Below are 225644 nucleotides of genomic sequence, written 5' to 3' on the forward strand. Positions count from 1 at the left end.
GCCCTCACGGTGCTGGGCGAGGCCTTCCTCATCGCCGGTTTCGTGATGCTCGCCTCCGGCGCGCCGGAGGCGAACCCGCTCATCCGCGATGCGGTGGCGGCGCTGCCCGCCTCGCCGTGGAAGGGTGTCATCGTGCTCCTGCTTCTCCTCGGCTTCGCGCTGAAGATGGGCCTGTTCCCGCTGCATTTCTGGATGCCGCTCGCCCATGCGGTGGCGCCGGTCCCCGGGTCTGCGGCTCTGTCGGGCATCGTGGTGAAGGCAGGGGTCATCGGGCTGATCCGCTTCCTGCCGCAGGGTGTGCCCCTGCCGGACTGGGGAGGCGTGCTCACCGTGGCCGGGCTGTTCACCGCCTATTACGGCATCGCCATCGGCCTCACGCAGCACCATCCCAAGCGGGCCCTCGCTTATTCCACGGTGAGCCAGATGGGCGTGGTCGCGGCGGTGCTGGGGGCCGGGCTCTCGGCCGGCGCAGCCGCGGCCTTCCCGCTCGCGGCCTTCTATGCCGTCAACCACATGTTGCTGAAGGGCGCCATGTTCCTCGCCGTCGGCATCGCCATGACGCGCAGGCGCGAGGCGGCACGGGGGATCCTGGCCGTCGCCGCCCTGCTGGGGCTGAGCCTCGCGGGCCTGCCCTTCACCGGCGGGGCGCTCGCCAAATATGCCGTCAAGGATGTTGCCGGATCGGGGACGGCAGGCCTGCTGCTGACGCTTTCGGCGGCCGGCACGACCTTGCTGATGGCCCGCTACGTGCTGCTGCTGGCGCGCGCGGCGGGGGGTAAGGAGGCACCCCGCGGCCTCCTCGGTCCGTGGGCGTGGCTGTCGTTCGCGGCGCTGGCGGCGCCGTTCGCGCTGTTCGCGCCGGTCACCGGAACGCCGCTGTCCTCTGCCTTTGCGGCGGATGCGCTGCTGAAGGGCGCCTGGCCGGTGGCCCTCGGGCTCGGCGCCGCCGTGCTGCTCTTCCGGGTGGCGCCCCGTGTTCCGGAGGTGCCTGCCGGCGATATCGTGGTCCTTGCCGGTCCATGCGGCAGGCTCACCGCAAAGGCAATCGCGGCTGTCGTCGTCGCGGATGGGTGGCTGCGCCGCTGGCCGGTCGCGGGCGCGGGCGTGGTGATGCTGGCCGTGTGGCTCTTCCTCTCCATGGAGGGGGCGGGCTGGCCGCTCGGGCGGTAAATTGATGCCGTATCGCACCTGCGAGCAATCGGCGCTTTGCCCTCCCCCTTCGCTGGTCACGGTTGAATGCCTTGGCTATACACACCGATACGAGACCGTGAAGAAAAGGAGCCGGACGTGGCTGTCGTGATGGATCGGACACGCAAGGTTGCTCCCCCGGCCGCGCGGCGCGCGGCATGGCCGGCCCTCGTCACCTGCACCGCGCTGCTTCTTGCGGCCTGTGGCGAGAAGCAGGAGGCCAAGGCGCCGGAGCCACGGCCGGTGCGCACGGTGCTCGCCTCCAGCCGGGTGGCGAACGATGCGGTGACCCTCACCGGCACGGTGGAGGCGCAGAACGAGGCGACCTACGGCTTCCGCATCGGCGGCCGCATCATCGAGCGGCTGGTGAACGTGGGCGACCAGGTGAAGCCCGGCCAGGTGCTGGCGCGGCTCGATCCGCAGGACGAGCAGAATGCCGTGCGCTCGGCGCAGGCGGCGCTTTCGGCGGCCAATGCCAACCTCACCCAGACCCGCAACCAGTATGAGCGCCAGCGCCAGCTTCTCGCCCGCGGCTTCACGCCCCGCGCGCAGTATGAGCAGGCCGAGCAGGCCTTCCTCAACGCCCGCTCCCAGGTGGAGGATGCCGAGGCGCGGCTCCAGATGGCGCAGGACCGGCTCGGCTTCACTGACCTGAAGGCGGATTCCGCCGGCGTGGTCACCCGCCGCCGGGCAGAGCCGGGCGAGGTGGTGCAGGCCGGCCAGGCCATCGTCGAGGTGGCGCGGCAGGATGGCCGGGATGCGGTCTTCGACGTGCCGGCGCAGTTGCTTGCCGCCGTGCCCGCCGACCCCGTGGTGGAGGTGGCGCTGGCGAGCGATCCTTCCGTCAAGGCCACGGGCCGGGTGCGCGAGGTGGCGCCGCAGGCGGACCCCGTGACCCGCACCTTCCGCGTGCGCGTCGGCCTCATCGACGCGCCGGAGGCGCTGCGCCTCGGCACCACGGTGACCGGGCGCGTGGTGGTGGACAATGGTCCGGTCATCGAAATTCCTGCCTCCGCGCTCACGCGGCTCAATGATAAGCCGGCGGTGTGGGTGGTGGATGGAAAATCCCTCACGGTGGCGCTGCGGCCCATCGAGGTGCTGCGCTTCTCGCCCTCCACTGTGACCGTGGCGGACGGGCTGAAGCCCTCGGAAATCGTTGTGACGGCAGGTGTCCAGGCGCTTCACCCGGGGCAGAAGGTGCGCCTTCTGGGAGCCCAGCTGTGAGCGGCTTCAACCTCTCCGCCTGGGCGCTCAAGCACCGCTCCGTCATCATCTATTTCATGGCCATCTCGGTGGTGGCCGGCCTCATGGCCTTCAAGAACCTGGGCCGGGCGGAAGACCCGACCTTCGTGATCAAGACCATGGTGGTGCAGGCGAATTGGCCCGGCGCCACGCTGGAGGAGACGTTTCGCCAGGTGAGCGAGCGCCTGGAGCGCAAGCTCCAGGAAGTGCCGAAGCTCGACTACCTGGAGAGCTACACAAAGCCTGGCGTGACAACGATTTTCGTGCATCTGAAGGGTTCGGCCGCCGCCGCCGAGGTGCCCGACATCTGGTACCATGTCAGAAAGAGCATCGGCGACATCCGCCATACCTTGCCGCAAGGTATCGTGGGACCGTTTTTCAATGACGAATTCGGCGACACCTTCGGCATCATCTACGGGTTCACATCAGACGGCTTCACCCATCGCGAGCTGCGCGACTATGTGGAGGAGGTGCGCTCGCAGCTGCTGCATGTGCCCGACGTCTCCAAGATCGAGATCCTCGGCGCGCAGGACGAGCGCATCTTCATCGAGTTCTCCATGCAGGAACTGGCAAGCCTCGGCATAGACCGGGCCGCCGTGCTTGCAGCGCTGCAAAGCCAGAACATCGTGCGCCCGTCCGGGGAGATCCAGACGGCCAAGGAGAACCTCTCCATCCGGGTGTCCGGCGCCTTCACCTCGGAAGCTGATATCGCCAAGGTCAACTTCGTCGTGTCAGGCCGGCTCATCCGGCTGGCCGATATCGCCACCATCCGGCGCGGATATGCCGATCCGCCCCAGCCCATGTTCCGGGTGAACGGCAAGGACGCCATCGGGCTCGCCATCGCCATGCGCGACGGCGGCGACATCCTCGCCATGGGCCAGAAGATCGACCGGGCGATGAACGGCATCATCGCCAACCTGCCAGTGGGCATCGAGGCGCACCTGGTGGCCGACCAGGCGGTGACGGTGAAGGGAGCCATCTCCGAGTTCATGGAGAGCCTGTGGCAGGCGGTGGGCATCATCCTCGTGGTGTCGTTCATCGCCCTCGGGGTGCGGGCCGGGGCCATCGTGGCGCTGGCGATCCCGCTGACGCTGGCCATCGTGTTCGCGCTCATGCAGATCGCGCACATCGACATGCAGCGCATCTCGCTGGGCGCGCTCATCATCGCTCTGGCGCTCATGGTGGACGACGCCATGACCACCACGGATGCCACCTTGACCCGGCTGGCCGCCGGGGACGACAAGATCACGGCCGCCTCCTATGCCTTCAAGGCCTATGCGGCCGCCATGCTGGCGGGCACGCTGGTGACGGTGGCGGGCTTCGTGCCGGTGGGCTTCGCGGCCTCCTCGGCGGGCGAATACACCTTCACCCTGTTCGCCGTGGTGGGCATCGCCCTGCTGGTGTCCTGGATCGTGGCGGTGCTGTTCGCCCCGCTGCTCCAGGTGCTGATCCTGAAGGCCCCGCCCAGGGACAAGGTGCCGGACCCGGATGCCCCGCCCACGGGCGTCATGGGGATGTACCGGAACTTCCTGGTGCTGTGCCTGCGCCTGCGCTGGGTGACCATCGCCGTCACCCTCGGCCTGTTCGTGCTCTCGGTGCTGGCGCTGCCGCTCATTCCGCGCCAGTTCTTCCCCTCGTCCGACCGGCCGGAGCTGCTGGTGGACCTCGCCTCGCCGCAGAACGCTTCCATCTACGCCTCGGAGGCGGTGGCCCAGGCGTTCGACAAGGTGCTGTCCGGCGACAAGGACGTGGACCGCTGGTCCACCTATGTGGGCCGCGGCGCCATCCGCTTCTACCTGCCCCTGGACGTGCAGTTGCCCAACGACTTCTTCGCCCAGACGGTGATCGTGGCGAAGGACGTGGCGGCGCGCGAGCGGTTGCAGGCGAAGCTGGAGAAGGTGCTGGCGGAGGAGTTCCCGCAGCTCGTCTCCCGCATCTCGCCGCTGGAGCTGGGACCGCCGGTGGGCTGGCCGGTGCAGTATCGCGTCTCGGGGCCGGACATCGAGAAGGTCCGCGCCATCGCCTTCGACCTCGCCCGGACCATCGCCGCCAATCCGGACGCGGAGAAGGTCAATTACAACTGGATCGAGCCGGACCGTCAGGTGCGCATCAAGGTGGACCAGGACGAGGCACGCCTGCTCGGCCTGTCCACCGCCCAGCTCGCCGGCGTGCTCAACACCGTGCTGTCCGGCCAGCCGGTGACGCAGGTGCGCGACGACATCTACCTCGTCAACGTGGTGGCCCGCGCCACCGACGAGGAGCGCGTCTCGCTCGCGACCCTTTCCACCCTCCAGGTGCCGATCCCCGGCGGGCGCACCGTGCCGCTCTCCCAGATCGCCACCTTCGACTACGGCCAGGACTATCCCGCCATCTGGCGGCGTGACCGGGTGCCGACCCTCACCGTCCAGGCGGACGTCCGGCGCGGCGTGCTGCCCGAGGGCGTGGTGGAGGCGCTGGAGCCGAAAATCGAGGCGCTGAACAGGAGCCTGCCGCCGGGCTATGCCATCCATGTGGGCGGCACGGTGGAAGAGAGCGCGGCCTCCCTTGCCTCGGTGGTGGCCGTGGTGCCGGTGATGCTGCTGCTCATGTTCACCGTGCTCATGTTCGAGCTGAAGAGCTTCCAGCGCCTCGTCATCGTGCTGTCGGTGGCGCCGCTGGGCCTCATCGGCGTGGTGGCGGCGCTGCTCGCCTCGGGCCGGCCGCTGGGCTTCGTCGCCATTCTCGGCGTGCTGGCGCTCATCGGCATGATCACCAAGAACGCGGTCATCCTCATCGGCCAGATCGAGGCTGACCGCGCCGCCGGCAAGAGCGTGTGGGATGCGGTGGTGCACGCCTCCTCCATCCGCTTCCGGCCCATCATGCTCACCGCGGTGTCCACCGTGCTCGGCATGATCCCCATCGCCCCCACCGTGTTCTGGGGGCCCATGGCCTTCGCCATCATGGGCGGGCTTCTGGTGGGCACGCTGCTCACCCTCATCTTCCTGCCGGCGCTCTATGTGGCCTGGTTCGGTCCCGATACCGGGCCGGATGCCGCGCCGGCCGGGGGCAAGATCGCGCCGGCCACCTAGGGTCCGCGCCGGTCTGATCGCATCGCGATCAGGCCGGATCGCGCTCTGGGGCTGAACGTCGGGCGCGGCGCCCGGCGTTCGGGCAAGGACCGGTGACAAGGGGAGGTTCCGTCGCGCCATCCGGCGGTGAGGGGTTTCGCGGTCGTGGCCGCGCACAGGGGAACTGCAGATGGAACGTGAACCGGTACTTGTCGATCTCGCGCTGCAGGGCGGCGGCTCCCACGGGGCGTTCACCTGGGGCGTGCTGGACCGCCTGCTGGAGGAGAGCTGGCTCGAGATCGAGGGTGTCTCCGGCACCTCCGCCGGCGCCATGAACGCGGCCGTGCTGGCGGACGGCTATGCCGCCGGCGGCCGGGAGGGCGCCCGCGCGGCGCTCGCCAGCTACTGGAGCCATGTGTCGGAGGCCGCGCGCTACAGCCCCTTCCAGCGCTCGCCCCTCGACAAGATGATGGGCCGCTGGAACCTCGACACGGCGCCCGGCTACCTGTTCATGGACTTCATGACGCGGCTGATGTCGCCCTACCAGTACAACCCCATGGGCACCAATGCGCTGGCGCCCATCCTCGACAAGCAGATCGACTTCGAGCGCCTGCGCAACTCGCCGGTCAAGGTGTTCATCACCGCCACCAACGTGCGCACCGGCCGGCCGCGGGTGTTCCGCAACGCCGACATCACGCCCGAGGCGCTGATGGCCTCGGCCTGCCTGCCCACCCTGTTCCAGGCGGTGGAGATCGACGGCGAGGCCTATTGGGACGGCGGCTATTCGGGCAATCCCACCCTCGCCCCGCTGGTGAGCGAGCTGGTCTCCGACGACACCATCCTCATCCCCATCAACCCGCTGGAGCGGCCGGGCACGCCCAAGACCCCGGCGGAAATCCTCAACCGCCTCAACGAGGTGTCGTTCAACTCGGTGGCGGTGAAGGAGCTCTACATGATGGCGCTGCTGCAGCGCCACGCCGCCGAGCTCTCCGGCGACACGGAAGCCTGCAACTGGGCGCGCATGCGCGTGCACATCGTGCGCAATCCCATCATGGCGACGCTGGGCTTCTCCTCCAAGCTCAATGCGGAATGGGAGTTCCTCACCATGCTGAAGGATGAGGGCCGCAAGGCCGCGCAGCTGTTCCTGGACGACCACGGCCACGACATCGGCAAGGCCTCCACCGTGAATTTCGACCAACTGCTGACGGAGCTTTGAGCCATGGGCCTCATCGGCATTCTGGTCGGCCTTGCCGTCCTCATCTTCCTGGCCTTCCGGGGCTCCTCCATCCTCATCCTCGCGCCCATCGCCGGGCTGATCGCGGCCGCCTTCTCCGGCGAGCCGCTGCTGGCGAGCTGGACGCAGACCTTCATGCGCAACGCGGCGGACTTCGTCGCGCAGTTCTTCCCCCTGTTCCTGCTCGGCGCCCTGTTCGGCAAGCTGATGGAGGATTCCGGCTCGGTCACCTCCATCGCCGACTACATGACGAAGAAGCTCGGCGCGGAGCGGGCCATCCTCGCGGTGGTGCTGGCGGGCGCCATCGTCACCTATGGCGGCGTTTCCCTGTTCGTCGCCTTCTTCGTGCTGGCGCCCATGGGCATCGCCTTGTTCCGCTCGGCGGGGGTGCCGCGCCGGCTGATGCCGGCGGCCATCGCGCTCGGCACCTCCACCTTCACCATGTCGGCCATGCCCGGCACGCCCTCCATCCAGAACGCCATCCCCATGCCCTTCTTCGGCACCACGCCGTTCGCGGCGCCGGGGCTCGGCATCATCGCCTCCCTCATCATGCTGGCCTTCGGCATGTGGTGGCTGAAGCGGCGTGAAAGCAGCGCACGGGCGGCGGGCGAGGGCTTCGGCGCCATCACCGAGCCGGCGGAGGAATCCGCCGAGGAGGCCGCCGAGAATCCCATCGTGCGCGAGCGCGCCACCACCGCCGGCCCGTTCGACCCGGCCGAGATCCACCGCAGCGAGGCGGCGGCGAAGAACCCGCCCATCCTGCTGGCGGCGCTGCCCATCGTGGTGGTGATCGTGGTCAACCTCCTCATGTCCTTCGCCATCCTGCCGCGCATGGACACCTCCTTCCTGGCGAAGCCGGAATGGGGCGGCGTCGGCCTGTCGGCGGTGGGCGGCGTGTGGAGCGTGATCGTGGCGCTGACCGCCGCCATCATCGCCGTCATCGCCATCAACTTCCGCTCGGTGCCGGAGCTGCGGGCGACCATGACCGCCGGCGCCAACGCCTCGGTGCTGCCGATCCTGTCGGTGGCGAGCCTGGTGGGCTTCGGCGCCATCGTCGCGGCGCTGCCGGCGTTTGCCGACGTGCGCGACTGGGTGCTGGGCATCGGCGGCGGGCCGCTGGTGTCGCTGGCGGTGGCCACCAACATCCTCGCCGCCCTCACCGGCTCGGCCTCCGGCGGCCTCACCATCGCCCTCGATGCGCTCGGCCCCACCTACATGAAGATCGCCGCCGAGATCGGCATGGACCCGGCCCTCATGCACCGCGTCGCGGTGATCGGCTCCGGCACGCTGGACAGCCTGCCCCACAACGGCGCGGTGGTGACGCTGCTCTCCGTCTGCGGCGTGACGCACAAGGAAGGCTATCTCGACATCGTCATGGCGGCAGTGGTGGGGGCGCTCGTCGCGCTGGCGGCGGTGATCGTGCTCGGCACGCTGGCGGGGAGCTTCTGATGCCGGCGGTGTTCCAGGCGGGCGGGCTCCTCAGCTTCACCATCGCCATCCTGGTCTACTTCCTCGGCGCCGGGCTCAATGGCGTCATCGCTCCGCTCCGGCGCTGGAACATCCCGGAAGCCGTCACCGGCGGCATGCTGGCGGCGCTGGCCACCCTCGTCGCCTACCGGGTGTTCGGCCTCGCCATCTCGTTCGACCTCGACGCGCGGGACATGCTGCTGCTCTATTTCTTCACGGGCATCGGCCTCAACGCGCGGCTCTCGGACCTCGCCACCGGCGGCAAGCCGCTGGCCATCCTGCTGCTGCTGACGGTGACCTACCTCGCCGTGCAGAATTTGGTGGCGGTGGGCGGAGCGGCGGCCCTCGACCTCCCGAAGGGCATCGCCCCGCTGCTCGGCTCGGTGTCGCTGGTGGGCGGGCATGGCACCACCATCGCCTGGGCGCCGCTCATCGCCGACCGTTTCGCCCTGCCCAACGCGCTGGAGGTGGGCATCGCCAGCGCCACCCTCGGCCTCGTCATCGCCAGCCTCGTGGGCGGCCCGGTGGCGGGCATCCTCATCAGCCGCTTCAAGCTCAAGAGCGACCAGATCCTGCCCCCCATGGTGGGCCTGCCCGACGACGACGTGGGGCCGGACGCGGGCAAGGTCACCTACCGCAACATCCTGAGCGCGCTGCTGGTGCTCAACATCGTCATTCTGGTCGCCTATTCGCTGGAAGGGGCGGTGGAGAAGACCGGCATCAAGCTGCCGCTGTTCGTGGTGTGCATGCTGGTGGCCATCGTCATCACCAACACCGTGCCCGTCGCGCTGAAGACCGTGCCCTGGCCCGCCCGCACCCCGGCGCTGGCACTGATCTCCGATCTGTCGCTGAAGATCTTCCTCGCCATGTCGCTGATGAGCATGCAGCTGTGGACGCTGGGCGGCCTCGGCCCGGCCCTGGCCCTGGTGCTGGGCCTGCAGACGCTGGTGGCGGTGGCCTACATCCTGTTCGTCGTCTTCCCCGCCATGGGACGCGACTACCAGGCCGCGGTGCTCGCCGCGGGCTTCACCGGCATCAGCCTCGGGGCGACGCCCACCGCCATCGCCAACATGACGGCGGTGACGCGCACCCACGGGCCGGCGCCCCTGGCCTTCATCATCCTGCCCCTGGTGTCGGCCTTCTTCATCGACATCGCCAATGCCCTCGCCATCGGCTTCATGATCCGCTAGGGCGCGATCCGGTCAGATCGGCGCGTGCTCCAAGGGGGCGCGGCAGGCCGGAGGGGGCGAGACAGGCCGGGCGGGCTCAGTTCGCCGTCGAGCAGCTCGCGGCGTCGAGCTGCTTGCGCACCAGCTCGCGCATGCCGCGCGCGCGGACGAAGGCGCGCACTGCCACGATGCCCTCCTGCGAGGGGGATTCGATGACCAGCCGGTCGGCGGCGGTGATCTCCTCGTCCTCCGGCAAAGCGGCCTTCTGGCTGGGGGTCATGAGGTCGAGCTCGATCACCTTGCCCGCCGCCTGGTCGCTCAGCGCATAGAAGGCGAGGCCCTCCGCCGTGTAGAAGGAGACGGAGGTATAGTCCGACGTCGCCGGCACGCGCACCTTCAGCGGCCCTTCCGAGAGATCGTAGAGGCATACGGCCGAGACGAAGGCCGGATCCATCATGGGCAGCGCCGCTTCCTGCGGGGTCGCGTCGGGCAGCATGACGAGCACGTTGGAATCGGTCCGCTCGGACAGGCGGGCGTAGGCGTTGCGCTCCGCCAGCGCCGGCATGGCGAGGATGGAGACGATGTGGGCGATGGCCGCCAGCACCAGGGTGAACGCCGCCGCCAGCAGCACGCCCGCCGGCGAGCCGAGGCGCGGGCGCGACAGGCGGGGCAGGGCGGGGCGCGGCATCTGCCGCAGCAGGCGCCGCAGCCGTCCGGCGAGGCCGAGGGCCTCCTCGCGCAGCTCGTCGAGGGCCGTCACAGGCACGCCTCCCGCTTGATGCGCGGCAGCACGGCGGCGTCCGCGGTGGAGGAGGTGAAGGAGAACGGCGCGTCGTAGAGGCGCAGCGCCACCTTCAGCCGGGGCCGGGCACCGGTGGGCAGCCAGTTGCCGGGCCGGGCGCGCGGCGAGAGCTTGACGTCGATGCTGCCGTCGTCGCGATAGACCAGCTCCGCGCTGGTGAAGCCGTAGCGGCCGGCGTCGTTGGGAATGAGATGGCCGTCCTGGTCCATGACCGTCAGCGTCCACAGGCGCGCCTGCGGCAGCAGGCCGACGATGTGCGTCTCGCACCGCCCGTCGATGGGGGCGCCGGAATCATCCGTGGTGGCGAGGAAGAGCAGGCCGTCCGCCAGCTCCAGCGGCAGCTCGCCGGAGCGGGCGAAGGCGGCGCGGGCATAGGGGTCGGCCTTCACCGTGCCGGCGCGCGGCCAGCCTTCCCATGCGCCGGCGCGCACCACGTCGAGCCCCCGCGAGTGGGTGACGGAGAACCAGGTGACGCCGAGCCCCAATATGGTGGCGACCAGCAGCGTGAAGGCGAGAGGCAGGAGGCGCACGGCACGTCCAAGGCTGTTCGCCTTCTTCTAGATCACATTGGCGGCGCGGGCAAAGGTGCCCGCCGCCTCCTCACGCCGGCGGATGCACCACGAGGCGGTCGAGGAGCGCGCGACCTTCGTCGGAGAGGGGCATGGGCCGCCGCGTTTCGGTGTCGAACAACACCAGCACCGTCTCGGCGGTGGCGGTGCACCGCTCGCCCTGGAAGATCGCCTGCACCAGGGTGATGGAGCTTCGGCCTACCGAGAGCACGCCGGTGCCGATGTGCGCCTCGCCGGGCCAGAACATCTCCGCCCGATAATCGATCACCAGGCGGGCGAGCACGAAGCTGGCGCTCTCCGGGGCGACATGGCCCGCCTCGTTCCAGAGCAGGCGGGTGCGGCCCGTCTCCAAGAAGGTGGAGAAGACGGCGTTGTTCACATGGCCGATCTTGTCGGTGTCGCCGTAGCGGATGGTGTCCATCGCCTTGACGGGGAAATCGTCGAGGCGTGGCAGCGGCGGTTTCTCGCGGGCGGACATCAGCCGCGGGCTCCCAGCGCTCGCCAGCCGATGTCGTTGCGGTAGAAGCCGTCGGGCCAGTCGATCCGCGCGATGGCGGCATAGGCGCGCTCGCGCGCCTCGCCCAGCGTCGCCCCGGTGGCGGTGACGTTCAGCACCCGCCCGCCGTTGGAGACGAGGTCGGCGCCCTTGCGGCGGGTGCCGGCCTGGAAGACGAGCACGCCGTCCGCCTCGGCGGCTTCCTTGATGCCGGAGATGCGCGTGCCGGTCTGGTGCGGGCCGGGATAGCCACGGCTCGCATAGACCACGGTCATGGCCGCGTCGGCGGACCAGCGCGGCGTCACCTCGGCAAGGCGGCCGGTGGCGGTGGCGTGGAGCACCTCCACCAGGTCGCCGGCGAAGCGGGGCATCAGCACCTGGCACTCGGGGTCGCCGAAGCGGCAGTTGTATTCCACCAGCTTCGGGCCCTCGGCGGTAAGCATCAGGCCGGCATAGAGCACCCCGCGATAGGGCGTGCCGGCCCGCGCCATGGCGCGGGCGGTGGGAATGAGGATTTCCTCGATGGCGCGGCGCTCCAGCTCCGGCGTCAGCACCGGGGCGGGGGAATAGGCGCCCATGCCGCCGGTGTTGGGGCCGAGGTCGCCGTCATAGGCGCGCTTGTGGTCCTGGGCGCTGCCGAAGGCCACCACCGTCTCGCCGTCCACCAAGGCGAAGAGGCTCGCCTCCTCGCCTTCCATGAATTCCTCGATGAGCACCTCGGTGCCGCCGCCGGCGAACACCTGCTCCACCGCCTCGATGGCGTCCTCCACCGTGAGCGCCACCACCACGCCCTTGCCGGCCATGAGGCCGTCCGCCTTCACCACGATGGGCGCACCCTCGGCGCGCACATAAGCGGCGGCCTCGGCGACATTCTCGAAGCGGGCGAAGGCGGCGGTGGGAATGGCGTTGGCCTTGCACAATTCCTTGGTGAAGAGCTTGGAGCCCTCCAGCCGGGCGGCGGCGGCGGTGGGGCCGAAGGCCGGGATGCCGGCCGCCTCCAGCCGGTCCACGAGGCCGGCCACCAGCGGCGCCTCGGGGCCCACCACCACGAAGTCGATGAAATGGTCGAGGCACCACTTCAGGATGCTGTCGTGCGCGGACAGCGGGATGCCTTCGATCAGCTCCGCATGCTCGGCGATGCCGGGGTTGCCGGGTATGACGTAGAACTGGTCCAGCTTGGGGCTCTGTGCCAGCTTCCACGCAAGGGCGTGCTCGCGCCCTCCCGAACCGAGCAGCAGGATGTTCATGAGGCCTCCCCGACTTGTCTTGTCCCTTTCGCCTATCGGCTCGGAGCCGCGCAAACAAGAGGCCCGGCCCTGCGCTCGCCGCATGGGGGCGCTTCCCGTTATGCTGTTTACTTGAGCAAGCCCCAGGGCCGATTCGATGGTAGAGCCGCAAGAACCCCGTGCAAATGCACCTGAATGGAGCGTTTCCGAGCTCTCCGCCGCGCTGCGGCGGACGGTGGAGGACGCCTACGGGCACGTGCGGGTGCGCGGGGAAATTTCCGGCTACCGCGGGCCGCATGCCTCCGGCCACGCTTATTTCAGCCTGAAGGATGCCGGCGCCCGGCTCGATGCGGTGATCTGGAAGGGCACCTTCCAGCGCCTCCGGCTGCGTCCGGAGGAGGGGCTGGAGGTGGTGGCGATCGGCCGGCTCACCACCTATCCGGGAAAATCCGGCTACCAGATCGTCATCGAGGCGCTGGAGTTCGCCGGCGCCGGCGCCATCATGGCCATGCTGGAGGAGCGCAAGCGGCGCCTGGCGGCCGAAGGTCTGTTCGATCCGGCGCGCAAGGTGGCGCTGCCCTTCCTGCCGCAGGTGGTCGGTGTCGTCACCTCGCCCACCGGGGCGGTGATCCGCGACATCCTCCATCGTCTTTCCGACCGCTTCCCCCGCCGGGTGCTGGTGTGGCCCGTGCGGGTGCAGGGGGAGACGTCGGCCGCCGAGGTCGCGGCGGCCATCCGCGGCTTCAACGCCTTGCCGGAGGGCGGCCCCATTCCCCGCCCGGACGTGATCGTGGTGGCGCGCGGCGGCGGTGCGCTGGAGGACCTGCTCGGCTTCTCCGAGGAGAGCGTGGTGCGCGCGGCGGCGGAGAGCGATATTCCGCTGGTGGCCGCCGTCGGCCACGAGACGGACGTGACCCTCATCGATTTCGCCGCCGACGTGCGCGCGCCCACCCCCACGGCCGCTGCGGAAATGGTGGTGCCGGTGCGCTCGGACCTCATCGCGACGGTGGAGGACCTGGGCGCCCGCCTCGCGGCCGCACCGCTGCGGCTGCTGGAGCGGCGGCGGGCGGACCTGCGTGCGTATGCCCGCCTGCTGCCCTCGCCGGAGAGCCTGTTCGCCGTGCCGCGCCAGCGCCTCGACGTGGCGGGGGAGCGGCTGCCCCGGGCGCTGAAAGCCAACGCCGCCGCCCACCGCCTTGCATTGGTGCGGGCCTCGACCCGGCTCTCGCCCGAGGCCCTGCGGCTGCGCATCGGCCGCGGGAGCGAGCGGGTGGAGGGGCTGGGCGACCGGCTGCGCCGGGCTCACCAGGTGGCGATGGATCGGCGCGCCGCGCGGCTGGCCGCCATGGAGCAATTGCTCAGGGCCCTGTCCTATCGCGAGGTTCTGAGCCGCGGCTTCGCTCTGGTCCGCGATGGCGCCGGAATGGCGGTGCGCCGCGCGGCCGGCATCGCGCCGGGCGCCGCCCTCGACCTGGAATTCGCCGACGGTCACGTGGCCGTGCAGGCCGGTGGGCCGTCGGATGCGGTTCCCCCTGCGGCCCCTCCCGCGCCCCGCGCCCGCCCCGCTCCGCGCCGCAGCCGGAAGGCGGAGGAGGGGCCGACCCTCTTCGATCCGTGACAGGGCGCCCCTTCCGCCTTGCTGCATCAGGGGTTATCCTCCGGCAAACGATCTTTAGGACATTTACGGCGGTGATGAATCGATTCGAACGCTTCCCCGAGCCCCATGGCGAGGCGGAGGTCCGCTACCTCGACGGGGAATTCCGTATCCTGCGCCCCGGCGGCTTCGTGCGCTGCGCCGTGACCGGCCAGCCGATCCCGCTCGATGAGCTGCGGTATTGGAGTGTTGACCTTCAGGAGGCCTATCTCGACCCCGAGGCGGTGCTGACGCGCGTGCGGGAGCAGGCCGCCAAAGGCAACGGCTGACGACGGCCGAGGCCGTCCGGTCGCGTTGCTCGCCCCGTGACTTGCAAATTGCCCTTGCGTAAGTGGCGCTAGCCCGCCGCCCGTTCGGCGCAGCGCGCCTGCGCCAGCCCGATGAGGGCCTGGAACCCGTCCGGCGGATCGAGGCGCAGGGTCACCGGCAGGGCCGCGATCTGCCCGCGCAGGCCGGCGAAGGCCGGACCGGTGAGCCGCGCGAGGTCCTTTTCCGTCGTCACCAGCTTGAATCCGCGCTGCGCCGCTTCCCGCGCCAGGGTCTCGATCTCCGCCGGCGCATAGGGATGGTGGTCCGGGAAGGCCCGCGCCTCCGCCACCTCCAGCCCCTGCGCCCTGAGGGTGGCGAAGACCTTGTCCGGCCGGCCGATGCCGGCGAAGGCCAGGAGCCGGGCGCCCCTCAGGGCCTCCACCGCGACGGGATCGGGCACGAGGGTGCCGCGCAGCACCGTCCGCCCGGCCGCCGCGGCGGCCGTCGCGATGGCGTCCCCCGCGGCACCTTCCCCCACCAGCAGCACCGCATCCGCCCGCGCCAGCTGCGGTGCGAGGGGGGCACGCAGGGGCCCGGCGGGGGTGACGCAGCCATTGCCCACGCCCACCGCCGCATCCACCACTAGCAGGGACGCGTCCTTGTGGAGCGAGGGGTTCTGGAAGCCGTCGTCCATGACGATGTGGGTCGCCCCCTCCGCCACCGCGAGGCGGGCGCCGCCCAGGCGATCGCCGCCGGCGACGATGGTGGGCGCGTGGCGGGCGAGCAGCAGGGCCTCGTCCCCCACCTCCGCCGCGGCGTGGCGGGCGCCGTCCACCCTTTGGGGCGCCGTGACCCTGCCGCCATGGCCCCGCAGCAGAGCGAAGGGCTGCGCGCCCTGTGCCTTCAGTTGCGTGAGGACGGCGATGGCGGTGGGCGTCTTGCCCGCGCCGCCCACGGTGGGGTTGCCGATGCAGATCACCGGCACCGGCACCCGTCCCCCCGGCTTGCCCATGCGGCCGAGGGCGACGGCGCCGACCACGGCGCCGACCGGGGAGAGCAGGGCCGAGGCGAGGCCCGGCGGGCGCCACCAGAAGCCTGGTGCCGCGCGCATCAGCGCCTCTGCAGCCGGATCTGGATGAGATAGGGCTCGATGGCGGCCAGCGTCCGGTCGAGGGCGCCGCCCAGCGCCGTCACCGTGGCGTAAGCGGAATCGATGGTGTGGCCGCGCAGCTCCTCGTCCTTCTGCAGGGCATAGACCGCGCGGGCGAGGCCCAGGGCATCGCCGATGACGAAGGCGCCTTCCTCCGCGTCCAGCCGCTCGTAGGTGTCGGAGAAGTTCCACACGTGCGGGCCGTGCAGCACCGCGGAGCCGAGCTTGGCCGGCTCGATGGGGTTCTGCCCGCCGTGCTCCACCAGGGAGCCGCCCATGAAGACGATGGGCGCGAGGCGGTAGAACAGGCCCAACTCGCCGATGGTGTCGGCCACGTAGACGTCGGTCTCGCGGTCCGGCAGCTCGCCGAGGCTGCGCTGGCGGGTGTTGAGGTCGCCGGACTGGGCAAGGGCGGCCACCTCCTCGCCCCGCTCGGGATGGCGCGGGGCGATGATGGTGAGGAGGTCCGGGATCTTGGACACGAGCATCTCGTGCGCCTCGATCACCATCTCCTCCTCCCCCTCGTGGGTGGAGGCGGCGAGCAGCACCGGCCGCTTGCCGATGGCGCGGGACAGGCGCTGGAGATCGGCGGGATCGGCGCCGGGGGGCGGCGTGTCGAACTTCAGGTTGCCGCTGACCTCCACCCGATGGGTGCCAAGGCCGCGGAAGCGGCCGGCGTCCTCCTCGCTCTGGGCGAGGCACAGATCGACGCGGGAAAGCAAGGCCCGCGCGCTCTTGGGCAGCTTGCCCCAGCGCCGGGCGGAGCGCTCGGAGAGGCGCGCGTTCACCAGCACCACCGGGGTGCCGCGCCGCCCGAGCTCGGCGATCAGGTTCGGCCACAGCTCGGATTCGGCGATGAGCACCAGCTCCGGCTCCCAGTGGTCGAGGAAGCGGGCCATGAAGCCGCGGGCATCCAGCGGCACGAACTGGTGGATCACGCCGGGCGGGGCGCGGCGCTCGGCCACCCGGCTGGAGGTGAGCGTGCCGGAGGTGAGCAGCACGCGGAAGCCGCGCGCGTCCAGCCGCTCGATGAGGGGGAGGACGGAGATCACCTCGCCCACGCTCGCCCCGTGCACCCAGACGAGCGGGCCGTCCGGACGGTCCACGCTGGCGCGGCCGCGCCGCTCGGCGAGGCGGGCGGGATCCTCCTTGCCCTTGCGCACCCGGTAGGAGAGCCAGGCGGGGGCAAGAAGGGCGGCCGCGGAGCTGGCGCCGCGGTACAGACGCAGGGTGAGCGGCAGGGCGCGTCCCCTCATGCGTCCCTCAGCCCCGCGAGGGTCTCGGCGCGGGCGGTCACCGCCTCGAGACGGGACTGGAGCAGGTCGCGGGCGGCCAGCAGGCCGGCCTCGTCCACGTCGCGGGCGACGAACACGGGCTCGCCCACCACCGCGGCGCCCCGGCCGAGCGGCAGGTTGAGGCTGGCGCGGTCCCAGCTCTTCAGGGTGATGCGGTTGCGGGTGGCCATGGCGAGCGGGATGATAGGCCGTCCTGAATACCGTGCAATGGTAACGACGCCCAGTCCCACCTTGCGGGCGATCTTCGGCACGTCGGCCGTCATGGCGACGTTCACCCCTTCCTTCAGCGCGTCGAGCATCTGGTAGGTGGCGGAGACCGCGCCCTTGCGGTGGAAGTCGCGCGCCGAGGTGGCCCCCGACCCGCGGATGGTGCCCACCCCGAGCTTTTCGGCGGCGATGGCGTTGATCTCCGCGTCCGCGTGGCGGGAGATGAGCACCTTCGCCTTGTGGTGCGGCCGCATGGCGAAGGGGGTGAGAAAGTGCTGGCCGTGCCAGAAGGTCATGATGACCGGCATCTTCTCATCGATGGTGTCGAAGATGTCGGGAGGCTCGACGACGAAGCGCGTGGTCTTCGCCACGAGCTTGAAATAGGACGCGAACGTCGTTCCCGCTGCCACCTGGAAGGCGCGGTTTGTCCTCACTCGCCGCCACATCTCTTCTTCAGCTCTCTTTTGTGCCTGGAGCGTTTCCGAGGGAAGTGCGCACCGGTTCGCGTGAAAGAAAATGCCCCCAGGTCGAATGCCCCGCCCCGCCGCTTCCCCGTAGGACGGCAGGGCGCGGGCCATGTTCCCGGGCGTCAGTCGCCCTGCACCTTGCCGGTCTCCGGATCGAGGAGGCGGTGCAGGTGGACCACGAAATAGCGCACCATCGCGTTGTCCACGGTCTGCTGGGCCTTCGCCTTCCAGGCCGCCGTCGCGGTCGCATAATCGGGATAGATGCCGACGATGTCGAGCTTGGAGAGGTCCTTGAACTCGGCCCCCCCGATGGAGGTCAGCTCGCCGCCGAAGACGAGGTGAGGCAATTGCTTGTGGTTGCTATCGGTCATGGTGTCCCCGAACTGTGGGTGTGGGCCTGAAACTGACGCGCGGCGGACAGGGCCGCAGGATGCAGGGATGCGGCGGAACAGATCAGCGGGGCGTGGCGCGGGTCCGGCGCGTTGTAGCGCAGGAGCGCGCCCTCGCGCGTCGTGAGCCGGCCGCGGGCCTCGTGCACCACGAGGTCGGCCGCCGCCAGATCCCAGTCGTTGCTGTTGCCGCCGGAAAAGGCGATGTCGATTTCCCCCGTGGCCACCCGCGCCAGCCGCAGCGCCAGCGAGCGCACGCGCGGCAGCTTGTGCACCGGGGCGATGTGCGACAGCGCGTCGAGATCGGCCGCCGGCCCGGACACCGCCGCTCCTTCGAGATGGGCACGTGCCCCCGCGGCAAGCGCGGCGCCGTTGCGCCGGGCGCCGCGCCCGTGCACGGCGGTGAACAGCTCGTCGGTCGCCGGGGCGAACAGGGCTGCGGCGACGGGGCGGCCGTCCTCGACCAATGCCACGGATACCGCCCAGTCCGTGCCGCCGGCCATGAAGGCGCGAGTGCCGTCGATGGGGTCCACCACCCACAGCCGCCGGGTCGCGAGCCGTTCCGGCCCGTCCACCGATTCCTCGGACAGCCAGCCGGCCTCGGGATCGAGCGCGGTGAGGTGGGCCTTTAGGTAGCGATCCACCGCCAAGTCCGCCTCGGTGACGGGCGAGTTGTTTCCCTTGGTCCAGGATTTCACGCCGTCGCGGAACATGGCGAGCGCGATCGCCCCTGCGGCCGCCGCCGTCTCGGCGATCTGGCCGGCGAGGGTCTCGGTGACCGTCCGGTTGGGGGCAGGTCCGCCCGCTGCGCTGGTGGTCTCGACGCTCATGCGCTGCCACATAGGGGGGCGCGCGGCGAGAGGCAAGCGCGCCGATGCTGCGGCGCGTCAATCGGTCCGCGCGCCGGTGTTCCGGTCCGTCAGGGCAGGAGCGGCCCGAGGGTGTTGGGGACGATGCTGTCGAGGGCGAGGCCAGCGAACAAAATGAGCCCGGCGTCGCGGTTCGACTTGAAGATGGCGAGGCAGAGCGTCGGATTGTCGATGTCCAGCCGGCGCACCTGCACCATCAGGTGCAGCGCGAAGCCGATGAGCCCCAGCGCCGAGAAGAAGCCGGTCGGCACGGAAAGGAAGGCCGCGCCGAACAGGAACACCACCATGGCGTAGCACAGGGCGATGGCGAGGGGGGTGCTGCGGCCGAACAGCAGCGCGGTGGAGCGCACGCCGACGATGGCGTCGTCCTCCTTGTCCTGGTGGGCATAGATGGTGTCGTAGGCGAACACCCACAGCACGCTGCCGGCGAACAGCAGCAGCGCCGGGTCGGCGATGGTTTCCATCACGCTCGCCCAGCCCATCAGCGCGCCCCAGGAGAAGGCGATGCCGAGGATGAGCTGCGGCACCGAGGTGATGCGCTTCATCAGCGGATACACCGCCACCACGCCCAGGGAGGCGAGGCCGGTGACGATGGCGAAGTGCGGCAGGCTCAGCAGCACGGCGAGGCCGATCAGTGCCTGGAGCACAAGGAAGGCGAAGGCCGCGGGCACGCTCACCTGGCCGCTGGCGATGGGACGGCCGCGGGTGCGGGCCACCTGCCGGTCGATCTTGCGGTCGAGGATGTCGTTCCAGGTGCAGCCCGCTCCGCGCATGGCGACGGCGCCGATGGCGAAGAGAATCAGCAGGGCCGGATCGGGGTAGGGGCTGTCGTCCGCTACGGCGGCCAGCGCCGTGGACCACCAGCAGGGCAGGAGCAGGAGCCAGGAGCCTATCGGCCGGTCGAGCCGCGCGAGGCGCAGATAGGGCCGCAGCCGGGCAGGGGCGAGTCGCTCTACCCAATTACCGTGGGTGGCGTCGGCGATCGGCGGGTCCATGGACCCTTCGTGGGAACTCAATCGCTCGGCCTCACTTCAATGCATTGCCGTTCAGCGTGTCGAACACCCCGGTCGAGCCCTTGGTGGAGGGGCTGATGCTGTAGCCGGTGGTGATGCCGAGCGCGCTGGAGAGGGAGCCCTGCGGCGGCGGCTTCACCGGTCCGCCGGCGGCTCCGCCGTTGGCGGCCGCGTCGCAGATGCGGTTGCGCGTCTCGGCGGTCTTCTTGTTGCCGGCGCTCGCTTCCTGCACCACCTGGGGCGGGATCTGGCACCATTCCTTGTTGTCCGTGAGGAACTTGACCCACTTCTGCTCGGCCGCGGTGTAGTTGCGGAACAAGGGGCACAGGGCCACGGGGTCCGACTTCTTGCTCTTGATAGCAGCCTGCAGGGCCGCGCCGGCCTTTTCAAGCTCGCTGCGGACCGAGAGCGCGTCGCTCTGGCAGTCCGCCAACGCGGAGCCGGCCGACAGGACGGTCCCGACCAGCGCGGCCGACATCACGAGCGTCAGTTTCTTCATGAGGCCTTGCCCCTCCTCCACCGCCCCAGCGGAACGTTGATGTTGATATAGAGACCCTGAACTTAGGGCAATATCGGGGCGGACCGGTGCGAAAGTGTGCCTTGCATTCCCTAACGGAGTGTCACGCGCGCGCAACGCCCTCGCCGGAGCGGGCGCAAATGCCCGCGCGCACGGGCGCCGCGCGGTAGAAGAATGCGCGACGGCGCTTGACGAGCGGTTTCCGCCTGAGTAGGTTCGCGCAACTTTTGGAAGGAGATGGCGCAGCCATGCGCAAGATCGTTATTCTTCTCGTAGGGTGGCGCGCCACGATCGGTCCAGCCTGAGGGCTGTCTCGAACGGGAGTGGCGCGCGCTAAGGGGCCTTCGGGCCCCTTCGTCGTTTCTGAGGGTCTTCGTCTGTTCTGAAAACATCCGGCCCATATGGGGCCGATCGGGGCCGAAGCCAGCGCCCCGCGAGGAGTTGGTACCATGAGCAAGCAGATGACCGGCGCCGAGATGGTGATCCAGGCCTTCGCCGACCAGGGCGTCGAGCACATCTTCGGCTATCCCGGCGGGGCCGTGCTGCCCATCTATGATGCCCTGTTCCACCAGAACCACATCGAGCACATCCTGGTGCGGCACGAGCAGGCGGCGGTGCACTCGGCCGAGGGCTATGCCCGCTCGTCCGGCAAGGTGGGCGTGGTGCTCGTCACCTCCGGCCCCGGCGCCACCAATGCGGTCACCGGCCTCACCGACGCGCTGATGGATTCGATCCCGATCGTCTGCATCACCGGGCAGGTGGCGACCCACCTCATCGGCAACGACGCCTTCCAGGAATGCGACACGGTGGGCATCACCCGCCCCTGCACCAAGCACAACTACCTGGTGCGCGACGTGAACGACCTCGCCCGCGTGCTGCACGAGGCCTTCTATGTGGCCCAGAACGGCCGGCCGGGCCCGGTGGTGGTCGACATCCCGAAGGACGTGCAGTTCGCCACCGGCACCTACATCGGCCGCGAGAACATCCAGCACAAGACCTACCGGCCGAAGCTCGACGCCGAGCAGCCGCAGATCGCGGCGGCGGTGGAGATGCTGGCGGGCGCGAAGAAGCCCATCTTCTACACCGGCGGCGGCGTCATCAATTCCGGGCCGGAGGCGAGCCGCATCCTGCGCGAGCTGGCCCGCATCACCGGCGTGCCCGTCACCTCGACCCTCATGGGCCTCGGCGCCTTCCCGGCGGCGAACCGCCAGTGGCTGGGCATGCTGGGCATGCACGGCACCTACGAAGCCAACATGGCCATGCACGATTGCGACGTGATGGTCTGCATCGGCGCGCGCTTCGACGACCGCATCACAGGCCGCCTCGACGCCTTCGCCCCGGGCTCTAAGAAGATCCATATCGACATCGACCCCTCGTCCATCAACAAGAACGTCAAGGTGGACCTGCCCATCATCGGCGACTGCACCCGCGTGCTCGCCGACCTCCTGTCCGCCTGGAAGGCTCGCGACCTCGCCATCGACAAGGCCGCGCTGGACGCCTGGTGGGCGCAGATCGACCGCTGGCGGGCCCGCAACTGCCTCGCCTATCGTCACTCGGACGAGATCATCAAGCCGCAGTTCGCCATCGAGCGGCTCTACAATCTCACCAAGGACAAGGACGTCTACATCTCCACCGAGGTGGGGCAGCACCAGATGTGGGCGGCGCAGTTCTTCCGCTTCGAGGAGCCGAACCGCTGGATGACCTCCGGCGGCCTCGGCACCATGGGCTACGGCCTGCCCGCCGCCATCGGCGCGCAGAAGGCCCACCCGGACGCCCTGTGCATCGACATCGCCGGCGAGGCCTCCATCCTCATGAACATGCAGGAGATGTCCACCGCGGTGCAGTTCGAGCTGCCGGTGAAGATCTTCATCCTGAACAACAAGTACATGGGCATGGTGCGCCAGTGGCAGGAGCTGCTGCACGGCGGGCGCTACTCCCACTCCTATTCGGAGGCGCTGCCCGACTTCGTGAAGCTGGCCGATGCCTACGGCGGCGTGGGCATCCGCTGCGACAAGCCGGCGGACCTCGACGCTGCCATCGAGGAGATGATCTCCATCAAGCGGCCGGTGATCTTCGACTGCATCGTGGACCAGCAGGAGAACTGCTTCCCCATGATCCCCTCGGGCCGTGCCCACAACGAGATGATCCTCGGCGACATGGCGGTGGACCTCGACGAGGCCATCACCGACGAGGGCAAGATGCTGGTGTGAGGGGACTTCCCCGTCCGAGGCCGCCATGCCCCGGCTTGTCCGGGGCATTCACTTCGCGGCGAGACGCTCCGCCGCCAGGTGCTTCAGCCGCCTGGTGGATTCCCCGGACGAGCCGGGGGATGACGGCGGGCCGCAATCGCCACGTGTCCATTCCCATACGAGCCCTCCCATGTCCCAGACCTCCGAGCGCACCGAGCGCCATACCCTCTCCGTCCTGGTCGACAACGAGCCGGGCGTGCTCGCCCGCGTCATCGGCCTGTTCTCCGGCCGCGGCTACAACATCGACAGCCTGACCGTGTCGGAGGTGAGCCACGAGGGGCACCTCTCGCGCATCACCATCGTCACCACCGGTACCCCGATGGTGATCGAGCAGATTAAGAACCAGCTTGACCGCCTCGTGCCCATCCACCGGGTGCGCGACCTCACGGTGGAGGCGAGCGCGCTGGAGCGGGAACTCGCCATGGTGAAGGTGCGCGGCGTGGGCGATGCCCGCGGCGAGGCGCTGCGTCTCGCCGAGGCCTTCCGCGCCCGGGTGATCGACGCGACCCGCGAGAGCTTCGTGTTCGAGATCACCGGCAAGTCCGACAAGATCGACCAGTTCGCCTGGCTCATGGAGCCGCTGGGTCTGGTGGAGGTCGCGCGCACCGGCGTGGTGGCCATCTCCCGCGGCCCGGAGGCCATGTGAGGCCGCCCTGCGAGGCCCAGGAACGGGGGACCCGGGCGACGCCCGTGTGAAACCCCTGTTCCCATTTGCCGTGATCCGGTGCAAAGGAGCCGCGGCTCATCACTGAATTCAAGACAACGCCCATAAGGAGACAATGATGCGCGTTTACTACGATCGCGACGCCGATCTGAACCTGATCAAGGGCAAGAAGGTTGCCGTCATCGGCTACGGCAGCCAGGGTCATGCCCACGCGCTCAACATGCGCGATTCCGGCGTCAAGGATGTGATCATCGGCCTGCGTCCCGGCTCCGCCTCCGCCAAGAAGGCCGAGGCCGAGGGCTTCAAGGTGATGGCGCCCGCCGAGGCCGCCAAGATCGCCGACGTGGTGATGATGCTCACCCCCGACGAGCTGCAGGGCGACATCTATCGCGACAGCCTCGCCGACAACATGAAGCACGGCGCGGCGTTGCTGTTCGCCCACGGCCTCAACGTGCACTTCAACCTCATCGAGCCCCGCCCCGACCTCGACGTGCTGATGGTCGCCCCCAAGGGCCCCGGCCACACGGTGCGCTCCGAGTACCAGCGTGGCGGCGGCGTGCCGACCCTGATCGCCATCGCCCAGGACGCCTCGGGCAACGCCCATGACCTCGGCCTCAGCTACGCCTCCGCCATCGGCGGCGGCCGCGCCGGCATCATCGAGACCACCTTCAAGGAAGAGTGCGAGACCGACCTGTTCGGCGAGCAGGTGGTGCTCTGCGGCGGCCTCGTGGAGCTGATCCGCGCCGGCTTCGAGACGCTGGTAGAAGCCGGCTACGCCCCGGAGATGGCCTATTTCGAGTGCCTCCACGAGGTGAAGCTCATCGTCGACCTCATCTATGAGGGCGGCATCGCCAACATGAACTACTCCATCTCCAACACCGCGGAGTATGGCGAGTACGTCACCGGCCCCCGCATCATCACGCCCGAGACCAAGGCCGAGATGAAGCGCGTGCTCAACGACATCCAGTCCGGCAAGTTCACCCGCGACTGGATGCTGGAGAACAAGGTCAACCAGGCCTCGTTCAAGGCCACCCGCGCCCGCGCCAACGCCCACCCCATCGAGGAAGTCGGCGAGAAGCTGCGCGCCATGATGCCCTGGATCAAGGCCAAGGCCCTGGTGGACAAGACCAAGAACTGAGGTCTCGCGCTCCCTCGCGGAGCGCATCCTCCAGAAAAATCGAAAGAGGCGGGAGCGATTCCGCCTCTTTTCTTTTTCGGAATGGCTCAAAACAGTATGTCGAAATAAAACAGTTAAAATGTAAGCCGATATGTAATGTTGTTTCTATCACTTCCTTGCCGGTGGGCAATTGGTGAGACTCCTATATTGTCGTCAGGTCCTGTGTTCGTAGTCTCTCCTGCGGCGGGCTCAATCGTATCCCCGGATTGTCCTGCCCTATTTTAAAATTGTTCCATTGAGAGACGGCAGGAATGATTGTCACCGTGATCTTCGGCTCCGATGGCGGGGCCACCAAGGGCGTTGCCTCCCGGATTTCCAAGAAGTGCCAGGGCCGCGCCGTCGACATCAAGACCGCGACCATGGCCGATTTCGAGAATTGCGACCTGCTCATCCTCGGCTCGCCCACCTATGGCGACGGCACGCTCCAGACCGACTGGGAGGAGAATATCGACAAGCTCCGCGGCGCCAGGCTGAAGGGCAAGAAGGTGGCCATCTTCGGCACCGGCGACCAGGAGAGCTATCCCCACTCCTTCGTGGACGCCATGGGCATCCTCTATGACGAGGTGTCCGGGCTGGGCGCCACCGTGGTCGGCTTCACCGACACCAAGGGCTACGACTACGTGGGCTCCACCGCCGAGCGGGAGGGCAAGTTCGTGGGCCTCGCCCTCGACCAGGATACCCAGTCCGGACTGACCGACAAAAGGGTGACGGCATGGCTCAGCGGCCTGATCTGAGCGCAGCCGCGCCGATGCGCCGCGCCGCGGGGCGCGGTCACGGGACGGCCGTGGCCTCGGTGCTGCGGCTGTTCCACCACCATGTCTATGAATATGGGCGGGGCGTGCGCGCCCTGTTCCTGATGACCCTGAGCCGGGACGAGCTGGCCCTGGTCCTCGCACGGCTGGAACGGGAGGGCATCACCCATTTCGTGCAGGAGGTGAGCCCGGCGAAGGCCAACCTCTTCTTCGGCCGAGGCCCCCACGTGGCGGTGGCGCAGGCCATCGTGACGCGCCCGCTCAATGCGCTCTCGGCGGAAGAGGACTTCATGCTGGGAACGCTGCTCGGCTACGACCGGGAGCAGCAGTGCCGGCGCTATCTCCAGCGCACGGGCCGGGCCGGGCGGTCGGACATGGTGCTGGCGGCCGAGTGAGAGACGCTCAGCGGCCCTCGCCCTCGGCATAGCGGGTGGCCAGCGGCAGGGCGGCCGTGGCCAGGAAGGAGCGGTAGCGGCGGCGGGCATCCATGGCGGTGCCGTTGTCGCCGATGGCGGCTTCCTGCAGCTCGGCCAGCGCCCAGGGGCTCGGCTCCAGCGGCACGGCGACGATCTCCGGCGCCGCGCGGGAGGTGATCTCGATCACGTCGTGCGGGGTCAGCGCCTGCAACGCGTGGGTGGCGAGCTGGCGCTGGTAGGCGCGTCGCTCGGGAGACAGGTGCTCCCATGCCTCCAGCAGCGGATAGCGCTGCTGGGAGAATGCGTGCATCGCGCGCGCCATGCGCTCCACCATGTCCGTCGACACCATCCCCGCCTCTTCACGCCGTCACACATCGAGCCCGGGAAACCGGAAGTGGGAGGAAGCCTGGCAGAGGCTCCTTTCCGGTAAGTTGCCGCCGTGCGGGCGCAGAACCCATTCCACGCCCGCGTCTTGCAATATGGTCAACGGAACCTTAACGGACGTCATCGGCTCGCCGCATCCGCCCGCGATGATGCCGGCAGGAGGCCGCGTGCCGGATTTGTCGATCTGCTTGCTTCAAACCCGGCGGATCGCGCTCTAGGATGCGCCGCGACCCGAAGATCCCAAGGAGCCAAGTCATGTCCGTGAAGCTCAGCGACCTGAAGGTGAAGCTGTTCACCGACGGGGCCGAGAAGGCGCAGATCGTGGAGATGGCCAAGCAGCCCTACATCGCCGGCTTCACCACCAATCCGTCCCTGCTGCGCAAGGCGGGCGTGACCGACTACGAGGCCTATGCCCGCGACCTCGTGGCCGCCGTGCCGGACCGCCACATCTCCTTCGAGGTGTTTTCCGACGACATTCCGGAAATCCGCGCCCAGGCCCGCGTCATCGCCACCTGGGGCGAGCATGTGCACGTGAAGCTGCCGGTCTCCACCACGCGCGGCGAGACCCTCTACGACCTCGTGCGTGATCTCGTGAACGACGGCGTGAAGGTGAACCTCACGGCCATCTTCGACGTGCCGCAGGTGGAGGAAGGCGTGAAGGCGCTTGCGGGCGGCGCGCCGTCCATCATCTCCGTGTTCGCCGGCCGCCTCGCCGACCTCGGCATCGACTACCGGCCGGCCATTTCTCGCGCGGTGGAGCTGTCCCGCGCCACGCCGAACGTGGAGGTCATCTGGGCGTCCACCCGCGAGGTGTGGAACGTGATCGAGGCGGACCAGATGGGCTGCCACATCATCACCGCCCCTGCGGACGTGCTGAAGAAGCTGCCGGCCCTCGGCTCGCGGACTGCCGCCGAGCTTTCGCTCGATGCGGTGAAGGCGTTCCGGGCGGATGCCATCGCCGCCGGCCTCACCCTGGACGTCACGGGCCGCGCCGCCGCCGAGTGAGGCGGCCACTTGTCCTCGCATCCCGTTGAAAAGAGGCCCCTGCCTTCTCGTGAGGCAGGGCGCGCCATTGCGCAGGCGGTCTTCCCTGTTACACTGGCCGCAAGGCGTAGCCGGCCGCGCATCCTGCGGCACGGTGTGAGCGCATGGACCGCCTTTTCGGCGAGGGCATGAAGATGAGGGACGAGACGCACGGGCCCGTGGCGGGTCCGGAGCCGTCTTGCCGGGAGCGCGGCGGCTCGGAGCGTGGCTTCCAGGAGCACGGTCAGGGGCTCGGCGCGCGCGTGGCGGAGGCTTGCTGCACGTCCGGCCGGACCGACCTCGCGGCCGACGCGCGAGCCGCGGACCTGTCTGCCTCCGATTTGCCCGATGCCGAGCTGTCCCCCTCAGGCTACCTCCCAGCTGGCGTCCCCGCCGCGTGCTCGAACGCGGGCGAGCGGCCCGGCTCCAGCCCAGCCGCTCGCGATCTGCACGGGGCCGATCGGTCGGCCGCGGCCCGTCCCTCCGGTGCGCCGCAGGCGCGGCGGGAGGGGGCGCACCACGCCGGCGCCGCCCCATCCGGGCCGGTCTATGCCGCCATTGACCTCGGCACCAACAATTGCCGCCTCTTGGTCGCCCGCTCCACCGCGCGCAGCTTCCGCGTGGTGGATGCCTTCTCGCGCATCGTCCGGCTGGGGGAAGGGCTCACCGCTTCCGGCCGGTTGTGCGACCAGGCCATGGACCGGGCGGTGGCAGCGCTGGAGATCTGCGCCTCCAAGATGTACATGCGCGGGGTCAGCCGCGCCCGCATCGTCGCCACCGAGGCCTGCCGCGCCGCGGCCAACGGCGCTGAATTCTGCGCCCGGGTGGAGGAGCGCACCGGCCTTTCGCTGGAGGTGGTTGACCGCCGGACCGAGGCGGGCCTTGCCGCCGCCGGCTGCGCGCCGCTCGTGGATCCCACCTGTGACGGGGCCGTTCTGTTCGATATCGGCGGCGGCTCCACCGAGGTGGTCTGGCTCGGCCGGCGCTCGGCGGGGGACGACGGGCCGCCGCGCGCGCGCATCCGCTCCTGGGTATCGCTGCCGGTGGGCGTGGTCTCCCTGTCCGAGCGGCATGGCGGGGTGAAGGTCTCACCGTCCGTGTTCCAGTCCATGGTGGACGAGGTGTGCGCCATGCTCGACGGCGTGCGCCAGAGCTGGGGCGTGCGCGCGCCCGGCCGGCTGCATCTGCTCGGCACCTCCGGCACCGTCACCACGGTGGCGGGCATCCATCTCGGCCTCGACCGCTACGACCGCACCCGGGTGGACGGCGCCTGGCTCGGCGCGGCCCACATCGAGCGGGTGGTGGACCAGCTGATGGGCATGTCCTTCGAGGAGCGGGTGGCCAACCCCTGCATCGGCGCCCAGCGGGCGGACCTCGTGCTCGCCGGCTGCGCGATCATGGAGGCGGTGCGCCGCACCTTCCCCACCGACCGGCTGCGGGTGGCCGACCGCGGGCTGCGCGAGGGCATGCTGGTGCAGCTGATGCGGGCCGATGGCGCCTGGCGCCGTACCCGCCACGAGGGGCCCTCCGCCGGTGGCCGCGAACCGTCTTCCCAGGGTGATTGCGCGTGAACACTCCTCCCCGCGGGCCGGACGGCCGGCCCCTGAAGGTGCGCGTGAAGAGCGCGCGCGGCCGCACCACCTCCTCCCAGAAGTGGCTGCAACGCCAGCTGAACGACCCTTACGTCGCCCGCGCCAAGCGCGAGGGCTGGCGCTCGCGCGCCGCGTTCAAGCTCATCGAGATGGACGAGAAGGCGCGCCTGCTGAAGCGCGGCATGCGCGTCGTCGACCTTGGCGCCGCCCCCGGCGGCTGGAGCCAGGTGGCCGCGCAGAAGATCGGGCTTGAGGAAGGGCACGGCAAGATCGTCGCCATCGACCTGCTGGACATCGATCCCATCCCCGGGGTGGTGTTCGCCCAGATGGACTTCCTCGCGCCCGAGGCGCCCGAGCGGCTCATCGCCATGCTGGGCGGCGAGGCGGACCTGGTGATGTCGGACATGGCGGCCAACGCCACCGGGCACAAGAAGACCGACCATCTGCGCATCGTCGGCCTGGTGGAGCTGGCGGCCGATTTCGCCCGGCAAGTGCTGGCCCCCGGCGGCGCCTTCCTCGCCAAGGTGATCCAGGGCGGCACCGAGGGCACCCTGCTGGCCGACCTGAAGCGCGATTTCGCCCAGGTGAAGCATGTGAAGCCCGCCGCCAGCCGCGCCGATTCGGCCGAGCTCTACGTGCTGGCCACGGGCTTCCGCGGCAAGGTGGCGGCGCCGGACCACGCGGATGAGGACGCCGCGGAGGGTTAGGGCTCCGGCGGCACCTCGTTGCGGGGGTCGTCCAGGTCCGGCTTGTTGCGGCCGGTGAGCTCGGAGCCGGCATCCTTCGGCAGGGTCACGAAAAAGCCGAGGCTCGCGAGGCTCACCAGCGACACGACGATGAAGGCGACGGTGAAGTCGGCCTGCGTCACCACCATTTCCCCCCGGTCGGAGCGCAGCGTCTCCAGCACGAAGCCGGCGAGGGCCACGCCGCACGACAGGGAGACCTGCTGCGCGACGCTGGCGAAGGAGGTGGCGCGGCTCATCTCCTGCGTTTCCACTTGAGCGTAGCTCAGCGCGTTCAGCGCCGTGAACTGCAGCGAGCGCAGGAAGCCGCCCGAGAGCAGGATGGCGATGATGGCGAGGTGGGGCGTGTGCGGGGTGAACAGTCCGTTCACCGCGATGAAGCCGGTGGAGACCACCGCGTTCACGATGAGCACGTTGCGATAGCCGAGCCGGCGCAGGAGGGGCGCCGCCGTGAACTTCATGGCCAGGGCGCCGGCCGAGGCGGCGAAGGTCAGCAGGCCCGAGGCGAAGGGGGTGAGGCCGAAGGAGAGCTGCAGCATCAGCGGCAGCAGGAAGGGGATCGCGCCGATGCCCACCCGGAAGAAGGACCCGCCGACGACGCCGGCCCGGAAGGTCGCGTGGCGCAGCAGGCCGAGATCCAGCACCGCGTGGGGCGTGCGCCGGGCATGGCGCACATAGAAGGCCATGGCGGTGACGCCGGCCCCGGCGATGGCGAGGGCCGCGGCGGTGGGCACCAGCTTCTGGCCCAGCACGGCGAAGCCGAAGACGAGGCCGGACAGGCCGATGCCCGACAGCACGAGGCCCTTCAGGTCCAGCGGCGGCACGTCCTCCTCGCGCACGTTCTCGATGAAGCGCGTGGCGAGATAGACGCCCAGCACGCCGATGGGCACGTTGATGAAGAAGATGAGCCGCCAGTCGAAATACGTGGTGATGAAGCCGCCCAGCGGCGGGCCGAACACCGGGCCCAGCAGAGCGGGAATGGTCAGCCAGGCGAGGGAGGAGACCAGCTCGGATTTGGGCACGGACCGCAGGATCACCAGCCGCCCCACCGGCACCATCATGGCTCCCCCCAGGCCCTGGACGATGCGGTAAAGCACGAAATCCGTGAGCGAGGTGGAGAGCCCGCACAGGATGGAGCCGATGGTGAAGATGACGATGGCGGAGCGGAACACCGTGCGCGCGCCATAGCGATCCGCCGCCCAGCCACTGGCCGGAATGAACACGGCGAGGGAGAGCAGATAGGAGGTCAGCGCCAGCTTCAGCGCCACCGGATCTTCCTTTAGATCCGCGGCGATGGCGGGCAGGGAGGTGGCGATCACGGTCGCGTCCACCTGCTCCATGAAGAGGGCGCAGGCGACGATGAGGGGGATGAGGACCTGCGGGGGCAGTGCCCGGAGCGGCATGAGACTTCCCGTGGGGCGGCGCCTCATGTCGGCGCGTCGGGTGTATGCCCTGACTTACGAGCTTGCAGGCAGGGGATCAACCGGCCCCGGACCTCGTCCCGCGGGCGAGCTCACGCCGGCTTGAAGCCGGGCAGGGGGACACCATATGGATTGCGGGCCTTTAAGGAGGGCCTGCGAAAGCCATGGTCTACATTCTCGCCGCTCTGCTTCCGCCGCTCGGCCTGCTGGTGAATGGACAGCCGATCTCGGCCCTCGTGAATCTGGTGATGATCGTGCCGTGCATCCTGCTCGGCCTGATCTTTCCGCTGTTGTTCCTGGTGCCCTCGGTCCATGCGGTCATCGCCGTGCACATGAAGCGCACGGACCGCCGCCAGCGCGAGGTCATTGAGGCCATCGAGCGCTCGGGCGGCGTCCCGCCCCGCAACTATCGACCGTAGAGCTGGCGCGCTCCGTTGCAGCGTGGCGGACCTTGGCCGGGGCTCAAGCTGGCCAGGGTCCCGTCAGGCGTTCGGGGCTCTTCACCCCACCGTCAGCACGATCTTTCCCACGTGGGCGCTCGCATCCATGCGGGCGTGGGCGGCGGAGGCCGCTGCAAGGGGGAAGGTGGCGTCCATCACCGGGCGCACCTTCCCGGCGGTTACCAGCGGCCACACCTTCTCGACGATGGCGGCGGCCAGCGCCGCCTTTTCCGCCACCGGGCGCGAGCGCAGGGTGGAACCGGTGTGGGTGAGGCGCTTCAGCATCAGGCGCATGAAGTCCACCTCGGCCTTGGCGCCTTCCTGGAAGGCGATCTGCACGATGCGCCCGTCCTGCGCGGCAGCCTCGTAGTTCTTCTGGATGTAGCGGCCGCCGATCATGTCGAGGATCACGTTGGCGCCCTTGCCGGCGGTGAAGCTCTTCACCTCGGCCACGAAATCCTGGGTGCGGTAGTTGATGGCGAGGTCGGCGCCGAGCTTCACGCAGGCCTCGCATTTCTCGTCCGAGCCGGCGGTCACCACCACCCTGGCGCCGAAGGCCTTGGCGAGCTGGATGGCGGTGGTGCCGATGCCGCTCGCCCCGCCATGCACCAGCAGCGTCTCGCCGGCCTTCAGGCCGCCGCGCTCGAAGATGTTGCTCCACACGGTGAAGACCGTCTCCGGCAGGGCTGCGGCCTCGGCGGCGGAAAGCCCGTCTGGAAGGGGCAGGGCGGTCGCCTCGCTGGTGGTGCAATATTCCGCATAGCCGCCGCCGGTGACGAGGGCGCAGATGCGGTCCCCCACCTTGAAGCGCTCCGCCCCCGCGCCGAGGGCGACCACCGTGCCCGCGATCTCCAGGCCGGGGATGTCGGAGGCGCCGGGCGGCGGGGGATAGAGGCCCTTGCGCTGCATCACGTCCGGCCGGTTCACGCCCGCCGCCTCCACCTTCACCAGCACCTCGCCCGGCCCGGGCGCGGGCACCGGGCGCGTGCCGGGGGCGAGGACTTCCGGGCCGCCGGGCGAGGTGATGAGGATGGCGGTCATGGTTGCGGGCAGGCTGGCGTTCGACATCTCGGGCTCCGAGGCAAGGGATGGCGGTCATGCCGGAACCGGCCGGACGGCTTCCAAGCGGCGGGTGTTCCGGGCGGGCGGCAGCCGCAACCCTGAGGGCGCGGACGGGAAGGGTCTTTAATCCGAAGCGGGGACGCGCAAAATAGGCATGCCGGGCCCCGCGGCTCCGGCAGGCGCCGGAACGACGGCGCAGGATAGGGACACGGACGGGAGAAGCCAATGGAAGAGGAGCTGCCAACCCCACCGCGCGAGGTGCTTGTGGAGGCGGACCTTTCGCGCCTGTCCGTGGACGAGCTTGAAAGCCGCATTGACCGCCTCAAGGCGGAGATCGTGCGGCTGGAGGCGGCGCGCGATGCGAAGCGTGCCTCCCGCGCGGCAGCGGATGCCGCGTTCAAGTTCTGAGCGCGGAGGGATGCGCCCCTGCGGGAGGCGCGCGTTTATCCATTTCTCGTTAATCTGGTGTTAACGGCCTCGTGCCAGAGTGGCGCTGTCCTCCTCAGGACAAGTCCTCCCGGACTTCCGGCAACTCTCCCTGTCGGACTTCGAGCCGCCGCAAGGCGGCTCTTCTTTGATGCGGCCGCCGGCGCCTTGCCCGGCCCGTGCCCGATATCCCCAGCCTTCGTGGTCCGCCGACCCTTTACGTCCAGGCCCCATCTCCGCTTGATGCGCGCGTGCCCCGCCGGATCCCGGCAAGGCAGGTGCAGGGAGCCAAGGGGTGGACGGCAGGACCGCAGGCGAGGGGATCAGCCCGGCCGCCTTTTCTCAGGACATGGACCTTGCAGCCCGCGCGGAAGCGCGGCTCATGGCCTGCGCCGATGCGATCGGACGGACCGACCTTCAGCTCCTGCTGGCCTTCGTGATGGGGGTCGAGGCGGCGCTGCTGCTGTTGCGGGCGGTTGCCGAGGATGACATGGCAGCCGCCGATGCGGCGCGCGAGGCCCGCCGGCTGCCGCTGACGCTGGATTCCGCCTGCTTTGCCCGGATGCCCCAGGCGGTGCGGCTGGAGGTGGTGGCGCTCAAGCTGTGCGCGGACCGGCTCGGCTCCCGGTTCGAGGCGTTGGCCGGGATGCAACCGCGCCAAAGCGAAAAGCCGCGACGGCGGCAGACCCGCCCGCGGCTTCATGTGATGCCCGGCCCTCTTTGAGGACGAGCCGGGAAGATCCTCGCGGCAGCCCTGCGACCGAGGCGCGCAGGGCGGGGCGCGGGAGGATGCGGCGATCAGCCCTTGAGGAGCGCGCCGAACTTGCTCTTGAAGCGGGAAACACGGCCGCCGCGGTCCATCAGCTGCTGCGTGCCGCCGGTCCAGGCGGGATGGGTGCGGGGGTCGATGTCGAGCTGAAGGGTGTCACCCTCCTTGCCGTAGGTCGACCGGGTCGTGTACTCGGAACCGTCCGTCATCACCACCTTGATGAAGTGGTAATCGGGATGGATGTCGCTCTTCATTGGTTCAATCCTTTATCGCCACGCCGTACGGCTTGCCGGTCCGGCAGCGTCAATTTCGGTTCCTGACGGAAGTGGCGGGTCTATAGCCGAGTGGATGCTTTGACACAAGCCGACACCTCATCTGCCCCCGAAAACCTCGCAGCGGGCGAAAAGCGCCGGCGCAGCCTCGCGCCGCTGAAGGGGCTTTCGCCTTTCATCGCCCGCTATCGCGGACGGGCGTCGGCGGCCCTCGCCGCCATTCTCGTCGCCGCCCTGGCGACTCTCGCCTTGCCGGTGGCGGTGCGGCGGATGATCGACTTCGGCTTCGCCGCCGACCATTCCGGCCTGATCGACCGATACTTCGCCGTGCTGGTGGGGGTAGCGGCCGTGCTGGCCATCGCCTCCGCCGCACGGTATTACCTTGTGACGACGCTGGGCGAGCGCGTGGTCTCCGATCTTCGCAGCGCCGTTTTCGCCCGCCTCGTGACCCTGGATGGCGCCTTCTATGACACCGCCCGGTCCGGTGAGCTCACCTCGCGACTCACTGCGGATACCACGCAGATCAAGTCCGCGGTCGGCGCCTCGGCCTCCTCGGCCCTGCGCAACCTGATCCTCTGCCTCGGCGCGGTGGCCATGATGGTGGTGACGAGCGCGAGCCTGTCCGGGCTGGTGCTGGTGGCGATTCCCATCATCGTGCTGCCGCTCATGGCCTCCGGCCGCAAGGTGAGGCGCCTGTCGCGTCACGCGCAGGACACGCTGGCGGATGCGTCCGCCTATGCCTCGGAGGCGATCGGCGGCATGCGCGCCCTCCAGTCCTCCAGCGCCGAGGGCATGGCCCGCGGGCGCTTCGATGCCGCCGTGGAAGAGGCCTACGATGCCGCCAGCGCCGCCAGCCGGGCGCGGGCACTGCTGACCGCGGTGGCCATCTTCCTCGTCACCACCTCCATCGTCGCGGTGCTGTGGACGGGGGCCCAGTCGGTGCTCGCCGGCACCATGAGCTCGGGCACGCTCAGCCAGTTCCTGCTCTATGCGGTGCTCGCGGCGGCCTCCCTCAGCAGCCTGTCCGAAACCTGGGGCGAGGTTTCCGCGGCCGCCGGCGCGGCCGAGCGCATCGGCGAACTGCTGAAGGTCGAGCCCGCCGTGCGCACCCCGGCGCGTCCGGCGCCGCTTCCGGCGCGGGTCTCGGGGGCCATCCGCTTCGACGAGGTCTCCTTCGCCTATCCCACGCGCGGCGACCAGGCGGCCCTGCACGCAGTCTCCTTCTCGGTGAAGCCGGGCGAGCGTGTGGCGCTGGTCGGCCCCTCCGGCGCCGGCAAGAGCACGGTGTTCCAGCTGCTGGAGCGCTTCTACGACCCGCAGGCCGGACGCATCCTGCTCGGCGACGCGGACATCCACGCCGCAGACCCGGTGGACGTGCGACGCCAGATGGCGCTCGTGCCGCAGGAGGTCGCGATCTTCGCCGATACGGTGCGGGCCAACATCCGCCTCGGCCGGCCGGAGGCGACCGATGCCGAGGTGGAGGCCGCCGGCCGCGCGGCGCTGGTGGATGAGTTCGTCGACCGCCTGCCGGAGGGGTGGGATACCCGCGTGGGCGAGCGGGGCGTCACCCTCTCCGGCGGCCAGCGCCAGCGTATCGTCATCGCCCGCGCCATCCTGCGCGCCGCGCCCATCCTGCTCCTCGACGAGGCCACCAGCGCCCTTGACGCGGAAAGCGAGACGCTGGTGCAGACGGCGCTGGAGCGCTCCATGGAAGGGCGCACCACCCTCGTCATCGCCCACCGGCTCGCCACCGTGCTCTCGGCCGACCGCATCCTGGTGATGGAGGACGGGCGCGTCGTGGACGAAGGCACCCATGGGGAGCTGGTGGCGAAGGGCGGTCTTTATGCCCGCCTTGCCCAGCTCCAGTTCAACACGGCCGCGTAGCCGGGAGCCTGAAGGATTTCCACGGTTCTCCCGAATCGTGAAAATCATCCACCTCCTTGTTTTGTCGTATTTTACTCACGCGAGCCGCTCCCCGCTGGGCTCATGTGCCGCGCGGGCCCGACCAAGGGCCGATGAGGACAGCTCCCCGGCCCTTGGCATCGGCGGCGGTCGCTAGCGCCTTGCGCCTACGGCCGCCATTCCATGCGGAAGGTGCGCCGGCCGGACATGGGGTTCTCCCCTTCGGACACGATGACAAGCCCCATCTTCTCGTAGAAGCGCACGGCGCGCGGATTGTCCTGGTTCACGTCGAGCGCGACAAGGGTGGGGGAAAGGCGCCGGGCCTCGTCCATCAGCGCCTCGGCGGCGCCCTGGCCCCAGAAGGCCGGCGCCACCGCAAGCTGGTCGAGATAGCCGGTGCCGGGGTGGATCACCACGAAGCCGGCCAGCGGGCCGTCCTTGGCCAGCGCCACGCAGATGAGGGCACCACCGGCGGAAAGCTGGTCCAGATGCTGCTCCAGCCACGGGCGCCGCGCCTCGAAATCGATCTCCGGCAGCGTCTTCACCCAGCTCGCCACCCATAGGGCCGCCATGGCGGGGCGATGGGCGGGGAGGGCGGGGGTGATGATGTAGGGTGCGGCGGGCATGGCAGTGCTCTTAGGTGGCGGCCCCGGAGCGTCTCCGGGTGTTCACCGTGGGGCATGGGCGGTTGCCGGGCCTTTAACGGGGCGCTGGACGCCTCACCGCTCCGTCAGCTTCAGCTCGATACGTCGGTTGCGGGCGCGGGCTTCGTCCGTGGTGCCGGGGTCGATGGGCTGGTACTCGCCGAAGCCGGCGGCGATGAGGTGCTGCGGGCTCACGCCCTTCGAGATCAGATATTGCACCACGGCAATGGCGCGGGCCGCCGAAAGCTCCCAGTTGGAGGGGAACTGGGCGTTGGAGATGGGCCGGTTGTCGGTGTGCCCGTCGATGCGCAGGGCCCAGGAGATGTCGGACGGGATGTTCTTCTCCAGGTCGAGGATGGCGCCGGCCAGCTTGTCCAGCTCGGCCTTGGCCTCCGGGCGCGGGGTGGCGGAGCCGGGATCGAAGAACACCTCCGACTGGAACACGAAGCGGTCGCCGACGATGCGGATGTCCGGGCGGTTGCCGAGGATGTCCCGGAGGCGGCCGAAGAATTCGGAGCGGAAGCGCGTCAGCTCCTGCACCCGCTGGGCGAGGGCGACGTTGAGCCGCCGCCCGAGGTCGGTGATCTTGGCCTGGCTCTCGGTATCGCGCTTCTCGGCGACGTTCAGCGCCTCCTCCAGCGCCGCCATCTGCCTACGCAGGGCGGCGATCTGCTGGTTGAGCAGCTCGATCTGGGCGACGGCGCGGGCCGCCACGTCCTTCTGCAGGTCCACCTCGCGGGCGAGGGCCCGCGCCTTGCCGTCGTCGGTGGCGGCGGGCGCGGCGGTGATCTGGCCGCGCAGGCGCTCGCGCTCGGTCTCGCTCGCCTCCAGCGAGGCGCGCACGGCGGCAAGCTCGCTCTCCCCCGTCTGGTTGGTCGCGCGCTCCAGAGAAAGCAGCTCGGTGAGCTGGCGGATCTGCGCCTGCAGGCGCTGCAGCACGTTGTCCTTGCCCGACATCTCCTGCGTCAGGAAGAACTGGGCCAGCATGAACACCGAGAGCAGGAAGGTGAAGACCAGCAGCAGGGTGGACAAGGCGTCCACGAAGCCGGGCCAGTAGTCGATGTGGCGGTCGCGGCCGCGCCTGCCGAGGGCCATGGCTCAAGCTCCCTTCAGCGGTTGCTGCGTGCATCGGCATCGACGATGCCGTCCTCGATGCGGCGCACGAGGCGCTTCAGCTCGTCCTGCTGGGCGCTCTGCGCCTCGATCATCTGCTTCAGCAGCGCCTGCTCGGAGCGCATGTGGGTGACGAGGCCCTGCAGGCTTTCCGCCAGGTGCGCCATGGCGGTGGTGACGCGCTGGGAGCCCGCCTCGGTCATGGACTTCTCCAGCCGGCCGATGGCGGTGACGAGCGGGTCCATGTCGATCACCGGCGGGGGCGGCAGGGGAACCGGTGTCGCGACGGGGATCGCGGCGGCGCCGGCCGGCGTGGCGAAGCGCGGCGTCGCGGTCTCGCGCGCCGGCTCGTCGAGGCCGCGCACGGTGGTGGAGAGCCAGTCCTCGAGGTCCGTGTAGAAGCGGTTCTGCGCCTGCCCCGCCTGGAGGTCGAGGAAGCCGAGCACCAGCGACCCGGAAAGGCCGAAGAGCGAGGAGGAGAACGCCGTGCCCATGCCGCCGAGCGGGGCCGAAAGGCCGTTCTTCATGTCCTCGAAGGTGGATGCGGCATCCGGCCCCACCTGCAGCGCTCCGATCACCGAGCCGATGGACGAGACCGTCTCCAGAAGGCCCCAGAAGGTGCCGAGCAGGCCGAGGAAGACCAGCAGGCCCGTAAGATAGCGCCCCATGTCGCGGCTCTCGTCGAGACGCGTGCCGATGGAATCGAGGATGGAGCGCATGGTCGCCTGGGAGATGGCCATGCGGCCCATCCGGTCGCCGAGCAGGGAGGCCATGGGCGCCAGCAGGGTCGGCGGGCGGGACACGGCAAGGCCGGGGTCGGAGAGGCGGAAGGAGTTCACCCAGTCCACCTCGGGGAACAGTCGCGCCGCCTGCCGGATGGAGAGGATGATGCCCACCGCCAGCACGCCGAATATCACCCCGTTGAGGCCGGGATTGTTCAGGAAGGCGGCGACGATCTGCCGGTGCAGCACGGCGGCCAGCGCCACGCAGAGGGCGAGGAACACAATCATCCGCACCAGAAAGATGCGGGGGGACGATACCTTGATGAAGGGATCGACGACACGCGCCATGTTCGCTCCTCACGCGGCTGCTGCCCGGTCGGCTGCGGGGATCGGTCCGCTTGTGGTGGACTATGGCACAGCGCCGGTATCGCGGGAAACCGCCGGACCCTTGCGGAAGACGAGGGAAAGATTGTTCGCCGGCATCTCCACCACCTGATCCAGCCGCAAGCCGCAGCCGGCGGCGCAGGCGGTGACGTCTTCCAGATGCCGCAGGCCCCACAGCGGGTTGGAGCGCCTGAGCTCCTGGTCGAAGCCCTCGTTGCTGGGGGCGGTGGGCACCCCGTTCCGGCGGAAGGGGCCGTAGATGAAGAGGAGCCCGCCTTCCGGAAGGCGCGCGCCGGCGCCGCGCATCAGGCCCTCCGTCGCCGCCCAGGGGCTGATGTGAAGCATGTTGACACACACGATGGCGTCCACCGCGCCCACGGGCCAGTCCGTCGCCGCGGCATCGAGCAGCAGGGGCGGGCGGATGTTGGCAAGATCCTCGGTCACGGTCCATGCGGCGATGGAAGCGCGGGATTCATTCGAGAGGTCGGTGGGCTGCCAGCCGAGGTGCGGCACCTGCCTGGCGAGATGGACCGCGTGCTCGCCGGTGCCGCTGGCGATTTCCAGCACAAGGCCGGAGGGCGGCAGCAGCGGCAGGAGCACATCGGCGATGGGGCCACGGTTGCGCGCAACCGCGGGTGCGGAACGGCGGGCTGCAAGAACTTGCGCCGCAGGGGAAGGAACTGACACGTTTCAGCGTCTCCGGATCGGCGCAGGAGTGTGGGGACGGGAGAGTAATATCACGTGTGGGCCCTCGGGTGGCCGTGCTCAACCTGTCGGCCGCCGCGGCTGCCGTCGCAGCCGGGCCCGACCCGCTGGGGCCGATCCCGTCGCCCGGTGCTCCGGTAGGTGCCTGCCGGTCGGTAACCGACGCAAATATCATTGCCCCTGCGCGGAAGATGCGTCATTGACGCGGCTATATGGAAGCAAGACAGCCGAGACCGGATAAGGGCTTCATGACATCGAAACGCGACGCGGCCTTCGCCGAGGGTGCCTTTGCGAAAACGCGGCCGGCGCCGGACCGCGCCAGCCTGCTCGGCGCGTTCGACGATCTCGCCGCTTACATGAACGCTTGCATCCTCGGCCAGCCCGCCTTCGTGGAGCTGCTGCTCATCGCCGTGCTGGCGGACGGGCACCTTCTGGTGGAAGGCGCGCCGGGCCTCGCCAAGACAAAGGCCATCAAGGCCCTGGCCCGCGCCATCGACTGCACCAGCCAGCGCATCCAGTTCACGCCGGACCTTCTGCCTTCCGACCTCACCGGAACCGACATCTATCGGCCGGAGGACGGCTCCTTCCGCTTCCAGGCGGGGCCGGTGTTCAACAATTTCATCCTCGCCGACGAGATCAACCGCGCCCCGGCCAAGGTCCAGTCGGCCCTGCTGGAGGCGATGGCGGAGCGGCAGGTGACGGTGGGCGGCATCACCTACCCGCTGCCCGACCTTTTCCTCGTGATGGCGACCCAGAACCCCATCGAGCAGGAGGGCACCTACCCGCTGCCGGAGGCCCAGCTCGACCGCTTCCTGCTCCATGTCCAGATCGACTTCCCGGACATCGCGGCCGAACGGGCGATCCTGCGGCTGGTGCGCGGCGAGGCCCAGGGCGGCGCCATCAGCTTCGGCACGCCGTTGCCGCAGGAGGTGGTGTTCGCCGCTCGGCGGGACGTGCTCGCCATCCACATGGCCGATCCGGTGGAGGAATATGTGCTCCAGCTGGTGCATGCCACCCGCAAGCCCGAGCTCTACGGGGGCGACCTTGCCGGCCTCGTGACCTATGGGGCGAGCCCGCGCGGCACCATCTCCCTCGACCGCTGCGCCCGCGCGCACGCCTGGCGGCGCAAGCGCACCTACGTGGTGCCGGAGGACGTGCAGGCTGTGGCCCGTTCGGTGCTGCGGCACCGCATCGTCATGACCTTCGAGGCGGAAGCCGATCGGGTGACCAGCGACGATTTCATCGAGCTGCTGCTGGCCCGGGTGCCGGTGGGCTGAGCGGGCGGCATCCGATGGCCGAGCCGAATCCCCTCCAGGGCGTCGTCGCCAGCCTCGACGAGCTGGTCGCCGCACGGCCCCACGGGACCGGGGGCTTCTCCGCCGGCAGCAAGGTGCGCGCCCACCAGTATGGCGGCCATCGCTCCGCCTATCGCGGGCGCGGCATGGAGTTCGACGAGGTGCGCGCCTATCACCCCGGCGACGACATCCGCACCATCGACTGGCGCGTGACCGCGCGCACCGGGCGCACCCACACCAAGCTGTTCCAGGAAGAGCGCGAGCGCCCCGTCCTCATCCTCGTGGATGCGCGGGCCTCCATGCGCTTCGGCACCCGCGCCTGCTTCAAGTCGGTGCTGGCGGCGCGGGCGGCGGCGCTGCTCGCCTGGGTGGGGATCGGCGGGGGGGACCGCGTGGGCGGCCTCGTGCTCGCCCCCTCGGGCATCGCCTCCTTCCGGCCGGAGCGCAGCCGGCGCCGGGCCCTCTCCTTCGTGAAGCGCGTGGCGGAGGCGACCGCCGAGCCCGCGGGCGGCGCCGAGCCGAGCCTTGCCGAGGCGCTGCTGCGGCTGCGCGGGCTCGTGCGGCCGGGGACGCTCGTCTTCCTCATCAGCGACTTTGCGGATTTCGATGCTCCTGCCGTCCACGAGGCCGAGCGCCTCGCCCACCAGGGGGACGTGAGCTGCCTGTTCGTCTTCGACAGGCTGGAGGCGGCGATGCCGGGGGCCGGCAATTATCCTGTCACCGACGCCAACGGCGAGGGCCGGGCGCGGCTGGAGGTGGAGCGCGCCCCGTCCCGCGCCGCCTATGCCGCCTGGTTCGCGCAGCGGCGGGACAGGGTGGAGAGCCTCGCCCGCGAGCGGGGCATGGCCTTCCTGCCCCTCGATACGGCCGAGGATCCGAAGGAAATCCTCCATCCCGGCCGGCTCAAGGCACGGCCGCCGGCCGCGCGGTCGGTGGCATGACGACGCCGGCACCATCGGGCGCCCTGCCTGCCGGCGCGCAGGAGGGGATGCTCGCCGGCCTCAGGGACATCGAGCTGCCTTCGGCCGTGCCGTTTTGGCCGCCGGCGCCGGGGTGGATCGCGCTCGCGGGCCTGGCCGGGCTGGTGCTGCTCATCCTGGCGATCCGCGAATGGCGGTTCCGGCAGACCGTTGCCTACCAGGCGCTCAGGGAATTCAACGCCAAGGCCCGCGCGGCCGAGCCGGACGACGTCCAGGCGGTCGCCGCCGCCGCCTCCAGCGTCATGCGGCGCCTCGCCCGGGTGGACGAGCCGGCGGGCGACGGCTCGCCGGCGGTGCGCACGGGCGCGGCCTGGGTGGATTTCCTGTGCGCCGGCAAGGCCGCCTTCGATGCGGAAACCGCTGCCTTCCTCGCCGGCGCGCCTTACTGGCCGCCCGGGTCGGCCGGATCGGGGCCGGTGGAGGCGCCGCGGCTCGCCGCCGCCGTGCGCCGCTGGATCAGGGCCCGCGCATGATCTCCCTCGCATGGCCCTACATGCTGGCGCTGCTGCCCGTCCCGCTGCTGGCGTGGCTCGTCCTGCCCCGGGCGCCGCAGCGGCAGCAGGGCGCGCTGCGCGTGCCCTTCTTCGCGGCGCTCTCCGGTGCCGGGCTCACCCCGGCGGGGCGGCCGCCGCGGGTGTGGCTGCGCCTCGCCGCCTTGGCGGTGATCTGGACGCTGCTGGTGGTCGCCGCGGCGCGCCCCGTGCTGATCGGGGTGCCCATTCCCCTGCCGGTGGAGGGGCGGGACCTGATGGTCGTGCTCGATGTCTCCACCCGCATGGCCGCGAAGGACGTGCGGCGGGAGGGGCCGGCGACCAGCCGCCTCGGCGTCGCCCAGGGCGAGCTGGACGAATTCGTCGCCACGCGCGGCGGCGACCGGGTCGGCCTCGTGGCCTTCGGCCTCCTGTCCGTCATCCAGGTGCCGCTTACGCTCGACCGAAAGGCATTTCGGGACCTGATGCTCGATACCTCGGTGGGGATGGCGACCGCTCCCGGCATCACCGCCGACAGCGCCATCGGCGACGGCATCGGGATGGGGGTGAAGGGGTTGAAGGAGCATGCCGCCGACCAGCGCGTCATGGTGCTCGTGGTCGGCAGCCTCGGCAATGCCGGTTCGTTGTCGGCCCGGCTCGCGGCGGAGATCGCACGCAGCGAGGGCATCCGCATCCACGCCATCGGCCTCGGCGTCGATACCCCGCAGCCCGGCGCGCCCGACGCGATGCAGGCGCTGCCTCCCGACGAGGAGGCGCTTAAGGCCGCGGCGTCCACCACCGGTGGCCGGTATTTCCGCGCGCGCACGGCTGCGGAAATGCGCGCGGCCCTGGCGGAAATCGGCAAGCTGGAGCCACCGCCGACAGCCCCCTCCGCCTTCACGCCGGTGACCGACCTGTTCTTCTGGCCGCTGGGCGCCGCCGTGCTGCTCAGCCTCGCCCTGGCCGCCCTGCTGCAGATGCCGGCGGGAGCGCGCCCGCCAGTGGTGGAAGCCCGCGCCATGCCGGAACCCGCGGGAGGCGCGCCGTGAGCGTTGCGGACCTGCATTTCCTGCGTCCCCTCTGGCTGCTGGCCCTGGTGCCGGCGGCCCTCCTCGCCGTGCTCGCCTGGCGTGGCGTCCGCACCGGGACGAACGACTGGGCGCGGGTGGTGGACGCCCATCTCCTCCCCCACCTGATGGTGGCCGGCGATGGCCGCGCCGCGCGCTGGCCGGTGCTGCTGCTGCTCGCCGGCTGGGTGGCGGCGATCCTCGCGGTGGCGGGGCCGACCCGGGAACGCCTGCCGGCGCCGGGGCCGGAGCCCAGGGAGCCGGTGGTGGTGGTGCTGGCCATCACGCCCTCCATGACCGCCACCGACCAGAACCCGAACCGCATGGATGCCGCGCGCTTCAAGGTGACCGATCTCATCGAGCGGCTCTCAGGCGGCGAGGTGGGGCTCGTCGCCTATGCGGACGTGCCCTTCGTGGCTTCTCCCCTCACGGTGGACCTCAAGACGCTGGGACGGATGGTGCCGGGGCTGGATCCTGCCTATGTCCGCGCCCTTTCCGCCCGCCCGGACCTCGCGCTGGACAAGGCGGTGGCCCTGCTGAAGGGCGGCGGTGGCCGCCGCGGGCGCATTGTCCTGTTTACCGACGGGCCCGGCGACCTGCCGCAGAAGACCATTGCATCGGCTGGCGCCGCGGCGGATGCCGGCTATGCGGTGAGCATCGTCGGCGTGGGCGCAGGAGCGGGAGCCGGGAGCGATGCGGCAGCCCCCTCGGTCGCGGCTCAGCTTTCGGCGATCGCGGCGGCCGGCAAGGGGGCGTTCACACCCGTCACCGTGGACGGACGGGACCTCGATCTGCTGCTGGGGGGGCATCCCGCCGGTTTCGGCGGCCCGGGCGGCTCGACGCCGGCGGCCCAGGCCAGCGATGCCTGGATCGACCTGGGGCCGTTCGTGCTCCTGTTCGCCGTGCTGCTTGCTCCGCTGGCGTTCCGCCGGGGCTGGATCGTCACGCTCCTGATCGCTCTGCAGCCGGTGCTCGCGCCGGCCCCGCGCGCCGAGGCGGGGCCGCTGGACCTCGTGCAGAGCTGGGATGATCTGTGGGCCCGGCCCGACCAGCAGGGGGCCGGCGCCTTCGCCCGGCAGGATTACGCCAGGGCCGCTCAGGCCTTCGACAACCCCGGCTGGAAGGCGGCCTCCCTCTACAAGTCGGGGGATTACGAGGGCGCCGCCGCGGCCTATGCCGCCATTCCCGGTGCCGACTACAACCGGGCGAACGCGCTTGCGCGCGCCGGCCATTGGGACGAGGCGATCACGGCCTACGACAAGGCCCTCGCCGAAGATCCCGGCAATGCGCAGGCCCGCAACAACCGGGACATCGTCCAGAAGGCCATCGACCTGCTCAAGGCCAATGAGCCGCCCAAGCCGCCTGAGAGCGGGGGCGGCGGCAAGCCGAAGGACGATGGCGACATCCCGTCCGGCGGTGGCAAGGACGAGCAGAAGGAAGACCAGTCGCCGGCAGCCGCCGATGCGCAGCCCCCGGCCCCCGAGCGCCCGCTGCCGAAGCCCGCGCCCCTGCCGCCGCGCCGGCCGCCGGAACTCGCGCGCGCCAAGCCGCCGGCCGAGCCTCCGCCGCCACCGCCATCGCCTGTGCCGCCCCCGGCGCCCGCGGCTCCGGCTCCGCCGCCGACGACCGCCGAGACCGCGCCCACTCCGCCACCCAAGCCGACGCCCGGCCGTGGGCAGCGGGAGACCTATGGCACCCTGGGGCAGGTGGAGCAGCCGAAGGCGATCCCCCTCAAGGATGACCCGGCGCAGCGCGAACAATTGCTGCAGACCTTGCCCGACCAGCCGGGAATCTTCCTCTCGGAGCGGATCGGGCGTCATTATTTCCGTGGGCCGGTGGGGACGGAGCAGGGGAACTGACCATGCGGCGATTGCTTCCCCTCGTCCTCGTCTGCCTCCTGCTCGCAGCCGGTTGGCTGTCCACAGGCCAGCCGGCGGTGGCCGGGCCGTTCGTGGCGGAGGTGGAAAGTCCGCCGATCGACACGGGCGATACGTTCGACCTCAATCTCGGCCTTGTGGACGGGGACAGCGTCGAGCCGCCCAACGTCACCCCCCTGACCCGGGATTTCGACATCCTCGACCGGCGCAAGGGGACCATGACGGCGCCCGTCGACGGCCGCGAGGTGCCGATCACCATCTGGCGGCTGACCCTGGCGCCGAAGCACGCGGGCCGCCTCACCATCCCGCCGCTGACGGTGGCGGGGCAGACCTCGGAGGCGCAGACCCTGCTGGTGAACCCCGGCGTGGTGCGCGGGCCCGCGGACAACGCGCCGGCGTCCGTGTCTCTGGAGGCCGCCAACGCGGGGCCCTATTTCGTGTTGAGCGAGGTGCCCGTGCGCCTGCGCATCTACCAGCGGGTCGGCTCGCCTTTGTCCGGCCAGTTCGTGCCCGGCGTGCCGGTGGCGGACGGGCTGCCCCTCCTGCCGCAAAGCCGGTGGCGGTCCTATCCGCGGACCTTCGGCGGCCAGAATTACGTGGTGCGCGAGCTGCCCTACGTGCTGCGGCCCCAGCGCGACGGCACCGTGACCGTGGGGCCGGTGGATGTGGTCATCGACCAGCAGGGCGGGCAGGCGCCGACGACCCTCACCTCCAATGCTCTCGAGATCCCGGTGCAGCCGCGGCCGCCTCAGGTGCAGGGCTGGTTCCTGCCAGCGCGCGCGGTGCGGTTGAACCGCGCATGGATCACCTCGTTGGACAGGGCCAAGGTGGGCTCCGCCCTCATGTATCTCGTCACCCTTCAGGTGGTGGGCACGAGCCCGCGCCAGATGCCGCCCATCGACATCCCCGACGTGGGCGGCGCCCGCCAGTATCCCACCGCGATTCCGCCGCAGCCGAAGCTGATCGACGGCATGCGCGCGGTGATCTCCGCCCAGCGCGTATCCATCGTCCCCACCCGCCCCGGCCCGCTGACGCTGCCGGCGATCAGCATTCCCTGGTGGAATACGGCGACCCAGCAGGTGGAGACGGCGGTCCTGCCGGAGGAGACCATCACCATCGCTCCTTCGGACGTGGAGGCGGAGCCGCTGGCCCTGCGCCAGCCGTCGGATCGCCCGGCACCCGCCGGTCCCGCCGCTTCCGGGGACAGCGCGGCATCCCGTCGCGAGGTCTCGGGCGCGAAGGCGGCGGGCGGCACGATCGCGGACACGGCGCCGGAGGCACCGGCGGGTGGCGGACTTCGCATTCCGGCGCAACTGATGGCGCTGGTCCAGGGATCGCTGCGCGAAGCCTTCTATGCCGTCGCTGGTGGCGCTGTGCTGGTTCTTGTCGTCCTGCTTCTCGTCCGCCGACGGGGCGCAGGCCCGGTGCGTCCCCCGACCGTGGTCCGGAAGACGGCGCCTGACCCGCGGCGGACGTCCCCGTCGCCCTCCCGGGTCGTCGCCGCGTCGAAGACGGATGCGAAGGATCTCGTCCGAGCGGTCCAGGAGGCCTGCCGCAAGGGCGATGCGGTGGCGGCCCATGCGGCCTATCTGGCCTGGCACCGTCGCGCCTGCGGGCAGACGCGCGCCCTCAAGCCGTCGACGCCGCAGATGACGGCGGCGCTCGCCGAGATCGGCCAGCACCTTTATGCCGGCACGGCCGGCGGCTGGAACGGGCGCGCCTTCCAGCGGGCGTTCACGGCCGAGCAGAAGGCGTGGACCAGGGGGCCGGGCCGCCCCGCCGCTTCCCGCCTTGCGCCGCTTTACCCCGGCGCTGGCTAAAGTCCGTCCGCGACCAGGGGCCGTCTTCAGGTCATCAGGGTGCGCAGGTCATCAGAGTGCGCAGGTCGTCGGCGGTGGCGAGGGGGCGGCCGAGGTGCCGCGCCCCCTCCGCCGCACGGCGCACCTGGGCGGCGTTGTTCGCGGCCAGCGTGCCATCGGGCGCGAACAGGTTGTTCTCGAAGCCCACGCGCACATGACCGCCAAGCCCCGCCGCGACCAGCGCGCAGGCATTCTCCTTGGGCCCGAAGGCGCACATGGCCCACAGCCGTGGCGGCGCCCCGGCGGCGAGAAAGGGCAGAAGATCGGCGGGCGTGGAGACCTGCCCGGCGGTGTAGCGGCCGAGCACGAACAGCGGGAAGTCCTCCCCCTCGCCCAGCACGCCGCGCGCCTTCAGCGTCGCGTAGCGCACCACCTCCTCAGCGCTGTAGAGGATGATCTGCACGAACACCTTCTCGCGCCGCAGCCAGGCGAAGAAATCGGCGGCGGCCGGCTCCGAGGCCTCGTCCGGAACGATCTCGCGCAACGCCAGGGAGACGGCTTCCGGGCGCACCGCGCGCACCACGGCGATCTGCTCCGGGGCCTTGTAGCGGCCGGCCGCCTCGGAGGTGACCTGCACCACGAGGCGCGTGCCCACTTCGGCGCGAATGGCGGCGGTGGCCTCCCGGTAGGCGTCGGCATCGAGCAGGTGACGCCCCTCGGCATCGCGCACATGGATGTGGATGAGCGCGGCGCCCGCCTCGGCGATCTCGGCCGCAGTGCGCGCGAGATCGGCGGCGGTCATGGGTAGGGCCGGATGGTCCGCCTTGGTGCGGGAGGCGCCGTTCGGGGCGTTGGCGATGATGAGGGGTGGCCAGTCGCGGGCGTCGGGTGGGGTCATCATGGGTTCCGGAAAGGGTCAGTCGTTGGTCGTCAGGCCCAGCCGCTTCATGCGGTCGTGCAGGGTCTTGCGGGGAATGTTGAGCGCCAGGGCAGCGGCGGAGACACGGTGGCCGGAGGCCTTGAGCGCATCCTCGATCACGAGGCGCTCCACCCGGTCGAGCAGCTCGTTGAGGCTCGGCGCGGCGGCAGCGCCGGAGGCGAAGTCCGGCGCGAGGAAGCCGAGCATGTAGCGCTCGGCCGCATTCTTCAATTCGCGCACGTTGCCGGGCCAGTCCGCCAGCATGAGCGCGCGGCGGAGCGACGGCGGCACCTCGATGACCGGGCGCTGGTACTTCACCGCCGCCTGCACCAGGAACAGCTCGAACAGCAGCGGGATGTCCTCCCGCCGCTCCCGCAGCGGCGGGAGGGAGAGCTTCACCACGTCGAGGCGGAAGAACAGGTCCTTGCGGAAGCGACCCGCGTCGGCGAGGGCGCCGAGGTCCTCCTTGGTGGCGGCGATGACGCGCAGGTCCACGGGGATGGGCGTGTTGGAGCCGAGCCGCTCGATCCGGCGGTCCTGCAGCACGCGCAGCAGCTTCACCTGCATGGCGAGCGGCATGCTCTCCACCTCATCGAGGAAGAGGGTGCCGCCGGAAGCGTACTCGATCTTGCCCACCCGCCGCTTGCCGGCTCCGGTGAAGGCGCCGGCCTCGTGGCCGAACATCTCGCTCTCGAACATGCTCTCGGGAATGGCGCCGCAATTGACCGCGACAAAGGGCTTGTCGCGCCGGCTGCCGCCTTCGTGCAGGGCGCGGGCCACCTGTTCCTTGCCGGCGCCGGTCTCCCCCAGCACCAGCACGTCGGCGGACGTGGAGGCGAGCTGGGCCACGTCGTCGCGCAGCCGACGCAGGGCGGGAGACTGGCCGACGAGGCAGCGCTCGATGGCGTCGCCCCGGTCAAGGGCGGTGCGCAGGCGGCGGTTCTCCATGACGAGGGCGCGCTTCTCCAGAGCGCGCTTCACCACCTCGACGAAGGCGTCCCCGACGAAGGGCTTCTCGATGAAGTCGTAGGCGCCCTCCCGCATGGCGGTCACCGCCATGGCCACGTCGCCATGGCCGGTGATGAGCACCACCGGCAACTCGGGATCGCGCCGGCGGGCATCGGAGAGCAGCCCGAGCCCGTCGCGGTTCGGCAGACGCACGTCGGTGACAACGATGCCCGGAAAATCGCGGTCGATGGCGGGAAGGGCCGCTTCCGCGCTGTCGAAACACGTGACCTCGATGCCGGCGAGGTCAAGGGTCTGCTCGATGGAGATGCGGATCATCTCCTCGTCGTCGATCAGCAGCACGCGCGGGCGGCTCGCATGGCGCGCCGCCGCCTCCGGCTCGGCAAAGGCCCGGTCAGGAAACATGGCGCAGGGGCTCCTCGCCGCGACGGTCGGCGTCCGCGGCATCCATGGCAAGGTCGAAGGCGACACCCCCGTCCGCGCGCCCGCGCGCCGTGAGGGTGGCGCCGAACTCGCGCGCGATGGCGAGCGAGATGGGCAGGCCCAGGCCCAGGCCCTCGCCCGCCGGCTTGGTGGTGAAGAAGGGGTCGAAGATCCGCTCCAGCATTTCCGGTGGCAGGCCGGGGCCGTTGTCCTCCACCGTGAGGACGATGCGTCCGCCCTCCCGCCGCGTGGCGACACGCACGAACGCGCCGGCGCGCCCCTTCACCGCGTCGAGGGCATTGCCCACCAGATTCACCAGCACCTGGCTGAGACGGATGGGCTCGAACTCCGCCATGGTCGCGTCCGGATCCAGCCGCGAGCTGACGGTGACGCCGGCGGCGCGGATGCGCGGGCCGAGGATGGCGAGGCTCTCGGCGAGCACGGACGCCACGTCCACCGGCCCCTTCTCGCTGGAACTCTTGCGGGCGAAGGCGCGCAGCTGCCCGGTGATCTTGCCGAGCCTGTCCACCAGCGCGGCGATGCGGCCGAGATTGGCCTTGGCTTCCGCCTCGCGCCCGTGATCCAGGAGCTTGGCGGCATTGTCCGCGAGGGCCCGCAAGGCGGTGAGCGGCTGGTTGAGCTCGTGGGTCACGCCGGCCGCCATCTGGCCCAGCGTCGCCATCTTGGCCGCCTGCACCAGCTCGTCCTGGGCGGCGCGCAGATCGTTCTCGGCCCGGCGGCGCTCCTCGATCTCGGCGGCGAGGCGGGTGTTGGCGGCGGACAGGTCGCCGGTGCGCGCGGCGACCTTGCCCTCCAGCTCGCGATGGGCGGCGGCAAGGGCCGCCTGCGCCGCAAGGCTCTCCCGCGCCCGCTTCAGGTGCTGGCGCCAATAGAGGCCGATGAGGCCGAGGATGGCGAGGGTCAGGGTCACGCCGATCCGCGCGCTGCGCCCGGCCAGCTGCACGGGAGCGGCATCGGCGAACAGCAGCAGCCGCCAGCCGTAGGTGGGAAGGTCCTTCTCGTCGCGCAGGACGAGGCCGCCGGGCTCGATGTCCGATCCGGCGACAAGGGTGATACCGCCGCTCTCCTGCATCTGCCCGAGGCGGAGCAGGGGATAGGACTTGTGCCCATACTGGCGGGTGCGGGCGATCTCGGCGGCGGTTGCGGCATCGATGGTCTTGAGGCTGCGGAACTTGAACCGCGGATCGGAGGCAAGGAAGACGATGCCGTGCTCGTCCGCCACCAGCACCTTGTCCGCCGCCTCGTGCCAGACGGCTTCGAGCGGATCGAGATTGACCTTGGTGGCCATCACGCCGGCGATCCTGCCGTCCCGCATCACCGGCGCGCTGATGAAATAGCCCGGAACGCCGGTGAGCGTGCCCACGGCGAAGAAGCGCCCGGCGTGGCCGGCCATGGCCTCGGTGAAATAGGGGCGGTAGCTGAAGTCCGCGCCCACATAGGTTTCCGGCGTGTTCCAGTTGGAGGCGGCGATGGTGCGTCCATCCGATTTCAGCAGGTAGAGCACCGTGCCGCCGGCCGCGTGGTTGAGGGTTTCGAGATAGGCGTTGACCCGCGCCACCTGCGCCGCATCGTCTGGGGATGCCAGCAGGCGCTGCACGTTGACGTCGAGGGCTGCCGCGTCCGGCAGGTAGCCGAAGCGCTCGATGGCGCCTTCGAGGCTCTGGGCGTAGATCTCCGCCCGGTGGCGGGTGTCGCTCGCAAGCCGCTCGCCCACGCGTCCTTCCGCAATCTCGCCGGCCTTCAGCACGGCGAGGACCGCTGCGGCCGCCAGCAGGGCGAGCAGCACGACGCGCAGGGCCGCGGCGCGGTTCGATCGCATGGGGCTCCCGTCTCCAGCGCGCAAGTGTCTGGCAGACTTCATGGACCCGGACGGGCGCGGCTCGTCCGGCGCCTGCGGGGACGGATGCTGGGCCTCGCTCAGTCGGTGGTCAAGCCTTTGACCTCCACCTCCTCGAAGCGGTGCTGCTCGGCGGTGACGAGGGCGCCGAGATCCCGCTTCAGGGTGTTGAAGGCGGAGGAGGAACTGTCACGCGGGCGCGGCAGCTCGACCCTGATGTCCTGCTTGATGGTGCCCGGCCGGTAGGTGAGCACGACGATGCGGTCGGCGAGGTAGATGGATTCCTCGATGGAGTGGGTGACGAAGACGATGGTCTTGCCGGTGGCCGCCCAGATGCGCAGCAGCTCGTCCTGGAGGGAGCGGCGGGTGAGCGCATCGAGGGCGCCGAAGGGCTCGTCCATCAGCATCACCGGGCTGTCGAGGGCCAGCACGCGGGCGATGGCGACGCGCTGGCGCATGCCGCCGGACAGGTCCTTCGGGAAGCGGTCGCGAAACTCGGCGAGCTTCAGCATGGCGAGCAGCTCGGCCACCTTCGGCTCGATCTGGGCGCGGCTCATCCCCTTGATCTCGAGACCGAAGGCGATGTTGTCCGCCACCGTCATCCAGGGAAACAGAGCGTATTCCTGGAACACCATGCCCCGGTCCGGGCCGGGGTCGCGCACCGCGCGGCCTTCCACGGTGATGGCGCCGCGGGACGGGGGGGAAAAGCCGGCGATGGCATTGAGCAGCGTCGACTTTCCGCAGCCCGAGGGGCCGAGCAGGCAGACGAACTCGCCCCGGTTGATGGTGAGGTCGATGTCCTTGAGGGCGACGATCTCGCCGCCGGGGACGGCGAACCTCTTGTCCACCCCCGACACGACGATATGGGGGGAAGCGGCACCCGCAAGGGCGGCCGGGGTTGCGGCGAGGCTGGAAAGGGCGGGCATGGACATGGCGGTTCCCTTCAGGATTCCAGGCCGCGATGCCAGCGCAGCAGATGGGAGTTGAGGCGGCTCACCGCGAGGTCGATGGCGAGGCCGATGAGGCCGATCGTCAGCATTCCGGCGATGATCTTGTCCGACCAGAAGTATTCCCGCGCCTCCAGGATGCGGAAGCCGAGGCCGTTGTTGACCGCGATCATCTCCGCCACGATCACCACGATGAAGGCCGTGCCGATGCCGATGCGCGCGCCCGAGAGGATGTAGGGCGTCGCCGCCGGCAGGATCACCCGCCGGAAGATGGTGAGGCGGCTCGCCCCGAGGCTGCGGGCGGCGCGGATGTAGATGCTGTCCACATGGCGCACGCCGGCGATGGTGTTCATGAGCACCGGGAAGAAGGCGCCGATGGCGATGAGGAACACCGCCGGCGCGTTGCCGAGCCCGAACCACAGGATGGACAGCGGGATGTAGGCGATGGGCGGGATCGGCCGCAGCACCTGCATCAGAGGGTTGATGTGGCGGTAGATGGCATCGCTCGTCCCCATGAACAGGCCAAGGGGAAGGGCGAGGCCAGCGCCCACCGCAAAGCCCATCACCACGCGCGAGAGGCTGGAGAGGGAATCGTGGATCATCTCGCCGGAGAATAGCCACGCGAGCCAGGATCCTGCTGCGGGATCATAGGCTTCGAGCGGGGCGAGGTAGGCCCACCAGCGCGCCGCAACCGCCACCGGCGAGGGCAGCACCATGGGATTGACCCAGCCGGCGGAGCAGGCGAGCTGCCAGATGAGGATGACGGCGACGGGCACGAGGAGCCCCTCGCCGAGGGCCCGGAGACGGGATTTGGTCATGGATCCTGCCTCACTTCACGCCGTTGGAGGCCTTGGCGGTATCGAGGAGGTCGAGCTTCACCCAGTCCTCGGCCTTGGCAGGGGTCGACATCTTGCCGACGCCGTACTTGGCCATCACGTCCGTGGTCTTCTGGATGTGGTCGGCGCTCATCTCGAGGGTGTAGGGCGAATTGGCCAGGGCCTCCTGGAACTCCTCGGCCGTCAGCTGGCCCTTGAACACGTCCTGGGTGACGAACTTCTCGGCCGCCTTGGGGTCATTCATGAAGGTTTTCTGGGCCTTCACGAAGCAATCCATCAGTTTCTTCGCAGCGTCGGAATGTTCCTTGTAGAACTTCTCGCTCATCACCAGCGTGCGGATGGGTGAGCCGACGGGGGTGTCGTAGGGCTTCAGCACCTCGATGCCGAAGCCGCGGGCGATGGCCTGGGCGGACTGCGGCTCGGTCTGCATGATGGCGTCCACCTGCTTCTGCAGGAGGGCCTGGTTGAGGTCCGGATAGCCCAGGTAAATGATGTTGATGTCCTTGGCGGACATACCGTTTTTGCCGAGCTCCGCGGCCAGCAGCACCTCCTGGATGGAGCCGCGGGTGACGCCGACGCGCTTGCCCTTCATGTCGGTCACGGACTTGATGCCGGACTCCGGCGTGGCCAGGAGGCGGGCGCCGCCGCTGGCGAAGCCGCCGACGATATAGATGGGGGCACCGTTGCCGCGACCGGAAATGGCTGCCTCGGAGGCGGTGGCGCCCACGTCCAGCTCGCCGGCGAGGATCGCCTGCATCACGTCAGGCCCCTTGGGGAAGAGCTTGAGATCAATGGTGATTCCGCAGCTCGCGGCGATCTCTTTCATGTAGGAGACGCCGGCGAAATGGGCGAGCTTCAGGTTGCCCACACGCACCACCTCCTGCGCGGAGGCCGCTCCGCCAGCGACGGCGGCGAGGAGGGCGGCGGACATGAGGGTGGCGGTGACGCGAAGTTTGCTCAGCAAGGCGCTTCTCCCAGGGGCTCCGGCGCTGCGGCCGGTTCGGATGATGCGCCTTTCCTTGCATCGCGCATGCCAGCCATGCGATGCGTGGATGGCAGCCTGTTGTCCTTGATTCCAAACTGGTTTTTGCGTCAGGCGCGGGTCCGGTGTGGCGGAAATCCGCCACCTGCCGCTCCCCGGCGGCGGGATTTCGCCGCCGGGTCAGGGGAAGAGGGGGCGGGCGGTGGCGACGAGGGTCCGGGCGTCGGCGGCGATGGCCGGGGCGCTCTTGCCGGGCTTGTACAGGGCCGAGCCGATGCCGAAGCCGTCCGCCCCGGCGGCGCGGTATTGGGCCATGTTCGAGGCGTCGATGCCGCCCACCGGCAGCAGCGGGACGTCACTCAGAACCGCTTTCCAAGCCTTTACGATCACAGGCGGAATCCCCTCCGCCGGGAACAGCTTCAGGGCGTCGGCCCCGGCCTTGCGGGCTGCGAAGGCCTCGGTGGGGGTGGCGACCCCGGGGGTGCAGGAGAGACCCTCCGCCTTGGCGGCGCGGATCACCTCCAGGTCGGCATGGGGCATGACGATGAGGCGTCCGCCAGCCGCCTTCACCGCCCTGACGTCGTCCGGCGAAAGCACCGTCCCGGCACCGATCAAAGCCTTGTCGCCGAAGGAGTCCGCCAGCAGTCTGATGGACGTCAGCGGGTTCGGCGAATTCAGCGGCACCTCGATGATGGAGAAGCCCGCCTCCACCAGCGCCGCGCCCACGTCCAAAGCCTCGTCCGGCTTCAGTCCGCGCAGGATGGCGACGAGCGGGCAGGCCGCGAGCGCATTCTGGAAGTTCGACGGCATCGTCTTGAAGTCCCTCAGTCAGATGAAGCCGGCGGCCTGCGCCACCGCGAACTGCCCCGCCGGTCCGCACCCGTCCGGCGCCCGCGCTTGCGGCAGGCCGAGGCGGGTCGCCGCGACCTCGTAGCGCTCCGTCAGGGCGGGGTTGGCGACCAGGGTGAAGGGCTCGTGCCCCCGGGTGGCGTCCATGAGCTCGGCGCCGATGAGGAGGCCGGAGAGGAAGTCGGCGCTGTCCGCCTCCGCGAGCCGTCCCGTCAGCCCCAGCGCTCGGATGGAGAACAGCCGCCCGAGCAGGGCGCCGGCGCCGCCGGTGAGGCCGGCTGCCGCCTCGACGCCGCGGCGGAAGCCGTCCGGCGAGAAACCGCCGTCGCCCATCATCCGGCCGAGGATGGTGTGGCCCTTCAGGGCCGCGAACACCTCGCCGGTCATGTAGGTGGAAAAGGTGGCGATGGCCCCCTCCCGCACCCGCACCCATTTGGAATGGGTGCCGGGCAGCACGAACAGCCCGTCGCTCAGCCGCAGTCGGGAGAGGGCGCCCAGCACCTCCACCTCCTCGCCGCGGATCACGTCCGGCGCGGCCTCCTCGTCCTTCAGCACGCCGGGCACGACGGCGACGCGGCCGAAGCCGGGCGGGGCGTCGGGCACGTCCACCAAAGCGGCGGCGAGGTCGGCGAGGCCGGCGGGGCAGGGGGCGTAGCGCGCCTCCACCCAGCCCTGGCGGCTGCCCACCATGCCGGAGAGCAGCACCGGCAGCGGGCCGTGCGCGTGCGCCCAGCCCCCGGCGACGGCCGCCAGCACTCCGGGAAAGGTGGCGCCGCCCAGCGCCATGATGCCCTGTCCGCTCGCCCGGCGGTCGAGCACGGTCCCGTCCGCGGCCATCAGATAGGCGCGGAGCGAGGAGGTGCCCCAGTCGAGCGTGATGAGCGCGGGCGTCATGGGCAGCCGTCAGTGGTGCAGGATCTGGCCGAGGAAGGCGCGCGTGCGCTCGTTCTTCGGATTGGCGAAGAAGGTCGAGGGCGGGCCTTCCTCCACGATCTCGCCCTTGTCCATGAAGATCACCCGGTCGGCCACCTGCCGGGCGAAGCCCATCTCATGGGTCACGCAGATCATGGTCATGCCGTCGTGGGCCAGGGAGATCATGGTGTCGAGCACCTCCTTCACCATCTCGGGGTCGAGGGCGGAGGTGGGCTCGTCGAACAGCATCACCTTCGGCGCCATGCACAGGGCGCGGGCGATGGCGACGCGCTGCTGCTGGCCGCCGGACAGCTGGCCCGGATACTTGTTCGCCTGCTCGGGAATGCGCACGCGCTCGAGATATTTCATGGCGATGGCCTCCGCCTCCTTCGGCGCGAGGCCGCGCACCTTGCGCGGGGCGAGGGTGCAGTTCTGCAGCACGGTGAGGTGCGGGAACAGGTTGAACGACTGGAACACCATGCCCACCTCGGCGCGCACCTTGTCGAGCCCGCGCGCGGAGGAACCGACCTCGATGCCGTCCACCACGATGCGCCCGCCCTGGTGGTGCTCCAGCGCATTGATGCAGCGGATGAGCGTGGACTTGCCGGAGCCCGAGGGCCCGCAGATGACGATGCGCTCGCCGGCGCGCACGTCCAGGTTCACGGCCTTCAGCGCATGGTAGCTGCCGTAATACTTCTCCACGCCCTCCATGTGGATCATGACAGGGCGGTCGGCGCCGGCGGGGCTGCTGTCGACGGGGGTGGGAGTGAGCATTTCCAGGCCCTTCTCAAATCCTTGGGCGTGTCGATGTGACCTGACGCTTGCCTGCAAAGCCGCCTCGTGCCCCGGCCGACCGGAGCGGGAGCGGAAGGAGAGCCGGGGCCCGGCGCAGGAGTTCACCACAGGCGGCAATGGCGGAGAACGCCGCATTTGTTGCCGGCTGCGCCGAACTTTCCCCTGGGCCCCGGATCGGCGCTCCACCTTCGGTGTCGCTTGTCCGGGGAGGGGGGGCCTTCCGCCGGTGTCCCCCGGCTTGAGGACAAGCCGGGGATGACGGCTGCCCGGGACGGTCAGAAGGTCGGCAGCGTCGGCAGCGGCACCTTGAACCACTTCTGGTTGATGGCGTCGAGCTCGCCATTGTTCTTCACGAAGTAGAGGAAGGTATTGATCCACTGCAGGAAGTCGGTGGAGCCGCGGCGCACGGTGATGCCGTTGTACTGGCTGCGCAGGGTGATCTTCTTCTCGATGCCCATGTCCGGGTTCGCCTCGGCGAGCTGGGTGCCGATGAGGTTGTTGGCGCCGAGCAGGTCCACCTGGCCGGAGATGAAGGCCTGGGCGGCGGTGGCGTCGTCGTCGAAGCGCATGATGGTGGCGCCCTTCGGCACGGCGGCGGTGAGCGCGGTGTCCTGGGTGGAGGCGCGGGCCACTGCGATCTTCTTGCCCACCGTCTGGTCGAGGCTCTTGATCTCCAGCTTCTTCGGGCCGATCAGCTGGATCTCGATGGTGGAGTAGGGGATGGAGAACATCACCTGCTTGGCGCGCTCGGGCGTGATGCCGAACACGGCGATCAGCACGTCCACCTTGTTGGTGAGCAGGTAAGGGATGCGGTTGGGGCCGGTGACGGGCACGAGCTCCACCTCCACGCCCAGATACTTGCCCATGAGGCGAGCCACGTCCGCGTCATAGCCTTCCGGCTTGCCCTGTGTGTCCAGCAGGCCGAAGGGAGCCACGTCCACCAGCATGCCGACGGTGAGCTTCTTCTTGGAGAGGATGTCGTCGATGCTCTGGGCCGAGGCCCCGTGGGAGAGGCCGGTGGCGGCGAGCGCCGCGAGGCCCAGCGCCGCCACGCCGCGTCGCGCGGCCTTCAGGAAGGTGCCGAAATTCATCTTGCTTTCCTCCGGGTTGCCGCTGTTCGCGCGGCCTTTGGGTCAGACTTGAAGAGGGAGAACGCGTTGTCCGGTCAGCCTGCGGCGCAGGCCGGCCGGCGCGTGCTCCGGATCAACGCGATACGGTGCCAAAGCGTTTCTCCAGGTGCCGGGCATAGAGCGAGAGCGGCCAGCACAAGGCGAAGTAGATGGCGGCGACGATGCCGAAGACGAGGAACGGCCGGAACGTGGCGTTGTTCACGATCTGCCCGGCGCGCGTCAGCTCCACGAAGCCGATGATGGAGGCGAGCGAGGTGCTCTTCACCAGCAGCACCAGGAAGCCCACCGTGGGCGCCACCGCGATCTTCGCCGCCTGCGGCAGGATGATCTCCTTCATCCGCGTGACATAGTGCAGGCCCAGCGCCGTGGAGGCCTCCCACTGTCCCTTCGGGATGGCCTGGATGCAGCCGCGCCAGATCTCCCCCAGGAAGGCCGCCGCGTTGAGCGTGAGGCCGATGGCGGCGGCGGCGAGCGGGTCGATGGACGAGCCCAGCATGGTCGCGCCGAAGAAGACGAGGAACAGCTGCATGAGCAGCGGCGTGCCCTGGAACACCTGGATGTAGGCGCCGGCGAGGACGCGCAGCCAGCGCCACGGCGAGGTGCGCGCCAGCGCCACCATGAGGCCGCACGCCGCCCCGCCCGCGAAGGCGATCAGCGAGAGCAGCAGCGTCCAGCGCACCGCCATGAGGAGGAAGAGGAATTCGGCCGAGGTGAACTGGCGGATCATGTCTCCTCCTCCTCAGCGGGCGGCATCGGAGCGCGCGAACACCGCGCGGTAGATGAGGGCGAAGGCGCCGGCGAACATCAGCGACATGGCGAAGTACATCGCCGTCACCACGATGTAGATCTCGAACGAGCGGAACGTCTGGGACTGGAGGTTGTTGGCGATGGCGGTGAGCTCCTCCGCCGAGATGGCGGACACCACCGAGGAGGTCAGCATCAGCAGGATGAACTGGCTGGTGAGGGCGGGGTAGATGGCCTTCAGCGCCGGGAAGATGACGATGTGGGTGAAGATCTGCAGCGGCTTGAGCCCGAGCGCGAGGCCCGCCTCGATCTGCCCCTTGTGGATGGTCTCGATGCCGGCGCGCACGATCTCGGTGCAATAGGCGCCGGCGTTGACCACCATGGCGAGCAGCGCCGCCTCGTTGGCGTCGAGCCTGAGCCCCACCCGCGGCAGGCCGAAGAAGATGAGGAAGATCTGCACCAGGAAGGGCGTGTTGCGGATCACCTCCACATAGAGGTCCACCAGCCAGCGCACCGGGCGCGGCCCCTGCGTCTTGCCCAGCGCGCAGATCACCGCCACGACGAGGCCGAGCGTCATCGCCAGGCCGGAGAGGCGGATGGTGAGCCAGGCGCCGAGCAGGAGCTCCGGCCAGGCGTTGAAGACGTCCCCGAACTGGAAGACATAATTCATCGGGCGCCTCCTGGCGTGCGATGGGGCGCGCGCCGGCCGGTGTCGCCGCCGCCGCTCTTGTGGCTGCTGCTCTTGCCCTGGTCCTTGCCTTGGCTCTTGCGCGACGTGGCTTGGCCGCTCCCGCACGACTGGCGGATGACGAGGCGCGGCGGCACCACGATCTCCTCCCGCGGGCGGTCCGGATGGGCGATGCGGCGCAGCAGCAGGCGCGCCGCCTCCCGGCCCACCACGCGCGGATCGGTGGTGAAGGTGGTGAGGGTCGGCTGGTGCAGGCCCGCCTCCGCCACGTCGTCGCAGCCCACCACGGCCACGTCCCTGCCCGGCACCAGGCCGCGCTCGGAGAGCGCCAGCATCACGCCGAAGGCGACGATGTCGTTGTAGCAGACCACCGCCGAGGGATGGTCGGGCCGGGCGAACAGCTCGCGCCCGGCGTCATAGCCGGAGGAGCGGTCGAGCACGGCGCAGGGCACCACCGGCCCGCTCTTCAGCTTGTGGCGGCGCAGGGCGCGATGGAAGCCGGCGAGGCGCTCCGCCAGAGGCGCGATGCGCCGCACGCCGCCCACGAAGCCGATGCGGGTGTGGCCGAGGGCGATGAGGTGCTCGGTGACCAGCTCCATGCCGGCGCCGTAGTCGGGCCCCACATAGTCGGCCGGGAAGCCCTCCACCCGGCGCTGGGCGAGCACGCAGGGCATGCCGGCGCAATGGCCGGCCTCCAGCGCGTCGGCGCGGGTGTTCTCGGCCGGGACGACGACGATGCCGTCCACCCCGTGCTCCTGCATGCGCACCAGCACGCGGCGCTGGCGGGCGGCGTCCTCCACCGTGTTGGCGATGAAGGCCATGTAGCCCTCGCCGTCCAGCACGTCGTCGATGCCGGCGGTGAGCTGGGAATAATTGGGGGTGGTGATCTCGCACAGCACCAGCCCGAGGGTGCGCGAGGCGCCGGAGCGCAGGTTCGCCGCGCGGCGGTTGTAGACATAGCCGAGCGCGGCCATGGCGGCTTCCACCTTGGCGCGGGTCTCTTGCCTGACGAGGGGGCTCTTGCGCAGGACGAGGGAGACCGTGGCGCGCGACATGCCGGCGCGGGCCGCGACGTCCTTCAGCGTCACGCGATGGCCGCCGGGCGCCGGCGCGTCCTCTGCCTGCGCCGCCACTGCCGGCGCATGCTGCACCGTCGCCGCGGGCCTCGCGGCACGCTCGACCAGGGCGGCCGCCTTGCGGCTCCGTTTGCCCACCACCTGCGCTGTCCTCCCGTGTCCACGGACCCTTGCCGGGCCTCGCGGCACGTTTTGTCTAAGGGAAGGAAAGCGGGGTGGTCAACGAAAAATTAGATCGATCCAAACCGGTCCGCCGGCGGACGCCGCCGCTGTCGGGGGCAACGGGCGCAGGTCGATGGGGCAACGCCTTCGCCTCCTTCAGGTTTGCCGCGGCCGCGGCGATCCCGCCACGTCGCAGTTGCGCATTGTCAGCTCTCTGTCAGCTTCGATGCGCTAAAGCTGCACCATAAGGACAGGCCGGCGCGCTCCCGCGCCGTCGCAGGGAGGGACCATGCACCGCGAGAACCACCTCATCTCCCGCATCGGCTGGCTGCGTGCCGCAGTGCTCGGCGCCAACGACGGCATCATTTCCACCGCCAGCCTCGTGGTGGGCGTGGCGGCGGCCTCCACCGGCACCGGCGAGGCGCTGGTGGCCGGCATCGCCGGGCTGGTGGCCGGGGCCATGTCCATGGCGGCAGGGGAATATGTCTCCGTCAGCTCCCAGGCCGACACGGAAGCCGCCGACCTCGCAAGAGAGCGCCGGGAGCTGGCCGAGCAGCCCAAGGCGGAGCTGGCGGAGCTCGCCGCCATCTATGTGGAGCGCGGCGTCGAGAAGGCCCTCGCCCTGAAGGTCGCCGAGCAGATGACGGCCAAGGACGCCTTCGGCGCCCACATGCGGGACGAGCTGGGCCTGTCCGAGCACATGGTCGCCCGCCCGGTGCAGGCGGCGCTCACCTCGGCCGGCACCTTCGCGGCGGGCGCGGCCCTGCCGCTGGTGCTGACGGTGGCAGCGCCGTCCGGCGCCGTGCCCCTCGTCGTCTCGGCGGGGTCGCTGGCCTGCCTTGCCGTTCTGGGGGCGGTGGGCGCGAAGGTCGGCGGCGCGGCGGTGTTGAAGCCCACGGTGCGGGTCACCTTCTGGGGCGCCTTCGCCATGGCGGTCACCGCCGCCATCGGCGCCCTCATCGGGCATGCGGTGTAGAGCACGCGACCATGACGCTGCGAGAGGCCCGCGGCCTGCCGCAGCGCCACCGTCCGGTGCCGCGAAAGGCCGCACGGCCAACTGGCGGGAACACCATCTTTTGCTCGGCGGCGCCCCGGAGTATGCCTCTGCGCAGGCACAATTCTGGGGCGTCATCGCACCCCCGGCGGCGGGCGCCGCCGCGCCAGAGAGACCACTGATGACGTCGATGCCTGCTTTCCCCAGTCTCACCCGCCGCAGCCTGCTAGCCGGTGGCGCGGCCATGGGCGCGCTCGCCCTCGCCGGGCGCTGGAGCAGCGCCCGGGCGGAGCCGCTTCTGACGGTGGACACCGCCGTGCTGGAGGTGAACGGCAAGCCGGCCAAGGTCTTCACGGTGCGCGGCCCGTCCGGCGACGGGCTCTTCGCCAAGGCCGGCGAGCGCCTCGCCGGCCCGCTGCTGAACGCCACCGACCTGCCGCTGGTGATGCACTGGCACGGCCAGGTGCTGGCCCCCCCGGAGGAGGACCGCGCCCGGCCCGGCGGCGGCGCACTGTCCGCCGGCGCGACGGATTTCGTGAATTTCGAGCTGACCCCCGGCACCCACTGGATGCATTCTCACACGCTGAGCGAGCAGCAATTGCTCGCCGCACCCCTCGTCACGCGGGAGGATGACGCGGGTGACGTGCAGGACGTGGTGGTGATGCTGCACGACTTCTCCTTCCGCACCCCGCAGGAGATCCTCGCCGGCCTCGGCGGCGGCACCGCCCCTGGCGGGCACGGCGCCCATGGCGCTGCCACGCCGGCGGCGCCCGCGGCACGCGGCAATGCCATGGCGGGCATGGATCATTCCGCCCATGGCGCGAGCGGCGCGGGCGCGGTGATGGTGCATGCCAACGATGTGGCCTATGACGCCTTTCTCGCCAACCGGCGCACCCTCGCCGATCCGGAGGTGGTGCAGGTGGAGAAGGGCGCCCGGGTGCGCCTGCGCCTCATCAATGGCGGCACCGCCACCGCCTTCTTCATTTCCGTGCCGGACCTGCGGCCCCGCTGCGTCGCGGTGGACGGATCGCCCTGCGAGCCCTTGGGGGCGGAGGTGTTCCCCCTTGCCCAGGGCCAGCGCATCGACCTCGTGGTGCGCATTCCGGCCACCGGCGGCGCCTTCCCGGTGCTGGCCCAGGTGGAGGGCTCGGACCGCCGCACCGGCGTGGTGCTGGCGACGGCCGGGGCAGCCATCCCACGCGTCGCCGAGACGGCGGACACGCCGCAGGGCCTCATCGACCTCGGCTTCGAGGGACGGCTCGCCGCCTCCCGGCCGCTGGACGAGAAGCCGGCCGACCGGGTGTTTCCGGTGATGCTGGGCGAAGAGTCCGGCTATCGCTGGACCATCAACGGCGCGACCTATGCGGAGGGGGTGGCGCCGTTCGCGGCGAGCTCGGGCGAGCGGGTGGAGATGACCTTCATGAACCCCACCGCCATGAGCCACCCCATGCACCTGCACGGCCACCATTTCCAGGTGGTGGGCATCGGCGGGAAGCGCTTCCCCGGCCCGGTGCGGGACACGGTGCTGGTGCCGCCGCAGGTGCCCGTCACCATCGCCTTCGACGCCGGGCAGAAGGGGGAGTGGTACCTTCACTGCCATCACCTCTACCATATGGCCGCGGGCATGATGTCGGTGCTGAAGGTGGCCTGACCCCTCGGCGCGGTCCCTCATCGCGCAAATGGGCGCCCGGCGCCGCCCTCGCCCGGGGCGCGGCAGGGGCGCGCGCCGCTGTCCTTTTCCTTGCGGGAGAAGCCCCGGCGGGCCCTGGAAACGGCCACGCCGCTTCCGGCATGCGGCTGGCGCATGCCGGCCATGCCGATGCACGATATATACGGCTCCGGCGACTTTCCTTAGAGAACGCGGTCTCTATCTGCGAGTTGGCGGGCGATTCACCGGGCCAATGGTTTCAATTTGCCCGGATCGCGCTCCAGCTGGTGGGCCGAGACTGGAACCCCCTTCATGCCTGTCGTCCGGTCCTCTGCCGATGCCCCGTTCGGCGCCACCGACGCTTTGCTCTATGTGGCGACCATCCTCATCTTCGGTACCGGCTGGCTGCCGCTGAAGCTGCAGCTCGGCGTGGTCGCCCCGGAGGTGTCCGGCGTCTGGCGCTTCCTCATGGCCACCGGCGCCATGTTCGCCCTGGTGGTGGCCACCCGCGGGCGCCTCGCCTTCGGCGTGCGTGACCATGTGCTGTTTGCCGCCATGGGCGTCACGCTGTTCTCCCTGAACTTCGTGAGCTTCTATTATGCGGGCTACCATCTGCCCTCGGGCCTGTTGTCGGTGGTGTTCGCCCTTTCGGCGGTGATCATCCCCTTCCTCTCCGCCGCCGTGCTCGGCCGGCCAGTGCGTCGGCGCGTGTTCATCGGCGGGGCGGCGGGCGTCGCGGGGCTCGGCCTCGTGTTCGGGCCCGCCATCGCCGAGGGCAATGGCGTGGACGGGGTGGGCGCCGGCCTGGGGCTCGCCCTCGCCGGAACCCTGTGCTTCTCCCTCGGCAGCCTGTTCTCCGGCATCGCCGCGCGGCGCGGCTATCCGCTCACCTCGCTCACTGCCTGGGGCTTCTTCTATGGCCTCGTGGTGCTGGCGGCCATCGCGCTGGTGCGCGGCTCGCCCTTCATCGTGGAATGGAACGCGCGCTATCTCGGCTCGCTCGCCTTCCTGGTGCTGGCGCAGACCCTCTCCGGCTTCGCCATCTACCTCATGCTGATCCGCCGCATCGGCGCGAGCCGGGCCGGCTACGGAACCGTGCTGTTCCCGCTGGTGGCCCTCGCCATCTCCACCTGGTTCGAGGCCTTCCACTGGACCTTGTCCGCCGCCGGCGGCATCGCGCTGGTGCTGGCGGGGACCCTTCTGGTGCTGATGCCGGACCGCGTGGGCCGGGGGCGGCCCTGAGCGTGATCCGCGTGCCAGGTCTCCCGGCCGCTGGACACCGCGCCTCCCATTGACGCCACGCCCGGTTCGCGACTAGCGTGGCCGCGACGGTTCCCGCAAGGGATCAAAAGGGAACGCGGTGCGCCGATTCGCTCGGCCAAGCCGCGGCTGCCCCCGCAACTGTAAGCGGCGAGTCCCCCGCCATCTGCCACTGGGCCCCACGGCCTGGGAAGGCGGCGGAACGGACGACGACCCGTGAGCCAGGAGACCTGCCGTCAGCCGTGGTCACGCGCGAGCACGTCGGGCGGGGTGTCCTGATGGTGGTTTGTCGTCCGGTCCCGTGGGACCGGGGGGAAGCCTCGTTCGCGGTGACGGACCACTTCGTCCCGCCGAGGCTGCCATGCCCCCCGCCTGTTCCTTCCGCGTCCGCGACGCGGCCCGTCTTGCCCTCCCGGTCCTTGCCCTGCTCGCCGCGCCGGCTGCCGTCCGCGCCCAGTCCGCCGCCGACCAGAACGCCGTCGAGCTCCCCGAGGTGGTGGTGAGCGCCACCGGCCTGCCGACGCCCGAGCGGGAGGTCGCGAGCTCCGTCAGCGTCGTCACCGCCGATGACATTGCCCGCGCCCAGCAGCGCACCCTGCCGGACGTGCTGCAAGCGCTCCCCGGCCTCAACGTGGTGCAGACCGGCGGGCCCGGCGGCCAGACCTCGGTGTTCATCCGCGGCACCAATTCCAACCACGTGAAGGTGCTCATCGACGGCATCGACGCGGGCAACCCCTCCACCCCCAACGGCGCGTTCGACTTCGGCCAGCTCCTGGCCTCGGACCTGGAGCGGGTGGAGGTGCTGCGCGGCCCGCAATCGGGCCTCTACGGCTCGGACGCCATCGGCGGCGTCATCTCCGTCACCACCAAGAAGGGGGAGGGGCCGCCGAAGGTCACGGGCTATGTGGAGGGTGGCGCGCTGGGCACCTTCAACCAGTATGCGGGCCTCTCGGGCTCCACGGAGAAGCTGGCCTATTCCTTCAACGTCACCCACTTCTCCTCCACCGACATCCCGGTGACGCCGCAGAACATCGTGCCGCTTGGCTGGCCCACCAGCCCGAACGCCTACGACAACTGGACCTATTCCACCCGCCTCGACTGGGAGGCCACGGACAATTTCGCCGTCAATTTCGTCGCCCGCTACATCGACACCAGCCTCGCCTACACGCCGGACACCTACCCCCCGCCCACTTACGAGGGCGTGCCCGCGGCGCAGCGCTCCACCAGCTACGCCAGCATGTTCTTCACCAAGGGCGAGGGCGTGTGGAAGGCGTTCGACGACCGCCTCGTCACCACCTTCGGCATCAGCGACCTCTCCACCTCCAACCCCACCACGGGGCCGAACCCTTCGGTCAACGGCACCTACGAGGGCGACCGGCAGATCTATTATTTGCGCTCCAATTTCGTGATGGCGCCGGGGCAGAACCTGCTCGCGGGCGTGGAGCGGCGCAACGAGAGCATGACCTCCTCCACCGCCTACACGCAGATGGATGCCGCGACCGGGGACACCGGCGCCTATGCGGAATACCAGGGCAATCTCTGGAACCGGCTCTTCTTCGCCGCCAACGTGCGCTATGACAGCGACGACAGCTTCGGCGACCACACCACCTTCCGTCTCGCCCCGGCGCTCCTGTTCGACGAGACGGGCACCAAGCTGAAGGCCAGCTACGGCACCGGCTTCAAGGCGCCGACCCTGTACCAGCTCTACGCCCCCTATTACGGCAACGCCGCCCTGAAGCCGGAGGAGAGCACGGGCTGGGATGCCGGCTTCGAGCAGAAGGCCTTCGGCGACAAGGTGCTGTTCGGCGCCACCTGGTTCCACAACGACATCACCAACCTCATCAGCTACGACCCGGCGACGTACCAGAACGTCAACATTTCCAGCGCCGTGTCGCAGGGCATCGAGGCGTTCGTCGCCGTGGCCGTCACCGACCGGATCGACGTGCGGCTCGACTACACCTACACCCACGTGGTCGGCTACATGCCCGTCGGCCAGCCGTTCGGCGCCGCATGCGCGCCCATCGACGCGACCTCCTGCAATCCGCTGCGGCGGCCCAACAACAAGGTGAGCGTGACGCTGGGCTGGCGGCCGACGGACGCGCTCGACCTGTCGGCGAGCCTCGTCTACGCCTCCTCCTGGTGGGATATCGTGCGCCTGACCTCGAACTATGTGGACCAGCCCGGCTACACGGTGGTGAACCTCGCCGCCAACTACAGACTGAATGCCAACACCACCCTGTTCGGGCGGATCGACAATCTGTTCGACCAGACCTACGAGAATCCTAACGGCTTCCTCGCCCCCGGCTTCGGTGCCTTCGGCGGGGTGAGGCTGACCTGGTGAGGCCGGCATGAGACGGTCAGCGGCTCTGCTCCTGCTCTTCCCGCTCCTCGCGCTCGCCGCCGGCGCACGGGGAGGGGAGGGGCGCGCCGGTGCCGCGCCGCAGCGGGTCGTCTCCCTCAACCTGTGCGCGGACGAGCTGGTGCTGCGCCTGGCCGACCGGGGGCAGGTGGCGTCCATCACCTTCCTCGCTCGCGATGCGCGCGCCTCCAACGTGGCCGATCTCGCCCGGGGCGTGCCGGTGAACCGGGGCCTCGCGGAGGAGATCGCGCCCCTCGCTCCGGACCTCGTCATCGTCGGCGCCTTCACCACCCGCGCCACCACTGCCACGCTGCGGCGCCTCGGCTTCGAGGTGCTGGAGCTGTCCGTGCCGCAGTCCCTCGCGGAGGCCTATGCCCAGATCCGCACGGTGGCCGCGCGCCTCGGCGTGCCGGAGCGGGGCGAGGCCATGGTGCGGCGGATGGAGGAGGCGTTCGCCCGCCTGCCGCCGCCCGCGGGGGTGCCGCCCACCGCCGTGGTGCTGCGCCCCAACGGCTTCACCGCCGGCCGCGGCTCCATCGCCGACGAGGTGATGGAAAAGGCCGGCCTCGCCAATCTCGCCGCCATCCTTTCCATCGACCGGATGGGCCAGCTGGCGCTGGAGGAGATCGTGCGCGCCGCGCCGGATCTGCTCGTGGTCAATGCGGCCGAGGATGCGCCGCCCTCCCTCGCCGATGCGCTGCTGCGCCATCCCGCGCTCGCCCCCTTCGCCGCCGAGGGGCGCACGGTGTCACTGCCCATCCGGCTGTGGACCTGCGCCGGCCCGGAGCTGGCGGAAGCGGCGGATCGCCTTGCCGCCGCCCGCCTCCGCCTGTCCGCCGCATCCCCCCGCGCAGCCGTGGCGGCGGTCCGGCCCGTCGTCGCGGAGGGCAGGCGATGACGACCCGCGCGCGCCTGCTGCTGCCGGCCGGCCTCGGCCTCGCGGTGGCCATTCTCTTCTTCGCATCCATCGCCATCGGCTACGCGCCGCTCGATCTCGGCGCGGCCTTTGGCGATCTCCTCGCCGGGCGGCAGAGCCTTCCCGCGCTGGTGCTCACGGAGCTGCGCCTGCCGCGGGCCATCCTCGGCGCGGCGGTGGGCTTCAGCCTCGGCCTCACCGGCGCTGCGCTGCAGGGGCTCATGCGCAACCCGCTGGCCGATCCCGGCATCGTCGGCGTCTCGGGGGCGGCGGCGCTCGGGGCGGTGGTCGCCTTCTACTTCGGCTTCTCCGCCTCCTTCGCCTTGGCCCTGCCCCTGGGCGGGCTCGCGGGCGCGGCGGCGGCCACCGCCGTGCTCCTGGTGCTGGCGGCGCGCGGGGCGGGCACGGTGGCGCTCATCCTCGCCGGCGTCGCCCTCTCCAGCCTCGCGGGGGCGCTCACGGCGCTGGCCCTCAACCTCGCGCCGAGCCCCTATGCGGCGCTGGAGCTGGTGTTCTGGCTCATGGGCTCGCTCTCCGACCGCAGCCTCCTGGATGTGGGGCTGGCGCTGCCCTTCATGGCGGCGGGCTGGCTGCTGGTGCTCATGACCGGCCCGGCGCTCGATGCGCTCACCCTCGGCGAGGAGACGGCGGCGAGCCTCGGCTTCCCGCTGCGCCGGGTGCGCCTGCTCGTGGTCGGCGGCACGGCGGCGGCCGTGGGGGCGAGCGTCGCGGTGGCCGGGGCCATCGGCTTCGTGGGCCTCGTGGTGCCGCACCTGATGCGTCCGCTGGTGGGCCACCGGCCCGGCCGGCTGCTGCTGGCGAGCGGCCTCGCAGGGGCGGCGCTGACCCTGTCCGCCGACATTGCCGTGCGGCTCGTGCCCACCCGGCCGGAGCTGAAGCTGGGGGTGGTGACGGCCCTCATCGGTGCGCCCTTCTTCCTGTTCCTCCTCGCCCGGCTGAAGGGGAGCGAGACATGATCCTCTCCGCCGAAGCCGTCACCGTGGCGCGGGGCCCGGCGGTGCTGGTGCGCGACCTCAGCCTGGAGGCGCGGCCGGGCGCGTTCCTCGGCCTCATCGGCCCGAACGGCGCCGGCAAGACGAGCCTCCTGCGCGTGCTGGCGGCGCTCGATATGCCGGCCCGTGGACGGGTCGCCTATGACGGGCGCACGGCCGACGAGATCGGCCGCCGCGCGCTGGGGCGCATCGTCGCCTATCTGCCGCAGGAGGGGCGCATCCACTGGCCGCTGCCGGTGGAGGATGTGGTGGCCCTGGGCCGCCTCCCCCACGGCGCGGCGGCGGTGGACGCCGCTGCGCGCCGGGCCATGGCGGCCGCATCGGTGAGCCATCTCGCGCGACGGCCGGCCGGGACCCTGTCCGGCGGCGAGCGCGCCCGCGTGCTGCTCGCCCGTGCGCTGGCGGTGGAGGCGCCCGTGCTCCTCGCCGACGAGCCCTGCGCGGCGCTCGATCCCCTCCACCAGCTGGAGGTGATGGCGCTCCTGCGCGACACCGCCCGCCGCGGCGCCGTGGTGGTGGCGGTGATGCACGACCTGACCCTCGCCGCGCGCTTCTGCGACCGCCTCGCCTTGATGAAGGAGGGCCGCCTGCTCGCCGTCGGTCCGCCGCGGGAGGTGCTGGGAGGCGGTGAGGGAGGCAGCCATGTGGCCAACGCGTTCGGTGTCGACGCGGTGCGGCTGGAGCATGGAGGGGAGATGATCGTGCTGCCGTGGGCGCGACGGAGCGATGAGGGGCCCCATGGCCGCTGACCCTTTCGACCAGATGAGGGCCCACGCGCGCGATCCCGGCTGCGGCTTCAGCCTGGGCATCTTCGGCGCCATCGCCGAGTTCATGCGCGATCCGGACGAGCCGGTGGACATGGGGGAGACGGGCGATGCCCTTTCCCTCGTCACCCCGCGCGGGGGCCTCCTTGTGCGCCGGCATGCCGAGGCCCGGCTGGTGGACTATGAGACCCCTTCGCGCCATCCCGGGCGACGGGTGTTCGCCCGCGCCCTCTGCCTGCCGCTCGCGGCCGCGGCGCTGGCCGGGCGCGGCGTGCTGGCCGAGATCGGGCCGGACCGGGACGCCCTGCGCGCGGCGGACCGGGAGGCGATCCTTTTCGACCTCGGCATCGGCCTGTCCACCACCGAGGCCTGCATCCGCACGGACGCGCCGGAGCTGGTCGCGCTGCTGCGGGCGGGCGAGGGCCGGCGGCCGTTCGAGGTGCCGGGCCTCATGCCGGCGCTGGTGGCGCACGGCCCGCACCGGGTGTTCGTCTCGGCGCTGGGACGGATCGAGGTGTTCTCGCCCATCCCGCCGCCGGACGGGGCGAGCCCGGAGGGGCCGCACACCCATGTGCTGCCGAAGCTCCTTGCCCACCGCCGCCTGCATGCGGCGACCGTGCCGATCCCGGAAGGCCTCGCTCCCTGCCTCGGCGTGCACCCCGCCGGCCCGGAGGAGGGCGACCGCTGCACCCCTTAGGGGAGGGGACCGCCGGATTTCTCCCTGCCGTCATCGCCCGGTTTATCCGGGCGATCCACCCTGTGGCCCGGCTGGTACCCGGGTTTGAAGCGCGCCGACACGGGAGGGTGGATGCCCGGAGCCCGGCTTTCGCCGGGTTCCGCCTTGACGGGCGGACGTCGGCGAGAGCCGGCTTCCCGACGAGCCGGGGCATGATGGTGTGAAGAGGTCGGCGCCGGCTCTGGGGAGCGCGGTGTGAAGTGTCCTCCCCCGCCGGTCCGGACCTAGAACTGCCACGTCACGCGGGTGTTGAAGGAGCGCCCTATGCCGGCCACGGGGAAGCCCCAGGCGGCGGAAGAGCCCATCATGCTCGCCACGCGGTAGTTGACGAGGTTCGCGCCGCCGAGCGGCAGGTTGTAGTTGGTGTCGAAGATGTTCTCGACGCCGAAGTCGAAGCGCACCGTGTTCCACTGGTAGCTGGTGCGGAAGTTGACCAGGGCATAGGCCGAGGTCTCCAGCTCGTTCCGCACCTGGCTGACCAGCACCTTGGCCGCCACCATCTGGAGCTCCAGGCTGTTGGTCCAGTTGCCGATGGTCTGGTCCACCGCGAGGACGCCGTTGAGCGGCATCATGTGGTAGAGGTTGACGCCGTCGGTGCGCTGGCCCTGCACGAAGTTCAGGTTGCCGCGGAACGCGCCCTGGCCATAGGCATCGTTGTCCCAGAGCGCGAGCTTGCCGTCGATGTTGATGCCGTAGAGCCACGCGTCGTGGTTGGCGAAGCGCAGGTAGACGAAATCGTCGGTGACGGTGGCGTTGTTCGGCGCGCTGGCGAGGCATCCGGGCAGGGTGCAGCGGTCGGCGTCGATATAGTTCACCACATAGCTGAAATAGGGCGAGGCCCGCAGCTCCCAGGCCTTGCGGGCCGGATCGTGCCAGGCGGCGGTGAAGCTCACCGTGTGCGCCGCCTCCGGCTCGAGGTCCAGGTTGCCCACATAGCCGTTGCCGTCGCCGAACCAGCCGATCATGCTCATGGCCATGGGGTTCGTGGACCAGGCATAGCGCTCGTAGAAATTGGGCGAGCGCGTCTTGCGGGCGAGGCCGAGCTCGTAGACGCTCATCTCGTTGGCCTCGTAGCGCAGGATCGCCGAGGCATCGATGTTGAAGTCGGTGCGGGCGTGGCTCTGGGCGTTGAAGAGGGCCGCATCCGCCCCGTACATCATCTGGTTGTAGCCCCAGACGTCCCCGGTGTTCATCCAGACGATGTCGTTGCGCACGCCGAGGACGGTGCTCCACCGGTCGTCGATATGCCGCTCCCACTCGCCGAAGGTGCCGAGGCGCAGGCGCTGGCCGTTGTTGATGCTCTGGAACGTGTCCGGTCCCATCATCATGGAGCCGGCCACCGGCGGCCACCAGTCGTCGAGATTGTTGTAGTAGAGCTCGTTGCCGACACGCACGATGTCATGGGCGGAGACGCCGACGGTGCCCTTCACCGAATAGCCGAGGTCCGTGGTCCGCGTGTCCATGGGCATGTCGCCCGTCTTGTCGGGCTGGATGAAGCCCATGGTGTGCCGGACGCGGCTGGCGAATACGGTGGCCTCCAGCTGTCCCCAGTCGAATGCGCCCTGGTAGCGGCCGTTGGCGAACAGGCTCTTGTTGTCCACCATGTCCATGTACTGGTTCGGATAGCCCTGATAGGGGATGAACTGCCCGCCCACCTGCGCCGTGAACAGCTGGTCCTCGATCTTCTTCGAGACGCTGATGGCGTGGTTCTGCGTTTCGTACATGGTGGACTTGATGGTGGTGCCGTCGCCGGCGGTGTAGTCGCTCGCGCGGGCCCAGCCGCCCGTATAGGTCACGTTCGTGTCGGCATTGGAGACGGTGGCGGTGGCATCGACCCCGTAGCCGTTGCCGTTGCTGCGGAAGAAGCCCGAGACGCTGCCGGAGACGGCGAGCGCCTCGCCCGCCGTGAAGCGCGGCGGGGCCATGCTCACGTCCACCTTCGCGCCCGTGTAGTCGCCGCCGACGCTGACCGGGGCGGTGCCCGTGTAGATCCGCGCGTTGGCGATCATCGCCGGATTGACGAAGGACAGGGGCGGATTCATCTCGTTCGGGCAGGCGATGCCGAAGAGCATGCCGTTGATGGCGACCTGCACCCGGTCCGCGCCCATGCCGTTCACCGCCGGCAGGCTGGATACGCCGCCGGCGCCCCAGGCGGCCCCGCCGGGAATGCGGCCGATGAGCGAGCCGGAATCGCTGGTCCACAAGGTGGCGTTCTGCGCCTCGCTGCCGGAAACGGTGGCGCTGTCGGCAGGGGCGAAGGAGGTGTCCTGGCCCCCGCCGGCGCTCTCGCCGGCCACGCGCCCGCTGCCCACCACCACGGTGGGCAGCTCCACCACGGGCGGGGGGCCGCTCTGCGCGGCGGCGGTGGGGGAAAGCAGCGGGACGAGGCACAGGGCGGCGAGCGCGGGGCTGACGAGGGCGGTGGTCTGCCGCAGGGCGCGGCGGGTCTGGGGAATGGGCTGGAATCGCATGGAGGTCGCCTCCCGCATGCGGCGGCCCACGGGGCTTGCCCCGGCCGCGCATGAAGGTTCTCCGAGCCGTGTTTGCGGCGTCGGCATCCTGGGGGCGTGCTGCGGGCACGCCCCGATCGATGGCGCGAAACTGCCATTCCGCCGCGTCGAACAACGGCGGTCGCGCCAATCAGGCAGACTGCGGGGCAGGTGGTCCGCGCGGCTGGAAGGGCGGGGCGTTGAGGAGGGCGTGGAGCGCGATGCGCACCGCCGTGTCGAACCGCAGCTCCAGAGCGACGCGGTCGATCTCCGGGGTCGGGACCGGCGGCGGCAGGCCGGCCACGTCGGCCCGGGCAAGGCACGCCTGGCAATGCACCTGAGCCGTCTGGCCCGTATCAGGGTGCTGCTCTCCGTCGCCTGACCCGGTGGCGGAGAGGCACAGGGAGGCGCTCGTCCCATAGGGGGTGGACGCGAGAGCGATGCCGGTCAGGAGCACCTGCAAGACAAGCGCATAGGCCGCCACCCAAGCAGCGGCCCGTCGTGCCATCACTCCTGCCGTCCTGTGCCCAGCCATAGCCCCTTACCCCAGGGGCAGGGTTAGCACTTCCCTGGCGGGAATCAAATGCGGCGGTCCCGCAAAACGAGGGAGGGCAGGGGGGCCGGGACGGACCGTGCCTCACTGTTGCCGGCCGGCAACATGGACCGCTTTGGCCATCCCGCTCAGGGGGACTTCGGCCGCTTTCCCGCCGGCTTGCCCTTGGAGGCGTTGGGGCGGCTGCGCGCGGGCGCGCGCTCCGCATAGGCGCCGGCGGCATGGGCTCCACCGCCGGCTTTGGGCTTGCGCGGGGACTCATGGGCCGGCTTGCCCTGCGCCGGCTTGTCGCGGAACGACTTGCCCCGCGCCGGCTTTTCATACGGCGCCTTGCCATGGGGGGCCCTTCCCCGGCCGGGGCGCTCGGGGCGGCCCGTCGGGGGGCCGGACATGGGCTCGATGATCACGTCCGCGCCGTCCTGCTTGCGCACCGCGGTGCTGAAATGGTCGAGCGCGGCGGCGGTGACCTCGAAGGCGGTCTCCTCGTCGAAGATGCGGATGGCGCCGATATCGTCGCGCGTCACATTTCCGCGCCGGCAGATCAGCGGCAGCAGCCAGCGCGGGTCGGCCTTGTGGCGGCGGCCCACATTGAGGCGGAACCAGGCGCCGCCTCCGGCCGCCGGGCCGCCTGCGAAGCCGCGCGGGGCCGCTCGCTCGCGCGCGCCGCGCGGCTCGCCGGGATCGGCCACCTCCTCCGGCGCGGGCAGGCCGGCGCGATAGAGGCGCACCAGCGCCGCCACCAGATGCTCGGCCGGATGCTCCGCCAGCAGGGTGCGGGCGACGGCGGCGTCGTCCTCGCTCGGCTCGTCGGTCAAAAGCGGGTCGCGCAGCATGCGCTCGTGGTCGAGCTTGCGGATGTCGTCGGCGCTGGGCGGGCCCGACCAGGCCGGCGTGACGCTGAGGCTGCGCAGCAGGTCCTCGGTGCGGCGACGGCGGAAGGGGGGCACGAGAAGGACGCTCACGCCCTTGCGGCCGGCGCGCCCGGTGCGCCCGCTGCGGTGCTGGAGGCTCTCGGCATCGTTCGGCAGGTCGGCGTGGATCACGAGGCCGAGGCTCGGCAGGTCGATGCCGCGAGCGGCCACGTCGGTGGCGACGCACACCCGCGCCCGGCCGTCCCGCAGCGCCTGGAGGGCGGAGTTGCGCTCGTTCTGGCTCAGCTCGCCGGACAGGGCCACGGCGGAGAACTGCCGCTCCTGAAGGGTCGCGTGCAGGTGGCGCACGGTCTCTCGGGTGTTGCAGAAGACGATGGCGCTGGGGGCATCGTAATAGCGCAGCACGTTGACGACCGCGTGCTCGATCTCCTTCGGCACCACGCGGATGGCGCGGTATTCGATATCGGCGTGCCCGCCCTCGGCGCTCGCCACCTCGATGCGCAGGGCGTCGCGCTGGTAACGCTTGGCCAGCGCGGTGATGGCGCGGGGCAGGGTGGCCGAGAACAGCAGGCTGCGCCGCTCCGGCGGCGTGGCGTCCAGCAGGAATTGCAGGTCCTCGCGGAAGCCGAGGTCCAGCATCTCGTCGGCTTCGTCGAGCACCATCACCCGCACCGCCGAGATGTCGAGCCGCCCCCGCTCCAGATGGTCGCGCAGCCGGCCGGGGGTGCCCACCACCATGTGGGCGCCGCGGTTGAGGGCGCGCTGCTCCTGGCGCGGGTCCATGCCGCCGACGCAGGAGACGATGCGCGCGCCGGTGGCCGCATAGAGCCACTCGAACTCGCGCTGCACCTGCAGGGCCAGCTCGCGGGTGGGGGCCACCACCAGCGCCTGCGGCGCGGTGGCGGGGCCGAAGCGCTCGTCGGCGCCCAGCAGCGTGTCGGCCATGGCGAGGCCATAGGCCACCGTCTTGCCCGAGCCGGTCTGGGCGGACACCAGGAGGTCGCGCTCCGACGCCTCCGGCGCCAGCACCGCGCTCTGCACCGGGGTCGGGTCCTTGTAGTCGCGCTCGGCCAGGGCACGGGCGAGCGCCGGGTTGGTGGTCATGAAAGGCACGGCTGTTCCGCCTATCTCAATGTCGTCAGGCGTCGAACGGGAGCCATCGGAGGGGATCTGGGACGTCTTCTTAATCGAGCCGGCGCGCTGATGCCACGGTCGCCGCGGCCTGATCCAGGCTGCCCGAAGAAGCATGCGCGACCCGCGACCGGTCCGGATCGCGAAGGCCCGTTATTCGTGAATCAGATCGGAGCTTTTTGGTGGAGCCGAGGGGAATCGAACCCCTGACCTCTGCAGTGCGATTGCAGCGCTCTCCCATCTGAGCTACGGCCCCGATCCATGGGAGGCGCCATTTACGAGTTGGGCTCCCATGCTGTCAAGCGGCGAAAAGACCGAAATCGGGGGTGATCACGGCCTTTCCACCGTCGTTTCGCTTCAGCTTGCCGTCGGCTCGTTTTTGCCGCGCAGCAGCATGTAGATGGCCGGGATCACCAGCACCGTCAGCGCCGTGGACGAGGCGAGCCCGAACAGCAGCGAGATGGCGAGCCCCTGGAAGATGGGGTCGGTGAGGATCACCGCCGCCCCGATCATGGCCGCCAGCGCCGTGAGCAGGATCGGCTTGAAGCGGATGGCGCCCGCCTCCAGCAGCACCTCCTGCAAGGGCCTCCCCGGCGTGCGGGCATGGCGGATGAAGTCCACCAGCAGGATGGAGTTGCGCACGATGATGCCGGCCAGCGCGATGAAGCCGATCATGGAGGTGGCCGAGAACGGAGCGCCGAACAGCCAGTGCCCGGCCATGATGCCGATGAAGGTGAGGGGGATGGGCGTCAGGATCACCAGCGGCAGCTTGAACGAGCCGAACTGCGCCACCACCAGGATGTAGATGCCCAGGATGGCGACGATGAAGGCGCCGCCCATGTCGCGGAACGTCACCCAGGTCACCTCCCACTCGCCGTCCCACAGGAGGGTGGGGCGGCTCTCGTCGGTGGGCTGGCCGTGGAGCGCGACGGCGGGCTTCGGCAGGGCGCCGAAATCCATCTGCTCCAGCGCCTTGCCCACGGCGATCATGCCGTAGACGGGCGCCTCATACGCCCCGGCGAGGTCGGCGGTGATCATCTCCGCGGCGCGGCCGTTGTGGCGGAAGATGGGGAAGGAGGCCGGCTCGCGGATCACCCTCACCACGTCTCCCAGCTCCACCACGTCCCGGCCGCCGGGCAGGGCATTGGCGGGCACGGGGGTGGAAAGGGTGCGCGGGTCCACCGTCTTCTCGCCCTTGGGCAGGGCGAGGCGGATGGGGATGGGCGCCCGCCCGCTGCCGCGATGGCTGTAGCCCAGCGTGGAGCCCGCGTAGACGGCGCGGATGGCGTCGTAAACGTCGCTCTGCTCCACCTTGTAGAATTCCAGATTGTCCTGGTCGATGGCGAGGCGCACCCGCTCGCCCGGCGTGCCGAAGCTGTCGTCCACGTCCACGATGTAGGGCACGCTCTCGAAGGCCTCGCGCACCTTGCGGGCGACCTGCCGGCGGGTGTCCGGGTCGGGGCCGTAGATCTCCGCCAGGAGGGTGGAGAGCACCGGCGGCCCGGGCGGCGGCTCCACCACCTTCAGGGCACTGCCTGCGGGCAGAGGAATGGCCTTGAGCCGCTCGCGCACGTCGAGGGCGATGGCGTGGCTGGGGCGGCTGCGCTCCCCCTTGGCCTTGAGGTTGATCTCGATGTCGCCCTGCCACGGCGCGGACCTGAGCATGTAATGCCGCACGAGGCCGTTGAAGTTGAAGGGCGCGGCCGTGCCCGCATGGGTCTGGAAGGCGAGGGCCTCCGGCAGGTCCGCCAGCGCGTTCACCATGTCCTGGAGCGTGCGGTTGGTGGCCTCCACCGAGGTGTCGGCCGGCAGGTCCAGGATGACGGCGAGCTCCGTCTTGTTGTCGAAGGGCAGGAGCTTCACCGTGACGCCCTGGGTGTAGAACAGGCTGAGCGAGGCCAGCGTCGCCATCCCCACGGCGGCGAGGAAGGCGCCCGAGCGCGCCCGCGAGGCGAGGATGGGGGCCGCCACCCGCCGGTAGAAGCGTCCGAGCCGGCCGCCGTCGGCGGCTTCCGCATGCACCGCGTGGTCCCCCGCGCGCCCCGCCACCTTCAGCATCAGCCAGGGGGTGAGGATGACCGCGACGAAGAACGAGAAGACCATGGCCGCCGAGGCGTTGGCCGGGATGGGGCTCATGTAGGGGCCCATCATGCCGGAGACGAACAGCATGGGCAGCAGCGCCGCCACCACGGTGAGGGTGGCGACGATGGTGGGGTTGCCCACCTCCGCCACCGCGTCGATGGCGGCCTGGGCGCGGGTGCGCCCGTCCTTCATGGCCCAGTGGCGGGCGATGTTCTCGATGACGACGATGGCGTCGTCCACCAGGATGCCGATGGAGAAGATGAGCGCGAACAGGCTCACGCGGTTGAGCGTGTAGCCCATGAGCCGGGCGGCGAAGAGGGTGAGCAGGATGGTGGTGGGGATCACCACCGCCACCACCAGCGCCTCGCGCCGGCCGATGGCGAAGCCCACCAACACCACGATGGACACCGTGGCGAGGCCGAGGTGCAGCAGCAGCTCGTTGGCCTTCTCGTTGGCGCTCTCGCCGTAATTGCGGGTGACCTTCACCTCCACGTCGGCGGGGAGCGTGCCGCCGTGCGCCGCCTCGATCTGCTTCAGCACCTCCTCGGCAATCACCACCGCGTTGGTGCCGGGCCGCTTGGCGATGGCGAGGGACACCGCCGGGCGGCGGGCGAGGCCGTCCGCCGTCTTCTCCACATGGAACATGCGGGTGTCGGCGGGCTCGGTGGCGAGCGTCACGGTGGCCACGTCGCGCACATAGACCGGCCGCCCGTCGCGGGCGGTCAGCAGGATGTTGCCGATCTCCGTGGGGGTCTGCAGGGTCTGGCCGGCGACGAGGGTGCGCTGGGCGCCCTTTTCGCGCACGCTGCCGGTGTTGAAGGTGCGGTTGGCGCCCACCAGCTTGCCCTGAAGCTGGGCGAGCGTGATGCCGTAGAGGGAGAGGCGCTCCGGATCGGGCGAGACGCGGATCTCCTCCGGCTGCTCGCCGACGATGTAGGTGAGGCCGATGTCCGGCAGCTTGGCGATGTCCGCCTGGAGCTCGCGGGCGACGCGGGTGAGGCTGTTGGCGGTCCAGCGCTCCGCCGCCTCCGGCTTGGGGGTGAGGGTGAGGACGAGGATGGCCACGTCGTCGATGGAGCGGCCGACGATGAGCGGCTCGGTGATGCCCACCGGGATGCGGTCGAGGTTCGCCCGCACCTTCTCGTGCACGCGCAGGATGGCGGCATCCGGGCTGGTGCCGGTGAGGAAGCGGGCGGTGACCACCACGCCGTCGTCCTGGGTGGTGGAATAGACGTGCTCCACCCCGTCGATGGCCTTGACGATGGTCTCCAAAGGCTCGGTGACGAGCTTGACCGCGTCCTCCGCCTTCAGGCCCTGGGCGGAGACCGAGATGTCCACCATGGGCACGGAGATCTGCGGCTCCTCCTCGCGCGGGAGGGTGACGAGGGCGATGAGGCCGAAGGCGAAGGCCGCAATCAGCAGCAGCGGGGTGAGGGGCGAGGCGATGAACGCGCGCGTCAGCGCGCCGGCAAGGCCGAGGGGCCGGTTCTGGATGGTCATGCTCAGTGTCCCGGCGCGGCGAGGGCGTCGCCGTCCCTGAGGCCGGTCAGCACCTCGATGCGCTCCACGCCGTCGGCGGCGAGGCGGTCGCCAAGCACCACCGGCACGTCCACCGGGCCGCGCGGCGTGACCACGCGCACATAATCGATGCCGTGGCGGGTGGCGACGAGCGCGGGGGGCACGGCCAGCACGGGCCTCCTGCCGATCTCCACCCACACCAGGGTGCGCTCGTTGACGAAATAATCGCCGAGCCCGTCCACCTCCACGTCGGCGATGACGCGACCGCCGGAGATTTCCGGATAGACCTTCACGATGCGCCCCGGCCGCGCCGTGCCGGGGGAGCCCGCCGCCTCCTGGGTGATGCCGCGCTGGCCGATGCGCACCGTGCCACCCTCGCGAACGGTGGCGGCGTAGCGCTCCGGCAGGCTGAGGCGCAGGTAATAGGGGCCGGAGGCGATGCGGGCGATCTCGTCGCCGGCGAGCACCACGCTGCCGGGGGTGACGGGCACGGTGAGCACCCGCCCATCCGCCGGCGCCAGCACGGCGCCTTCCCGGGCGCGCTGGAGCACCACCGCGCGGTCGGCCTGGGCGGCGGTCACCTGGTTGGTGGCCACGTCGAACTGGGTCTTCGCGGTATCCACCCGGCTCTGGCTGGCGACGCCCTTGGCCAGCAGCTGCTGGGCACGGTCCAGCTCGGTGCGGGCGTTCTCGAGCTGGGAGGAGAGCTCCTTGATCCGCGCGTCGGCCGCATTGAGGCCGAGGGCGAGCTTGTCGTCCACCACCAGAGCGATCTCCTGGCCTTCCTTCACCTGCGAGCCCTCGGACACGCCCACCTGCCGCACCGTGCCGCCGATGCGGGCGCGGGCGGGCACCACGGTGCGGCTCTCCACCTCGCCGAACACGGCTTTCAGGTCCGGCACCTCCTGCCGGCGCACGGTGAAGTCTTCGGCGCGGGCGGCGGTGCCGACCGTGGCCTGGAGGAGGACAAGCAGGAGGAGAGACGGCAGGGGGAGGGCGCGGATGGGCATGGAGCAGCTTTCTGGCCCGGCGCCGGAGCCGGATCCTCAGCGCCCGAAGCGATCCGGGCGCGCGATCCATCTCAGGGCCTGCGGAGAGGGGTACCCGTCCTTCCGCATGGCGGCGCCGTGCGGGCGTGGCGGCCTCTTACCGGGCGCTTCTTCTTCAGGAGAAGGCGACGCCGGGCTTCGCGCCCAGCTTCTTGAAGATCATGGCCGCCGGGCAGAAGCCGGTGACGGAGGCCTGCATCAGGTTCGCGCCCACGAAGGCGGTGAGCCAAAACCAGTAGGGCGACACAAAATGGCCCAGCGCGAGGGACAGGAGTACCATGAACCCCGCAAACAGCATGACGATGCGATCGATCGACATTATCTTTGATCCTCAGGCGCACCCGCCCCGTGCCGGTGCATTCCACATTGCACATAACATTCAAAAGTTCTAATTTCAATATTATGAATGTATCAGACATGATCCCGGCTGCCGAGCTGGCGGCCGACCTGATGCGCAGCCTCTCGCACCCTCAGCGGCTGCTGGTGCTGTGCGCTTTGGGCAAGGATGAGAAATCGGTGGCGCAGCTGCGCGACGAGCTGGGCATCGACCAGGTGCCCATGTCGCAGCAGCTCATGCGCCTGCGCGCCGACGGCCTGGTGGAGGCGCGGCGGGAGGGGACGAGCGTGTTCTACCGTATCGCCCGGCAGGAGGTGATCAGCGTCATCGAGGCGCTGCACGCGGCCTTCTGCCCGGCGACGCGGACGGGGGAGGACGCCGCGACGCCTCTTCAGGCCTGTGGCCCCGGTCTTTGACCGGAGCCACGGTCTTCACTCAAGCGGCGCGGCACATCAGGACTCCATGCCCGCCTTTGGGGATTTTCACGGCGCCTGGGTAGATCAGCCCTGCGGCTGAAGCGTCTCCAGGAAGCGGATGGGCTGCCCGGTGGACGGCCCGGTGAGCTCGCCTTCCCACATCACCTTGCGGCCGCGCACGAAGGTGCCCACCGGCCAGCCGGTCACGTCCTTCCCGTCGTAAGGCGTCCACTGCGCCCGGGAGGCGATCCAGCCGTTGGTGATGGTGGCGCGGCGCTTCAGGTCCACCACCGTGAAGTCGGCGTCGTAGCCGGCGGCGATGCGGCCCTTGCCGGCGATGCCGAACAGCCGGGCGGGGCCGGCGCTGGTGAGGTCGATGAAGCGGTCCAAGGTCAGCCGGCCCGCTGCGATGTGGTCGAGCATCAGCGGCACCAGCGTCTGCACGCCGGTCATGCCCGAGGGGCTCTCGGGATAGGGCTTCTGCTTCTCCTCCAGCGTATGGGGCGCGTGGTCGGAGCCGAGCACGTCCACCACGCCCTGGGAGATCGCCGCCCAGAGCGCATCCCGGTGGCGGCCGTCGCGCACCGGCGGGTTCATCTGGGCGAGCGTGCCGAGGCGGTCGTAGCACTCGGGCGCCGCCATGGTGAGGTGATGGGGCGTCACCTCCACCGAGGCCACGTCGCGCGCGTCGGCCAGGAACTCCATCTCCTCCGCCGAGGTCACGTGCAGCACATGCACCCGCGCGCCGGTCTCGCGGGCCAGCGTCACCAGCCGGCGGGTGGCGGTGAGCGCGGCGATCTCGTCGCGCCAGACGGGGTGGGAGGAGGCATCCCCCGGCACGCGCAGGCCCTTGCGCTCCTGCAGCCGCGGCTCGTCCTCGCAATGGAAGGCGGCGCGGCGGCGGATGACCTTGAGGATGGCGCGCACGCCGTCGTCATCGGGCACCAGCAGGGAGCCGGTGGACGAGCCGATGAACACCTTGACGCCCGCGGCACCGGGCAGGCGCTCCAGCTCGGGCAGGTCCTTCACATTGTCGTGGGTGCCGCCCACGTAGAAGGCGAAGTCGCAATGCATGCGGTTCGTCCCGCGGGCGATCTTGTCTTCCAGCGCGGAGGGAGAGGTGGTCTGCGGAATGGTGTTCGGCATCTCGAACACGCCGGTCACGCCGCCCATCACCGCCGCGCGGGAGCCGGTCTCCAGGTCTTCCTTGTGCTCGAGGCCCGGCTCGCGGAAATGCACCTGCGTGTCGATGACGCCGGGCAGGATGTGGAGGCCGGTGGCGTCCACCACCTCGCCGGCCGACGCGGCGCCGAGGGCGCCCACGGCGCGGATGCGGCCGCCGGAAACGCCGATGTCCGCAACCTGGACGCCGGCGGGGGTGGCGACGGCGCCGCCCTTCAGCAGGAGGTCGAAGGTCAAAGGCATTTGGCGCTCGCTCTTGTAGGAGAGGGGGTGGCGGCCTTAAATCTGTTTTTTATTTTTCTGACAAGGACGGTCCCCATGCCCGTCGTTCATTTGACCGATCGTGTGCTCATTCGTGCCTCCGGCCCGGACGCCTCCAAGTTCCTCCACGGCGTCATCACCTGCAACGTGCAGACCATGGCGAAGGGCGACAGCCGCTACGGCGCGCTTCTGACCCCGCAGGGCAAGATCATCTCCGACTTCCTCTTCTATGCCGAGGGGGACGAGGTGTTCCTCTTCGACGTGCCCGCCGAGCGGGCGGACGATTTGCTGAAGCGCCTCGTCTTCCATCGCCTGAGGGCCAAGGTGACCTTCGAGAAGGCGGAGGACCGCGCGGTCGCCGCCGTGTTCGGCGAGACGGGTGCCCTGCCTGAGGGCGCGCTCTATGCCGACCCGCGCTTTCCCGCCCTCGGCCAGCGGCTGGTGCTGGCGCAGGCGGATGCGCAGGCGCTTTCCGCCGACCTTTCCGCCTATGAGTCGCACCGCATCGCTCTCGGCATTCCCAAGGGCGGGGCGGATTTCGCCTATGGCGACACCTTCCCCCACGAGGCCGACATGGACCAGCTCGGCGGCGTGGATTTCAAGAAGGGCTGCTATGTGGGCCAGGAGGTGGTGAGCCGCATGGAGCACCGTTCCACCCCGCGCAACCGCCTGGTGGAGGTGCTGTTTCCGGCGCCGCTGGCGGTCGGGCAGGAGATCGCCGCCGGCGACAAGGCGGTGGGCCAGCTCACCTCCGTGGCGGAGGGGCGCGGCATCGCCACCGTCCGCCTCGACCGGGTGACCGATGCGCGCGCCGACGGGGTGCCGCTGCTGGCGGGCGAGGTGGAGGTGGAGCTGAGGAAGCCCGAATGGGCGAGCTTCTCCATGGACTGGGAGAAGAAGGTCAGCGCGCTCGACGCGAAATTCCAGGGAGGCTGATGCGTGGCGGAACGGGAGCCGATCATCCGGCATGCGGATGGACGTGGGCGGTGCTTCTGGTGCGGGACGGACCCGTTCTACATGGCTTATCACGACGATGAATGGGGCGTGCCGGAGCGCGACAGCCGCGCCTTGTTCGAAAAGCTGCTGCTGGACGGCTTCCAGGCCGGCCTGTCCTGGATCACCATCCTGCGGAAGCGGGAGAATTTCCGCCGCGCCTTCGACGGCTTCGATCCGGACCGCATCGCCCGCTACGACGCCGCGAAGGTCGAGGCGCTGATGCAGGACGCGGGCATCGTGCGCAACCGGGCGAAGGTGGAGGGGGCCGTCCTCTCCGCCCGCGCCTATCTGGACCTGCGGGACCAGGGCATCTCCTTCGCCGATGTCATGTGGGGTGCGGTGGATGGCGAGACGAAGGTGAACCGCCCGCGGCGCATCGCCGACGTGCCGGCGGAGACGGCGCAATCGCGCGCGCTTTCCAAGCGGCTGAAGGGCCACGGCTTCAAGTTCGTGGGACCGACCATCGTCTATGCCGCCATGCAGGCCTGCGGCCTGGTGGACGACCATCTGGAAGGCTGCTACTGCGCTGGGCATTGACGGACGCGTCGCCGCGCCGGAGACCCTGTCCGGCCATAAAAAAACCCCGCCTCACGGCGGGGGTTTTTTGTTTCAGGCTGGTTTTACTCGTTGAACAGCGCGGGCTGCTCGGGCGCGGCGGCCTCGTTGCCCGCCTCGGCTCCGCCCTCATCGGACGTGGCGCGCGGGCTGCGGAGGCGGCGGCGGCGGCCGCGGCGGGCATCCGTGCCCTCGGTGGCCTCGGCTGCTTCCTCGCGGGGGGCGGGGGCCTCCGGCTCGGCCTGGACCTCTGCGCGAACCGGGGCCTTCGGCTCAGCCGCCGGCTTGGCTTCGGCGACCTTGGGCTCCGTGATCCGGGGCTCCGTGGTCCGGGCTTCGGCCTTGGCCTCGGCCCGCGGCTCCGCGCGCTCCTTGGCGATGGACGGGGCGCCGGTGATGAAGGACGGCAGGCCGAGGTCCTGATCCTCGACGGGGCGCGGCGCGCGGGGCGCGCGGGCCGGGGCCTCCACGTCCTCGGTGCTGCGCGGGGCGCGGGGGGAGTAGGGCTCGCCATTCTCGCCGCGGTTGCGGCGACGGAACTCGCGCGGCTCGCGGTTTTCCCGCGGCTCCCGGCTCTCCCGTGGCTCACGGTTTTCCCGTGGCTCGCGGGCCTCCATGGGCTCGCGGCTCTCGCGGGGCTCGCGGCTCTCGCGGGGCTCACGCATCTCGCGGGGCTCGCGGTTCTCCCGCGGCTCGCGGTTTTCCCGGGGGGCGCGCGGCTCGCGGGGCTGGTAGCCCTCGCCAGTGTCGTCGTCGCGGTTGCGACGGAAGTTCTGGCGGTTGTCGCGCTGCTGGCGATCATCGCGCTGGGGACGGTCGTCCCGCTGGGGGCGGTCGTCGCGCTGGAAGCGCTCCTCGCGGGGCTGGCGTTCCTCACGCGGCTGGTAGGGCTGCTCCCCGCGGCCGAAGGGCTGGGGCGCGTCGAGCCCGGCCACGTCGTCCATGTCCTCGTCGTCCATGTCCTCGTCCCGGCCGAAGCCCTGGGGCGGCGCGAACTGGCCCTGGAGGGAGGCGATCAGGCGCAGGTAATGCTCCGCGTGCTGCAGGTAGCTCTCGGCCGCGACAGGGTCGCCGGACGATTGCGCGTCACGGGCGAGCTGCTGGTATTTTTCCGCGATGTGGTGCGCTGTTCCACGCACCTTGACGTCCGGTCCGTTCGATTCGTAGACCCGCGTCAGAGGGTTCGAGCTGCGGCGGTTGTTATTGCGGCCGCGCATGCGCTTCTGCTGACCATTTCTCATCTGGATCGTTCTCTACTCGCCCGGCGTTCACGCCGCCGTATGCGCCCGGTCGCCGGGAGGATCTTCATGCGGAAGTCCCTCATGCGCCGGTCAAATCCGCATCCCGCCGGGATTTCTTTCGCCCGTGCGGCGCGCGCCATCTTCACTCGCAGGAGATGAACGTCAGCCCCGCGAACACCGCCTGCTCCGGCGCTCGCGCTGATGGACAAGAAAATGCGCTTCAAGAAGTCTGGATCAATCCGGTCATAGAGCCCCGTTCCGTGCCCCCAAGCACGGTTGCCCATTTCCACGAGACACGGCAAGGCATTCCACCCGCACGCGTTCAGCACCGTGAAGCGATCTCACCTCGGGATCGGCATCGGAGCGCGGCATTCGCGCGCTGCCAGATCACGCATCCCCAGCAACCGAAATATCCGCTTGAGATTTCGGAAGCCCGCACCGACCCTTCTGGGCCGACAGCTCGGTTCGATTCCTGAAACCGACACTAGCGATTTCCCTCAGATGTTCCAAGCGCTTTTTTCGCACCTGCGCAGTCGCGGGCGAGGTGCGGCTTGGCTGCAACGGGTGGGCGCGGCGCCTCAGGGACGGACGGCAGAAAGCGCCCGCGGGACGCCGCCGAGGTCGCGTCGCGCCGGTCCGGGCACCTCAAGGCCGGCCGCGCGGAACAGGGCGGCGACGGCCTCCTCCTGGCCGATCCCCAGCTCCAGCACCGCCCGGCCACCCGCCTTCAGCAGGCGCGGCAGGTCCGCGGCGATGGCGCGATAGGCATCGAGCCCCTCCGCCCCCGCCACCAGCGCCAGCTCCGGATCGAACAGGCGGACGTCCGGGGCAAGGTCCGCCATGGCGGCAATGGTGATGTAGGGCGGATTCGACACCACGAGGTCGAAGCCGCCGGCGAGGGCCGCGCCCCAGTCGCCCACCAGCACCGCGCTGCGGCCGGCAAGACCGGCGCGGGCGAGGTTGGCGCGGGCGGTGCGGGCGGCGCCCTCCGCCCGGTCGAGGCCGATGCCGAAGGCGTTGGGCCGCTCCACCAGCACGGCGGCGAGGATCGCTCCGGTGCCGGTGCCGAGGTCGAGGATGCGCAGGGGGGCGGCCTTGTCGGGGAACAAGGCGAGCGCTGCTTCCACCACGGTCTCGGTGTCGGGGCGGGGCTCCAGCGTGTCTGGTGAGAGCTGAAGGTCCAGCGTCCAGAACGCCCGGTGGCCGAGAATGCGCCCCACCGGCTCGCCCGCGAGCCGGCGGTCGAGGAGCGTTCTGGCGGCCGCCGCCGCGTCTTCAGGCACAGGGTCGTCGGCGCGGACCAGCAGGGCCTGCGGCTCCAGCCCGAGCGCATGGGCGAGAAGCAGGCGGGCGTCGAGGTCCGGCGTATCGAGGCCTGCGCCGGCGAGCGCCGTCGCCATCTGCCGGCGCAGGGCGCCGATGGCGGGGCGGTCAGCCACGGGGGAGGGGCTCCGGCGGCATCCGCCTCACGCCTCTTCGGCGGCGGCCATCAGGGCCGCCTGGTGCTCGGTGAGCAGGGGGTCGATGATGTCGTCCAGCGCGGTCCCGGCGATCACCTCATCCAGCTTGTAGAGGGTGAGGTTGATGCGGTGGTCGGTGATGCGCCCCTGCGGGAAATTGTAGGTGCGGATGCGCTCGGAGCGGTCGCCCGAGCCCACCTGGCCCTTGCGCTCGGCGGCCCGGCCGGCCTCCTTCTTCTGGCGCTCGTCGTCCAGCAGGCGGGCGCGCAGCAGCGCCATGGCGCGGGCCTTGTTGCGATGCTGGGAGCGCTCGTCCTGCACCGCCACCACCGTGTTGGTGGGCAGATGGGTGATGCGCACCGCCGATTCCGTCTTGTTCACATGCTGGCCGCCGGCGCCCTGGGCCCGGTACACGTCGATGCGCAGGTCGGATTCGTTGATGTCCACATCCACGTCCTCCGCCTCGGGAAGGACGGCGACGGTGGCGGCGGAGGTGTGGATGCGCCCGCTGGTCTCGGTGGCGGGCACGCGCTGCACGCGGTGCACCCCGCTCTCGAACTTCAGGCGGGCGTAGGCGCCGCGCCCGTGCACGGCGGCGACGATCTCCTTGTAGCCGCCCATGGTGCCCTCGCTCTCGGAGAGCACCTCCACGCTCCAGCCCTTGTCGGCGGCGTAGCGGGAATACATGCGGAACAGGTCGCCGGCGAACAGCGCGGCCTCGTCGCCGCCGGTGCCGGCGCGCACCTCCAGGATGACGCCGCGCTCGTCCATGGCATCCTTGGGCAGGAGCGCGAGGCGCACGGCGACCGTCAGCTCGGCGATGCGCCCTTCGAGACGCTCCACCTCCGCCTCGGCGAGGGTTCTCATCTCGGCGTCGGACTGGCTTTCGGCCAGAAGCTCGCGCGCGCCTTCGAGGTCGCGCTCGGCGGCGCGCAGGGCGCGCACCTGCTCCACCACGGGGGTGAGATCGGAGAATTCGCGGCCGAGGCGCACATACTCATCCCCCTCCGCTCCAGCGGAGAGGGCGGCCTCGATCTCGGCATGGCGCGCGACCAGCTGGTCGAGCTTGGCGGTGGGCAGGGCTGACATGGGGTCTAGAGCGTCTTCAAGCGAAGTGGCACCGGTTCGCGTTCAGAAAACGCGGCAAATCGAGAGGCTAGAGCGGCAGCCCGCTCGCCTTGGCGAACGCGTTCAGCGCCGCGCGGGGGTCGGCCAGGCCGGAGCGGTCGTCCAGCAGCGGCATGAGCACGCGCCGGGCAGCGGAGACGTCCGTCTCCAGCAGCGTCGCCTTCACCGGCCCGATGGCGGCCGGCGAGACGGACAATGCGCGGTATCCGAGCGCCGCCAGAACCACCGCTTCCAGCGGGCGGGAGGCGAGCTCGCCGCACAGGGTCACCGGCTTGCCGTGGCGGATGCCGGCCTCGGCCACCATGCGGAAGGCGCGCAGCGCGGGCGGGGAGAGTGGATCGAAGCGGTCGGCCACCCGCACGTTGGAGCGGTCCGCCGCATAAAGGAACTGCACCAGGTCGTTGGAGCCCACCGAGAGGAAGTCGGCGCGGGAGAGGATCTCGTCCAGCTGGAACAGCAGGGAGGGCACCTCCACCATGGCGCCCACATAGACCTTGTCCGGCAGGCCGTGGCCGTGCTTGCGCAGGTGGGTCAGCTCCCGCTCCACCAAAGCACGGGCGCGGTCGAACTCGTCCACCGCCGCCACCATGGGGAACATCAGGCGCAGCTCGCGCCCCGCGCCGGCGCGCAGCAAGGCGCGCACCTGGCTGCGCAGCAGGCCCGGCCGGTCAAGCCCGAGACGGATGGCGCGCCAGCCCAGCGCCGGATTCTCTTCCTCGACGGTGCGCATGTAGGGCAGCACCTTGTCGCCGCCGATGTCGAGGGTGCGGAAGGTCACCGGCCGGTCGCCCGCCGCATCCAGCACCGCGCGGTAGAGCTTCAGCTGCTCCGAAATGCGCGGGAACGCCGAGGCGATCATGAACTGCAGCTCGGTGCGGAACAGGCCGATGCCGGCTGCCCCGGTCTCGGAGATGTGCGGCAGGTCCACCAGCAGGCCGGCATTGAGGTGCAGGTCGATGTGAACCCCGTCCTTGGTCACCGAGGGACGGGTGCGCAGCGCCGCATACTGGGCCTGGCGGCGGGCGCGATAGCGCACCTTCTCCGCATAGGCCTCCTCCACGTCGCCGGGCGGGCGCAGATGCACCTCGCCCGCCTGTCCGTCGACGATGAGGGGATCGCCCTGGTCGGCGAGGCCGGCCGCATTCTCCACCTGGCCCACGGCGGCGATGCCCAGCGCCCGGGCGACGATGGTGACGTGGCTTGTGGTGCCCCCTTCCTCCAGCACGAGGCCGCGGATGCGGGAGCGGTCATAGTCCAGGAGCGCCGCCGGGCTCATGTTGCGGGCGACGAGGATGGCGTTCTCGGGCAGCGCCTCGCGCTCGGCCCCCCGGCCGCGGCCGGTGAGCTCGCGCAGCAGGCGGTTGGCAAGGTCGTCGAGGTCGTGCAGGCGCTCGCGCAGATAGGGGTCGGAGGCGCGCATCATGCGGGCACGGGTATCCGACTGCACCCGTTCCACCGCGCCCTCGGCGGTAAGGCCGGAGAGCACCGCCTCGCGCATCTTGTGCATCCAGCCCCGGTCGTGGGCGAACATGCGGTAGGCTTCGAGGATGTCGCGGTGCTCGCCGGCCTTGGCAAGGCCGTCGTCCTCCAGCATGGCGTCGATGGAATGGCGCAGCTTGCCGATGGCGGCGTCGAGGCGCGCCGTCTCCTTGACCACGTCGTCGGCGATGACGTTGGTCACTTTGACGCGGGGCTCGTGCAGCACCACATGGCCGAGGCCAAGCCCGTCCGCCAGCGCCACGCCCTTCAGGTGCACCGGCCGGCGCACGGCAGGCTCGGCGCCGGGCTTGGCGAGGGCGGTGAGCTCCCCGGAGGCGATCATCTCCGCCAGCACCATGGCGGTGGTCTGGAGCGCCTCGATCTCCTCTTCCGTGTAGGTGCGCCGGGCGCGGTTCTGCACCACCAGCACGCCCAGCGTGTTGCCGCCGCGCAGGATCGGCACGCCCAGGAAGGAATTGTAGATTTCCTCGCCCGTTTCCGGGCGGTAGGAGAATTCGGGATGGTTCTGGGCGTCGGAGAGGGCGAGCGACTCGGCCTCGCGCGCCACATGGCCGACGAGGCCCTCGTCCACGCTCATGACGGTGAGGTGAACCGCGTCCCGGTTCAGGCCTTCCGTAGCGTACAGCTCGAGGGTCTGGTCCACGCGCAGCACATAGACCGAGCAGACCTCCGCCACCATGTTGGCGGCGATCAGCACCACGATCTTGTCGAGGCGGTCCTGCGCGCTGACCGGCTCCGCCATCACCTCGCGGAGGCGGCGGAGCAATACGCGCGGACCGCCGAGCGCGCCACGCATCGGCCGCATCCTTAAAAGTGGGCGGGTTCAGAAGCCCGCGGGGCTATCGAGTGAACGGCGCGCCCCCGCGGGTCCGCCCTCAGCTGTCCAGCCCGTATAGCGAATGGAGAGTCCGGACCGCAAGTTCAGTATATGCCGCATCGATCAGGAACGAGATCTTGATCTCGGACGTGGTGATGGCCCGGATGTTGATTCCCTTGCCCGCCAGCGCCTCGAACGCCTTGGCAGCGACGCCGGCGTGCGAGCGCATGCCGATGCCGATGACCGAGACCTTGGTCACGTCCACCGCGCCTTCCACCACCTGGAAGGCGATGGCGTCGCGGGCCTTCTCGATCACCGCCTTGGCGCGCTCGAAATCGGCCGAGGGCACGGTGAAGGTGATGTCGGTGAAGCCGTCGGCGGACACGTTCTGCACGATCATGTCCACATTGATGTGCGCTTCGGCCAGCGGGCCGAACACGGCTGCGGCGATCCCCGGCTTGTCGGCCACCCGGCGGATGGAGACCTGGGCCTCGTCACGGGCGAAGGCGATGCCGGTGACCACCTGCGATTCCATCTGGCTTGCCACGATTTCCTCCTCGTCGCAGATCAGCGTTCCGGCCTTCTCCACGTGCGCCATCTCCGGCGCGTCGGGGTCCACAAGGCTCGAGCGCACGAAGGTGCGCACATTATGCACCATGGCGAGTTCCACCGAGCGCACCTGCAGCACCTTGGCGCCCAGCGAAGCCATCTCCAGCATCTCCTCGAAGGCGATGCGGTCGAGGCGGCGGGCCTTGGGCACCACGCGGGGGTCGGTGGTGTAGACGCCGTCCACATCGGTGTAGATGTCGCAGCGCTCGGCCTTGAGCGCGGCCGCAATGGCCACGGCCGAGGTGTCGGAGCCGCCCCGGCCGAGGGTGGTGATGCGACCCGTTGGCAAATGCATGCCCTGGAAGCCGGCGATCACCGCCACCTCTCCGCCGTCCACGCGGGTGCCGAGCGTCTCGCCGTCGATCTCCATGATGCGGGCGGAGCCGTGGGCGTCGTCGGTGGAGATGGGGATCTGCCAGCCCTGCCAGGAGCGGGCGGGAACGCCCATTTCCTGCAGCGCGATGGCAAGCAGCCCGGAGGTCACCTGCTCGCCGGAGGCGACCACCGCGTCATATTCGCGGGTGTCGTAGAGGGCGGAGGCATCCTTGCACCAGGCCACCAGCTCGTTGGTCTTGCCGGACATGGCGGACACGACCACCGCCACCTGGTAGCCGGCCTCCACCTCGCGCTTCACGTGGCGCGCCACGTTGCGGATGCGTTCGATATTGGCGACCGAGGTGCCGCCGAACTTCATGACAAGCCGAGCCATCGCTCGTGCCTTTCTTCGCCTTGAAAACCTTGAGGGAGACGCGTTTGGCCCCGGCGGGCCGGGCTTTAGGGCAGCGTCATTTTCGCAGGCGCGCCTCGGCACGGCGCGGAAGGGCGCGCGATACGGGGCGGGTGGTGACGGCCGAGCGGAACATCCCTGAAAGTCCTTGCCGCGCGGAATTTACGTGAAGTCGCGCGGGTGATGGGGCGCCTCCATAGCGGCAACGCGCCTCCGGGGCAACTGCCCCCGCGGGTCCGCGCCGCGTCCCGCCCGCGCCCTGGGGCTGCGGGGAGGAGGCGTCGGAACGTGGGGGTTGTGCCCGATTACCGTTCAGCCACAATGCGGGCTCATCCGGCATTGGTCCGCGCCCGGCCACCCGGCCGAAGCACCGCGAACCCCTGCGCCCGCCCCGTTCCAGCCCCGCCCCGAGCCCTGCAATGACGTCACACACAGCGCCCTTCCTTCTCGATCCCCGCCTCGAAGCCGACGGCCCGGCCGTGGGGAACCTTCCCCTGTGTCAGCTGCGGCTCGTGGACGATGCCCGATTCTTCTGGGTGGTCCTGGTGCCCAGGCGGGCCCACATGGTGGAGATCATCGATCTGCCGTTCGCCGACCGGCTGCACCTCATGGAGGAGGTGGCCGTCGTCTCCTCGGCGGTGCGCGAAAGCTCCGGCTGCGCCAAGCTGAACGTGGCCGCGCTCGGCAATCTGGTGCCACAGCTGCACGTGCACATCGTCGGGCGCGATCCCGGGGATGCGGCCTGGCCGGGGCCGGTGTTCGGCGTGGGGACGCGCGAGCCGCTCGCCGACGAGGCCAGGGATGCGCGCCTCGCGGCCCTGCGCGTCCGCCTCGCGATCGAATAGCCACCTTTCGGCCGCGTCCGCAGGCGGCATGCCTTGCCTCGCCGCCGCCCCCATGCGACCGTTCCGGCCATCCCGCCTCCTCAGGATGCCGTCACTCTTCCATGTCGCACATTTCCCGTCCCGAACTCGGTGCGTGGCCGGCGCTCGGCTATGTGGCGAGCCCCCTCGACCGGGCGGCGCACGCCCGTGCCGAAGCCCTCGGCCGCGTGTCCGAGCCCGCCGCGCGCTTCTACCTGCTGGGCGGGGAGCTGGTGGCCCTGAAGGGCGAGGGGCCGGTGCACGATCCGCTGTTCGACCACGCGGCCGCCGCCCCCTGGGGCAAGGCCGATCCGCTCTTCCTCGGCCTGGAGGACGGCGCGCCGCGCTTCGCCGTGCCGTTCGATCCCGGCCGGCGGGAGGAGCTGGAGGCCGCCGGGCTCAAGGTGGCGGACCTGCGCTCCATCGCCGTGGGCGGGCTGGTGGAACCGCGCCACCTGCCGCCCATCGCCTGCGGGAAGGCGCTCAATGCCTGGCACGGGCGGCACGGCTTCTGCGCCAATTGCGGCAATGCCTCGCGCATCGTCGAATCGGGCTGGCGTCGGGATTGCCTCTCCTGCGGGGCGCAGCATTTCCCGCGCACCGACCCTGTGGTGATCATGCTCACGGCCCGGGGCGACACCTGCCTCATGGGCCGCCAGCCCCATTTCCCGCCTGGCATGTGGTCCTGCCTCGCCGGCTTCGTGGAGCCGGGCGAGACCGTCGAGGAGGCGGTGCGCCGCGAGACGCTGGAGGAGGCGGGCATCACCACCGGCCGAGTCACCTACCGCGCCAGCCAGCCCTGGCCCTTCCCCATGTCGCTGATGATCGGCTGCCTGGCCGAGGCGACCAGCGCGGACATCGCCGTCGACCGCACCGAGCTGGAGGACGCCCGCTGGTTCCACCGGGACGAGGCGGCGCTCATGCTCGCCCGCACCCATCCCGACGGCCTGTTCGTGCCGCCGCCCATGGCCATCGCCCACCATCTCATCCGGGCCTTCGTCGAAGGCTTCCATGCTTGATCGGGCATCGCGGGACTCCGCTCCCCCCGAGCCTTCCGGCTGGCGCGCCGCGCTCGGAGGGGTCCTCGATCGCGTCTTTCCCGACCGGGAGCCGGGCACCCGCCTGCCGCGCCGGCCGGCCTCGCTCGTCTACGGGATCGACGACAAGGTGCCGGCGCCGGCGCTGATCCCCCTTGCAGCCCAGCACGCCATGCTGGCGGTCACCTTCCTCATCTACCCCGTGCTGGCGGCCACCGAGGCGAAGCTGCCGGTGGATGAGATCGCCACCATCCTCTCTGCCTGCGCCATGTGCATCGGCATTGCCACCATCATCCAGTGCCTGCCGTGGCGCTTCGGCTCCGGCTACCTCGCCGTGCACATTCCGGCGCCGGGGGCCATTCCCCTGGCGGTGCAGGCGCTGTCCATCGGCGGGCTCGGCCTCATGGCCATGACCACGCTGCTGGTGGGGGTGTGCCAATTGTTCGTGGCGCGCCTCGTGCGGCCGCTGCGCGTGCTGCTGCCGCCGGAGGTGTGCGGCGTCGCGGTCAGCATGCTGGGCGTGTCGCTGGCGAGCCCGGCGCTGCGCCGGGCCCTTGGCCTCGATCTCGGGCCGGCGGTGGCGGAGAACGCCTCCATCGCCAGCCTCGCCACCGTGGGCATCATCGTCGCCATCACCGTGTTCGCGCCGCGCCGGCTGAAGCTGTTCGCCGTGTTCGCGGGGGCGGGCATCGGCTGGGCGCTGGCGCTGGCGCTGGGCGCCGGGCATCCGGGCGCGGAGGAGGCCATCGCCAGCGCGCCGCTGGTGGCGCTGCCCTCGCTCACCCTGCCATCCTTCAGCATCGCCCCCGCGCTGTTCCCGCTGATGGCGCTGCTGGTGCTGATGAACCTGGTGGACGTGCTGTCCGTCACCGTCTCGCTCGAGAAGATGAACGATGCCGACTGGCGCCGCGCCGACATGCCGGCGGTGCAGCGGGCGGTGACCGCCTGCGGCATCGGCAACATCCTCAACGGCCTCACCACCGGCTTCCAGGCGGGGCTGTCGTCCTCCTCGGTGGGGCTCGCCTTCGCCACCCAGTCCACGGCGCGCATCATCGGCATCATTGCGGGGGCGATGATCTTCGCCATCGCCTTCCTGCCGAAGGCCATCGCCGCGCTCACCCTCATCCCCTCGCCGGTGATCGGCGGCATCCTGCTCTACACCTCGGCCTACCTCGTGGTGGCCGGCATGGATCTCGTCACCTCCCGCCGCCTGTCGGAGCGGCGGGTGTTCGTGGTGGGGCTGTCCGTGCTGGCGGGGCTTTCGGTGGCCCTGCTGCCCCTGGTGAAGCAGCTGCCGCTGGAGCTGCAGCCTTTGTTCTCCACCCCGCTCTCCGCCGGCGCCATCACCGCCATCGTGCTGAACCTCCTGTTCCGCATCGGCATCGCCCAGGAGGCGGGGGAGATGGTGCCCGACAGCGCCCACGCCTTCCCTTATGTGCGCGACTTCCTGGAAAACCAGGGCGACGAATGGGGCGCGCGGCGCGACGTGATCGCCGCTGCGATCCCCACGGTGGCGCAGGCGCTGGAGCTGGTGGCGGACACGGGCATCGCCGAAGGGCCCATCGAGCTGCGCGCGCGCTTCGACGAGACCCACCTCGACGTCTTCCTCCTTTATGACGGGGAGGTGATGGAGGTGCCCAAGGAGCGCCCCTCGCCGGAGGCGCTGCTGGGCGATGCCAGGGAGCAGGCGGCGTTCGGCGCCTACATGCTCAAGCGCCTCTCCGACGACGTGCGCTTCGGCCGCGCCGCGGACGGCAAGGCCCGCATCTCGCTCCGGTTCGACCACTGAAGGGCAGGCCCCGAAAGGGACCCGCGGCCTTCTGCGTCCTCAGTAGGTCTCTTCGCTGGTGGGCAGGCTCGCCCGGTAGGGGTGGGCCGGATAGACGCCGAGGATGCGCAGCTCGCGCGAGAAGAAGGCGAGCTCCTCCAGCGCCAGCTTCAGGTTGCGGTCGTCCGGGTGGCCGTCCACGTCGGCGTAGAACTGGGTGGCGGTGAAGTGCCCGTCCATCTGGTAGGATTCGAGCTTGGTCATGTTCACGCCGTTGGTGGCGAAGCCGCCCAGCGCCTTGTAGAGCGCCGCCGGGACGTTGCGCACGCGGAACACGAAGGTGGTGACCACCGGGCCGTTGCCCGCCGGCGCCCATTCCCCGTCGCGGGCGAGGATGACGAAGCGCGTGGTGTTGTGCGCCTCGTCCTCGATGTTCTCGGAGAGGATCTCCAGCCCGTAGATCTCGGCGGCGAGGCGCGAGGCGATGGCGGCGCGCGTCACGTCCCGCGCCTCCGCGATCTCGCGGGCGGAGCCGGCGGTATCCGCGCCGATCAGCGGCACGAGGTTGAGGGCGCGGATGGCCTTGCGGCACTGGCCCAGCGCCATCACGTGGCTCTGCACCGTCTTGATGGTGGAGAGGCTCGCGCCCTTCACCGCCATCAGCTGGTGCGACAGGGGCAGGAAGTGCTCGCCCACGATGTTCAGCGTCGACTGGGGCATGAGGTGGTGGATGTCCGCCACCCGGCCTGCCACTGAATTCTCGATGGGAATCATCGCATAGGTGGCCGATCCGTTCTCCACGCCGGTGAAGGCGTCCTCGAAGGTGGCGCAGGGCACCGCCTCGAAGTCCGGGAAGGCCTCCCGGCAGGCGATGTGGGAGTTGGCCCCGGGCTCGCCCTGGAAGGTGATGCGACGGATCATGACTGCCTCGATGGCGCGCTGGCGCCTGTTCTTGCTTGGAGCACGCGCCGATCGGCCTGCATCGCAAGCTGATCGGACCACGCGTTCTCTATCTTAAAATCGGAGGGCGATTCACCGGGCAAATTGAATCAATTTCCCCGGATCGGGTTCCGGAGAATCGCCCGCGAGCCCCAATGGCGCGCCGGCGCGACCGGTTCGAGCGGCATCCTATCCCCCATCCTTGCGTCGATCCCGGCTGCGACCGCTCGCCGCGCCGGCCGTCCTCTCCACTCAGCCCGGCGGCGGCCGTCCGTGGCGGACATCTGGAAACGGTGCAAGGAGTGGCATTGGAGCGCGCCTTATACGGGTTGCCTCATTTCGTCCAAAGTGCTTAGTGTCCCCGACGGTGCGCGGGGCCTCCCACGCGCTTTTTATGGACACGCGTGTACGCCGGGCCGTGCGCTTATTTTCACGCAGCGGCAGGCGAAGACCAGGGGCTCCGAGGGGCAAAGCGCCGATGGATTCTTTTGAATTGAACAAGATCGCAGGTGCGGTTCTGGGCACGCTTCTGCTGACCTTCGGCCTCGGGATCGTGTCCGAGATCCTGTTTACGCCCGAGGCGCCGGCCAAGCCCGGCTTCGTGATCGCCGTGCAGGAAGGCGGCGGCAATGCCGCGGCTGCAGCCGCGCCGAAGGAAGTGCCGATCGAGGAGCTGTTCAAGACCGCTTCCGTCGAGAAGGGCGCCGCCGTCTCCAAGAAGTGCGCGGCCTGCCACAACTTCCAGGAAGGCGCCGGCGCCAAGGTGGGGCCGGACCTCTATGGCATCGTCGGCCGCCCGGTGGCCTCCGCGGCCGGGTTCGCCTATTCCGCCGCCATGAAGGCGAAGGGCGGCGACTGGACGCCCGAGGCGCTCAACACCTTCCTCACCAATCCCAAGGCGGCCGTTGCCGGCACCGCCATGGCCTTCGCGGGCATCCCGAAGGAAGCTGAGCGGGCGGACCTGATCGCCTACCTCAACTCCCTCTCCCACGATCCCAAGCCGCTGCCGACGGCGGCCAAGTGATCCCGGCGTCGAGCTGATCGCGCACGGGACCGGAAGGACGGCCGCTCGGGCGGCTGTCTGGAGCGCGCGGCGGGGCAGCTTCCCGCCGGTTTCCCGTCCCTTCCGGGGATAAGGAGCGCGGCTTCACACCATTGTCATCTCTGCCGTTCCGGCTGATGCGCTTGAAGGCCGGTCCCCTCGGGGCCGGCCTTTTGCGTCATGGCCTTGGAGGACGTGGATTTTTCGGCTTGCGCCGGCCGGCGGAGCGGGCGGGCGGGCCCGCCTTGTTTCTGCCGTCGCGCCCGGTGCCATAATCGGCTATCCCCGTCCGACCCAGGACGTTCCACCGGAGTCGCCGATGCTTCTGCCTTTCCGCAGCCTCCCGCTCCTCGCCGCGCTGCTGTGGTCGGCCCTTGCCACGCCCGCGGGTGCACAGGATCAGGGCAGGGAGCCGGCGGGGGCCGCGCCAGCACCGTCCGCCGCGGCTCCGGCGTTTCGCCACGGCCTCTCGCTGATGGGCGACCTGAAGTACCCCGCGGACTTCAAGAGGTTCGACTACGTCAACCCCGACGCGCCCAAGGGCGGCCAGGTGCGGCTTGCCGATGACGGCACCTTCGACAGCTTCAACTTCGTGGTGCCGCGCGGCACCGCCGCGGCCGGCCTCGACCTCATCTACGATACGCTGATGACCCCCGCCTATGACGAGGTGGCGAGCGAGTACGGCCTGATCGCCGAGGGGGTGAGCCACCCGGCGGACTTCTCCTCCGTCACCTATCGCCTGCGGGCCGACGCCCGGTGGCATGATGGCACCCCCATCACGCCGGAGGACGTGGTCTTTTCCTTCGAGGTGCAGACCACCCACAATCCCCAGCGCAAGTTCTACTACAGCCACGTGGTAAAGGCGGAGAAGACCGGCGACCGGCAGGTGACCTTCACCTTCGACCAGGCGGGCAACCGCGAATTGCCGCAGATCGTCGGCCAGCTCAATGTCCTGCCCAAGCACTGGTGGACGGGGAAGGACGCCTCCGGCAAGCCGCGCGACATCTCCCAGGGCACGCTGGAGCCGCCGCTGGGCTCGGGCGCCTACCGCATCAAGAGCTTCATTCCCGGCCGCTCCGTCACCTATGAGCGGGTCAAGGACTATTGGGGGCGCAACCTGCCGGTGAATGTGGGCCGGGATAATTTTGACGAGATCCGCTACGAATATTTCCGCGACGACACGGTGATGCTCGAGGCCTTCAAGGCCGACCAATATGATTTCCGCGTGGAATCCTCGGCCAAGAACTGGGCCACCGCCTACGATTTCCCGGCGCGGGTGGACGGCCGGGTGGTGCTTGAGATGTTCGAGAACCGCGCCTCCGCCACCATGCAGGCGTTCATCCCGAACCTGCGGCGCGACAAGTTCAAGGACCCGCGGGTGCGCCGGGCGCTGAACTATGCCCTCGACTTCGAGGGCATGAACCACACGCTCTTCTTCGACCAGTACAAGCGCATCAGCTCCTATTTCTTCGGCACCGAGCTCGCCGCGGCGGGCCTGCCGCAGGGCCGGGAGCTGGAGATCCTCAACGGGGTGAAGGACGAGGTGCCGCCGGAGGTGTTCACCGCCGTCTACACCAACCCCCAGAGCGGGACCGAGGAGGCGCGCCGCGCCAATCTGCGCGAGGCCGCGCGGCTGCTGAAGGATGCCGGTTACGAGGTGAAGAACCGCAAGCTGGTGGATGCCAAGGGCCAGCCCTTCACGCTGGAATTCCTCATCGCCAGCCCGGCCATGGAGCGCGTGGTGGTATTCTACAAGCCGGCGCTGGAGCGCCTCGGCTTCGACGTCTCCGTCCGCATCGTGGATTCCTCCCAGTACGTCAACCGGGTGCGGGCGCGGGACTTCGATATCATCGTCGCCGGCTGGGGCCAGTCGCTCTCTCCCGGCAACGAGCAGCGCGAGTTCTTCGGCTCTGAGGCGGCCGGGCGCGACGGCTCGCAGAATTTCGGCGGCGTGCGCGATGCCGCCGTGGACAAGCTGATCGATAAGGTGATCTACGCCCGCGACCGGGCCGACCTCATCGCCGCCACACGCGCCCTCGACCGGGTGCTCATGTGGAAGGAATACGTGATCCCGGCCTGGACGCTGAACTACAGCCGCACCGCACGCTGGAACCGCTTCTCCCATCCGGAGCATCTGCCGGCCTATTCCTTCGCCTTCCCCACCATCTGGTGGTTCGATGCCGCAAAGGCCGCGGCCATCGGGGGCGGCAAATGAGCCTGTCGCGGCGCGCGCTCCTCCGCCTTGGCACCGTTTCCGCCGTCGCGGCCTTGCCGGGGGCGAAGGCGCTCGCCCAGCTTCAGTCCCCGCAGGGTGGCGCGGAGGCCGCCGCCACGGAGGGTGGCGCGTCCGCGAGGGCGGTGGAGCGCCACGGCATCTCCTTCTTCGGCGACCTCAAGTATCCGCCGGATTTCAGGAACTTCGATTATGTGAACCCCGCCGCGCCGAAGGGCGGGCCGTTCTCCATGGCGCCGCGCAGCACCTATTACAACCAGGCCGACGGCACCTTCGACACGTTCAACCCCTACAACCAGCGCGGCAACGGCGCCCAGGGGCTGGAGCTGATCTACGACACGCTGATGGTGGCGGCCGGCGACGAGAAAAGCGGCATGTATGGCCGCCTCGCCTCCAGCGTGATCATCTCCGGCGACGGTCTCACCTACCGCTTCAAGCTGCGCCCCGAGGCGCGCTTCCACGACGGCGCGCCGCTCACCTCGGCGGACGTGGTGGCCTCCTTCGAGGCCTACAAGGCGGAGGGCTACGAGACCATCCGCATGGCGCTGCGCGACCTCGAAAGCGTGGAGGCGGACGGCCCTGGCGCGGTGATGCTGCGCTTCCGCCCCGGCCGCGCGCGGGACGTGCCGCTGACCGCGGCCGGCCTGCCCATCTTCTCCAGGGCGCATCTCGCGAAACATCCGTTCGGCCAGTCCTCCCTGGAGATGCCGCTGGGCTCCGGCCCCTACAAGCTCGACCGCTTCGAGCAGGGCCGCTTCCTCGAATATCGCCGGGTGGCGGACTACTGGGGGCGGGACCTGCCGTCGATGAAGGGCCGGTACAATTTCGATACCGTCCGCTACGAATATTTCCGCGAGCGGGTGCCGGGGCTGGAGGCCTTCAAGGCGAAGATCTACCTGTTCCGTGAGGAGTTCACTGCCCGGGAGTGGGCGACGCAATACGATTTCCCCGCCGTGCGCGAGGGCAAGGTGAAGGTGGAGACCCTGCCGGACGAGAGCTTCTCCGGTGTGCAGGGCTGGTTCTTCAACACCCGCCGGCCGAAATTCTTCGACCGCCGCGTGCGCGAGGCCATCGGGCTCCTGTTCGATTTCGACTGGACCAACCGGAACCTGATGTACGACAGCTATCGCCGCACCGTCTCCTTCTTCCAGAACTCGGAGATGATGGCGACCGGCAAGCCCTCGCCCGCGGAGCTGAAGCTGCTCGACCCCTTCCGTGACCGGGTGCCGGAGGAGGTGTTCGACGAGCCCTACGTGCCGCCGGCCACCGACGGCTCGGGTGAGGACCGCAACCTGCGCCGCCAGGCGCTGGAGCTGTTGAAGGACGCCGGCTATTCCATCCAGAAGGGGCGGCTGGTGGATCCCTCCGGGGCGCCCTTCACCGTCGAGTTCCTGGACTACCAGAGCGCCATCGAGCGCCACACCTCGCGCTTCATCGCCCATTTGAAGAAGGTGGGCATCGAGGGCTCGTTCCGCCTGGTGGATGCCGCGCAATACCAGATGCGGCTGCAGAGCTTCGATTTCGACATCGTCATCAAGCGCTACGGATTCGCGCCCTATCCGGGCGACGAGCTGCGGGCCTATTTCTCCACCGAGGCGGCGCGCACCCGCGGCTCGTACAATCTGGCGGGCATCGCCGATCCGGTGGTGGACCACCTCATCAACACCGCGCTGGCGGCGCCGGATGCCGAGAGCCTCATCGTCACCTGCCGCGCCCTCGACCGGGTGCTGCGCGCCGGGCGCTACTGGGTGCCGCAATGGTATCTGGGCCTCAACCGCATCGCCTATTGGGACCAGTTCGACCGCCCGGCGGTGAAGCCCAAGTATGACCTTGGCGTCATCGACACGTGGTGGAGCAAGCTCGCCGAGCCGCAGCGCGGCGGTTGACGCGGGCCGGAGCCGGCTGGACCGGTGCAATCCGGTCGGTTTATCCGTCCCGGAATGTTAAGAAGGAGACTGCGTTGTCCGGCCAGCCAGCGGTGCGAGCCGGCCGGCGCATGCACTTGAGGCCCCGGCCCGGCGGTAGCGCCGAGCCGGAACGGGAGACGAGATGCTCGCTTACATCCTTCGCCGCATCGCCCTCATGGTGCCGACCATCCTCGGCATCATGCTCATCTCGTTCGTGGTCATCCAGTTCGCGCCCGGCGGCCCGGTGGAGCGGGTGATCGCCCAGCTCACGGGCCAGGACGTCTCGGCCACCGCGCGCGTCTCCGGCGGCGGAGGCGACTTCTCCGGGGCCGGCGCCGCGGCCCAGGCGGGCGCCGCGGCGGATGCCGTCTCCTCGAAATATCGCGGCGCGCAGGGGCTCGACCCCGCCTTCGTCAAGCAGCTGGAGAAGCAGTTCGGCTTCGACCGGCCGGCCCACGAGCGCTTCCTGAAGATGATCGCGGCCTATGCCACCTTCGACTTCGGCCGCTCCTATTTCCGCGACATCACGGTGATCGAGCTGATCAAGGAGAAGCTGCCGGTCTCCATCTCGCTGGGCCTGTGGATGACCATCCTCACCTACGCCATCTCCATCCCGCTCGGCATCTCCAAGGCCATGCGGGACGGCTCGCGCTTCGACATGTGGACCTCGGCGGTGATCATCGTCGGCTACGCCATCCCGTCCTTCCTGTTCGCCATCCTGCTGATCATCCTGTTCGCGGGGGGCTCCTTCCTCGACCTGTTTCCCCTCCGGGGCCTCACCTCCGACAATTTCTGGCAGATGAGCTGGCCCGAGCGCATCGTGGACTATGCGTGGCACCTGGTGCTGCCGCTCACCTCCATGGTGCTCGGGGCGTTCGCCACCATGACGCTGCTGACCAAGAATTCGTTCCTGGAGGAGATCCGCAAGCAGTACGTGACCACCGCGCGCATGAAGGGCCTCAGCGAGCGCCGGGTGCTCTACGGCCACGTCTTCCGCAACGCCATGCTCATCGTCATCGCCGGCTTTCCGGGGGCCTTCATCTCCGCCTTCTTCGCCGGTTCGCTGCTGATCGAGACCATCTTCTCCCTCGACGGCCTCGGCCTGCTGGGCTTCGAGAGCGTGCTGAACCGCGACTATCCGGTGGTGTTCGCCACCCTCTACATCTTCTCGCTGGCGGGGCTCATCGTCGGCCTCATCTCCGACGTCACCTACATGCTGGTCGATCCGCGCATCGACTTCGAGACGCGGGAGGTCTGAGATGGACGCCGTTCCCGTGCTCCAGCCGGGCCAGCCCACCGACGTGCCCGCCGCCCGCGACCTGCCCCACGGGCGGCTTCAGCCGCCGGGGGAGAGCCATCCGCGCGGCCGCTTCGCCCTTTCGCCCCTCAACCAGCGGCGGCTCGCCAATTTCCGCGCCAACAAGCGCGGCTACTGGTCGTTCGTGGTGTTCATGGTGCTGTTCGTCATCAGCCTCGGCGCCGAGTTCATCGCCAACGACAAGCCGGTCCTGCTCTCCTACGAGGGGCACTATTATTTCCCCGTCTTCCGCGCCTATCCGGAGACCACCTTCGGCGGCGACTTCGAGACGGAGGCCGACTACCGCGACCCCTTCCTGCAGAAGCTGATCGCGGAAAAGGGCGGCTGGATGGTGTGGCCGCCCATCCGCTTCTCCTACTCCACCCACAACCTCGACCTGCCGACCCCCGCGCCCTCGCCGCCCACCTGGATGCTCACCGAGGCCCAGTGCAAGGCCGTGGCGGAGAAGAAGGGGGTGAGCGGCTGCTCCGCCCTCGAATACAACTGGCTCGGCACCGATGACCAGGGGCGCGACGTGGTGGCCCGCCTCATCTACGGCTTCCGCATCTCGGTGCTGTTCGGCCTCGCCCTCACCATCGTCTCGTCCGTCGTCGGCGTGGCGGCGGGGGCGGTGCAGGGCTATTTCGGCGGCTGGGTGGACCTCCTGTTCCAGCGCTTCATCGAGATCTGGACGGCGATCCCCTCGCTCTATTTGCTGCTGATCATCTCCTCCGTGCTGGTGCCGGGCTTCTGGGTGCTGCTGGGCATCCTGCTGCTGTTTTCCTGGGTCTCGCTGGTGGGGCTGGTGCGCGCCGAGTTCCTGCGCGCGCGCAACTTCGAATATGTGCAGGCGGCGCGGGCGCTTGGCGTCGGCAACCTCACCATCATGACGCGGCACATGCTGCCCAACGCCATGGTGGCGACGCTGACCATGCTGCCCTTCATCCTCTCCTCCTCGGTGATGACGCTCACCGCGCTCGACTTCCTCGGCTTCGGCCTGCCGCCGGGCTCGCCATCCCTGGGCGAGCTGCTCTCGCAGGGCAAGAACAACATCCAGGCGCCGTGGCTCGGCCTCACCGGCTTCTTCACGGTGGCGATCATGCTGAGCCTGCTGATCTTCGTCGGCGAGGCGGTGCGCGACGCCTTCGACCCGCGCAAGACCTTCTCGTGAGGGGACGACCCATGAAAGAGCCCCTCCTTTCCGTCCAGGACCTCTCCGTCGCCTTCCGCCGCGCGGGCGGCGAGCCGGCGGTGGCGGTGAAGAACGTCTCCTTCGCCGTGTCGAAAGGGGAGACGCTGGCGCTCGTGGGCGAGTCGGGCTCGGGCAAGTCCGTCACCGCGCTTTCGGTGCTGAAGCTGCTGCCCTATCCGGCAGCGAGCCACCCTTCGGGCCGCATCCTGTTCGAGGGCAGGGACCTCCTCGCCATGCCCGAGCGGGAGCTGCGCGGCGTGCGCGGCAACCGCATCACCATGGTGTTCCAGGAGCCCATGAGCTCGCTGAACCCGCTCCACACCATCGAGCAGCAGGTGGGCGAGATGCTCACCCTCCATCGCGGCCTCGGCGCCAATGCCGCCCGCGCCCGCACGCTGGAGCTGCTGCACGAGGTCGGCATCCCCAACCCGGAGGAGCGGCTTTCCGCCTATCCCCACCAGCTCTCCGGCGGCCAGCGCCAGCGCGTGATGATCGCCATGGCGCTCGCCAACGAGCCGGACCTGCTCATCGCCGACGAGCCCACCACCGCCCTCGACGTGACCGTGCAGGCGCAGATCCTGAAGCTGCTCAAGGATCTCCAGGCGCGGCTCGGCATGGCCATGCTGTTCATCACCCATGACCTCGGCATCGTGCGCAAGATCGCCGACCGGGTGTGCGTGATGCAGCGGGGCGAGATCGTGGAGCAGGGCGGGGCGGAGGCGACCTTCCTCAATCCGCGGCATCCCTATACCCAGGCGCTGCTGCGCGCCGAGCCGAAGCCGGACCCGGCCCCCGCCATGCCGGATGCGCCGGTGGTGGTGGAGGCGAGCGACCTGAAGGTCCATTTCCCCATCAAGCGGGGCATCCTGCGCAAGACGGTGGGCCATGTGAAGGCGGTGGACGGGGTCTCCATCGCCATCCGCCGCGGAGAGACGCTGGGGGTGGTGGGCGAATCGGGCTCCGGCAAGACCACGCTCGGCCTCGCGCTGCTGCGCCTCATCTCCTCTAAGGGACCTGTGACCTTCCTCGGCAAGCGCATCGACGGCCTGTCCTTCAAGGCCATGCGGCCGCTGCGCTCGGACCTGCAGATCGTGTTCCAGGACCCCTACGGCGCGCTTTCGCCGCGCATGTCGGTGGCCGACATCGTGGGGGAGGGGCTGCTCGTCCACCAGCGCAAGCTCTCCTCCGCCGAGCGCGAGGCGCGGGTGGTGGCGGCGCTCGAGGACGTGGGCCTCGACCCGGAAAGCCGGCACCGCTACCCGCACGAATTCTCCGGCGGCCAGCGCCAGCGCATCTCCATCGCCCGCGCCATGGCGTTGGAGCCCTCCTTCGTGGTGCTGGACGAGCCGACCTCCGCCCTCGACATGATCGTGCAGGCGCAGATCGTGGACCTCCTGCGGGCGCTGCAGCGCAAGCGTGATCTCACCTTCATGTTCATCTCGCACGATCTGCGTGTCGTCTCGGCGCTGGCGAGCCGCATCCTCGTCATGCGCGACGGGAAGATGGTGGAGGAGGGGCCCGCGCGGGAGGTGTTCGAGCATCCGCGCGAGGACTACACCCGCGCTTTGTTCGCGGCCGCCTTCAATCTCGAGATCGCAGGCCAGGGAGTGGTTCGGCAGTGACGAAGAGGGATGTCCCCGAGGATCGCCCGGCCCGTGTGGACGTGGAAGGGCCGGAGCTGCTCGCCAACGGTTTCCGCCGCTACGAGCGTTATCACCTCGTCCTCCACCACGACGACGGCGCGCGCGACGTGCAGACCCGCGACATCGTCCGCGTGGGCGCGGTGGTGGGCGTGCTGGGATATGATCCCGAGCGCGAGCTGGTGGTGCTCATCCGCCAGTTCCGTCTCTCCACCCACCTGTCCCGCGACCGCGGCGCGCTGGTGGAGATCGTCGCGGGCATCGTCGAGGACGGCGAGAGCTATGAATCCACAGCCCTGCGGGAATGCGAGGAGGAGGCCGGCGTGCGGCCTCGCCAGCTGGTGCCCATGGTGCAGGTCGCCACATCCCCGGGGGTGAGCGACGAATATGCGGTGTTCTTTCTCGCCATCGTCGATGCAGGCGCGCTGCCGGAACGGGCGGGCCTCGCAGAGGAGGCGGAGACCATCCACCCCTTCGCGGTGACGCTCGACGAGGCGCTGGCGGCGGTCAACGCGGGGCGCGTCGTCAATGGCTACGTGGTCATCGCGCTGCAATGGCTGGCGCTGAACCTGAAGCGCCTGCCACAACTCCTCGCCGCCTCGACCGAGAAGGCCTGAGGCCGCCGTTTCGTCACGCGTGCGGGTCGAGCCGGGTGAGGTCGAAGGCGGCCACGTCCTTGAGCAGCTCCACGAAGGCACGGGAGCCGAACTCGGCCGCAGCCTCGCCCTTCAGCGCGGTGGCGCCGCGGGCGTCCCCCATGGCCCCGTCGTGGGAGAGGTCCTCCGCGAGCCAGCCGAAGCCCACCGGATGGTTGGCGCGCAGCCGCGCGAACTCGCTCTCCATGCCGATGGAATAAGGGGGGAACTCGCCCGCGTGGGTCATGTCCACCAGATCCGGGCGGAAGGCCAGCATCAGCGAGGTTTCGATTTCCCCGCCGTGGATGCCGTGGGCGCGCTCGTGGTCGGAGAACAGCCCCACCGGATAGCCGAAGCGGTGCATGGAGCAGGTGACGGCCAGCATGCGGTGCTCGATGCGCAGCGTGCGCGCCACCAGGTCGATCACCGGCACGTTGCCGCCATGGGTGTTCATGATGACGAGCCGCCGCACGCCGGCGCGGGCGAGGCTCCGGCCGATCTCCACCCAGGCCGCGATGGCCGTGGCGGGCGACAGGGTGAGCGTGCCGGCGAAGGTGATGTGCTCGTCCGACTTGCCCACCGCCTGCACGGGAAGGAAGGCCGCATCCACATCGCGCGGGACCATGGTGGAGATGCGCTCGATATAGCCCTTGGCGATGAGCAGGTCGGTGCCGAGCGGCAGGTGCGGCCCGTGCTGCTCCACCGCAGCGACGGGCAGGACGGCGACGAGGCGGCTCTTGTCGATGGCGGCGACGGCCGGTGAGGAAAGCTCTGCCCACTTGAGAAACACCGCCCGCTCCCCCTTTTTCGTCATGCTTTTGGCCGCCCGCGACCCTTCGTCCATGGGGCCGAACGGGTGCGCCAAGTCAAGGGGGCTCGTCCGGGTGTCCGCCAGCCCGGTGCCGGGCGTGCGTCGGGGCGCCGGCCGGAGGGGCGGCGTGGCCGGAAGAACAAACCCGGCCGACGACCCGCGCAGCGATTCGCGCGCCTTTTGTTTCGCCTCCGTTCCGCCGCATGGGGCGGCCATGTTCCAGTTCGGGACGGAACGAGGGCCGGGCGGGCACGGCCCGAACAGGGCGCGAACGAGGCCCTTCCAGCGATTCGCGCTGCTTTTGTTCGCGAAAGGTTCGCTCCGCCCCTTTCGTCCTGCCATTCCCGTCCCGATATGATACGGACCCTCCCGAACAACGAGCGGACCTGCGCGAGAGCCGATGGACGACGTGACCCAATGGGCCGTGCTGCCGCGTTCCGTGAGAGCGCGTGGCGTCAGCGCGGTCCTCGGCCCGACCAACACGGGCAAGACCCATCTCGCCATCGAGCGCATGCTGGGCCACGAGAGCGGCATCATCGGCCTGCCGCTGCGGCTTCTCGCGCGCGAGGTGTACCAGCGGATCGTCGAGCGGGTGGGCTCAGAGAAGGTCGCCCTCGTGACCGGCGAGGAGAAGATCAAGCCGCGGAATCCGCGCTACTGGGTGGCCACCGTGGAGGCCATGCCGCGCGACCTCGACGTGGCCTTCGTCGCCATCGACGAGATCCAGATCGCCACCGACCTCGACCGTGGCCATGTCTTCACCGACCGGATGCTGAACCGGCGCGGCCGGCATGAGACGCTGCTGCTCGGCTCGGCCACCATGCGCCCGCTGGTGGAGAAGCTGCTGCCGGGCGTGACCGTGGTGGTGCGCCCGCGCCTGTCCACCTTGACCTTCGCGGGGGAGCGGAAGATCTCCCGCCTGCCGCGCCGCTCCGCCATCGTCGCCTTCTCGGCGGAGGAGGTCTATTCCATCGCCGAGTTCATCCGCCGCCAGCGCGGCGGGGCGGCGGTGGTGATGGGGGCGCTTTCGCCCCGCACCCGCAATGCCCAGGTGGAGCTCTACCAGTCCGGCGACGTGGATTATCTGGTGGCCACCGACGCCATCGGCATGGGCCTCAACCTGGACGTGGACCACGTGGCCTTCGCCGCCGATCGCAAGTTCGACGGCTGGCAGTACAGGAAGCTCAACCCGTCCGAGATGGCGCAGATCGCGGGGCGCGCCGGCCGCGCGACGCGGGATGGCACCTTCGGCACCACCGGCCGCTGCCCGCCCTTCGAGGAGGAACTGGTGGAGCGGCTGGAGGAGCATGCGTTCGACACTGCGAAGGTGTTGCAATGGCGCAACGCCGTCCCGGATTTCCGCTCCGCGCCCGCTTTGCTCGCCAGCCTGTCCCAGCTTCCCAAGGAGGAGGGGCTGACCCGCGCGCCCACCGCCGACGATGTCGCCGTGCTCGAAATCATGAGCCGGGACATGGAGGTGACACGCCGCCTCGCCACGCCGCAGGATGTGGAAAGGCTGTGGGAGGTGTGTCAGGTTCCCGATTATCGCAAGGTGTCGCCGGGGGCCCATGCGGACCTCGTCAACACGCTTTTCGGGCATCTTTTCGGGGGTGGGCGGATCCCGGACGACTGGTTCGCGCGTCAAATCGCCTTGACCGATCGCCCAGAAGGCGACATCGACACGTTGTCGAACCGGATCGCGCAGGTGAGGACACTTACCTTCGTGGCCAACCGGCCCGACTGGCTCACGGATCCGGAGCACTGGCAAGGCGTCACGAGAGGGGTCGAAGACAAGCTGTCCGATGCACTGCACGAAAGGCTGGCCCAGCGTTTCGTGGATCGGCGGACCAGCGTGCTCATGCGACGCCTGCGAGAGAACACGATGCTCGAAACTGATATCAGCAAGACCGGTGACGTTACCGTTGAAGGCCATGTCATCGGCCATCTCCATGGCTTCCAGTTCGCCCCGGACCCGGCGGCGGGCGGGGAGGAGGCGAAGGCCCTGCGCGCCGCCGCCCAGAAGGCGCTCGCGGGCGAGATCGAGCAGCGCGCCCAGCGTCTCGCCCAGGCGGTGGACGAGGCCTTCGTGCTCACCTTCGACGGCACCATCCGCTGGACCGGCGAGGCCGTGGCCAAGCTCATCCCCGGCGACGAGGTCCTGAAGCCGCGCTTCAAGATCATCGCCGACGAGCATCTCACCGGCGCCGCCCGCGACCAGGTGGACGCGCGCATCGCCCTGTGGGTCTCCGCCCACATCGAGAAGCTGCTCGGCTCGCTGACCAAGCTCGGCACGGCGGAGGACATCACCGGCATTGCCCGCGGCATTGCCTTCCAGATCGTCGAGAGCCTCGGCGTGCTGGAGCGCGCCCGCGTCGCGGACGAGGTGAAGGGCCTCGACCAGGCGGCCCGTGCGACGCTGCGCGGCTATGGCGTGCGCTTCGGCGCCCATCACATCTACCTGCCGGCACTGCTGAAGCCCGCCCCGCGCTCGCTCGCGGCCGAGCTCTACGCGCTGAAGCATGGCGGCCTCGCCCAGAAGGGACTCGACGAGCTGCCGCACCTGGCGGCCTCGGGCCGCACCTCCATCCCCGTGGATCACGAGATCCAGAAGGGCCTCTACCGGGCCGTGGGCTTCCGCGTGTGCGGCGAGCGCGCGGTGCGCGTGGACATTCTGGAGCGCCTCGCCGACCTCATCCGCCCGGCGCTGGCCTGGCGGCCCAATTCGCCCGGGCCGAAGCCCGCGGGTGCTGTGGACGGGCGCGGCTTCACCGTGACCGTGGGCATGACCTCGCTGGCCGGCTGCTCGGGAGAGGATTTCGCCTCCATCCTGAAGTCGCTGGGCTACCGCATGGAGCGCCGCGCGGCCCCGCCGCCGGAGCCCGAGGCGCCCGTCGCCGCGCCCGCGCCGGTGGAACTGGCGCCCCTGCCGGAAGGCGCCATCGAGGCCGACCTGCTGTTCGACGCCCCCGCCGAGCCCGTTGCCGCCGAGCCGGCGCCGGTGGAGGCGCCCGTCCTCGAATCCGACGCGGCTCCGGAGGCTATCCCCGAATCGCAGGCCGCCCACGACGACGCGCCCGAGGAGGCTGACGCGGTCGTCGCCGACGAGATGGAGGCGGAGGCCACCATCGCCGCCGTCGAGGAGACGGGTGATCCCACCGCCGCGGAAGTCGCCGCCGAGGTGGACGCGCCCGCCGCTCCCGGTGGCCCCGAGGCCGTGGAGGGTGCCCCTGCCGAGCCCGAGATGATCGAGGTGTGGCGTCCCGGCCGTCCGCCGGGCGCGCCGCGCCGCGAGCGGCCCCATGGCGAGCGCTCCCACGGGGATCGTCCGCAGGGCGAAGGCCGCCGCTTCGGCGACCGCAAGGAGGGCGAGCGCCATGGCGGCGGCAAGGACGGGGAGCGCCGTGGCGATCGCCCCGGCGGCCGTCCGCCCCATCGCCGGCCCGACCAGGCGCCCGCCGAGGCCGGCGCCGCCGGTGCCGAGGCCGAGCGCGGGCCGCGTCCCCCGCGCGGGGACCGTCCGCCCTTCCGCGGTCCGCGGGAAGGTGGCGGCAACCGGCCGCAGGGTGGCCAGGAGCACCGTCCCGCCCATCAGGACCGCCGGCGCGACAAGCCTGCGGATCCCGACAGCCCCTTCGCCGCCCTCGCCGCCCTGAAGGCGCGCATGGAGGCGGAGAAGAAGGGCAGCTGACCGGTGGCCGATCCGGCGGAACGGCAGAGGCTCGACCGCTGGATCTGGCATGCCCGGGTGGTCCGCACGCGGGAGGCCGCGGCGGACCTCGTGCGTGCCGGCCATGTGCGAATCGACGGCGCGCGGGTGACCAGCCCGGCGCATGCGGTGAAGCCGGGGCAGGTGCTGACCATCGCGCTGGACCAGCGGGTGCGCGTTCTGCGCGTCGTCGGCTTTTCGGAGCGGCGCGGGGGTGCTACATCAGCCAGCGTGCTTTATAATGAAATAACAGAAAGTTGACGCATAATTGGCGCCGCGTCTTTGCGCGCGCTTGCGTCGGACGTGCGGGTGCGCTACCCGAGCGCCTCGAAAGGGATCTTCCATGACTTACGTCGTCACCGAGAACTGCATCCGCTGCAAGTACATGGACTGTGTGTCCGTGTGCCCGGTGGACTGCTTCTACGAGGGCGCGAACATGCTCGTCATCCATCCCGACGAGTGCATCGATTGCGGGGTCTGCGAGCCGGAGTGCCCGGCCGAGGCCATCAAGCCCGATGCCGAGCCGGGGCTGGAGAAGTGGCTCGCGCTCAATGCCGAATACGCCAAGACCTGGCCCAACATCACCCTGAAGCGTGACCCGCCGGCCGACGCCAAGGAGTGGGATGGCAAGCCCGGCAAGGAAGGCCTGTTCGACCCCGAACCCGGCCAGGGCGACTGACGCCGCCCTTCGCGCCTCACAAGACATTCATCCGCAGATGGCCTGCGGCCGCCACGGAGCGGCCGCAGGCCATCTGCGTTTATGCGGAGCGCGTGATGCGCCGTGCGTTCGGCGCCGGAGCGAGATGCGGGGCGTGCGCGCTGCTCCGGATGGGCGTCGTGGCCTTTTGAGGAGCGTCCGTTCTGGCGCCTGGGCGCCGCGCCTCGATCATGGAGCGAGCCCCCGACGGCCGGGGCGCCAGCGGCCCAATAAAAAACGCCGCCGGCGGGGGCCGGCGGCGTGATGTTCTTCCAGGCGGGAACCCCCGGCCGGCCGATCACTCGGCGGCGGCGGGCGCCTTCTTGCCCTTCTTGCCTTCGCCGGCATTGCGGTCCTGGCGCTCGGCGATACGGGCGGACTTGCCGCGACGATCACGCAGGTAATAGAGCTTGGCGCGACGGACCTTGCCGCGGCGCACGACCTTGATGGAGTCGATCATCGGCGAGTAGACCGGGAACACGCGTTCCACGCCTTCGCCGTAGGAAATCTTGCGGACGGTGAAGCTCTCGTTCAGGCCACCGCCGGAACGGGCGATCACCACGCCCTCGTAGGCCTGCACGCGGGTGCGCTCGCCTTCGACCACCTTCACGTTCACAGTCACGGTATCGCCGGGCTGGAAGTCCGGGATGGCACGCTTTTCGGCAAGCTTCGCTGCCTGCTCGGCTTCGAGCGTCTGGATGATGTTCATTGTCGCCAACCTCTAGCAGTGGTCCAAGGGCAAATGCCCCGCCACCACATCGTGTCGTTATAAGTTAAGGGACGCGGCTCCATACATGAGAACGGGGACCGTGTCATTCCCTTTCCTTCATGTTCCTGTCACGGGGTGGCGCTGGAAGGAGGTCGGGACGCCGCGCGCGGGTCACGGCCTCGGCCTGCTCGTGCCGCCAGCGGGCGATGCGGGCATGGTCGCCGCTGGTGAGCACCTCGGGGATGGTCCTCCCCTCGAACTGCTGCGGGCGGGTGTATTGGGGGTATTCGAGCAGGCCGGCGGAGAAGCTCTCCTCCGTTCCGCTCTCGCTCTTGCCCATGACGCCGGGGATGAGCCGCACGCAGGCATCCAGCAGCAGCAGCGCCGCGGCTTCCCCGCCGGAGAGCACCACGTCGCCCACGCAGACCTCCTCCAGGCCGCGCGCCGCGATGATGCGCTCGTCCACTCCCTCGAAACGCCCGCACAGGATCACCGCCCCCGGCCCCGCCGCCAGCGCCCGCACGCGCTCCTGGGTGAGGGGACGCCCGCGTGGGGTCATCAGCAGGCGCGGGCGCGGGTCGTCCTCGGGCGAGACGGCATCGATGGCGCGGGCGAGCACGTCGGCGCGCATCACCATGCCGGGGCCGCCGCCGGCGGGCGTGTCGTCCACCGAGCGGTGCTTGTCGAGGGCGTGGTCGCGGATCTGCTCGGCCTGAAGTGCCCACAGCCCGCGCGCCAGCGCCTTGCCCGCCAGCGCATGGCCGAGGGGGCCGGGAAACATCTCCGGATACAGGGTGAGGACGGTGGCGTGGAACGTCATGGAGGGGTGATGGGGGAGGGGCGGGGCGCTGTCAAATGGCGGCGAACCGTCCGGGCCGAAGGGGCCGTGTCAGCCCTCGCTCTGGTCCTCGCCGTCCTCGGGCTCGGCCGGCCGGCGTTCCACGAAGGCCTCGGCGATCACCACCCGGCGGCCGGACACGTCCACCACGGGCACCGCGTCCCGGGTGAAGGGCACCATCAGCGTCTTCGCCTTCACCCCCGGCAGGGTGGGGGCATATTCGAGAATGTCGCCGGCGCCGAAATCGTGCAGCGCCGTCACCTGGCCGATCACCGCACCGGCCTCGTCCAGCACCGGCAGGCCGAGGAGGTCGGCATGGTAGAAGGTGTCCTCGTCCTCCGGCTCGGGCAGCGCCTCGCGCGGCACGTAGAGGTCCACATTGGTGAGCGCCTCGGCGGCGGTGCGGTCGGCGACGCCTTCGAGGCGCGCCACGAAATGGTCCTTGGCCGCGCGCAGGGAGGCCACGCGGAAGCGCCGGCGGCCGCTCTCGTCGGTGAGGGGATCAAGGTCCAGCAACGCGTGCGGCTCCTCGGTGAAGATGAAGAGGCGCACCTCCCCCTTCACGCCGTGGGGCGCGCCGATGCGGGCGACGAGGACACGATTGGCCATGGGGTCTCCGGTGTGGAAACCCCGCTCTAGCCCAGGACCTCGCCCTTTGCCAAGGCGGCAGGCCTGGCGGAGCCCGGCCCGGCGGCGCGCTGGGGGCGCTGCTCGATGACCCGGATCAGGTCGGCGTGCACGGTGGCGATGTGGGCATCGAGAAAGCGGCAGGCCTCTTCCACCGCCCCCTTGCGGCAGAGCGCGATCAGCTCCGCATGCTCGCTTTCGGCCCGCCCCATGGCTTCCGTGGTGGAGAGCTGGAGGCGGGTGTAGCGGTCCGAGGTCTGGAGCAGCGCGGCGACGATCTGGCGGGTCCGCGGCAGTGTCGCCCGCTCATAGAGCGCCATGTGGAAATCGGCATTGAGCACGCCCCACTGGCTCACGTCATGGGCCTTGGTGGCGGCGGTGAAGCGCGCATGAATGGCGTCGAGCACCGCAAAATCCTCGGCGGTGAACAAGGGCGCGGCGCGGGAGAGCAGGCGCGGCTCCATGATCCGCCGGAGCTCGAACACGTCGTCGATCTCCGCAATGGAGAGATCGGAGACGATGGCGCCCTTCTGCGGGACGATCCGCACCAGTCCCTCGGCCTCCAGCTGGAACAGCGCCTCGCGAACGGGGATGCGGCTGACGCCGTAGAGCTCCGCCAGCGCATCCTGCCGCAGCTGGGTGCCCGCGGGATGGGTGCCGTCGAGGATCGCCTGGCGCAGCTGATCGAGGATCGCCGCCGAGAGCGTGCGGTGCTTGAGGCCTTTCTGGGCGGGTGCGGTCATGGGGAAGAACTACCGGAAAAATCGTCCAGCGGGTATTGACGTGTCGAATGTATAAAATCTACGATTTAAAGGAAAGCACGAAATCGAGACCCACAAGGGTCCGCCTTCCAGAGCGAAAAAAATGAACGACGCGAAACCTGTAGTCGCGGCGAGAGGAGGGCCTTTCGGCCTCGTGCTCGCCCTTTCCTCGGGGCTGCTGGCCCTTGAGCGGGTCGCGGTGATCGGCCTCATGGGCCTCGTCACCGGCCTCATCCTGCTCAACGTGGTGACCCGCTATGCGGGCGTGCCCATCTACTGGATCGACGAATCGGCGATCTATGCCGTGGTCTGGCTGACCTTCGTCGGCGCCTCGGCCATGACGCGGCTGCGCCTCGACTTCTCGGTGGGCCTTCTCACCGAGCGCCTGCCGCCCGTCGGCGTGAAGGTGGCACGGGCCATCGCCACCGCCTTCACGGTGCTGTTCGGCCTGTCGCTGGCCTACATGTGCTGGCTCTGGATGGATCCGGTGGGCATCGCCGCGGCCGGCTTCGACGCGAAGGCGTTCGCCGGCGCCACCTTCAACTTCCTCTACACCGAGCACACCCAGACGCTGAACTGGCCCACCTGGGTGGTGAGCCTGGTCATCCCGATCTTCGCGGTCTCCATCACCGTCCACGGCCTGGCCAACCTCGTGGAGGACCTCGAGTTCCTGCCGCGCCGTGTCCACCGCGGCTTCCCCATGGCCCATGCGGAGGCGGCAAGCTGATGGTCACCACCGCAGCCTTCCTCGTCACCATGCTGGTGGGCGTGCCCATCAGCATCTGCCTCGCGCTGTCGGGCATCGCCTTCATTCTTTCCACCGGCAACCCGCTGCTGCTGCAGACCTTTCCTACCCAGCTGTTCGGCGGGGTGGACAGCTACGGACTCATCGCCATCCCGCTGTTCGTGCTCATCGGCGAGATCATGAACGGCGGCGGCATCACCCGGCGCCTCATCGACATGGCCATGGCGGTGGTGGGCCGGCTCAAGGGCGGGCTCGCCTATGTGAACCTCATCGCCAACATGCTGGTGTCCTCCATCCTCGGCTCGGCCACGGCGCAGGTCGCCATCATGGCGCAGATCCTCGTGCCGGAGATGGAGAGGAAGGGCTACGACAAGACCTTCGCCGCCGGCCTCACGGCCTATGCGGGCATGCTGGGGCCGATCATCCCCCCGTCCATCATGTTCGTGGTCTATTCGGTGCTGGCGCAGGTATCGGTGAGCGACATGCTGATCGCCGGCATCATCCCCGGCGTGCTGCTCACGGCCCTGTTCTGCGTGTGCGTCTTCATCATGGGCTTCTTCTACGACTATCCCCGCGGCGAGGCGATGACGTGGCGCCAGCGGGTGGAGGTCGTGCTGGGCGCCATCCCCACGCTGCTGATCCCCATCGTCATCGTCGGCTCCATCCTCACCGGCGTCGCCAATGCCACGGAATCGGCGGCGGTGGGGGCACTGGCTGCCCTCCTCGTCGGTCGCTACTGGACCCGAGAGCTGTCCTTCTCAGAGCTGCCGCAGATGCTGCTGAAGGCCGGCCTCTATTCCTCCGTCATCCTGTTCCTGGTGGCGGTGGCGGCGGTGTTCTCCTGGGTCCTGGTCTACGGCAAGATCCCGCAGGCGGTGGCCGCCTGGGTGCAGACCGTGGCCCGGGATCCGATCTCCTTCATGCTGCTGGTGAACGTGATCCTGCTGGTGATCGGCACGGTCATCGACGGCGCGCCCGGCCTCATCATGACGGTGCCGATCCTCCTGCCCATCGCCGTGGACGTCTACCACATCGACCCGGTGCATTTCGGCGTGGTGGTGGTGATCAACCTCGTCCTCGGCTTCCTCTCCCCGCCGGTGGGCCTGTGCTTCTTCGTGGCCTCGGCGGTGACGGGGGCCAAGGTGGGGCGCATGTTCTGGGTCACCCTGCCGTTCTTCTTCGCCTCCTGCGCGTTGCTGGTGCTGCTGTCGCTGGTGCCGTCGCTCTCCACCATCCTCGTCAAATGAAAAACAACCTTCCCGGAGCCCCGTCATGACTCTGTCCCGTCGTCATTTCCTGCTGAGCGCCGCCGCCGGAGCCGCCCTCCCGCTCGCCGCCCCAAGCGTGGTGCGCGCCCAGGAGGCGCGGGAATTCCGCCTCGGCATCATCACCCCCGGTGGCCATCCCTGGAACGTGGCCGCCGACAAGGTGGGCGCCATGCTGAAGGAGGAGACCAAGGGCCGCCTCTCCATCACCGTCTTCCCCTCCGGCCAGCTCGGCAACGAGGCGGCCATGCTGCAGCAGATGCAGACCGGCGCCCTCGACATGGGCTGGATCATGACCGCCGAGCTCGGCTCGCGGGTGCCCACCATCGCCGCCATCAATGCGCCATGGGTGGTGGATTCCACCGCCAAGGCCGGCAAGCTGGTGCGCACCCCCCTCGCCCTCGGCATGTTCGACGTGCTGCCGAAGGAGACGGGCACGGTGGGCCTCGCCTGGGGCATCACCACCATGCGCGTCGTGTTCTCCGCGAAGCCCATCTCGGGCATCAAGGACCTCAACGGCATGAAGCTGCGCATCAACACGACGCCGGCCTACCGCGACTTCTACCAGCTGCTCGGCGCCGCCCCGACGCCCATTCCCACCCCGCAGGTGTTCGACGCCATGTCCAACGGCCAGGTGGACGGGCTGGAGGCCGACCTCGACTTCTCCTGGAACCAGCGCTTCGACAAGGTGTCGAAGACCATGCTGAAGATGGATGCCATCTTCATGCCGGTCATCGCCCTGGTCTCCGGCCGGGTGTGGCAGACGCTCTCGCCCGCCGACAAGGCGCTCATCACCAGGCTCACCAAGACGGCTCTCGACGCCCAGGTGGACGAGACCGTCACCAACGAGCCGGTGCTGCTGGAGAAGTTCAAGGCCGCCATCCCCATCAAGGTCGCAGAAGTGGCCGACCGCGAGAAGATCATCACCGAGTACGACAAGATCTGGCTGCCGAAGGCCCCGATCCTCGCCGACCTGCGAAAGGTGGGCGCCACCCTCAGCTGAACCCCGCGGGGCGGGCCGGGCCTGCCCCTTCTCCCGCACCGCGCGGGTGTGCCCCGCCTCCGCATGCCGCGGGGGCGGAACGGCCGCGCGCACCTTGAAGACAGGAAAGAGGACCATGAAGCCGGCCATCACCTGGGAAGGCGTCTTCCCCGCCGTGACCACGCAGTTCCGCGACGACTATTCCCTCGACATCGACGCCACCGCCAAGGTGATGGAGGGGCTGGTGCGCGACGGCGTGTCGGGCCTCATCGTGTGCGGCACGGTGGGCGAGAACACCTCCCTCGCCACGGCCGAGAAGATCCAGGTGATGGAAGCGGCCAAGTCCGTCGCCGCCGGCAAGGTGCCGGTCATCTGCGGCATCGCCGAATTCACCACCCAGTTCGCCATCAACACCGCGAAGGAAGCCGCCAAGGTGGGCGTGGACGGCATCATGCTCATGCCGGCCTTGGTCTATTCCTCGAAGCCGCACGAGACGGCGGCTCACTTCCGCACCGTCTCCAAGGCCACCGACCTGCCGGTGATGGTCTACAACAACCCGCCCATCTACAAGAACGACGTGACGCCGGACGTGATCGCCACGCTCACCGATTGCGAGACCATCGTCTGCTTCAAGGAGAGCTCGGGCGACACCCGGCGCTTCATCGACCTGCGCAACAAGGTGGGCGACCGCTTCGTCATGTTCGCCGGCCTCGACGACGTGGTGCTGGAGAGCGTGGCCGTGGGCGCGCAGGGCTGGGTGTCCGGCATGTCCAACGCCTTCCCGCGGGAGGGGGAGACCCTGTTCCGCCTGTGCCGCGCCGGTCGCTACGCCGAGGCAATGAAGCTCTACGAGTGGTTCATGCCGCTGCTCCACCTCGATGCGCGGCCGGACCTCGTGCAGTGCATCAAGCTGTGCGAGCACATCATGGGCCGCGGCACCTTCCTCACCCGCCCGCCGCGCCTGCCGCTGCTGGAGGACGAGAGGGCCGAGGTGGAGGAGCTGATGGCGGTGGCCCTCGCCAGCCGTCCCGAGCTGCCTGACGTGGGATTGAAGACCGCGGCCTGAGCCCGGCCCGCCGGCGTTTAAGCCGACGGCTCAAGCCGGGGCGTGCCGCTCCGTCGCGCGACGCGCGCTCTCCGGCCTTCCGCAGGGCGGCCGGAGAGGCGGGCCGGGGAGGGCGGGCAAGGGAAGGGCGCGGGGACCGGCACGCCCGCCGGGCCTTGCCTTCCGTAGCCCGCCTTCTTCCCCTCCCGCACCGCGTCACAGCGGATGCTTGCCCCGTCGCCGGGGCTGCGGCACCCTCCGGCCATGTCGAGCGTCGCGCCCCAGCCCCTTCTCCTCGATGCCGCCCGCCTCGCCGGACTGCTCGATCGCATCGCCGCGCGCATCGGCGCCGCTCATGTGGTGACGGATGCGGGCGACCTCGCCCCTCGCCTGGTGGAGGGCCGCGGCCTGTTTCATGGCGCGGCCCCTGCCATGCTGGAGCCGTCGTCCACAGAGGAGGTGGCGTTCATCCTCGCCCAATGTTTCGAAGCGGGCGTGCCGGTGGTGCCGCAGGGGGGCAACACGGGCCTCGTGGGCGGGCAGGTGCCGTTCGGCGCGCTGCTCCTCTCGCTCCGGCGGATGAGCTGCATCCGCGACCTCGACCCCGTCGACCTCACCGTGGTGGCGGAGGCCGGCTGCACGCTGCACCAGGTGCAGCAGGCGGCGGCGGAGGCTGGCTGCCTGTTCCCCCTTTCCATCGCCTCCGAGGGGACCTGCCAGATCGGCGGCAACCTCTCCACCAATGCCGGCGGCACCGCCGTGCTGCGCTACGGCAACATGCGCGAATTGACCTTCGGGCTGGAGGTGGTGCTGCCCGACGGGAGCGTCTGGAACGGCCTGTCCCGTCTGCGCAAGGACAACACCGGCTACGACCTCAAGGACCTCTTCATCGGCGCGGAGGGCACGCTCGGCATCATCACGGCTGCCGTTCTGCGGCTCTATCCGGCGCCCCGGGCCCGGGCGACCGCCCTCACCGGCCTGCCGGACCCCGAGGCGGCGCTGGCGCTGTTCCGCCGGCTGCGCGATGTGGCGGGTGACGCGCTGACCGGCTTCGAGATCCTGCCCCGCTTCGGCATGGAGACGGTGCTGAAGCACATTCCCGGCACCCCCCGCGCGCTGTCCGGCGATCATGCGTGGTACGTGCTCGCCGAGCTCACCTCCACCCGCCGCGACGACGATCTTTCCGCCCTCGCCCTCGACGTGTTCGGCGCGGCATTCGAGGCGGGCGAGATCGAGGATGCGGTGATCGCCGCGAGCGAGGCCCAGGCCGATGCCTTGTGGAAGCTGCGCGAGGCGCTGTCCGACGCGCAGAAGTTCGAGGGCGGCTCCATCAAGCACGACGTGTCGGTGCCGGTGTCCCGCGTGCCGCAGTTCATCGCCGAGGCGTCGCGGCGGTGCGCGCAGCATCTGCCGGGGCTGCGCGTGTGCGCCTTCGGCCACATGGGCGACGGCAACATCCATTTCAACCTCAGCCAGCCCGTGGGCATGGACAAGGCGGCCTACCTCGCCTTGTGGGAGGATTTCAACCGCATCGTCCACGATTTGGTGGCATCCCTCGGCGGTTCCATCTCCGCCGAGCACGGCATCGGCCTGCTGAAGCGCGAGGAGCTGACCCTCTACAAGGATCCCGTCGCGCTCCGGCTGATGGCGGCCCTCAAGGCCGCCATCGATCCCAGGGGCATCGCCAATCCCGGCAAGGTGCTGCTCGGGCCGTGATCCTTATTCGGCCGGCCGGCGGCGCACGGCGAAGGCGGTGAACACCGCAAGCGCCAGCGGTATCGCGGAGCCCACGAACACCAGCCGCGGCAGGTGATGGTCAAGCATCAGGCCGAACATGAGCGGGCCCACCAGCGAGCCGATGTCGTAGCCGGAATAGACCACGCCGAACACCTTGCCCGTCGCCCCGGCCGGCGCCGCCGCCCGCACCAGCACGTCGCGCGAGGGAGTGGTGAGGCCCATGCTCGCGCCCACCAGGATGATGAGGCCCACCGTCGCCACCGGAGGCACGGTGAGCACAGCGGCGAGCATGGCGAAGGCTGCTCCTGCGACGAGGCCCGTCATGGCCACCACATGGTGCCGGGTGGTGCGGTCGGCGAGGTGGCCGCCGATGGCGACGCCCGTGGTGTTGCCCGCCTGGAACAGGGCGACGGCGAGCGTCGCCAGCGCCACCGTGGCGCCGAAGCCCTCCTGCAAGGCGACGATGGAGAAGCTCTGGATGCCCGAGAGGGTCAACGCGGTGAGCAGGAAATAGACGAAGGCGGTAAGCACCACCGGCATGGCCAGCACCTGGAGGAATCCCGGTGCCTTCATCGCCGTGCCGTCGGCCCGGTGCGCGGCCACGGGCGCCACCTTCAGGGCGCCGCGCGAGGCGAGCAGGATGAGCCCGAGCACCACCACGCCGCCGCCCATTGCCAGCAGGGAGACGCGCCAGCCATAGGCGGTGCCGATGGCCGCGGAGACGATGGGCGACAAGGCGAAGCCGATGGAGCCGGCGATCACGTGCGCGGCGAAGGCGCGTCCCAGCCGCTGGGGCGCCACGCGGTGGCTGAGAATGGACAGGTCGGCCGGATGGTAGACCGCATTGCCGAGCCCGGCGAGGGCGGCCAGCGGCAGCAGCACGGCATAATGGGGCGCAAGGCCCATGGCCGCGGTGGCGGCGCCTTGCAGCAGCAGGCCGCTGAGCAGCAGGCGGTCGGCGCCGAAGCGGTCGACCAGGATGCCGGCGATCACCTGCCCCACGCCAGAGCACAAATAGAAGACGGAAAGCACGACCCCGAGCGCGAAGAAGGAGGCGCCGAGATCCGCCCGCATCATCAGGAACAGGGGGGCGAGGGCAAGCTGGAGGAGGTGGCTGCAGAAATGGGCGACCCCCACGGCGCCGATGGTGGAGACCTCCTGCGCCGGCCACGGGGCGGCGCGCATCTGGATGGACACTGTGTGCTTCTCCGTCCTTGCCGGCATGACGCCGGGGTCGGCCCGGGCTGTCCCGGCCGGCCGGTTCCTCCCCTCTTCCGGTTATGGTTCGGGTGAGGGTTCTCCCTCACCTCGTGCAACTTCAGCTCGCGCACCCTGGCCGGCGCGATCCTATCTCGTCCGGCGCGGCCCGTGCCCGCCGAAATAGCGCAGCGCGAGGCAGGTGATGTCGTCGGCCTGGGGGGCCCCGCGCTCGAAGACATGGACGGAGGCGAGCACCCGCTCGGACAGTTCGTGCACCGACCATTCGGAGGCGCCGGAGCGCAGCAACTCCTCCAGCCGTTCCTCGCCGTAGGGCGCCGTGTCCACGTCGAACGCCTCGGTCACGCCGTCGGTGTAAAGGAAAAGCGTGTCCCCCGGGGCGAGGTGCAGCTCGTGCTCCGCATAGACGAAGCCCTCCAGCACCGCCACCGCCATGCCTCCCGTGCTCGGCACGGTGCTGACCTCGCCCGAGCGGGCAACGCGATAGGGCAGGTTGTGGCCGGCATTCACATAAGTGACGCGCCCGGAGGACAGGTCGATGACACCGTAGAGCACGGTGACGAACAGCATCTGCTCGTTCTCCACCGCCAGGAGGTCGTTGAGGCGGCGGATGCAGCCCGCCGGCGAGCGCTCGAACAGGGCGGTGGAACGCAGGAGCGTGCGCGAGATGGCCATGAAGAGGGCCGCCGGCACGCCCTTGCCCGAGACGTCCGCCACCACGAAGCCGAGGGTGGTGTCGTCGATCATGAAGTAATCGTAGAAGTCGCCGCCCACCTCGCGCGCCGGCGTCATCTGGCCGTGCACGGCGACGCGGGCATCCGGATGGAATTCCTTGGGCAGGATGGCGAGCTGCACCTGGCGGGCGATCTCCAGCTCCTGCTGCAGGCCGGCGAGCTTGGTCTTGGTGATAAGAGCCTCGCGCAGCTCCACGACCATGGAGGACAGGCGGGTGTGCTGCTCGACGATGCGGCGGGAGAGGTCGTGCAGCACCCGGGCGACGCGCTTCAGCTCGTCGTCATGCTGCGGGTCGCTGCCCTCGCCGCTCTTGGCGAGCAGGGCCAGCACCTCTTCCCGGTCCGTGGGGTCGATGGCGTCGGCCAGCGCCTGCAGCTCGTTGCGGATCACCGCCTCCTGGCGGCGGCGGACGCGCTCGCGCTGGCGGCGGGATTCAGCCAGCGCCTGCACGTTGCCGCGCAGCGCCACCACCGCCGAGGCGATGCGGCCGATCTCGTCATTGCCGATGTGGCCGACGGTGACCGAGGTGTCGCCCCGCGACAGGGCCTGGAGCACGTCGATGGCGGCTTCCAGCGGGCGGAAGCTGTACCAGAGAAAGACGTTGAGCCCGACGACGCCCAGCAGCACCAGCGCGATGGCCCCGCCCGCGGCCCACTGGCGGATGAAGGCGGTGGCCTCCACCGTCTTGGTGGTGTCCACCATGCTCACCAGCGCGCCCACGGCGCTGCCGGAGATGTCGCCCACCGGGATGGAGGTGACATTGTAGATCCGCCCGTCGAGGGTCAGCCGGTCCGCCTTCGGGCGGCGGGGCGTGATGGAGAGCTTGGCGCGCTCCCACAGGCGGAAATCGGTGGAGGCCACCACGCGGCCGCGCAGGGTGACCAGGGTGGAGGTGGCACTGAGCCCGCGGGCGAAGCGCTCCATGCCCAGGGCCGCATTGCGCCCGAGCACCAGCACCGCCACGCCGCGGCCGGGCAGCTCGACGGTGCGGGTGGTGAGCACCACCACCTGCGTGGCGCTCACCTGCCTCAGGCCGGAGAGCACCTCGCCCTTGAGCGCGCGGTCGGCGCTGCCGGCGTCGAGCAGGTAGCGCACCGTGGCGCCGCCATCGCTGAAGATGACCTCGCGGTCGGCGCCGAACACTTCGAAATAGGTATCGTCGTCGGCGATGTTGACGCCGAGCTCCTGCAACGCGCCGGTGACGCCCTGCCGGTCGCTGAAGCCGAGGGCGATGCGGAAGGCGGATGACGAATCCACGCGCTCCAGGATGCGGCCGAGATTGGCGGTCTGGAAGGCGACGATCTCGCGCCACAGGACGGTCTGCCCGTCGATGGCGAGCTCGCCCTCCCGCTCCTGGGCGACCCGGTCGCGCAGGACGGTGGCGCCCCAGATGCCGAGCATCAGCAGGGTGAAGCCGAGCGCGACGATGAGCGTGATGCGGGTGCGCAGCAGCATCAGACCATACGCCCCTTCTCGGCGCGGGCGGGCGGTGCCATCACCTCGCGCCGCACGCGCTCCACGTCCGGCCTGAGCCCGCCGTCGAAATCAACCGCGAGAAGCTCCTCCGCATAGGATTCGAACACGGCGCGCCGCTCCACCACGCGGCGGTTGCCGTGCTGGAGCTCCCGCAAGGCGCGGCCCACGGCACCGTGCTGCGAGCCGCCGCGCATGCGCCGTCCGGTGTCCTCGCCGGTGCCGAAGTCGCCTTCCACGGCCCGAATCATTCCCGCCGTCAGCCGGTCCCGGGCCCGCTCGATGCCGGAGCCCACCAGCAGGCCCGCGGCGAGGGCGGAGAGGGCCGCGCAGATGACCACCACCACCGCCGCCTTCACCCCGATGTCGGCGAAGGAGGTGGCGAGCGCCGCGGGATTGGTGGTGACTTCCACCGAGGCCACGGTGTTGCCGTCCACCACCACCGGCGCGCTCACCGAATCAGCGCCCTGCTGCTCGCCGATGGCGCTGCGGATCTCGCGCCCGTCGGCGCCGCGCAGCACGATCTGCGTCAGCCCCGGGGTCCGGGCCAGGGTCTCCGACAGATGGGATTCGACGCCGGGCAGCAGCTTCAGGGGAATGCCGAACCGCGCCGCCTTCTCGAACTGCAGGGCGAGAGTGCGGGCGACCGAGGTGCCGATGACGAGGGCGTCGCGCCGGGCGCTCTCCTCCACCCGCGCCCGATAGCCGTCCACCAGCAGGGCCGCGGCGGCACCGCCGAGCACCAGGGTCAGGATCAGCGCGAACAGGCCGGTGAGCAGGCGCCCGCGCCCGCCTTCGGGGGGCTCAGGCTGCATCGTCGAGGGCTCCAAGCTGGCCAAGGCCGCGGTCCACCTGGGCTTCCGCCTGCCGCCAGCTGTGCAGGGTGCTTTCCGCAAGCACCGAAAGGGTGCCGTCCTCCCGTGCGGTGGTCCCGTCGTCGCGCAGGATGCGGGCCACCCGGTCGAATGGGCGTGTGAGGACATAGACGAAGATGCCGGCGGCCGCGGCGGCAAGCAGCGCCGCGACAACGCTCAGGGAGGCGGTGCGCGTCGCAAGGTCGAGGCCGAGGCGGTCCGCGCGCGCCGAGCGCGCCTCGTCGGATACGGTGATGGAGATGCCGCCGGCGACGCCGAGGTCGTTCTCGAAGCGTATGCCGAACACCGTATCCCCGCGCTCCACTGTGGTCCAGACTTCGTCGGTGTTGAGCCGGCGCACCCAGCCCGGGCTCACCTCCTCGCCGATCACGCTGCGATCGGTGGAGAAGATGGCGCGCCCGGCGGCGTTGAACACGTCGATGGCGAGGATGGAGGGGTCGCCCGCCTTCTCCCGCTCGATCCGCGGCTGCAGCAGCGACACCTGGTCCAGCTGCAGGCCGATGGAGAGATTCGCCTCGGTGGAGCCCCTGAGGGTGCCGAGCAGATTGGAGACGCGGGCCCGCTCGATCTCGGCGCCCACCCGGTCGCTTGCATTGAACGCAATCACCGCGACCGCCACCACGGCGGCGATCACGGAGAGGGCGGCAACCAGGATGAGCCGGCTTACGAAAGTCATGCGCAAAACTTTGGAAGGATGACCGGCGGGACGTTAACCGGGCTCCGGGAACCAAACCAGACAAAAAACTCCGGCGCGGCGAAAAAACCTTCAATGTCAGTCGACTTTTCGTGGCATGAAGGGCTTGGCACGGAGCACTTGCCGGCTGGCGCAACCCTCCACCCGGATGCTGGGGACATGACGCGGACGACCCTCGGACTGATCGCGGTGTTCGCGCTGATCGCGGCGGCCTGCGTCTCGTTCGGAGCCTATTTTTCCTACGTGACCCTGCTCAACGCCCACAAGGCGACGGTCGAGGCGCGATTCGTCATCACGGCGCAGCGCGTGGCGGACGTGGCAGGGCAGGCTGCCTCCCTCGGCATCGCCCTGCCGGCGCAGCAGACGGTCAGCGAGATCCTCTCCCGGGAAAGCCGAATCGAGAAGGCGGTCCAGTCCATGGACCTTGTGGACGAGCGCGGGACGGTGCTGTTCTCCAGCGATCCCGCGCGTCCCGGCGTCCCGGCGGCGGATGGCGGCGGCGGGCGGGTGGTCGCCCCGGTGCGCAACGACCTCGGCCAGACCATCGGCAGCGTCGTGGTGCGCTATGACCGGGCGATCCTCGCCACCGGCGCCGACGCCCTGGGCGGCGACCTGCAGCGGATCGCGCTGCCCACCCTCGGCGGGGCCTGTCTCGCCACCATCCTGATCGGCATGCTGCTTGCTGCCGCCCTGCGCCGGGCGGTCCGGCGGGCCGCCGAGCCGGCCCTGTGGCCGCCGGCGGCGAAGGCGGCCCTTGCCGCCGCGGCTTCCGTACACCGGCGGGTGGGCGTCGACCCCGAAGGGGGGCGGAGGGGCGCATGATCGGTCTGCGCGGCGGCATTTCCATCGCCATCGCCATCGTCCTGTGCGCCGCGCTGGCCGTCATCGGCTGGGGCGCGCAGCGGGCGGCGAACCGCACCATCGTGCCCGAGATCACCGCCAAGGCCAATTCGGTCGGCCGCTCGGCGGCCGGCCTGGTGGAGCGGGCCCAGACCCTCGGCATACCGTTCGAGAAGCTGGTGGGCGTCTCCGACTATTTCGACGACCTCAGGGACGCCAACGTCGAGTTCGCCGAGATGATCCTCGTCGGCCAGGACGGCAGCGTCCTCGCCCGTTCGGGCGACGCCTCCGGCTTTGTGGACGCGCCCTCCGTGACCACACCGGTCACCGACCGGGACGGGAGGCACGTGGGCGACCTGGTGATCGTCATCGATCCCTCCGCAGTGTCCGCGCAGGTGGCGGCGGTGCTGGTGGACGTGGCCTTCATCGGCATCGTCTCGCTGCTGGTGGCGCTGGAACTGGTGGCGCTGGTGGTCGGCTCGAGCGGCATCGAGGCCCTCGTCGCCGTGGAGCAGCGGCTGCGCGCGCTCGCCCGCGGCCGGCTGGCGCGGCACGACACCGGCGCCGGCACCAGCGCGCGCGGCCTCATCTCGCCCATCGACCGCCACATGGATGCGCTGGGCGCGCGCCATGCCCGGCTGCGCGCGGAGGCGGAGCATCGGGGCGACCGGGATGCGCTCGCCCGGCTCGACGAAGTGGGGGAGCGTACCGGCCTCGGCCAGGTGCAGCCGGTGGAAAGCCAGGCGGCGGTGGCGGTGCGGCCCGCCCTGTTCCTGTTCATGCTCGCCGAGGAACTTACCCGCCCGTTCCTGCCGCGGTTCGCGCAGGCGCTGGGCGCGGGTGGCGGAGTCGCGCCGGATCTGGCCGCGAGCCTGCCCATCGTCGCCTTCATGGCAGTGGTGGCGCTCTGCCAGGTGCCGTTTGCCGGCGTGTCCGAGCGGTTTGGACGGCGCAACGGCTTCCTCGCCGGGGCGCTGCTGGCTGCTGCCGGCTACGCGCTCTCGGCGGTCAGCCCTTCCTATGGCCTCTTCATCGCCGCGCGGATCGCCACCGCCATCGGCTATGCGCTGGTGTTCGTCTCGGCGCAGGGACACGTGGTGGACCATTCGGCGGGCGCGGCCCGCGCCGCGGCGCTTGCGGTGTTCGTGCGCGCCATCATGGTGGCGAGCCTGTGCGGCCCGCCTATCGGTGGCGTGATCGCCGACCGGCTGGGCGCCTGGGCCGCCTTCTCCACCTCCTGCGGCCTGGCGCTGGTGGCCCTCGCGGTGGCCGGCCTCACCCTGCCGGGCCGTGCCAGGAATGCCCACGCGGGTCCCGGCATCGGCCTTTCGGACCTCAAGCAGGCGGCACGGGCGCCGGGCCTCCTGGCGCTGCTGTTCGGCTGCGCCTTCCCGGCCAAGTTCCTGTTCGCTGCCTTGTGCTTCCTGCTGGTGCCCCTGGAGTTGCAGCACCAGGGCTATTCGGCCGCGGCCATCGGCCGGTTCCAGATGATCTATCCCATCATCATGGTGGTGGCGGTGCCCTTCTTCGCCGCCCTGGCCGACAAGTATGAAATGCGCCACGGCTTCGTGGTGGCGGGCGCCCTCGTCTCCGGCATCGGCGCTGTGCTGGTGCCGCTCCAGCCCTCCATCGCCCTGATCGTCGTCGCCCTCGTCGCCCTCGGCTACGGGCAGGCCATGTCCATCGCATCCCAGTCGGCTTTGGTCGCGGACACGGCGACCGCCATGGGCGGGGCGCGGGCCGCCGGCGTGCTCGGCCTGTTCCGGCTGGTGGAGCGCTCCGGCAACGCCGCCGGGCCGGCCAGCGCCGGATTTCTGTTGGCGACACTGGGATTTGCCTCCGCAACGGCATTTCTCGGCGCGGTGGTTGTAGCGGGGGCGCTCATCTTTAGGCTATCCGGGCGCGGAGGACCCGCCGTACACTCCCGCCGCGCCGCATCGGCCGCCGCATCCGAAGGAGGCTCCGCCTGATGGACCGCCGCTCGCTTCTTGCCCTGGGCCTCGGCGCCGGCGCCGCGACCCTCACCGGCGGGCTCGCCCGCGCCCAGGCCCAGTCCGGACCGTTCCGCATCCTGATGCTGACGTTCCGCGGCGACACCGACGTGGAGCGCGGCTTCCGCGACTATTTCGCCGCCAACGAGATCAAGGTGGAGTTTCTCACCCGTGACGTGGAGCGCGACGCGGCCAAGGTGAAGCCCATCCTCGCGGAGGCCCTGCCCACCTTCAAGCCGGATCTGATCTACACCTACGGCACGCCCAACACGCTGGCCGTGGCGGGCCCCTACGACGCGCCGGCGGACACCAATTTCGTGCGCGATATCCCGGTGGTGTTCGCGCTGGTGGCGGCGCCGGTGCAGGTGAAGATCGCCCCCTCGCTCATCTCCTCCGGCCGCAACGTGACGGGCGCCGTCCACGTGGTTCCCACCGATGTGCAGATGCGCGCCATGCAGAGCTACAAGGCCTTCAAGAAGGTGGGCGTGATCTACTCGCCCAACGAGAAGAACTCGCTTGCCATCATCGACGAGATGAAGGCCTTCTGCGCCGGCATCGGCGCGACCGTGGTGGCCCAGCCCCTCAACATGGACGGCAACCGCCCCACCGCCGACGGCGTGGAGGACATGGTGCGCGCCATGCGCTCCAACGGCGCCGACTGGCTGTACCTGCCCGCCGACACCTTCCTTGCCTCCATCTTCGGCCGGGTCGGTCCGGTCGCCCTCTCGGTGGGCCTGCCCACTTTCGGGGCGACGGAATTCTTCATGCGCGAGGGGCAGGGGCTCGTCGGGCTGGTCAGCCGCTTCTATTCGGTCGGTCAGCTCGCCGCGTCCAAGGCGGCGGCGATCCTCGTCAATCGCCGCCCGCCGCAGGACATCCCCATCGAGACGGTGAAGCGCTTCACCCTCATCATCAATCTCAAGGTCGCGAAGGAACTGGGGATCTATCCCCCCATCGCGATGCTCAACTATGCGGAAGTGGTTACATGATGCGCGGTGCGTTGGCGGTTTCATCGGATCTGACGCTGCGTCGTCTCACCCTTTCGGATCTGGCGGCGGTGGACGAGCTGAACCTGCTGGCTGTCGGCCCGAGGATCGACCCCAACGTGGTGAAGCCCGAGAGCCATGCCTATTTCGAGAGCATCTTCGCCGGGCGCGGTTTCTTCGTTGGCGTGTTCGACGGTCCGCTGCTCGTCGCCTATGCCATCCTCCAGCATGACCATGCGGCGAAGGACGACCCGCGCGAGAGCCTCGGCCTGCCGCCGGGCGCGCCGGTGGGGCGGCTCGCCGGGGCGCGCGTGGCGCCGGCGTATCGGGGCCGGCATCTGCAGCGGGCGCTCATCGCCGCCCGCGTCGCCGCCGCACCGCCGGACATGCTGCTGTTTTCCACCGCCGCGCCGGTGAACACGCCGAGCTGGTGCAACCTGCTCGCCGAGGGCTTCCCCATCCGCGACATCCAGTTCTTCTTCGGCGGCTATGCGCGGTACCTCATGGTGCGCGACGGCAGCAGCTACGATCCGGCGGCATCCATCGTCGTCGATCCGCTCGATACCGAACGGCAGAAGGTGCTGTTTGCCGAGGGATGGCGCGGCTATGCGCGCGGCCAGCTGGAGACCGGCGCGCCCGGCGTCATTTTCGGCAAGCCGGCCCTTGGGTAAGCGGGCTATTTCCGCGGAGGCGCGACTTCACTAAACTGTCGCAGCAATCGACCAACCTGTGAGCTGGCCCGCCCGCGGCGGGACGACGAGAGACGCTGCTGCATGAAGATCGAGAGGACTTCCCTCGGCCCGGACATCGTGCTCGTCAGCCTGGACGGGCGGCTCGACATGGCCGGCGCCGCCCTGGTGGAGCCGGACTTCAAGGTGGCCTGCGGCGCGGCGCGGCTGCTGCTCGTCGATCTTTCGCGGACGCCGTTCATGGCTTCCATCGGCATCCGCCTGCTGCTCGCCGGCGCCAAGGGCCTGCACAAGAAGGGGGGCGAGATGCGACTGTTCGCCTGCGATCCCCAGGTGGAGAAGGTGCTGAGGTCCACCGGCGTCGACCAGCTCGTGACCATCCACGCCACGCGGGACGAGGCGCTCGCCGTTGCGGGCGTCGGGTCCGGCCCGAACTGACGGCCGCAGCCATGTCCGCGCCCGCTGCCGGCACGCTGGTCTCCGCCCTCGACGTGGGGGCGGCCATTGACGACATCACCGACGCCACCAGCTGGCTCGGCGCCGTGGCGGAGGAGGAGGGCTGGCCGGAGGCCACCCGCTTCGCCCTCGAGCTGAGCCTCGAGGAGGCCCTGACCAATGTGGTCTCCTACGGCTTCCAGGGCACGCATGCCGCCCCACGGATCCGCATCGAATGCTACCGGCTGCCCGAGGGACGGGTGGCGGTGCAGCTGATCGACAACGGCATCCCCTTCGATCCCACCCTGCTCGCCGAGCCGGAGGTGCCCGATTCCATCGAGGATGCCAAGATCGGCGGCCACGGGGTGCAGTTGATGCGGCATTTCCTGGAAACCCTCGCCTATGCCCGCGAGGGAGAGGAAAACCACCTCACCCTCGTCGCGCGCCGCCCCGCGTGAGGGCGCGGCCATGACCGGTCCGGCTCTCGTCGCGGCGGAGATCCTGGCCGGCCTGGGGCTCCTGTTCGTGGGCCTGAAGACCATGTCGGCCCATCTCCAGCAGGCCACGGGCCGCAAGGTGCGGCGACTGCTGCGCGGGGCCACGCGCTCGCCTTTCGTCGGCCTCTTGTGCGGGGCGCTGGCCGGGGCTGCCACCCAGTCCAGCAATGCGGTGGCGGTGGTCAGCGGCAACCTCGTGCGCGGCGGCGTCTTCACCACCCGCGATGCCATCCCCATCGTCGCCGGCGGCAATGTGGGCACGGCGCTTCTGGTGTTCATCGCCGCCATCGATTTCCGGCTCGTGATCTTCTATCTCCTGGCGGCGGTGGGCTTCTCCTACCACCTGAGGCTCGACCGCAAGCCGGCGCTGAAGGAATGGATGGGCGTCGCTCTGGGCCTCGCCCTCGCGCTGCTCGGCCTGGATTTCATCAAGCGGGGGCCGGGGGAGATCGACATCTCCTCTTTCTCCAGCCTCCTCCAGGATGGCGTGCCGCCCTGGATCGGCTTTGCGCTCGGCTTCGTCGTCTCGTGCCTCACCCAATCCTCCTCCACCCCCACCATCCTTGTGGTGGCGTTGATCCAGGCGCATTTCTTCGGGCTCGCAGAGGCCTTCTTCATGGTGCTGGGGGCCAATCTCGGCTCCGGCGTCGCGGCCCTGTTGTCGGCCGGGGGACTGGAGGGCACCGGCCGACAGCTGTGCTACGCGCATGTGCTGGTGAAGGCGGTGGGGTGCCTGATCGTCGGCCTGCTGTTCGCGGGGACGGCGGCGGCGGGGCTGGAGCCGCTCGGCTGGCTCTCCGCTGAGGGTGGCGGGCGCGCGTCCGCCTCCATCTCGGTGCTGTTCTTCCTGCTGCAGCTGGCGGGCGCCGTGCCGGTGGCCTTCGGACGCGGTGCGGCGGAAAGGGTCGCCGCCGCCCTCAGTCCGCCCACGGTCGAGGACGACGCCTCGCGGCCACGCTTCATCCACGAGCAGGCGCTGGAGGACCCGGCGACGGCGCTCGACCTCTCCGAGCGCGAGGCGGTGCGGCTGATCCGCCTCTTGCCCCTGCTGCTGCCCGATCTCGACCGGGCGGAGGAGGGGGAGGCGGCGGTGCGGGTCGGCATGTGGCGCGGCGGCGCATCGGTCGGGCTCGCCATCGAGCATTTCCTCGCCGATCTCATCGCCCGCGGCATGCCGCGCGAAAGCCTGCGCATCGCCCTCCACCACCAGTCGCTGATGGAGACGGTGCGGACCCTCCAGGACACGCTGCACGACTTCACCGAGGTGATCGAGGGCTTCGAGGATGTTCCCCCGCTGGCCTTCAACCTGTCGGAGGCGCTGCGCACCATCGTCATGTCCCTGGCGGACGCCATGGACGGGGGCGATGACGATCTTGATCTGATCATCGCGCTGGCGGCCGACCGCAGCGAGCTTCTCAACAGGATTCGCCGCCAGCTTGCCGCCACCGCCACGGGCCTGGAAGCCGATACGCGGCAGCTCCTGCTCGCCACCAGCCTGTTCGAGCGAGCCGTCTGGCTGGTGCGCCGCATTGCGGTGGCGTTGCGCACCCCTGATAATGAGACTAAGCGGGAGGCATCCGACGGTACGGATGCAGATCTGAAGCGGGTAGGGGCCGATGCACATCGAGCGTGAGCTGGTCGGAAGCGAAGTGGTGCTGAAGGTGGCCGGGCGGCTCGATACGCCCAATGCGAAGCCCTTCGAGGCAAGCCTGATGGAGGTCGTCTCCACCACGGAGGGCGGCATCGTCGTCAACCTCGCGGGGGTGGACTACGTCTCCTCGTCGGGCCTCAGGGCGTTGCTGGTGGCGGGCAAGGCCATGCGCAGCGCCAAGCGCAAGCTGGCGCTCTCCTCGCTCCAGCCGCAGATCCGCGAAGTCTTCGACATCTCCGGCTTCTCGACCCTGTTCGAGATTTCCTGACCTCCGAAAAAGCCGCCGGCCGGCGATCGGGTCAGCCTCAGGGCGCCGCCACCGGCGCCCACAGCACGTCCTCGATGCGGCGGGCCCCGCAGGCGAGGGCGGCCAGGCGGTCGAAGCCGAGGGCGCAGCCGCTCGCATCGGGCATGATGGCGAGGGCCGCGAGGAAATCGGCATCGATGGGGTAGCGCTCCCCATAAAGGCGCTCCTTCTCGGCCATGTCCGCCTCGAATCGCCGGTTCTGCTCCGCCGGATCGGTCAGCTCGCCGAACGCATTGGCGAGCTCCAGCCCACAGGCATAGAGCTCGAAGCGCTCGGCGAAGCGCGGATCGTCCGGCTTGGGCCGGGCGAGCGCCGCCTCGCTCACGGGATATTCGCACAGCACCGTTGCCCGGCCGCTGCCGAGGTGGGGCTCGATGCGCTCCACCAGCACGCGGGAGAAGATGTCCGCCCAGGTGTCGTCCGGCGCGGTGCGGATGCCCTTCTCCGCCGCCACAGCCGCGAAAGGCAGGGCGTCCGGCGCGGCGCCGGGAGCGGGCAGGAGGGCTTCGAGGTCAATGTCCGCATGGCGCGCGAAGGCCGCGGCCAGCGTAAGCCGCTCCGGCTGGGCGAAGGGATCGCAGGTGCGCCCACGCCAGGAAAAGGTTTCGACACCGCCCGCCCTGGCCGCCAGAGCGAGGAGACGCGCGCAGTCGTCCATCAGCTCCGTATAAGGGGCGCCGGCGCGGTACCATTCCAGCATGGTGAATTCGGGATGGTGCGCCATGCCGCGCTCGCGGTTGCGGAACACGCGGGCCATCTCGAAGATGCGGGGCTCCCCCGCCGCCAGCAGCTTCTTGGCCGCAAATTCCGGCGATGTGCGCAGATAGAGGCGGTGCCGGGTCCCGTCCGGGGCGATCAGATCGGTGGCGAAGGCGTGCAGGTGCGCCTCGTTGCCGGGCGAAACCTGGAGCACCGGCGTCTCGACCTCCAGGAAGCCCGCGTCGGCGAAAAAGCCGCGCAGCGCCGAGGCGATACGTCCCCGCGCCAGCAGGAACGGACGCCGGTCCGCATGCACATGGGGGCTCCACCAGGGGCTCGGCGCGGAATGAAATACCGCCATGGCGTGATAATCCTTGTTCCGGCAGGGTCCGGGGGCCTATAGGCGGGGTGAGACTGGCATTGCGCGCGAAGATCGCTATGTTGCGCGCCGACGCTCCCAAGCGGCACGCCGCCGCTACTTAGTTCAAGGAAGACGCGACGTGGTCAAGGTTATCGCCAGCTCTCTGCGCAAGGGCAACGTGGTCGACATCGACGACAAGCTGTACGTGGTGCTCACCGCCGAGAACATCCACCCCGGCAAGGGCACGCCGGTCACGCAGCTCGACATGCGCCGCATCTCCGACGGCGTGAAGATCTCCGAGCGCTACCGCACCACCGAGCAGGTGGAGCGCGCCTTCGTGGAAGATCGCCCGCACACCTTCCTGTACGAGGATTCGGACGGCTACACCTTCATGAACCCGGAAACCTACGATCAGGTGACCGTGCCGAAGGACGTGATGGGCGACCTGTCCGTGTATCTCCAGGAAGGCATGGAATGCATGCTCTCCACCCACAACGGCGTGCCCATCGCCATCGAGCTGCCGGCCCGCGTGACCCTCGAGATCGTGGACACCGAGCCCACCGTGAAGGGGCAGACCGCTTCCTCCTCGTACAAGCCCGCCATGCTTTCCAATGGCGTGCGCACCATGGTGCCGCCGCATATCTCCGCGGGCACCCGCGTGGTCATCATGACCGCCGACGCCTCCTACGTGGAACGCGCCAAGGACTGATCCCCGGCCCGACGGCTTGGCGTCAGGCGGCTCGTCTCTTGCTTGCTTCGGATGGAACCTTTCCGGGCTTCCATCCGTTGAGCTGGAAAGGGGCAGTCCAGCCAGGCGTTTAGTGATGAATTATTCGGGAATTCGGGTGCTGGTGGTCGAGGACGAGTTCCTCGTCGCGCTTGGCCTGGAGGATAACCTTCGGTCACTCGGCTATAGTGTGGTGGGGCCCGTCTCCACCCTTTCGGCCGCCATGGAGGCGGCCATGGTGGAGCAGGCGGACGTCGCCATTCTCGACGTGAACCTTAATGGCGAGCCGGTCTATCCCGCTGCGGCCATTTTGGCCGACCGCGGCATCCCCTTCCTGTTCTGCTCTGGCTACACGGGCACGGTGCGCGCGCCCCGCCAGTTCACGGATGTGCCGCGGGTGGCCAAGCCCTACACCAGTCGCGTGATTGCCGATGCGCTGGCGGAGCTGCTTTCCGGCGGCCCCTCGCGCAATGCGCCCGCCCGGCGCGATGCCTCGGCCTCCAGCGAAGCCTGAAGCCCCCCGCTCAGAGACGGACCTGAGACGAAAAAAGCCGCGCCGGGACGCCCCACGCGGCTTTTTCGTCCGGTATTCATGGACCGGTCAGGCGGCCCCGGCTTCCTTGCTGGGGGTGGCCTCGGCCTTCGGTCCGCCGCGGGCGACGCCCACCATGGCAGGGCGCAGCACGCGCTCGCCGATCACGTAGCCGGCCTGCACCACCTGCACCACCGTGCCCGACGGCACGTTGGGATCCGGTACCTCGAACATGGCCTGGTGGAGGTTCGGATCGAACTTCTCACCCTTCGGCTCGATGCGGCGGATGCCGTGCTTCTCCAGCGCCTTGCCAAGGCCGCGCTCGGTCAGCTCCAAGCCTTCCAGCAGCGCCTTCAAGGGACCTTCGGCCGATGCCCTGGTCGTCTCTTCCACCGAGCCGAGCGCGCGGGAAAGGTCGTCCGCCACGTTCAGCATGTCGCGGGCGAAGGAGGCGATGCCGTAGGTCTTGGCATCCTGGACCTCCTTCTCCGCGCGGCGGCGGATGTTTTCCGATTCCGCAAAGGCGCGCAGGAACTTGTCCTTGAGATTTGCGATCTCTCCCTCGAGACGCTTGAGCTCGCCGTCGTCCGACTTGATCTGCGCATCGGCGGTGGCGAGGGCTTCCGCCTCGGCGGTCGCCTCATTCACGCCCGCACCGTTTTCGCTCGCGTCGCCGCCGGTTTCGGGCGCGCGCTTCTGCTCGCTCATCCGGTTTCTTCCCCTGCCTTGAGATTCGCCCCGCTCGCGCAGGGCAGAGGCCAACTTTCCCCGCGCATATCGGGGCGGGTGCGGGAAAAATCAAGTCTGCGCGACACGTGGCGCACGGCTTGTCGCAAGGATGAGGCGATCCCTGGCGCCTCAGGCGGCATCCATTCCCGGCGCGCCGAGCACGCGGCTGACGAGGCGGGCGGTGAAATCCACCATGGGGACGATGCGCCCGTAATTGAGCCGGGTGGGCCCGATGACGCCGAGCACCCCCACCACCCGGCCTTGCCCGTCGCGGTAGGGCGCGACGATGGTGGAGGAGCCGGAGAGGGAGAACAGCCGGTTCTCCGATCCGATGAAGATGCGCAGCGCCTGGGCTTCCTCGGCCCGGCCCAGCAGGTCTACCACCTCCCGCTTGGTCTCGAGGTCGTCGAACAGCAGGCGGATGCGCTCCAGATCCTCAAGCGCCCTCAGGTCTTCCAGCAGCTTGGCCTGGCCGCGGACGATGAGCTTGCGCTCGCCCGCCTCCTCCGCTCCGGACCAGGTGGCGAGGCCTTCCTCCACCACCCGGGCGGTGAGGGTGTCGAGGTCCCGCCGCAGGTCCGCGAGCAGGCTCTCCATCTCCGAGCGGGCCTCGGCGAGGGTGCGGCCGCGGATATGGGCATTCAAGAAGTTCGTCGCCTCCGTCAAAGCCGATATCGGCAGGCCGGGCGGCAATTGGAGGGCGCGGTTCTCCACCTGCCCGTCCTCCGAGACGAGGATGACGAGGGCGCGCCCCGGCTCCAGCGGAACGAACTCCACATGCTTCAGGCGGGGGTCGGTTTTCGTAGCGGTGACAACGCCTGCGCCCCGGGCGAGGCCGGAGAGCAGGGTGGAGGCCTCCTGCAGCACCCCCTCCACCGTGGTGGACTTGGCCGCGGCCATCACCTGGGTCTCAATATTGGTGCGGTCGCGCTCGTTGATATCGCCGATCTCAAGCAGAGCATCGACGAAGAAGCGCAGCCCGCGTTCCGTGGGCAGGCGCCCGGCGCTGGTGTGGGGGGCGAAGATGAGGCCCGCCGCCTCCAGGTCCGCCATCACGTTGCGCACGGAGGCGGGGGAGAGCGTCATGGGGATGAGGCGCGAGATGTTGCGCGAGCCGACCGGCTCACCGGTGGCCAGGTAGCTCTCCACGATCTGGCGGAAAATCTCCCGCGCCCGCTGGTCGATCTGGGCGAGGCCGCCGGAGGTCAGGGGCAGGAACGGATCGAGCGCCACGTTTCACCTGCCTCCGTGCTTTGACTGTCGGCACGGGCCCTTGCCCGCGTGCCGTATTATGTGGCCACGAAGGCACGCCTGTTCAAGCGTTTCCCGCGCGGCGCCGGCGCGCCTTGCTTGGCTCCTGCGCCCGCCCGCTCTAAAAGGGGCGCCCGATGGTTCCATGAAGAGGTATGTCCCATGCGCCCCAGCAAGCGCGCCGCCGACCAGATGCGCGCCGTGTCCTTTGAACGGGGCGTCATGCGCCACGCGGAAGGCTCCTGCCTGGTGAAGTTCGGCGACACCCACGTGCTCGTCTCCGCCACGCTGGAGGAGCGCCTGCCGCCGTGGCTGAAGGGCCAGGGCCGCGGCTGGGTGACGGCGGAATACTCCATGCTGCCCCGCGCCACCCACGACCGGACCCGGCGCGAATCCACGACCGGCAAGCAGTCCGGCCGGACCCAGGAGATCCAGCGCCTCATCGGCCGCTCCCTGCGCTCGGTGACGGACCTGGTGGCCATGGGGGAGAAGCAGATCACCCTCGACTGCGACGTGCTCCAGGCCGACGGCGGCACCCGCACCGCCTCCATCACCGGCGCCTGGATCGCCCTGCACGACTGCCTCAGCTGGATGCGCTCGCGCTCCATGATCAAGGAGATGCCGCTGAAGGACCATGTGGCGGCGGTCTCCTGCGGCATCTATGAGGGCGCCCCGGTGCTCGACCTCGACTATGCCGAGGATTCGGTGGCCGAGACGGACGCCAACTTCGTCATGACCGGCACCGGCGGCATCGTCGAGATCCAGGGCACGGCGGAGAAGACCCCCTTCACCCAGGACGAGCTGCTCTCGCTGCTGGGCCTCGCCCGCGCCGGCGTGTCGGAGCTGGTGGCCCTTCAGAAGCAGGCCATCGGCGGATGAGCCACCGCCAGCTCACCGGCCGCCTCGTGGTGGCGACCCACAATCCCGGCAAGCTCATCGAGATGCGGATGCTGCTGGAGCCCCACGGGGTGGAGGCGGTGTCCGCGGGCGAGCTGGGCCTGAGCGAGCCGGAGGAGACGGAGACCACCTTTTCCGGCAACGCCCGGCTGAAGGCGGTGGCGGCGGCCATGGCCGCCAGCCTGCCCGCCTTCGCCGACGATTCCGGCCTCGTCATCGATGCGCTCGGCGGGGCGCCCGGCATCCATACCGCCCGCTGGGCGGGGCCGGACCGGGACTTCGAGATGGCCATGGAGAAGGTCGAGGCGGAACTCAGGAAGGTGGGCGCCGCCGCGCCGGAGCAGCGCCATGCCCGCTTCGTCTCGGCGCTGTGCATCGCCTGGCCGGACGGGCACCTGGAAGAGTTCGAGGGCACCGTGGACGGCACCCTGGTATGGCCGCCGCGGGGCGCCAAGGGCTTCGGCTACGATCCCATGTTCCTTCCCGAAGGCCATGTGAAGACCTTCGCCGAGATGACGGCGGACGAGAAGCATGCCATGCCGCCCAAGGGCTTCGGCCTGTCCCACCGGGCGCGGGCCTTCCTCAAGCTGTCGCAGGCGTGCCTGAGGGGATGAGCCCGGCGTCCACCGGCCGGCTGAAGCATCAGCGGAAGGCGGGCCGGGGCCCGGCGCCAGGCTCCGGCGCGGCGGGCGCGCCCCATGCGTCGCGTCCATTCGCACGCGCCTTCGGCAATCTCTTGCGCGGGGTCCCAGCCCGCCTTCCACTGCGCTACGCTTTGTTGCAGGTGGCCGGGACGCGGGGCGGAGTGAAAGGACAATGACCGTTACCGCAACGACTGAAACCACGCAGCGTCCTGCCGTCGCCGCCGAGGCGGATGCCCAGGGCGGCTTCGGCGTCTATGTCCACTGGCCCTTCTGCAAGGCCAAGTGCCCGTATTGCGACTTCAACAGCCATGTCCGCCAGTCTGCGCCGGACCAGGAGCGCTTCGTCGCGGCCTTCCGGCGGGAGATCGCGCACATGCGCGCCCTCTCCGGTCCCCGGCGGGCGCAGACGGTGTTCTTCGGCGGCGGCACGCCCTCCCTCATGGCGCCGGAGACGGTGGGCGCCATCCTTGCGGCCATTGACGCGGCCTGGCCGCTGACGGCGGACGCCGAGGTGACGCTGGAGGCCAACCCCACCTCGGTGGAGGCGGAGCGCTTCCAAGGCTACCGGGCGGCGGGGGTCAACCGGGTGTCGCTGGGGGTGCAGGCGCTCGATGACGCGGACCTCAAGGGCCTCGGCCGCATGCATTCGGTGGCGGAGGCGCTGGAGGCGGTGGGCATCGCCCGCCGGGTGTTCCAGCGCGTGTCATTCGACCTCATCTACGCCCGCCCGCGCCAGACCCCGGAAGGCTGGGCGGCCGAGCTGAGGCGTGCGCTGGCCGAAGGCTGCGAGCACCTCTCCCTCTATCAGCTGACCATCGAGCCCGGCACGCCCTTCGAGCGGCTGTATGGCGCCGGCAAGCTCATCCTGCCGGATGACGACATGTCCCGCGCCTTGTGGGACGTGACGCAGGCCGTCACCGCCGAGGCCGGGCTTCCCGCCTACGAGGTCTCGAACCACGCCCGGCCGGGGGCGGAGGCGCGGCACAACCTCATTTATTGGCGCTACGGCACCTATGCCGGCATCGGCGCCGGGGCCCACGGGCGGCTGCTGGTGGATGGGCAGCGCCGCGCCACCTTCACCGAGCGCGCGCCGGAAGGCTGGCTCGCGCGTGTGGAGGCCGCCGGCCACGGCATTGTCAGCGACGAAGCGCTGGCGCTGGAGGAGCAGGCGGACGAGATGCTGCTCATGGGCCTGCGCCTGAAGGAAGGCGTGGACCTCGCCCGCCACGCCCGCCTCGGCGGGCATGTGGAGGCCGGCCGCATGGCGGCGCTGGAGGCGGAGGGGCTCGTGGCGCGGGCGGGCGACCGCCTGCGGGTGACGGATGCCGGCTTCCCGGTGCTGAACGCGGTGATCGCGGCGCTGGCGGGGTAGGGGCTGGCAGGGTAGGGCGGGCGCGTGTTCGTTGCCGGGGCGCGCCGCGGGCGCGATGACGGAGGGACGAGCCCGCTTTCTCCGGACCAGCGGCGGCGCAGTCGGCGCGCCGGGCCGGCAGGCAGGGGAAAGTTCGGCGAAGCCGCCGATACCTGTCGCCGATACCCGCTGCGGCGCCGATGAAGCTGCCCGCGACAGAGTCCCGCGCTGGGCCTCGCGCCGGGTTCCGGCTCTCCTTCCGAGCTGCGCTGGAGCCGGCCGGGGCATGTGGAGAGCTTTGCTCGGCCGTCGTCCTCTCGGGCGGGCTCGCGCGACTGCATGCGTTGCACGATCGCCATCGCCCGGCTGGTCCGAGTTGATGCTCGGGCCTGAGGCGGTCCGGCGCATATGCCCCCCCTGGCGGGCAGGGGAGGACGCCTGCCTGAAGGGCGGTTCTCCCTGTGGAGGCGACCGCGCTCACTCGGCGTAGGGGTTGTCCTTCTCGCGCAGGGTGATGCGGATGGGCACGCCGGGCAGGTCGAAGTTTTCCCGCAGGCCGTTCACCAGGTAACGCACATAGCTCTCCGGCAGCGCATCGGGACGCGAGCAGAACAGCACGAACGACGGGGGGCGCGCCTTGGGCTGGGTGATGTAGCGCAGCTTCACGCGGCGGCCGGAGACGGCCGGCGGCGGGTGGGTGTCCGTCACCTGCTGGAGGAAGCGGTTCAGCGGGTTGGTGGCGATGCGCTTGTTCCACACCTTGTGGGTCTTGGCGACCGCTTCCACCAGCTTGTCGAGCCCATGCCCCATGAGGCCGGAGACCGGCACGATGGGCAGGCCCTTCACCTGCGGCAGAAGACGGTCCGCCTCCTCGCGCAGGCGGGTGGCGAGGCCGCCGCGGGCGATGAGGTCCGACTTGTTGTAGCCGATGACGAGGGCCCGGCCCTCGCGCGCCACCAGGTCGGCGATGCGCAGGTCCTGCTCCTCGAAGGGGTGGGTGGCGTCGATGAGCAGCACCACCACCTCGGCGAACTTCATGGCGCGCAGGGCATCGGCGGCGGAGAGCTTCTCCAGCTTGTCCTCGATGCGCGCGCGCTTGCGCAGGCCGGCGGTGTCGAACACCTCCAGCCGCACGCCGGCATAGCTTACCTCCACCGAGATGGAATCGCGGGTGATCCCCGCCTCCGGCCCGGTGAGCAGGCGGTCCTCGCCCAGCAGGCGGTTGATGAGGGTGGACTTGCCCGCGTTCGGGCGGCCCAGCACCGCCACCTTGATGGGGCGCTTCGGCTTGTCGTCGGCCTCGTCCTGCGGGGCTTCCTCGTCCTCGTCTTCCTCCTCCGCCGGCCGGGTCTGCTCGGGCAGGGCCGCGCAGATGGCGTCGTAGAGGTCGGAGAGGCCCTCGCCGTGCTCGGCGGACAGGGGCACCGGATCACCGAGGCCGAGGCCAAAGGCCTCCAGCGCGCCCGCCTCGCCGCCGCGACCCTCGCTCTTGTTGGCCACCAGGATCACCGGCTTGCCCGAGCGGCGCACCAGCGCGGCGAAGGCACGGTCGGTGGGGGTGAGGCCGACGCGGGCGTCGATCATGAACAGGATGGCGTCCGCATCCGCGATGGCGGCCTCCGTCTGGGCGCGCATGCGGCCCTCGAGGCTGGCGGCGTCGGCCTCCTCGAGGCCCGCGGTGTCCATGATGCGGAAGGAGAGGTCGCCGAGCCGCGCGTCCCCCTCCCGCCGGTCACGGGTCACGCCCGGGCGGTCGTCCACCAGCGCGAGCTTCTTGCCCACGAGGCGGTTGAAGAGGGTGGACTTGCCCACATTGGGGCGGCCGACAACGGCCAGGAGGAAGCTCATGAGGGGACCGAAGGTGCTCCGTTGATGCCACGGCGGCCTTGCGGCCCGGATCGGCCGGGAAAGGACCCGGCGCTGTTACTGCTGTTGCTGCTGCGGCTTCGCGTTGCCGCCCGAGGGCGGCGGCAGCTGGTCGATGGTGACGGGCTTGCTCGGCTGGCCGAGGCGGGAGGAATAGTCCACCCCCGGCACGCCTTCCGGAAACACCGGCTGGCGGGTGCCGGGCACCGGCTTCTTCTGCTGCTCGAAGGGATTCCAGCCGTCCAGCGATTCGCAGCCCGCCACCGTCAGCGCGAGGGCGAGCCCCAGTGCCACGCGCAGGGGCTTGAGAATGCCGCTCTTGATCTTCATGGGGCGATCCTTCCGCTCGGAATGGTCACTGCGTCGCGGCGGGACCCGCCGCGGGGGCCGCTGGGGCGGTGGCGTCGGCCGTGGGCGCCGCCGCGCCGGCCGTCAGTCGCCGCACCAGTTCCGCGCGGGAGCGCACCCCGGGCGGCGTCGCCGCGTCGGAGGTGATCTCGGTGGCGGTCTTGTTGGCGGCGGCGGCATCGCCCGCCTTCAGCTGGGCGAGGGCCAGCACCTCGCGCGCCGAATGGCGCAGCGGGCCGGTGCCGGAGGCGATGGAGGCGACGCGCTGGTTCACGTCGGCAAGGCTCGCCGTATCCACAAGAATGAGCGCCGCGCGCAGCTGCGCCAGCTGCCGCATCAGCGGATCGAGCCTGCCATCGGCCGCGAGGGCGTCGAACGCGGCGACGCCGGCCGCCTTGTCGCGCGTGGCGGCAGCGGCGGCGGCGCGGAACAGGGCCACGGTGCGGTAGCCGCCCGGTGCATCCTTGGCGAGGGCGGCGAAGGCGGCCTCCGCCTCCTGAAGCTTGCCCGCTTCGGCAAGCTGGGCGGCGGCGGCAAACGCGACGCTGGCCGTCACCGCCTGCTGGTGGCGCCAGAACTTGTAGCCGCTCCAGGCGCCGGCCGCGACCACGACCAGCACGAGGAAGCCAATGATGAGCCCGCCGAAGCGGTCCCACAGCTTGCGCAGGCGCTCGCGCCGGAGGTCTTCCTCGATCTCGTGAAAAATGTCCGTCATGGGTCCGCGACTTCGGGGTGGGCCGGCGCGCCGGCAGAAGGGCGCGTAAAGTATCCATGCGGCTGCATCGTGGCAAACGCGGCGTTTCCAGGGCCCGGGCGGGGATCTGGAGCCGGATCCGCTCCGCGGTTCCGTCCGGTCGGATCGCGCTCTAGGATGCCGGCGGCGCAATCGGCTGCGGAAGGGGGAGACGATGGGAGACCACGCACCGGCCGAGGCCCCCGCCGCGCCCGTCCCCTCCTTTGAATACCGGCTCCAGCGCGCGGCGGTGGGCGTGGTGATGCTGGACGGGGAATTGCGCATCCGTTCCGTGAATCCGGTGGCCATGCGGCTGCTCGCCCCCGCCGGGGTGCCGCTGATCGGCGTGGCGCTCCTCGCCCTCCACCCGCCGGAGGCGCGCGACAAGGTGTCGTGGCTGATCGAGCAGGCGCGCGGCGCGGCGGACGGCACCTCCTCCCTTGTGGTCACGACCGCCATGGGCAGCCTGGTCGCCAAGGTCAGCCGGCTCGACGCTGCCCCCGGCGGGCCGCCGGACGGCTTTTGCATGATGATCCACGCCTTGTCCGACGCTCCCGCCATGGGGCGGGCCGCCATGCCCGCGGAGCCGGCCATGCGCGCGGCGGAGGCGGTGCCGGTGGCGGGAGAGGCGGCCATGGCCGCCCTTTGCCCCCTCATGAAGCTGCCCCTGGTGCGTGGCAACGGCGGCCTCATCAGCCTCATCGACGTGGGGGAGGTGGCCTGCCTCGTGGCCCAGGGCCATTATGCGGAGGCGCGCACGCTGGCCTTCTCGGCCTTCTGCCCCCGTCCGCTGGCGGACCTGGAGCGGCGGCTCGATCCGGGGCAGTTCGTGCGGGTGCACCGGCGCTATCTGGTCAACATCCGCCACGTGCGCGCGGCGAGCCGGCAGGACGGCGCCTGGCATCTGGTGATGGCCGATGCGGCGCAGACGCGGGTGCCCGTCAGCCGGGCCAGGGTGGGGGAGATCCGCCGCCTGCTGGCGGTGTGATCCGAAGGCGCGGGAGCTTCTCCTGCCGGACTTCGGCGACCCCGGTCCCGCCGCCGGCCGGACACCGGACCCGATGGCCCGGACCACCGTTCGTGCGCCGCAGATGCCGTTCGTGCATGTCGCTCGTGCGTCGTGCCGGGCCGATTGCGGGCGCGGCGCCGCCGCCGACACCCTCGCCCCGATGGCCGCCATGCGGCGCCCGGACCCGAGGACCTGCCAATGGAGACCACCGGTTTTCCCGCGTTGCCGTTCGAGCTCGAGGAGCCGGATCGCTACCTGACGTTCCAGGGCATCGACTTCGAGGGCAACATGCGGCGGGTGCTGGCGCATCTGTTCCGCTATATCTGCGACCCGGCCCACGCCAACCCGTTCTGGGACCGCTTCCGGACGCGTCTCGCCGCCGCCGAGGCCGGGCAGGCAGCCATCTGCGACAAGCTGCTGCTGCTGCACTCCCACGTCTATTACATGGTGGAGCTGTTCGAGGACCAGGACGACGAGGCGGCGCTCGCCGCCCTCAAGAAGCTGGAGGAGGAGTGCTTCTGACCCCGGCGGCCGACAGCGTCACTCATTGGGTGTCATTCACGTGCGCAGCTATCCGCCCGGCACCGATCAGGGGCCGGGGGCCGCGGGCATGAGCCTCACGCTTCCGGCGCGGCCGGGAACCCCGCCCGCTTCAGCCGCACGATGGCGAGGTCGAGGGCGGAGAGGAAGGTCGAGCGGTCGCGTCCGGAGAAGGGCTTGGGCCCGCCGGTGACGGCTCCGGCCGAGCGCAGGTCCTCCATGAGGTTGCGGGTGGCCAGCGCCATGCCGATGGAATCGCGGGTGAAGGGCTTGCCGGTCGGGCCGATCACGTCCGCCCCGGCGGCGACGCAGCGGGCCGCCAGCGGCACGTCGGCGGTCACCACCACGTCGCCCCGCACGGCGCGCGCGGCGATGAAATCATCGGCCGCATCCGGCCCGGCGGGCACGATCACCCGTTCCACCAGCGGATGGCGCGGCACGGCGAGGGGTGTGTTGGCCACCACCAGGATGCGGATCCGGTGGCGGAAGGAGACCTTGTAGGCCTCTTCCTTCACCGGGCAGGCGTCGGCGTCGAGATAGAGGGCGATGGGGTCGGTGCGGGCCGTCATGCCCGGCAGATGGCAGGGATGGGGGAGGGGCGCAAGGCCGTTCCGCTGCCTTCCCGTCCGAGCCGGTGCGCGCCTGGGCCGCCTCCGGCGGGGGAACGATCCGGGGGCCGGCGCCGTTGCAGGCGTGAGCGGGGCGGTGTTGACGTCGCCCGCCGATCGCGCCAACCCTTGCCTCATGTTGTCCCAGATGCGTTCCCTGATCCGCCGCGGCCGCAGCCGCCTCGAGGCGCTGCCTGTCCTCGGGCCTCTTCTCGCCTCGGTCAGCGCCATGGAGCGCGTGACCCTTGCAGTGCTCGGCTTCACCGCCTTGGGCTTCTACGTCTTCGTGAAGGTAGCCGACGAGGTGATGGAGGGGGATGCCGGCGCGCTCGACCGCAGCATCCTGCTCGCCTTGCGCAATCCCGCCGATCCGTCCGATCCCCTCGGCCCGCCCTGGCTGGAGGAGACCATGCGCGACCTCACCGCCTTGGGCGGCACGGCGGTGCTCACCCTCATCACCCTGCTGGCGATGGTGTTCCTGCTGATGATCCGCCGGCAGCACACGGCATGGCTGGTCGGTTTCTCGGTCGCGGGCGGCACGCTGCTGTCGCAGGCGCTGAAATGGGGCTTCGACCGCCCCCGGCCGGATCTCGTGCCCCATGGCATGTCGGTCTACAGCCAGAGCTTTCCCTCCGGCCACGCCATGCTGTCCGCGGTGGTCTATCTCACCCTCGGCGCGCTGCTGGCGCGTACCCAGCCGCGCACGCGGGTCAAGGTGTTCCTGCTGGGCGCGGCGGCAGCGCTCACCGTCATCGTCGGCATCAGCCGCATCTATCTCGGCGTGCACTGGCCCACCGACGTGCTCGGCGGCTGGGCGCTGGGCGCGGCATGGGCCGCAGGCTGCTGGCTCGTGATGCTGTGGCTGCAGCGCCGGGGCGGGGTAGAGGGCGAGCGCGACGTCCCCGGCAATGGCGCGAACGGGGAAAGCGGGCTCGGCTGAGCCCGGCCCCGCGCCGCGGGCCTCAGTCGAACAGGCTGGAGACCGATTCCTCGTGCGCCGTGCGGGCGATGGCCTCGCCGATCAGGGTGCCGATGGAGATGACGCGGATGTTGCGCGCCACCCGCACCGCCTCGGTGGGCTGGATGGAATCGGTGATCACCAGCTCCTTGAGCTTGGAGGCGGTGATGCGCGCCACGGCTCCGCCCGAGAGCACGCCGTGGGTGATGTAGGCGGTGACTTCCTTGGCGCCGCGGGCAAGCAGCGCCTCGGCGGCGTTCACCAGCGTGCCGCCCGAATCGACGATGTCGTCCACCAGGATGCAGGAGCGGCCTTCCACATTGCCGATGACGTTCATCACCTCGCTCTCGCCGGGGCGCTCGCGGCGCTTGTCAACGATGGCGAGCTGGGCGTCGATGCGCTTGGCCAGCGCGCGGGCGCGCACCACGCCGCCCACGTCGGGCGAGACCACCATGAGGTTCGAGATGTCGAACCGTTCCTTGATGTCCCGCACCATCACCGGGGCGGAATAGAGGTTGTCGGTGGGGATGTCGAAGAAGCCCTGGATCTGGCCGGCGTGCAGGTCCAGCGTCATCACCCGGTCGGCGCCGGCGTGGGTGATGAGGTTGGCGACGAGCTTGGCCGAGATGGGCGTGCGCGGGCCGGGCTTGCGGTCCTGCCGGGCGTAGCCGAAATAGGGCAGCACCGCCGTGATGCGTTTCGAGGAGGCACGGCGCAGCGCATCGATGATGATGAGCAGTTCCATCAGGTGGTCGTTCGTCGGGAACGACGTGGACTGCAGCACGAACACGTCCTGGCCGCGCACGTTCTCCTGGATCTCGACGAAGATCTCCATGTCCGCGAAGCGCCGCACCACCGCCTTGGTGAGCGGGGTGGCGAGGTAAGCGGCAATGGCTTCCGCGAGCGCGCGGTTGGAATTGCCCGCGACGAGCTTCATGGGACCGTTCTCCGCTGACATCTGACGCTCCGCCCGGCCGCGCCGGGGCTGATCAAGGCTTGCGTGGTTCTGATAGGCGGGCCGTCACAATGTTGTAAAGGGCCAGTCCCCCACCAAAGTGGGGGTGCCTCTCAATTGGCGGCGTATGCCAGGGCTGCGGCAGGCGCAGAGGCGCCGGATCCGGCGGAGAGCGCGGCCACCGGCGTGCCGGTCGAGCTGTCCGGCCGCGCCGGCTCGGCGGCCGGGGCGGTTTCCGGCGCGCTGGCGCTGGCCATGGCGGTCGTGGCCGGCGCGCCCAGCGCATCCGCGAGGCTCGCCATGGAGCGGTCGGCGATGCGCGCCACCACGGCATCGTCGCACGCCGCCCAGCCGTCCCTGGCGCCCTTCACCCGGCCGGCCGGCTCCTCGCCGGTGACACGGGCGACGCGGGTCTGGCTCTGGTCGTAGACATCCCAGGCATAGGCGACGGTGGCATTGCCCCGGTCCACATGCATGGCGAGATAGCCCTTCACCCGGTAGGCGGCGGCAGTGCTGCGGGAGACCACCGCGACGCGGCGCGTCTGCGCCTCGCTCGAAAGGTCGCCCACCAGCTTCTCGAAGGTGGCCTGGGGCGGCCCGTCGATGGTGTCGAAGGCGAGGGCGCGGCTGCCGGAGGAGGCCATGCCGGATCCGTCGGTCTGGCAGGCGGCGAGGCCGGCGCACAGGGCGAGGCCCGCCAACGCCCGCACCACCCGTGCCTGGGAGAAACCGGAGGAAAAGGCGAACGGGCGGCGCGCGCGCACCTCGGACACGGCCATTGCCTCGTCTTCCCGCATGGTCGCTCCCGGCGATTGTCTCGTCACCGAAGAGCTAGCGGGAAACGCCGGCCGGGTCCAGAAAAACGGTTAAGGTGCGGTTAACGGCCCTGTGAAAAGCGGGCGCGGGCGCCCGCAGGGTTTCCGAAACGATAATGCGCCTCCGGGCCGCCGTCCGCTCCCGTCATTTCAACGACTGGAGGAAGCCGAGCAGGCGCATGGAGCCCTCCGGCCACGGGCCGAAGCCGGCGGCCGGATTGATGTGCCCGGCATCTCCCGCGTCCACGATGGCCGCCCCCCAGTCGAGGGCGAAGCCCTCCGCCGTCGCGTAGGCGCAATAGGGATCGGTGCGGCTCGCCACCAGAACGGACGGGAAGGGCAAAGGCGCGGTGGGCACTGGCGCGAAGGGCGCGAGCACGGGGTCGAGGCCATCCCGCTCCAGGTCCGGAGGGGCGACGAGGAAGGCGCCCTTCACCTTGCCCTGTGGAAAGAGCGGCGCGGCATGCACCAAAGTGGGCACGCCCAGGGAATGGGCGACCACCACCACCGGCTTTTCCGCCGCCTTCACAGCCGTGGCGAGGCGCTGCGTCCAGGCCGCGAGGTCGGGGCGCATCCAGTCCGCCTGCTCCACCCGGCGGGCGGAGGAGAGGGAGCGCTCCCAGCGGCTCTGCCAGTGGTCATGGTCGGAGCCCTGCCAGCCGGGCACGATGAGGAGGGTGACGTCGGTGGAGCGCATCTTGAGGTCCGCTGGCGGTCAGGCGAGGGCGATGGCGGCCATCAGGCGGCCGTAGTCGGGTTCCTTGCGGTGGGTGGTGCGGCGATAGGAGAAGAAGCGCTCCTCGTCCGCATAGGTGTCGAGGCCGAGGTCCTCGATGGCGCCGACCCCCGCCTGCTCCAGCCGCAGCCGGATGAAGCCCGGCAGGTCGAACAGGGCGTGGTGGGCGCGGTCGGCCGGGGCGAAGAAGCGGGCGAAGCCCTTGTCCTCGGAGAGGAAGCGGGCGACGAAATCCTCCCCCACCTCGTAGCTCGGCTGGCGGATGAGCGGGCCGATGGCGGCGCGGATGTTGGCGCGCCTGGCGCCCTGCGCCTCCATGAGCGCGACGGTGGCGGCAACGATGCCGCCGATGGCGCCCTTCCAGCCGGAATGGGCCGCGGCCACCACCCGCGCATCGGGATCGGCGAACAGGATCGGCCCGCAATCGGCGATGGAGACGGCCGCGCCGATGCCCGGACTGGCGGCGACCACGGCGTCCGCCTTGGGGGCCGCCTCCCGCGTCCAGGGCTCGGTGGCGAGCACGGCATCGGCGGAATGCACCTGCCAGCAGGCCACCAGCCGGCCCGGCTCCACCCCGATCTCGCGCGCCATGCGGGCCCGGTTCTCCGCCACCGCCGCCGGATCGTCACTGGAGCCGGTGCCGCCGTTGAGGCTCGCGTAGATGCCGGTCGAGACGCCACCCCGCCGGGTGAAGAAGGCGTGCCGGATGCCGGGCAGCGCGGCGAGGGAGGGGGCCTCGATCTTCATGACGTGAACTCCTCGGACGGGTCGAAGGCGGGCGGGGCCCCGGGGGCAGGATGGGCGAGGACAAGCACCTTGAACAGCCGCCCCATTTCCCCGTCGCCGGTTCCGGCAAGGCGCGCGGCGGCGGCGTCGACGGCGGCGCGGATCGTCTCGGAGGCATCGCGCTTCAGCCGCTCGGCACGGGCGGCGAGGCCGAGGCGTTCGAGGAAGGGGCCCTGCTCCAGCGGCCCGAAGGCGTGAAGGCCCGCCATCCGGCCGATGCGGGCGAGGCCCGCGAAGTCCACATGGGCGGTGAGGTCGGCGTCGCCGGGCGATGCAAGGGGATCGGCGAAGCGATGCGCGTCCAGCGCCTGCAGCGTGTCGCCATAGCCGCCCGCATGACCGTAGTCGATGACGAGGGCCATGCCGCCCTGCGCCGAGAGGCGGGCGGCGAGCGCGCGGGCGGGGCCGCTCTCCATATGCTCCAGCACCGCGCCCTCGGCCGGGGGAGGCAGGTCGGCGGCGAAGGCCGCGGCGGCGCGGGCAGGGGCGGGATCGAGGCCGAACACGAGGCGGCCCTCGCCGTCGATCCCCACCCGCCGCTCGTGCCACTGGCCGGCGGCGCGGACATATTGGTCGATGGGCAAGGCATCGAAGAATTCATTGGCGAGGACGAGGGCCGGCCCCTCCGGCACCTCCTCCACCCGGTCGTGCCACTGCACGCCGGGCAGGTGGGCGGCGAGCGTGCGGGCCTGGGTTGCCTTCAGCACCGGGCTCGTCTCCACGAGGTGGATGCGGGCGGCGGCGCCGAAGCCGGGCACGAGGCGGGCGGCGCGCAGGGCATCGGCCATCAGCGTGCCGCGGCCGGGGCCGAGCTCCACCAGGCGGAAGGGCTCGGGCGCGCCCATCTGTTGCCAGGCCGCCACAGCCCACAGGCCCAGGAGCTCGCCGAACATCTGGCTGATCTCGGGGGCGGTGGTGAAGTCGCCCGCCGCGCCCAGCGGGTCGCGGGTGATGTAATAGCCGTGGCGCGGATGGCCGAGGCAGAGCCCCATGTAGCGGCTGATCGGGATCGGCCCCTCCGCCGCGATGATGGCGCGGATCTCGCGGGCGAGCGGCGTGGTCACGGCAGCGGGCTGCGCTTCAGGGCATAGAGCAGCAGGCCTGCGCCGGCCAGCACCAGCGGCACCGAGAGCCACATGCCCATGGTGGTGCCGAAGGCGAGGTAGCCGAGCTGCACGTCCGGCTCGCGGAAGAACTCGCCGACGATGCGCGAGAGGCCGTAGCCGATGCCGAAGATGCCGGTGGCCACCCCCGGCCGCTTCAGCCCCCCCAGGCGCACCACCAGCAGCATGACCAGGAACAGCACCAGGCCTTCCAGCGCCGCCTCGTAGAGCTGGCTCGGGTGGCGCGGCAGGTCCCCGCCATTGGGGAAGACGATGGCCCACGGCACGTCCGCCGGGCGGCCCCACAGCTCCCCATTGATGAAATTGGCGATGCGCCCGAAGAACAGGCCGATGGGCGCCACCACGCCCGAGACGTCCAGCAGGGACATGACCGGGATATTGCGCGAGCGGGCGAACAGCACGAGGGCGATCAGCGTCCCGGCCAGCCCGCCGTGGAACGACATGCCGCCCTTCCACACCGCGATGATGTCCGCCGGATGGGCGGCGAAATACACCGGATTGTAGAACAGCACGTAGCCGGTGCGTCCGCCGAGGATGACGCCCAGCGTCGCCCAGAACAAGGCGTCGTCCAGGTCCTGCGGCTGCATGGGCGAGGTGCCGCCCCACAGGGCCGGGCGTGCCACCATGCGCCGCGCCAGCAGCCAGCCGATGACGAGGCCGGCGATATAGGCCAGCGCGTACCAGCGCACCGCCAGGGGGCCGACCTGCACGAGCACGGGATCGATGGCGGGGAAGGGCAAAGCGAAGGTGGGCATCTCGTCTCCGCTCATGGGTCCGCCGCCGGGCGGGCCGGCGGACGGCGCCGTGATGCCGCGCCGGACCGGCACGCGTCAAGCCGGCGGACGGAAAGGGGGCGGGACACGGGGAGGCGAGCGGTTGGGGGCGCCGCCCGCGCCCCATTGCTTCTTCCCCGGGGGCGCGGTTTATCCCGCCCTTGCGTCGCCGCCCGTGTGTCGCCATTTTCCCGTTTGGGCGCGAATGCGCACGAGGAGGCTCCCATGACCCAGACCACCGGCCGCATTTTCGACGAGATGGCGCGTCTCGTGAACGACGCCGCGGGGGTAGCCCAGGGGGTGCGCCGCGAGGCCGAGACCGCCATGCGTGCCCAGATGGAGCGCTTCCTGCGCGACATGGACCTGGTGAAGCGCGAGGAGTTCGAGGCGGTGAAGGACATGGCCGCCGCTGCCCGCGCGGAGAACGAGCGCCTTGCCGCCCGCCTCGAGCTGCTGGAGGCGAACCTGCGCATCCACACCCACCCGACCCCGAACGGCTCCACCGGCCCGGCCGATCCCGTGGTGGAGGACTGATCGCCCGCGCGCCCCTGTCCTGCGCGTCGTCTCGGTCCTGCATGGCCGGAGCTGAGCGTGCCGCGCCTTTGTGTCGCAGTGCGAAAGCGTGTGGCGTCAAGGTGCACGGGCCACAATCTGTCGTAGCGGGGAAATCTTTACCCGCGATATACTGATTTTCGTGGCGATTCGGAGCCGGTTCGTCGTACACGGTATGGATACGACGGGGCGCAGCCTCGCCAGGAGGCTCTCCCAAGGGACGGTGTCCCCAGTGGGGCACCGTGCTGCAAGGGGCTTCCGCCTGGCACGCCGTGTTGCGCATGCCTCTGAGTGGTCATCACTGGGTTGTGGTCGTCACTTCTTGGCCTGACGCGCGGACGCTGCCGCGTTCGACCCTCTCCGCGTTCCTCACACCGCGAGGTCGAGGCCATGTCTCTCATCGACATCGAAGCCGATGCGCCGGCGAACCCCGTTGACCTGGTGGAGCAGCTTGCCGCCCTCCACGACTGGTCGTTCGAGCGCTCCGACGAGGACGAGATCACCCTCTCGCTCTCCAGCCGCTGGACGGACTGCCATGTCTCCTTCCAGTGGATGGACGAGCTGGAATCCCTGCATCTCGCCTGTGCCTTCGACTTCAAGGTGCCCGAGGGGCGCCGCGGGGAGGTGCTGAAGCTGCTCGCCCTGGTCAATGAGCAGATGTGGCTCGGCCATTTCGACCTGTGGAGCCAGGAAGGCGTCATCATGTTCCGCCATGCCCTGGTGCTGGCGGGCGGCGCCACCGCCTCCGACCGCCAGTGCGAGGCGATCGTGGACGCCGCCATCGATGCGGTGGAGCGCTATTATCCCGCCTTCCAGTTCGTGGTCTGGGCCGGCAAGACCGCCCGGGAAGCCATGGACACGGCCCTGTTCGAGACCGTGGGCGAGGCCTGAGGCATTGTGCCATCCCGCCCCGGCGCGGCCGGGGCGGTTTTGCGGCGTGGGGAGGCCGCGCCTTCCCCACCCGCATGCGGACGCTTTCACCTTATAACCTCGGGACGTGATAAGTCCTGGATCCGGCGCATCCATGCGCCGGTGGCAAGAGGCGGAAATGAGTGAGAGCGCGCTGAAATACCTGTCCGGTCCCGTGGTGCTGCTGGGTGCCGGAAAGATGGGCGGGGCGATGCTGGAGGGCTGGCTGAAGCTGGGCCTTTCCTCCGATCACGCGATAGTGCTCGATCCGCACATGCCCGCGGAAGCGGCCGAGGCGCTCGCGGCGCGAGGCGTCAGCGTCAATCCCAACCTTGATACGGTGTCCGCCCCCTCCGTTATTCTCCTGGCCGTCAAGCCCCAGGTGGCGCCCGATGCGCTGCCGCGCGTGGCGCCGCTGGTGAAGGCGGGCACGGTTGTGGTGTCCATCATGGCCGGCCGCACCCTTTCCTTCATGACCGATATCTTCGGCGCGGATGCCGCCCTGGTGCGCTCCATCCCGAACACGCCGGCCGCCATCGGCCGCGGCGTGAGCGTGGCCGTCGCCGGACCGCGGGTGAGCGCCGCCCAGCGCGACCTCGCCTCCGCCCTCCTGTCCGCCATCGGCATCGTGGAGTGGATCGAGGATGAGGCCCTGATGGATGCCGCGACTGCCGTTTCCGGTTCCGGCCCCGCTTATGCCTTCCTTCTGGCCGAGGCCATGGCCCAGGCGGGGATCGAGGCCGGGCTGCCGGCGGAGCTGTCCCACCGCATCGCCCGTGCCACCGTGGCGGGGGCCGGGGCGCTGCTCGATCATTCCGACCTGCCGGCCGCCACGCTCCGGCAGAACGTGACCTCGCCGGGCGGGACCACCGCCGCCGCCCTCGCCGTGCTGATGCACGAGGAGAACGGCTTCGGCCCGCTCCTGACCGCTGCCATTGCCGCCGCCACGAAGCGCGGCAAGGAGCTCGCCGGCTGACTGCCAGCACGGCCGGGTTGAAAAGGCCCGGTCCGCTCCCACTTTCCCGTGACGGCTCGGAGAGGGCGGCGCTTGCTCCGTGCGCGGTGTAAGCTGGCGCCTGTTTCAGGCACGCCACGAGCCGGGCCGTGCCAGCGGGGATCCACGAAGGGGATGCCATGACGTCCGAGACCGTCCGCGAGGCCTGCCTGCGCAGCTTCCTCTCCCTTCTGGCCGAGCGGCCGTTCGCGCGCATCGCCCTCGCCGATGTCGCGGAGCGCTGCGGCGTCGCCCTCGGGGAGATGCGGGCGTCGTTTGCGTCCACCACGGACCTGCTCGCCGCCTTCTTCCGCGCCACCGACCGGCACGTGCTGGCGGAGGGCGGGCCGGATTCGGAGGATTTCGCCGGCGAGGGACCGAAGGATCGCCTGTTCGAGGTGCTCATGCGCCGGCTCGATGCGCTGGAGCCCTACAAGGATTCCGTGCGTGGCCTTCTGCGCTCGGCACGGCGCGACCCGATCCTCGCTTTCCAGCTTCTGAAGCTGTCGGAGACGTCCCAGCGCTGGATGCTGGCGGCGGCGGGCATCGACTGCACGGGCCTGTCCGGCAGCGTGCGGGCGAAGGGCCTCGCGCTGCTGTTCGCGCGGGTGCTGGACGTGTGGCTGGACGAGGAAGACCCGGGCCTGCCGCAGACCATGGCGGCCCTCGACCGGGAGCTGGCGAACGGCGCCAAGCTGCTGGGGATGCTGGATGATCTCGCCTATATCGCCATTCCCTGGCGCAAGCGCCGCAAGGGCCCGGACGAGAGCGGGGTGCGTGGAGCGGCGGAGGACGAGGCGCCGACCGGGTAGGGCGCGGCGCTCGCGCGTGCGGTCATTCCCGGCCCGCTCGCGGGCGTTCACGTCGCTGCATGGGCGCAGCCCGGATATCGAGTCATCAAGCACGGCAACGGCCAGGGGCGGAACGAGTCCAGCCCTGGCCGCATCTCTTCTGCCGTGGAAAGCAGGAGCGGCCTTTCCGCCGCTCCCGCCTGCTCAGGCCGCCTGCTGCTTCGGGCGGGTCTCGGCGGTGTAGGCGTCCATCAGCTGATGGGTGATGCCGCTGGGCTTGAAGCTCCAGTCGGCGATGGAGCCGACCGGGGTCACCTCGGCGGCGGTGCCGGTGATGAAGCACTCGGTGAAGCCCTCCAGCTCCTCCGGCTTGATGTGCCGCTCGATCACCTCGATGCCGTGGCGGCGGGCGAGGTCGATCACGGTGCGGCGGGTGATGCCGTCCAGGAAGCAGTCCGGGATAGGCGTGTGGATCACGCCGTCCTTCACGAAGAAGATGTTGGCGCCGGTGCACTCGGCCACGTAGCCGCGATAGTCCAGCATCATGGCATCGGCGAAGCCGCGGCGCTCGGCCCGGTGCTTGGAGATGGTGCAGATCATGTAGAGACCCGCGGCCTTCGCCTTGCAGGGGATGGTGGCCGGGTCGGGACGGCGCCACTCGGACAGGTCGAGGCGCAGGCCCTTCTGGCGCTGCTCGGGATCGAAATAGGACGGCCATTCCCACACGCCGATGGCGAGGTGAATGGAGTTCTTCTGGGCGGCGACGCCCATCATCTCGCTGCCGCGCCAGGCGACCGGCCGGACATAGGCGTCCACGAGGCCGTTCTTCTCCAGCGTCGCCTTCTTGGCGGCGTCGATCTCGCCGATGGTGTAGGGGATGGTGAAGTCGAGCATCTCGCCGGAGAGGCGCAGCCGCTCGGAATGCTCGGACGACTTGAAGATCTTGCCCCCGTAGGCGCGTTCGCCCTCGAACACGGTGCTGGCATAGTGCAGGCCGTGGGACAGGACATGCAGCTTGGCATCGGCCCAAGGCACGAACACGCCGTCGTACCAGATCCAGCCGTCACGTTGGTCGAAGGGGACACCCTGAGCGCTCATGATCTTCTACTCCTTGTTCAAACCGCGTCGTTCGCGCGGCTTCCCCCCATCGTCACGGCTTTCCAGCGCAGACGCATGGGGATATCTTTACGCCTGCTAAAGAAGCTGGCAAAGGCGCGAAACGATCGAACGCTTGACTGGGGTCTCGCGACCGATCATTTCGTCTGACGGGTCCTTTGAGTAACGATCAAAACGAAAAAAGTCAACATGGCTGACATAAACTCCCTCATCGCGCCCGCCTCGGTTCCCGATCGCCCCGTTGCCGCGGAGCTTGCGGGGGATCTCCCGCTCGTGGACTTCGTCGAGCTTTTGTTCTTCGCCTACAGGGACTTCGTGGGGGATCCGGACCAGATCCTCGCGCCCATCGGCTTCGGCCGGGCGCACCACCGGGTTATCCATTTCGTGAACCGCCACCCCGGCATGCGGGTGACCGATCTGCTCGACATCCTGCGCATCACCAAGCAGAGCCTCGGGCGGGTGTTGCGGGAACTGGTGGACGAAGGCTTCGTGGAGAGCCGGGCCGGCGCCGCGGACCGCCGGCAGCGCCTGCTCTTCCCCACCTCCAAGGGGGAGGCGCTGGCGCGCCAGTTCGTCGGCCTGCAGAGCCGCCGCATCGCCCGGGCGCTCGAAGCGAGCGGGCCGAACGGCCGGGATGCGGTGCGCCGCTTTCTTCTCGCCATGATCGATCAGGAGGATCGCGTGGCGGTGGAGCGGTTGATCCAGCGCGCCGACCGCGCCGCCAAGGCGCGTCCCGCCTAGTGGTCCGGCCGCGACATTCAAACCCCTGGATGTCGCGACAGGTGGGCCCACAAGCGAGTGATCCACCAGGCGCCCGCCCTGCGGCGGGGGTGGATCCTGCCGCTGCGGGACATGCCGGGCTGACAGCGCGTGCGAGTTTGTGCGAAGACGAGGCCATGCAGATCCTGAAGACCGACCGCGCCCTGCGCGCGCCCCGGCGGGCAGCCGCCCATGGCTGACGCCGCGCCTGCTGCCGTGCCCGTCGCCCTTGCCGACGATGCGCCCCATTTGCTGGTGGTGGACGACGACAGCCGCATCCGCACCCTGCTCTCGCGCTTCCTCACCGAGAACGGCTACCGCGTCACCACCGCCGCCTCCGCCGCGGAGGCGCGCAGCCGGCTCGACGGGCTCACCTTCGACCTGCTGGTGCTGGACGTGATGATGCCGGGGGAAAGCGGGCTCGATCTCGCCCGGGACCTGCGCCGCTCCTCCAGCGTGCCTATCCTCATGCTCACCGCGCGGTCCGAGACGGCGGACCGCATCACCGGCCTCGAGGCCGGGGTGGACGACTACGTGGCCAAACCGTTCGAGCCGCGCGAGCTGCTGCTGCGCATCGGCTCCATCCTCAAGCGGGCGCTGCCGCCGCCGCAGAAGGCCATCGAGAGCGTGCGCTTCGGCGACTTCTCCTTCCATCTGGAGCGGGGCGAGCTGACCCGCAACGGGGAGCTCGTGCGCATCACCGAGCGCGAGCGGGACATGCTGCGGACGCTCGCCGAGGAGCCGGGCGAGACCGTGCCGCGCCTGGCGCTCGCCGGCGGCGGGGCGGCGAGCGAGCGCGCGGTGGACGTTCAGGTGAACCGCCTCCGGCGCAAGCTGGAGCGCGATCCCGCCAATCCCGTGCATCTGCAGACGGTGCGCGGCATCGGCTATCGCCTCGTGGTGACGCCTTGAGCGTGGCGGAGAGCGGTCCCTCGGGCCTGAAGCTCGTCGGCTCCTTCCTCAAGGACGCCAACGCGCGCTTCGCCGCCTGGTTCAACCGGGTGACCCCGAAGGGCCTCTATCCGCGCTCGCTCATCATCATCGTCACCCCCATGGTGATCCTCCAGTCGGTGGTGGCGTTCGTCTTCATGGAGCGCCACTACAACACGGTGACCCGGCGCCTCTCCGCCGCCGTCAGCCAGGACATCTCGGCGGTGGTGTCGCTCTACGACCTGCTGCCCAGGGACAACGATTTCTCCGCCTTGCGCCGCATCGCCTGGCGCAACCTCCAGCTCAACGTGACCGTGCTGCCGCCGGCGCCCTTGCCGCCGCCCGGGCCGAAGCCCTTCTTCTCGGTGATCGACAGCGCCCTGTCCCGGGAGATCGGCCGCCGGGTGAAGGAGCCCTTCTGGATCGACACGGTGGGCCGCTCCAACCTCATCGAGGTGCGGGTGAAGATGGATGACGCGGTGCTGCGCATCTTCGCGCCCCGCAACGCCGCTTATGCCTCCAATTCGCACATCTTCATCCTGTGGATGGTGGGGACATCTCTGGTTCTCCTGACGGTCGCGATCCTGTTCCTGCGCAACCAGATCCGCCCCATCGAGAACCTTGCCGATGCCGCCGAGGCCTTCGGCAAGGGGCGCGACGTGGAGAATTTCCGCCCCCGCGGTGCCCGTGAGGTGCGGCGGGCGGCGGTGGCCTTCCTGGAGATGAAGCGGCGCATCGAGCGGCAGATCGAGCAGCGCACCACCATGCTCGCCGGCGTCTCCCACGACATGCGGACCATCCTCACCCGCTTCAAGCTGGAGCTCGCCTTCCTCGGCGACGGGGCGGAGACCGAAGCGCTGAAAAAGGACGTGGACGAGCTGCAGGGCATGCTGGAGGCCTATCTCGCGTTCGCCCGCGGGGATCCGGGCGAGCAGGCGGCGCTCACCGACATGGGCGAGCTGATCGAGGACCTGCGTCTCAATGCCGAGCGCGACGGCGCCACCGCCGAGGCGAGCTTCATGGGCCCGCCGCTGGTGGAGGTGAAGGGCGACCAGCTGAAGCGCTGCATCGGCAATCTCGTGAACAATGCCGTGCGCCATGCCCGGCGTGTCGCCATCTCCGGCACGCGCGATGCCCGTTGGCTGATCGTGACGGTGGACGACGACGGCCCCGGAATTCCCGAGGAGAAGCGGGAGGAGGTGTTCCGCCCCTTCCTGCGCCTCGACGACGCGCGCAACCAGGATGCCGGCGGTTCGGGCCTCGGCCTGTCCATCGCCCGCGACATCGCCCGCGCCCACGGGGGCGACGTGATCCTGTCCGACAGCCCCATGGGTGGCCTCAGGGCAAGCGTGCGCGTTCCGGTGTAGCCGGAGGGTCTTTTCACCTCGGGTCATGTCGCATCAGAAATGTGCCGGAGGCGTGTCGGACCGGCCTGAGCGAGATCGAGATCCGCCCGCTCCTCGAGAGGGAGGGCTTCGGTGAGGTCCCGACGCCCGAGGGCTTGGCGCGGCCCGCGCGCGCCCGCAGCACCATCGCGGCGGGGTGAGGCGCTGCCGTGGCAACGACGCCCGCCCGCGCGGCGTCCTCGACCTGCCGCGTACCGTGTATAGCGGGAAGCCGGAGGCTGGAGCCGCGTCCGGGCTCTTTCTCAATAGCCGCGCTGCGGATCCACCCGGTTCGCCACCTCCTCGCCGGCCTCCACCCGCCGGATGTTCTCGGCGATCTGTGCCGCAGCGCTCCTCGGGATGGCCATGGAGGCGAGGTGCGGGGTGATGAGCACATTCTCCATGCCCCACAGGGGGCTGTCCTGCGGCAGGGGCTCCACCTCGAACACGTCCAGCGTCGCCGCGCCGATCTGGCCGGCGCGGAGCGCCGCCACAAGGGCGGCCTCGTCCACCACCGGTCCGCGCGCCACGTTGATGAAGGCCGCGCCCCGGGGCAGCCGCGCAAGGCGCTCGGCATTCAGGAGCCCGCGCGTCTCGTCGGTCAGGGGCAGCATCACCACCAGGATGTCGCTTTCCGCGAGGAAGCCGGGCAAGGCATCGAGGCCGTGATGGCAGGCGATGCCGGGCAGCGCCCTGGCGGTGCGTGACCAGCCGCGCACGTCGAAGCCCTGCCGCGCCAGCTCCAGCGCGGCCGCCCCGCCCAGCTCACCGAGGCCCAGCACGCCGACCTTGATCTCGCCGGCCGTGCGGGGGGAGACGAAGTGCCAGCGCCGCTCCCGTTGCGCCTTCTCCAGGAGGGGGATGTCGCGGGCGTGCCGCAGCACGCACATCAGCACGAAGGATGCCATCATCTGCGACATGCGCGGATCGGACAGGCGGGTGATGGGCACGTGCGGCAGGTCGTCCCGCGCCACCAGCGCATCCACGCCGGCGCCGAGATTGATGACGAGCTTCAGGTTGGGAAAGCGGCCGAAGAAACCATGCGGCGGCTTCCAGACGAGGGCGTAGCGCACGTCCGCCGGATCGCCGGCCACCAGCCCGTCGCCGGCCCGTGCCGCGCGGACGTCGAGACCGGGCAGGGCGGCCTGAAGGGCCGGTTGCCACGCCTCGAACGCATCGAATGCGCTGTAGAACACCAATGCCGCGCCCACGTCTTCGCTCCTCCCCCGGCGCGGTCTGCCCGCTTCGTCGCGCCTTTCATACCATCGGCCGCGGCCTTTGAGCGGCCCCGGGAGGGTATCGCCGGGGCGTCGCGCGGGCCCGAGACCGTTGGCATTAGAGCATGCGGGATCGGATCGCACCGCAATCTGATCGGATACCGCCTCTCCTTTTGCGTTCAGAGGGCGGGCCCCGAGCAAATGCCTTCAAGTCGCGGATCGCGTTCTCGGACGGCGGGACCCGCGCTGTCAGCCTTCGCGCCTTTTCCCGGACCGGGGGGAACCGGGGCGCAGGCGCAACGTTGGTGACCCACAACCTTTGCGATACGAAGAAGACGGATGTCACCTCAGGGGTTTATGGCGGCCACTGCGCCCGGCGCGCGCACGGTTCTCCTGGTGGAGGACGACGCGCTCGTGCGCATGGTCACCGCCGGGGAGCTGCGCGGGGCGGGGTTGACCGTCATCGAGGCGGCCTCCGCCGAGGAGGCCTACGAGGCCATCCTCGCCGGTCTCGCCGTGGACGTGGTGTTCACCGACGTGCGCACGGAGGGCGGGCTGGATGGCTATGAGTTCGCCCGCCGCCTGCGGGCGGAGCGTCCCCGCCTGCCGGTGATCCTCACCTCCGGGCACCTGGACGAATCGGTGGCGAGCCTCGTCGCGCCGTTCCTCGCCAAGCCCTACCGGATCGAGACCGTGATCCAGCTCATCCAGACCCAGCTCTCGGCGACACGGGCGCCCTGACGGCGCGGACGATCGCCTGCGGCGGAAATGGAGATGCCATGACAGCCAATGAGATCTACTCGAATGCGCCCCATGGGGGCGAGCGCGGCGCCTCCGCCACCCTGCTCGTGGTGGACGCCGACATTCTCGTGCGCCAGGCGATCGCCGATTACCTGCGCCAATGCGGCTACACCGTGCTGGAAGCGTCGAGCGGGCGCGAGGCGCAGATCATCCTGGAGGTGGAGGCGGAGCGGGTGGAGATCGTGCTCGCCGACGCCTCGGCCGAGGGCGAGCGGGAGGGCTTCGGCCTCGCCCGCTGGCTTCGGGAGGGCCATCCGCACATGGACATCATCCTCGCGGGATCGCCGGTGATGGCCGCGGCCCACGCCCCCGACCCGTGGGAGGACGGTCCGGCCGTGGGCAAGGGCTACCATCCCCAGCAGGTGACGGCGCGCATAAAGTGGCTGATGGCGGCGCGGGCGCGCCGGCGCGGAGGCCCATGAGGCCGCCGGCTCACTTCAGCATGTAGCGCACGCCAAGGCGCACCTGGTGGGCGCCCACGTCCCCCATCGCGAGCCCGCCCGCATAGGACGGGCTGCCGAGGCTCACATACCGGTAGCCGAGATCTAAGCTGGTGCTGGAGCTGAGCGCGTAGGACAGGCCCCCGCCCACCGACCAGGCGAATTCCCAGGCATTGCCGGCAGGCCGCAGCGCGGACGGCGCATCCAGCGTGTCGATGGCGAAGCCTGCCCCGGCACTGAGATAGGGCGTGAAGCCGGATACCGTCACCACATCCCAATAGAGGCTGGCCAATGCCACGGTGGTGCTGGCGCGGAAATCGGCGAAGCCGAGCTGCGCGGCGCCCAGCGCCAGATAGTCGACGCTCGCCTCCGCGCGGAGGTAGGGGGTGATGCGGTAGCCAAGTCCGCCGCCCAGCGACCAGCCGGAGCCGGACAGGTCCAGCCCCGTGGGCGCGCCAGCGGACGAAAGGCTGGCGCCGGCAGCGGCCACATAGCCGGCATCGGCGCGCAGGTACCAGCCGGAGGAGGCTTCCTCGGACACGGTCGGGGGCGCGAGGGAGAAGTCGCCAGGACGGCCGAGCTTCGCCAGCATGGCGTCGGTCTCCGCATCCGCCGCCCGCGCGGCGCCGGGCGGGAGCAACCCCGCAGCGGGCCCCATGGCGAGGCAGGCGGCGAGCACCCACCCGCAGGTCCGCCGGAACCCGCCGTTCACGCGCAAACGCAACATCTCACACCCATGCAAAGCCCACCGTCTCGGGGACCGTCGCATGGGAAGCTTTAAGACCGGCTTAACCCTGATGATCGGTTAAGCAAGGCCTCCGCCGGGACGCCGCGGCGCGTCAGGCGGCGACGCGCTGGAGCGCGCCGATCACCTCGTCCACCACATCCTCCACCAGGTCCCGGTCGTCGCCTTCGCCCATCACGCGGATCACCGGCTCGGTGCCGGAGGGGCGGATGAGCAGGCGGCCGTGGTTGGCGAGGCGTCGCTCCGCATCGGCGATGGCGGTCTTCACCGATTCGTTCTCCAGCGGCATGCCATCGGTGTAGTGCACGTTCTTCAGGATCTGCGGCAGCGGGTCGAAGCGATGGCACACTTCCGATACCGGCTTGCCCTGACGCGCCACCACCGCCAGCACCTGCAGGGCGGCGACCAGGCCGTCGCCGGTGGTGGAGTAATCGGAGAGGATGATGTGGCCGGACTGCTCGCCGCCCACATTGTAGCCGTCCGCCCGCATGCGCTCGAGCACGTAGCGATCGCCCACGGCGGTGCGGGCCATGGTGATGCCCTCTCCGGCCAGGTGCCGCTCAAGGCCGAGATTGGACATGACGGTCGCCACCAGCCCGTCCCGGGCGAGGCGGCCGTCCTCCTTGAAGCTCTCGGCCACCACCGCCATGAGCTGGTCGCCGTCCACCGTGTGGCCCTTCTCGTCCACGATCATCACCCGGTCGGCGTCGCCGTCGAGGGCGATGCCGATGTCCGCGCGCACTTCGCGCACTTTGGCGGAGAGCGCGGCGGGGGAGGTGGAGCCCACGTCCCGGTTGATGTTCATGCCGTCCGGCTCGACGCCGATGGCGATGACCTCGGCGCCCAGCTCCCACAGGGCCTCGGGTGCGACGCGGTAGGCGGCGCCGTGGGCGCAGTCCACCACCACGCGCATGCCCTCGAACGACTGGTTCCGCGGCAGGGTGCGCTTGGCATATTCGATGTAGCGGGCGTGCACGCCCTCCAGCCGCCGGGCGCGGCCGATCTCGGCCGGCTTGGCGAGCTGGCGGGAGAGATCCTCGTCGATCAGCGCCTCGATCTCCCGCTCCACCTCGTCGGAGAGCTTGAAGCCGTCCGGGCCGAACAGCTTGATGCCGTTGTCGTCGAACGGATTGTGGGAGGCGGAGATCATCACGCCGAGGTCGGCGCGCATGGAGCGCGTCAGCATGCCCACCGCGGGCGTGGGCATGGGGCCGAGCAGCAGCACGTCCATGCCCACGGAGGTGAAGCCGGCCACCAGAGCATTCTCGATCATGTAGCCCGACAGGCGGGTGTCCTTGCCGATCACGACCCGGTGGCGGTATTCGCCGCGGCGAAAGACGAGGCCGGCGGCCATGCCGACCCGGAGCGCCAGGGGCGCCGTGAGCGTCGCATTGGCGCGCCCGCGCACGCCGTCGGTTCCGAAATACTTGCGCGACATGGTCATGTCTGCCCGATGATTCCACAAAGGTTGGGTGGGCTTTACCATCCCGGCTGCCGCAGGGCGATCACTTCTCGTGACGGCGCCGACACGTAGGCGGTCGAAATGCAAGCCCGCGTCCTGCTTCTGATGCGAATATCACTGCCAAGATGTTCAAATCACGGGGCTTGTTGCAAGTCCGTAGCACCCCCGAGGCCGCATTTCAGGTGCCAAGGTTAAGTTCGGCAGGGCAATCCTACCATCCTGCGCGCAAATCGCCCGCCCTTCACGGATCTCCGGCGATTGCGCGCGGGTGGCCGGCAGTGCTACCGCTCCGCCCAATCTTCCGAAGCATTCGGCCGAAGGACGTATCGCCCGTGACCTCCGCGACCCTTGATGTCCTCGCCATCGGCAATGCCATTGTCGATGTCCTCTCCCGTGCCGAGGAGGATTTCCTCCTGGGCCACGGCATGAACAAGGGCGGCATGGCCCTCATCGACGAGGCGCGGGCGGAGCAGGTCTATGCGGCCATGGGCCCCGGCACCGAGGCTTCGGGGGGCTCGGCGGCCAACACGGCGGCGGGCGTCGCCTCCCTCGGCGGCAAGGCGGGCTTCATCGGCAAGGTGAAGGCGGACGGTCTCGGCACCGTGTTCGGCCACGACATCCGCGCCGCTGGCGTCGCCTACGGCACCTCCGCCGCGGCGGACGGCCCGGCCACCGCGCGCTGCCTCATCCTGGTGACGCCGGACGGCGAGCGCACCATGAACACCTATCTCGGCGCCGCCCAGAACCTGGTGCCGGCGGACATCGACGCCGCCGTGGTGGAAAGCGCCGCGGTCACCTATCTCGAAGGCTATCTGTGGGATCCGCCGCCGGCGAAGGAGGCGTTCCTGGCCGCCGCGAAGATCGCCCACGGTGCCGGCCGCAAGGTGGCGCTCTCCCTTTCCGACGCCTTCTGCGTGGACCGCTACCGCGTGGAATTCCACCAGCTCGTCACCTCCGGCACCGTGGATCTCGTCTTCTGCAACGAGGGCGAGCTGAAGTCCCTCTACGGGACCGCCGATTTCGACGCGGCCCTCGTGGCCCTGCGCCGCGACGCGAAGGAAGCGGTGGTGACGCGCTCGGAGAAGGGGGCGTCCTTCGTCACCTCCGGCGCGGTGGTGAGCGTGCCGGCCTATCCGGTGGAGCGGGTGGTGGACACCACCGGGGCGGGCGACCTGTTCGCCGCCGGCTTTCTCACCGCTTATACCCGCGGCCTCGACCCGGCCACCGCCCTGCGCCTCGGCGCGCTGGCGGCGGGGGAGATCATCGGCCAGATGGGGGCGCGGCCCCAGCGTCCCCTCATCGACCTCGCCCGCGAGGCCGGTCTCATCTCTTGAGCGCGCGCCCATGAGCATTCGGCCATGAACGCGGGACTGCCCGAGCGCGGGGCGGACGCCGCCGCCCGCGCCCTCGCCGCCATCGATGCCCGCGCGCCGCTCCTGATGGTTCTCGGCGGGGCGGGCACGGGCAAGACCACCTTCCTGCACGAATTGCGCAAGACCCCGCGCGGCCGGCAGGTGTTCCTCGCCCCCACCGGCGTCGCGGCGCTGCAGGTGGGCGGGCAGACCATCCATTCCTTCTTCGGCATCCCGCCGCGCCTGCTCAACCCGGACGAGGTGAAGCCGCGCGTGCAGGTGCGCCGGCTGCTGAAGAAGCTCGACCGGGTGGTGATCGACGAGATCTCCATGGTCCGCGCCGATTTGCTGGACGCCATCGACATCTCCCTGCGCATCGCCCGCGACAATTCCGAGCCGTTCGGCGGGGTGCAGATGGTGCTGGTGGGCGATTTCCTGCAACTGCCCCCCGTGGTGCCCATGGCCGAGCAGGAGATGCTGGGCCGCATGGGCTATGAAGGCCCCTTCGCCTTCCATGCCAAGGCGCTGGAGGGGCGGGAGGTGACCGGGGTGCCCTTCACCCATGTGCACCGTCAGACCGACCGCGCCTTCATCGCCATGCTGGATGCGCTGCGCCGAGGCCGCGGCGCGCGGGAGGCGGCGGAGGCGCTGAACGAGGCCTGCGTGCGCCCGCACCGGGAGGGCGCGCTGCCCGTTCTGCTGACCCCCACCAATGCCCGCGCCGACGCCTACAACGCCCGCGGCCTCGCCGCCCTTGCGGACGAGGGGCGCGCCTTCGACGGGCTGCTGAAGGGCGAGTTCGGCCTGGAGGGCGATCGCCTGCCGGTGGCGGAAAAGCTGGTGCTGAAGCGCGGCGCCCGGGTGATGGCCCTGCGCAACGATCCCGCCCGGCGCTGGGTGAACGGCTCGGTGGGCACGGTGGTGGGCCTCGGCGCCCATTCCGCCATGGTGAAGCTCGACGCCGGCCCCATCGTGGAGATCGAGTCCTTCACCTGGGAGCGCATCCGCTACGGCTGGGACGAGCCGGGCGGGCGCATCGAGGCGCAGGTGGTGGGCACCTACACCCAGCTGCCGCTCGCCCCCGCCTGGGCCCTCACCATGCACAAGGCGCAGGGCCTGACCCTCGACGATGTGCGCATCGACTTCGCCGACGGCGCCTTCGCCCCGGGGCAGGCCTACGTGGCTTTGTCACGGGCGCGCTCGCTGGAGGGGCTGTCGCTGGTGCGGGCGATCACCGGGCGGGACGTGCGGGTGGACCGGCGGGTGGCGGGCTATATGGAGCGGTTTGAGGGGGATTGGCGCAGGAAAAGTCTCGGCTAAGGTGCTCAGGTGGAAGCATCAGCTGTGCGAGACGTCCGATGTCCGTTGGAAGGTGTAGGCTGACGCTGAAAAGCGGGAAATTTGTTCGATCTCATATTATTCCCAAAGCGTTGACTCGTATAGCTCGTCGTGGAAGCGGTGTTATGGAGATATCTCCGGCGACCGCTCGACCCAAGCTGCGCTACGATAGCTGGTATGATTCTAACCTGGTTATAAAGTTAGGAGAGGATATTTTATCGGCATACGATAACTACGGTATTTCTGAATTGAAGAGATTGATGCTTATTTGGGGCGGATGGGGAGAGGCAGCGGTTTGTCCGGCACCGTTCTCGAATCTTGGTGCTAGCCCCCTTGGAGTGCGCCAAGTTGATTTGGAAGACGGCAGGCGGCTTCGTGCATTTTTCCTCAGCTTGCTTTGGCGATTTTCTGCGACGTCAAAGCCCGAATTTGCCCACATCAACGTGGGGGCCGAAAGGGAAGAGCGGCTTAGGAAAATATTACTCAAAGAAGAAGACGATGATATAAATCTTTTCCCTATCGCGCTTTTTCAAATACCTCAGGTCGGACCAAGACATAATTTTGTGCCAACCAATGAGGTTCTGAATCTCCCTATAATATCGGGGGATGAATGTTCTGGGACTAGGCCGATGAATGTCGTTCGGGCATATTTTGATGGCCTCGTTGTATTTTTTTATCTAGACGAAAATGTCGATGGATCGGATGATGAAATATCATTTCTTCATGGTAAGAAGCTAACTGTTGCGACGCTTGAGCCTCGTGGGTCGATCCAATTTGTAATGCATGACGAGGCGTTGGCGGAGGCTGAAGCTCTTTATCCTGATGAATTTAGCAGAATAATGCGGACGATTTCGAGACCCTCGCGATAGCGTTCAAAACCGCTCCTCCTCCTCCAGAAAATCCAGGAACGTCTGCACCTTGGCGAGCAAATGGATGCGGCTGGGGTAGATGGCGTAGAGGGAGCCGGAGGGGGGCGTGGGGTAGGATGTGCTCCGGCGCGCCGGAGGCGAGGTCGCCCTCCGTGATCACCTTGGGCATGAAGGTGAAGCCCATGCCCTCGAGCGCTGCCATCAGCAGCATGGTTTCGACGCCGCTCAGGACCACTGACCGGGTCGAAGCGGATCTCGCCACCGTGCGCCGGCCGGTGCGCACCCTGCCTGCTTCGGTCGCTCAAGGCTCGCGGAGGGGACTGGCGACGGCTTATAAGCGGGCGCCCCACATGGAAGACCTCTTATGTCCAACACCCACCCAGCACCCACCCCCATCACCTTCGACGACTTCCTCGCCGTGGACATCCGCGTCGGCACCATCGTGGCGGCGGAGGCGTTTCCGCAGGCGCGCAAGCCGGCCTACAAGCTCACCATCGATTTCGGGCCACAGATCGGCACCAAGCGCTCGTCGGCGCAGATCACGGTGCATTATGCGCTGGAGGAGCTGGTGGGGCGGCAGGTGGCGGCGGTGGTGAATTTTCCGCCGCGGCAGATCGGCCCCTTCATGTCCGAAGTGCTCACCCTCGGCTTTCCGGATGCGGACGGCGCCGTGGTGCTCGTCTCGCCCACCACCAAGGTGCCCGACGGCGGGCGCCTGTTCTGAAGGGCGGTGCGGCGCGGCCGATACAGGGGCCGGTGCGTTTGACCCGTGGGGGTCTCAACGCGCGCCGCGCTTGAGCGAGGCCGTCTCGGCTTCGGTCAGGGAGTGAGGTGGCGTGTCCAGAAGCCGCCCTCAGGCGCTTTCGGCCCAGCGTTCGGAACGGAAGGCGTCGGCGATGGCGCGGGCGCGGGCCATGCCCAGGTCCTCGGCATCGAGGCCCTCCGCCTCCACCCCGTCGCAGGCGGCGCGGGCGGCCTTCAGCAACTCCACCTTGGGGTGGGTGTCGCCGTCCTTGTCCGCATAGCCGAAGTAGTCGCAGGTGGCGACCTGAAGCAGCGCCTCGAACTGGTCAGGCGTGCTGAAGGCGCCGATGCGCTCCAGCATGGCGGCCACCGGGCCGGCGCGCATCTGCGAGGTGCGGTGCACCCGCTCGCATTCGTTCAGCGCCAGCACGGCGAGGTCGCGGCAGTCCGCCGGCACCGCGAAGCGCGCGGAGATGTCGGCGATGCGCGGGGCGCCGCGCTCCATGTGGCGGTAGTGCACCGGCAGGTGCTCGCGCGGGGAATCCGCCTTGCCCGCATGCATGACGAGCAAGGCGAAGCGCACCGCCAGCGGCGCCTGCCGCCGTGCCGCCTCGCCCAGGGAATTGAGGATGAGCACGCCGAGGTCGATCTCGTCCGCCGTATCGGTGATCTGCGGCACGCCGAACAGGGCGTCCACTTCCGGCAGCACCACCTCCAGCACCCCGCACTCGCGCAGCGCCTTCACCATGCGCTGGGGGGCGGGCGCCATGAGCCCGCGGGCCATCTCCGCCCACATCTGCGGCGGGGAGAGGCTGTCGAGGGCGCCGATCTCCATCTGCTCGAACATGAGGTCGAGGGTTTCCTCGTCCGCCTCGCCCCCTTCGGCCATGAGAGCCGCCAGCCGCAGCAAGGAGAGGCCCGGATGCGTCTGCACCAGGTCGGCGGGAAGGAAAGGGGGCGTCTTGTCCATCCGGACATAGGACCACCGCCGGTCCCCGCGGCGCAAGGATTTTGCGCCGGCGCCCGCTGCGGCCGATGGCGGGCTTCAAAAGCGCAGGGTTTTCCCCCCGCGCGGCGAGATTTGCTTGCCGGGAAACCTTCCACATCCCGCGGCGGGGCAGGGCAAGGGCGCCGGGCAGGGCGACATCGGCGCCCTTGCCTCCGGGCGGAAGGTCGGGCACACGGAACGCGCCATCACCCGGGGATCCCACATGTCGACTGCCGTCTCCCCCCTCGCGCCCAAGGTCGTGCCCGAGCTGTCGCCGGTTCCGGGCGTCACCTTCACCACCGCCGCCGCCGGCATCCGCTACAAGGGGCGCACGGACGTGCTGGTCATGTCGTTCGTGCCCGGCACCACGGTGGCCGGCGTGACGACCAAGTCGCTCTGCCCCTCCGCCCCGGTGGAATGGTGCCGCGAGGCGCTGAAGAAGGGCAAGGCCCGGGCCCTGGTGGTCAATTCGGGCAATGCCAATGCCTTCACCGGCATGAAGGGCCGCGAGGCCACCGCCCTCACCGCCGAGCTGGCTTCCACCATCCTGGGCTGCAAGCCGTCCGAGGTGTTCCTGGCGTCCACCGGCGTCATCGGCGAACCGCTGGACGCCACCAGGTTCGAGGGCGCGCTCACCGAGGCGGCCGGCCGCCTCGTGGACTGGCCGTGGCTCGATGCCGCCCGCGCCATCATGACCACGGACACCTTCCCCAAGCTCGCCACCGCCCAGGTGCTGCTGGGCGACGTGCCGGTGACCATCAACGGCATCGCCAAGGGCGCGGGCATGATCGCCCCCGACATGGCCACCATGCTCTCCTTCGTCTTCACCGACGCGCCCATCGCCGCGGACGTGCTGCAGGAGCTGCTCTCCAAGGGCGTGAAGAGCACCTTCAACGCCGTGACCATCGACGGCGACACCTCCACCTCCGACACTCTGCTCCTGTTCGCCACCGGCGCTGCCAAGGCGCGCGGGGCCAAGACGGTGAAGAGCACCGACGACCCGGCCCTCCGTGCCTTCCGCCGCGCACTCACCGAGCTTCTCGCCGATCTCGCCGAGCAGGTGGCCCGCGACGGCGAGGGCGCCCGCAAGCTGGTGCGCATCCATGTGACCGGCGCGGTCTCCAACAAGTCGGCGCGGCGTATCGCCATGTCGATTGCCAACTCGCCGCTGGTGAAGACGGCGGTGGCCGGCGAGGATGCCAACTGGGGCCGCGTGGTGATGGCCGTGGGCAAGGCCGGCGAGCCGGCGGACCGCGATCGCCTCACCATCTCCTTCGGCGACATCCGCGTCGCCCACGAGGGCGCCCGCGATCCGTCCTATGACGAGGCGGCGGTCTCCCAATACATGAAGAACGACGTGATCGACCTCACCGTGGACCTCGGCCTCGGCCGCGGCGCCGACCGGGTGCTCACCTGCGACCTCACCAAGGAATACGTGGCGATCAACGGGGATTATCGCTCGTGAGGCGAGTTGGCCTTCCCGCCGTCGCCGTGGCCGCGCTGCTCTGTGGCACGGCTCCCGGCGCCGCGGAAACGCCACCACCGGCCGACTCGGCCGTGATCGAGGTGACGGTGACCGCCATCGTCAGCGTCGCGCCGGACTTCGCCACGGTGCTCCTCACCGTGGTGACTATGGACGAGACATCGGTTTCCGCCACCTTGCGCAACGAGCGCGAGGTGGCGCGCCTCGTCGCCTTCGCCATCGCCTCCGGCGCGAATGCGGCGGATGTCACGGCGGATCATGTCCGCATGGCGCCGCACCGCCCGCCGCCGGTGCCCGGAGCCGCCGGGGCCTCGCCCGCCGCTCCGGCCGGAGCCGACGGTTACGATGCGATGACCAACCTGCGCGTGCGCTGGACCGACCTGTCGAAGGCGGCGGCCTTTGCCGGCGGCGCCCCCATGAACGGCGCCACCAGGGTGAGCACGGCCTACGGCGTGGTGGACGAGGCGATCGCCGCCGATGCCGCCCGCCAGGCTGCTTTCGACGTCGCGCGGCGCAAGGCGGAGAAGCTTGCCGCCATCGCCGGCCTCAAGCTCGGCCACGTGGTGCGTATCACGGCGCCTGCACGCGGCCCGATCTCCGCTTTGCCGACACCGCCCATGCCCCGGCCGGGGGAACCGCTGGCCGACGATGTGGTGCGTGTGCCGTCCGATGCGCCGAAGGGCGCGAGGACGACTGAGGTCCGGAGCAGCATTGAAGTGGCATGGAGCGCCAGGTGACCACCTCCCTGAAGATCACCCTCGTCGCCGCCTGCGCCCTCGTGGACAAGGACAACCGTGTCCTCGTCGCCCAGCGGCCGGAGGGCAAGGCGCTCGCCGGCCTGTGGGAGTTTCCCGGCGGCAAGGTGGAGGCGGGGGAGCGGCCCGAGGAGACGCTGATCCGCGAGCTCGACGAGGAGCTCGGCATCACGGTGAAGGAGGCCTGCCTCGCGCCCCTCACCTTCGCCAGCTACCCCTATGAGACCTTCCATCTGCTGATGCCGCTATGGATCTGCCGCCGCTGGGAGGGCGTGATCGTTCAGAAGGAGCACAAGGCGCTGCAATGGCTGCGCCCGGCGCGCCTGCGCGACATTCCCATGCCGCCCGCCGACGAGCCGCTCATTCCCGCCCTCATCGACCTCCTGGGGCCCTGATCCCATCGCCATGTCGCCTGCGAGCGCAACGCGCACCGGCCTTCTCGCCATCCTCCTGTGGGCAACGCTTGCCGTCCTCACGGCGGGAACGGGGAAGGTGCCGGCCTTCCTCCTCACCGCGCTCACCTTCGCCATCGGCGGCATGGTGGGCATCGCGGCGACGCTGGCGGGGCCGGGGCTCTGCGTGCTGCGGCAGCGGCCGCTCGCCTGGGTGCACGGGGTGGGCGGGCTGTTCGGCTATCATTTCCTGTATTTCACCGCGCTGAAATGGGCGCCGCCGGCGGAGGCGGGGCTGATCGCCTATCTGTGGCCACTGCTCATCGTGCTGCTCTCGGCCTTCCTGCCGGGCGGCGGGTTGAGGCGCGCGCACGTGGTTGGCGCGCTCATGGGCTTTGCCGGCACCGTGGTGCTGCTGGTGGGCAAGGGCGGCTTCTCCGGCGTGGAGATGCGCTATGCGCCCGGCTATCTCTCCGCCTTCGCCTGCGCCTTCATCTGGTCGTCCTATTCGGTGGCCTCGCGCCATTTCGCGGATGTGCCGACTCACGCGGTCGCCGGCTTCTGCCTCGCCACGGCGGTGCTCGCCGGGCTCTGTCACCTGGCGTGGGAGGAGACGGTGTGGCCCGCCGGCGCCCTGGAATGGGCGGCGGTGGTGGCGCTCGGCGTGGGGCCGGTGGGCCTTGCCTTCTACGCCTGGGATATCGGCATGAAGCGGGGCGACGTGCGCCTGCTCGGCGTGTCGTCCTATGCCGCGCCGGTGCTCTCCACCCTGCTGCTGGTCGCGGTAGGCGTCGCCGCGCCCACCTTCTCGCTCGCATTGGCCTGCGCGCTCATCGTCGGGGGAGCCTTCGTCGCCACCCGGCGTTGAACGCCTGCCATCTTCACGGAGGCTCGACCATGACTCATCCCGCCCTCGCGTCCGGTTCCGTCGCCGTCGTCACCGGCGGCGCGTCCGGCATCGGCCTCGCCGCCGCGCTCCGCTTTGCCGGGCGTGGCCTGAAGGTCGCCATCGCGGACCTCGCGGGCGAGAAGCTGGAGGCCGCCGCCGCCCGCCTCGCCGGCATCGCCCCGGGTGGGGCAGGGGACGTCCTCGCGGTCGCCACCGATGTGAGCCGGCTGGAGGAGGTGGAGCGGCTGGAAGCCGAGGTGGCGGTCCGCTTCGGCGGCACCGACCTGCTCATGAACAACGCCGGCGTGCAGCCGGGCAGCGCCCTGTTCGGCCCCCTCGCCAACTGGGAGAAGGTGATCGGCGTGAACTTGTGGGGCATCATCCACGGCTCGCGGGTGTTCGGGCCGGGGATGATCGCGCGGGCCAAGCCCGGCCTCATCGTCAACACCGGCTCCAAGCAGGGCATCACCACCCCGCCAGGGGACCCGGCCTACAACGTCTCGAAGGCCGGGGTGAAGGCCTTTACCGAGGCCCTCCAGCACGAGTTGCGCAACACGAAGGGGTGCCAGGTCACAGCCCACCTCTTCATTCCCGGCTTCGTCTTCACGCCGCTCGCCGCCGGCGGGCGCACCGAAAAGCCGGCGGGGGCCTGGACGCCGGAGCAGACGGTGGACTTCATGCTGGAGCGGCTGGAGGCGGGTGATTTCTACATCCTCTGCCCGGACAATGACGTGCCCCGCGCGCTGGACGAGAAGCGCATCGCCTGGGCCGCGGGCGACATCATCGAGAACCGCCCGCCCTTGTCCCGCTGGCACAAGGATTATGCGGAGGCCTTTGCCGCCTTCATCAAGGGCGCCTGAGGCGGGGGCGATCGGCCGGGGGCGGCAATTCCGCCGGCGCCCCTGCGCTTGCACCCTTGCGCTCGGCGGGGCGAGGCCGTAGCACTCCGCGCCGAACCGCCGCCTTAAGGGCGGCTCAAGACGGCGCTACGCCGCAGACCCGCGATCACATTCCGCGATCAAGACCCGAGGATCCGACCCATGGCCACCCACAAGCTCCTCCTCCTCGCCGGCGACGGCATCGGCCCCGAAGTGATGGCCGAGGTGAAACGGGTGGCCCAATGGCTGGAGCAGGCGGGCCTCGCCTCCTTCGCCCTCGAGGAGGATCTGGTGGGCGGCTGCGCCTATGACGCACACGGCGCGGCCATCTCCGAGGATGCCATGGCCCGCGCCAAGGCGGCGGATGCGGTGCTGCTCGGCGCCGTGGGCGGCCCCAAGTGGGACGGCGTTCCCTACGAGGTGCGCCCCGAGGCGGGCCTGCTGCGCCTGCGCAAGGACCTGCAGCTGTTCGCCAACCTGCGCCCGGCCATCTGCTACCCGGCGCTGGCCGATGCCTCCTCGCTGAAGCGCGACGTGGTGGAGGGGCTCGACATCCTCATCGTGCGCGAGCTGACCGGCGGCGTCTATTTCGGCGAGCCGAAGACCATCATCGACCTCGGCAACGGCCAGAAGCGCGCCATCGACACGCAGGTGTACGACACCTACGAGATCGAGCGCATCGCGAGCGTGGCGTTCGAGCTTGCCCGCACCCGCCGCAACAAGGTGACCTCCTCCGAGAAGCACAACGTGATGCGCTCCGGCGTGCTCTGGAAGGAAGTGGTCACGGCGCTGCATGACCGCGCCTACAAGGACGTGGAGCTGGAGCATAATCTCGCCGATTCGCTCGCCATGCAGCTGGTGCGCCGGCCGAAGCAGTTCGACGTGATCGTCACCGACAATCTGTTCGGCGACATCCTCTCCGACATCGCCGCCATGCTCACCGGCTCCCTCGGCATGCTGCCGTCGGCCTCGCTCGGCGCGGTGGATCCGGCCACCGGCAAGCGCGCCGCGCTCTACGAGCCGGTGCACGGCTCCGCCCCGGACATCGCCGGCAAGGGCATCGCCAACCCCATCGCCATGATCGGCTCGCTGGCCATGGCGCTGCGCTACTCCTTCAACCAGGGCGACGTGGCGGACCGCATCGAGCAGGCCATCGCGGGCGTGCTCGCCTCCGGCAAGCGCACCGGCGACATCGCCTCTCCCGGCACCGAGACGGTGGGCACGCAGGAGATGGGCAAGGCCATCGTCGCGGAGCTCGACGCCGCGTCCGCGTGATGCGCCTGGCCTCGGCCGAGGGCCGGGGCTGACGGCCCCCTTCGCGAGGGACAAAAAAAGAGCGCCGCCCGGTTACCCGGCGGCGCTCTTTTCGGTTTTGCTGGCCGGCAGGAGACGCCGGATCAGCCGCGATCCACGTCGAAGCCGGCCTGACGCCAGCCGATGATGCCGCCCATCATGTGCTCCTCATAGGGAAGCCCGGCCTTCTGGGCGAGGGCGGCTGCCTGCTGGGAGCGCTGGCCCGAGCGGCAGGAGAAGACGAGCCGCTTGCCTGCCGGATCGGGCAGCGCCGCCGGATCGAACTTGCTGAGCGGGAAGGCGACGGCGCCGGGAATGCGCTCGGCCTGGATCTCGTTCGGCTCGCGGACGTCGACGAGGAGGATGGTGCCGTCCTGAAGGCCCTTCTGGACCTCGGCCGGGGTGAGATGCGTGATGGACCCGCCGAAGGGGTTGCGTTCGCTCATGAATGGCTTCCTGACAGAAGAGCGGTGGAGCCTGCACCGAAGGCCACTGGCGACGCAAGTGCCGTTCCGCCTCGCAGGCGCGGCGCGTCGCCACCTTCCCTCCCATCGCCGCCGCCTCGTCGTCGCCCCTTCGTTCCCGGCCCCACGGTCACCCCACCCCGCGGACCTGCCCATTCCGGACCGGCTGGGACGACACCGGGCATCCCGCCCTTTACGGCGCGGTGCGCGGCGGGCAAAACCTGCGATGAAGCTGCATGATGGCCGAACGTATCGCTCATCTGGCGTTCATGTTGGCTTTGCTAGACAAGCATCCATCGCAGCACGCCACCGGCTCCGGCCGGAGCGTGCGGAAAGGAAGACCATGACCATCCGTTCGGGGCTCGCCGCTATCGCCCTTGCCGCCGTTGCCTTCGCCGGGACGGTCGCGACCGCCGAGGCGCAGAACAACACGGTGGGCGGCGCGCTCATTGGCGGCACCGCGGGCGCGCTCATCGGCGGCGCGGTCACCGGCAATGCCGGCGGCGTGGCGGCCGGCGCGCTCATCGGTGGCACCACGGGCGCCATCATCGGCAACCAGCAGGATCGTCGCCGCGCCTATTATTTCTGGGGCAACAACGGCCGGTGCTACCTGCGCCAGACCAATGGCTCCGTGGTGCGCGTCTCCCGCGGCTACTGCGGCTGAGCCCAATCCTTCATCCGAATTCCAGCTGTTGATCGGTTCCGTTCCCCCGCACGGTTCCGATCAGTGGGAAGGGCGCCGGCATGTGCCGGCGCCTTTTTCCGTTGCTGCGCCGGCGGGCGCAAAAGCGTCCCTGCCGTTTCCTTCCCCAGGGGCGGCCCCATAGGGCTCGCGCCGAGCGGCTCGCCTCGCACGCTGCCCGGGTCACGCGTTTTCCGGCTTCAAGCTAGAGGGCGATTGACCGATCGTATGCAGCCGCGTCGCGGTTCCATATGATCGGAGCGCGCTCTAGGGTGGCGTCATGCCACGCGCCGAAGCCCAGACCGATTCTCCACCTGCTCCGCTGGACCTTCCCGATCTCGCCACGCTGCGGGCTGGCGGAAAGCGTGCGGTGGCGCGCGCCCTCGCTCTGGTGGAGACCGCCCGCGGCCGGCCGGAGCTCGTCGCCTTGCTCGATCAGGCGGCCGAGGCGGGCAAGGCCCATGTGCTGGGCCTCACGGGTCCGCCCGGCGTCGGCAAGTCCACCCTCACCAATGCCCTGCTGCAGCGGGCGCGGGCGGCGGGCCAGACCGTGGCGGTGCTGGCGGTGGACCCCTCCTCCCGCCGCACCGGAGGCGCGCTCCTGGGCGACCGCGCACGGATGAAGACCGACCCCGACGACCGCGGCGTGTTCGTGCGCTCCATGGCCGCCCGCGACCGGCTCGGCGGCCTTTCCGATGATTCGATCGCGGCCGTGGTCCTGCTGCGCGCCCTCTACGACCTGGTGATCGTCGAGACCGTGGGCGTCGGCCAGTCCGAGGCGGACATCTCCCTGGTGGCGGACACGGTGGTGCTGTGCATCCAGCCTGCGTCCGGCGACAGCCTGCAATTCATGAAGGCGGGGGTGATGGAGCTGCCGGATATCATCGTCGTCACCAAGGCCGACATGGCGGAGGTGTCGCGGCGGGCGGCCTCGGAAGTGGCGGGCGCGCTCTCCCTCTCCGGTGGGGGGGCGGGGGGCTGGACGGTGCCGGTGATCCGTCTTTCGGCGGCGACGGGGGAGGGGCTCGCGGCCTTCGACGCGGCCGTGTCAGACCACCTTACCTACCTCGATGCGGCGGGACGTCGCGCCGTTTTGCGCCGGGCGCAGGCGGAAAAATGGGTGGAGGAGGCGGTGCGGGTGCGATTCGGCACCTGGGGCCTTGCCAGGGCCCGCGGCCTAACCCTTGCTGCCAAAGGGCCTTTTTCCCGCGAGGCAGAAGTCGCGGCGCGGTTAACCTCTGCTCAAGACTGATTGGACAATGCTCTTGCGTGTCGCTGCCGGGCCACGCCCGGCGCCCGATTTGGGACACGAATGCGCGTCAAGGGCACGGCCATGGATTTTCGCCGGAATCGCGGACGGGGCCTGAAGCGCCTCGCGTCACCCTTCCTGCTCGCCGCTGCCTTTGCCGCCGCCCCATTCGGCGGAGCGGGCGCGGACGGAACAGTCACCCGCACCACCTTGTCCGCCAGCATCGGCGTGCTGGGCGGGCCCATGCGTGCGCTGAAGGTGGCGACGCTGGACCTGCCCCAGCCCATCGGCACCCAGGTGCCCGAGGAGGCGCTCACCGTGCGCGCCATCGCCGTTGCCGCCGCCGATCCGGACCGGGAGTCGGCGGAATTTGCCATCGCCCGCGCCTCCGGCCCCCTGAGCCCAGAGGAGACGTGGGACTTCGGCCCCTTCCATCCCGCCTCGGGCGAGGCCCAGGTGGAACTGGCCCTCGACCTCGTGCTGGCCTTGCCGGGGGGGTCGGGGAGCGGGGCCCTGGCGGAGGAGGGGGCAACCTTCGGCCCGGACCTCGGCGAGCCGGCGGCGGAGATGCTTGCGGCCCTCGGGGCGCCCCGCCGGGCATCGGACGAAGGCACCTTCTTCCTCGATCCCGCCATCCTGTTCAGCCTGGACATGCGGCTCTTCCGCCCGGACGGGCTGGACGGCGGGCAGGGGGGCAGCGCCGGCACGCTCCAGCTCGTCTCGCTCTCCCTCGACACCGCCGCGGCGGATGCCGAGGAAGGAGCGGACACGGAGGGCGATGGCATCGTCTGGCCGACGCCGGCCCGGCGCCTGAACCTTGCGGGCGAGCAATTGGCGCGGGCGCAGAAGTGCCTGGCGGAGGCCATCTATTTCGAGAGCCGCGGCGAGCCCAAGCGCGGCCAGGTGGCCGTGGCGCAGGTGATCGTGAACCGGGTCTTCTCCGGCTATTACCCGGCGGACGTGTGCGGCGCGGTCTATCAGAACGCGCACCGCCACCTCGCCTGCCAGTTCACCTTTGCCTGCGACGGCATCCGCGACGTGATCCGCGAGCCGGACATGTGGGTGCAGGCCAAGGAGATCGCCGCCGACATGCTGGACGGCAAGCTGTGGCTCGCGAGCATCGGCCGGGCCACGCACTACCATGCGTATTGGGTGCATCCGAGCTGGGTGCGGGAAATGCGCAAGCTCGACCGCATCGGCGTGCACACCTTCTACCGTCCCCGCCGCTGGGGCGATGCGGAAGTGGGCGGCTGAGGCCCGCGGAAGGGCGCGCCTCCCGCTTCGGCGTCAGGCGTGGCCGGCGTCGCCCACCAGCATGCCGGGATCGATGCCCAGCTTGCGCAGGGCGAGATTGTATTTCGATTCCAGCCCCTCGCCGAAGATGAGATTCGCATCGGCCGGGCAATTGAGCCAGCCGTTGGCCTGGATCTCCGTCTCCAGCTGCCCGGGAGCCCATCCGGCATAGCCCAGCGCCAGCACCGCGCTGCTCGGCCCGCGGCCGCCGGCGATGGCCTTCAGGATGTCCAGGGTGGCTGTAAGGCAGATGCCTTCGTCGATGGAGAGGGTGGAATTCTCCACGAAATAGTCCGCCGAGTGCAGGACGAACCCGCGCCCGGTCTCCACCGGCCCGCCCTTCAGCACCTTCACGGTGCCGGCGCTCTTCGGCAGGAGGATGCGATCGGCATCGGGGATCACGTCGAGCTGCACCAGCAAATCGGTGAAGTCGATGTTGCTTGCCGGCTGGTTCACGACGATGCCCATGGCGCCTTCGGCGGAGTGGGCGCACATGTAGATGAGGGTCCGCGCAAACTGCTCGTCGCGCATGGTGGGCATGGCGATCAGCATCTGCCCGTCGAGGAAGCTCGACCCTCCGCCCGGGACGTTGGGAGTGTGGCTCGCTGTCATGGCCGAAGGGTACCGCGCCTGCGGTCATTTGGGAATGGATTTCGCGGGCGCGGCACCGTGCGGACGGGCGTGGCGACGCCTCGCGCAGGGGGCCTCTCACACGCTTGTGCACGGCGCGGCCTTTACGGTCGGGGCCTGAAAACGCTACCCGCTGGGACATGATGAACATCCTTCCGCCCCCTGGCCGGCGCGGGTGCGCCTTCGCGGTCCTGGCCGGGCTCGCGCTCGTGCCCGTTTCCGCCCTCGCCCAGCCAGCCGCGACCGCTTCCGTCCCCGGCGCCGAGGTGCAGCTCGTCGCCGGCGCGGTTGCGGGCGGGGAGGCCGATGCGGGCCTGGAGGTGCGCCTTGCCTCCGGCTGGAAGACCTACTGGCGCTATCCCGGCGACAGCGGCGTGCCGCCGAGCGTGTCCTGGTCCGCCTCGCGCAACGTGGCCGACGTGAGGATGGACTGGCCCACCCCCCGGCGCTTCAGCGACGGGGCCGGGGGCGCATCCATCGGCTACAAGGGCACGGTGCTGTTTCCGCTGAAGGTGCGGCTCGCCGATCCGGGCCAGCCGGCGCAGCTCGTCCTCGCCTTCGACTTCGCGGTCTGCGAGAAATTGTGCGTTCCCGCCCGGGCCGATCTGGTGCTGGGCCTTTCGCCCGAAGGCGGGGCGGAGGGTGCGCGCATCGTCTCCGCCCGTACGGCGCTGCCCGAGCGCCGCGCGCTCGGCGCCGCCGACAGCCCTTCGGTGCAGAAGGTGGAGCTGGACACCACGGCCCAGCCGCCGCGCCTCCTCATCGACGTGAAGGCCACCAATCCCAAGGCGGACCTGTTCGCCGAGGGGCCGGACGAACACTGGGCTTTGCCTTTGCCGCAGAAGACCGCGCTGCCGGACGGCGCGGCCCGCTTCGCCGTGCCCCTCGACGGCGTGCCGGCGGGCGTCGCTCCCTATGGCGCGCGGCTGACGCTGACCCTCGTGGACGGGCCGAAGGCCGTCGTCACCGAGGTGGACGTGCCGACGCCCTGAGGGCGGGACGGCGTGGCGACCCGTGCTTTCCTCGTCTTGAAAACCTTTTATGGTCGACGGGGGCGCTCACCGCCCCTGTTCGAGCATTTCCGGCACACACCGGTTCGCCGAAAATGCTCCGGCTCCTTGTCCAATCGCAATTCCAGGCGCAAGGCCGCTGCACACTTTGGCTGGAATTGCCCTAGCGGAGAAAACGATGCCCATCTCGGTCGGCGATAAACTGCCCAACGCGACCTTCCGTGTCTCCACCGAAGACGGACCCGTGCCGAAGACCACGGACGAGGTCTTCAAGGGCAAGAAGGTGGTGCTGTTCGCGGTGCCGGGCGCCTTCACCCCCACCTGCCACAAGAACCATCTGCCGGGCTATGTGCACGAGGCCGACGCCATCAAGGCGAAGGGCGTGGACACCATCGCCGTGGTCTCGGTCAACGATCCGTTCGTGATGGGCGCGTGGGAGAAGGCCTCCGGCGCGGACGGCAAGATCACCTTCCTGGCGGATGCGGACGCTTCCTTCTCCGCCGCCCTCGACCTCACCTTCGACGGCTCGGCCGCCGGCCTCGGATTGCGCTCCAAGCGCTATTCCATGGTGGTGGAAGATGGCGTGGTGAAGAGCCTGAACGTGGAGGACGTGCCCTCCAAGGCGGACGTCTCCAGCGCCGCCACCATGCTGAAGCAGCTCTGAGGCAAGCCTCATCCGGAACCGGCCGTCACGGCCGGTTCCCCCTGTCCGCATCCCCGGCCCGCGCCGCCGGCCGCGCTCCGCGCGGCGCGATGCGCCCTCAGGCGATGATGTCCGGAAAAAGCTGGTCTTCCACCTGGCTGATGCGGTCCTTCAGCTGAAGCTTGCGCTTCTTCAGCCGCTGGATCTGAAGAATGTCCGAGCCGGAGACCGAGGTGAGGGCCTCGATGGCGGAATCGAGATCCCGGTGCTCCTGCTTCAGCCGTTCCAGGTGGATTTTGAGATCCCGTTCCTCGTCGCTTGTCATGCCCGCTTCCGTCACCGGCGAAAGACCGTCCGCGCCCTGCGCCGGCGCCCGCCGCTGTGGCGTTGCGCCCGGCGCGAGACGCCGCGACCCGGCCCCGCTTCCGCACCTCTGAGGCCCTGCGCGCGATCCTCGCGCCCGCCGATCCCCCGATCTGGAATGACTATGGCATGGGTCTCCCGCGCTGCAAGATGGGAGCGTGCCGGAGACACGAGAAAGGCAATCGACTCTTCGTTGGCTCCATGACAGACTGATGTCGTGTTGCAGACAGGGAGTGGCTTACGAATGTCCATCCAGTCGCACCTTCAGGAGCTCAAGCGTCGTCACGCTGCCATTGAACAGGAGCTCAGCCGGGAGCTTTCCAGCCCGGCATCCGACCCCCTCCGCGTCGCGGAGTTGAAGCGCAGGAAGCTGGTTCTGAAGGACCAGATGTCGAAGCTGAACGGAACTTTCACCGTACATTGAAGCCAGATCGGGATGCTCCGGCCGGACCTCATGCGTCCGGGCGGTTCCCGTGGCATGTCCTGAGGCGGGGGCGGGGCGCGCCTGCCGGTGATTGCACCTTTGCGTTCCGGCGCGCGGGGCATTAATCCGGCGGCATGGCTCCTCCCCTCGTTCTCCTCCAGGACATCCACCTGCGCTACGGCGCGACGCCCCTGCTCGACGGCGCGGAACTCTCCGTGTCCGCCGGGGAGCGCGTGTGCCTTGTCGGGCGCAACGGCTCCGGCAAGTCCACGCTGCTGAAGGTGGCGGCGGGGCTGGTCGCGCCGGATTCCGGCACGCGCTTTTTCCAGCCCGGCGCCACCGTGCGCTATCTGCCCCAGGAACCCGACTTCTCCGGCCATTCCACCACGCTCTCCTATGTGGAGGCGGGGCTGGGGCCGGGGGATGAGGCCTATCGGGCCCAATATCTCCTTGAGGAACTCGGTCTCACCGGCCGGGAGGATCCCGCGCACCTCTCCGGCGGCGAGGCGCGGCGGGCCGCTCTGGCGCGCGTCATCGCGCCCGAGCCGGACGTGCTGCTGCTGGACGAGCCCACCAACCACCTCGACCTGCCGGTCATCGAATGGCTGGAAAAGGAGCTGAAGGGCCTGAGGTCGGCCATGGTGCTCATCAGCCATGACCGGCGCTTCCTTGAGACCCTGTCCCGCGTCACCGTGTGGCTCGACCGCGGCCAGACGCGACGGCTGGAGCAGGGCTTTTCCGCCTTCGAGGCCTGGCGCGACGAGGTGCTGGAGCAGGAGGAGACCGAGCGGCACAAGCTCGACCGCAAGATCGTCGCCGAGCTGGACTGGCTGCGCTACGGCGTGACCGCCCGGCGCAAGCGCAACGTGCGGCGCCTCGGCCTCCTGCACTCCATGCGCAAGGACCGCCGCGAGGAGCGCAGGGCGGTGGGCAATGTGAAGCTGGCCGTCACCGAGGCGGAGACCTCCGGTAAGCTCGTCATCGAGGCCAAGAACATCTCCAAGGCCTATGGCGACCGAACGGTGGTGCGGGATTTCTCCACCCGCATCCTGCGCGGCGACCGGCTGGGCATCGTCGGCCCCAACGGCGCCGGCAAGACCACGCTCATCAAGCTCCTCACCGGCGAGCTCGCCCCCGACAGCGGGACGGTGAAGCTCGGCACCAACCTGGAGGTGGCGAGCCTCGACCAGAAGCGCACGGCGCTCGATCCCTCCACCACCCTGCGCGATGCGCTGACCGGCGGCGGCTCCGACCAGGTGATGGTGGGCGGCGTGCCCAAGCATGTCATGGGCTATCTGAAGGACTTCCTGTTCACGCCGGAGCAGGCCAATGCGCCGCTGTCCGTGCTGTCGGGGGGAGAGCGCGGGCGGCTCATGCTGGCGCGGGCGCTGGCCTTGCCCTCCAACGTGCTGGTGCTGGACGAGCCCACCAACGATCTCGACCTCGAAACCCTCGACCTGCTGCAGGAGATGGTGGCGGACTATCCCGGCACCGTGATCCTGGTGAGCCATGACCGCGACTTCCTGGACCGCACCGTCTCCAGCGTGATCATGGCCGAGGGGGACGGGGTCTTTCGGGAATATGCCGGCGGCTATTCCGACATGCTGGCCCAGCGCGGCCGTGGCGTGGAGGCACGGGACAAGGCCGCGCCGCCCGCCCGGGCGAAGGGGGGCGACAAGGGTAATGACAAGGGTGCCGAGAAGGCCGCGCCCGCTCCCGCGGCGAAGGACAAGCGCCGCCTCACCTTCCATGAGCAGCACGCGCTGAAGACCCTGCCCAAGACCATCGAGGGCCTGAGGGCCAAGGTGGAGAAGCTGGCGGCGGAGATCGCCGACCCCGCCCTCTATGCCAAGGATCCCGCCCGCTTCCAGAAGGCCTCCGCCGCCCTCGGCGAGGCCCAGGGCGCGCTGGATGGGGCCGAGGAGGAATGGCTGCGCCTCGAGATCCTGCGCGAGGAGATGGAGGGCTGAGGGGACGCCGCCGGCGGTGTCCTCCCCCTTGATGCCCTCGCCATGCGCGGCGGGGGCCGCGGGACCCCTGTGATTGGTGCGGCGCCGCCCCGGACTTCGCGGGGCGGGGGCCTGATCCCTTCTGCCTGCCCCTCCCCAACGGAAACATTTTCTCGGCGGGGCGGTTCACACGCCATATTTCACATGCTAACCATGATGCATGTGAAATATGCATTTCACCAAATGTGAAATGTGTAAATGGAGCCATCTCATGATCACCCGCCGCGCCGTCCTTGCCCTGGCGCTCGCCGGCGCCGTCAGCGCCCCGGCCTTCGCCCAGCAGGGGCCCAACAGCCTGCTGAACGTCTCCTATGACATCTCCCGCGAGCTGTTCACGGCGGTGAATGCGGAATTCGTCCCCTTCTGGAAGGCGAAGACCGGCCAGGAGCTGACCGTGAACCAGAGCCACGCCGGCTCTTCCCGGCAGGCCCGCGCCATTCTCGAAGGGCTGGAGGCTGACATCGTCACCTTCAACCAGGTGATCGACGTGGACGTGCTGGCGAAGGCGGGCTTCGTCGCCAAGGACTGGCAGAAGAAATTCCCCAACGAGGCCTCTCCCTACTATTCCTTCCCCGCCTTTCTGGTGCGGGCGGGAAACCCCAAGAACATCAAGGATTGGTCGGATCTGGTGCGGGACGACGTGAAGGTCATCTTCCCGAACCCGAAGACCTCCGGCAACGCGCGCTACACGTATCTCGCGGCCTATGCCTATGCGCTGGAGCAGAACAAGGGCGACAGCGCCAAGGCTGATGCCTTCGTGAAGAAGCTCCTGTCGAACGTGCCGGTGTTCGACACCGGCGGCCGCGCCGCCACCACCACCTTCGTGGAGCGCGACACCGGCGACGTGCTGGTCACCTTCGAGGCGGAAACCCGCACCATCGAAGGGCTCTACCCCGACCGCAAGCTCGAGACGGTGGTGCCCTCCGTGAGCCTGCTGGCCGAGTTCCCGGTGGCGGTGGTCGACAAGGTGGTGGACAAGCGCGGCTCCCGCGCCTCGGCCACCGCCTACCTCGAATTCCTCTATTCGCCCGCCGGCCAGACCATTGCCGCCAAGGCTTTCCACCGGGTGGTGGACCCCAAGGTGGCGGAGGCGTTCAAGGCCCAGTTCCCGCCCGTGCGGCTGGTGAAGGTGGAGGATGTGTTCGGCGGCTGGCAGAAGCTCCAGGCCGAGCATTTCGCCTCCGGCGCAAAGCTCGACACCCTGTTCGGCGGGCGTTGAGGGCTGGCGAGTTTCCCTTCCTGGCCAGATCCTTATGACATGCGATGCCCCGGCTTGTCCGGGGCATCCGCGTTTGGGAGGGGGCGGGTGATGGGCCCGCCCACGCATCCATGTCGCGTTTCCGCCCCCACCGGCCGCATTGTCGGAACCGGCAGGATGAGCGAATGGAGTATTCTGATATAACTATTTGATTTAATTATATTAAATATGGGATGCATGATCCGGCACGTATCTTGAATGGTTCCAGCCAGACCCACCGAGCCGCGAGCCGTCATGTCCGAAGCCGCCGAAAGCGAAGTCCTCGATATCCCGCAGGTCTACACGCACCACGTCTTCTGCTGCTTCACGCAGCGCCCGCCGCAGCATCCGCGCGGCTCGTGCGGCGCCAATGGCGCGCAGCCCCTGTGGGACCGGCTGGGCAGGAAGCTCGAAGCCTCCGGCCGACGCGACATTGCCATGACCTCCTCGGGCTGCCTCAGCTTCTGCCAGGCGGGACCCATCATGGTGGTCTATCCGCAGGGCATCTGGTACACCCCGAAGACCCCGGAAGACATTGACGAGATTGTGGAATCCCACCTCCTCGGCGGCAAGCCGGTGGAGCGACTCATCATCGTCCCGCGCATCTGAGCGCACCGCCGCGAGGCGCCGGGCCGGGGTCCGCCTCTGCGCTGCCCCGAGGGCGGAAGTGCCGACCGCGCGCACAGGCCGCGCGGGCGCAGGTCGAGCACGGGCTTCGTGCCCGGCTTCGCGGCCATGGCCCTGATGATCCGGTCACCGAGGCCTGCCGCCTCGTCCGCCACCCTGAAATCCATGCGTTCGCCTTGGCGGGCAAGGCGGACGTGCGCTGGTCCCGCGCCGTCTGCGTAGGCGTATTTCATCGCCTTGATCACCGGCTCTGTGGCGATGACGCCCACCGCCACCACGCGGTCGGGATCGATAGGCGCAGGGTCCGCATCCAACGAGAGGACGATGCCTCCCTCTTCCCGAGCGGAGACAGGGAGGTCTCCCAGCCGCGCGCGAATATGCTGGTCGAGGGCCATCGTCGCGATCCGGCCCGATGTGTAGAGCCGCCGGTGCACCTGCGCCACGGAAGGCGCGCGGGTGAAGGCAGGCAGCGCTCAGCGCCATGGGCAACCGCGTCCTCGCCGTGGCGCCGGTCCCTCATATCCCCAATGTGTCGCCGATCCTGTCATGCCTTGGCCGAACTCTCCCCGGAAGGCGGCCGCCGGAGGCGTGCGGACGCACATCTCCTGCTTTCACAGGCATCGTCACGCTTGAAGGTTCCGAAGCTTCGCGCTTGGATGTGTTCCGATGAAATTTTGTGAAACGGAGCATCATGCCGTCCACAGTGCCCGGCCGTGTCGCCGAGGAGGCCGCCCCCCAGCCGGCCGAAGACGAGGTATCGGCCCATCTCGCCGCCTATGGCGAGCCCGACGTGGTGGAGGTCCTGCTTCCGGATACCTCCTGTGTCCTGCGAGGCAAGTGGATCCCCGGATCCTCCATCCGCAAGATCTGGAAGGACGGCGTGGCCATTCCGCTGTCCATCTTCGGCCTGGACATCTGGGGCCGCGAGGTGGACGCCACCGAAATCCACCTGGAGACGGGCGACAAGGACGGCCTGTGCTGGCCCGTGCCCGGCACGCTGAAGCCGGTGCCCTGGGCGCCGCGCCCGACGGCGCAGGTGCTCATCACCATGCACGAGCCCGACGGCTCTGCCCGCGGCGCCCCCTGGAAGCTCGATCCGCGCCAGCAACTGGTCCGCGTGGTGGATCGCTTCACCGCGCGCGGGCTTATCCCCTGCGTGGCCTTCGAGCTGGAATTTTATCTGCTGAAGCCCTCGGCCGATCCGGCGGCGCCGCCGCAACCGGTGTTCCCCGCCACCGGCGAGGCGCGGCAGAACATGTACTCCATGTCGGACCTCGACACCTTCGCGCCGGTGCTGCATGACATGCGCGCGGCCTGCGTGGCCCAGGGCCTGCCGGCGGATACGGTAATTTCCGAGGCGGCGCCCGGCCAGTTCGAGATCAATCTCTATCACCGCATGGATGCGCTGGGCGCTGCGGATGACGCCATCCTGCTGCGGCGGCTGATTGACGGGGTGGCCCGCCGGCATGGGCTGCGCGCCACCTTCATGGCCAAGCCCCTGGTGGATTTCGCCGGCAACGGCATGCATGTGCATGTGAGCGTGATGGAGGCGGGCGGCGGCAATCTCTTCGCCCGGCCGGACGGGGTGGGGGATCGGGCGCTGCGCCATGCGGCGGCCGGGCTCCTGGCCTCCATGGCCGATTCCACCCTCATCTTCGTGCCGAGCTACAACGGCTATCGCCGCCTCGTGCCCGGCAGCTATGCCCCCACCTCGGTGAGCTGGGGCTACGACAACCGCTCGGTGGCGGTGCGCGTGCCCAATGGCCCGCCTGCGGCCCGGCGGCTGGAGCACCGCATCGCCGGGGCGGAGGCGCATCCCCACCTGGTGCTCGCGGCCATCCTCGCGGGCATGCTGGAGGGCATCGAGCAGGCCATTGAGCCGCCCGAGGCCCTCTCCGGCAATGCCTATGAGCACGAGGCGCCGCGCCTGTCGCCCTCCATGGAGGCGGCGGTGGCGCGCTTTGCGGGCTCGCCTTTCATCGCCCGCACCTTCGGCGAGGACTATCGCCGCATCTATGCGGTGATGAAGCGCGAGGAGCTGGCCGCGTTCACCCGCGCCATGCTCCCATTGGAGTACGAAACGTATCTGTGAAACCGTGCCTTTCCTGTTGAGGACGGTTCTGCAACGCAATAGCCTTCAAAGGATGGGCCTCGGCAGCAGAACCGGCGCCCACGCAAGAGGAGAACGGCGGATGCGTCGTCATTTCGTAACGGCACTTCTGTGTGCCACGCTGGGCTGGTCCGGGTCGGCCCTGGCCCAGGAGAAGGTGCTCAACGTCTTCAACTGGTCGGACTATATCGATCCCACGGTTCTCGAAGACTTCACCAAGGAAACGGGCATCAAGGTCCGCTACGACGTCTTCGACAGCAACGAGGTGCTGGAGACGAAGCTGCTCGCCGGCAAGACCGGCTACGACGTGGTGGTGCCGTCCGGCTCCTTCCTGCAGCGGCAGATCAAGGCGGGCATCTTCATCCCCCTCGACAAGTCCAAGATCCCGAACCTGCAATATGCCTGGCCGGAGGTCACCAAGCGCCTCGCGGTCTATGATCCCGACAACGCCCACGCCGTGAACTACATGTGGGGCACCACCGGCATCGGCTACAACGTGGACAAGGTGAAGGAGCGCCTCGGCGACATTCCCCTGAACACGTGGGACATCATGTTCAAGCCGGAGATCCTCTCCAAGCTGAAGGATTGCGGCGTCTACGTCCTCGACGGCCCCGAGGAGGTGATCCCCACCGCGATGAAGTATCTGGGCCTCGACCCCAATTCCAAGAATCCGGAAGACATCCAGAAGGCCGGCGAGCTTCTGATGAAGGTGCGGCCCTACATCAAGAAGTTCGATTCCTCAGGTTATATCAACGCGCTCGCCCGCGGCGACATCTGCATCGCGCTCGGCTGGTCGGGTGACGTGTTCCAGGCCAAGAGCCGGGCCGCCGAGGCCGCGAAGAAGACCAAGAAGGCGCCGGTGAACGTGGACTATGCGCTGCCGAAGGAAGGCGCGCTCATGTGGTTCGACAACTTCGCCATCCCGAAGGATGCGAAGAACATCGACAATGCCCTTGTCTTCATCAACTACATGATGAAGCCCGAGGTGGCGGCGAAGAACACCAACTACATCTCCTATGCCAACGGCAACCTCGAGTCGCAGAAGTATATCGACAAGGATATCCTCAGCAATCCGTCGATCTACCCGAGCAAGGAAGTGTTCGACCGCCTGTTCATCGTCACCACCAACGAACCGCCGGTGCAGCGCGTGATCACCAAGGTGTGGAACACCTTCAAGCGCGGCAAGTGAACGGTTGCGCCGTCTGACGCTGCGTTAGATGGTGCGGACGCCGCGAGCGATGCTGCGCGGCTCAGTTTGGCGGCGGGTCCGGATACCGGGCCCGCCGCGGACGTTCTCGGACCCGAACGGGCGATGCGGATCGATGCGGAGCGGCGCCTCGCCGGACGACTGCTGCGAGGTGAGCGGGTGCTCTGGGCAGGGCAGCCCAAGCAGGGCCTGCTGTTCGCGCCGGTGGATTTCGCACCGGTGGTCATTTCCCTTGTGGCTGCGGCCGTCCTCGTCTTCACGCTCTACGGCTGGTTGGCAGCCGGTGGTCCTGCGCCGGTCGGCCGGCGCGGCGGGCCGGTTGTGTTCGCCGCTGGCTGGCGGTGTTGTACGGTGGGCGCCACCTCCTCGACGCCCATATCCGCCGGCACACGACCTATGCGGTCACCGATCGCCGCATCATCATTCTCCAGGAAGCTTTTCTGGGCGGGATAACCGTGCTCGTCCGCGCCAGGCTGGACATCATTGAGCTGCAACAATGGCCCAGCGGCCAGACCCTCTCGTTCGCGCGGGGGGACGTCGAACTGCAGAAGAATCCGGCGGCGTTCGTGCCGTCGCTCGATCCCGTTCCCCGCTTCCTCTGCATCGCCGACGCCGAGCAGGTGTTCGCACTGATTCAGAGGACCCAACCGGAACCGGTTCCGGAGCCCCCAGCCGCTCCTTCGGCTTGAGCTGCGCAACGCCGGCGCGCGCGAGCGCACCGGGGAGGGGTGCCTGGAAGTAAATGCTTCAGAGGGCTTCCCGCCAGCGGAATTGATCTTCCCCAACGTCAGAAATCCCGGGGCGGAAAATCAGGGAGGGGGCTGGAAATTCAGCTCACCGCCCTTTTTTGTTGTGTCGTTCCGTCCTATCTGCGGTTGCATCGGCAAGGGGGACGGCGATGCAGATCGAGATGCAGCAGAAGCTGGCTGGCCGCCTCTTGCCCGGCGAGCGGCTCCTGTGGGCGGGCCGGCCAAGGCGGGGGCTGATGTTTGTCGGAAGCGACGTCCCGGTCACGCTCTTCTTTCTGGCCTGGACGGGCATTCCCCTCGCCGGCGTCGTGTCCGAGGGCCTTGGCAAGGGGCACTGGGCGTTCTCCATTTTCGCCCTGCCGTTCCTCGCGGTGGGCTTCTACATGCTCTTTCTGCGCTATCTGCACGACGCCTGGTTGCGAGCCCGCACCTTCTATGCCGTCACCGACCGACGGCTCCTGATCTGGCGTGAGGGGCCGTGGAGCAGCTTCCGCTCTTATGACCGTGCCGGCCTCAATGAGATGGAGCTGCTGGAAAACGGGGCGCGAGGCACGATCCGCTTCGGCCGAACCGCAATCGGAGGCCGCCATCAGGTGAGTGATTCCCGGCCCGCGTTTCTCGGCATCGAGGACGCGCGCGGTGTCTTCGACCTCCTCCAGCGCACACGGCCGGCGGCATTCCCATCTGATCAGATAAGGATTTAGAGCGCGCCGCTCAGGCGATCCGCCCCTTCAGCTTGAAGGGGGCCATGCCGGTACGGGCGAGCTCGTCGGCGCGCTCGTTCTCGGTGTGGCCGGCGTGGCCCTTCACCCAGTGCCAGCGGATCTGGTGGCGTTTCAGCGCGGCATCGAGGCGCTCCCACAGGTCCTGGTTCTTCACCGGCTTCTTGTCGGCGGTGCGCCAGCCGTTGCGCTTCCAGCCGTGCATCCACTTGGTGACGCCGTCCTTGAGGTAGGCGCTGTCCGTGTGCAGGTCCACGGTGCACGGTTCCTTCAGCGCCTCCAGGGCCGAGATGGCGCCCATCAACTCCATGCGGTTGTTGGTGGTCAGCCCCTCGCCGCCGTTCAGTTCCCTCTCATGCGCTCCGAAGCGCAGGATGGCCCCCCAGCCGCCCGGCCCGGGATTGCCCGAGCAGGCGCCGTCGGTGAAAATCTCGACTTCCTTCATGCGGCGAGGCCGTAGTCCTGAGCGTTGTCGACGGCGCGGTGGAAGCGCAGCTTCTTCAAGTATTCCAGCGGGTCCTTGGGCTTCACCAGCGCACCTTCGGGCACGTTCAGCCAATCGACCAGGCGGGTGAGCAGGAAGCGCAGCGCCGCCCCGCGGGCGAGGCGCGGCAGGGCCGCCTTCTCCGCATCCGAGAGCGCGCGCACCGCCTCGTAGCCCGCCAGCAGCGCCCGGCCCTTGGTGATGTTGTAGGCGCCGTCCGGCTCGAAGCACCAGGCGTTGAGGCACACCGCCACGTCATAGGCGAGGTAATCGGTGCAGGCGAAATAGAAGTCGATGATGCCGGAGAGCTTGTCGTCCAGGAAGAAGGCGTTGTCCGGGAACAAATCGGCGTGGATCACGCCCTCCGGCAGGCCCTTCGGCCAGCTCTGCTCCAGGGCCGCCAGCTCCGTGGCGATGGTCTCGCCAAGGCCGGGCGCCACCGTGTCCGCCTGTCCGTCCGCGGCATTGAACAGGGGCCGCCAGCCGGAGACCGAGAGGTTGTTGGTGCGGCGCATGGCGAAGTCGGCGCCGGCGAGGTGCAACTGCGCAAGGCCGCGCCCCAGCTCCGCGCAATGCTCGGCCGTGGGCCGGCGCACCGAGACGCCGGGCAGGAAGGTGACCATGGCCGCCGGCCGCCCCGCCAGCTCCGCGAGCACCTCGCCGGAGCGGCGCGCCACCGGCTCGGGACAGGAGAGGCCGCGCCCGGCCAGATGCCGCATGAGGCCGATGAAGAAGGGCAGGTCCTCCCGCCTCACGCGCTTCTCGTAGAGGGTGAGGATGTAGCTGCCGGTCGTGGTCTGGACCAGGAAGTTGGAGTTCTCCACCCCCTCGGCGATGCCGTGGAAGGAGGTGAGGGTGCCCATGTCGTAGCCCGCGAGGAAGGCTTCCAGCTCCGCGGGTGAGACGTCCGTATAGACCGCCACGGGCTACTCCGCCGCGTCCGGCCGCAGGGCACGCGGCAAGGGGAAGAAGACATCCTCCTCGGTGGAGGTCACGGTCTCCACGGTGACGTCGAAGCGGGCGGCGAAGGCGTCGACGATCTCCTCAACCAGCACTTCCGGGGCCGATGCGCCGGCGGTGACGCCGAGGCTCGCGATGCCTTGGAACTGGGGCCAGTCGATGTCGGCCGCGCGCTGCACCAGCACGGAGCGGGCGCAGCCGGCGCGTTCCGCCGCCTCGCGCAGGCGCTGGGAATTGGAGGAATTGGGCGCGCCCACCACGACGAGGGCGTCCACCTGGGGGGCGATGGCCTTCACCGCCTCCTGCCGGTTGGTGGTGGCGTAGCAGATGTCTTCCTTGTGCGGCTCGGTGAGCGCGGGGAAGCGCACGCGCAGGATGGAGATCATCTCCGCCGTATCGTCCAGGGAGAGGGTGGTCTGCGTCACATAGGCGAGGTTCCCGGCGTCGGGTACCTCCACGGTGCGCGCCTCCTCCGCCGTCTCGACCAGGGTGAAGGCGCCGTCCGGCAGCTGGCCGATGGTGCCCACCACTTCCGGGTGGCCCTGATGGCCGATGAGCAGGATGTGCCGGCCCTTGCGGTGGTGCACCTGCGCCTCGCGGTGCACCTTGGTGACCAGCGGGCAGGTGGCGTCGATGGCAAAGAGATTGCGGCCGGCGGCAGCCTCGGGGACGGACTTCGGCACGCCATGGGCGGAGAAGATGACGGGCGCGCGGGTATCCGGCACCTCGTCCAGCTCCTCCACGAAGATGGCGCCCTTCCGCTTCAGGTCTTCCACCACGTATTTGTTGTGCACGATCTCGTGACGCACATAGACCGGCGCGCCGTAGAGCTTCAGCGCTTGCTCCACCGCGTCGATGGCCCGCACCACGCCGGCGCAGAAGCCGCGCGGCGCGGCGAGGAGAACGCGAAGCGGCGGCTTCGCGGGGCGCGTTTCGGCGGCGTCCATGAGGGGGGTGTCCATCTCGGGCATCCGGCGAATTGGCGGCCTCACGGGGCCCCTGTCAAGCACGGGGCCGACGTTGCGGACGATTTACCGCGCGCGGGATTTGCAACTTCGCCCGGGCGCGCTTATGTTGCACAAATTCCGGACATCGCGATGTGTTTCGCGGTCCGCCCCGCGGGGAGGGGCGACCATGCGAACCCGCATATTCCGGCACCACATATTTTCCGGGCGCCTCGTGCGCCCCACATCAACAGCTGCTCCGGCCGCCTGAGGCGTCCGGCACCAACGCCGAAGAGGCCGTCATGTCGAACATACCGCTCATGCCCAAGGCCACTGCCGTCTGGCTCGTGGACAATACGGCGCTTTCCTTCGAGCAGATCGGCGACTTCTGCAAGCTGCACCCGCTCGAGGTGAAGGGCATCGCCGACGGCGAGGTGGCGCAGGGGATCAAGGGGCTCGACCCCATCTCCACCGGCCAGCTCTCCCGCGACGAAATCTCGCTTGCCGAGAAGGACCCCAACCGCCGCCTGAAGCTGCTGGAATCCAAGGTACGCCTGCCGGAGCAGAAGAAGCGCCGCGGCCCGCGCTACACCCCGGTGTCGCGCCGCCACGACCGCCCGAACGCCATCCTCTGGCTGCTGCGCAACCATCCCGAGCTGAAGGACGCGCAGGTCATCCGCCTGGTGGGCACCACCAAGGCGACGATCCAGTCCATCAAGGAGCGCACCCACTGGAATTCGGCGCAGCTCTCGCCCATGGACCCGGTGACGCTCGGCCTGTGCAGCCAGATCGACCTCGACATCGAGGTGCAGCGCGCCGCCAAGGATCGTCCCGCCGCCGTCGCCCATGAGGATCGCGGCGCCACGCTGCTGCCGGCGGACGTCACCACCGCCCATGACGAGCACGAGGATCAGGCCCCCAAGGGCCGCGAATCCCTCGACCTCGAAACCGTGTTCGCCAAGCTCGGCGGTTCGCGCCGCAACGAGGAGGAAGACGACGAGGAGTGATCCTCGCCGCGCTTCACCGGGCATGAAAAAAGCCCCCTTCCGGTCGGAAGGGGGCTTTTTCGTTTATTGCGTCCGGCAGTCGGCCTCAGTGGGCCATCAGAACCGGCACGGTCATGGTGGCGAGGATCTCGCGGGTCACGCCACCCATCACCAGCTCGCGCAGGCGGGAATGGCCGTAGCCGCCCATCACCACCAGGTCGGCGCCCTGGTCGGACACCTCGTTGAGGATGGCGGCGGCGATGGGCTCGCCGGAAGAGACCGGCAGGCGCCGCACCTTGGCATCGATGCCGTGGCGGGCGAGATGGCGCGCCACCTCCGGCCCGGCGGTGTCTTCTTCCTCGGTGTGGTGCACCACGCGGAAGATCTCCACCTCCTTGGTGCGGTGGAGCAGGGGCAGGGCTTCCGCCAGCGCGCGGGCGGAGGCGCGGCTGCCATCCCAGGCCACCACCGCCCGGCTGGCGGTGAAGGGCTTGGTCTGCACATAGGGCACCACCAGCACGGCGCGGCCGGATTCGATGAGCACCGTCTCGGCGATCACCTCCTCCGGGCCCGGGCGGTCCGGATCGGGCTGGGCCACGACCGTGATGTCGTACAGGCGCGACATCTCCGAGAAGGCGTTGGCCGCCACCCCGAGGGAGGCGGTGAGGCTCTTCACGTCATGGGTAATACCGGCGGCGGTCGCCGCCGCGGTGAAGCCGGTGGCGGCACGCTCGGCCGCTGCCTGATTCTCAAGCACCTGCGCATCGATGAAGTCGGTGGGCAGGGCGCCCATGTAGAAGGGCGGCACGTCGATCTCGTATGCCACGGTCAGCCCGGTGAGATGGGCGCCGAATGCCGCCGCGAGGCTGGCCGCGAAATCACGGGCCACGTCCTTCTCGGTGCCCTGAGCGAGATTGACCAAAATGTCGCGAATCATCTGGGAAGGCCCCCGTTCGGCCGTGTGGACGACGCGACCTTACCCTAAACTCGCCCAAAGTCTCGGGTCTTGATATGCCGCAATCGTCGCCGCTGATCCGGCCTGCGCCATGCCCTGAAAATGACGGCGCGGCCGCCTTGGGGGAAGACGACCGCGCCAATGGCACGATCAATGGGGGGATGATCGCACCCCCCGACAACGCCGCGAAAGGACCGAGGTTCCACCCGTCGCCGAAAAATTTCACCCGTTCCCGGCCGCTCCGGCTAAAACTGGCGGCCGGTGCGCGATCCAGGCAAATTGAGTTGATTTGCCTGGTGAAGCGCCCTCCGAGCTTGAATGGGGAGAACGCGTGCTCCAGCGGCGCCTGGCACCCGAAGACGCACCATGATACCAGACCTGAGCATCGTCGTTCCGCTCTACAATGAAGCCGAGGGGCTCCCGGTCTTCCATGCGCGCCTGTGCGCGGCCGCGACGGCGGAAGGGCGTGCCCGTGGGCTCACCCTCGAGATCGTCTATGTGGACGACGGCAGCCGCGACGGCAGCGCCGCGCTCGCCGCCGGGCTGCCGGCCGATGGGCTGGACGTTCAGGTGGTCGCCCTCTCGCGCAATTTCGGCAAGGAGGCGGCCCTCATGGCCGGCCTCGACCATGCGCGCGGCGACGCCGTGATGTTCATGGACGGCGACGGCCAGCACCCGCCGGAGATGATCTCCACCTTCGTGCGCCTGTGGAAGGACGAGGGCTACGACGTGGCCTACGCGGTGAAGGCCGACCGCTCCGACGAGGCGGCGAGCCGGCGCATCTTCGTGCGCCTTTTCTACAAGCTGCTGAACTTCGGCGCCGCCACCCGCATCCCGGAGGATGCTGCCGACTTCCGCATTCTCTCGCCCCGCGCCGCCGGCGCGCTGCGCCGCATGACCGAGCGCAACCGCTTCTTCAAGGGCCTGTCCAGCTGGATCGGCTACAAGCAGATCGCCGTGCCCTACCGCCCGGCGGCCCGGGCGCACGGCTCCACCTCCTTCAACTTCCTGCGGCTGCTCGGCCTGTCCATGGAGGCGCTGACCTCCTTCTCGCCGGCGCCGCTGCGCCTTGCCGCCGCCTTCGGTGCGGTGCTGGCGGGCCTCGCGCTGCTCTACGGCGGCTGGATCGTGGTGGAGCGCCTGTTCTGGGGCATTCCGCTGCCCGGCTACCCCTCCATCATCGTCGGCCTCATGGTGATCGGCGGCACGCAGCTGCTGGTGATGGGGCTGATGGGCGAGTACGTCGCCCGCATCCTCTCGGAGATCAAGGCGCGACCGGTCTATTACGTGGCCGACCACGCGCTGAACCGCGCCGTCGCGGTCCGGCAGGAGCCCGCGCCGCACGAGGCGGGGGGGCTGCCGGCGGGCGGTTACGGGGGTGTCCATGGGGGGGCGCAGGTGCTGCCCTATCCCGGCGCCGTCGCCTCGAGGGCCGAGCCGTGAGGCGGGTCGTCCTGTGCGCGGATGATTATGCCATCGCTCCCGGCGTGTCGGAGGCGATCCGCCAGCTGATCGCCGCGCGCCGGATCAACGCCACCTCGGTCATGACCGTGTTCGACGGGCTCAAGGAGGAGGCGGACGCGCTGAAGGCCGCGGCCCGGGATATGGGTGCCAGCATCGGCCTGCACGTGACCCTGACCGGCACTTTCGCGCCCCTCACCGCCGGCATGGCGGGGCCCCTGGGGACTTTTCCCGCTTTGTCCGCGCTGCTCGTCGCCGCCCTGACGCGGCGGCTCGATCCGAAGGCCGTGGCGGCCGAGGTGGAGGCGCAGTTCCTCGCTTTCGCCGAGGCGTTCGGCGGCCCGCCGGACCATGTGGATGGCCACCAGCATGTGCACGTGCTGCCCGTGGTGCGGCGGGCGGTGCTCGCCGCCACCGCCCGCCATGCCCCCAAAGCCTGGCTGCGCGATGTGACCCCGGCGAAGGGGGCGCTCAACGGCTTCGATTTCAAGGGCCGGCTCATCGGCAGCTTCGCCCGGGGCTTCGCGCGGGATGCGGCAAGGCTTTCGCTCGTCACCAACAGCGGCTTCGGCGGCGCCTATGACTTTTCGGCCGGCCACGATTTTGCGGCGCTGCTCACCCACTTCCTGAAGGGCGTGCCCGAGGGCGGGCTGGTGATGGTCCATCCCGGCCGGGTGGACGACCCGCTCACCGCCCGCGATCCCCTCACCCACCAGCGCGAGGTGGAATACGAGGTGCTGCGCGGGGAGGGGATGCGGGTGATCCTGGACGCCGCCGACGTGCGGCTCTCCCTGCCCGAAGGGATGGGGCACAAGGCGGCGGCCTGAACGGGCATCATGCCATCGGCGCCGGTCCTTGACCGGTGTCGAGAGGGGCTCTCAGGTGGCGGCTAAAGGGAAGGGCTCCTCCGGTGGCGCGGAGAAGCCCTTGCATCAGGCCCGGAATGGCCGGGACCGGCGGGGGCGCGGCCAGGCGCCCCCGTTTCCCCTCAGGTGAGGCCCACCTCGAACCTGGCCGCGGTCTTGGCCTTCACCTCGTCGAGGGAGACGCCCGGCGCCAGCTCCTTCAGCACCAGCGTGCCGCCGCGCTTGGTGAACTCGAACACCGCGAGGTCGGTGATCACGAAGTCGGTCACGTGGGTGCCGGTGAGCGGCAGGGTGCAGCGCTCCACCAGCTTCGGCGCGCCGGACTTCTCCACATGCTCCATGAGCACGATCACTTCCTTGGCGCCGGCGACGAGGTCCATGGCGCCGCCCATGCCCTTCACCATCTTGCCGGGCACCATCCAATTGGCGATGTCGCCCTGCTCGGACACCTGCATGGAGCCGAGGATGGAGAGGTCCATGTGCCCGCCGCGGATCATGGCGAACGAATCGGCGCTGGAGAAATAGGCGGTGTCCGGCACCTCGGTGACGGTCTGCTTGCCGGCGTTGATGAGGTCGGGGTCCTCTTCGCCCTCATAGGGGAAGGGGCCGATGCCCAGCATGCCGTTCTCGCTCTGGAAGGAGACGGTCATGCCCGGGGGCAGCGCGTTGGCGACCAGGGTGGGGATACCGATGCCGAGGTTCACGTAGAAGCCGTCGCGGATCTGCTGGGCGGCGCGGGCCGCCATCTGCTCACGGGTCCAGGCCATCACTTCACCTCTTCGCGCTTGCGGGTGGTCACCTTCTCGATGCGCTTCTCGGCGCCCTGCTCGACCACGATGCGATCCACATAGATGCCGGGCGTGTGGATGGTGTCGGGGTCGAGCTCGCCGATCTCCACCAGCTCCTCAACCTCAACGACCGTGACCTTGCCGGCGGTGGCCATCATCGGATTGAAGTTGCGCGCCGTCTTCCGGTAGACGAGGTTGCCTTCCTTGTCGGCCTTCCAGGCCTTGATGATGGACAGGTCGGCGACGAGCCCGGTCTCCAGCACATAGTGCTGGCCGTTGAACTCGCGGGTCGGCTTGCCCTCGGCGATGATCGTGCCGTAGCCGGTCTTGGTGTAGAAGCCGGGGATGCCGGCGCCGCCAGCGCGGATGCGCTCGGCCAGCGTGCCCTGCGGGTTGAATTCCAGCTCCAGGTCGCCGGCGAGGTAGAGCTGCTCGAACAGCTTGTTCTCACCCACGTAGGACGAGATCATCTTCTTGATCTGGCCGTTGGCGAGCAGGATGCCGAGGCCGAAATCGTCCACGCCGCAATTGTTGGACACGACGGTGAGGTGCTTGGGCCCGAGCTCGCGGATGGCCGCGATGAGGTTCTCGGGGATGCCGCAGAGGCCGAACCCGCCGGCCATGATCAGCTGACCGTCGGAGACGATGCCCTCCAGGGCACTTTTCGCGTCCGGGTACACCTTGTGTCGCATCATTTCCTCCTCGGCGGTGACGCCTCGATGAGCTTAAGGGCGGGACCCGCCGGGCGGAAGCGGGGCGGGAGATCAGGCGGCACTTTCGCGCCCGTCACAGCGAGGAGACGAGGTGGCCGCCATCGACCACCAATGTCGTCCCCGTCACGTATGCGGACGCATCGGAACTCAGGAACAGGAGCGGACCCTCGAGATCGGCGAGGGTGCCGAGCCGGCGGTAGGGAATGCGCTTGATGAGGGCCTGCCCCGCTTCGCTGGCGAAGAAGTCGCGGTTGAGGTCGGTCTCCACATAGCCGGGGCACAGGGCATTGGCGCGGATCTTGTGGCGCGCCCATTCCAGCGCCATGGACTTGGTGAGCTGCACCAGCGCCGCCTTGGAGGCCGCATAGGCCGCCACCTGCCCGGCCACGCGCAGGCCGAGGATGGAGGCGACGTTGATGATGCTGCCGCCGGTGCCGCTCGCGGCCATGGCGGCAGCGGCCGCGCGGCCCACCAGGAAGCCGCCCTTCAGGTTGGTGTCGAGGATGGCGTCCCACTCCTCCGCCGTCTCCTTCAGGAGCGGGGTGGTGGCGGTGACGCCGGCGTTGTTGACCAGGATATCGAGCCGGCCGAAGGCTGCGATCACCTCCGCCACGGCGGTGTCGGCGGAGGCAGGGTTGGTCACGTCGAGGGAGAGGGGAGTGGCCACGCCACCCGCGGCCCGGATGCGCTCGCACAAGGCGGCGCAGGCTTCGGCGCGGCGCGCGGCCACCGCCACGTGCGCGCCGGCGGCGGCCAGCCGTTCGGCGAAATAGGCCCCGAGCCCCCCGGACGCGCCGGTGACCAGCGCGGCTTTTCCCTCGAGGGAGACGCGAAAATCCATGGATCGTTTCCCTCGCCGGCGCCGGCGTCGCCCGGGAGGTGCCCGGAACCGGCAAAGCGTTCTCTTGTCTGAGAGCGCATCCGGCGAACAGCGACCCACCGGAACGCTCTCGTTCTTTGTTTCATCGCAATGCCAGGCGCAAAACCGCTGCGCGCCTTTGCGGGAATTGCCATGGCTTCGAGCCGTTGGTCGGCTCTTATAATGAGCGGCTGATTAATAGACACGGGCGCTGGTCGTGCGCAAGGTCCTGTTTCCAAGCGCCTACCGGCTTTCGCCGGTCTTTTCCCAGCGGGCGCGGGCGTCGTCGTCGTGGGCCTTCGCCTCCACCCAGGCGCCGCCGTCGGCGCGCTCCTCCTTTTTCCAGAAGGGGGCGTCGGTCTTCAGCCAGTCCATGAGGAATTCGGCGGCGGCGAACGCGGCGGCGCGGTGGGAGGCGGCGGTGGCCACCATGACGATGGGGTCGCCCGGAACCAACCGCCCGTGCCGGTGCACCACGATGGCGCCGGTGAGGGGCCAGCGCCGGCGGGCCTCCTCCACGTGGCGCTCGATCTCCGCCTCGGCCATGCCGGGGTAGTGCTCAAGCGTCAGCGCGGCGAGGGAGGCGCCACCGGCGTCCGGGTCGGCCCGGCACAGGCCGGTGAAGGTGACCACGGCGCCCACGTCGGTGCGGCCTGCGCTGAGGCGGGCGCTCTCGGCCGCGGCATCGAACGGGGCTTCCTGGATGCGCACGGCGAAGAGGGGCGTGGCCATGAGATCAGCCCCCGGTCATCGGCGGGAAGAAGGCGATCTCCTGCGCGCCGGCGAGGGGGGCATCGGCCTTCACGTGGCGCCGGTCGAGGGCGGCGCGCACGATGGCCGGATTCTCGAAGGCGTGGGCGTGGGCCTCGTCCTGCGCGGCGAGCCAGCGGGCGAGGTCGGCGACGGTGGCCACCTCCGGCGGCGGGGCTACTTCCTCCTCGGCGCGGCCGACCCGTTCGCGGAGCCAGGCGAAATAGAGAACCTTCACCGCTCGTCCTCCACCAGGTGGCGCGCCCCGGCGCGGAAATAATCATACCCCGTGTAGAGCGTGAGCACCGCCGAGACCCACAGCAGCGTCAGGCCGGCGAGGGTGACGCCGGGCAGCACCGCCTCGCCCGCCGGGCCGGTGATGAGCACGCCCACCGCGACCAGCTGGAGCGTGGTCTTCCACTTGGCGAGCCGCGAGACCGGCACCGAGACGCGCAGCTCGGCCAGGAACTCGCGCAGGCCGGAGACCAGGATCTCCCGGCACAGGATGACGATGGCGGCCCATAGGGACCAGCCGCGGATGGTGCCGTCGGAGGCGAGCATGAGCAGGCAGGTTGAGACCAGCAGCTTGTCGGCGATGGGGTCCAGCATGCGCCCGATGGCCGATTGCTGCGACCAGGCGCGGGCGAGGTAGCCGTCGAAGAAATCGGTGATGGCGGCGGCCACGTAGAGGGCCAGCGCCACCCAACGCAGCACCACACCGCCGGCCAGGATGTCCGACCAGAACAGGCAGGCCGCCACCAGCGGCACCGCCACGCAGCGCGCATAGGTGAGGATGTTGGGCAGCGAGAGCGCATGCCCCCGTGCGCTCCGCGCCGGCGCGGGGGAGGGATCGGAACGGGTCGCTGCCTCGGCCATCAAACTCACTTCGCCGGTCTGGAGGCGCTTCATGCCCTCCTTGCTACCGGTCCTATTTAGGCCGTGCGGGCGGCGGGCGGAAGTCTCGGGTGTGATCCCTCATGATGAGGGCCGTTCATGAAAATAATCGTACACCGCCTTGGCGGTGGCGGCATTGATGCCGGCCACCTGCTCCAGATCGGCCAGCGAGGCCCGCTCGATGGCCTTCAGCGTGCCGAAGTGGCGCAGCAAGGCCCGCTTGCGCGTGGGCCCGACGCCCGCGATGGCCTGGAGCCCCGCTTCGGTGATGTCCTTCTTGCGCCGCGCGCGGTGGGAGCCGATGGCGAAGCGGTGGGCCTCGTCGCGCAGGCGCTGGATGAAATAGAGCACCGGGTCTCGCGGTTCCATGCGGAAGGGCGGCCGACCGGGAATGAAGAACTGCTCGCGCCCCGCGTCCCGGTCCACGCCCTTGGCGATGCCCACCAGCGGCACGTCGGTGATGCCCAGTTCCTCCAGCACCTTGCGGGCCGCGTTGAGCTGGCCGAGGCCGCCGTCGATGAGCACCAGGTCCGGCCAGGGGGAGGCGTCGGTGGCGTCGGGCAAAGCGGTGTCCGTCTCCGGTTCGTCCATTTCCGGCACGGGCTTCGCCTCTGGCCCGGCGGTCACGATCGCGGCATCGGCGGGGGGCGGGGCGTCCGGCGCGGGCGCGGTCTCTTCCCGCGGGGCCTCTTTCAGCAGGCGGGAGAAGCGTCGGGTGAGCACCTCGCGCATCATGCCGAAATCGTCGCCGGGCACGAGGTCCGCCGACTTGATGTTGAACTTCCTGTACTGGGATTTGCGGAAGCCCTCCGGCCCCGCCACGATCATGCCGCCCACCGCATTGGTGCCCATGATGTGGGAATTGTCGTAGACCTCGATGCGTTGCGGCGGCGCCCCCAGGCCGAAGGCGGCGGCAAGGCCCTCCAGCAGCTTCGCCTGGGTCTGGCTTTCGGCCAACGTGCGGGCGAGGGCCTCGCGGGCGTTCTGGAGGGCGTGGTCCACGAGGTCGCGCTTCTCACCGCGCTGGGGCGCGGCGATATCGATCTTGTAGCCGGCCTTCTCCGAGAGCGCCTCGGCGATGAGCGCCTGCTCCTCCACCTTGTGGGACAGCAGGATGAGGCGCGGGCAGGGCTTGTCCTCGTAGAACTGGGAGAGGAAGGCGCCCAGCACCTCGGCTTCCGTCAGGGAGCGGTCGGCGCGCGGGTAGTAGGCGCGGTTGCCCCAGTTCTGCCCGGTGCGGAAGAAGAACACCTCGATGCAGGTGGCTCCGCCCTGCTGGTGGCAGGCGAAGACGTCCGCCTCCTCCACGCCGCGGGGGTTGATGCCCTGCGAGCCCTGAACCGCCGAAAGCGCGGCGAGGCGGTCGCGCAGGCGGGCGGCGCGCTCGAACTCCAGCTCCTCCGCCGCCTGCTCCATCTCGCCGGCCAGCTCCTCCTTGATGGCGCGCGAGCGGCCGGAGAGGAAGGCTCGCGCCTCGCGCACCAGCTCGGCATAATCGGTGTGGTTGATCTCGCCGGTGCAGGGGCCGGAGCAGCGCTTGATCTGGTAGAGAAGGCACGGCCGCGTGCGGTTCTCGTAATAGCTGTCGGAGCACGAGCGCAGCAGGAAGGCCCGCTCCAGCGCGTTGATGGTACGGTCTACGGCCCATACGCTGGCGAACGGGCCGTAATAGTCCCCCGGACGGCTGCGCGCGCCGCGATGCTTGGTGATCTGCGGCGCCACGTGGTCGGCGGTGATGAGGATGTAGGGGAAGGACTTGTCGTCCCGCAGCAGCACGTTGAAGCGCGGCTTCAGCTGCTTGATGAGGTTCGCCTCCAGAAGCAGGGCTTCCGGCTCCGTGCGGGTGGAGACGAATTCCATGGTGCACGTGGCCGCGATCATCCGTGCGATGCGGTTGGTGTGGCCCACTGGGCGCGTGTAGCTGAGCACGCGCTTCCTGATGCTCTTGGCCTTGCCCACGTAGAGCACGGTGCCGTCGCCCGCCAGCATGCGGTAGACGCCGGGGCCCGAGGGCGCGAGCTTCGCCGCGCGCACGATGGCTGCCCGCCCGGTGGCAAGGCTCTCCTCGCCGGGCGCGAGGGCATCCTCGGCCTCGATCTGGAGGAGAATCTCCTCGTCCTGCTCCTCCGTCTCCTCGGCCTCGGGTGGGCGCGTCGCGGCGTCCTCGGGGGGGAGGGTGACTTCGGGCGGGTCTGTGGGGCGTCTGCCGGTCATGGGCCTTATTTAGTGCGCCGCGCGGCCGGAGAAAATCCGCGTGCCCGGGCCTTCCTGTTAACAGGCGCTCAACCATGGAGTCACGCGTATGGCGGCGCGACAGCTCGCAGAGGTGGTCCCCGGCGCGCTTTTCAAGTGTTTGCAACACTTCGACACATTAACGCCGCGTTAGGCATCACGGCGGGACGGCGCGCGCGGACAGGAATGGGCAAGATTCACCTGCGAGGGTGCGGACGAGGCCGGCCGCGCGTGTCGCCGCCGGCGCCACCCCTGGAGGAGTCCTCGATGCGTTCTCGTCTGCTTGCTTCCGCCGCTGCGCTGGCGGGGATCGGCCTCGCCAGCCCGGCGATGGCAGCCGACCTCTCCGGCCGATATCCGCCCTATCAGGCGCCCTATGCGCAGCCCGTGCCCGTCTTCACCTGGACCGGCTTCTACATCGGCGCCAACGCCGGCTATGCGTGGGGCAATGCGGCCTTCGCCAGCCCCGGCGGCTTCATCGGCGGCGCGCAGATCGGCTACAATTATCAGTTCGCCAGCCCCCTGGTGCTGGGCGTGGAGACGGACTTCGACTTCTCCGGCGTCTCCGGCGGCAACTACAGCCTCAACTATCTTGGCACCGTGCGGGCTCGCGCGGGGTGGGCGTTCGACCGCTTCCTCGTCTACGGCACCGGCGGCTTCGCCTATGGCCAGGGCAGCCTGAAGGCGTTCGGCCTGTCGGCCGATGCCACGCAGACCGGCTGGACTCTGGGCGCCGGCGCCGAGTTCGCCTTCGACCGCAACTGGACAGCCAAGGCGGAGTATCTTTACGTAGACTTGGGCAGTACAACCTTTCAGACGTTTTCTGGCCCGGTTGCCACCGGGTTCGACGCAAATATTCTGCGAGCAGGTGTGAATTATCGTTTCTGATGGCAAGGCTGTCGTTAGGGAATAGATTGTGGCAGAACATGGGATCTATCTTACGTTCGCCACTTTTACGCCCCCGGTCGTCACAAATGTAAAAGAGCATTAGAGTTTTGCCACATCTCTGCCCGGTTTGATTTTTCCGGTGTGGCGCATTCGCTACAGACGCATGCCCCCACCGGCTGTATGAAAGAACCACCGTTCGGCCGGGCCTCGAGGGCGACCCCTCCCGGCGATGCCGAAATCAAAAGAAGGTACCGATCATGTTCAAGCGTGCACTTCTCGGGGCCACGGCCCTTGCTCTTCTCGCCGGCTCTGCGTCGGCGGCCGACCTGGCCAACCGCTACCCTGTGAAGGCGGCTCCGATCCCCGTCCCGGTGTTCTCCTGGACCGGCTTCTACATCGGCGCGAACGTGGGCTGGGGCTTTGCCAGCAACACCTTCGACTACACCTCCTTCGGTGGCCCGGCCTTCAGCTACGACACCGGCAACACCAACGGCTTCGTCGGCGGCTTCCAGCTGGGCTACAACTACCAGTTCGCCAACAACGTCGTGATCGGCGCCGAGGCGGACTTCGACTGGTCCGACATCGGCAGCACCAACATCCTGGTGGGCGGCCCGGTGGGCGGCGCGCTGGTGTCCCAGAACGTCGACTACTTCGGCACCATCCGCGCCCGTCTCGGCTACGCGGTCGACCGCTTCCTGCCGTACATCACCGGCGGCGCGGCTTGGGCCAAGACCAACTACACCGACCCCTTCGCTGTCTCCTACGACAACACCAAGTGGGGCTGGACCGTCGGCGCCGGCGCCGAGTACGCCATCACCAACAACTTCACGGTCAAGGCCGAATACCTGTATCTCGGCTTCGACAACAGCAAGACCAACTATGTCAACGGCGACCAGCTCTCCGTCGGCAGCGACATCCAGACCGTCAAGCTGGGTGCCAACTACAAGTTCTGACCCCTTCAAAGATCCTGAACGCGGGCTTCCGGCATCTGCCGGAAGCCCTTTTTCTTTGCCCGCGTGGCAGGCCATGGCCTGCCACGCGCACACGGCTTCGTGAGCGCAGACGGGGGTTTCGCCCTTTCTTCGCCGCGACGGCGCCATTCCCCCGCCGGTCCTCCGGTCGATGCTCTCCTGCCATGAGCGAGGGCGGACCCGAGGGAGCGGAGCAATGACGCGACGGATCGGAACGCGGTGGATCGGCCGGATCGCTGCCGGCGGCGTGACGCTGGCGATGCTCGCTGTGCTTCTGCCGGCGGATCGCGCGGCGGCGGCAGACCTTGCGCCGGCGCCCGTCACCAAGGCGCCGGTGGCGATCCCCACCCCCGTCTTCTCCTGGACCGGCTTCTACATCGGCGCCAATGCCGGCTACGGCTGGGGCTCCGGGCAGGACGGGCTCGGCCTCTACGGTGTCGATCCCAAGGGTTGGTTCGGCGGCGGGCAGGTCGGCTACAATTACCAGTTCGGGAATAATGTCGTCGCTGGTCTGGAGGCGGATCTGCAGGGCGGCGACATCAGCGCCGGGCCGGCGGGCCTCAACAGCAGCCTCGATCTGTTCGGAACGGTGCGCGGCCGCCTCGGCTACGCCTTCGGCCGGGTGCTGCCCTATGTCACCGGCGGCTTCGCCTGGGGCAACAATTCCGTCGACTATCTGGGCGCGAGCCAGTCGCAGACCCATACCGGCTGGACGGCCGGCGCGGGCATCGAATACGCCTTGACGGACCATTGGACGGCCAAGACCGAGTATCTCTACACGGACTATGGCTCCAAGTTCTACGACAGCCTCGGCGCCAACGCAGGCCTGACCACCCAGACCGCTAAAGTCGGCATCAACTACAAGTTCTGAGCGGGATCTTCTGGGCCGCGCCGTCCTCGTTGCGAATGGCGAAGTGGTAGCGGCCCTCGCTGTCGCGCGTCACCTCGTAGGAAAGGCGGGAGACGACACGGTTGTCCTTGTCGAAGGTCAACACCCTGGGCCGCAGCGCGACGATCTCGCCTTCCGGCACGTAGACCGAGTTGCAGATGATCACCTCGTCGCCCGGCTGGCAGGTGCGGGCCGCCGCACCGTTGAGCACGCAGCAGCGCGAGCCGCGCTCCCCGAGAATCACATAAGTTGAAATGCGGGCGCCGGAGTTGCGATTCCAGATTTCCACGAATTCCATGGGCAGAATGCCCGCTTCCTCGCAGTGATCGGGATCGAGCGTGATGGAGCCGTGATAGTTGAGATCGGCTCCCGTCACCGTGATGCCGTGCAGCTTGCCGGCGACAATCTTGCGCATGGGCAGGTCTCAGCCCCCGTTGAAAGGCCGCTGTGATAGGGCCTGTGGCCCCTCAGGGGAAGTCCCGGCGCGGCCTGACGCTGCGAGATCGGTAACACGGGGATGCAATTCTTGAACGCGAGCGTGGCGCAAATTGACGCCGCACCTCGCATTCTTAACTATGTTCATGCTAGAGGCGGGGTCAATCAGATGGTGATCAATCTGATTGGTGGGCCCGTCTCTGAGTTTCTAAAAGAGAACGCGTTGACCGATCAGATTGCGTCGCGATCGGATCGCGCGTGCTCCTCGAGCCCGCTTCGTTAACGACAGATGAGGGCTGAAATGGCTCATCCGGCAGCGCCCGCCACGGAGCGCGCCCAGAAGGCCCCGACAAGTGCCGGGCCTGTCCGCGTCGGCGTCACGGGCATCGGCATCATGGGCTCCAACCACGCCCGCGTCCTGGCCGAGCTTCCCGGCGCCGAACTGGTCGCCGTCGCCGATCCCGACCAGGCGCAGGCCCAGCGGGTTGCAAACTTCCTCGGCTGCAAGGCGGTGGGAGACCATCGCGCGCTGCTGGACCTCGGCCTCGATGCGGTGGTGGTCGCCGCTCCCACGCACCTGCACCACACCATTGCTCTCGACGTGATCGGCGCCGGCTGCTCCGTGCTGGTGGAAAAGCCCGTCGCCTCCACCGCCGAGGAAGGGCGCGAGATCGTCGCCGCCGCCCGCGACAAGGGCGTCACCCTGATGATCGGCCATGTGGAGCGCTTCAACCCGGCGGTGCGCGCCGTGAAGGAGGCGATCCGTGGCGAGAGCCTGCTCTCCATCGCCATCACCCGCGTCGGCCCGTTCCCGCCGCGCATGTCGAACGTGGGCGTGGTGATCGACCTCGCCGTGCACGACATCGACCTGATCCGCTGGTTCACCGAATCGGACATCCTGGAAGTGCAGCCGCAGACCTCGGCTGCCCTCGCCGAGCGGGAGGACATCGCGCTCCTCCAGTTCCGCACCAAGACGGGCGTGCTCGCGCACATCAACACCAACTGGCTGACGCCCTTCAAGGCGCGCACGGTGCACGTGGCGACCTCCAAGAAATATGTGATCGGCGACCTGCTCACCCGCCAGGTGACCGAGCATTTCGACTACCGGCCGGACGGCTCCTATTCCACCCGGCACCTGCCGGTGGCCTATGCCGAGCCGCTGCGCGCGGAGCTGGAGAACTTCCTGTCCGCCGTGCGTTCCGGCCGCGCGCCGGAAGTGACGGGCGAGGAGGGGGTCGCCAGCCTCGAGATCGCCATCTCCTGCCTGCCCGGCGCCGCCGGCGTCAAGGCCGAGAAGCGTCGCGCCGTCGGCTGAGCCCGCTGCCTTACGACCGGAACGGGCGCGGCGCTGCCGCCGGGCCCGCTCCGTTTCGCCCGGCCTTTCGGGCCGCCGCTCCCGGCATCGCGCCTGCGCTTGGACTCTTCCGGCCGGTGCCCGCCTCTCGCGACCCGATCCTTCCTCTTCTTCCGGACTTTTCCAGGGGATCCGAGATGACCTCTCCCATCGCCTTCATCGACCTTGCCGCCCAGCGGGCCCGCGTCGGCTCCCGCATCGACGAGGCGATGCTGCGCGTCCTCGCCTCCTGCCGCTTCGTGAACGGGCCGGAAGTGACCGCCTTCGAGACGCAGCTCGCTGCCTTCGCCGGGGCCAAGCATGCCGTCTCCTGCTCCTCCGGCACGGATGCGCTGGCGCTGCTGCTGATGGCCTGGGGCGTCAAGGCGGGGGATGCGGTGTTCTGCCCTGCCTTCACCTTCTGCGCCACCGCCGAGGTGGTGCCGTGGGTGGGCGCGACCCCGGTGTTCGTGGATGTGAAGGAAGACACCTTCAACATGGATCCGGAGAGCCTGGAACAGGCGATCGCGGTGGCGATCGAGCAGGGGCTCGATCCGCGGGTGGTGATCCCGGTGGATCTGTTCGGCCAGCCGGCCGACTATGACGCGATCCTGCCCATTGCCGAGAAGTACGGTCTGAAGGTGCTGTGCGACACCGCCCAGGGTTTCGGCGGCACCTGGAACAACAAGCGCACCGGCTCCATCGGCGACGCCACCGCCACCTCCTTCTTCCCGGCCAAGCCGCTCGGCTGCTACGGCGACGGCGGCGCCATCCTGACCGACGACGAGGAGCTCGTCGCGGTGCTGAAGAGCCTGCGCGAGCACGGCCAGGGCGTCGACAAGTACCAGAACGTGCGCATCGGCATGACCGCCCGCCTCGACACCATCCAGGCGGCCGTGCTCATCGAGAAGCTCGCCATCTTCGAGGAGGAGATCGCGGCGCGCGAGCGCGTGGCCCGGCGCTACAATGAGCTGCTGAAGGACGTGGCCACGGTGCCGGTCGTGGACCCGCGGGCCACCTCTGTATGGGCGCAATACACCATTCGCCTCGCCCCCGGCGTGCGCGACGGCCTCGCCGAGACACTGAAGGCGGAGGGTGTGCCCACGGCGGTCTATTACCGCCTGCCCATGCATTTGCAGCCGGCCTACCGCCATTATCCCTCCGCCGGCGCCATCCTGCCGGTGTGCGAGGCGCTGGCGGAGGAGGTCATCTCCCTGCCCATGCACGCTTATCTCGACGAGGCGACGCAGGATCGCATCGTCGACGCGGTCAAGCGGGCGCTGGCGGCCTGACACCGCGCGGTCCGGCCGGCCGGTGGGCTCGCCCTCCGGGCGGCTGGGCAAGGCCGCCGGAACGTGCTTTAGGCTCCGGCGACCGTTTCGAGGGGCCGCCTGAACCCATGTTCCGCAACATCCTCTCCGTCGGCGGGCTGACGCTCGTCTCCCGCCTCGGCGGCTTCATCCGCGACGTGGTGATGGCGGCCGTGCTCGGCGCCGGGCCGGTGGCGGACGCGTTTCTCGTCGCCTTCCGCCTACCGAATCACTTCCGGGCCATCTTCGCCGAGGGCGCCTTCAACGCCGCCTTCGTGCCCACCTATGCCCGCCTGCGTGAGCAGGAGGGGGTGGCGGGCGCGCGCGCCTTCGCCGACGAGATCCTCACCGCCATGATGCTGGTGCACGGCGTGCTGCTGGCGCTTGCGCTGGGCTTCACACCCCAATTCGTGGCCGCGCTCGCCCCGGGGCTTGCGGACGATCCCGAGCGCTTCGGCCTCGCGGTGACGCTGACGCGCATCACCTTTCCCTATCTGGCGCTGATCTCGGTGGCGACACTGGTCTCCGGCGCGCTGAATGCGTCCGACCGTTTCGCCATGGCGGCGGCCGCGCCCATCCTCATGAACATCTGCATGATCGGCACGCTGCTCGGCGCCGCCTGGTTTCCCACGGCGGGCCATGCGGCGGCCTGGGGCGTGCTCATCTCCGGCGTCGCCCAGCTGTTCGCTGTGGGCTGGGATGCGGAGCGCCACGGCATCGGCCTGCGGTTCGGCAAGCCGAAGCTCGATCCGGGTACGCGCCAGTTCCTGAGGGCGCTCGGTCCGGCGGTGATCGGCTCGGCCGGTGTGCAGATTGCCTTGTTCGCTGACACCATCATCGCCACGTTCCTGCCCTCCGGCGCCCTGTCCGCGCTCTATTATGCCGACCGCATCAACCAGCTGCCCATCGGCGTGGTGGGCATCGCGGTCGGCACCGTGCTGCTGCCGGAGATGTCGCGACGCCTCGCCGCCGCTGACGATGCGGGCGCCGCCCATGCGCAGGCCCGTTCCATCGAGCTGGCGACGCTGCTGGCCATTCCCTTCGTGGCGGCATCGCTCATGGTGCCCGACCTGACCATGCGTGCCCTGTTCGCCCGCGGCGCCTTCACCAATGCAGATGCGGCGGCCGCTGCGGCGACGCTCCAGGCCTACGGGCTCGGTCTCCTGGCCTTCGTGGTGGTGCGCGCCTTCATCGCTCCGTTCCACGCCCGCGGCGACACGCGCACCCCCATGATCGCCTCGCTGACGGCAGTGGGGCTCAACGTGGCGCTGAAGTTCGCCCTCATGGGCAGCCTCGCCCAGGTGGGCCTCGCCCTCGGCACGGCGGTGGGCGGCTGGATCAATGTGGGCCTGCTCGTCTTCTTCGCCGTCCGGCGCGGCTTTCCGGTGGGGGACGACCTGCTGGGCGGACACCTCGCGCGGCTCGCCATCGTGCTCGCCGTGGTGGGGGCAGCGCTGTTCGGCGCGCAGATGGCGGCCCAGGCTCTGCTGCCGCACGGCTTTCCCGCTCGCGAGGAAGTGATGCTGGCGTTCGTGGTCCTGGGGGGCGGGGCGGTCTACGCAGGTTCCGTCTTCCTGCTCCTTGGCCGACGGTTCCTCGGCGGGGTCATGGGTCGTGGCCGGCCTCCCGTCCCGGCGTGACCCTGTTTGAACACGTTTTTTCGCCGAGGGCGTTTTGCATCGCGAAAAGGCTGTGCTAGGAACCGCCGTCTTTTCCGGTTTCGGCCATCGGTTGCGGGAGGTGCCGAACCTTCGCACGTGATTCATTGGCGGACGCATGGCGTCCGTTCAGGAGCCGGACCGATGCCCCAGTCCTCGCGCCCCGTCGCCCTTCCGCGCCTTGCCTCCGGCAGCCGCGCCGCGCGCCTCGGCCTTCTCGCCGCCGTTCTTGCGTTGCCGCTCGCCGGCTGCGGCCAGCCCACAGCCCAGCAGCAGGGCGCCCCGCCCCCGCCCCAGGTGACTGTCGCCAGCCCGGTGAGCAAGCAGGTCACCGATACCGATGAGTATGTGGGCCGCTTCGTCGCCATCGACGAGGTGAATGTCCGCGCCCGGGTCTCGGGCTACCTGGACAAGATCCACTTCACCGACGGCCAGTTGGTGAAGGAGGGCGACCTGCTCTTCACCATCGACCAGCGCCCGTTCAAGATTGCCCTCGATCAGGCCCAGGCGAACCTCGCCCAGGCCAAGGCCAACCTGGATTTCACCAAGGCGGACCTCGAGCGTGCCCGCACGCTGCTGGAGGATCGCACCTCCAACGCCATCTCCAAGCAGACCTTCGACCAGCGCACCCAGGCCGAGCGCACCGCCGCCGCCATCGTGCAGTCGCAGGAGGCGCAGGTGCGCTCCGCCCAGCTCGACCTCGCCTTTACCGAGGTGAAGGCGCCCGTTTCCGGCCAGATCGGCGACCGGCGGGTGTCGGTGGGCAACTATGTCACCGGCGGCACGGCAGGCTCGCCCACCCTGCTCGCGGTGATCGTCTCCACCGATCCCATCCGCTTCGAATTCACCATCGACGAGGCCTCGCTGCTGCGCATCCAGCGCCGCAAGGCCGGGGCCGACATCAAGGGCGACCCGGTCAGCCTGAAGCTCATCGACGACAAGGACTTCGCCCACCAGGGCCAGCTCGACTTCCTGAACAACGTGATCGACCGCGAGACCGGCACCATCCGCGGTCGCGCCGTGTTCGAGAACAAGAACAGCCTGTTCCGGCCGGGCATGTTCGGCCGCATCCGCCTGCAGTCGTCCGCCCCCTACCAGGCGCTCGCGGTGCCGGACGTGGCGATCGGCACCGAGCAGGTGAAGAAGTTCGTCTATGTGGTGGGGCCGGACAACAAGATCGGTCAGAAGGTGGTCACCCTCGGCCCGCTGGTCGGCGACATGCGGGTCATCCGCGAGGGGCTGGCGGCGGACGACAAGGTGGTGGTCAACGGCCTGATGCGCGTGCGCCCCGGCGTCGTCGTCAATCCCCAGACAGCCGATGCCGCGCCGGCCGGAGCCCCCCCCGCCGCCGCCGCCGCGAAGTGAGGAGGAGGCCCCCATGCGCTTCTCCCATTTCTTCATCGATCGCCCGATCTTCGCGTCGGTGGTGTCGGCCGTGGTCGTCATCCTCGGCGCGGTCAGCTACGTGCGCCTGCCGGTGGCCCAGTATCCGGAGATCGCCCCGCCGGTGATCACCGTGACGGGCCAGTATCCCGGCGCCTCGGCGGAGATCGTCGCCGAGACCGTGGTCGCGCCCATCGAGCAGCAGATCAACGGCGTGGAGCACATGATCTACATGTCGTCGAACTCGACGGCAGACGGTCGCTTCTCCATCTCGGTCACCTTCGACATCGGCACCAACCTCGACATCGCCCAGGTGCAGGTGCAGAACCGCGTCGCCATCGCCGAGCCGCGCCTGCCCTCGGAGGTGCAGCAGGTGGGCGTGGTGACGGCCAAGGCCTCGCCGGACCTCCTGCTGGTGGTCAGCCTCTATTCGCCCGACGGCTCGCGCGACCCGCTGTTCATCTCGAACTTCGCCAATATCGAGATCAAGGACGTGCTGTCGCGCATCGACGGCGTGGGCTCCATCACCGTGTTCGGCTCGCGCGAATACGCGATGCAGATCTGGCTTGATCCGGACCGGCTGTCCCAGCTCAACCTCACCACCACGGACGTGGTTTCCGCCCTGAAGGCGCAGAACGTTCAGGTGGCCTCCGGCGTGCTCAACGCGCCGCCGGTGCCGGAGCAGCGGGCGTTCCAGATCGCCGTGCGCACGCTGGGCCGCCTTAGCGATCCCAAGGCGTTCGACGATATCGTCATCAAGCAGACGGACCAGGCGCTGGTGCGGCTGAAGGACGTGGGCCGCGTCGAGATCTCGGCGCAGGACTATGCCTCCACCTCCTTCCTCGACAAGGACATCTCCATCAACCTGGGCATCTTCCAGCGCCCGGGCTCCAACGCGCTCGCCACCGGCAATGCGGTGGTCGCGGAGATGGCGCGCATCGGCAAGACCTTCCCCGAGGGTTTGAAGTACGCGATCTATTACAACCCGACCGAGTTCATCCAGCAGTCGGTGGATGCGGTGGTGCACACCATCGGCGAGGCCATCCTGCTGGTGGTGCTGGTGGTGATCCTGTTCCTGCAGACCTGGCGGGCGGCGATCATTCCCATCCTCGCCATCCCGATCTCGCTCATCGGTACCTTCTTCGTCATGGCGTTGTTCGGCTTCTCGCTGAACAACCTGTCCCTGTTCGGCCTGGTGCTCGCCATCGGCATCGTGGTGGACGACGCCATCGTCGTGGTGGAGAACGTGGAGCGCAACATCGAGGCGGGGCTGTCCCCGCGCGATGCCGCCTACAAGACCATGGACGAGGTAGGCGGCGCGCTGGTCGCCATCTCGCTGGTGCTGTCGTCGGTGTTCGTGCCGACCGCGTTCATCACCGGCCTTTCGGGTGAATTCTACCGGCAGTTCGCCCTCACCATCGCCGGCTCGACGCTGATCTCGCTCCTGGTGTCGCTGACGCTGTCGCCCGCCATGTGCGCGCTGCTGCTGAAGCCCCACCGATCGGCGCACGAGAAGCCGGCCTGGTATGCCCGTCCCATCGTTGGTTTCTTCGGTGTGTTCAACCGCATGTTCGAGGGGCTGGGCAACGGCTATGCCTGGATGACCGCGCGCCTCGTGCGCGTGGTGGCGCTGGTGCTCGTCGTCTACCTCGGCATCGTCGCCTTCGGCGGCTATCTCTTCACCACCACGCCGCAGGGCTTCATTCCGCAGCAGGACCGCGGCTACCTCATCGTCGTCGCCCAGCTGCCGCCGGGTGCCTCCATGCAGCGCACGGAAGCGGTGATGAAGCGGGCGGGCGATCTCGTGATTGGCACGCCGGGCGTGGGCCATATCGTCAACATCGCCGGCTTCTCCGGGGCGACCTTCACGAACGCCTCGAACGCGGGCGCCATGTTCGTGATCCTGGAGCCCTTCGAGAAGCGCGCCGGGCATCCCGACCAGACGGCGGCTGCCGTCCAGCGCGCCCTGTTCGGCAAGGTGGCCTCCATCCAGGAGGCGCAGATGATCGTCGTGCAGCCGCCGCCGGTGCAGGGCATCGGCAATGCCGGCGGCTTCCGCATGATGATCGAGGACCGCGCGGGCAACGGCCTCCTCGCCCTGCGCAACGCCACCTATGCCATGATGGGCGCGGCGGCGCAGACGCCGGGGCTGATGCAGGTCTATTCGCTGTTCGAGACCTCGACGCCCCAGCTCTATCTCGACATCGACCGGCAGAAGGCGCAGCTGCTGAAGGTCAACATCGCCGACGTCTTCTCGGCGCTGCAGACCTATATCGGCTCCACCTACGTCAATGACTTCAACCTGTTCGGCCGGACCTTCCGGGTGCAGGCGCAGGCGGACGCCCCCTTCCGCCTCGATCCGAAGGACGTGCTCGCGATCCGCGTGCGCGCGGCCAACGGGGAGACGGTGCCGCTCGGCTCCTTCACCACGGTCAGTGACATCTCCGGCCCCTATCGCGTGCCGCGCTACAACCTCTACCCCACGGCCGAGCTCGACGGATCTCCGGCGCCGGGCTACTCGCAGGGGCAGGCCATCCAGATCATGGAGCAGCTGGCGGCGAAGGTGCTGCCGCAGGGCTTCTCCTATGAGTGGACGACGCTGGCCTTCCAGCAGCAGCGGGCCGGCAACACCGCCATCTTCGCCTTCGCCTTGGGCGTGGTGTTCGTCTTCCTGGTGCTGGCGGCGCAGTACGAGAGCCTGACGCTGCCTTTGGCGGTCATCCTCATCGTGCCCATGTGCCTGGTGGCGGCGCTTATCGGCGTGATCCTCAGGGGGCAGGACAACAACATCCTGACCCAGGTGGGCTTCATCGTGCTCATTGGCCTCGCGGCGAAGAACGCGATCCTCATCGTGGAGTTCGCCAAGCAGCTCGAGGACCAGGGCCACGGCCGGCGCGAGGCGGCGGTGGAGGCTGCGCGTCTGCGCCTGCGTCCCATCGTCATGACCTCGCTCGCCTTCATCCTCGGCGTGGTGCCGCTGGTGTGGGCGGTCGGCGCCGGCGCGGAGCTTCGGCAGGCGCTGGGCACGGCGGTGTTCTCGGGCATGATCGGCGTGACCCTGTTCGGCCTCGTCTTCACCCCGGTGTTCTACGTCTTCTGCCGCTGGCTCGCCGGCCTCGGCGCGCGCAAGGCGTCGGCGCCCCCCGCGCCGTCGCATCCGGCGCCAGCGGAGTAGGCGAGGCCCTCCGCTCGCGCTCCCTTCGGTCCCTGTCGAAAACGCCCTTTCCCTGCCGGGAGAGGGCGTTTTCCTTTGCCCGGACGCTCGACCGCCCTTGCGGAGGCGTGTGGATATGATACTGACTGACGCGTCAGTCAGTATTCGGTCATAGGCGGGCCATGTCGCCGGACGAGAATCGACAGGGCGGGGCGCGCGGGGCGGCAGTGTCGCCCCCTGAGCCGCGCGCGCCCGGCCGGCGCCGGCGGGCTCCGCCCATGGAAAAGGCGGCGCGGCGGCGGGCGATCCTCGATGCCGCTCTTCAGGTCTTCTCCGAGCACGGTTTCGCCGGGACGAAGCTGGACGAGGTGGCCCGGCGCGCCGGCATCGCCAAGGGCACGCTCTACCTCCATTTCACCGACAAGGAGGCGCTCTTCCGCGGCCTCGTGGAGGAGAACATCGCCCCCGTGCTGGCGGATGCCGACCATGTGGTGGGTCTTTTCCCGGGCACGACGCGGGAGCTGCTGGACCTGCTCATCGGCCTCCTCGCCGCCCGCATCCTCGACCGGCCCGCGTCCGCCATCGTCCGGCTCATGATCGCCGAGGGCCCCCGCTTTCCGGAGCTCGCGGCCTTCTACCACCGGGAGGTGGTCGCGCGCGGGCTGGCTCTGGTTCGGCAGATCCTGCAACGGGGCCTGGAGCGAGGGGAGATCACCTCCGATCTCGGCGTGCGCTTTCCCCAGCTCGTCATTTCCCCGGCCATCGTTGCGGTGGTCTGGAACAGCATGTTCGGCGCCATCGAGCCCCTCGATGCGCGATCGTTTCTCATGGCCCACCGCGACCTCCTGCTGCGCGGGCTGGGATGGAGGGAGAATTGAGGCGCGCCGCGATCCTTGTCTCGCTCCTTCTCCTCGCGGGGTGCGATTCTTCGCGCACCGGCAGCTTCTCCGGCTATGTGGAGGGTGAGCTCGTCTTCCTGGGTCCCACCGAGCCGGGACGGGTCACGGCGCTGGAGGTGACGGAAGGAAGCGAGGTAAAGGCGGGGCAGGTGGTGGCGCGGGTGGAGGACGACCTCCAGCGCGCCGACCGTGATGCCGCCTCCGCCCAGCTGAAGGAGGCCGAGGCGCGCCTCGCCAATGCTCAGTCGCCGCTGCAGCGGCCGGAGGAGATCGCGGTGCTGGAGGCCGCGGAGCAACGCGCCGCCGCCGCCCTCGATCTGTCCCGCATCGAGCTGGCCAGGCAAAAGACGCTGGTGCCCAAGGGCGCGTCATCCCAGGCCAATCTCGACCAGGCTCAGCACACTTATGATCAGAACCAGGCGGCGCTCGACGAGGCGCGCCGCCGCATCAGCGCCGCCCGCATCGCCTCGCGGACGCACGAGATCGATGCGGCGCGGGAGGCGGTGACGGCGGCGAAGGCCTCCCTTGCCGCGGCAGAGGTGCGGCTCGACCGTCGCACGGTGAAGGCCTCCACGGAGGGTCCGGTGCAGACCGTCTATTTCCGGGTGGGTGAGCTGGTGCCCGAGGGCCGGCCCATCGTGTCCATCCTGCCGCCGGGCCTCTTGAAGGTCCGCTTCTTCGTGCCGGAGGCGCAGCTGCCGAAGGTGGCGCTGGGCGCTCCGGTCTCCGTCACCTGTGACGGCTGCCCGCCCACCGCCGCCAGGGTGTCCTTCATCGCCGCGCAGGCGGAATACACCCCGCCGGTCATCTACAGCCGGGAGGAGCGCGCCAAGCTCGTCTACATGATCGAGGCGCTGCCGCAGGACCCCTCCAGGGCGCGCCCTGGCCAGCCGGTGAACGTGACGCTCGGGAGCGGGCGGTGAGCGCGCCGGCCGACGCCGCGGGCCCGGGCGCCCGGGCCGGCCGGGACGACGTGCCGGATGTTGCCATCGAAGTGGAGGGCCTGTCGAAGAGCTTCGGCGGCCGCAAGGTGGTGGACAACCTCTCCATGCGGGTGATGCGCGGGCAGATCTACGGCTTCCTCGGCCCGAACGGCTCGGGCAAGACCACCACCATCCGCATTCTCTGCGGCCTGCTGACGCCGGATTCCGGGCATGGCACCTGCCTCGGCATGGATATCCTCACACAGGCCCGGCGCATCCGCGAGCGCGTAGGCTACATGACCCAGCGCTTTTCCCTCTACCAGGACCTCTCGGTGCGGGAGAACCTGGAGTTTGTGGCGCGGGTCTATGGCGTGCCGCAGCCGGAGGCGGCGGCCACCGAGGCGCTGAAGCGGCTGGGGCTCGAAGGGCGTGGCGATCAGCTCGCCGGGGCGCTCTCCGGCGGGTGGAAGCAGCGCCTCGCCCTCGGCGCCTGCATCCTGCCCGGGCCGGACCTGCTGCTGCTGGACGAGCCCACGGCCGGCGTCGACCCGCAGGCCCGGCGCGAGTTCTGGGGCCAGATCCACGACCTCGCCGCCGAGGGGCTCACGGTGCTCGTCTCCACCCATTACATGGATGAGGCCGAGCGCTGTCACGAGATTGCATACATCGCCTACGGCAAGGTGCTCGCGCAGGGCACCGTGCAGAACGTGATCGCCGCCGCCGGGCTTTCCACCGTCACCGTGGACGTCAAGGGCGGGCAGGGGCACGAGGTGGGCCATCTCGTGACCCAGCTGGGCCGGGAGCTTTCGGCGCAACCGGGGGTGGACATGGTGGCGCCCTTCGGCAACGCGCTCCATGTCTCCGGCCGGGATGCCGCGGCGCTGGAGGCGGCCCTGGCGCCCTTCCGCTCCGACACGCGCTTCGTCATCCGCGCCGACGTGCCGACGCTGGAGGATGTGTTCATCCACCTCATGGGTCGCTCGAAGGACGAGATGCGATGAGAGCGCGCGCAGCCTCCGCCGGCTTCCTCACCCGCGTCGGCGCCATGGTGGTGAAGGAGTTCATCCAGCTCCGACGGGACCGGGTGACCTTCACCACCATGATCATGATCCCCCTGCTGCAGCTGATCCTGTTCGGTTACGCCATCAACACCACGCCGCGGCACCTGCCTGCGGCCGTCCTCGCCCATGAGAACAACGACGTGAGCCGGGCCATCCTCGCAGCCCTGCGCAACACCGCCTTCTTCGCCTTCGTGCGCGAGGCCCGCAGCGCGGAGGAGGCGGAGCACATGATCCGCGCCGGCGAGGTGCTGTTCTTCGTGGAGATCCCTGCCGGCTTCGAGCGCGCCTTGCGGCGCGGCGACACCCCGCAGCTGCTGGTGGCGGCTGATGCCACCGACCCCATCGGCTCGGCCAATGCGCTGGCGGCCCTCTCCGGGGTGATCGGCTCGGCGCTGGCGCGGGAGCGGTTCGTCGACGCGCCGGGCACGATGCCATTCGAGATCGTGCAGCACCGGCGGTACAACCCGGCAGGGACCAGCCAGCTCAACATCGTGCCCGGCCTGCTCGGCACCATCCTCACCATGACCATGCTGGTCTACACGGCGTTGGCCGTGACGCGGGAGCTGGAGCGCGGCACCATGGAGAGCCTTCTCTCCATGCCCATCCACCCGGTGGAGATCATGCTGGGCAAGATCATTCCCTATGTGCTGGTGGGCATCCTGCAGGCGGTGCTCATCATTGGCGCGGGCATGGGGCTCTTCGGCGTGCCGCTGGAGGGCAGCGCCGCATTTCTGGCAGTGACGACGCTGCTGTTCATCGTGGTCAACCTGTCGGTGGGCTACACCTTCTCCACCCTGGCGCAGAATCAGCTCCAGGCGGTGCAGATGACCTTCATGTTCTTCCTGCCGTCGATTCTCCTGTCGGGCTTCATGTTTCCGTTCTCGGGCATGCCCCTGTGGGCGCAGTGGATCGGCGAGGCGTTGCCGCTCACGCATTTCCTGCGCATGGTGCGCGGCATCCTCCTGAAGGGATCGGGCTTCACCGACCTTCGGGCCGACGGGGCGGCGCTGCTGGCGCTCATGCTCGTCGCCATGGCCATCGCCGTGGCGAGATTTCGTCAAACGCTGGACTAAAACGCGTGCGGCATGTGGCCGCGAAGACTATGGTAGGGTGTTTTCGCGGTCTGTGGAAAAGGGGTGCGCCGCGTCCTGCTTAGAGCCTGTCCAATCAAGCTGATCGGCGGTTCTGCGGGATGCGATGCGACCCAGTGTCCGGCGTTTCGATGGTCGTTTTGGGCGGCTTGCGACGGCCCGCCGCATCGCACAATCGGCCTCCCCCATGCCTCACCTTTGATATGTGTCAAGGTGAAAAACGGTCCTAGGGCGATGTTCTGCCCCCAGGTTTCCCGGGTGTAGTCTTTACGCTTCGGCGCGAAGGGTTTTCAGATGTCAACGATCCAAGATCCAATCCGGCCCCCGGCGAAGTCCATGAGGTTCGGGGAAGCCGGCCTCATGGTGGTGTTTGCCGCCTTCGCCTTGTTCGCAATCGTCGTCGCCGCCAAGGCCTACACGCCGGAATACGCCTTCCACGCGTATCTGTTCGCGGCGGCGAGCATCGCGTCGGTGTTCGCGATCGGCAACCGCTACATGAACCGGCCGGCCGGTCCCGTGCCCCAGTTTATCGACGGCAAGCCCAACTACAATTTCGACGTGGTGAAGGTGGGCACCATCCTCGCCGTCGTGTGGGGCATCGCCGGGTTCCTGGTGGGCGTCATCGCCGCCCTTCAGCTGGCCTTCCCGGTCTTCAATTTCGACCTGCCCTGGATCTCCTTCGGCCGCCTGCGCCCGCTGCACACCTCGGCGGTGATCTTCGCCTTCGGCGGCAACGTGCTCATCGCCACCTCCTTCTACGTGGTGCAGCGCACCTCGCGGGCCCGCCTCGCCGGCGATCTCGCGCCGTGGTTCGTGGTGCTGGGCTATAACCTCTTCATCGTCGTCGCCGGCACGGGCTATCTGCTGGGCATCACCCAGGGCAAGGAATACGCCGAGCCGGAATGGTACTCGGACCTGTTCCTCACGGTGGTCTGGGTCACCTACTTCCTGGTGTTCCTGGCGACGGTGCTGAAGCGGACCGAGCCGCACATCTATGTGGCGAACTGGTTCTACTTCGCCTTCATCATCACCATCGCGGTGCTGCACCTGGGCAACAATGCCTCGGTCCCGGTGTCGATCTTCTCCTCGAAGTCCTACATCGTCTGGTCCGGCGTGCAGGACGCCATGTTCCAGTGGTGGTATGGCCATAACGCGGTGGGCTTCTTCCTGACCGCCGGCTTCCTCGCCCTGATGTACTACTTCATCCCGAAGCGCGCGGAGCGCCCGGTTTATTCGTACCGGCTGTCCATCGTCCACTTCTGGGCGCTGATCTTCATCTACATCTGGGCCGGCCCGCATCACCTGCACTACACCTCGCTGCCGGACTGGGCGCAGACGCTGGGGATGACCTTCTCGATCATCCTGTGGATGCCGTCCTGGGGTGGCATGATCAACGGCCTGATGACCCTCTCGGGCGCCTGGGACAAGCTGCGCACCGACCCGGTCATCCGCATGATGGTGGTGGCCGTGGCCTTCTACGGCATGTCGACCTTCGAGGGCCCGATGATGTCGGTGAAGGCGGTGAACTCGCTCAGCCACTACACCGAATGGACCATCGGCCACGTGCATTCCGGTGCGCTCGGCTGGGTGGCCTACATCTCCTTCGGCGCCATCTACTGCCTGGTGCCCTGGCTCTGGAACAAGCGTGAAATGTACTCGCTCAAGGCCATCTCCTGGCACTTCTGGGTCTCCACCCTCGGCATCGTGCTCTACATCTCCTCCATGTGGGTGGCGGGCATCCTGCAGGGCCTGATGTGGCGCGCCTACACGCAGCTGGGCTTCCTCGAGTACTCGTTCATCGAGAGCGTCGAGGCCATGCACCCGCTGTACGTGATCCGTGCCCTCGGCGGCATCCTGTTCCTGTCCGGCGCGCTGATCATGGCCTGGAACGTCTGGAAGACCATCACCACCCCGGAAGCGGCGACCGAGCAGAAGCTCGCCCTTCAGCCGGCGGAATGAGGGAGGCACCTATGGCATCGCAAGGCACCTCCATCTGGTCCAAGCACCAGATCTTCGAGAAGCACTCCTACTGGCTGATGCTGGGGATCCTGATCGTGATCTCCATCGGCGGCCTCGTGGAGATCGCCCCCCTCTTCTACCTGAAGAGCACCATCGAGAAGGTGGAGGGCATGCGTCCCTACACCCCCCTCGAGCTGGCCGGGCGCAACATCTACGTGCGGGAGGGCTGCTACAACTGCCACTCGCAGCAGATCCGCCCCCTGCGCGACGAGGTGGAGCGCTACGGCCATTACTCGCTGGCGGCCGAGAGCATGTACGACCACCCCTTCCAGTGGGGCTCCAAGCGCACGGGCCCGGACCTTGCCCGCGTGGGCGGCAAGTATTCGGACCTGTGGCAGCAGGAGCACCTGAACAACCCGCGGTCCGTGGTGCCGGCCTCCATCATGCCGAGCTATCCCTGGCTGGCGAAGACCAGGCTCGACACCAAGCATATCGCAGCCGACATGCGTGACCTGAAGCTCCTCGGCGTGCCCTACACCGACGACATGATCGAGAAGGCGCAGGAGGACCTGAAGGCCCAGTCGACCACCGATGGCGACACGTCCGGCCTCGACAAGCGCTACCCCAAGGCGCAGGCGCGCGACTTCGACGGCAATCCGGGTGAACTGACGGAGGCGGACGCGCTCATCGCCTACCTCCAGCTGCTCGGCACGCTCGTGGACTTCAAGCTCTACGATAACCAGGCGAATGTGAGGTGATGCATGCACGAGACCTATCTCTGGCTCGCGTCGTTCGCCCAGACGGGAGGCCTCCTCCTGTTCGTCCTCGGCTTCCTGCTGGTGGTGGCCTACGTCTTCTGGCCGTCTAAAGCACGCAAGCACGACTTCGACGAGGCCGCCAACATCCCGCTCAAAGAGGATTGATCCCGTGAGCACGACAAACGACACCCACCAAACCAAGGTGGACTCCGCTACGGGCGTCTCCACCACCGGCCATGAATGGGATGGCATCTCGGAACTGAACAACCCGCTGCCGCGCTGGTGGCTGTGGGTGTGGTACGCCACCATCGTGTGGGCGGTGATCTACTGGTTCCTGTATCCGGCGTGGCCGCTGATCTCCTCCGCAACGCCCGGCCTGCTCGGCTGGCACTCGCGTTCGGCGGTGGCGGTGCAGCTTGCCGACCTCCAGGCGCTGCGCGCCGAGAGCGCGGCGAAGCTTGCTAACGCTTCCCTGGAGCAGATCGAGCAGACCCCCGCGCTCCTGTCCCTCGCCCGGGCCCAGGGCCGCGTTGCCTTCGCCGACAATTGCGCGCCCTGCCACGGGGCGGGTGGCGCCGGCGCCACCGGCTTCCCCAACCTGAACGACGACGACTGGCTGTGGGGCGGCTCGCTGGAGCAGATCCAGCAGACCATCAAATACGGCATCCGCTCGGGCGACAGCGAGGCGCGGACCGGCAGCATGCCCGCCTTCGGCAAGGACGGCATCCTGCAGAAGGCGGAGATCTCGGCGGTGGCGGACTATGTGCGCACCCTGTCCGGCATCGCCAAGCCCGGTGCCGACTTCGACAAGGGCAAGGAAGTGTTCGCCGCCAACTGCGCCGCCTGTCACGGTGAAGACGGCAAGGGCAACCAGGAACTGGGTGCTCCCAACCTTACCGACGGCATCTGGCTCTATGGCTCGGACAAGGCCACCATCGAGTATGGCCTCACCAACGGGCGCGGCAACGTGATGCCGGCCTGGCACGTTCGCCTTGACCCGACCACGATCAAGGCGCTCACCGTCTACGTGCATTCGCTCGGCGGCGGTCGCTGACGGATCGATCCTTCGCCCGGCGTGCCTTTCGCGCATGCCGGGCGTTCCGCATCCGGGTGGAGCGGACACAGCGCGAGGCGCTCCTCGGAGCCAGAGGTCCGGAGCGCCTTGCCCGCATGACGAGAAGGGACGCGGGACCAGCCCCTGCACAGCACGGTCGGCGGGTGTCCCGGGGGGGCGTCCGAGGGGGGCACGAAGAGCCAAAACGTCGCGCGACCAATCGACTGCGCGACCTTTCGCCTGAAGCGACGCATCAACATTCTAAGCTATGAATGTTTTAGCGCCGGCAGGTCGAGCAAGGCTCCGCACGCACAGCCGGCCCAACGGGGGCCAGCCCTCAATCGTATCGCCGGCCATGGCGTGCCGGCCAACTTCGGCAAAGATCCATGACTGCCCTGTCCACGAATTCCGATCAGAAGGTCGCAACCGCTGCGGCCGAGCCGGACGACATCCCGCTCTACGAGGCCCGGCGGCAGATCTATCCTCAGAGTGTCCACGGCCGGTTCCGGACCATCAAGTGGATCGTGCTCGCGGTCACGCTCGGCATCTACTATTTCCTGCCCTTCGTGCGCTGGGACCGGGGTCCCGATGCGCCGAGCCAGGCGGTGCTGATCGATTTTCCCAATCGGCGCTTCTATTTCTTCTTCCTGGAGATCTGGCCGCAGGAATTCTATTACGTGGCGGGCCTGCTCATCCTCGCCGCGCTCATTCTGTTCCTGATGAACGCCGTGGCGGGCCGCGTGTGGTGCGGCTATCTGTGCCCGCAGACGGTCTGGACCGACCTTTTCATGGCGGTGGAGCGCCTCATCGAGGGTGACCGGCGCGAGCGCATGCGCGCGGACGCGGCGCCCTGGACGATCGACAAGTTCGCCCACAAGACGCTGAAGCATTCCGTGTGGCTGCTCATCGCCTGGTGGACCGGCGGCGCCTGGGTCCTGTACTTCGCCGACGCGCCCACCCTGGTGACGGAGCTCGCCACCTTCCAGGCGCCGGCCGTGGCCTACTGGTCCATCGCCATCCTCACCTTCACCACCTACGCGCTCGCCGGCCACATGCGCGAGCAGGTGTGCACCTACATGTGCCCCTGGCCGCGCATCCAGGCGGCGCTGACGGACGAATACGCCCTCAACGTCACCTACATCTACGACCGCGGCGAGCCGCGCGGCTCGGTGAAGAAGGCGGCGGTCCTGCGCGAGAAGGGCTTGCCGGCGGGCGACTGCGTCGATTGCGGCCAGTGCGTGGCCGTCTGCCCCACCGGGGTCGACATCCGCCACGGCATGCAGCTGCCGTGCATCCAGTGCGGCCTGTGCATCGACGCCTGCAACACGGTGATGGACAAGATCGGCCGCCCGCGCGACCTCATCAAGTATGAGAGCGAGGCGAACCTGGAAGCGCGTCAGGCGGGCAAGCCGCTCAGCCAGCGCATCGTCCGCCCGCGCACCATCCTCTATGCGGTTCTGATCTGCCTGGTGAGCGGGCTCATGCTCACCGCCCTCATCGGCCGCTCGACGGAAGGCGTCGCTGCCATCCACGACCGCAATCCGCTGTTCGTGCGGCTTTCGGACGGCTCCGTCCGCAACGCCTACACCATCCGCCTCACCAACAAGAAGCTCGAGGCCCGGACCTTCGCCCTGACGGTGGACGGCGTGCCGGATGCGACCCTCGAGGTGGTGGGTGACAGCGCCGACGCGCTGGAGATCGGCCCCGACCAGACCCGCGAGGTGCGCGTGCTCGTCACCACCCGCGACAAGCTGGAGCCGGCGGCCTCGCTGCCCGTCGTCTTCCGCATCCGGGACAAGGCGTCCGGGCTGGCGGCGTCGGTCAATGACCATTTCATGGGTCCCTGAGACGGCAGCATGGACAAGGAAGGGAAGGACCATATGGCCCAGGCCGGAACCACGGGACGCGCCCCGCGCGAGCTGACGGGCCGCGTGGTGCTCCTCATCCTCCTCGCCTTCTTCGGCGTCGTCATCGTCGTGAACGTCATCATGGCGCGCTACGCGGTGTCGACCTTTGCAGGCGTCGAGACGGAGAGCTCCTACAAGGCGGGCCTAGCCTTCACGGCGGAGCACGCGGCGGCCGAGCGACAGATCGAGCGGCACTGGACCGTGAACGTGAACCTCGTCTCGCCGGGCGGCAACGCCCGCGAGGTGGTGATCCGGGTGCTGGACGCCGAAGGCAAGCCCCTGTCCGGCCTCGTGCCGGACGGTCGCCTCTCCCACCCCACCGACGCCCGGCGGGACGTGGATCTCGACCTCGTGCCCCTGGGCGACGGCCGCTACCGGGCGCGCGCGGAGGCGGGTGCTGGCCAGTGGGACCTTGTGATTGATTTTGCGCAAGGCGGAGAGCGGGTGTTCCGGTCCAAGAATCGCGTGCAGCTTCCGTAAGCGGCCTTGCACGGGCGATCGGCATCAGCCGGCGTCCGGAGGCAGCGTCGAGACTGCCGGTCGGCGACCGTCCAGTGCCGACCGAACACTGAGTACGATCAGGCCGGCTGGTTCGTCGCATCGGCCGGCCTGTCGTACTCTTTCCTCTTTACGGGTTCGCATTTTCCCGCAGCATAGGCGCGCGGGGCCCGGCAGCCCCCGGGATGGAGCCATGGCCGAGGCAATCGATTATTCCATTTTCGTCGGGCAGTCCGAGGACGGGCTGTCCCAGATGAGCCTCGCCATCGACGGCATCGATTGCGCCGCCTGCATCGCGGAGATCGAGGACGGGGTGAAGGCGCTGCCTGGCGTTGTGCGCGCGCGCCTTAATTATTCCACCCACCGCCTCACCGTCGCCTGGCGCGAGGAGACCTCGCCGGACCGGGTGGTGAGCCAGCTGGAGGCGCTCGGCTACCGTGCCCATCCCTTCGCCGGCCGGGCGGAGGAAAGCGAGGCGCGCCACGCCCGCTGGCTGCTACGCTGCCTCGGCATCGCCGGTTTCGCGGCCATGAACATCATGCTGCTCTCGGTCTCGGTCTGGTCGGGCAATGTCACCGACATCACCCCCGAGACGCGGGATTTCTTCCACTGGGTCTCGGCCCTCATCGCCCTGCCGGCCGCCGCCTATGCCGGCCAGCCCTTCTTCCAGAGCGCGTTCCGCGCCGTGCGGTCCGGCCGGCTGAACATGGACGTGCCGATCACCATCGGCGTCACGCTGGCGCTGGGCATGAGCGTGCTGGAGACGGCGCTGAGCCAGCCCCACGCGTATTTCGACAGCGCGATCATGCTGCTGTTCTTCCTTCTGGCGGGCCGCTATCTCGATCATGAGGCGCGTCGGCGCACCCGTGCCACCGCCGGCAACATCGCCGCCCTGCGGGGCGAGATGGCCCATCGGCTTGGCGCCGACGGCGTGCCGGTTCTGGTGCCGGTGCAGGCGCTCCAGCCCGGCGACATCATCCTCGTCGCCCCGGGCGAGCGCATCGCCGCCGATGGCGTCGTCGCCTCGGGCCTGTCCAGCATCGATGAGAGCCTTGTCACCGGCGAAACCCTGCCGCGGCCGCTGAAGGCGGGCGAGCACGTCTATGCCGGCAGCCTCAACGGGGAGGGCGCGCTGCACATCCGCGTCACCGCCGGCGGCGAGAACACGCTGGTGGACGACGTGCAGCGCCTGCTCGACGGAGCGCTGGCGCAGAAGGGCGCCTATGTGCGCCTCGCCGACCGGGTGGCACGGCTCTACGCGCCGATGGTCCACCTGACGGCCCTCGTCTCGGCCATCGGCTGGCTGCTGGCCGGGGCGGGTCTCCACGAATCGGTCATGATCGCGGTGGCGGTGCTCATCATCACCTGCCCCTGCGCGCTGGCGCTGGCCGTGCCGGCGGTGCAAGTGACGGCCACGGGCCGCCTGTTCCGCGCCGGCCTCCTCATCAATGCCGGCGACATGCTGGAGCGCCTTGCGACGGTGGACACCGTGGTGTTCGACAAGACCGGCACCCTCACCCTGCCCGAGCCGGCGCTGGCCCTGCCGCGGGATGCGGACCGCACGCTGGTGGGCCTTGCGGGGCGCCTCGCCCTTTCCAGTCGCCATCCGCTGGCCCGCGTGGTGGCCCGGCACGCCGACGGCCCGGCCATCGAGGGCGTGAGCGAAGTGAGCGGGCAGGGCGTGGAAGCCACCGTGGAGGGCGCGACCGTCCGCCTCGGCAGCCTCGCCTTCTGCGGCACCGAGCTGCCGGCTGGCTTGCCGGAGGGCGCCTCCCTCATTGCCTTCCGCTGCGGGGCGCAGACGCTGGTGATGGGCGTGGAGCAGGCCCTTCGCCCTGATGCCGGCGAGATCGTGGAGGCCCTGAAGGCCCGCGGCCTCGAAGTGCGCATCCTCTCCGGCGACCGCGCCGGCGCGGTGGCGCCGGTGGCGGCCGCCCTCGGCATCGCCCATGCGGACGCGGGCCTGAAGCCGGCGGACAAGATCGCTGTGCTCGATCGGCTGAAGGCCGAGGGCCGCCGCGTGCTGATGGTGGGCGACGGGCTGAACGATGCGCCCGCCCTCGCTGCCGCCTCCGTCTCCCTCTCCCCCGCCACGGGCGCGGCGGTGACGCAGGCCCATGCGGATGCGGTTTTCCTCGGCAGGCGCCTGGCCCCTGTCCTCGCGGCAGTGGATGGGGCGCGCGTCGCGTCGCGGCTCATCCGGCAGAATCTGGCGCTCGCCGTGCTCTACAACGTGATCGCTGTGCCGCTGGCCATTGCCGGCTTCGTCACGC

General features: G+C 69.6%; 212 protein-coding genes, 1 tRNA gene and 1 riboswitch (2 of these 214 running past the window's edge). Of the genes, 125 read left to right on the top strand and 88 right to left on the bottom strand.

What is annotated here, in order from left to right; translation table 11 throughout:
* The 6 genes from V5F59_RS04245 to gltS all read left to right on the top strand — a co-directional run.
* Positions 1–1170, top strand: partial view of a complex I subunit 5 family protein gene (locus V5F59_RS04245; RefSeq protein ID WP_393980231.1) — the 3' portion only. The gene continues 531 nt to the left of window position 1, outside the view; the window shows 1170 of its 1701 coding nt (coding positions 532–1701); its start codon lies beyond the left edge, outside the window; its stop codon occupies positions 1168–1170.
* Between the two features lie 117 nt (positions 1171–1287).
* Positions 1288–2412, top strand: coding sequence for an efflux RND transporter periplasmic adaptor subunit (locus V5F59_RS04250; RefSeq protein WP_393980229.1), 1125 nt, complete (start codon positions 1288–1290; stop codon positions 2410–2412).
* Positions 2409–5498: an efflux RND transporter permease subunit gene (locus tag V5F59_RS04255; protein WP_393980227.1), complete on the top strand. Its 3090-nt coding sequence runs from the start codon at positions 2409–2411 to the stop codon at positions 5496–5498. Before V5F59_RS04250 ends, V5F59_RS04255 begins: the two co-directional genes overlap by 4 nt.
* A 169-nt stretch (positions 5499–5667) precedes the next feature.
* The gene (locus tag V5F59_RS04260) at positions 5668–6693 is read left to right on the top strand and encodes a patatin-like phospholipase family protein (protein ID WP_393980225.1); all 1026 of its coding nucleotides are present in this window, start codon (positions 5668–5670) and stop codon (positions 6691–6693) included.
* A gap of 3 nt (positions 6694–6696) precedes the next feature.
* On the top strand, positions 6697–8160 hold the full coding sequence (locus V5F59_RS04265; RefSeq protein ID WP_393980223.1) for a GntP family permease: 1464 nt from the start codon (positions 6697–6699) through the stop codon (positions 8158–8160).
* Positions 8160–9368: a sodium/glutamate symporter gene (gltS, locus tag V5F59_RS04270; RefSeq protein WP_393980221.1), complete on the top strand. Its 1209-nt coding sequence runs from the start codon at positions 8160–8162 to the stop codon at positions 9366–9368. The genes V5F59_RS04265 and gltS overlap by 1 nt, the downstream gene beginning before the upstream one ends.
* A 76-nt stretch (positions 9369–9444) precedes the next feature.
* Here the strand turns inward: gltS and V5F59_RS04275 are convergent, their stop codons facing one another.
* The 4 genes from V5F59_RS04275 to purD all read right to left on the bottom strand — a co-directional run bounded on the left by V5F59_RS04275 (position 9445) and on the right by purD (position 12461).
* The gene (locus V5F59_RS04275; protein ID WP_393980438.1) at positions 9445–10035 is read right to left on the bottom strand and encodes a DUF1254 domain-containing protein; all 591 of its coding nucleotides are present in this window, start codon (positions 10033–10035) and stop codon (positions 9445–9447) included.
* Positions 10036–10103: 68 nt separating this feature from the next.
* Positions 10104–10679 carry a DUF1214 domain-containing protein gene (locus V5F59_RS04280; RefSeq protein ID WP_393980219.1) on the bottom strand — a complete coding sequence of 192 codons (576 nt, stop codon included), beginning with the start codon at positions 10677–10679 and terminating at the stop codon, positions 10104–10106.
* Positions 10680–10749: 70 nt separating this feature from the next.
* The gene (locus tag V5F59_RS04285; protein WP_393980217.1) at positions 10750–11196 is read right to left on the bottom strand and encodes an acyl-CoA thioesterase; all 447 of its coding nucleotides are present in this window, start codon (positions 11194–11196) and stop codon (positions 10750–10752) included.
* Positions 11196–12461, bottom strand: coding sequence for a phosphoribosylamine--glycine ligase (purD, locus tag V5F59_RS04290; protein WP_393980215.1), 1266 nt, complete (start codon positions 12459–12461; stop codon positions 11196–11198). Before purD ends, V5F59_RS04285 begins: the two co-directional genes overlap by 1 nt.
* A gap of 136 nt (positions 12462–12597) precedes the next feature.
* Between purD and xseA the strand changes: the two genes are divergently transcribed.
* The gene (gene xseA, locus V5F59_RS04295) at positions 12598–14058 is read left to right on the top strand and encodes an exodeoxyribonuclease VII large subunit (RefSeq protein WP_393980213.1); all 1461 of its coding nucleotides are present in this window, start codon (positions 12598–12600) and stop codon (positions 14056–14058) included.
* Positions 14059–14132: 74 nt separating this feature from the next.
* A complete protein-coding gene (locus V5F59_RS04300) occupies positions 14133–14363 on the top strand; it encodes a DUF2093 domain-containing protein (protein ID WP_393980211.1) in 231 nt (76 codons plus the stop codon).
* 68 nt (positions 14364–14431) lie between these two features.
* On the opposite strand, the gene lpxK is transcribed toward V5F59_RS04300, so the two are convergent.
* The 7 genes from lpxK to V5F59_RS04335 all read right to left on the bottom strand — a co-directional run bounded on the left by lpxK (position 14432) and on the right by V5F59_RS04335 (position 20232).
* A complete protein-coding gene (lpxK, locus tag V5F59_RS04305) occupies positions 14432–15454 on the bottom strand; it encodes a tetraacyldisaccharide 4'-kinase (protein WP_393980209.1) in 1023 nt (340 codons plus the stop codon).
* Entirely contained in the window at positions 15454–16749 is a 1296-nt protein-coding gene (locus tag V5F59_RS04310) for a 3-deoxy-D-manno-octulosonic acid transferase (RefSeq protein WP_393980207.1), read from the bottom strand. The genes lpxK and V5F59_RS04310 overlap by 1 nt, the downstream gene beginning before the upstream one ends.
* Positions 16746–17429 (bottom strand): lysophospholipid acyltransferase family protein, encoded by a 684-nt coding sequence (locus V5F59_RS04315; protein ID WP_393980205.1) that lies wholly within the window; start codon positions 17427–17429, stop codon positions 16746–16748. Before V5F59_RS04315 ends, V5F59_RS04310 begins: the two co-directional genes overlap by 4 nt.
* A gap of 155 nt (positions 17430–17584) precedes the next feature.
* Entirely contained in the window at positions 17585–17833 is a 249-nt protein-coding gene (locus V5F59_RS04320; protein WP_393980203.1) for a DUF4170 domain-containing protein, read from the bottom strand.
* Positions 17830–18681: a 3'(2'),5'-bisphosphate nucleotidase CysQ gene (locus V5F59_RS04325; RefSeq protein WP_393980201.1), complete on the bottom strand. Its 852-nt coding sequence runs from the start codon at positions 18679–18681 to the stop codon at positions 17830–17832. Before V5F59_RS04325 ends, V5F59_RS04320 begins: the two co-directional genes overlap by 4 nt.
* Positions 18682–18770: 89 nt before the next feature.
* Entirely contained in the window at positions 18771–19715 is a 945-nt protein-coding gene (gene ubiA, locus V5F59_RS04330) for a 4-hydroxybenzoate octaprenyltransferase (RefSeq protein WP_393980199.1), read from the bottom strand.
* 31 nt (positions 19716–19746) lie between these two features.
* Positions 19747–20232, bottom strand: coding sequence for a hypothetical protein (locus V5F59_RS04335; RefSeq protein ID WP_393980197.1), 486 nt, complete (start codon positions 20230–20232; stop codon positions 19747–19749).
* 467 nt (positions 20233–20699) lie between these two features.
* Here V5F59_RS04335 and V5F59_RS04340 point away from each other — a divergent pair, with 467 nt between their 5' ends.
* The 5 genes from V5F59_RS04340 to V5F59_RS04360 all read left to right on the top strand — a co-directional run bounded on the left by V5F59_RS04340 (position 20700) and on the right by V5F59_RS04360 (position 25487).
* Positions 20700–22460 carry an acetolactate synthase 3 large subunit gene (locus V5F59_RS04340; RefSeq protein WP_393980195.1) on the top strand — a complete coding sequence of 587 codons (1761 nt, stop codon included), beginning with the start codon at positions 20700–20702 and terminating at the stop codon, positions 22458–22460.
* 169 nt (positions 22461–22629) lie between these two features.
* Positions 22630–23145 (top strand): acetolactate synthase small subunit, encoded by a 516-nt coding sequence (gene ilvN / locus V5F59_RS04345; protein ID WP_393980193.1) that lies wholly within the window; start codon positions 22630–22632, stop codon positions 23143–23145.
* 136 nt (positions 23146–23281) lie between these two features.
* Positions 23282–24301: a ketol-acid reductoisomerase gene (gene ilvC / locus V5F59_RS04350; protein ID WP_393980191.1), complete on the top strand. Its 1020-nt coding sequence runs from the start codon at positions 23282–23284 to the stop codon at positions 24299–24301.
* Positions 24302–24591: 290 nt separating this feature from the next.
* Entirely contained in the window at positions 24592–25074 is a 483-nt protein-coding gene (gene fldA, locus V5F59_RS04355) for a flavodoxin FldA (protein WP_393980189.1), read from the top strand.
* 50 nt (positions 25075–25124) lie between these two features.
* Positions 25125–25487: a DUF2023 family protein gene (locus tag V5F59_RS04360; protein ID WP_393980187.1), complete on the top strand. Its 363-nt coding sequence runs from the start codon at positions 25125–25127 to the stop codon at positions 25485–25487.
* A gap of 7 nt (positions 25488–25494) precedes the next feature.
* Here the strand turns inward: V5F59_RS04360 and V5F59_RS04365 are convergent, their stop codons facing one another.
* Complete coding sequence (locus V5F59_RS04365) at positions 25495–25857, bottom strand: hypothetical protein (RefSeq protein ID WP_393980185.1); 363 nt, start codon at positions 25855–25857, stop codon at positions 25495–25497.
* Positions 25858–26147: 290 nt separating this feature from the next.
* Here V5F59_RS04365 and V5F59_RS04370 point away from each other — a divergent pair, with 290 nt between their 5' ends.
* From V5F59_RS04370 to V5F59_RS04380, 3 genes are all read left to right on the top strand, one after another.
* Positions 26148–26897, top strand: a complete 750-nt coding sequence (locus V5F59_RS04370; protein ID WP_393980183.1) for a transaldolase family protein — start codon at positions 26148–26150, stop codon at positions 26895–26897.
* Positions 26898–27040: 143 nt separating this feature from the next.
* Entirely contained in the window at positions 27041–28486 is a 1446-nt protein-coding gene (locus V5F59_RS04375; RefSeq protein ID WP_393980181.1) for a Ppx/GppA phosphatase family protein, read from the top strand.
* Entirely contained in the window at positions 28483–29214 is a 732-nt protein-coding gene (locus V5F59_RS04380; RefSeq protein WP_393980179.1) for an RlmE family RNA methyltransferase, read from the top strand. The genes V5F59_RS04375 and V5F59_RS04380 overlap by 4 nt, the downstream gene beginning before the upstream one ends.
* Here the strand turns inward: V5F59_RS04380 and V5F59_RS04385 are convergent.
* Positions 29211–30653, bottom strand: a complete 1443-nt coding sequence (locus V5F59_RS04385) for an MDR family MFS transporter (RefSeq protein ID WP_393980177.1) — start codon at positions 30651–30653, stop codon at positions 29211–29213. The two genes, V5F59_RS04380 and V5F59_RS04385, sit on opposite strands and share 4 nt — an antisense overlap.
* A 182-nt stretch (positions 30654–30835) precedes the next feature.
* Here V5F59_RS04385 and V5F59_RS04390 point away from each other — a divergent pair, with 182 nt between their 5' ends.
* The gene (locus V5F59_RS04390) at positions 30836–31090 is read left to right on the top strand and encodes a hypothetical protein (protein WP_393980175.1); all 255 of its coding nucleotides are present in this window, start codon (positions 30836–30838) and stop codon (positions 31088–31090) included.
* A gap of 81 nt (positions 31091–31171) precedes the next feature.
* Here V5F59_RS04390 and V5F59_RS04395 read toward each other — a convergent pair whose 3' ends face one another.
* Positions 31172–32179, bottom strand: coding sequence for an NAD(P)H-quinone oxidoreductase (locus V5F59_RS04395; protein WP_393980173.1), 1008 nt, complete (start codon positions 32177–32179; stop codon positions 31172–31174).
* A 219-nt stretch (positions 32180–32398) separates the two neighbouring features.
* Between V5F59_RS04395 and V5F59_RS04400 the strand changes: the two genes are divergently transcribed.
* Positions 32399–32581, top strand: coding sequence for a DUF1192 domain-containing protein (locus tag V5F59_RS04400; protein WP_393980171.1), 183 nt, complete (start codon positions 32399–32401; stop codon positions 32579–32581).
* A 313-nt stretch (positions 32582–32894) separates the two neighbouring features.
* Positions 32895–33323 (top strand): hypothetical protein, encoded by a 429-nt coding sequence (locus V5F59_RS04405; protein ID WP_393980169.1) that lies wholly within the window; start codon positions 32895–32897, stop codon positions 33321–33323.
* Positions 33324–33397: 74 nt separating this feature from the next.
* Here the strand turns inward: V5F59_RS04405 and rpmE are convergent, their stop codons facing one another.
* Complete coding sequence (gene rpmE / locus V5F59_RS04410; RefSeq protein ID WP_012112862.1) at positions 33398–33622, bottom strand: 50S ribosomal protein L31; 225 nt, start codon at positions 33620–33622, stop codon at positions 33398–33400.
* A 90-nt stretch (positions 33623–33712) separates the two neighbouring features.
* Here rpmE and V5F59_RS04415 point away from each other — a divergent pair, with 90 nt between their 5' ends.
* A complete protein-coding gene (locus tag V5F59_RS04415) occupies positions 33713–35524 on the top strand; it encodes an ABC transporter transmembrane domain-containing protein (protein WP_393980166.1) in 1812 nt (603 codons plus the stop codon).
* 185 nt (positions 35525–35709) lie between these two features.
* Here V5F59_RS04415 and V5F59_RS04420 read toward each other — a convergent pair whose 3' ends face one another.
* The 4 genes from V5F59_RS04420 to V5F59_RS04435 form a co-directional block, all read right to left on the bottom strand.
* Positions 35710–36168 (bottom strand): GNAT family N-acetyltransferase, encoded by a 459-nt coding sequence (locus V5F59_RS04420; protein WP_393980164.1) that lies wholly within the window; start codon positions 36166–36168, stop codon positions 35710–35712.
* 93 nt (positions 36169–36261) lie between these two features.
* The gene (locus tag V5F59_RS04425; protein WP_393980162.1) at positions 36262–37281 is read right to left on the bottom strand and encodes a peptidoglycan -binding protein; all 1020 of its coding nucleotides are present in this window, start codon (positions 37279–37281) and stop codon (positions 36262–36264) included.
* Between the two features lie 14 nt (positions 37282–37295).
* Complete coding sequence (locus V5F59_RS04430) at positions 37296–38369, bottom strand: flagellar motor protein MotA (RefSeq protein ID WP_393980160.1); 1074 nt, start codon at positions 38367–38369, stop codon at positions 37296–37298.
* Between the two features lie 60 nt (positions 38370–38429).
* Entirely contained in the window at positions 38430–39092 is a 663-nt protein-coding gene (locus V5F59_RS04435; RefSeq protein WP_393980158.1) for a DUF938 domain-containing protein, read from the bottom strand.
* Between the two features lie 374 nt (positions 39093–39466).
* Here V5F59_RS04435 and V5F59_RS04440 point away from each other — a divergent pair, with 374 nt between their 5' ends.
* From V5F59_RS04440 to V5F59_RS04465, 6 genes are read left to right on the top strand one after another with little or no spacing between them, the layout of a single operon-like run.
* Complete coding sequence (locus tag V5F59_RS04440; RefSeq protein WP_393980436.1) at positions 39467–40387, top strand: AAA family ATPase; 921 nt, start codon at positions 39467–39469, stop codon at positions 40385–40387.
* Between the two features lie 14 nt (positions 40388–40401).
* Positions 40402–41346: a DUF58 domain-containing protein gene (locus V5F59_RS04445; RefSeq protein WP_393980156.1), complete on the top strand. Its 945-nt coding sequence runs from the start codon at positions 40402–40404 to the stop codon at positions 41344–41346.
* Complete coding sequence (locus V5F59_RS04450; RefSeq protein WP_393980154.1) at positions 41343–41858, top strand: DUF4381 domain-containing protein; 516 nt, start codon at positions 41343–41345, stop codon at positions 41856–41858. The genes V5F59_RS04445 and V5F59_RS04450 overlap by 4 nt, the downstream gene beginning before the upstream one ends.
* The gene (locus V5F59_RS04455) at positions 41855–42904 is read left to right on the top strand and encodes a VWA domain-containing protein (RefSeq protein WP_393980152.1); all 1050 of its coding nucleotides are present in this window, start codon (positions 41855–41857) and stop codon (positions 42902–42904) included. The genes V5F59_RS04450 and V5F59_RS04455 overlap by 4 nt, the downstream gene beginning before the upstream one ends.
* The gene (locus tag V5F59_RS04460) at positions 42901–44781 is read left to right on the top strand and encodes a VWA domain-containing protein (protein WP_393980150.1); all 1881 of its coding nucleotides are present in this window, start codon (positions 42901–42903) and stop codon (positions 44779–44781) included. The genes V5F59_RS04455 and V5F59_RS04460 overlap by 4 nt, the downstream gene beginning before the upstream one ends.
* A gap of 2 nt (positions 44782–44783) precedes the next feature.
* Positions 44784–46619: a BatD family protein gene (locus tag V5F59_RS04465; protein ID WP_393980148.1), complete on the top strand. Its 1836-nt coding sequence runs from the start codon at positions 44784–44786 to the stop codon at positions 46617–46619.
* Positions 46620–46653: 34 nt separating this feature from the next.
* Here the strand turns inward: V5F59_RS04465 and V5F59_RS04470 are convergent, their stop codons facing one another.
* The 13 genes from V5F59_RS04470 to V5F59_RS04530 form a co-directional block, all read right to left on the bottom strand.
* Positions 46654–47496, bottom strand: coding sequence for a beta-keto acid cleavage family enzyme (locus V5F59_RS04470; RefSeq protein ID WP_393980146.1), 843 nt, complete (start codon positions 47494–47496; stop codon positions 46654–46656).
* 18 nt (positions 47497–47514) lie between these two features.
* The gene (locus V5F59_RS04475) at positions 47515–48888 is read right to left on the bottom strand and encodes a sigma-54-dependent transcriptional regulator (RefSeq protein WP_393980144.1); all 1374 of its coding nucleotides are present in this window, start codon (positions 48886–48888) and stop codon (positions 47515–47517) included.
* Positions 48878–50746, bottom strand: coding sequence for a sensor histidine kinase (locus V5F59_RS04480; RefSeq protein ID WP_393980142.1), 1869 nt, complete (start codon positions 50744–50746; stop codon positions 48878–48880). Before V5F59_RS04480 ends, V5F59_RS04475 begins: the two co-directional genes overlap by 11 nt.
* 98 nt (positions 50747–50844) lie before the next feature.
* Positions 50845–51696, bottom strand: a complete 852-nt coding sequence (locus tag V5F59_RS04485) for an ABC transporter ATP-binding protein (RefSeq protein WP_393980140.1) — start codon at positions 51694–51696, stop codon at positions 50845–50847.
* Between the two features lie 11 nt (positions 51697–51707).
* The gene (locus V5F59_RS04490) at positions 51708–52529 is read right to left on the bottom strand and encodes an ABC transporter permease (RefSeq protein ID WP_393980138.1); all 822 of its coding nucleotides are present in this window, start codon (positions 52527–52529) and stop codon (positions 51708–51710) included.
* Positions 52530–52539: 10 nt separating this feature from the next.
* The gene (locus V5F59_RS04495; RefSeq protein WP_393980136.1) at positions 52540–53511 is read right to left on the bottom strand and encodes an ABC transporter substrate-binding protein; all 972 of its coding nucleotides are present in this window, start codon (positions 53509–53511) and stop codon (positions 52540–52542) included.
* Positions 53512–53709: 198 nt separating this feature from the next.
* Positions 53710–54339 carry a 2-dehydro-3-deoxy-6-phosphogalactonate aldolase gene (locus V5F59_RS04500; protein WP_393980134.1) on the bottom strand — a complete coding sequence of 210 codons (630 nt, stop codon included), beginning with the start codon at positions 54337–54339 and terminating at the stop codon, positions 53710–53712.
* An 18-nt stretch (positions 54340–54357) separates the two neighbouring features.
* Entirely contained in the window at positions 54358–55272 is a 915-nt protein-coding gene (locus V5F59_RS04505) for a 2-dehydro-3-deoxygalactonokinase (protein ID WP_393980132.1), read from the bottom strand.
* Between the two features lie 9 nt (positions 55273–55281).
* Positions 55282–56064, bottom strand: a complete 783-nt coding sequence (locus V5F59_RS04510; RefSeq protein ID WP_393980130.1) for an amino acid ABC transporter ATP-binding protein — start codon at positions 56062–56064, stop codon at positions 55282–55284.
* Positions 56065–56360: 296 nt separating this feature from the next.
* On the bottom strand, positions 56361–57176 hold the full coding sequence (locus V5F59_RS04515; protein ID WP_393980128.1) for a transporter substrate-binding domain-containing protein: 816 nt from the start codon (positions 57174–57176) through the stop codon (positions 56361–56363).
* A 112-nt stretch (positions 57177–57288) separates the two neighbouring features.
* Positions 57289–57942, bottom strand: a complete 654-nt coding sequence (locus V5F59_RS04520; RefSeq protein WP_393980126.1) for an amino acid ABC transporter permease — start codon at positions 57940–57942, stop codon at positions 57289–57291.
* A gap of 12 nt (positions 57943–57954) precedes the next feature.
* Positions 57955–58629, bottom strand: coding sequence for an amino acid ABC transporter permease (locus V5F59_RS04525; protein ID WP_393980124.1), 675 nt, complete (start codon positions 58627–58629; stop codon positions 57955–57957).
* The gene (locus tag V5F59_RS04530; protein ID WP_393980122.1) at positions 58626–59861 is read right to left on the bottom strand and encodes a LacI family DNA-binding transcriptional regulator; all 1236 of its coding nucleotides are present in this window, start codon (positions 59859–59861) and stop codon (positions 58626–58628) included. Before V5F59_RS04530 ends, V5F59_RS04525 begins: the two co-directional genes overlap by 4 nt.
* Positions 59862–60174: 313 nt before the next feature.
* Here V5F59_RS04530 and V5F59_RS04535 point away from each other — a divergent pair, with 313 nt between their 5' ends.
* The 8 genes from V5F59_RS04535 (at position 60175) to V5F59_RS04570 (ending at position 69536) form a co-directional block, all read left to right on the top strand.
* Positions 60175–60861, top strand: a complete 687-nt coding sequence (locus V5F59_RS04535; protein WP_393980120.1) for a VIT1/CCC1 transporter family protein — start codon at positions 60175–60177, stop codon at positions 60859–60861.
* 199 nt (positions 60862–61060) lie between these two features.
* Positions 61061–62530, top strand: coding sequence for a multicopper oxidase family protein (locus V5F59_RS04540; RefSeq protein WP_393980118.1), 1470 nt, complete (start codon positions 61061–61063; stop codon positions 62528–62530).
* Positions 62531–62839: 309 nt separating this feature from the next.
* Entirely contained in the window at positions 62840–63769 is a 930-nt protein-coding gene (locus tag V5F59_RS04545; RefSeq protein ID WP_393980116.1) for a DMT family transporter, read from the top strand.
* A 70-nt stretch (positions 63770–63839) separates the two neighbouring features.
* Positions 63840–64039: riboswitch (cobalamin riboswitch) on the top strand.
* Positions 64040–64148: 109 nt separating this feature from the next.
* Positions 64149–66128, top strand: a complete 1980-nt coding sequence (locus tag V5F59_RS04550; RefSeq protein ID WP_393980114.1) for a TonB-dependent receptor plug domain-containing protein — start codon at positions 64149–64151, stop codon at positions 66126–66128.
* A gap of 7 nt (positions 66129–66135) precedes the next feature.
* Positions 66136–67044: an ABC transporter substrate-binding protein gene (locus V5F59_RS04555; RefSeq protein ID WP_393980112.1), complete on the top strand. Its 909-nt coding sequence runs from the start codon at positions 66136–66138 to the stop codon at positions 67042–67044.
* The gene (locus tag V5F59_RS04560; protein ID WP_393980110.1) at positions 67041–68039 is read left to right on the top strand and encodes a FecCD family ABC transporter permease; all 999 of its coding nucleotides are present in this window, start codon (positions 67041–67043) and stop codon (positions 68037–68039) included. The genes V5F59_RS04555 and V5F59_RS04560 overlap by 4 nt, the downstream gene beginning before the upstream one ends.
* Positions 68036–68824, top strand: coding sequence for an ABC transporter ATP-binding protein (locus tag V5F59_RS04565; protein WP_393980108.1), 789 nt, complete (start codon positions 68036–68038; stop codon positions 68822–68824). The genes V5F59_RS04560 and V5F59_RS04565 overlap by 4 nt, the downstream gene beginning before the upstream one ends.
* Positions 68814–69536 carry a DUF6925 family protein gene (locus V5F59_RS04570; RefSeq protein ID WP_393980106.1) on the top strand — a complete coding sequence of 241 codons (723 nt, stop codon included), beginning with the start codon at positions 68814–68816 and terminating at the stop codon, positions 69534–69536. Before V5F59_RS04565 ends, V5F59_RS04570 begins: the two co-directional genes overlap by 11 nt.
* A gap of 263 nt (positions 69537–69799) precedes the next feature.
* Here the strand turns inward: V5F59_RS04570 and V5F59_RS04575 are convergent, their stop codons facing one another.
* The 7 genes from V5F59_RS04575 to V5F59_RS04605 form a co-directional block, all read right to left on the bottom strand.
* The gene (locus V5F59_RS04575; protein WP_393980104.1) at positions 69800–72046 is read right to left on the bottom strand and encodes a TonB-dependent receptor; all 2247 of its coding nucleotides are present in this window, start codon (positions 72044–72046) and stop codon (positions 69800–69802) included.
* Positions 72047–72215: 169 nt separating this feature from the next.
* Positions 72216–72572, bottom strand: a complete 357-nt coding sequence (locus V5F59_RS04580; RefSeq protein WP_393980102.1) for a DUF2946 family protein — start codon at positions 72570–72572, stop codon at positions 72216–72218.
* Between the two features lie 173 nt (positions 72573–72745).
* The gene (locus tag V5F59_RS04585) at positions 72746–74593 is read right to left on the bottom strand and encodes a DEAD/DEAH box helicase (RefSeq protein WP_393980100.1); all 1848 of its coding nucleotides are present in this window, start codon (positions 74591–74593) and stop codon (positions 72746–72748) included.
* A 207-nt stretch (positions 74594–74800) separates the two neighbouring features.
* Positions 74801–74876 (bottom strand) — tRNA-Ala (locus tag V5F59_RS04590).
* A 101-nt stretch (positions 74877–74977) separates the two neighbouring features.
* Entirely contained in the window at positions 74978–78202 is a 3225-nt protein-coding gene (locus V5F59_RS04595; protein ID WP_393980098.1) for an efflux RND transporter permease subunit, read from the bottom strand.
* A 2-nt stretch (positions 78203–78204) separates the two neighbouring features.
* Entirely contained in the window at positions 78205–79230 is a 1026-nt protein-coding gene (locus V5F59_RS04600) for an efflux RND transporter periplasmic adaptor subunit (protein WP_393980096.1), read from the bottom strand.
* 154 nt (positions 79231–79384) lie between these two features.
* Positions 79385–79588, bottom strand: a complete 204-nt coding sequence (locus V5F59_RS04605; protein ID WP_393980094.1) for a YgaP family membrane protein — start codon at positions 79586–79588, stop codon at positions 79385–79387.
* A 98-nt stretch (positions 79589–79686) separates the two neighbouring features.
* Here V5F59_RS04605 and V5F59_RS04610 point away from each other — a divergent pair, with 98 nt between their 5' ends.
* Positions 79687–80022 (top strand): ArsR/SmtB family transcription factor, encoded by a 336-nt coding sequence (locus V5F59_RS04610; RefSeq protein WP_393980092.1) that lies wholly within the window; start codon positions 79687–79689, stop codon positions 80020–80022.
* 84 nt (positions 80023–80106) lie between these two features.
* Here V5F59_RS04610 and V5F59_RS04615 read toward each other — a convergent pair whose 3' ends face one another.
* Positions 80107–81447 carry a dihydroorotase gene (locus V5F59_RS04615; protein WP_393980090.1) on the bottom strand — a complete coding sequence of 447 codons (1341 nt, stop codon included), beginning with the start codon at positions 81445–81447 and terminating at the stop codon, positions 80107–80109.
* Between the two features lie 75 nt (positions 81448–81522).
* Here V5F59_RS04615 and ygfZ point away from each other — a divergent pair, with 75 nt between their 5' ends.
* Together ygfZ and V5F59_RS04625 are read left to right on the top strand one after the other, a co-directional pair.
* Positions 81523–82401, top strand: a complete 879-nt coding sequence (gene ygfZ / locus V5F59_RS04620; RefSeq protein ID WP_393980088.1) for a CAF17-like 4Fe-4S cluster assembly/insertion protein YgfZ — start codon at positions 81523–81525, stop codon at positions 82399–82401.
* 81 nt (positions 82402–82482) lie between these two features.
* Entirely contained in the window at positions 82483–82998 is a 516-nt protein-coding gene (locus tag V5F59_RS04625) for a DNA-3-methyladenine glycosylase I (protein WP_393980086.1), read from the top strand.
* Between the two features lie 83 nt (positions 82999–83081).
* On the opposite strand, the gene V5F59_RS04630 is transcribed toward V5F59_RS04625, so the two are convergent.
* From V5F59_RS04630 to V5F59_RS04650, 5 genes are all read right to left on the bottom strand, one after another.
* Entirely contained in the window at positions 83082–84233 is a 1152-nt protein-coding gene (locus V5F59_RS04630; RefSeq protein WP_393980084.1) for a DUF4167 domain-containing protein, read from the bottom strand.
* A gap of 602 nt (positions 84234–84835) precedes the next feature.
* Positions 84836–85696, bottom strand: coding sequence for a peptide chain release factor N(5)-glutamine methyltransferase (prmC, locus tag V5F59_RS04635; RefSeq protein ID WP_393980082.1), 861 nt, complete (start codon positions 85694–85696; stop codon positions 84836–84838).
* A gap of 27 nt (positions 85697–85723) precedes the next feature.
* Complete coding sequence (gene prfA / locus V5F59_RS04640; RefSeq protein ID WP_393980080.1) at positions 85724–86806, bottom strand: peptide chain release factor 1; 1083 nt, start codon at positions 86804–86806, stop codon at positions 85724–85726.
* 67 nt (positions 86807–86873) lie between these two features.
* Positions 86874–89141 carry a phosphoenolpyruvate--protein phosphotransferase gene (ptsP, locus tag V5F59_RS04645; RefSeq protein ID WP_393980078.1) on the bottom strand — a complete coding sequence of 756 codons (2268 nt, stop codon included), beginning with the start codon at positions 89139–89141 and terminating at the stop codon, positions 86874–86876.
* Positions 89142–89220: 79 nt separating this feature from the next.
* Positions 89221–90480 (bottom strand): aspartate kinase, encoded by a 1260-nt coding sequence (locus V5F59_RS04650; RefSeq protein WP_393980076.1) that lies wholly within the window; start codon positions 90478–90480, stop codon positions 89221–89223.
* A 437-nt stretch (positions 90481–90917) separates the two neighbouring features.
* On the opposite strand from V5F59_RS04650, the gene V5F59_RS04655 reads away from it, so the two are divergent.
* The 3 genes from V5F59_RS04655 (at position 90918) to V5F59_RS04665 (ending at position 94187) form a co-directional block, all read left to right on the top strand.
* Positions 90918–91343: an HIT family protein gene (locus tag V5F59_RS04655; protein ID WP_393980074.1), complete on the top strand. Its 426-nt coding sequence runs from the start codon at positions 90918–90920 to the stop codon at positions 91341–91343.
* A gap of 101 nt (positions 91344–91444) precedes the next feature.
* Positions 91445–92380: an NAD(+) diphosphatase gene (nudC, locus tag V5F59_RS04660; RefSeq protein ID WP_393980072.1), complete on the top strand. Its 936-nt coding sequence runs from the start codon at positions 91445–91447 to the stop codon at positions 92378–92380.
* Positions 92373–94187: a solute carrier family 23 protein gene (locus V5F59_RS04665; RefSeq protein ID WP_393980070.1), complete on the top strand. Its 1815-nt coding sequence runs from the start codon at positions 92373–92375 to the stop codon at positions 94185–94187. The genes nudC and V5F59_RS04665 overlap by 8 nt, the downstream gene beginning before the upstream one ends.
* Positions 94188–94226: 39 nt before the next feature.
* Here the strand turns inward: V5F59_RS04665 and V5F59_RS04670 are convergent, their stop codons facing one another.
* Complete coding sequence (locus tag V5F59_RS04670; RefSeq protein WP_393980068.1) at positions 94227–95087, bottom strand: prephenate dehydratase; 861 nt, start codon at positions 95085–95087, stop codon at positions 94227–94229.
* A 496-nt stretch (positions 95088–95583) separates the two neighbouring features.
* Here V5F59_RS04670 and V5F59_RS04675 point away from each other — a divergent pair, with 496 nt between their 5' ends.
* From V5F59_RS04675 to V5F59_RS04705, 7 genes are all read left to right on the top strand, one after another.
* Entirely contained in the window at positions 95584–96129 is a 546-nt protein-coding gene (locus V5F59_RS04675; RefSeq protein WP_393980066.1) for a c-type cytochrome, read from the top strand.
* 337 nt (positions 96130–96466) lie between these two features.
* Positions 96467–98362 carry an extracellular solute-binding protein gene (locus V5F59_RS04680; protein WP_393980064.1) on the top strand — a complete coding sequence of 632 codons (1896 nt, stop codon included), beginning with the start codon at positions 96467–96469 and terminating at the stop codon, positions 98360–98362.
* Positions 98359–100266 carry an extracellular solute-binding protein gene (locus V5F59_RS04685; RefSeq protein ID WP_393980062.1) on the top strand — a complete coding sequence of 636 codons (1908 nt, stop codon included), beginning with the start codon at positions 98359–98361 and terminating at the stop codon, positions 100264–100266. The genes V5F59_RS04680 and V5F59_RS04685 overlap by 4 nt, the downstream gene beginning before the upstream one ends.
* 163 nt (positions 100267–100429) lie before the next feature.
* Complete coding sequence (locus V5F59_RS04690) at positions 100430–101545, top strand: microcin C ABC transporter permease YejB (RefSeq protein ID WP_393980060.1); 1116 nt, start codon at positions 100430–100432, stop codon at positions 101543–101545.
* 1 nt (position 101546) lies between these two features.
* On the top strand, positions 101547–102755 hold the full coding sequence (locus V5F59_RS04695; protein WP_393980058.1) for an ABC transporter permease: 1209 nt from the start codon (positions 101547–101549) through the stop codon (positions 102753–102755).
* 11 nt (positions 102756–102766) lie between these two features.
* Complete coding sequence (locus V5F59_RS04700) at positions 102767–104398, top strand: ABC transporter ATP-binding protein (protein WP_393980056.1); 1632 nt, start codon at positions 102767–102769, stop codon at positions 104396–104398.
* Positions 104395–105033: an NUDIX domain-containing protein gene (locus tag V5F59_RS04705; RefSeq protein ID WP_393980054.1), complete on the top strand. Its 639-nt coding sequence runs from the start codon at positions 104395–104397 to the stop codon at positions 105031–105033. The genes V5F59_RS04700 and V5F59_RS04705 overlap by 4 nt, the downstream gene beginning before the upstream one ends.
* 13 nt (positions 105034–105046) lie before the next feature.
* On the opposite strand, the gene V5F59_RS04710 is transcribed toward V5F59_RS04705, so the two are convergent.
* Complete coding sequence (locus V5F59_RS04710; RefSeq protein ID WP_393980052.1) at positions 105047–105865, bottom strand: creatininase family protein; 819 nt, start codon at positions 105863–105865, stop codon at positions 105047–105049.
* 397 nt (positions 105866–106262) lie between these two features.
* Between V5F59_RS04710 and V5F59_RS04715 the strand changes: the two genes are divergently transcribed.
* From V5F59_RS04715 to fdxA, 3 genes are all read left to right on the top strand, one after another.
* Positions 106263–109550 (top strand): helicase-related protein, encoded by a 3288-nt coding sequence (locus V5F59_RS04715; protein WP_393980050.1) that lies wholly within the window; start codon positions 106263–106265, stop codon positions 109548–109550.
* A gap of 3 nt (positions 109551–109553) precedes the next feature.
* Positions 109554–109829 (top strand): RNA-binding S4 domain-containing protein, encoded by a 276-nt coding sequence (locus V5F59_RS04720; protein ID WP_393980048.1) that lies wholly within the window; start codon positions 109554–109556, stop codon positions 109827–109829.
* A gap of 82 nt (positions 109830–109911) precedes the next feature.
* Positions 109912–110247, top strand: a complete 336-nt coding sequence (fdxA, locus tag V5F59_RS04725; RefSeq protein WP_393980046.1) for a ferredoxin FdxA — start codon at positions 109912–109914, stop codon at positions 110245–110247.
* 316 nt (positions 110248–110563) lie between these two features.
* On the opposite strand, the gene rplS is transcribed toward fdxA, so the two are convergent.
* The 4 genes from rplS to V5F59_RS04745 form a co-directional block, all read right to left on the bottom strand.
* Complete coding sequence (gene rplS / locus V5F59_RS04730; protein ID WP_393980044.1) at positions 110564–110974, bottom strand: 50S ribosomal protein L19; 411 nt, start codon at positions 110972–110974, stop codon at positions 110564–110566.
* Between the two features lie 103 nt (positions 110975–111077).
* Complete coding sequence (gene trmD / locus V5F59_RS04735) at positions 111078–111794, bottom strand: tRNA (guanosine(37)-N1)-methyltransferase TrmD (protein ID WP_393980042.1); 717 nt, start codon at positions 111792–111794, stop codon at positions 111078–111080.
* Between the two features lie 69 nt (positions 111795–111863).
* Entirely contained in the window at positions 111864–112421 is a 558-nt protein-coding gene (gene rimM, locus V5F59_RS04740) for a ribosome maturation factor RimM (protein ID WP_393980040.1), read from the bottom strand.
* Positions 112422–112447: 26 nt separating this feature from the next.
* Complete coding sequence (locus V5F59_RS04745) at positions 112448–113182, bottom strand: GntR family transcriptional regulator (protein WP_393980038.1); 735 nt, start codon at positions 113180–113182, stop codon at positions 112448–112450.
* 121 nt (positions 113183–113303) lie between these two features.
* On the opposite strand from V5F59_RS04745, the gene V5F59_RS04750 reads away from it, so the two are divergent.
* The 5 genes from V5F59_RS04750 to V5F59_RS04770 all read left to right on the top strand — a co-directional run bounded on the left by V5F59_RS04750 (position 113304) and on the right by V5F59_RS04770 (position 118953).
* Complete coding sequence (locus V5F59_RS04750) at positions 113304–113927, top strand: TRAP transporter small permease (RefSeq protein WP_393980036.1); 624 nt, start codon at positions 113304–113306, stop codon at positions 113925–113927.
* The gene (locus V5F59_RS04755; protein WP_393980034.1) at positions 113927–115192 is read left to right on the top strand and encodes a TRAP transporter large permease; all 1266 of its coding nucleotides are present in this window, start codon (positions 113927–113929) and stop codon (positions 115190–115192) included. The genes V5F59_RS04750 and V5F59_RS04755 overlap by 1 nt, the downstream gene beginning before the upstream one ends.
* A 25-nt stretch (positions 115193–115217) precedes the next feature.
* Entirely contained in the window at positions 115218–116213 is a 996-nt protein-coding gene (locus V5F59_RS04760) for a TRAP transporter substrate-binding protein (RefSeq protein ID WP_393980032.1), read from the top strand.
* Positions 116214–116328: 115 nt separating this feature from the next.
* Positions 116329–117258 (top strand): dihydrodipicolinate synthase family protein, encoded by a 930-nt coding sequence (locus V5F59_RS04765; protein WP_393980030.1) that lies wholly within the window; start codon positions 116329–116331, stop codon positions 117256–117258.
* A gap of 243 nt (positions 117259–117501) precedes the next feature.
* Positions 117502–118953 carry an FAD-binding oxidoreductase gene (locus V5F59_RS04770; protein ID WP_393980028.1) on the top strand — a complete coding sequence of 484 codons (1452 nt, stop codon included), beginning with the start codon at positions 117502–117504 and terminating at the stop codon, positions 118951–118953.
* Positions 118954–118956: 3 nt separating this feature from the next.
* On the opposite strand, the gene V5F59_RS04775 is transcribed toward V5F59_RS04770, so the two are convergent.
* The 4 genes from V5F59_RS04775 to V5F59_RS04790 form a co-directional block, all read right to left on the bottom strand.
* Positions 118957–120171, bottom strand: coding sequence for an MFS transporter (locus tag V5F59_RS04775; RefSeq protein WP_393980026.1), 1215 nt, complete (start codon positions 120169–120171; stop codon positions 118957–118959).
* Between the two features lie 150 nt (positions 120172–120321).
* Positions 120322–122382 carry a SpoIIE family protein phosphatase gene (locus V5F59_RS04780; protein WP_393980024.1) on the bottom strand — a complete coding sequence of 687 codons (2061 nt, stop codon included), beginning with the start codon at positions 122380–122382 and terminating at the stop codon, positions 120322–120324.
* The gene (locus tag V5F59_RS04785) at positions 122382–123215 is read right to left on the bottom strand and encodes a hypothetical protein (RefSeq protein WP_393980023.1); all 834 of its coding nucleotides are present in this window, start codon (positions 123213–123215) and stop codon (positions 122382–122384) included. The genes V5F59_RS04780 and V5F59_RS04785 overlap by 1 nt, the downstream gene beginning before the upstream one ends.
* Positions 123205–123951 carry a hypothetical protein gene (locus tag V5F59_RS04790; protein ID WP_393980021.1) on the bottom strand — a complete coding sequence of 249 codons (747 nt, stop codon included), beginning with the start codon at positions 123949–123951 and terminating at the stop codon, positions 123205–123207. The genes V5F59_RS04785 and V5F59_RS04790 overlap by 11 nt, the downstream gene beginning before the upstream one ends.
* Before the next feature lie 177 nt (positions 123952–124128).
* Between V5F59_RS04790 and V5F59_RS04795 the strand changes: the two genes are divergently transcribed.
* From V5F59_RS04795 to V5F59_RS04830, 8 genes are all read left to right on the top strand, one after another.
* Positions 124129–124791, top strand: a complete 663-nt coding sequence (locus V5F59_RS04795; protein WP_393980019.1) for a hypothetical protein — start codon at positions 124129–124131, stop codon at positions 124789–124791.
* Positions 124788–126779: an MFS transporter gene (locus tag V5F59_RS04800; protein ID WP_393980017.1), complete on the top strand. Its 1992-nt coding sequence runs from the start codon at positions 124788–124790 to the stop codon at positions 126777–126779. The genes V5F59_RS04795 and V5F59_RS04800 overlap by 4 nt, the downstream gene beginning before the upstream one ends.
* Complete coding sequence (locus V5F59_RS04805; RefSeq protein WP_393980015.1) at positions 126779–127789, top strand: ABC transporter substrate-binding protein; 1011 nt, start codon at positions 126779–126781, stop codon at positions 127787–127789. Before V5F59_RS04800 ends, V5F59_RS04805 begins: the two co-directional genes overlap by 1 nt.
* Positions 127786–128457, top strand: a complete 672-nt coding sequence (locus tag V5F59_RS04810) for a hypothetical protein (RefSeq protein WP_393980013.1) — start codon at positions 127786–127788, stop codon at positions 128455–128457. The genes V5F59_RS04805 and V5F59_RS04810 overlap by 4 nt, the downstream gene beginning before the upstream one ends.
* Before the next feature lie 102 nt (positions 128458–128559).
* Positions 128560–128913, top strand: coding sequence for an STAS domain-containing protein (locus V5F59_RS04815; RefSeq protein ID WP_393980011.1), 354 nt, complete (start codon positions 128560–128562; stop codon positions 128911–128913).
* An 11-nt stretch (positions 128914–128924) separates the two neighbouring features.
* The gene (locus tag V5F59_RS04820; protein ID WP_393980009.1) at positions 128925–129368 is read left to right on the top strand and encodes an ATP-binding protein; all 444 of its coding nucleotides are present in this window, start codon (positions 128925–128927) and stop codon (positions 129366–129368) included.
* 10 nt (positions 129369–129378) lie between these two features.
* On the top strand, positions 129379–131040 hold the full coding sequence (locus V5F59_RS04825; RefSeq protein WP_393980007.1) for a Na/Pi symporter: 1662 nt from the start codon (positions 129379–129381) through the stop codon (positions 131038–131040).
* A complete protein-coding gene (locus V5F59_RS04830; protein ID WP_393980005.1) occupies positions 131024–131326 on the top strand; it encodes an STAS domain-containing protein in 303 nt (100 codons plus the stop codon). The genes V5F59_RS04825 and V5F59_RS04830 overlap by 17 nt, the downstream gene beginning before the upstream one ends.
* A 37-nt stretch (positions 131327–131363) precedes the next feature.
* Here the strand turns inward: V5F59_RS04830 and epmA are convergent, their stop codons facing one another.
* Positions 131364–132425, bottom strand: a complete 1062-nt coding sequence (gene epmA, locus V5F59_RS04835) for an EF-P lysine aminoacylase EpmA (protein ID WP_393980003.1) — start codon at positions 132423–132425, stop codon at positions 131364–131366.
* Between the two features lie 139 nt (positions 132426–132564).
* On the opposite strand from epmA, the gene efp reads away from it, so the two are divergent.
* Both efp and V5F59_RS04845 read left to right on the top strand, forming a co-directional pair.
* The gene (gene efp / locus V5F59_RS04840) at positions 132565–133134 is read left to right on the top strand and encodes an elongation factor P (RefSeq protein ID WP_393980001.1); all 570 of its coding nucleotides are present in this window, start codon (positions 132565–132567) and stop codon (positions 133132–133134) included.
* 115 nt (positions 133135–133249) lie between these two features.
* Complete coding sequence (locus V5F59_RS04845; protein WP_393979999.1) at positions 133250–133666, top strand: response regulator; 417 nt, start codon at positions 133250–133252, stop codon at positions 133664–133666.
* Between the two features lie 87 nt (positions 133667–133753).
* Here V5F59_RS04845 and grpE read toward each other — a convergent pair whose 3' ends face one another.
* Positions 133754–134392, bottom strand: a complete 639-nt coding sequence (gene grpE / locus V5F59_RS04850) for a nucleotide exchange factor GrpE (protein WP_393979997.1) — start codon at positions 134390–134392, stop codon at positions 133754–133756.
* A gap of 150 nt (positions 134393–134542) precedes the next feature.
* Positions 134543–135646: a heat-inducible transcriptional repressor HrcA gene (gene hrcA / locus V5F59_RS04855; protein WP_393979995.1), complete on the bottom strand. Its 1104-nt coding sequence runs from the start codon at positions 135644–135646 to the stop codon at positions 134543–134545.
* A gap of 180 nt (positions 135647–135826) precedes the next feature.
* Here hrcA and rph point away from each other — a divergent pair, with 180 nt between their 5' ends.
* The 3 genes from rph to hemW all read left to right on the top strand — a co-directional run bounded on the left by rph (position 135827) and on the right by hemW (position 138577).
* Complete coding sequence (rph, locus tag V5F59_RS04860; RefSeq protein ID WP_393979993.1) at positions 135827–136543, top strand: ribonuclease PH; 717 nt, start codon at positions 135827–135829, stop codon at positions 136541–136543.
* The gene (rdgB, locus tag V5F59_RS04865) at positions 136540–137175 is read left to right on the top strand and encodes an RdgB/HAM1 family non-canonical purine NTP pyrophosphatase (protein WP_393979991.1); all 636 of its coding nucleotides are present in this window, start codon (positions 136540–136542) and stop codon (positions 137173–137175) included. The genes rph and rdgB overlap by 4 nt, the downstream gene beginning before the upstream one ends.
* Positions 137176–137377: 202 nt before the next feature.
* Complete coding sequence (gene hemW, locus V5F59_RS04870) at positions 137378–138577, top strand: radical SAM family heme chaperone HemW (RefSeq protein ID WP_393979989.1); 1200 nt, start codon at positions 137378–137380, stop codon at positions 138575–138577.
* A 456-nt stretch (positions 138578–139033) separates the two neighbouring features.
* On the opposite strand, the gene der is transcribed toward hemW, so the two are convergent.
* From der to V5F59_RS04885, 3 genes are all read right to left on the bottom strand, one after another.
* A complete protein-coding gene (gene der / locus V5F59_RS04875) occupies positions 139034–140404 on the bottom strand; it encodes a ribosome biogenesis GTPase Der (RefSeq protein WP_393979987.1) in 1371 nt (456 codons plus the stop codon).
* A 75-nt stretch (positions 140405–140479) separates the two neighbouring features.
* Positions 140480–140752, bottom strand: a complete 273-nt coding sequence (locus V5F59_RS04880; RefSeq protein ID WP_393979985.1) for a hypothetical protein — start codon at positions 140750–140752, stop codon at positions 140480–140482.
* Between the two features lie 25 nt (positions 140753–140777).
* Positions 140778–141485 carry a tetratricopeptide repeat protein gene (locus V5F59_RS04885; RefSeq protein ID WP_393979983.1) on the bottom strand — a complete coding sequence of 236 codons (708 nt, stop codon included), beginning with the start codon at positions 141483–141485 and terminating at the stop codon, positions 140778–140780.
* 193 nt (positions 141486–141678) lie between these two features.
* Between V5F59_RS04885 and V5F59_RS04890 the strand changes: the two genes are divergently transcribed.
* Together V5F59_RS04890 and cowN are read left to right on the top strand one after the other, a co-directional pair.
* Positions 141679–142491: a PAS domain-containing transcriptional regulator gene (locus V5F59_RS04890; protein ID WP_393979981.1), complete on the top strand. Its 813-nt coding sequence runs from the start codon at positions 141679–141681 to the stop codon at positions 142489–142491.
* 219 nt (positions 142492–142710) lie between these two features.
* Positions 142711–143034: a N(2)-fixation sustaining protein CowN gene (gene cowN, locus V5F59_RS04895; RefSeq protein ID WP_393979979.1), complete on the top strand. Its 324-nt coding sequence runs from the start codon at positions 142711–142713 to the stop codon at positions 143032–143034.
* A 95-nt stretch (positions 143035–143129) separates the two neighbouring features.
* Here cowN and V5F59_RS04900 read toward each other — a convergent pair whose 3' ends face one another.
* Complete coding sequence (locus V5F59_RS04900) at positions 143130–143621, bottom strand: YaiI/YqxD family protein (protein WP_393979977.1); 492 nt, start codon at positions 143619–143621, stop codon at positions 143130–143132.
* A gap of 187 nt (positions 143622–143808) precedes the next feature.
* Between V5F59_RS04900 and V5F59_RS04905 the strand changes: the two genes are divergently transcribed.
* Positions 143809–144600: a phosphatase PAP2 family protein gene (locus tag V5F59_RS04905; protein WP_393979975.1), complete on the top strand. Its 792-nt coding sequence runs from the start codon at positions 143809–143811 to the stop codon at positions 144598–144600.
* Positions 144601–144622: 22 nt separating this feature from the next.
* Here V5F59_RS04905 and V5F59_RS04910 read toward each other — a convergent pair whose 3' ends face one another.
* The 6 genes from V5F59_RS04910 to lgt form a co-directional block, all read right to left on the bottom strand.
* Positions 144623–145576 carry a ribose-phosphate pyrophosphokinase gene (locus V5F59_RS04910; protein WP_393979973.1) on the bottom strand — a complete coding sequence of 318 codons (954 nt, stop codon included), beginning with the start codon at positions 145574–145576 and terminating at the stop codon, positions 144623–144625.
* 110 nt (positions 145577–145686) lie between these two features.
* Positions 145687–146370 (bottom strand): hypothetical protein, encoded by a 684-nt coding sequence (locus V5F59_RS04915; RefSeq protein WP_509211186.1) that lies wholly within the window; start codon positions 146368–146370, stop codon positions 145687–145689.
* 163 nt (positions 146371–146533) lie between these two features.
* The gene (locus tag V5F59_RS04920) at positions 146534–147085 is read right to left on the bottom strand and encodes an RBBP9/YdeN family alpha/beta hydrolase (protein WP_393979969.1); all 552 of its coding nucleotides are present in this window, start codon (positions 147083–147085) and stop codon (positions 146534–146536) included.
* Between the two features lie 18 nt (positions 147086–147103).
* Positions 147104–147871 (bottom strand): peptidoglycan editing factor PgeF, encoded by a 768-nt coding sequence (gene pgeF, locus V5F59_RS04925; protein ID WP_393979967.1) that lies wholly within the window; start codon positions 147869–147871, stop codon positions 147104–147106.
* A complete protein-coding gene (locus tag V5F59_RS04930; RefSeq protein ID WP_393979965.1) occupies positions 147868–148974 on the bottom strand; it encodes a class I SAM-dependent methyltransferase in 1107 nt (368 codons plus the stop codon). The genes pgeF and V5F59_RS04930 overlap by 4 nt, the downstream gene beginning before the upstream one ends.
* On the bottom strand, positions 148971–149789 hold the full coding sequence (lgt, locus tag V5F59_RS04935) for a prolipoprotein diacylglyceryl transferase (RefSeq protein ID WP_393980434.1): 819 nt from the start codon (positions 149787–149789) through the stop codon (positions 148971–148973). The genes V5F59_RS04930 and lgt overlap by 4 nt, the downstream gene beginning before the upstream one ends.
* 243 nt (positions 149790–150032) lie before the next feature.
* On the opposite strand from lgt, the gene V5F59_RS04940 reads away from it, so the two are divergent.
* The 4 genes from V5F59_RS04940 (at position 150033) to V5F59_RS04955 (ending at position 153074) form a co-directional block, all read left to right on the top strand.
* Positions 150033–150341 carry an accessory factor UbiK family protein gene (locus tag V5F59_RS04940; protein ID WP_393979963.1) on the top strand — a complete coding sequence of 103 codons (309 nt, stop codon included), beginning with the start codon at positions 150033–150035 and terminating at the stop codon, positions 150339–150341.
* A gap of 408 nt (positions 150342–150749) precedes the next feature.
* Entirely contained in the window at positions 150750–151250 is a 501-nt protein-coding gene (locus tag V5F59_RS04945; RefSeq protein ID WP_393979961.1) for a type III secretion system chaperone family protein, read from the top strand.
* Positions 151251–151407: 157 nt separating this feature from the next.
* Positions 151408–152244, top strand: a complete 837-nt coding sequence (gene proC, locus V5F59_RS04950; RefSeq protein WP_393979959.1) for a pyrroline-5-carboxylate reductase — start codon at positions 151408–151410, stop codon at positions 152242–152244.
* A 158-nt stretch (positions 152245–152402) separates the two neighbouring features.
* The gene (locus V5F59_RS04955; protein ID WP_393979957.1) at positions 152403–153074 is read left to right on the top strand and encodes a TetR/AcrR family transcriptional regulator; all 672 of its coding nucleotides are present in this window, start codon (positions 152403–152405) and stop codon (positions 153072–153074) included.
* A 183-nt stretch (positions 153075–153257) separates the two neighbouring features.
* Here V5F59_RS04955 and V5F59_RS04960 read toward each other — a convergent pair whose 3' ends face one another.
* Complete coding sequence (locus V5F59_RS04960; protein ID WP_393979955.1) at positions 153258–154151, bottom strand: branched-chain amino acid aminotransferase; 894 nt, start codon at positions 154149–154151, stop codon at positions 153258–153260.
* A gap of 207 nt (positions 154152–154358) precedes the next feature.
* Here V5F59_RS04960 and V5F59_RS04965 point away from each other — a divergent pair, with 207 nt between their 5' ends.
* The 3 genes from V5F59_RS04965 (at position 154359) to V5F59_RS04975 (ending at position 157225) form a co-directional block, all read left to right on the top strand.
* Complete coding sequence (locus V5F59_RS04965; RefSeq protein WP_393979953.1) at positions 154359–154910, top strand: MarR family winged helix-turn-helix transcriptional regulator; 552 nt, start codon at positions 154359–154361, stop codon at positions 154908–154910.
* Positions 154911–155120: 210 nt separating this feature from the next.
* Positions 155121–155840 carry a response regulator gene (locus tag V5F59_RS04970; RefSeq protein ID WP_393979951.1) on the top strand — a complete coding sequence of 240 codons (720 nt, stop codon included), beginning with the start codon at positions 155121–155123 and terminating at the stop codon, positions 155838–155840.
* A complete protein-coding gene (locus tag V5F59_RS04975; protein WP_393979949.1) occupies positions 155837–157225 on the top strand; it encodes an ATP-binding protein in 1389 nt (462 codons plus the stop codon). The genes V5F59_RS04970 and V5F59_RS04975 overlap by 4 nt, the downstream gene beginning before the upstream one ends.
* A gap of 281 nt (positions 157226–157506) precedes the next feature.
* Here the strand turns inward: V5F59_RS04975 and V5F59_RS04980 are convergent, their stop codons facing one another.
* A complete protein-coding gene (locus V5F59_RS04980) occupies positions 157507–158454 on the bottom strand; it encodes a 2-hydroxyacid dehydrogenase (RefSeq protein WP_393979947.1) in 948 nt (315 codons plus the stop codon).
* Between the two features lie 363 nt (positions 158455–158817).
* Between V5F59_RS04980 and V5F59_RS04985 the strand changes: the two genes are divergently transcribed.
* Both V5F59_RS04985 and V5F59_RS04990 read left to right on the top strand, forming a co-directional pair.
* On the top strand, positions 158818–159201 hold the full coding sequence (locus V5F59_RS04985; protein WP_393979945.1) for a response regulator: 384 nt from the start codon (positions 158818–158820) through the stop codon (positions 159199–159201).
* Between the two features lie 38 nt (positions 159202–159239).
* A complete protein-coding gene (locus V5F59_RS04990) occupies positions 159240–159683 on the top strand; it encodes a response regulator transcription factor (protein WP_393979943.1) in 444 nt (147 codons plus the stop codon).
* Positions 159684–159693: 10 nt separating this feature from the next.
* On the opposite strand, the gene V5F59_RS04995 is transcribed toward V5F59_RS04990, so the two are convergent.
* Together V5F59_RS04995 and glmM are read right to left on the bottom strand one after the other, a co-directional pair.
* Positions 159694–160428 (bottom strand): outer membrane protein, encoded by a 735-nt coding sequence (locus V5F59_RS04995; protein WP_393979941.1) that lies wholly within the window; start codon positions 160426–160428, stop codon positions 159694–159696.
* 112 nt (positions 160429–160540) lie between these two features.
* Positions 160541–161884, bottom strand: a complete 1344-nt coding sequence (gene glmM, locus V5F59_RS05000; RefSeq protein WP_393980432.1) for a phosphoglucosamine mutase — start codon at positions 161882–161884, stop codon at positions 160541–160543.
* A 356-nt stretch (positions 161885–162240) separates the two neighbouring features.
* Between glmM and V5F59_RS05005 the strand changes: the two genes are divergently transcribed.
* The 4 genes from V5F59_RS05005 to V5F59_RS05020 all read left to right on the top strand — a co-directional run bounded on the left by V5F59_RS05005 (position 162241) and on the right by V5F59_RS05020 (position 166191).
* The gene (locus V5F59_RS05005) at positions 162241–163242 is read left to right on the top strand and encodes an adenosine kinase (RefSeq protein ID WP_393979939.1); all 1002 of its coding nucleotides are present in this window, start codon (positions 162241–162243) and stop codon (positions 163240–163242) included.
* A 24-nt stretch (positions 163243–163266) separates the two neighbouring features.
* Entirely contained in the window at positions 163267–164580 is a 1314-nt protein-coding gene (locus V5F59_RS05010; RefSeq protein ID WP_393979937.1) for an ATP-dependent DNA helicase, read from the top strand.
* A 38-nt stretch (positions 164581–164618) separates the two neighbouring features.
* A complete protein-coding gene (locus V5F59_RS05015; RefSeq protein WP_393979935.1) occupies positions 164619–165467 on the top strand; it encodes a hypothetical protein in 849 nt (282 codons plus the stop codon).
* A gap of 364 nt (positions 165468–165831) precedes the next feature.
* On the top strand, positions 165832–166191 hold the full coding sequence (locus tag V5F59_RS05020) for a tRNA-binding protein (protein WP_393979933.1): 360 nt from the start codon (positions 165832–165834) through the stop codon (positions 166189–166191).
* Positions 166192–166320: 129 nt separating this feature from the next.
* On the opposite strand, the gene V5F59_RS05025 is transcribed toward V5F59_RS05020, so the two are convergent.
* Complete coding sequence (locus V5F59_RS05025; RefSeq protein ID WP_393979931.1) at positions 166321–167181, bottom strand: tRNA nucleotidyltransferase/poly(A) polymerase-related protein; 861 nt, start codon at positions 167179–167181, stop codon at positions 166321–166323.
* A 241-nt stretch (positions 167182–167422) separates the two neighbouring features.
* Here V5F59_RS05025 and argJ point away from each other — a divergent pair, with 241 nt between their 5' ends.
* From argJ to leuB, 6 genes are all read left to right on the top strand, one after another.
* Complete coding sequence (gene argJ / locus V5F59_RS05030) at positions 167423–168664, top strand: bifunctional glutamate N-acetyltransferase/amino-acid acetyltransferase ArgJ (RefSeq protein ID WP_393979929.1); 1242 nt, start codon at positions 167423–167425, stop codon at positions 168662–168664.
* Entirely contained in the window at positions 168661–169419 is a 759-nt protein-coding gene (locus V5F59_RS05035) for an SIMPL domain-containing protein (protein WP_393979927.1), read from the top strand. Before argJ ends, V5F59_RS05035 begins: the two co-directional genes overlap by 4 nt.
* Positions 169404–169832, top strand: coding sequence for an NUDIX domain-containing protein (locus V5F59_RS05040; RefSeq protein ID WP_509211187.1), 429 nt, complete (start codon positions 169404–169406; stop codon positions 169830–169832). Before V5F59_RS05035 ends, V5F59_RS05040 begins: the two co-directional genes overlap by 16 nt.
* A gap of 10 nt (positions 169833–169842) precedes the next feature.
* Positions 169843–170697 carry an aromatic amino acid exporter YddG gene (gene yddG / locus V5F59_RS05045; RefSeq protein ID WP_393979923.1) on the top strand — a complete coding sequence of 285 codons (855 nt, stop codon included), beginning with the start codon at positions 169843–169845 and terminating at the stop codon, positions 170695–170697.
* 29 nt (positions 170698–170726) lie between these two features.
* Positions 170727–171578 carry an SDR family NAD(P)-dependent oxidoreductase gene (locus tag V5F59_RS05050; protein ID WP_393979921.1) on the top strand — a complete coding sequence of 284 codons (852 nt, stop codon included), beginning with the start codon at positions 170727–170729 and terminating at the stop codon, positions 171576–171578.
* Positions 171579–171758: 180 nt separating this feature from the next.
* A complete protein-coding gene (leuB, locus tag V5F59_RS05055) occupies positions 171759–172871 on the top strand; it encodes a 3-isopropylmalate dehydrogenase (protein ID WP_393979919.1) in 1113 nt (370 codons plus the stop codon).
* Positions 172872–172993: 122 nt separating this feature from the next.
* Here the strand turns inward: leuB and V5F59_RS05060 are convergent, their stop codons facing one another.
* Positions 172994–173335 (bottom strand): rhodanese-like domain-containing protein, encoded by a 342-nt coding sequence (locus V5F59_RS05060; protein ID WP_393979917.1) that lies wholly within the window; start codon positions 173333–173335, stop codon positions 172994–172996.
* A gap of 361 nt (positions 173336–173696) precedes the next feature.
* On the opposite strand from V5F59_RS05060, the gene V5F59_RS05065 reads away from it, so the two are divergent.
* From V5F59_RS05065 to V5F59_RS05075, 3 genes are all read left to right on the top strand, one after another.
* The gene (locus V5F59_RS05065) at positions 173697–174017 is read left to right on the top strand and encodes a YMGG-like glycine zipper-containing protein (protein ID WP_393979915.1); all 321 of its coding nucleotides are present in this window, start codon (positions 173697–173699) and stop codon (positions 174015–174017) included.
* A gap of 298 nt (positions 174018–174315) precedes the next feature.
* Positions 174316–175287: a methylmalonyl Co-A mutase-associated GTPase MeaB gene (gene meaB / locus V5F59_RS05070; RefSeq protein WP_393979913.1), complete on the top strand. Its 972-nt coding sequence runs from the start codon at positions 174316–174318 to the stop codon at positions 175285–175287.
* Positions 175288–175368: 81 nt separating this feature from the next.
* Positions 175369–176538 (top strand): cell wall hydrolase, encoded by a 1170-nt coding sequence (locus tag V5F59_RS05075; protein ID WP_393979911.1) that lies wholly within the window; start codon positions 175369–175371, stop codon positions 176536–176538.
* Between the two features lie 33 nt (positions 176539–176571).
* Here V5F59_RS05075 and V5F59_RS05080 read toward each other — a convergent pair whose 3' ends face one another.
* Positions 176572–177189 carry a YqgE/AlgH family protein gene (locus V5F59_RS05080; protein ID WP_393979909.1) on the bottom strand — a complete coding sequence of 206 codons (618 nt, stop codon included), beginning with the start codon at positions 177187–177189 and terminating at the stop codon, positions 176572–176574.
* Positions 177190–177347: 158 nt separating this feature from the next.
* Between V5F59_RS05080 and V5F59_RS05085 the strand changes: the two genes are divergently transcribed.
* Positions 177348–178199 carry a protein-disulfide reductase DsbD domain-containing protein gene (locus V5F59_RS05085; protein WP_509211188.1) on the top strand — a complete coding sequence of 284 codons (852 nt, stop codon included), beginning with the start codon at positions 177348–177350 and terminating at the stop codon, positions 178197–178199.
* A 196-nt stretch (positions 178200–178395) separates the two neighbouring features.
* Positions 178396–178881: a peroxiredoxin gene (locus V5F59_RS05090; RefSeq protein ID WP_393979905.1), complete on the top strand. Its 486-nt coding sequence runs from the start codon at positions 178396–178398 to the stop codon at positions 178879–178881.
* Positions 178882–178978: 97 nt separating this feature from the next.
* Here the strand turns inward: V5F59_RS05090 and V5F59_RS05095 are convergent, their stop codons facing one another.
* A complete protein-coding gene (locus V5F59_RS05095) occupies positions 178979–179185 on the bottom strand; it encodes a YdcH family protein (protein ID WP_393979903.1) in 207 nt (68 codons plus the stop codon).
* Between the two features lie 282 nt (positions 179186–179467).
* Here V5F59_RS05095 and V5F59_RS05100 point away from each other — a divergent pair, with 282 nt between their 5' ends.
* From V5F59_RS05100 to V5F59_RS05135, 8 genes are all read left to right on the top strand, one after another.
* Entirely contained in the window at positions 179468–179647 is a 180-nt protein-coding gene (locus V5F59_RS05100; RefSeq protein WP_393979901.1) for a YdcH family protein, read from the top strand.
* Between the two features lie 134 nt (positions 179648–179781).
* The gene (locus V5F59_RS05105) at positions 179782–181617 is read left to right on the top strand and encodes an ABC-F family ATP-binding cassette domain-containing protein (RefSeq protein WP_393979899.1); all 1836 of its coding nucleotides are present in this window, start codon (positions 179782–179784) and stop codon (positions 181615–181617) included.
* Between the two features lie 253 nt (positions 181618–181870).
* Positions 181871–182875, top strand: a complete 1005-nt coding sequence (locus V5F59_RS05110; protein WP_393980430.1) for a sulfate ABC transporter substrate-binding protein — start codon at positions 181871–181873, stop codon at positions 182873–182875.
* Between the two features lie 273 nt (positions 182876–183148).
* On the top strand, positions 183149–183502 hold the full coding sequence (locus V5F59_RS05115) for a (2Fe-2S) ferredoxin domain-containing protein (RefSeq protein ID WP_393979897.1): 354 nt from the start codon (positions 183149–183151) through the stop codon (positions 183500–183502).
* A gap of 709 nt (positions 183503–184211) precedes the next feature.
* A complete protein-coding gene (locus tag V5F59_RS05120) occupies positions 184212–185612 on the top strand; it encodes a glutamine synthetase family protein (protein ID WP_393979895.1) in 1401 nt (466 codons plus the stop codon).
* Positions 185613–185712: 100 nt separating this feature from the next.
* Positions 185713–186819, top strand: a complete 1107-nt coding sequence (locus V5F59_RS05125) for a polyamine ABC transporter substrate-binding protein (protein ID WP_393979893.1) — start codon at positions 185713–185715, stop codon at positions 186817–186819.
* Between the two features lie 362 nt (positions 186820–187181).
* On the top strand, positions 187182–187526 hold the full coding sequence (locus tag V5F59_RS05130) for a hypothetical protein (protein ID WP_393979891.1): 345 nt from the start codon (positions 187182–187184) through the stop codon (positions 187524–187526).
* Positions 187527–187735: 209 nt separating this feature from the next.
* Entirely contained in the window at positions 187736–188290 is a 555-nt protein-coding gene (locus V5F59_RS05135; protein WP_393979889.1) for a hypothetical protein, read from the top strand.
* A 10-nt stretch (positions 188291–188300) separates the two neighbouring features.
* Here the strand turns inward: V5F59_RS05135 and rnhA are convergent, their stop codons facing one another.
* Genes rnhA through ispH form a run of 3 tightly spaced genes read right to left on the bottom strand, consistent with a single transcriptional unit; the run spans position 188301 to position 190699 of the window.
* Positions 188301–188753 carry a ribonuclease HI gene (gene rnhA / locus V5F59_RS05140; protein WP_393979887.1) on the bottom strand — a complete coding sequence of 151 codons (453 nt, stop codon included), beginning with the start codon at positions 188751–188753 and terminating at the stop codon, positions 188301–188303.
* On the bottom strand, positions 188750–189715 hold the full coding sequence (gene thrB, locus V5F59_RS05145; RefSeq protein ID WP_393979885.1) for a homoserine kinase: 966 nt from the start codon (positions 189713–189715) through the stop codon (positions 188750–188752). Before thrB ends, rnhA begins: the two co-directional genes overlap by 4 nt.
* A gap of 3 nt (positions 189716–189718) precedes the next feature.
* Positions 189719–190699 (bottom strand): 4-hydroxy-3-methylbut-2-enyl diphosphate reductase, encoded by a 981-nt coding sequence (gene ispH, locus V5F59_RS05150; protein WP_393980428.1) that lies wholly within the window; start codon positions 190697–190699, stop codon positions 189719–189721.
* 299 nt (positions 190700–190998) lie between these two features.
* Here ispH and V5F59_RS05155 point away from each other — a divergent pair, with 299 nt between their 5' ends.
* Positions 190999–191703, top strand: coding sequence for a DUF1013 domain-containing protein (locus tag V5F59_RS05155; RefSeq protein WP_393979883.1), 705 nt, complete (start codon positions 190999–191001; stop codon positions 191701–191703).
* Positions 191704–191788: 85 nt separating this feature from the next.
* Here the strand turns inward: V5F59_RS05155 and V5F59_RS05160 are convergent, their stop codons facing one another.
* Complete coding sequence (locus tag V5F59_RS05160; RefSeq protein ID WP_393979881.1) at positions 191789–192619, bottom strand: universal stress protein; 831 nt, start codon at positions 192617–192619, stop codon at positions 191789–191791.
* 384 nt (positions 192620–193003) lie between these two features.
* On the opposite strand from V5F59_RS05160, the gene V5F59_RS05165 reads away from it, so the two are divergent.
* Positions 193004–194080, top strand: a complete 1077-nt coding sequence (locus V5F59_RS05165) for a glycosyltransferase family 2 protein (protein ID WP_393979879.1) — start codon at positions 193004–193006, stop codon at positions 194078–194080.
* Positions 194077–194925 carry a ChbG/HpnK family deacetylase gene (locus V5F59_RS05170; protein ID WP_393979877.1) on the top strand — a complete coding sequence of 283 codons (849 nt, stop codon included), beginning with the start codon at positions 194077–194079 and terminating at the stop codon, positions 194923–194925. Before V5F59_RS05165 ends, V5F59_RS05170 begins: the two co-directional genes overlap by 4 nt.
* A gap of 161 nt (positions 194926–195086) precedes the next feature.
* Here V5F59_RS05170 and V5F59_RS05175 read toward each other — a convergent pair whose 3' ends face one another.
* The 7 genes from V5F59_RS05175 to uvrC form a co-directional block, all read right to left on the bottom strand.
* Positions 195087–195731, bottom strand: coding sequence for a CoA transferase subunit B (locus V5F59_RS05175; RefSeq protein ID WP_393979875.1), 645 nt, complete (start codon positions 195729–195731; stop codon positions 195087–195089).
* Positions 195731–196447, bottom strand: a complete 717-nt coding sequence (locus tag V5F59_RS05180) for a CoA transferase subunit A (protein WP_393979873.1) — start codon at positions 196445–196447, stop codon at positions 195731–195733. Before V5F59_RS05180 ends, V5F59_RS05175 begins: the two co-directional genes overlap by 1 nt.
* Positions 196448–196538: 91 nt before the next feature.
* Positions 196539–197306 carry an SDR family NAD(P)-dependent oxidoreductase gene (locus tag V5F59_RS05185; RefSeq protein ID WP_393979871.1) on the bottom strand — a complete coding sequence of 256 codons (768 nt, stop codon included), beginning with the start codon at positions 197304–197306 and terminating at the stop codon, positions 196539–196541.
* A gap of 261 nt (positions 197307–197567) precedes the next feature.
* Complete coding sequence (locus tag V5F59_RS05190; RefSeq protein ID WP_393979869.1) at positions 197568–198056, bottom strand: molybdenum cofactor biosynthesis protein MoaE; 489 nt, start codon at positions 198054–198056, stop codon at positions 197568–197570.
* Between the two features lie 4 nt (positions 198057–198060).
* The gene (gene moaD / locus V5F59_RS05195; RefSeq protein ID WP_393979867.1) at positions 198061–198312 is read right to left on the bottom strand and encodes a molybdopterin converting factor subunit 1; all 252 of its coding nucleotides are present in this window, start codon (positions 198310–198312) and stop codon (positions 198061–198063) included.
* Positions 198309–198950: a CDP-diacylglycerol--glycerol-3-phosphate 3-phosphatidyltransferase gene (gene pgsA, locus V5F59_RS05200; protein WP_393980426.1), complete on the bottom strand. Its 642-nt coding sequence runs from the start codon at positions 198948–198950 to the stop codon at positions 198309–198311. Before pgsA ends, moaD begins: the two co-directional genes overlap by 4 nt.
* Before the next feature lie 99 nt (positions 198951–199049).
* Positions 199050–201182 (bottom strand): excinuclease ABC subunit UvrC, encoded by a 2133-nt coding sequence (gene uvrC / locus V5F59_RS05205; RefSeq protein ID WP_393979865.1) that lies wholly within the window; start codon positions 201180–201182, stop codon positions 199050–199052.
* A 285-nt stretch (positions 201183–201467) separates the two neighbouring features.
* On the opposite strand from uvrC, the gene V5F59_RS05210 reads away from it, so the two are divergent.
* From V5F59_RS05210 to V5F59_RS05220, 3 genes are all read left to right on the top strand, one after another.
* The gene (locus tag V5F59_RS05210) at positions 201468–202088 is read left to right on the top strand and encodes an outer membrane protein (RefSeq protein WP_393979863.1); all 621 of its coding nucleotides are present in this window, start codon (positions 201468–201470) and stop codon (positions 202086–202088) included.
* A 257-nt stretch (positions 202089–202345) separates the two neighbouring features.
* Positions 202346–203041, top strand: coding sequence for an outer membrane protein (locus V5F59_RS05215; protein ID WP_393979861.1), 696 nt, complete (start codon positions 202346–202348; stop codon positions 203039–203041).
* Between the two features lie 214 nt (positions 203042–203255).
* Positions 203256–203930, top strand: a complete 675-nt coding sequence (locus V5F59_RS05220) for an outer membrane protein (protein WP_393979859.1) — start codon at positions 203256–203258, stop codon at positions 203928–203930.
* On the opposite strand, the gene panD is transcribed toward V5F59_RS05220, so the two are convergent.
* Positions 203914–204363, bottom strand: a complete 450-nt coding sequence (gene panD, locus V5F59_RS05225) for an aspartate 1-decarboxylase (RefSeq protein ID WP_393979857.1) — start codon at positions 204361–204363, stop codon at positions 203914–203916. The two genes, V5F59_RS05220 and panD, sit on opposite strands and share 17 nt — an antisense overlap.
* Positions 204364–204684: 321 nt before the next feature.
* Here panD and V5F59_RS05230 point away from each other — a divergent pair, with 321 nt between their 5' ends.
* The 16 genes from V5F59_RS05230 to V5F59_RS05305 all read left to right on the top strand — a co-directional run.
* On the top strand, positions 204685–205698 hold the full coding sequence (locus V5F59_RS05230) for a Gfo/Idh/MocA family protein (protein ID WP_393979855.1): 1014 nt from the start codon (positions 204685–204687) through the stop codon (positions 205696–205698).
* 176 nt (positions 205699–205874) lie between these two features.
* Positions 205875–207008, top strand: coding sequence for a DegT/DnrJ/EryC1/StrS family aminotransferase (locus V5F59_RS05235; RefSeq protein ID WP_393979852.1), 1134 nt, complete (start codon positions 205875–205877; stop codon positions 207006–207008).
* Positions 207009–207115: 107 nt separating this feature from the next.
* Positions 207116–208666, top strand: a complete 1551-nt coding sequence (gene murJ / locus V5F59_RS05240) for a murein biosynthesis integral membrane protein MurJ (protein ID WP_393979850.1) — start codon at positions 207116–207118, stop codon at positions 208664–208666.
* Positions 208667–208828: 162 nt separating this feature from the next.
* Positions 208829–210049: an efflux RND transporter periplasmic adaptor subunit gene (locus tag V5F59_RS05245; RefSeq protein ID WP_393979848.1), complete on the top strand. Its 1221-nt coding sequence runs from the start codon at positions 208829–208831 to the stop codon at positions 210047–210049.
* Positions 210050–210062: 13 nt separating this feature from the next.
* Positions 210063–213242, top strand: a complete 3180-nt coding sequence (locus tag V5F59_RS05250) for an efflux RND transporter permease subunit (protein ID WP_393979846.1) — start codon at positions 210063–210065, stop codon at positions 213240–213242.
* Positions 213243–213499: 257 nt separating this feature from the next.
* Positions 213500–214099, top strand: coding sequence for a TetR/AcrR family transcriptional regulator (locus V5F59_RS05255; protein ID WP_393979844.1), 600 nt, complete (start codon positions 213500–213502; stop codon positions 214097–214099).
* Positions 214096–215043 (top strand): HlyD family secretion protein, encoded by a 948-nt coding sequence (locus tag V5F59_RS05260; protein ID WP_393979842.1) that lies wholly within the window; start codon positions 214096–214098, stop codon positions 215041–215043. Before V5F59_RS05255 ends, V5F59_RS05260 begins: the two co-directional genes overlap by 4 nt.
* Positions 215044–215093: 50 nt before the next feature.
* The gene (locus V5F59_RS05265; protein ID WP_393980424.1) at positions 215094–216044 is read left to right on the top strand and encodes an ABC transporter ATP-binding protein; all 951 of its coding nucleotides are present in this window, start codon (positions 215094–215096) and stop codon (positions 216042–216044) included.
* Complete coding sequence (locus V5F59_RS05270) at positions 216041–217177, top strand: ABC transporter permease (RefSeq protein WP_393979840.1); 1137 nt, start codon at positions 216041–216043, stop codon at positions 217175–217177. Before V5F59_RS05265 ends, V5F59_RS05270 begins: the two co-directional genes overlap by 4 nt.
* A 312-nt stretch (positions 217178–217489) precedes the next feature.
* Complete coding sequence (ccoN, locus tag V5F59_RS05275; protein ID WP_393979838.1) at positions 217490–219154, top strand: cytochrome-c oxidase, cbb3-type subunit I; 1665 nt, start codon at positions 217490–217492, stop codon at positions 219152–219154.
* Positions 219155–219165: 11 nt separating this feature from the next.
* Complete coding sequence (gene ccoO, locus V5F59_RS05280) at positions 219166–219912, top strand: cytochrome-c oxidase, cbb3-type subunit II (protein ID WP_393979836.1); 747 nt, start codon at positions 219166–219168, stop codon at positions 219910–219912.
* A gap of 3 nt (positions 219913–219915) precedes the next feature.
* Positions 219916–220077, top strand: a complete 162-nt coding sequence (locus V5F59_RS05285; protein WP_393979834.1) for a cbb3-type cytochrome c oxidase subunit 3 — start codon at positions 219916–219918, stop codon at positions 220075–220077.
* A gap of 4 nt (positions 220078–220081) precedes the next feature.
* Positions 220082–220966, top strand: coding sequence for a cytochrome-c oxidase, cbb3-type subunit III (gene ccoP, locus V5F59_RS05290; RefSeq protein ID WP_393979832.1), 885 nt, complete (start codon positions 220082–220084; stop codon positions 220964–220966).
* A 386-nt stretch (positions 220967–221352) separates the two neighbouring features.
* Complete coding sequence (ccoG, locus tag V5F59_RS05295) at positions 221353–222813, top strand: cytochrome c oxidase accessory protein CcoG (RefSeq protein ID WP_393979830.1); 1461 nt, start codon at positions 221353–221355, stop codon at positions 222811–222813.
* Positions 222814–222822: 9 nt separating this feature from the next.
* Positions 222823–223353, top strand: a complete 531-nt coding sequence (locus V5F59_RS05300; RefSeq protein ID WP_393979828.1) for a FixH family protein — start codon at positions 222823–222825, stop codon at positions 223351–223353.
* A gap of 211 nt (positions 223354–223564) precedes the next feature.
* Positions 223565–225644: the 5' portion of a heavy metal translocating P-type ATPase gene (locus V5F59_RS05305; RefSeq protein WP_393979826.1), read on the top strand. Its footprint extends 140 nt past the window's final position; only the first 2080 of its 2220 coding nucleotides appear in the window; it begins with the start codon at positions 223565–223567; its stop codon lies off the right edge, out of view.

It is taken from the genome of Xanthobacter nonsaccharivorans (assembly GCF_043194755.2).
Lineage (GTDB): Bacteria > Pseudomonadota > Alphaproteobacteria > Rhizobiales > Xanthobacteraceae > Xanthobacter > Xanthobacter autotrophicus_G.

Bases quoted from the DNA above. Each gene is read 5' to 3' on its own strand.
- V5F59_RS05015 (WP_393979935.1), top strand. From the start codon at position 164,619: ATGTCCGTTGGAAGGTGTAGGCTGACGCTGAAAAGCGGGAAATTTGTT.
- V5F59_RS05220 (WP_393979859.1), top strand. From the start codon at position 203,256: ATGACGCGACGGATCGGAACGCGGTGGATCGGCCGGATCGCTGCCGGC.
- rnhA (WP_393979887.1), bottom strand. From the start codon at position 188,753: ATGAAGGAAGTCGAGATTTTCACCGACGGCGCCTGCTCGGGCAATCCC.
- V5F59_RS05255 (WP_393979844.1), top strand. From the start codon at position 213,500: ATGGAAAAGGCGGCGCGGCGGCGGGCGATCCTCGATGCCGCTCTTCAG.
- V5F59_RS04455 (WP_393980152.1), top strand. From the start codon at position 41,855: ATGATCTCCCTCGCATGGCCCTACATGCTGGCGCTGCTGCCCGTCCCG.
- V5F59_RS05285 (WP_393979834.1), top strand. From the start codon at position 219,916: ATGCACGAGACCTATCTCTGGCTCGCGTCGTTCGCCCAGACGGGAGGC.
- V5F59_RS05090 (WP_393979905.1), top strand. From the start codon at position 178,396: ATGCCCATCTCGGTCGGCGATAAACTGCCCAACGCGACCTTCCGTGTC.
- V5F59_RS05075 (WP_393979911.1), top strand. From the start codon at position 175,369: ATGGATTTTCGCCGGAATCGCGGACGGGGCCTGAAGCGCCTCGCGTCA.
- V5F59_RS04480 (WP_393980142.1), bottom strand. From the start codon at position 50,746: ATGCGATCGAACCGCGCCGCGGCCCTGCGCGTCGTGCTGCTCGCCCTG.
- V5F59_RS04970 (WP_393979951.1), top strand. From the start codon at position 155,121: ATGGCTGACGCCGCGCCTGCTGCCGTGCCCGTCGCCCTTGCCGACGAT.
- V5F59_RS05245 (WP_393979848.1), top strand. From the start codon at position 208,829: ATGCCCCAGTCCTCGCGCCCCGTCGCCCTTCCGCGCCTTGCCTCCGGC.
- V5F59_RS05115 (WP_393979897.1), top strand. From the start codon at position 183,149: ATGTCCGAAGCCGCCGAAAGCGAAGTCCTCGATATCCCGCAGGTCTAC.
- V5F59_RS04600 (WP_393980096.1), bottom strand. From the start codon at position 79,230: ATGCCCATCCGCGCCCTCCCCCTGCCGTCTCTCCTCCTGCTTGTCCTC.
- V5F59_RS04485 (WP_393980140.1), bottom strand. From the start codon at position 51,696: ATGTCCATGCCCGCCCTTTCCAGCCTCGCCGCAACCCCGGCCGCCCTT.
- V5F59_RS04945 (WP_393979961.1), top strand. From the start codon at position 150,750: ATGTCTCTCATCGACATCGAAGCCGATGCGCCGGCGAACCCCGTTGAC.
- V5F59_RS04955 (WP_393979957.1), top strand. From the start codon at position 152,403: ATGACGTCCGAGACCGTCCGCGAGGCCTGCCTGCGCAGCTTCCTCTCC.
- V5F59_RS04475 (WP_393980144.1), bottom strand. From the start codon at position 48,888: ATGTTTCCTGACCGGGCCTTTGCCGAGCCGGAGGCGGCGGCGCGCCAT.
- ispH (WP_393980428.1), bottom strand. From the start codon at position 190,699: ATGGACGCCGCCGAAACGCGCCCCGCGAAGCCGCCGCTTCGCGTTCTC.
- V5F59_RS04820 (WP_393980009.1), top strand. From the start codon at position 128,925: ATGTCCGCGCCCGCTGCCGGCACGCTGGTCTCCGCCCTCGACGTGGGG.
- V5F59_RS04670 (WP_393980068.1), bottom strand. From the start codon at position 95,087: ATGATCCGTCGCATCACCTTCCAGGGCGAGCCCGGGGCCAACTCCCAC.
- V5F59_RS04300 (WP_393980211.1), top strand. From the start codon at position 14,133: ATGAATCGATTCGAACGCTTCCCCGAGCCCCATGGCGAGGCGGAGGTC.
- V5F59_RS04325 (WP_393980201.1), bottom strand. From the start codon at position 18,681: ATGAGCGTCGAGACCACCAGCGCAGCGGGCGGACCTGCCCCCAACCGG.
- leuB (WP_393979919.1), top strand. From the start codon at position 171,759: ATGGCCACCCACAAGCTCCTCCTCCTCGCCGGCGACGGCATCGGCCCC.
- V5F59_RS04675 (WP_393980066.1), top strand. From the start codon at position 95,584: ATGGATTCTTTTGAATTGAACAAGATCGCAGGTGCGGTTCTGGGCACG.
- V5F59_RS05210 (WP_393979863.1), top strand. From the start codon at position 201,468: ATGCGTTCTCGTCTGCTTGCTTCCGCCGCTGCGCTGGCGGGGATCGGC.
- V5F59_RS04715 (WP_393980050.1), top strand. From the start codon at position 106,263: ATGGACGACGTGACCCAATGGGCCGTGCTGCCGCGTTCCGTGAGAGCG.
- V5F59_RS04770 (WP_393980028.1), top strand. From the start codon at position 117,502: ATGTCGAGCGTCGCGCCCCAGCCCCTTCTCCTCGATGCCGCCCGCCTC.
- gltS (WP_393980221.1), top strand. From the start codon at position 8,160: ATGCCGGCGGTGTTCCAGGCGGGCGGGCTCCTCAGCTTCACCATCGCC.
- V5F59_RS04900 (WP_393979977.1), bottom strand. From the start codon at position 143,621: ATGACGGCCCGCACCGACCCCATCGCCCTCTATCTCGACGCCGACGCC.
- V5F59_RS04430 (WP_393980160.1), bottom strand. From the start codon at position 38,369: ATGGCGCGTGTCGTCGATCCCTTCATCAAGGTATCGTCCCCCCGCATC.
- ptsP (WP_393980078.1), bottom strand. From the start codon at position 89,141: ATGCGTGGCGCGCTCGGCGGTCCGCGCGTATTGCTCCGCCGCCTCCGC.
- ccoG (WP_393979830.1), top strand. From the start codon at position 221,353: ATGACTGCCCTGTCCACGAATTCCGATCAGAAGGTCGCAACCGCTGCG.
- V5F59_RS04760 (WP_393980032.1), top strand. From the start codon at position 115,218: ATGACTCTGTCCCGTCGTCATTTCCTGCTGAGCGCCGCCGCCGGAGCC.
- rpmE (WP_012112862.1), bottom strand. From the start codon at position 33,622: ATGAAGAGCGACATCCATCCCGATTACCACTTCATCAAGGTGGTGATG.
- V5F59_RS04370 (WP_393980183.1), top strand. From the start codon at position 26,148: ATGTCCGTGAAGCTCAGCGACCTGAAGGTGAAGCTGTTCACCGACGGG.
- V5F59_RS05250 (WP_393979846.1), top strand. From the start codon at position 210,063: ATGCGCTTCTCCCATTTCTTCATCGATCGCCCGATCTTCGCGTCGGTG.
- V5F59_RS05065 (WP_393979915.1), top strand. From the start codon at position 173,697: ATGACCATCCGTTCGGGGCTCGCCGCTATCGCCCTTGCCGCCGTTGCC.
- V5F59_RS04825 (WP_393980007.1), top strand. From the start codon at position 129,379: ATGACCGGTCCGGCTCTCGTCGCGGCGGAGATCCTGGCCGGCCTGGGG.
- der (WP_393979987.1), bottom strand. From the start codon at position 140,404: ATGAGCTTCCTCCTGGCCGTTGTCGGCCGCCCCAATGTGGGCAAGTCC.
- ilvN (WP_393980193.1), top strand. From the start codon at position 22,630: ATGTCCCAGACCTCCGAGCGCACCGAGCGCCATACCCTCTCCGTCCTG.
- uvrC (WP_393979865.1), bottom strand. From the start codon at position 201,182: ATGACCGGCAGACGCCCCACAGACCCGCCCGAAGTCACCCTCCCCCCC.
- V5F59_RS04710 (WP_393980052.1), bottom strand. From the start codon at position 105,865: ATGACGAAAAAGGGGGAGCGGGCGGTGTTTCTCAAGTGGGCAGAGCTT.
- V5F59_RS04560 (WP_393980110.1), top strand. From the start codon at position 67,041: ATGACGACCCGCGCGCGCCTGCTGCTGCCGGCCGGCCTCGGCCTCGCG.
- V5F59_RS04830 (WP_393980005.1), top strand. From the start codon at position 131,024: ATGCACATCGAGCGTGAGCTGGTCGGAAGCGAAGTGGTGCTGAAGGTG.
- V5F59_RS05010 (WP_393979937.1), top strand. From the start codon at position 163,267: ATGAACGCGGGACTGCCCGAGCGCGGGGCGGACGCCGCCGCCCGCGCC.
- lgt (WP_393980434.1), bottom strand. From the start codon at position 149,789: ATGCCCACCTTCGCTTTGCCCTTCCCCGCCATCGATCCCGTGCTCGTG.
- V5F59_RS05020 (WP_393979933.1), top strand. From the start codon at position 165,832: ATGTCCAACACCCACCCAGCACCCACCCCCATCACCTTCGACGACTTC.
- V5F59_RS04540 (WP_393980118.1), top strand. From the start codon at position 61,061: ATGACGTCGATGCCTGCTTTCCCCAGTCTCACCCGCCGCAGCCTGCTA.
- V5F59_RS04580 (WP_393980102.1), bottom strand. From the start codon at position 72,572: ATGGCACGACGGGCCGCTGCTTGGGTGGCGGCCTATGCGCTTGTCTTG.
- V5F59_RS05100 (WP_393979901.1), top strand. From the start codon at position 179,468: ATGTCCATCCAGTCGCACCTTCAGGAGCTCAAGCGTCGTCACGCTGCC.
- argJ (WP_393979929.1), top strand. From the start codon at position 167,423: ATGTCGACTGCCGTCTCCCCCCTCGCGCCCAAGGTCGTGCCCGAGCTG.
- V5F59_RS04910 (WP_393979973.1), bottom strand. From the start codon at position 145,576: ATGTCAGCGGAGAACGGTCCCATGAAGCTCGTCGCGGGCAATTCCAAC.
- V5F59_RS04690 (WP_393980060.1), top strand. From the start codon at position 100,430: ATGCTCGCTTACATCCTTCGCCGCATCGCCCTCATGGTGCCGACCATC.
- V5F59_RS04940 (WP_393979963.1), top strand. From the start codon at position 150,033: ATGACCCAGACCACCGGCCGCATTTTCGACGAGATGGCGCGTCTCGTG.
- rph (WP_393979993.1), top strand. From the start codon at position 135,827: ATGCGCCCCAGCAAGCGCGCCGCCGACCAGATGCGCGCCGTGTCCTTT.
- V5F59_RS04985 (WP_393979945.1), top strand. From the start codon at position 158,818: ATGGCGGCCACTGCGCCCGGCGCGCGCACGGTTCTCCTGGTGGAGGAC.
- V5F59_RS04810 (WP_393980013.1), top strand. From the start codon at position 127,786: ATGATGCGCGGTGCGTTGGCGGTTTCATCGGATCTGACGCTGCGTCGT.
- V5F59_RS04425 (WP_393980162.1), bottom strand. From the start codon at position 37,281: ATGGCCCTCGGCAGGCGCGGCCGCGACCGCCACATCGACTACTGGCCC.
- panD (WP_393979857.1), bottom strand. From the start codon at position 204,363: ATGCGCAAGATTGTCGCCGGCAAGCTGCACGGCATCACGGTGACGGGA.
- ilvC (WP_393980191.1), top strand. From the start codon at position 23,282: ATGCGCGTTTACTACGATCGCGACGCCGATCTGAACCTGATCAAGGGC.
- V5F59_RS04390 (WP_393980175.1), top strand. From the start codon at position 30,836: ATGGTCTACATTCTCGCCGCTCTGCTTCCGCCGCTCGGCCTGCTGGTG.
- V5F59_RS04655 (WP_393980074.1), top strand. From the start codon at position 90,918: ATGACGTCACACACAGCGCCCTTCCTTCTCGATCCCCGCCTCGAAGCC.
- epmA (WP_393980003.1), bottom strand. From the start codon at position 132,425: ATGGCGGTATTTCATTCCGCGCCGAGCCCCTGGTGGAGCCCCCATGTG.
- nudC (WP_393980072.1), top strand. From the start codon at position 91,445: ATGTCGCACATTTCCCGTCCCGAACTCGGTGCGTGGCCGGCGCTCGGC.
- V5F59_RS05190 (WP_393979869.1), bottom strand. From the start codon at position 198,056: ATGGCCACGCCCCTCTTCGCCGTGCGCATCCAGGAAGCCCCGTTCGAT.
- V5F59_RS04755 (WP_393980034.1), top strand. From the start codon at position 113,927: ATGGTCACCACCGCAGCCTTCCTCGTCACCATGCTGGTGGGCGTGCCC.
- V5F59_RS04445 (WP_393980156.1), top strand. From the start codon at position 40,402: ATGGCCGAGCCGAATCCCCTCCAGGGCGTCGTCGCCAGCCTCGACGAG.
- V5F59_RS04960 (WP_393979955.1), bottom strand. From the start codon at position 154,151: ATGAGCGCTCAGGGTGTCCCCTTCGACCAACGTGACGGCTGGATCTGG.
- V5F59_RS04790 (WP_393980021.1), bottom strand. From the start codon at position 123,951: ATGACTTTCGTAAGCCGGCTCATCCTGGTTGCCGCCCTCTCCGTGATC.
- V5F59_RS05300 (WP_393979828.1), top strand. From the start codon at position 222,823: ATGGACAAGGAAGGGAAGGACCATATGGCCCAGGCCGGAACCACGGGA.
- V5F59_RS04585 (WP_393980100.1), bottom strand. From the start codon at position 74,593: ATGACCACCAACCCGGCGCTCGCCCGTGCCCTGGCCGAGCGCGACTAC.
- glmM (WP_393980432.1), bottom strand. From the start codon at position 161,884: ATGTCGCGCAAGTATTTCGGAACCGACGGCGTGCGCGGGCGCGCCAAT.
- V5F59_RS04700 (WP_393980056.1), top strand. From the start codon at position 102,767: ATGAAAGAGCCCCTCCTTTCCGTCCAGGACCTCTCCGTCGCCTTCCGC.
- V5F59_RS04420 (WP_393980164.1), bottom strand. From the start codon at position 36,168: ATGCCCGCCGCACCCTACATCATCACCCCCGCCCTCCCCGCCCATCGC.
- V5F59_RS04680 (WP_393980064.1), top strand. From the start codon at position 96,467: ATGCTTCTGCCTTTCCGCAGCCTCCCGCTCCTCGCCGCGCTGCTGTGG.
- V5F59_RS05270 (WP_393979840.1), top strand. From the start codon at position 216,041: ATGAGAGCGCGCGCAGCCTCCGCCGGCTTCCTCACCCGCGTCGGCGCC.
- V5F59_RS04750 (WP_393980036.1), top strand. From the start codon at position 113,304: ATGAACGACGCGAAACCTGTAGTCGCGGCGAGAGGAGGGCCTTTCGGC.
- V5F59_RS04605 (WP_393980094.1), bottom strand. From the start codon at position 79,588: ATGTCGATCGATCGCATCGTCATGCTGTTTGCGGGGTTCATGGTACTC.
- V5F59_RS04555 (WP_393980112.1), top strand. From the start codon at position 66,136: ATGAGACGGTCAGCGGCTCTGCTCCTGCTCTTCCCGCTCCTCGCGCTC.
- V5F59_RS04275 (WP_393980438.1), bottom strand. From the start codon at position 10,035: ATGCCGCGCCCCGCCCTGCCCCGCCTGTCGCGCCCGCGCCTCGGCTCG.
- V5F59_RS04625 (WP_393980086.1), top strand. From the start codon at position 82,483: ATGGCTTATCACGACGATGAATGGGGCGTGCCGGAGCGCGACAGCCGC.
- fldA (WP_393980189.1), top strand. From the start codon at position 24,592: ATGATTGTCACCGTGATCTTCGGCTCCGATGGCGGGGCCACCAAGGGC.
- V5F59_RS05230 (WP_393979855.1), top strand. From the start codon at position 204,685: ATGGCTCATCCGGCAGCGCCCGCCACGGAGCGCGCCCAGAAGGCCCCG.
- purD (WP_393980215.1), bottom strand. From the start codon at position 12,461: ATGAACATCCTGCTGCTCGGTTCGGGAGGGCGCGAGCACGCCCTTGCG.
- V5F59_RS05050 (WP_393979921.1), top strand. From the start codon at position 170,727: ATGACTCATCCCGCCCTCGCGTCCGGTTCCGTCGCCGTCGTCACCGGC.
- V5F59_RS04650 (WP_393980076.1), bottom strand. From the start codon at position 90,480: ATGGCTCGGCTTGTCATGAAGTTCGGCGGCACCTCGGTCGCCAATATC.
- V5F59_RS05125 (WP_393979893.1), top strand. From the start codon at position 185,713: ATGCGTCGTCATTTCGTAACGGCACTTCTGTGTGCCACGCTGGGCTGG.
- V5F59_RS05060 (WP_393979917.1), bottom strand. From the start codon at position 173,335: ATGAGCGAACGCAACCCCTTCGGCGGGTCCATCACGCATCTCACCCCG.
- V5F59_RS04375 (WP_393980181.1), top strand. From the start codon at position 27,041: ATGGACCGCCTTTTCGGCGAGGGCATGAAGATGAGGGACGAGACGCAC.
- V5F59_RS04965 (WP_393979953.1), top strand. From the start codon at position 154,359: ATGGCTGACATAAACTCCCTCATCGCGCCCGCCTCGGTTCCCGATCGC.
- V5F59_RS04745 (WP_393980038.1), bottom strand. From the start codon at position 113,182: ATGACCGCACCCGCCCAGAAAGGCCTCAAGCACCGCACGCTCTCGGCG.
- V5F59_RS04990 (WP_393979943.1), top strand. From the start codon at position 159,240: ATGACAGCCAATGAGATCTACTCGAATGCGCCCCATGGGGGCGAGCGC.
- V5F59_RS04510 (WP_393980130.1), bottom strand. From the start codon at position 56,064: ATGCTCACTCCCACCCCCGTCGACAGCAGCCCCGCCGGCGCCGACCGC.
- V5F59_RS04465 (WP_393980148.1), top strand. From the start codon at position 44,784: ATGCGGCGATTGCTTCCCCTCGTCCTCGTCTGCCTCCTGCTCGCAGCC.
- V5F59_RS04335 (WP_393980197.1), bottom strand. From the start codon at position 20,232: ATGAAGAAACTGACGCTCGTGATGTCGGCCGCGCTGGTCGGGACCGTC.
- V5F59_RS04665 (WP_393980070.1), top strand. From the start codon at position 92,373: ATGCTTGATCGGGCATCGCGGGACTCCGCTCCCCCCGAGCCTTCCGGC.
- V5F59_RS04905 (WP_393979975.1), top strand. From the start codon at position 143,809: ATGCGTTCCCTGATCCGCCGCGGCCGCAGCCGCCTCGAGGCGCTGCCT.
- V5F59_RS04545 (WP_393980116.1), top strand. From the start codon at position 62,840: ATGCCTGTCGTCCGGTCCTCTGCCGATGCCCCGTTCGGCGCCACCGAC.
- V5F59_RS04470 (WP_393980146.1), bottom strand. From the start codon at position 47,496: ATGACCCCACCCGACGCCCGCGACTGGCCACCCCTCATCATCGCCAAC.
- V5F59_RS05080 (WP_393979909.1), bottom strand. From the start codon at position 177,189: ATGACAGCGAGCCACACTCCCAACGTCCCGGGCGGAGGGTCGAGCTTC.
- V5F59_RS04260 (WP_393980225.1), top strand. From the start codon at position 5,668: ATGGAACGTGAACCGGTACTTGTCGATCTCGCGCTGCAGGGCGGCGGC.
- meaB (WP_393979913.1), top strand. From the start codon at position 174,316: ATGCCACGCGCCGAAGCCCAGACCGATTCTCCACCTGCTCCGCTGGAC.
- murJ (WP_393979850.1), top strand. From the start codon at position 207,116: ATGTTCCGCAACATCCTCTCCGTCGGCGGGCTGACGCTCGTCTCCCGC.
- V5F59_RS04500 (WP_393980134.1), bottom strand. From the start codon at position 54,339: ATGCCGTCGAACTTCCAGAATGCGCTCGCGGCCTGCCCGCTCGTCGCC.
- grpE (WP_393979997.1), bottom strand. From the start codon at position 134,392: ATGAGCGAGCAGAAGCGCGCGCCCGAAACCGGCGGCGACGCGAGCGAA.
- V5F59_RS05180 (WP_393979873.1), bottom strand. From the start codon at position 196,447: ATGATGCGACACAAGGTGTACCCGGACGCGAAAAGTGCCCTGGAGGGC.
- V5F59_RS04400 (WP_393980171.1), top strand. From the start codon at position 32,399: ATGGAAGAGGAGCTGCCAACCCCACCGCGCGAGGTGCTTGTGGAGGCG.
- V5F59_RS04490 (WP_393980138.1), bottom strand. From the start codon at position 52,529: ATGACCAAATCCCGTCTCCGGGCCCTCGGCGAGGGGCTCCTCGTGCCC.
- V5F59_RS04785 (WP_393980023.1), bottom strand. From the start codon at position 123,215: ATGCAGCCTGAGCCCCCCGAAGGCGGGCGCGGGCGCCTGCTCACCGGC.
- V5F59_RS04550 (WP_393980114.1), top strand. From the start codon at position 64,149: ATGCCCCCCGCCTGTTCCTTCCGCGTCCGCGACGCGGCCCGTCTTGCC.
- V5F59_RS04575 (WP_393980104.1), bottom strand. From the start codon at position 72,046: ATGCGATTCCAGCCCATTCCCCAGACCCGCCGCGCCCTGCGGCAGACC.
- V5F59_RS05095 (WP_393979903.1), bottom strand. From the start codon at position 179,185: ATGACAAGCGACGAGGAACGGGATCTCAAAATCCACCTGGAACGGCTG.
- rimM (WP_393980040.1), bottom strand. From the start codon at position 112,421: ATGGCCAATCGTGTCCTCGTCGCCCGCATCGGCGCGCCCCACGGCGTG.
- V5F59_RS04615 (WP_393980090.1), bottom strand. From the start codon at position 81,447: ATGCCTTTGACCTTCGACCTCCTGCTGAAGGGCGGCGCCGTCGCCACC.
- proC (WP_393979959.1), top strand. From the start codon at position 151,408: ATGAGTGAGAGCGCGCTGAAATACCTGTCCGGTCCCGTGGTGCTGCTG.
- pgsA (WP_393980426.1), bottom strand. From the start codon at position 198,950: ATGGCCGAGGCAGCGACCCGTTCCGATCCCTCCCCCGCGCCGGCGCGG.
- V5F59_RS04320 (WP_393980203.1), bottom strand. From the start codon at position 17,833: ATGACCGATAGCAACCACAAGCAATTGCCTCACCTCGTCTTCGGCGGC.
- V5F59_RS04515 (WP_393980128.1), bottom strand. From the start codon at position 57,176: ATGAATTTCGGCACCTTCCTGAAGGCCGCGCGACGCGGCGTGGCGGCG.
- ccoO (WP_393979836.1), top strand. From the start codon at position 219,166: ATGGCATCGCAAGGCACCTCCATCTGGTCCAAGCACCAGATCTTCGAG.
- prfA (WP_393980080.1), bottom strand. From the start codon at position 86,806: ATGTCAGCCCTGCCCACCGCCAAGCTCGACCAGCTGGTCGCGCGCCAT.
- V5F59_RS04565 (WP_393980108.1), top strand. From the start codon at position 68,036: ATGATCCTCTCCGCCGAAGCCGTCACCGTGGCGCGGGGCCCGGCGGTG.
- V5F59_RS04450 (WP_393980154.1), top strand. From the start codon at position 41,343: ATGACGACGCCGGCACCATCGGGCGCCCTGCCTGCCGGCGCGCAGGAG.
- V5F59_RS04765 (WP_393980030.1), top strand. From the start codon at position 116,329: ATGAAGCCGGCCATCACCTGGGAAGGCGTCTTCCCCGCCGTGACCACG.
- V5F59_RS04995 (WP_393979941.1), bottom strand. From the start codon at position 160,428: ATGTTGCGTTTGCGCGTGAACGGCGGGTTCCGGCGGACCTGCGGGTGG.
- V5F59_RS05235 (WP_393979852.1), top strand. From the start codon at position 205,875: ATGACCTCTCCCATCGCCTTCATCGACCTTGCCGCCCAGCGGGCCCGC.
- V5F59_RS04285 (WP_393980217.1), bottom strand. From the start codon at position 11,196: ATGTCCGCCCGCGAGAAACCGCCGCTGCCACGCCTCGACGATTTCCCC.
- V5F59_RS05155 (WP_393979883.1), top strand. From the start codon at position 190,999: ATGTCGAACATACCGCTCATGCCCAAGGCCACTGCCGTCTGGCTCGTG.
- V5F59_RS04685 (WP_393980062.1), top strand. From the start codon at position 98,359: ATGAGCCTGTCGCGGCGCGCGCTCCTCCGCCTTGGCACCGTTTCCGCC.
- V5F59_RS05185 (WP_393979871.1), bottom strand. From the start codon at position 197,306: ATGGATTTTCGCGTCTCCCTCGAGGGAAAAGCCGCGCTGGTCACCGGC.
- V5F59_RS04885 (WP_393979983.1), bottom strand. From the start codon at position 141,485: ATGACGGACATTTTTCACGAGATCGAGGAAGACCTCCGGCGCGAGCGC.
- V5F59_RS04310 (WP_393980207.1), bottom strand. From the start codon at position 16,749: ATGAGGGGACGCGCCCTGCCGCTCACCCTGCGTCTGTACCGCGGCGCC.
- fdxA (WP_393980046.1), top strand. From the start codon at position 109,912: ATGACTTACGTCGTCACCGAGAACTGCATCCGCTGCAAGTACATGGAC.
- V5F59_RS04805 (WP_393980015.1), top strand. From the start codon at position 126,779: ATGGACCGCCGCTCGCTTCTTGCCCTGGGCCTCGGCGCCGGCGCCGCG.
- V5F59_RS04385 (WP_393980177.1), bottom strand. From the start codon at position 30,653: ATGCCGCTCCGGGCACTGCCCCCGCAGGTCCTCATCCCCCTCATCGTC.
- ygfZ (WP_393980088.1), top strand. From the start codon at position 81,523: ATGCCCGTCGTTCATTTGACCGATCGTGTGCTCATTCGTGCCTCCGGC.
- V5F59_RS04845 (WP_393979999.1), top strand. From the start codon at position 133,250: ATGAATTATTCGGGAATTCGGGTGCTGGTGGTCGAGGACGAGTTCCTC.
- V5F59_RS05135 (WP_393979889.1), top strand. From the start codon at position 187,736: ATGCAGATCGAGATGCAGCAGAAGCTGGCTGGCCGCCTCTTGCCCGGC.
- hemW (WP_393979989.1), top strand. From the start codon at position 137,378: ATGACCGTTACCGCAACGACTGAAACCACGCAGCGTCCTGCCGTCGCC.
- V5F59_RS04535 (WP_393980120.1), top strand. From the start codon at position 60,175: ATGCACCGCGAGAACCACCTCATCTCCCGCATCGGCTGGCTGCGTGCC.
- V5F59_RS05120 (WP_393979895.1), top strand. From the start codon at position 184,212: ATGCCGTCCACAGTGCCCGGCCGTGTCGCCGAGGAGGCCGCCCCCCAG.
- V5F59_RS04815 (WP_393980011.1), top strand. From the start codon at position 128,560: ATGAAGATCGAGAGGACTTCCCTCGGCCCGGACATCGTGCTCGTCAGC.
- V5F59_RS04265 (WP_393980223.1), top strand. From the start codon at position 6,697: ATGGGCCTCATCGGCATTCTGGTCGGCCTTGCCGTCCTCATCTTCCTG.
- V5F59_RS04695 (WP_393980058.1), top strand. From the start codon at position 101,547: ATGGACGCCGTTCCCGTGCTCCAGCCGGGCCAGCCCACCGACGTGCCC.
- pgeF (WP_393979967.1), bottom strand. From the start codon at position 147,871: ATGAAGATCGAGGCCCCCTCCCTCGCCGCGCTGCCCGGCATCCGGCAC.
- V5F59_RS04880 (WP_393979985.1), bottom strand. From the start codon at position 140,752: ATGAAGATCAAGAGCGGCATTCTCAAGCCCCTGCGCGTGGCACTGGGG.
- V5F59_RS04340 (WP_393980195.1), top strand. From the start codon at position 20,700: ATGAGCAAGCAGATGACCGGCGCCGAGATGGTGATCCAGGCCTTCGCC.
- yddG (WP_393979923.1), top strand. From the start codon at position 169,843: ATGTCGCCTGCGAGCGCAACGCGCACCGGCCTTCTCGCCATCCTCCTG.
- xseA (WP_393980213.1), top strand. From the start codon at position 12,598: ATGGTAGAGCCGCAAGAACCCCGTGCAAATGCACCTGAATGGAGCGTT.
- V5F59_RS05165 (WP_393979879.1), top strand. From the start codon at position 193,004: ATGATACCAGACCTGAGCATCGTCGTTCCGCTCTACAATGAAGCCGAG.
- V5F59_RS04505 (WP_393980132.1), bottom strand. From the start codon at position 55,272: ATGACGCCCGCGCTCATCACGCTCGACTGGGGCACCTCCTCGCTCCGC.
- V5F59_RS04920 (WP_393979969.1), bottom strand. From the start codon at position 147,085: ATGCGCTCCACCGACGTCACCCTCCTCATCGTGCCCGGCTGGCAGGGC.
- V5F59_RS04520 (WP_393980126.1), bottom strand. From the start codon at position 57,942: ATGATCCGCCAGTTCACCTCGGCCGAATTCCTCTTCCTCCTCATGGCG.
- V5F59_RS04395 (WP_393980173.1), bottom strand. From the start codon at position 32,179: ATGTCGAACGCCAGCCTGCCCGCAACCATGACCGCCATCCTCATCACC.
- cowN (WP_393979979.1), top strand. From the start codon at position 142,711: ATGGAGACCACCGGTTTTCCCGCGTTGCCGTTCGAGCTCGAGGAGCCG.
- lpxK (WP_393980209.1), bottom strand. From the start codon at position 15,454: ATGCGCGCGGCACCAGGCTTCTGGTGGCGCCCGCCGGGCCTCGCCTCG.
- ccoN (WP_393979838.1), top strand. From the start codon at position 217,490: ATGTCAACGATCCAAGATCCAATCCGGCCCCCGGCGAAGTCCATGAGG.
- V5F59_RS05175 (WP_393979875.1), bottom strand. From the start codon at position 195,731: ATGGCCTGGACCCGTGAGCAGATGGCGGCCCGCGCCGCCCAGCAGATC.
- V5F59_RS04610 (WP_393980092.1), top strand. From the start codon at position 79,687: ATGATCCCGGCTGCCGAGCTGGCGGCCGACCTGATGCGCAGCCTCTCG.
- V5F59_RS04890 (WP_393979981.1), top strand. From the start codon at position 141,679: ATGGGAGACCACGCACCGGCCGAGGCCCCCGCCGCGCCCGTCCCCTCC.
- V5F59_RS04800 (WP_393980017.1), top strand. From the start codon at position 124,788: ATGATCGGTCTGCGCGGCGGCATTTCCATCGCCATCGCCATCGTCCTG.
- ubiA (WP_393980199.1), bottom strand. From the start codon at position 19,715: ATGGACCCGCCGATCGCCGACGCCACCCACGGTAATTGGGTAGAGCGA.
- V5F59_RS05105 (WP_393979899.1), top strand. From the start codon at position 179,782: ATGGCTCCTCCCCTCGTTCTCCTCCAGGACATCCACCTGCGCTACGGC.
- V5F59_RS05025 (WP_393979931.1), bottom strand. From the start codon at position 167,181: ATGGACAAGACGCCCCCTTTCCTTCCCGCCGACCTGGTGCAGACGCAT.
- V5F59_RS05040 (WP_509211187.1), top strand. From the start codon at position 169,404: ATGGAGCGCCAGGTGACCACCTCCCTGAAGATCACCCTCGTCGCCGCC.
- V5F59_RS04915 (WP_509211186.1), bottom strand. From the start codon at position 146,370: ATGCGGGAAGACGAGGCAATGGCCGTGTCCGAGGTGCGCGCGCGCCGC.
- V5F59_RS04440 (WP_393980436.1), top strand. From the start codon at position 39,467: ATGAACGCTTGCATCCTCGGCCAGCCCGCCTTCGTGGAGCTGCTGCTC.
- V5F59_RS04595 (WP_393980098.1), bottom strand. From the start codon at position 78,202: ATGACCATCCAGAACCGGCCCCTCGGCCTTGCCGGCGCGCTGACGCGC.
- V5F59_RS04365 (WP_393980185.1), bottom strand. From the start codon at position 25,857: ATGGTGTCGACGGACATGGTGGAGCGCATGGCGCGCGCGATGCACGCA.
- V5F59_RS04780 (WP_393980024.1), bottom strand. From the start codon at position 122,382: ATGCTGCTGCGCACCCGCATCACGCTCATCGTCGCGCTCGGCTTCACC.
- V5F59_RS05160 (WP_393979881.1), bottom strand. From the start codon at position 192,619: ATGATTCGCGACATTTTGGTCAATCTCGCTCAGGGCACCGAGAAGGAC.
- V5F59_RS05085 (WP_509211188.1), top strand. From the start codon at position 177,348: ATGATGAACATCCTTCCGCCCCCTGGCCGGCGCGGGTGCGCCTTCGCG.
- rdgB (WP_393979991.1), top strand. From the start codon at position 136,540: ATGAGCCACCGCCAGCTCACCGGCCGCCTCGTGGTGGCGACCCACAAT.
- V5F59_RS04570 (WP_393980106.1), top strand. From the start codon at position 68,814: ATGGCCGCTGACCCTTTCGACCAGATGAGGGCCCACGCGCGCGATCCC.
- trmD (WP_393980042.1), bottom strand. From the start codon at position 111,794: ATGACGTTCCACGCCACCGTCCTCACCCTGTATCCGGAGATGTTTCCC.
- rplS (WP_393980044.1), bottom strand. From the start codon at position 110,974: ATGAACATCATCCAGACGCTCGAAGCCGAGCAGGCAGCGAAGCTTGCC.
- V5F59_RS04795 (WP_393980019.1), top strand. From the start codon at position 124,129: ATGACGCGGACGACCCTCGGACTGATCGCGGTGTTCGCGCTGATCGCG.
- V5F59_RS04630 (WP_393980084.1), bottom strand. From the start codon at position 84,233: ATGCGCGGCCGCAATAACAACCGCCGCAGCTCGAACCCTCTGACGCGG.
- V5F59_RS05215 (WP_393979861.1), top strand. From the start codon at position 202,346: ATGTTCAAGCGTGCACTTCTCGGGGCCACGGCCCTTGCTCTTCTCGCC.
- V5F59_RS04525 (WP_393980124.1), bottom strand. From the start codon at position 58,629: ATGAATTATGTCTTCCAGTTCGGGGACGTCTTCAACGCCTGGCCGGAG.